We start from the raw sequence: 225897 nt of genomic DNA, 5'->3' as shown, positions 1-225897 counted from the left end.
GGCGGTAAGCACCAGCACAGTGATGGGAAAACGCACCGCCTGCTTGACTATCGCCATGTACAAGCCGTCGCGATTCTCCGCGTGATGCTCGGGCGGCTTGGCGAAGATCGCACCCAACGTCGGCGCGAACACCAGCGCATAGAGCATCGACGCCGACAGCGTGACGATCAGCGTGATCGGCATGTATTTCATGAAGTCGCCGATGATGCCGGGCCAGAACAAAAGCGGCGAAAACGCTGCGATGCGCGTCATCGTCGCGGCGATGACCGGACCGGCCATGCGCTTGGCGGCAAGCGTGAAGGCTTCGGCCTTGGGCATACCTTCGCCCATGCGCCGTTCGGCGAATTCGGTGACGATGATGGCATCGTCGACCAGCATGCCGACCGCCAGGATGAGGCTGAACAGCACGATCATGTTGATCGTGTAGCCCATCATCGCGAGCAGCAGGATGCCGATCAGGAAGGACGACGGAATGGCAAGCCCGATCAGCAGAGAGGCGCGGCCGGACAGCGCATAGAGGATGACGATGAACACCAGGATGACCGCAATCATCACGTGGTTCTGCAAGTCGCCCAGCAACTGGTTGACGAAGACCGACTTGTCCTGCGTGTAGGTGATGTTCATGCCTTCCGGCATTGACTTGACGTAGGCGTCGGAGACTTCCCTGACCTTCGCCAGCGTGTCGATCAGATTGGCGCCGATGCGCTTCTTGACCTCGATGGCGATGGCCGGCTTGCCGTTGAGGCGGGTGATCGTCTCGGCGTCCTTGAAGGTCGAACGGACCGTGGCGATGTCCTTGGCCTGCACGACGGCATTGGGGCCGGCGACGACAGGCAAGGCGGCCACATCCTCGGGCGTCTCGATCAGCGACGGCACCTTGACCGCGTATTTGCCTTCCGAGCCCTCAAGATTGCCGGCGGCGACCAGGCTGTTCGAGGCGCCGACAGCGCCGATCAGCTGGTCGAGCTGCAGGCCGTAGGAAGACAGCTTCATCGGATCGATGACGACCTCGACGAGATCGTCGCGCGAACCCTGCAACGAGCCTTCGAGAACGCCAGGCACCTCTTCGATGCGGTCGCGCAACTCGCGCGCGGCAGCCGTCAGCACGCGCTCGGGCAATTCGCCCGACAGCGTCACCACCAGCACCGGGAATTCGGAAATGTTGACCTCGGTGACGACAGGCTCTTCAGCTGCCTGCGGCAGGTCGGCCTTGCCGTCCTGCACCTTGGAGCGCGTGTCCTGCAGCGCGGTCGCCAGATTGGTCTGCGGCTGGAACTCGACCAGCACATAGCCGCCACCCTGGAAGGCGGCCGAGCGCATTTCCTTGAGGCCTTTCAGGCTCTTCAGCTTGCTTTCCATCGGCCGCAGCAGAAGGCGTTCGGAATCCTCCGGCGAAATGCCCTGATAGATCAGGCTGACATACATCATCGGGATAGGAACGTCGGGTTCCGCTTCCTTCGGTGTCGACGAATAGGCGACCCAGCCCGCCAGCAGCAGGAATCCCAGCACCGAGATGGTCAGCCGGGCATTGTTGATCGCGAGTTTGACGATATCCATGGCTAACGCCTGTTCTCAAAGATTATGAGGAGCCGCATTGCAGCCGGTTGTCCCGCCCGGGGGCATCCCGGCGCTACTGCGTTGTCGCTTCGCCCAACAGTTTCTGGATGGTCGCCTGGTCGGCCTCGACCGGTTTGACGACGTCGCCTTCCTTGACCAGTTCCTGGCCGGCGACGATGACACGGGCATCGGCGGGAATGCCGCCGAGCACGAGGCCCTTGGGCGAGTCGTCGACCAGGTCGATCGGGAAGAACACCACCTTGTTGTCCTTGTCGACGGCGCGAATGCCAAGGTCGCCCTTGTCGCCGAGCGTCACCACCGAGCGCGGCAGCATGACGGCGTCGGTCGGCTGGGCGCTCAGCGAAATCTCGGCCGTCATGCCGGCCGGCACCGAACCATCAGCATTCGGGACGGCAATTTCGACGCGGAAGGTGCGGGTTGCCGACGAGGCGTCGCGGCTGATGTAGCGCACGGTGCCTTCGACGGTCTGGCCGCTGACCAGCCGCACGGCGGCCTTGTCGCCGAGCTTGAGATAACCAAGGTCGCGCTCGCTGACTTCACCGCGCGCAATCACCGGATCGAGCTTGAGGATGGTGGCCACCTCGCCGCCCTGCATGACGGAACTGCCGAGTTCCACCGGCACCCGGTCGATAACGCCGTCGAAGGGCGCCTTGACCAGATTGCGGTCGAGTTCGGCCTGTGCCGTTTCCAGCTGCGACTGCGCCGCAGTCAGGTTCGAGCGCGCCGTGTCGAGCTGAAGCGTGGGCAGGTTGCCGGTCTTCATCAGCCGCAGCGATGCGTCGAGTTCGGCCTGGCGCTGCACGACAAGCTGCTTGGCACTGTCGACCATCGAGATCTTTTCTTCCGCCGCCAGCATCAGCACCAGATCGCCTGTCTTGACGTGATCGCCCTGCTTGACCGGCAGCTTTTCGATGACGCCGGCGACGCGCGTGGCGAGCACGGCGCGCTTGTCGGCCTCGGTCAGCCCGGAAATGCGGATGGCGCGGGCATAGGTCTTGCGCGGCGGCGTCACCACCGCGACGGTGCGCAGCGGCGCCTTGGGCTCCGCCTCGGCGGCCTTCGGCCCGGTTGTCGGGGGCTTGGTCGCATCCGGCGCCTTGGCCCGATCGCCGGGCTTGGCCTGATCGCCTGCCTTGGCTGCGCCTTCGACGGCAGCGCTGCCGACCGACGAAAACGCGCCTGTTCCCATCCAGGCGGCGAAGCCAATGAGCACAACTATAGCGGCAAGCTTGTGAAACCTGATTTTCGGCATCGTTGTTTTTCCACTGCGGGGTTCGGCCAGATCGTTTTCCAACAAGGCCCGTCTTCTAACAGCTACCGTGTCTTCAACTCGGGCGCGTCGCCGATATGGGTGCGCGTCAGGCCGTGTTCAATTTGCCGTGAACTGCGAAGCCGCGCTTCTACATCAAAGTTGCAGCGCAATATAGTCACAAAAGTTGCGCGATCATTGCGTCACGGGACACGGCGCGCCTGCCCCCATCCAGTTTTCGATTGCTTGATAGGTCGCCTCGGCCGAGCCGGGCGCCGGCTCACGATCGGCACCCGGGGCCCAGCCCCAGGCGACCAGTTTGTCGTCGCGCACATGCAGCGCAACATCCTCCAGGCTGCGGTCTCCATTGCGACTGCGATCCTTGATCTGGGCGCAGATTTCCGCCGAGGATTTGCCAAACCAGACCATCTCGGCCGGCGCCAGATGCCAGTTCTCGGCCCCGGGCGGCCCGTGCAATGCACTGGAATTGCTCGCGAAATGACAGGTCGTGCAGCGCAGGCCCGGATTGCCGAAACCGGAGCCGTCGGCGCCGCGCTGGACGTTGAAGGCATGGACGCGCGTCTCGCCATAGTGAGCGCCGGACCAGCGCGGCCGGTCGTCGGCGACATGGCAGTCGGCGCAGCGCGGGTGCGAGAACACGGCGTAGATCTTGTCCCATTCGGGCAAGCCTTTCGCAGCGTCGACTGCAACCAGCGCCGGCGCTTGGCTTTGTTGTGCGGTTGCGAAGGGCGCTGCCGAAAACATGATGGCAGCAGGCGTCAGCATGATGAGAAGCTTTTTCATGCGAAGGCCACCGATTTCGACAGCGGCAGCGTCCGGATGCGCTTGCCGGTGAGCGCGAAGATGGCATTGGCCAGCGCCGGAGCCGCCGGCGGCGTACCGACCTCGCCGACGCCGCCCATCTTGTGAAAATTCTCCAAAATGGCGACTTCGAAAACAGGACACTGGAAGATGCGCATGGCATCGTAGTCGTGGAAATTCGACTGTTCGACCATGCCATCGGCGAAAGTAATTTCCTGACCCATAGCCGCCGACAGGCCGTAAATGGCGGCCGAGATGAGCTGCGCCTCGATGATGCCTGGATCGAGTGCTGTGCCGACATCGGCGGCGATCCACACCTTCTCGATGCGGATGCCGGCGGGCGTGTCGGCAACCTGGACGATCTCTCCGACCCAACTGCCGAAGGACAGCGAGAAGGCCATGCCCCTGGCCTTGCCGGCCGGCAGCGCCTCTCCCCATTTCGCCATCGCGGCGACCTTCTCGACCACCTTGACCGCCGCTGGATAGGCGGCCATCAACGTCTTGCGCAACTCGACCGGATCGGTTTTTCCGGCCACCGCGATCTCGTCCATGAAGCCTTCATGGAAGAAGCCGTTGATCGAACTGCCGACCGAGCGCCAGAAGCCGACCGGGACAGTGACCGGAGCGGCGACGCCGCTCACCCGGTAGTTCGGGATGGTGTAGGGCTGGTCGTAGGCGCCGTCGACGATGGTCTTGTCGGGGCCAAGCGGCGAAATCGAAGGGAACAGCCGGCGCAAGGTGCCGGCGATCACCGACGGCGAGGCGATCGTCATGTCGACGGCGACCGGCAGGCCGTCATCGCCGAGCCGCGCGCGGAATTTGCCGACGGCCGCCGGCCGGTAGGCGTCGTGGCGCATGTCCTCTTCACGCGTCCACGTCACCTTGACGGGACGCCCGCCCGTTTCCTTCGCCATCAGCGCCGCGCACAGCGCGTAGTCCATCTCGACACGGCGCCCGAAGCCGCCGCCCATGAAGGTGGTGTGGACCGTCACTCTGTCCTGTTCGATGCCGAGGACGTTGGCGCAGAGCTGGCGCACCAGCGTCGGCGCCTGGTTGCCGCACCAGATGTCGAGTACGCCGTCCTTCAGCCGCGCCGTGGCATTCATCGGCTCCATCGTCGCATGCGCCAGATAGGGCACGGCATAGTCGGCTTCGATGATTTTTTCACGCGGCGCGTCGGCAAAGGCCTTGGCGACATCACCGTTGTCGCGCATCGCCGACCCCTCGGCGCCAAGCGCCTGCTTCAGTACCCCGGCAATGGCTGCGCTGTCCGGCGGATATTCGGGATCGGCCCATTTGACGTCGATTGCTTCGGCGGCCTTGAACGCTGCCCAGGTGTTTTCGGCGATGATGCCGAAGCCGTGGCCATAGTTGGTTTCGAGCGGCACGATCCTGATCACGCCGGGCATCTTTTCCGCTTTGGCAAGGTCCGCGCCGACCGGCCTGGACCAGAAGCGTGGGCTCATCTTCACCGTGCCGTAGAGCATGTCCGGCAAGCTGACATCGATGCCGAAGATCGGCGCGCCGGTGACCTTGGCAAGCATGTCGATCCGCTTTTGCGGCTTGCCCAGCAGTTTCCAATCGGCTTTGTCCTTGAGCCGGACTTCCGCCGGCGGCGCCATCGCGGCAGCGTTTGCCGCCACTTCGCCATAGGTCAGCGACTTGCCTGACGCCTTGTGCAGGATCGAACCGTTGGCCGTTTCAAGATCGGCAGCTTCTACGCCAAGCTTCTGCGCCGCCGCAGCAATCAGCATCTGCCGCGCGGCTGCGCCCGCCTGCCGCATCTTGTTGAAACCATCGCGCGTCGAGGCCGAGCCGCCGGTGCCTTGCAAAGCGAGGAATTTGCCGACCACACCCAGGCCTGAACGTACAGCTTGCGCGGTCATGCTCTCGTCAAAGAAGGCAAACGGGCCGCCCTCTTCCAGGATCGCTGCATTGTAATAGGCGTAGGAGGCCGCGCCGTGTTCGACCTTGACCTGGTCGAGGCTGACGTCGAGCTCCTCGGCGACCATGACGGCAAGCGTCGTCGAGATGCCTTGCCCCATCTCGGCGCGCGGCGCGACGATGGTGACGGTGTTGTCGGCGCCGATTTTCACATAGGGATTGAACGTCGCCTCACCGGCGGCGAGGTCGCCTTCCAGCGGGTTCGGGTAGGGCTTGCGGTAATAGTAATAGCCGACGGCGACGCCACCGGCGATGGCAGCCGCGCCGATGAGAAAGCTGCGCCGTGCGATCTTTGCGACACTGGCCATGATCAAAGCCCCGCCGTCTTGAGTGCCGCAGCTTTTTTGATAGCCGCGCGTATCTTCGGATAAGTGCCGCAACGGCAGAGATTGCCGCCCATGGCGTTGTCGATGTCGGCATCGGTCGGATCGGCGACCTCGTCGAGCAGCGCCACGGCGCTCATGATCTGGCCGGCCTGGCAGTAGCCGCATTGCGCGACCTGCTCTTCCAGCCAGGCCTGCTGCACCGGATGCAGTTTGCCGGGCTCACCGATGCCTTCGATCGTGGTGATGGCGCCCGTGGCCTGGCCGACCGGCAGCGAGCAGGAGCGAACCGCCTGGCCATCGACATGCACCGTGCACGCGCCGCAGGCGGCGATGCCGCAACCGAATTTCGGCCCGGTCTTGCCGATGAGATCGCGCAGCGCCCACAGCAGCGGCATTTCGGGATCGGCATCGATGTCGAACGACTGACCGTCTACGGTGAGGCGCATGGGGATACCCTTCGTTGTCGTCCACAGTCCGAAGCGGAATGGCACGCCATCTCGCTTCATACAAGTTGACAAAATTCGTAATTTTGTCAATAGAGGTTACGCAGATAGTGTCGCAGCCGTGAATCAGATCGAAGACATCACCACCACAGACCCCAAGCGCGTCCGCATTCTGGACGGCGCCATGAAGGTGTTTCTGGCCTATGGTTTTTCGCGCACCACCATGGACGATATTGCGCGCGCCGCCGACATGTCGCGGCCGGCGCTCTATCTGCTCTTCAAGAACAAGACCGACATTTTTCGCGCCATAGCCATGATGCTCCTGTCACGCTCGGTCGAGGCGGCAAAGGTGGCGCTGGCCGGCGATGGCACCTTCACGGAGCGCATGACGCGGGCCATCGACGAGGGGCTGATCTCGATGATGCGAGGTGTCATCTCATCGCCGCACGGCGCCGAGCTGCTCGACATGAAGTCGAGCCTTGCTGATCTCGTCGTCTGCTGGCGCGACGGCCTTGGCGAACATATCGCTGCGGCGATCGAGAAAGAGGCCGGGCGCAACGGCGCCGACCTCGCGGCCAAGGGCCTGTCGGCGCGCCTGCTCGCCGACATGCTGCTTGACGGGCTGGAAGGCATGAAGGCGCGCATCAGCGATGCGGACGAACAGCGCAAGGCCGCGGGCGCGCTGGTCAAGGTGATCGACCTCGCCCTTCAGGCGTGACCTAATGCCCAAACGATGAAAAGATGTTCATGACGAGCTGAGCGATCTGCTCAGCCAATCGGCAAACCCCCTTGCCCGCTTGCTTGGCTGGCGCCCGGCCGGAAACAGGACGTGGATGGGGATGGTCGGCAGCGGAAACTCCGGCAGCAGCCGGCAGAGGCGGCCATCCGCAAGTTCTGCATTGAACATCCAGCCGGACCCAAAGGCCACGCCAAGCCCGGCCAGCACGCAGGCGGTGACGCCGGCCGAGCTCGAGACCCGGATGCGCGGGCTTTCCGGCAGGGCAAAGCTGGCCTCCGGGCCGATCAGCTGCTGAAAGGTCGCGCCGGTGCTGTCGGAAGGCCCGAAGATGACCTCGTGTTGAACCAGATCGCCAGGACTGCGCGGCAAGCCATGCCGAGCAATATAGTCCGGTGACGCCACTAGCAGCCTCGGCGTCTCCCCAACCTTGCGCGCCATCAGGCTGGAACTGTCGAGCAGACCGAGCCTGACCGCGACATCGGCGCCTTCCTCGACAAGGCTGCGCCTGCGATCGTCCATCATCAGTTCGACGGAGAGGTGGGGATGCTCGGCAAGAAGGCCGGGCAGCTGCGGAATAAGCGCACGCACGGCGAAAGTGACCGACAGCTCGATGCGCAGCAGCCCGCGCAACTCCTCATTGCCGGCAGCAGTGTCGGCCGCCGCCCCAAGTTCGGCGAGCAACGGCCGGATCTGTTCGAGATAACCATGCCCTGCCTCGGTCAGCCCGACCTTCCGGCTGGTGCGGACGAGGAGACGGGCGCCGATGCGCGCCTCCAGATCGTTCAGGATCCGCGACACCGAAGGCTGCGACAGCCCGATTTCGCGAGCGACCTGCGAAAGGTTGCCGCGCTCCGCCACCCGCACGAACACTTCCAGTTCTTGGAGCCGGTCAGCCATCCACTTTCCGAATGATTGCTATCCTTTCCCGCAGGCTACCCCTGTTTTTGGAAATAGGCGAGGACGTTCCCGCCGCTGCGTGAGCGGTGAGAAATCTTCGGAGTAATCCCATGTCGCTTCAAGACAATCTTGATGCCTTCAAGGCCGACTTTGAGAGCAAGGCGCCCAGACAGGCGGTCGAGATCATGCACCGCGCCTCCGCCGAGCTAATCGCGTCCGGTCAGGCCGACCGCATCCTGGGGGTCGGTGCGGTCGCCCCGACCTTCACACTGATGGAGGCTGACGGCGGCCTCGTTGCCTCGGCCGATCTGCTGGCGCGGGGCCCGCTGGTGCTCAGCTTCTACCGCGGTGTCTGGTGCCCCTATTGTAACATCGAACTTGGCGCTTTGCAGGAGACCTGGCCGGCAATCGGCGCCACCGGTGCGCAACTGGTCTCCATCTCCCCGCAATCGCCGGCGAACGGTCGCAAGGCCAAGCGCGACAAGCAGGTCACCTTCCCGATGCTGAGCGATCCGAACGGCGAGCTCGCCAGCGCCTTTGGCCTGCGCTTTCGCCTGCCCGACGATCTGATCGCGCTCTACAAGAGCTTCGGCGTTGACCTGCCTGCCATCAACGAAGACCCATCATGGACATTGCCGATGCCGGCGCGGTTCGTGATCAGACGCGACGGTATCATCGTCTATGCGGAGGTGAGCCCGGACTACACGCAACGGCCCGACCCAGCCGATCTGCTTCCGCTACTGAAGCGGCTGCAAAACGCCGTCGCCGCCTGAGCCTGCTTGATGGAACCCATGGCAGCCACGCACCCGGCCGGCGTTGGCGCCGGCCGGCACTGGTCGATGCTGGCGGTGATTTGCGCCGGCGCCTTCCTGTCCATGACTGCCTGGTTTTCGGCAACCGCAATCGCGCCGCAGCTGACGCAAGTCTGGAGCTTGTCGCCGGCGCAAGGCGCCTGGATCACAGGCGCCGTGCAGGTCGGCTTTGCGGTTGGCGCACTCGCCTCCAGCATTGCCGGCCTGCTGGACATCGTCTCGCTTCGCAAGGTGATCGGCATCAGCGCCCTGGTCACTGCCGTTGCAAATCTCTGCCTGCTGTTCGCGCCGTCGGTCGGCATGCTGCTGCTTGCCCGCTTCGCCACCGGCATTGCACTGGCAGGCGTCTATCCCCCAGCGCTCAAACTGGTGTCGACCTGGTTTCGCCGCGGGCGCGGCACAGCGCTGGGCGCCTTGCTTGCGGCTCTGACGCTCGGCTCGGCGTTCCCGCACCTTCTGTCCGCGCTTGCCACCGATGTCGCCTGGCAGGATGTCATCATCGCGACCTCGCTGGCTGCGTTGGCCGGCGCAATCCTGATCCTGTATCTTGGCAGCGAAGGCCCTTATCCCTTCGCCAGATCGACATTCGACCCCCGCCACATCCGAGCCGTCCTGCAGAATGGCCCCCTGGCGCTCGCCAATCTCGGCTACCTCGGCCACATGTGGGAGCTCTATGCCATGTGGGGCTGGATGCTGGCCTATATCAGGGCGGGAAGCCCCGGCCTTGGCATTGATGGCCCGAAGACGGCATCCCTGCTGGCTTTCCTTGTCGTGGCATCAGGTGGGATCGGCTCGATCCTGGGCGGGATTGTCGCCGACCGCATCGGCCGCACGGCAACCGCAGCAATGATGATGACGCTTTCGGGGCTTTGCGCGCTGACGATCGGCCTCGCCTTCGGCGGGCCGCTTTGGCTGTTCATCGCCATCGCGGTTCTCTGGGGCATGACCGTCATCGGCGATTCCGCGCAGTTTTCCGCTATGATCACCGAATTGAGCGACCCACGCTATGTCGGCACTGCGCTTTCGCTGCAGTTGAGCGTCGGCATCGCCCTCACCTTCGTCTCGATCCACCTGACGTCGTCGGTAGCGGAGGCTTTCGGATGGCGCTGGAGCTTTCTGGTCCTCGCGCCCGGCCCGCTGTTTGGCGTCAGCGCCATGCTGGCGCTGCGGCGGCTGCCGGCCGCGAGGAAGATCGCCCAAGGTCTGCGATAAGGCTCAGGCCCGCCGCCGCTCCGCCTCCGGCTTCTTGCGCGCCGCGAGGAACTCCTTGACCCGCCGGCCCGGCGCGGGGCCGCGCACCGGCTTGAAGCCGTCGTCGAGCTCGCCGGAGAGATCAAGCGTTGGCCGCTTGCCGACGGCGTCGTAGTTTTCCTCCAGCCAGTCGCTCGCCGCCGTGCGGCCAAGGTCGCGCAGATAGGTCAGGAACGCCCATTCCGCATTGACCTTGGACGACGCCGAGAGGTCCTTGAACGCCTCGTCGGCGTCGATGCGGTGCATGCGGATGTCGCGGTACTCGCCACGCGGCAGGCGGCCGGCGGCGATCAGTTCCTTGACGAAGGCGATCGAGCGGAATTCGTTCAGCAGCCCGGCATTGAAGGTGATCTCGTCAATGCGGTTCTGGATTTCGTTGGCGCTTTTCGGCGTGCCTTCGCGCACCACCGGGTTGATCTGCACCAGAAGCACGTCCTCGGTCGCCGCCGTCTTGAAGAACGGGAACAGCGCCGGATTGCCGCCATAGCCACCATCCCAGTAGGGCACGCCCTTGATCTCGACGGCGCGGAACAATTGCGGCAGGCAGGCCGAGGCCATCACCGTGTCGAGGTCGATTTCGCCATCGGAAAAGACGCGCAGCTGGCCGGTCTCGACATTGGTTGCCGAGATGAACAGCTCCATCGACTTGCAGGCGCGCACATTGGCGAAATCGATCTCCTGCTCAACCACGTCGCGCAGCGGGTTGAGCCCGAGCGGATTGGCGACATAGGGCGAAAACACCCGCGACATGGTGTCGAAGAAGAAATAGCCGGGCGTATTCTCGATCGACCAATTGCCCCAGGCGACGTCCCACGGCATGCGCTGCACTGGGCTGAACCGGCCTTTCGCCGCCACCGCGCGCCAGAAATCGTCGAGCTTCTTGCGTGCGCCATCAACGCCGCCGCGCACAAAACCGTCGGCCAGCGCCACCGCGTTCATGGCCCCGGCGCTGGTGCCGGACACAGCCGCGATCTCGAGCCGGCCGTCCTCCAGCAGCCGATCGAGCACGCCCCAGGAGAAGGCCCCGTGCGAGCCGCCGCCCTGCAGGGCAATGTTGATCTTCTTGGTTTCCTCCGCCTTGCCGTTTTTCGTCATGGCGTTCCTGTATCGGTTTGGGCGCTGCAGCCTTGTCCCATCGGGAATCGGGCAGGGTTCGACTGCAGCGGGCTTATGTTGCAGTGCAGCATATAAGTGATGGCCGAGGCAAGAACACGAACACGGTCGCGTGATCACATGAAATTTCGGTCATGAAAAAACGGCCTCTCCACCTGAAATGGAGAGGCCGTTTTGCTTCGAAACCGGTGTTGCGATCTCAGGCGACGAGCTTCGGCACCGGCCCGACATAGCGCGATTGCGGCCTGATCAGCCGCCCTGTCGTCTGCTGTTCACGCGCATGCGCGATCCAGCCGGCGACGCGCCCTGCGGCAAAGACATTGCTGAAGGCCTGTGGCGGAAAGCCCGCCGCTTCCAGCACCAGCGCGGTGTAGAATTCGACATTGGTCTGCAACGAGCGCTGCGGTTTGGCGATTCGCAGCACCTCGAGCGCGGTCTGCTCCACCTTCTCGGCGAAAACCAGCCGGCGGCCGGTCTCGCCTTTGCTGCCGAGCTGCCGCACCACCGCTTTCAGCACGTCGGCGCGGGGATCGCGGACACGGTAGATGCGATGGCCGAAGCCCATGATGCGTTCGCCATGCGCGACCTCGTCGCGCAGCCAGCCGGCGGCATCGCCATGCGCCTGGATTGCGTCCAGCATCTCGATCACCAGACCGGGCGCGCCGCCATGCAACGGCCCCTTGAGCGCGCCGAGCCCAGCCAGCACGGACGATGTCAGGCCGGCCAGCGTCGAAGCGACGACGCGGGTGGCGAAGGTCGAGGCGTTGAGGCCATGATCGCAGACGGTGACAAGATAGGTGTCGAGCGCCTTTGCCAATGCCGGCGACGGGACTGCTCCGTCAAGCATTCGCAACATGTCGGCGGCATGATCGGCCTTGGCGTCGGGCGCGATCGGCTGATCGCCGCGCTTGAAGCGCAGCAGGGCAGGCGTCAGCACCGCAGGCGCCGCGATCAGACGCAAGGCGTCCGCCTGGTTTTCGTCGTCAGGCAAAAGTGCAATGCCGGCGCGCATCGCGTCGTAGACATCAAGCGGCGCCAGCATCGACAGCGAAGGCTGGAGGCGCTCAAACACTTCGACGCGCGCCTCGCCCAGTCTCGCCGCCAATTCGGCATCGCCTGGAAGTTCGTCGAAGAAGCCGTCCAGCAGCAGGCGGACCACTTGCGCGTAGCGCCAGCGGCCGGCCAGTTCCGGCAGCGAATAACCGCGGATCGTCAGACGGCCGCCAAGACCATCGACATCGGAGAGCATGGTCTCCGCCGCCACCACATCATCGAGCCCGTTTGCCATGTTTCGTCTCCTTGCAGTTTTTCTCCACTAGACATAAGGGTCAAGCAGCGCGTAAATCAATCTTGATCAATATAATCAATATCAGAGCTGATCATGTCCGAATGGTTGTCGCGGGAAGAGGCGCTGGGAAGGCTCAAGGTCCGGCCGCAAACGCTTTATGCCTATGTCAGCCGTGGGCGCATCGGCATGCGGCCGGATGAGACCGACCCGCGCCGCAGCCAGTACCGCGCCGACGACATCGCAGCCATGGCAACCCGCCGGGCGCGCGGCCGCAGTCCCTCGGCCATCGCCGAAAGCGCCATCGCCTGGGGTGAACCATCAATCGTAACGGCTATCTCGACCGTCCTGCACGGCCGACTGATCTATCGGGGACAGGATGCGGTAACGCTTTCCAGATCGGCCACGCTGGAAGAAACTGCCGCTTTGCTTTGGGCCTTGCCTGAACCGATGGCTTTCAAGGCACGCTCATCGGATGTCCCTTCTCAAATCGGCCGCGCCTCGGCCTTTGCGCAGCTTGCCATGCTTGCCAGCCAAGGGCGGCCTTCGCTTGGACGCAGCGCTGCCTCGCTGTGCACCGAGGCTGCGCACACAGTTGGAGCGCTGGCGCAGTCGCTGGGCGCTGTAGCCGGCACAGACCCTGTCCATTGGCGTCTGGCGCGGGGCTGGTCGGTGGGTGATGACGGCGCGGAAGCGATCCGCTGCGCACTCGTCCTGCTTGCCGATCACGAACTCAACGCATCGACCTTCACTGCCCGCGTCGCCGCCTCGACCGGGGCCTCGCCTGCCGCTTGCCTGCTGGCGGGCCTGGCAACCTTGTCCGGCCCACGCCACGGTGGCGCCGGCGAAGCGGTGATGCAATTGGCGGAAGATGCGGCCCTGCACGGCGCCGAGGCGGCGATACGGCGCTGGCTCGGCCACGACCGGCCATTGCCGGCGTTCGGCCATCCACTCTACCCTGAAGGCGATCCCCGTGCCACCGCACTTCTGGCCGTCATCCCGGTCGACGAGATACTGCAACAGTTGCAAAAGGCCGCCATTGCCGCGACCGGCGCGCATCCGAACATCGACTTTGCCCTGGCTGCGTTGACACGTGGCCTCGGCCTGCCGCGCGACGCGCCGTTCCATTTGTTTGCGTTGGGACGCAGCGTCGGCTGGGCCGCTCATATGGTCGAACAGATCATCAGCGGCAGCATCATCAGACCTCGCGGCCGCTATGTCGGATCCTTGACCTGACCAGGCAAGCCGTCAGGCTGACTTGGCCCCGAACCGCGCGCGGTATGCGACCGGCGTCGTGGAAAAGTGCTGACGGAAGTGATGACGCAACGTGCCCGCTGCGCCAAAGCCGGCGGTCTCGGCAATTCGCTCGATCGGCATTGCGGTATCTTCCAGCAGCGTGCGCGCCCGCGAAAGTCGTTCCGAGAGCAGCCAGCGGGCCGGCGTGACCCCGGTCGCGGCCGCGAACCGGCGCAGAAATGTCCTCTCGCTCATCCCGGCAAGTTCGGCCAAAGTGGCGACGGGATAGTCGGCCGAAATATTGGCGCGCATTCTGTCGATCAACGGCCCAAGCCGGCTGCGCTCATGCGGTTCGGGAACGGAACTCTCGACATACTGCGCCTGGCCGCCGTCGCGATGCGGCGGCACGACCAGCCGCCGCGCCACCATATTGGCCGCTTTGGTGCCGAAATCGCGCCGGACCAGATGCAGGCAAAGGTCGATACCTGCAGCACTCCCGGCCGATGTCAGGACGTTTCCCTCATCGATGTACAAGACGTCAGGAACCACGGTGATGTCAGGGTACAGCTCCGTCAGCTTCTCGCTATAGCGCCAATGTGTCGTCGCCCTTTTGCCTGCCAGCAGGCCTGCGGCGGCAAGCACGAACACGCCCGAACAGATTGAAAGAATTCGGGCGCCGCGCTCGTGTGCCTTTTGAAGCGCCTCGATCAGCGACGGCGGCACCGGCGACTCCGATCCGCGCCAGCCAGGCACGATCACTGTGTCGGCCCGGTCGATCAGATCGGCTCCGCCATCGGCAACGATGCGCACGCCGCCCAAAGCGCGCATTTCACCGGCATCGATCCCGGCCACGGCAAAGCGGTACCAATCCTCACCCATTTCCGGCCTCGGTAAGGCAAAGACTTCAACCACCACGCCGAACTCGAATGTGCACAGCCCGTCATAGGCAATGGCAACGACAAGCGGATTGACAGGATGGGAAGATGCATTTGGCATGATCTTGACGATATATGGCAAAGCTGCCAGCTGCAATCGCCCTGCCCGGTGCTTTATCTCTCCGTCGCATCAGCAACGGAGATTAGAGATGAGCTACGTGACAGAGATTCCCGCAGCATCGCCGGAAATTGCCCGCGACCACTTCCTGCGCCGGCTTTCCGTCGAGACCGACTGTTCCGACGTCGCCGCAGCACTGCGCGCCGGAGAGCAGGACTTTGTCCTTCTGCATGTGGTCGGTTCGCCGGAAGCCTATGAGCGCCGCCATGTACCGGGCGCTCTGCATTTGCCGCACCGCGAGATAGCGGCCGAGCGGATGGCGGAGTGGCCCGGACAGACGCTGTTCGTCGTCTATTGCGCGGGACCCCATTGCAATGGCGCGGATCGGGCGGCCTTCAAGCTGGCCAGCCTCGGCCGTCCGGTGAAGATCATGATCGGCGGCATCACCGGCTGGGAGGACGAGGATCTTCCATTCGCCTCAGGCAAGGAGCCGGGTACCCTGCGGGCATGATCCCGAGGCCAAGCTCGGCGCGTAAAGCAGCACTTGCCGCCCGCCTCTTCGAGCAACGGGATGGCGACTGGCGCTCTACGACATCGTGTCGAGTTTGCGCTGCATGGCGGCGATCTGGTCCTTCAATTCCTGAAGGTCGTCGCCACTCTTTTCCGGCGCTTCCTTGCGGGCCGGTTCGGGCGCAGCCGCCGCAGCGCCATTTGAGGTGGCTGACGGGAACGGCGTGAACAGGCGCATGGCGTTCTGGAACATTTCCATGTTGCGCCGCGTCTGCTCTTCCAGCGCCTTGATCGGCGTGGCGATCTTCATCACGTCGAGCGGCGACTTGCCGATCGCGCCTTTCATCTGCTCGCGGAAACGCTCCTGTTCCTTGGAGAAGGCGATCATCGACTGCTCGAGGAAGCTCGGCACGATCATCTGCATCTGGTCACCGTAGAAGGCGATCAGCTGGCGCAGGAACGGAATCGGCAGCATGTTCTGCCCATCCTTGTTCTCCAGTTCGAAGATGATCTGGGTCAGCACCGGATGGGTGATGTCGTCACCGGTCTTGGCGTCCTGGACCGTGAACTCCTCGCCCTTCTTGACCATCTCGGCCAGATCCTCGAGCGTCACATAGGTGCTGGTGCCGGTGTTGTAGAGACGGCGGTTGGCATATTTCTTGATAATGATCGGGTCGTCTTTCGCGGCCATCAGCATCCTCCCAGGGACACCGGCGCGCCTGAGTAAGCCGCCGGTAACGATTGCGCCATTTTTAAGGATATGCGCAAAAGCTCCATAATTCCAAGCGCTTTGTGCAGTGCGGCATCATTTATTGCTGCATGGCGGGCTAAATATGCTGCGCAGCAATGGCCAGGCGATCCCGCCGGCCGCTCGCGCCCTGCTTGCGGCGCATGGCCGGCATGCCCATTTCCGGTTTGACTTGGGGTGTGGAACGGGCAAGAAAAGTCCCAACAACACCCAAGAACACGACACCTCGAAGTCTGGAGAGAAAAATGTCCGCTTCCAATTCCATCGTCGTCGCCAGCGCTGCGCGCACCGCTGTCGGCTCCTTCAACGGCGCCTTCGCCGCCACACCGGCGCATGAGCTTGGCGCCGTCGTCATCAAGGAGCTTTTGTCGCGCGCCGGTGTCGAGCCGGGCGAAGTCGATGAGGTCATTCTCGGCCAGGTGCTGACGGCGGCACAGGGTCAGAACCCTGCCCGCCAGGCGTCGATCAATGCCGGCCTGCCCAAGGAGACCACCGCCTGGGGCCTCAACCAGGTTTGCGGCTCGGGCTTGCGCGCCATCGCGCTCGGCATGCAGCAGATCGCCACCGGCGACGCCAAGGTGATAATCGCCGGCGGCCAGGAGTCGATGTCGCTGTCGCCGCACGCAGAGCACCTGCGCGCCGGCGTGAAGATGGGCGACTACAAGATGATCGACACCATGATCAAGGACGGCCTGTGGGACGCTTTCAACGGTTATCACATGGGCAACACCGCCGAGAACGTCGCCCGCCAGTTCCAGATCACCCGCGACGACCAGGACCAGTTTGCGCTCGCTTCGCAGAACAAGGCCGAGGCCGCGCAGAAGGCCGGCAAGTTCAACGACGAGATCGTCGCCGTCACCATCAAGGGCAGGAAAGGTGACACCATTGTCGATCAGGACGAATACATCCGTCACGGCGCCACAATCGACGCCATGACCAAGCTGAAGCCGGCCTTCGACAAGGACGGCACGGTGACCGCCGCCAACGCTTCCGGCATCAATGACGGCGCTGCCGGCGCCTTGCTGATGACCGAGGCCGAGGCATCGCGGCGCGGCATCACCCCGCTGGTGCGCATCGCGTCCTGGGCGACCGCCGGTGTCGATCCCGCGATCATGGGCACCGGACCTATTCCCGCTTCGAAGCGGGCACTGGAGAAGGCCGGCTGGTCGGTCAAGGATCTCGACCTCGTCGAGGCCAATGAGGCCTTCGCCGCACAGGCCTGCGCGGTCAACAAGGGCATGGGCTGGGATACGTCCATCGTCAATGTCAATGGCGGCGCGATCGCCATCGGCCATCCGATCGGCGCCTCGGGCGCGCGCGTCTTCAACACGCTGGTCTTCGAGATGCGCCGCCGCGGCGCCAAGAAAGGCCTCGCCACGCTCTGCATCGGCGGCGGCATGGGCGTGGCGCTGTGCGTGGAAGCAATCTGAATAGCGAATAGGGAGTAGCGAATAGGGGAGAACTGCGTCGGCGCGACGGGAGATCAAATCCCTACTCGCTATTCGCTATTCCCTATTCGCTCCTCCGACCAACGGGAGGAGAACACATGTCCAAAACAGCAATCGTCACCGGCGGCTCGCGCGGCATAGGTGCTGCGATCTCGATCGCTTTGAAGAACGCCGGCTATTCCGTTGCCGCCAACTATGCCGGCAATGACGAGGCGGCGAAGAAATTCAGCGCCGAAACCGGCATCAAGACCTACAAATGGTCGGTCGCCGACTACGATTCCTGCGCCGCCGGGATCAAGCAGGTCGAGGCCGATCTCGGCCCGGTCTCGGTGCTGGTCAACAATGCCGGCATCACCCGCGACGCCATGTTCCACAAGCTGACGCGCGAGCAGTGGAAGGAAGTCATCGACACCAACCTCTCCGGCGTCTTCAACATGACTCACCCGCTGTGGGGCGGCATGCGCGACCGCAAGTTCGGCCGCGTCATCAGCATTTCCTCGATTAATGGCCAGAAGGGCCAGGCCGGCCAGGTCAACTATTCCGCCGCCAAGGCCGGCGACATCGGCTTCTCCAAGGCGCTGGCGCAGGAAGGTGCCCGCGCGGGCATCACCGTCAACGTCATCTGCCCAGGCTACATCGCCACCGAGATGGTCAAGGCGATCGACGAGAAGGTGCTCAACGAACGCATCATCCCGCAGATCCCTGTCGGCCGCCTCGGCGAACCGGAAGAGATCGCGCGTTGCGTCGTCTTCCTCGCCTCCGAAGACGCCGGTTTCATCACCGGCTCAACCATCACCGCCAATGGCGGCCAGTACTTCGTCTGACCGAATCGCACGGCCCGAGCGCAAAGTGCCGGCGTCTTCGCCGGTACTTTTGTTTAGAGCGTGATGCGTGTCGGTTCAGGCGACCAGCTTGAACTCGCGCTTCGCCGACGGCTTGCGCATGCCGGGCTGCTTCGGCGCCGGCAGCCTCGCCATATCGGCCCTGCTGAGACCTGACAGCTTCAGCGAAATCCTGCGCTTGGCGATCGGGTTGATGTTGACGAAACCAAGCACGAGGTTACGCAGGAAGCGCCTCAACGGGGTGCGCGTCAGCGCCATGCCGGTAAGCCGGCCGGCCAGTTCGATCACCTCCTTCGCCGCCGGGCGGCGAAGCGTCTCGTAGAGGTCGAGCTCGCTTTCAGGGCGGATGCCGTTGATCACATCGCCAAGCAGTTCTCCCAGCACCACGGCATCGATCAGTCCGGTGTTCATCCCCTGACCACCGGCCGGGCTGTGCACATGGGCGGCATCGCCCATCACGAACAGGTTCCCCTTGCGATAGGATTTGGCGATGCGGTGATGGACGCGGAAGCGCGTGCTCCAGCTTAGATCGAGAACCCGCGCCTTGCTGGCGGAAGGGCCACGGCTGTCCAGCAGCGCCTGGACGTCCGCGATGCCAGGCCGCTCCGGCGCCTCATCCATGGTCGCGACGATGCGGTAGGACCCGTCCGGCAGCGGCGCGACGACGACCAGCCCGCCCGGCGAGAACAGCAGCGAGACTTCCGTCGGGCCGAGCGGCCAGTCGAGGCGGACGTCGGCGAGAACAAAGGACCCGTCATAGGCCTCACCGTCGAAGCCGATGCCCGCAGCGTCGCGGACCACGCTATGCATGCCGTCTCCACCGACGACGTAGCGTGCCGCGATCGTGCTTTCACGTCCGTTCTGGACAAGAGTAACACGTGCTCCGTCCTTATCCTGCGTTACCCCTTTCGCCTCGACGCCGCGATGGATCCTGCCACCCAGTGCAGCAATGCGTTCGGCCAGCACCTTCTCGGTCAGGTTCTGCGGGATCATCAGCACATAGGGATATGCTGTGGGCAGACCGGCGAAGTTGAGATTGACCAGCGTCCGGTCGCGGTCGCGGATGGCAAAATTGTCGAGCTTCAATCCGAGTTCGACCAGGCGCCCGGTGACGCCGAGTGGCTTCAGTGTTTCCAGCGTCTGCGCATGGATCACGCCGGCGCGTGAGGTGTTGAGGCCTTCGGCGAGACGGTCGACCAGCACATGGTCGACGCCTGCCTGATGCAAAGCAATTGACAGCCCAAGGCCAGTTGGGCCGGCGCCAATGATCAGGACTTCGGTGGTATCGGGCAGCATTTTCTGGCTCCATTTGTCAACGCTTGGTGACTTTTAGTTTGAGCGCTTGAATTTGTCAACAGTCGTTGGCATATGAATTCTCATGATTACGAATCAGCCTAAGAAACCCAGCAAATCCGACCGTACCCGCGCACAAATCCTGGACGCCGCCAGACAGCTTTTCGCCGAGCATGGCTATGATGGCGCCTCGATCCGTGACATCGCCGCACGCGCGTCGATCGATCCGGCAATGGTGATCCGCTACTTCCACAGCAAGGATGAACTGTTCGCCAGGGCAGCGCTGTTCGACCTGCAACTGCCGGCAACCCAAGTGACCGACGAAAGCTCGATCGGTGATGCAATTATCCGACGCTTCCTTCGAACATGGGAAGGCTCAGTCAACGCCACCGGCATGGTCATCCTGCTGCGTTCAGCAGCATCGAACGAATTTGCCGCCGACAAAGTTAGGGAGATCTTCGCTACGCAGGTGAGACCGGTCGTTGCGGCGTTCGGCGACCCTGCCGACGCCGGCCGACGCGCCGGACTTGTCGCCAGCCAATTGCTTGGCCTGGCGACCTGCCGCTATCTGCTGCAGCTTCCACCGGTCGTTGCCCTGTCGCATGATGAAATCATCACCAGCATCGGCCCGACCTTGCAGCGCTACGTCACCGGAGCGGCGGCGGCCTGAAAGTCGGCCAGGCCGACGACTGTAAGCTGATCACTTGTGCTGTTCCGGCACGCAAAGATTAACAGCTCTGGCTCCGCCTGTGCGAAACCCGCGTCACAAGCTGTGAATTCTCGGTGGACAAGCTGTGCATAACACAACATGTTGGGGTGAACAAAACGGGAAAATCCCCACATCGCCAATTCGTCGCCGATTCGTTCCGGCTTTGACCGGAACGTTAACGACGAAGACCCAAGCCCACCAGCCAAATGGTTAAGGCCGGTTAGGAAAAGTCAATAATTTCATAACCTTGACGGCGACCGATTGGAGCGCGACGAGGCTTCGCCGACGAAGGTTAACGCGAACGCTCGCCTTGCATGAATCGGGCCAGTTTCAGGGATTCAGCATGTGGTGAGACTCCCGGTTACAAAATCCACATGTAGCCGTGAACAAAAGCTGAATCTGCTGGAGTCACTGATTCGTCGCCGTTTCGTTCCAGACTCGTTCCAACTGTTAATCGGAAGAGAATCCGGGGCTAGAAAGAAACTCCAGAACTGCCGGCCGGAACATTCCGCTTTCGCTTCGCGCCCGAAGTCCCTATGTGTCGCCTGTCATACGCGCCATGCGAGGCGCGCTCCCGACAACACGATGCAGAAAGCCTCATTTCCGGGCCGATGAACATCCAGCCGAAACACACCGAGCCGCTGATCCTGTCGGGCCGCGACGTGACCGCCGTGCTGGGGCCGACCAACACCGGCAAGACCCATCTCGCCATCGAGCGAATGGTCGCGCATGAGAGCGGCATCATCGGCCTGCCGCTCCGCCTTCTGGCGCGAGAAGTCTACGCCCGCGTCTGCGAAAAGGTCGGCGCCCACAAAGTGGCGCTGATCACCGGCGAGGAAAAGATCCAGCCGCCCGGCGCGAAATATTCGGTCTGTACCGTCGAGGCCATGCCGCGCGAAACCGACGCTGCCTTCGTCGCCATCGACGAGGTGCAGCTTGCCGGTGACCTCGAACGCGGCCACATCTTCACCGACCGCATCCTGCACCTGCGTGGCCGCCAGGAGACGCTGTTGCTTGGCGCGGCCACCATGCACGGCATCCTGCAACGGCTGTTGAAGGGCGTCTCTGTGGTGACGCGGCCTCGGCTGTCACACCTGGCCTATGCCGGCTCGAAGAAGCTGACCCGGCTGCCCCGGCGCACGGCGATCGTCGCCTTCTCCGCCGACGAGGTCTATGCCATCGGCGAACTGATCCGCCGACAGCAAGGCGGCGCCGCCGTCGTGCTGGGCGCCCTCAGCCCACGCACCCGCAACGCCCAGGTGGCAATGTTCCAGGCGGGCGATGTCGACTATCTCGTTGCCACCGACGCCATCGGCATGGGTCTCAATCTCGATCTCGACCATGTCGCCTTTGCCCAGAACCGCAAATTCGACGGCTACCAGTACCGCAATCTGACGGCGGCCGAGCTCGGCCAGATTGCCGGCCGCGCCGGCCGGCATCTGCGCGATGGCACCTTCGGCGTCACCGGCCAGGTCGATCCGCTGGACGAGGACCTGGTCAAGCGCATCGAAGGCCATGAATTCGATCCGGTGAAGGTGCTGCAATGGCGCACCGCGCATTTCGATTTCGCCAACCTCGATGCGCTGAAGCGCTCGATCGAGACCAACGCACCGGTCGAAGGCCTGACACGGGCGCTGCCGGCGGTCGATGCGCAGGCGCTCGAACATCTCTCCCGCGATGAGGACATCCGCGCGCTCGCCACCAATGCCAAGCGCGTGGCGCTGCTGTGGGAAGCCTGTGCGCTGCCCGATTACCGAAAGATCGCACCTGCCCAGCACTCCGACCTGATCGCCTCGATCTATACGGACCTCGCCAAACACGGCCATGTCGACGAGAACTACATGGCCGAGCAAGTGCGCAGGGCCGACACGACCGAAGGCGATATCGATACGCTGTCGCACCGGATTGCCCAGATCCGCACCTGGACATTCGTGTCCAACCGGCCGGGCTGGCTGGCCGATCAGGCACACTGGCAGGAAAAGACGCGCGAAATCGAAGACAGATTGTCGGATGCGCTGCATGAGCGGTTGACGAAACGGTTTGTAGACCGCAGGACTTCCGTCCTCATGCGGCGCCTTAGAGAAAATACAATGCCTGAAGCCGAAATCAGTCCTACCGGAACCGTCCTTGTCGAAGGCCATCATGTCGGCGAGTTGCAAGGGTTCCGCTTCACCGCCGACCAGAGCGCTGGCGGCGAAGACGCCAAGGCCGTGCGCACGGCGGCGCAAAAAGCACTGGCCGCCGAGTTCGAGGCGCGCGCCGACCGTTTCGGCGCCTGCGCCAATGGCGACCTCGCGCTCGGCTCCGACGGCACGCTGCGCTGGATCGGCGCACCGATCGGCACGCTGGTTGCGGGCGAAGACGCGCTGAAGCCGCGCCTGGTGCTTCTGGCCGATGAGCAGCTGACCGGCCCGGCCCGCGACAAGGTCGCCGCGCGCGCCGAGCGTTTCGTCAATTTCCAGATCGAATCCCTGCTGAAGCCGTTGGTCGACTTGAAGAATGCCGAGCAGATCACCGGCATCGGCCGCGGCATCGCCTTCCAGCTCGTCGAACATTTCGGCCTCATCAACCGCCGCGACATCGCCGAGGAGATGAAGTCGCTCGATCAGGAGGGACGCGCCGCCTTGCGTCGGCTCGGCGTGCGCTTCGGCGCCTACCATGTCTTCGTGCCGGCGCTGATCAAGCCTGCTCCGGCCGGGCTGATCACACTTTTGTGGGCGCTGAAGAACGACGGCAAGGACAAGCCTGGCTTCGGCGACGTGGTGCACGCGCTGGCCTCGGGCCGCACCTCAGTGGTCATCGACCCGGCTTTCGACAAGACTTTCTACAAGCTCGCCGGCTACCGCAATCTCGGCCGCCGCGCCGTGCGCATCGACATTCTGGAACGGCTGGCCGACCTGATCCGCCCGGCGACCAACTGGAAGCCCGGCCTCGGACAGCGCCCGGACGGCGCCTATGACGGACAGTCTTTCATGGTGACGCCGCCGATGATGTCGATCCTGGGCGCAACCGCCGACGACATGGAAGAGATCCTAAAGGGTCTCGGCTACCGCGCCGAGCCGAAACCGCCCGCAGAGGTGAAGGCGCGGCTGGAAGCGCAGGACAATGCAGCGCGGGAAGCCGCAGCGGCCAAGCTGGCAGCGGACGAGGCTGCAAAGGCCGAACAGGCCAAGGCGGCGGAAGCCACCGCAACTGACGCTGTCGCCCAAGCGCCGGTCGACGGTTCTGAACCGACTGCCGTCACTAAGGTTACAGCTGAGGAGCCCGTTGCCGAAGTGGCAGCGGAGGCTGTTGAAGACGCTCAGCCGCCTGCCGAAGTTACGGACGAGACATCTCTGGCGGCGGAAGCCGCGGCTGAAACACCTGCGGAACCCGCAGTTGAGCCAGAAGCGGAAGTTGCCGAAGTTCCGCCTGCAGCGGTCGAGGCGGAAGCGGAAGCCGTCGAGGCCGCATCGCCAGAACCCGCCGCCGAAACCTCAGTTACAGCCGAAGTGACCCCAGCCGAAGCGGCCGTGGCGGAAGCTGCTGCCGGCGAAGCCGCGCCAGAGGCTGAAGAACCAAAGCCGATATTGCTGTGGCGGCAGGGCCGTTTTGAGCAGCGCCCACGCCATCGGCACGAAAACCGCCAGGACAATCGTCCGCGCAACGGCCAGGCTGCCCGCACCGATGCGCCTGCCGACGCTGCCGGCGGACAGCCCGCAACCGGCGAACGGCCGGCCTATCAGGGCCGGCGCGACCAGCGCGACGGTGCTGCCAAGCCGCGCTTCGACCGTTCGAAGTTCAAGCCCAAGCCGCAGGCCGAAGGCGAACAGCGCCGCGACGGCAAGCTGCAAGGCGAGCGTCGCGAAGGCCGCCCAGACTGGAAAGGCGGCAGGTCGGAAGGCAAGGGCGGCTCGCAAGGCGGCAAGCCGGCCTTCCAGCCCAAGCCGCGCGAGGAGCGTCCCGTGCGCTTCGATCCGGATTCGCCCTTCGCCAAGCTCGCCGCCTTGCGCGATCAGCTGAAGAAGTAGGCTCAGGCGCGCTGCGATGGTTGCTGAAGGTCGTCAGCGCATCGACAAATGGCTGTTCTTTTCGCGCGCGGTAAAATCGCGCTCGCTGGCGGCCAAGCTGGTGATCGCCGGACGCGTGCGCGTTAACAGCGACAAAGCAGCGCAGGCATCGGATCTGGTCAAACCAGGCGACGTTTTGACCATCACGCTCGAGCGCCGCATCTCCGTCTGGAAGGTGCTCGGCACCGGTGTGCGACGCGGCCCCGCCGAGGAAGCGCGCACGCTCTATGAGGATCTGTCACCGCCGCCTGCGCCCAAAGGCGAGGCTGTCGCCGATGCCATTCCCGCGTTGCGCGAGGCCGGCAGCGGCCGGCCGACCAAGAAAGAGCGCAGGCAAACCGACCGGCTGTTTGGGGATAACTGAGAGGATCTGCGGTCTCCGCCGTGCCGGTGATCTGGAATTCCATTCCGGAAGCGCCGGTCCCACCGGCAATGGCCGCCCTTGCAAGCGGCAGGCAAAGGCGTTACCTCACCAAAAAGCCTGATAAAATCGGGACGTCCCGGAGCCGACCAATGACCTATGTCGTGACCGACAACTGCATCAAATGCAAGTACATGGACTGCATCGAGGTCTGTCCGGTCGACTGTTTCTATGAAGGCGAAAACATGCTCGTCATACATCCCGACGAGTGCATCGACTGCGGCGTCTGCGAACCGGAATGTCCGGCCGATGCGATCAAGCCCGACACCGAGCCGGGTCTCGACAAATGGTTGCAGGTCAACACCGAATACGCCGAGAAATGGCCCAACATCACCGCCAAGAAGGAGCCTCCGGCAGACGCCAAGACCTTCGACGGCGAGGCCGGCAAGTTCGAGAAATATTTCTCCGCTGAGCCAGGCGAAGGCGACTGATGCTACGGCCGACTTGGCCGTCATAACGCTGCGTAACGCGCATCACAGATTACCTGCCTTGACAGGCGGCGATGTCGCTCGGCCTTCGCGTTTGCAGCAAAACCTTGATTCTTCCTACTTTTTGTGCTACATCAGCTGAAACATGCCGGTGACACAACGTCGATTTATGGCGCAAGCGCCCCAAATCACTGAAAGGTGAAATCCCCAATCGGACCAGAGCGATCTGGGCCAGGCAGTCGCTATGTGTGCGGTTTGCCGGTCCCGGCTTTTTCCGATGGGTTCATCTGTTGTGCGGCTAACGATCGGTTTCCCCGGTCGCACGCGTTCGGACCGGCAGGCCGCCGGTGCCACAACAAGGAGTTCAGGGCGTAATGGCAACGATCCCCCCGCAGAAGAAGTCCACCGCGGCACGTCACGGTTTCAAGACCGGCGAGTACATCGTCTATCCGGCGCACGGCGTCGGCCAGATCGTCTCGATCGACGAGCAGGAAGTTGCGGGCCACAAGCTGGAACTGTTCGTCATCGACTTCCAGAAGGACAAGATGCGCCTGAAGGTGCCGGTCGCCAAGGCGACCTCCATCGGCATGCGCAAGCTGTCCGAAGAGGATTATGTCGAGCGCGCGCTGAAGGTCGTGCAGGGCCGTGCCCGCGTCAAGCGCACCATGTGGTCGCGTCGCGCCCAGGAATATGATGCCAAGATCAATTCGGGCGACCTGATCTCGATCTCGGAAGTCGTGCGCGACCTCTACCGCGCCGACAACCAGCCGGAGCAGTCCTATTCCGAGCGTCAGCTCTATGAGGCCGCGCTCGACCGCATGGCCCGCGAGATCGCCGCGGTCAACCGCATGTCGGAAACCGAAGCTGTGCGCCTGATCGAGGTCAACCTCAACAAGGGCCCTAAGCGCGGCGCCAAGGCCGACAATGAGGAAGCCGAGCAGGAAGAAGCTGCCTGATCGCTTTTGCAGTCGAATTCATGAAAAACCCGGCCTCGGCCGGGTTTTTTGTTTTGAAACCCTACCCTCCCGCTTGTGGGGAGGGTCGCTGCGAAGCAGCGGGGTGGGGGTGCGTAGCACCTGTCCCCACCCGGACCTTCGGTCCGACCTCCCTAAGCTTCCTTCTCGGCTTCCTGCTTCAGCGTGGCGATAAATCGCTTCGTCCGCTCCCGCTCGGGGGTGGAGAACACCTTTGCCGCAGCGCCTTTCTCCACAACCACGCCGGCGTCGAGGAACACCACCTCCTGCGCGATCTTGGACGCAAGCCTGAGATCGTGCGTTGCCATCACCATGGTCGTGCCTTCGCTGGCGAGTTTTCCCAGCACGTCGACCACTTCCTGCGCCAGTTCGGGATCGAGCGCCGAGGTCGGCTCGTCGCACAGCAGCACCTTTGGCGACGGAGCCAGCGCGCGGGCAATCGCCACACGCTGCTGCTGGCCGCCCGACAGCGTCGCCGGCCAGGCATCGGCCTTGTGCACCATCCCCACCTTTTCCAGCAGCGCCAGCGCTCGCTCGCGCGCCTTGGCCGTTGGCCATTTCAGCACCGTCACCAGCCCCTCCATGACGTTCTCGATGGCGGTGCGATGCGGGAACAGCTGGAAATTCTGGAACACCATGCCGGTCTGCAGCCGCAGCCGCTGGATGTCCCGGCTGGGGACCTTGATGCCGGGACGGAATTCCAGCGTCTCGTCGCCGATGCGCACCGTGCCGGAGGTCGGGATCTCCAGGAGGTTGATACAGCGCAGCAACGTGCTTTTTCCCCCGCCGGACGGGCCGACCAGGGCGGTGACGCTGCCTTCGGCAATGGTGACCGTCACGCCTTTCAGCACCAGATTGTCGCCGAAGCGCTTTTCGATGTCGGTGAGGCCGATCATGAGCGCGCCTCCAGAAAGCCGCCATAGCGGTTCAGCCGCTCCTCCAGCCGCGTCTGCAAGGCCGATAGCACCGAGCTCATTGCCAGATAAAGGATCGCCGCTTCGACATAGAGGATCAGCGGTTCATAGGTGGTGGCGACGATGCGCTGCGCCGCCTGGAACATCTCCGGCACGGTGATGGCGGCGGCCAGCGAGGTATCCTTGACCAGCGAGATGAAGGTGTTGGACAGCGGCGGCACCGCGACCCGGCCGGCTTGCGGCAGGATGGTGCGCCGCATCGCCTGGCTCCAGGTCATGCCGATCGAATAGGCCGCCTCCCACTGCCCTTTCGGCACCGAGCCGATCACGGCGCGGATGATTTCGGAACTGTAAGCGCCGATATTGAGGGTGAAGCCGATCAGCGCCGCCGGAAACGCATCGAGCAATATGCCGACCGAGGGCAGGCCGTAAAAGATCAGGAACAGCTGCACCAGAAGCGGCGTGCCGCGAAAGATCCAGACATAGAAGCGAACCACGGCGACCAGAGGCTTCGGACCGAACAGTCGCACCAGGGCGACAACCAGCCCGACGAACAGGCCGAGCGCAAACGACAGCAGCGTTAGCGGTACGGTGAAGATCAACGCCGCCCACAGCAGCGTCGGCAACGAGTCCAGCATCAGGTACAGCCAGTGCGGCACGAACGGCTCCTTCCCTCACAGACTGCCGGCCATGACCGGGAGTGCGATTGTGCTTCTCATATCATGCGAAAAGCGGCGAGCCGTCAAAGACGGCCCGCCGCTGTTGTGTCATTGCCGCCGGCGACCGCCGGGAGACCTTCGTTACTGCGAAACGTCCTGGCCGAAATAGGTGTCGGCGATCTTCTTGTAGGTGCCGTCGGCCTTGATGTCGGCCAGCGCCTTGTTGATCGCGGCCACCAGTTCCGGATCGCCCTTGCGCACGATGACGCCGGAATAGTCGGCGTTTTCTTCCTGCGCGGCGATCTTCACATTGGCGTCAGGCTTGTGCTTCTTGAAGTCGAGGAACGACAGGCTGTCGTTGATGGTTGCGTCGGCGCGGCCGGTGAGCAGCAGCTGGATCGACTGGTCGAAGCCGTCGGTACCGACGAGCTCGGCGCCGTTGGTCTCGGCAAGCTTGCCGAAATTCGAGGTCAGCGACTGTGCTGACTTCTTGCCCTTGAGGTCGGCAAAGGCCTTGATGTCGGTGTCGTCGCCGCGCACGATCAGCACCGCCTTGGAGGCGATGTAGGGATCGGAGAAGTCGTACTTCGCCTTGCGCGCGTCGGTAATGCCGACCTCATTGATGACAGCGTCGTAGCGGTTGGCGTCGAGGCCGGCAATCAACCCGTCCCATTTGCCTTCGAGGAACTCGACCTTCACGCCAAGCTTGTCGCCGATCGCCTTGGCGATCTCGACGTCGAACCCGACCAATGCTCCGGATTCGTCGTGATAGGTGAAGGGCGCGTAGGTGCCTTCGGTGCCGACCTTGATGGTGCCGGCCTGCTTGATCTGGTCGAGATTGGCGCCGGCATGGCCTGATGTGACGGCCAGAACCTGCAGCGTTCCGGCGACGATGAGCGAATTGAGCCATTTCATTTTTCTGTGATCCCGTCCTTGGCCGGTGTCCGGCGTCTTGTGAGAGCCGGAAACTGACAGATAGAGCACCGCAAAATAAGGAACCAGATTTCAAAAAAATGCCGATCCAGGAATCAGATTCTCAAAGCAATCTGATCCATGCCAATCGGCCCGCTTTGCAGTGTTGGCTCACTCTCCCGAACAGCACAAAACAACCGCCATCGGCGGCGGAACCAATCCCCGGTGTGGCACGTTCATGCCGTGTTGTAGGGCGCTGCGTTTCCATTTCAAGAACCCCAGCTGCGCCAGACCCAAAGCAATTCCAGGAAAAGTGGGAAACCGGTTTTCCGTCCGGAATTACGTCAGACCAGGATAGCGGCCTCCAGGCCGTCCGAAAATGTCCGGGAGCAGGAGCGCGGCATGATCGAAGACACGGCAGGACGGACCATGGTCCGCGCGGCGATGAAAGCCCCCTACCTCGAGCGCGACGAGGAGCATGTTCTCGCCTTGCGCTGGAAGGAAGACCAGGACCAGCAGGCGCTGCACCAGATCACCGTTGCCCATATGCGGCTGGTCATCTCGATGGCTTCGAAATTCCGTCATTACGGCCTGCCGCTCGGCGATCTGGTGCAGGAAGGGCATGTCGGGCTGCTGGAAGCGGCGGCGCGTTTCGAGCCGGAGCGCGAGGTGCGCTTCTCGACCTATGCGACCTGGTGGATCCGCGCCTCGATGCAGGACTACATCCTGCGCAACTGGTCCATCGTGCGCGGCGGCACCTCGTCGGCACAAAAGGCGCTGTTCTTCAACCTGCGGCGTCTGCGCGCCCGGCTGGCCAATGGCGCCGAGCCGATCTCCAACGCGACGCTCTATCGCGAAGTCTCGGTAGCGCTCGGCGTCTCCGAAGCTGACGTGGCGATGATGGATTCCAGGCTTTCCGCGCCTGACTCCTCGCTCAACGCGCCGTTAGCCGACGATACCGGAACCACCGAGCGCATGGATTTCCTGGTCTCGGACGATCCGCTGCCGGACGAAGTCGCCAGCGACACCATCGATTTTGAACGCCGCCTGCTCTGGTTGAAGGCAGCGCTCGGCGCGCTCAATGCCCGTGAACTCAGGATCATCGAGGAACGACGGCTGAGCGACGAAGGTGCGACGCTCGAGGCGCTTGGCGAAACGCTCGGCATTTCCAAGGAGCGCGTCCGCCAGATCGAGGCCCGCGCTATGGAAAAACTGAAGGTGGCGCTGGTGAAGCAGAACCCTGAGTTCGAGACGCAGGCAGCCTGAAATATCTTGTTGTCTGCAGTATTAATTTAATTGCCAACCAAAAATAAGATCAGCACGTCTGATTTTCTTCTCCTCATTCCTACATTGTGAATTCTTTAACAGATATCCTGAGCTGCAGGGTGTATGTTGGGGTTCACCAGATCATAGCGGATGAGGATTTTGCCATGTCGCGACTCTGCGTGTTTCTTGCAGCTTTGATCCTTGTGACCCTGACGACTTTCGACGCCAGCGCCGATCGACGGGTTGCTCTCGTGATCGGCAATTCCGAATACCGGGAACTTCCGGCGCTCAAAAACCCGGACAAGGACGCCGGAGACGTTGCAAACACGTTCCGGACGGCCGGCTTCGACGTTTTCGTCGCCAAGGATTTGACCAGACTTCAGCTCGAGCAGCGTTTCCGCACCTATCTCGCGGCGGCTGACGGTGCTGATCTCGCGGTGGTCTATTATTCGGGCCACGGCTTCCAGATCGGCGGCGAGAACTTTCTCATCCCGGTCGACGCCACGCTTAAGGATGCGGCCGACGTGGAAGTTCAGGCAATCAAGCTCGATGACATGTTGCAGCAGTTGCGCTCGAAATCGAAAATCCAGGTGATCATCCTCGACGCCTGCCGCAACAATCCTTTTCCACGTAAGAACTATTGGCTTCGCGACCAGCTGATCGTCGCCAGCGGTAGCGGATTGGCGCAGGTGAAGGGTTCTGAGAACGCACTGATCGCCTTTGCCACCGAGCCGGGAGCCTTTGCCTATGACGGGCGCGGCAATCTCAGCCCATTTTCTTCCGCCTTCTCCCGTCGTGCGTTGGCGCCGAACCAGGAGATCAGGGCCGTCATGGCCGCCGTGCGCCGCGACGTGGTCAAGGCAACCGATGGCAAGCAGGTTCCATGGGAGAATTCCTCGCTTCTCGACGATGTCTTTCTGATGCCCCGCGCCAACCACCCGGCGCTGCCACCGGTGCTGGAGAAGATCGTCCCGTCCGGTATCGGGCCAGTCGCGCTGGATCTGCCGGCGCCAGTTGACGTCGACGGCGGCGCAGTCAGCGTCAGCATCGACAGCCTGCCGGCACTTGGACGACTGACGCTTGATGGTAAGCCCTTGGCCATGGGCGAAAAGATCGAGGGCAAGGACCTGCAACGTCTGCACATGGACGGCCCCGAATTGACGGGTGCGCAGGAACAGGTGGAAACGCTGGCCTACACCACGCACAACGAGTGGGGCGGCGAATCCCAAGGTGTATTGCTGTTGCGGATCAGAAACGGCGCGGGCGCAGAGGGCAAGCAACTCATGGCCTCAATCGCCGCCGAGCAAAAGCAGGCGGTGATTGAGCGCGGCATTCGTATCGCTGACGCCGCCGAGGCGATCGAAAACCGCGACATCGAAATCCCCGTCGGCGTCGGCCCTATTCCGCTCAAGCTGGATTTCCCGGCCAAGGACCCGTCGATCAGCCTGAAGCTTGCAAGCTATCCGGCAACGGGGACGCTGTCCCTGCCGGATCGCATCCTGTCGCCTCAATCGAGTCTGATGGCCGACGATGTCGACAAATTGCGCTACGAGGCGCAGATCGGCTCCGCGACGCCGGTCGAGATCGGCTTTCAGATCCGTGCCGACAACGCGTCGAAGGCGGCGACGCTAAAACTGTCGCCAAGCGTCGATCCCTGCGATCGAGCGGCGGGCGAACCTCTCGACCTGCAAGGCATTGTCCCGGGCCGGCTGGCGAACGAGATCGGCGACGACGCGGTTGAGCTCTGCCAGGCCTCGGTGAAGGTCTATCCAGAGATTGCCCGCTTCCGCTACCAACTCGGACGGGCGTTGCTGGCCTCGGGCAAGGTCAATGAGGCCAGGCAGGAAATCCAGCAGGCCGCGGACAAGGGATACGTCCGCGCGGCTTTCGCGCTCGGCTCCATCGTCTCGTCGGGAATAGGGACGGCCCCGAATCCCGAACAGGCCAACCGCCTCTACTCGGACGCATCCGAAAAGGGTGACCCCTACGCCATGACCGCGTGGGGACGTACCCTGTTCAATGGCCGCGGCGTCCAGCGTGATGCCGCCAAGGGATTGGACTTGCTGCTCAAATCTGCGGCGATGGGGCATATCGATGCCATGAACGATCTTGCGTCGATCTTCATGGAAGGTCGCAATGGTGTTCCGGCTGATCCGGACCGCGCGCTCGCCTTCTTCAGAGCCGGGATGGAGCGGCAACAGATGTATTCCTTGGGTGTTCTCAGCACACCGAAGCGGGTCGCCTTGGCTATTCCGGCGTGCAAGGTCCGGCCCCCGAAAATCATCACGAAAATAAAGGTAGTTCCCATACCCGCGCCAAGACCGAAGGCCCCGAAACCCGAGCCGCAAACCGGCCGGGTATCGTGGGCCGGCAACAACGGTGATGGTTCCGAGCACCGTTCTGCAAATCCCGGTGGTGGCGAGAACACCAGTAGCGAAGGTACAGATGGCGACGGCGGTACCGACACCAACACTGACACCGACAGCAACTTCTGAGAGTGGCAGTGACCGCAGCCGTGCATCGCACGGGCAGGCCCTATCGAACCGGACTGCGCTGCTACCTGTCCGTGACGATCTTGACCTTGTCGCCGGCCGAAACCGAGGCGCCCGGCGACATCGCGTTGAGCACCCTGAACAGATCGAGCTTGCGGTCGACGCCGACCATCTGCGCCGAGAGCGAGCCCATGGTCTGGCCGGCCTGAACGGTGACGACGCGGATGTGCAGTGGCTTCAGCGCCGCCTTTTCGGCCGCACTCAGGATGCGGAACGAGCCGCTGACCGAGCGCGCCACAGGATCGAGCGTCGAGCTGGCCGAGGGGGCCGCCGTCAAAAGCCGGTAGACCTGGCCGCCGGCGCGGATCACCGCAATGTCGAACTGCCAGCCGTCGGCGCCGGCATGCGCGGTCGCCGCCTCATTGCCGTTGATCGTCTCCTGGCGCACGCTGGTCTCGTCAAGACCGGCCACCCAGCCGCTCCTGATATAGTCGGTCAGCGCGCGGTTCTTGTCGATCGATACGCCGTCGAAGCGGATCGCCATGTCGCCGGGGCCCGTTGCCGTCACTGCCGCCGCCGTATTGTCGATGATGAAACCGTCCGGCACGGTGAACGACACGCCGAGGCCCGGATGCAGGAAGGTCTGGCCGCGCACATAGCCTTCTTCCGGCGTGTCGCCGTAGAGCAGGCCGTCGATGCCGGCCAGGAAGGAATCGCGGTCGCGCGTGCCGACGCCCGGCGCACCGAACTGGCGGGCGTGGCGCTGCGCCAGATCGATGCGCTGCGGCGTGTTGGGGTGCGTGGCCAGGAAGTCGAGGCTGGCATCGGTGGCGCCCGATATCGAACGGAAATCGGTATAGGCCGACATCGACTGCAGGAAGCGGCCGGCAGCGTAGGGATCGTAGCCGGCCTCGCCGATCGACTTGATGCCGATGGCGTCGGCCTCCAGCTCCTGGTTGCGCGAGAACTGCGCCAGCCTCAACTTGCCGCGGATCAATGCCGCCTTGGCGGTCGGGCTGTCGCCGAGCACATCGGAAACCACCTTGGTCGCCAGCCCTTCCTCGGCCTCGAGCTGCTGGCGCTGCAGGCCATGGTTGGCGGTGACGTGGCCCATCTCATGCGCGATGACGGCGGCGAGTTCGGCCGAATCATTGGCCAGCGCCAGCAGGCCGCGGGTGACGTAGAGATAGCCGCCCGGCAACGCGAAGGCGTTGACGTTGGGCGAATTGAGGATGGTGATGCGATAGGTCTGGGTCGGATTGGCCGACACCACGGTCAGGCTGCCGACGACCTTGGCCACCATGCGCTCGAGCTTGGGATCGGAATATTCGCCGCCATAGGTGGCGAGGATGCGCGGGTGCTGCGCCTTCGCAAGCTCCGCGAGCTTGCTGTTGGCAGCGACATTGTCGACCGTGATCGGCTTGTCGGAAGGCTGAAAGCCTGATTCCTGCACCTCGGGCGGCGTGAACATCTGGCAACTGGCCAGCGCCACGGCAAGGCCGGCCAGCACGAGGAAGCGCACCAGCGGTCTGCGTCTCAAAGTGTCAGTGCCGGTCGACAGCGCGGCGTCCCTTCAGCTCTCGGCGCATGACCTGGACCCAGGGGTCCACGCCAGCGAAAAATCGAATTTTCGGTGGCACATCCTGCACAAATCAAAAAACCTACAGCGTTTTACACATCCGGATGGATGCGGCGCTGTAGGGGGCAAATCACGGCTCGTGCCGGACCGGTACTGGGCGGACCTAGCCACATCAACCGGACCATGGCAAGCAAGCGCCACATCACCTGTAGCCGGTTTGGTCGTAAATTATGTCCGCTTCCGGGCAACATGGCGTGAACCGCCCGAACTTGCGCCGATATAGCGTCGAAACGCTTCAGGGCCAGTGCCATCGAAAAAATCGGCGGCAAGTCCCGTTGCGGCAACCCTGCCATTGTCCAGAAAAACCATCTCCTCGCCGATGCGGCGCGCGTCTTCCGGCTGATGCGTGACGAACAGCATGGTCATCGCGCGCTCGGCATGGAGGCCGGCCACCAGGTCGAGCATGTCGTCGCGCAGTGCGGGTCCGAGCGAAGCGAACGGCTCGTCGAGCAGCAGCACCGGCCGGTCGCGCACCAGCACGCGGGCGAGCGCCACGCGCTGCCGTTCGCCGCCGGAGAGCTCGCGCGGCAGGCGCTTTTCCTTGCCGGCAAGGCCGACACGCTCAAGCGCTTCGGCGATTGCGGCGCGGTCGGCTTGCGTCAGATTAAGCGACGGCGAGCGGCCGAGCCCGACATTCTTCTCGACAGAGAGATGGGCAAAAAGGTTGTTTTCCTGGAACACCATCGAGACCGGCCGTGCCGACGGCGCGGAAGCGCCGACATTGGCGCCGCCGATCAGCACGCGGCCGGATTGCGGCGTCTCGAAGCCGGCGACCAGATTGAGCAAGGTCGACTTGCCCGAACCGCTGGCCCCCATGATGGCGGTGATCTTCGACGCTGCGAATTCGACATCGAACAGGAACGGCGTCTCGCCATAGCTGAACGCGACCTGGTCAAGCCGCACGGCCGTGCCTTTTGCCATGGCGGAAGTCACGATCTTTCTCCTCGTCCCAACCAGTCCGCGCCGACCACCAGAGCCAGGCAGACCGACCCGAGCAGCAAAGCCAGTCCGGCGGCGTCGGCGGTGCGGTAGCTGCCCATGCGCGCCAGCAGGAGATAGGGCAAGGTCTGCACCGAATCGCTGCCGAACAGCGCGATGACGCCAAGGTCGCCGAGCGACAGCGCCATGGCGAAGGCAAAGCCGGTGGCCAGCGGCCGCCGTAGCGACGGCCAATCGACCAAGCGTAGCCGGTTCCAGCCGGAAATGCCGAGCTGTGCGCACAGCTTTTCGTGGCGTTCGCTCGCTGCATCATAGGCCGGACGCATCGCACGCATGGCAAAAGGCATCGCCATCACCGCATTGACGGTGATGACCATGACGGGCGCGATGGCAAAGACGTCGCTGAACGTGCGCAGCAGGAGAAACCAGCCGGCCCCGATGACGATGGGCGGCACGACGAGGACAAAACCGGCGCCGGTGTCCGCCGCGTGTTCGAGCAACGAACGCGCGCTGGAGCGACGGCTTAGCGACAGCGCCCGGCGCGCCATGATCAGCGACAGCGACAGCGCCACCGAAAGCAACGCCGCCAGCAGGCCGAGACCGGCGCTGGTCAGCGTCGCCTGGCGCACCGCGCTCTCGCCGGCCAGCCGGCTGAGATCGGCGCCAAGGCCTGATGCGACGGTTGCCGCCATCGGCCCGGCGACGAACAGCAAGGCAAGCACGATCAACGCCGTGTTGAGCGCCGTTTCGATCGGGCCGGCCGAGAGATAGCGGCGTGGCGCCACCGGCAGGTTGGCGTCGCCGGTCACATTGGCCCCAAGCCGCGTCAGCGCCAGCACGACGGCAAAGGTCAGCGCAATCTGCAGCACCGTCAGCGTCACAGCCCGCGCCGGATCGAAGTCGAAACGCAGCGCCTGGTAGATGGCGACCTCCAGCGTCGTCGCCGCCGGCCCGCCGCCAAGGATGAGGACGATGGTGAAGGAGGTGATGCAAAGCATGAAGACAAGCCCGGCGACAGCAGGCAGAGCCGACCGCAGCACCGGCCATTCGATCAGCCGAAAGGCTGGCCTCGCCCCCATGCCGAGTTGGCTTGCCAGCCGCCATTGATCGGCAGGCACCGTTCCCAGAGCTTCGAGGAACAGCCGCGTTGCCAGCGGCAGATTGAAGAAGACATGCGCGATGAGGATGCCCGACAGGCCATAGATATCGGGCCAGCTTCGGCCGGCGATCGCGGCGAAATAGCCGGCTCGGCCATAGAGCGCCAGTGTGCCCAGCGCCGCGACGATGGCCGGCAGTGCCAGCGGCACGGTGAACAGCTGCAACATGAAGCCGCGGCCAAGGAAGCGCGGGTGCCGCGATAGAGCGCGCGCGACGAACAGCGCCGGCACGACGGAAAGCAGCGTCGAGAGGACTGCCTGCCAGAGCGTGAAGCGGACGACCCGCAAGAGATAGAGATCGAAGGCGGACGCAGCGCCTGTGAGGTCATGTGCGCCTTCGCGGATGAGCCCGGCGAAGGCGCCGCCGATCAGCAACGCGATTGCCGCAAGCGCGACGATGCCGGCGGTGATGCGGGGGTCAGAGGGTGCGCGTTGCACGCAGCACCTGCATCGAGGCGTTAGCTGGGCTTGGCGAATGCCGCGTTCCTTCGCGCCCCCCTCTGTCCTGCCGGACATCTCCCCCACGAGGGGGGAGATTGGCTTTCACGACGGCTCTCGCCAATCGCCGGCGTTGCAGGAATGAGCGGAGCGCTGAAACAGCCAATCTCCCCCCTCGTGGGGGAGATGTCCGGCAGGACAGAGGGGGGCGCCGTAGAGCACTCATCTTTCGATAATAGCGTATTTACTTACTCATCACCGAAAGCCACTCATCCACCCAGGCCTTCCTGTTGGCCGCGACCTCTTCCGGGCTGAACAGCAAGGTCTTGGTCGGCATGACCAGCCTGTCGAACGCCGGGTTGAGCGGCTTGTCGGTCTTCCCCGCCGGGAACATCCAGTTGGTCTCCGGAATGACATCCTGGAATTTCGGCCCGGCCATGAAGGCCATGAACTTTTGTGCCAGCGGGTTCTTCTCACCCGTGGTGGTGATGCCGGCGACCTCGATCTGCAGATACTCGCCTTCCTCGAAAGACGCCGCCTGATAGCGCTCGGTGTTCTCGGCCACCATGTGGTAGGCCGGCGACGTCGTGTAGGACAGCACCATCGGCGCCTCGCCCTTGGTGAACAGGCCGTAGGCTTCGCTCCAGCCCGGCGTCACCGTCAGCACCTTCGGCTTGAGCTTCGCCCAGGCTTCCGGAGCCTTGTCGCCATAGACCGATTTGACCCACAGCAGCAGGCCGAGGCCCGGCGTCGAAGTCCGCGGATCCTGGATGACGATCTTGTCTGCAGCGGCGCCCTCGACCAATTCCTTCAGGCTCTTCGGCGGGTTCTTCAGCTTTTCGGTGTCGTAGACGACGGCGAAATAGCCATAGTCGTAGGGGACGAAAGTATCGTCGCTCCAGCCGCCCGGCACGTTGTTTTCGGCCACCGCGCCATGCGGGACGAACAGCCCGGAGGCCTTGGCTTCCGCGGTCAGGTTGGTGTCGAGGCCAAGCACGATATCGGCCTTGGTCGATGCGCCTTCGAGCTTGACGCGGTTGAGCAGCGCGACGCCGTCGGCGACCGAGACGAAGTCGAGGGTGCAGCCGCATTCGGCCTCGAATTCCTTCTTGACCGCAGGGCCCGGCCCCCAGTCGGCAGTAAAACTCTCATAGGTGTAGACGGTGAGTTTTTCCTGCGCGGATGCAGGCACAGCCAGAAGCGAAACAGCAAGGCCCAGGGCTGGGACAAGATGGGACAAGAACATGCGCATCGGCGCCTCCTTCGTTCGTGTTGAAAGGAATTGAGGCGTCGGGCTGTCCGAAGCGTCTAATCCCTCCGCCGGGACAAACCGGATCAGGTTCAGCGGGTTGGCGAGACTGCCTCTCAGCCGGTCCGCGAAGATCGCGTCCGGCACCCCGTTAGAGCGTTTCGACACATAGGCCCGGCCAAGGTGCCACGCAAGCGGAAGTTTGCTCGCGCATGATCCCGAACCGAAGGTCAGCGAACGCAAAGAGTGGAAACCGGTTTTCTCGGACAAACGGGAACCGTTTTGTCCGGAGATCATGCCCCAACAAAAAGCTAGCCAGGGCTCGGCCTTCCGTTTCGCCGGCGGGGCTGGTAAGGGCCACCGGATATGAGCACATTCACCATCCTGCTTGGCGGCGACCTCATCGGCACGCCGCGGCTCGACCGCCAGGTCGAAGGCACGCGCGTCATCGCCGCGGACGCCGGCATCGGCCATGCCCGCCTGCTCGGCCTGATGCCGGAGCTTTGGGTCGGCGACTTCGATTCCGTGCCGGCGGGCCTGCCCGCCGATCTCGCCGCAGTGCCGCGCCAGGTATTTCCGCCCGAAAAGGACAAGACCGACGGCGAACTGGCCATCGCCGCCGCACTGGAGCGCGGCGCCACCAGCCTGGTGCTGGCCGGCGCTTTCGGCGGCAAGCGCGCCGACCATGCCTACCTGCACCTGGCGCTCAGCCTGCGGCTGGCCGAGGCAGGTACAAAAGTGCTGTTGACCAGCGGCGCGCAAGAAGGCGTCCCCCTTTTGCCGGGCAAGGCCGGCTTCGACTATGACGACGGCACGCTGTTTTCCGTGCTTGGCCTTTCCGATCTCTCGGGCCTCACCGTTTCCGGTGCCAAATGGCCGCTCGACCATGTCGAGGTCGCCTTCGGCTCGTCGCTGACCATCTCCAATGAGGTCAAAGGCAAGCTCGAAATCGCACTTGGCCATGGCCGCGCGCTGCTGCTCGCCCATCCCCATCCCTTGCCTGAAAGCTGACATGGCCCCGCCCCTTCTCAACCTCGACGGGATAAAACTGACTTTCGGCGGCACGCCGTTGCTCGACGGCGCCGAACTCACCGCGTCCGCCGGCGACAAGATCGCGCTCGTCGGCCGCAACGGCTCCGGCAAATCTACGCTCTTGAAGATCGCCGCCGGGCTGATCGAGCCGCAGGACGGCGAGGTGTTCCGCCAGCCTTCGGCGACCGTGCGTTATCTCCCGCAGATGCCCGACATGGATGGCTTTGCCAATGTCCGGGCCTATGTCGAGGCAGGGCTCGGTCCCGCCGACGATCCCTACCGCGCCACCTATCTGATGGAGCATCTCGGCCTCACCGGCACCGAAAACCCCAACGATCTTTCCGGCGGCGAGGCCCGCCGTGCCGCGCTTGCCCGCGTCATGGCGCCGGAGCCCGACATTCTGCTGCTTGATGAGCCGACCAACCATCTCGATCTGTCTGTTATCGAGTGGCTGGAAGAGGAGCTTGTCCGCACCTCGTCGGCGCTGATCGTCATTTCGCACGACCGTCGCTTCCTCGAACGCGTCTCGCGCGCCACCGTCTGGCTCGACCGCGGCCAGACCCGCCGCCTGGACAAGGGCTTTGGCCATTTCGAGGAATGGCGTGACCAGGTGCTGGAAGAGGAAGAGCGCGAGCAGCACAAGCTCGGCCGGCAGATCGTGCGCGAGGAACATTGGCTGCGCTACGGCGTGACGGCGCGGCGCAAGCGCAACATGCGCCGCCTCGGCGAACTCCAGACCATGCGCCAGCGTTTTCGCGGCCATCGCGGCGCCGAAGGCTCGGCCACCATGGTGGCGAGCGACGCCGCCGAATCCGGCAAGCTGGTGATCGAGGCCAAGAACATCGAGAAGAGCTTTGGCGACCTCACCGTGGTCAAAGGCTTTTCGACCCGCATCCAGCGCGGCGACCGGGTCGGCCTGGTCGGACCGAACGGTGCCGGCAAGACGACGCTGTTGAAGATGCTGACCGGTGAGTTGAAGCCGGATGCCGGCTCGGTGCGGCTTGGCACCAATCTGGAAATCGCCACGCTCGATCAAAAGCGCGAGTCGGTCGACCCGGCCGAGACGCTGGCACAATATCTCACCGACGGGCGCGGCGAAAACCTCGTCATCAATGGCGAACAACGCCATGTCGTCTCCTACATGAAGGATTTCCTGTTCAAGCCGGAGCAGGCGCGCACGCCGGTGCGCGAGCTTTCCGGCGGCGAACGGGCGCGGCTGCTTTTGGCCCGCGTCCTGGCCCGGCCGGCCAACCTTCTGGTGCTTGATGAGCCGACCAACGATCTCGACATGGAGACGCTGGAGCTGCTGCAGGAACTGGTCGCCGGCTTTGCCGGCACAGTCATCCTGGTCAGCCATGACCGCGACTTCCTCGACCGCACCGTAACCAGCATCATCGCACCGGACGGTGGCGGCCGCTGGATCGAATATGCCGGCGGCTATTCCGACATGCTGGCGCAGCGCGGCGGCACCCGGCTCGACGACCGCAAGGTGCGGACCAAGACTGAGGCCGGCGACACGCACGCAGCAGGCAGAAGCGAGGCGGCGGCGCCGAAAGGACCCGCCAAGAAACTGTCGTTCAAGCAGAAATTCGCGCTGGAATCGCTGCCCAAGAATATCGAGGCGGTGACGGCCTCGATTTCACGGCTGGAGAACAACATCGCCGATCCCGCCTATTACGAGCGCGACCCCGCCTCGTTCCAGAAAACCATCGCCGCCCTAGACAAGGAACGCGCCACGCTGGCAGCGCTCGAGGAAGAGTGGCTGGAACTGGAGATGCTGCGCGAGGAGATGGAGGGCTAAGCTTGCAGCTTTGCAGGCGTGCTGCCATGCTCTTGTCCATAGGTATCGTAGGGCCGTTGAAATGGCTGATGCTCAGTCTTCACTCAAGCTCTCCATTGAGCTTCCATTGATCGAAGAGGCTGAAGCCTTGGGGATCAACATCGCTCACGCCGCAGAGGCGGACACCGTCAAAGCGATCGCTGCGGAAAAGACACGTCGATGGCAAGAAGAAAACAAGGATGCCATCGACAGCTCGAACGACTACGTCAGGCGTAACGGCCTGCCGCTGGCCAAATATCGCCCGTTTTGACCTGGCCTCGATTTCTCTCTGCAACCGAAAGAGCAGCGAACGGATTGAACGTCGCTTCTCAGCCCGCTGTCTTCGCCTGCCAGGCCTTCAGCGCCTCGTCGAAGACCTTCTCGCCGGGGATGCCTTTTTCCATGGTCAGCAAGGCCCGGCGTCCGGTCTTGTAGACCACTGGCACGTCGATCCAGTCCTGTCCCCTGAGCAAGGTCAGATTGGCGTCCTCGTCGGCCTTGGTGTCGTTGAGCGCCACCAGGAAGAAGCCGTCGGCGATTTTGGCAGGAATGCCGATCAGCGGGCTGCCGGCATCCTGCTCCGAGCTCTTCATGGCCACGCGCAGGATGTTGTCGACGCCACCGCCGTCGAAGCCCTGCGGCGTCAGGAAGATCATCTCGATGATGTGGCTGGCCGGCAGCGTCTGGTCGGTGTTGCGGCGGATGGTCATGCGCAGCTGGATGTCCTTGCCGGGAATGGTCGCCTCGGCGCGGATCGCTGGCTCGGGCGGCGCGTCGCCACCGGGCGATTCCTGCACCAGCGACCAGACGATGCTGCCGGGTTCGGCCGAGCCTTGCGAAGTCGAGGTGCGTTCCTCATAGAAGATCGCCTTCTGTCCAACCGCAACGGTCGGCTCGGGAGCGGCGGCCGTCGGCGCCGCGGGCTGCGTGCCGGCTGCGGGCGCCGGCGGAGTGGCCGCGGCATCAGCCGGTGCTGCACCATTGGCCGGCGGAGCGGCGCCATCGGCTGGCGGCGTTGCCCGCGGCGTGGCGGAAGCGTCAGGCGCCGGTGTGGCGGGCGCGGGCGTGGCGGGCACAGCCGTGGCTGCGGCATCGCTGGGGGGTGGGGTCGCAGGCGCTGGCGTCGCCGCCGGGGCCGGAGCCGGAGGCGGCGGCGTGGTCAGTGCGGCGACGGATTCGCCCTCGCCAATACCGCTTTGACCGGCCGCGGGACCAGGGTCGGTCTCGCCGCCTTCCGGCGTCAGGCGCTGCGTGAATTTGGTTCCCTCGCCGGCAGCAGCCGGTGCGGGCGCCTCGGCCGCGGGCTTCGCCGGCGCCGGCTTGACCAGCGGTTCGGTCGAGACCGTCTTGGTGTCGCCAAGACCGAACATCGAGCTGAACGCATCCTTGTTCAGCCAGATGCCGTAGCCGCCGCCGGCGACCACAAGCAGCGCGGCGACAGCGGCGATCAGCCCGCCATAGCTGCGCTTGCGTTCGGCCGGGCGCAGGCGTTGGAATGTATCCCCGGCCGGCTGCTCGTCATTGGCAAACACATCGGCGCTGTCGTCGTCGGCGTCCAGCTCCGCGGCCTGCTCGTTGACGGTTTCGGCGCGCGCAGCAGGCGGCGGTGGTGTCGGTGCGGGCCTTTGCCAGCTCGGCTCCGTCCGGGCGACCGGCGCCGGCTGCACGGGTTTCGCCGGCTGCCAGGCCGGTGCAGGTGCCGATGCAGGCGTGGTGGACGGCTTTACATGACTGGGCTGGTTCTTGTTGCGGTCGATGGAGGAGAAGATGTGTTCGAGCTCGGCCAGCGGATCGGATGCCGGTGCCGGTTTGGCATAGTCCCGCTCGACGCTCGAAATGGCGTCTTCCAGCGAGCGTTTCTGCTTGTCTATGGCCTCGGGAGCCATCGGCGGCGAATATTCCGCAAGCTTCTTCGCCAGCATGGCACGAACGCTATTATAGATGCGCGCACGCTTCTCAGGCGTCTCGTCGCCGTGCTTCTCGAACGCGTTTTTCAGAACAGCAACGAAATCAGCCATGCTTCAATGGACCTGCATTTTGTTCCCCGGGCCAGCCCCCGCAAATCGGCCGCGATGCCCGGAAAGGCTTCAGAAAACTAGTCTTGAAACGGATCGGTCACAAGTATTGTGTCGTCCCGCTCCGGGCTGGTGGAAAGGAGCGCGACGGGTGCGCCGATGAGCTCCTCGATGTAACGGACATATTTGACGGCCTGCGCCGGAAGGTCGTTCCAGCTGCGTGCGCCGGCAGTGGTGCCTTTCCAGCCTTCCAGCGTCTCGTAGACCGGTTCGACACGCGCCTGCGCGCCCTGGCTCGCCGGCAGATAGTCGATCATTTCGCCGTCGAGCCGGTAACCCGTGCAGACCTTGATCTCGTCCAGCCCGTCGAGCACGTCGAGCTTGGTCAGCGCGATGCCCTTGATGCCGTTGACGGCAACGGCCTGGCGCACCAGCACGGCGTCGAACCAGCCGCAGCGGCGCTTGCGCCCGGTGACGACGCCGAATTCGTGGCCGCGCGTGCCGAGGAATTCGCCGATCTCGTTCTTCTGCTCGGTCGGGAACGGGCCTTCGCCGACACGCGTCGTATAGGCCTTGGTGATGCCCAGCACATAGCCGATGGCGCCGGGGCCGACGCCCGAGCCGGCAGCGGCCTGGCCGGCGACGGTGTTGGACGAGGTGACGAACGGATAGGTGCCGTGGTCGATGTCGAGCAGCGTGCCTTGCGCGCCCTCGAACAGGATGCGCTCGCCGGCGCGGCGCTTGTCGTCGAGGATTTTCCAGACGCGGTCCATATAGGGCAGGATCTCATCGGCGACCGAGGTCAGTTCGGTCATGATCGCCTCATGGGTGACCTCGCCATGGCCAAGCCCGCGACGCAGCGCATTGTGATGCGTCAGCAGCCTGTCGACCTTGAGGGGAAGCGTTTCCAAATCCGCCAGATCCATCACCCTGACCGCGCGCCGGCCCACCTTGTCCTCATAGGCGGGGCCGATGCCGCGACGGGTCGTGCCAATTTTCGTCCCGGAATTGGAGGCAGCATCCTCGCGGAATCCGTCCAACTCCCGGTGCAGCGACAGGATAAGCGCGGTGTTTTCGGCTATTTTCAGGCGGTCCGGCGTCACCTCGACGCCTTGCGCCTTGAGTTTTGCCACTTCGGCGACAAAGGCGTGCGGGTCGAAGACGACGCCATTGCCGATGATCGACAGCTTGCCTTGCCGCACCACACCCGACGGCAGCAGCGACAGTTTGTAGACCTTGCCGTCGACGACCAGCGTATGGCCGGCATTGTGGCCGCCCTGGAAGCGCACGACCACGTCGGCGCGCTCCGACAACCAGTCGACGATCTTGCCCTTGCCTTCGTCGCCCCATTGCGAGCCGACGACCACCACATTGGCCATATTTCTTTTCCCTTGAGATGCCGCCCTGGCGGCCTGGATATGGTTCGAAACGACAGGCCTCTATAGCGTCAAGACCTCGCAAGTGCGACCTTTCTTTGCCGCCGAAAATGCCCTGAGGCACAACAATTTTCGGCTTTGACATCATTTACTTGGGCCGGCGGGGGCAATAGGCCGGCAAACACCGCACCTCCGGCGGCCGGAATCCTGCAATGCATCGACACGCCTACCTGTTCTTGGCTGTCACCACCTTGCTGTGGGGCGGCAATTCCGTCGCCGGCAAGCTGGCGGTCGATCATGTCTCGCCGATGATGCTGGTCTTCCTGCGCTGGCTGCTGGCGGTCGCGATCCTGCTGCCGATCGGCTGGCGCACGACCAGGGAGGACTGGCCCGTGGTACGCAAACACTGGCTCGTCCTGGCTGCACTGGGGGCCAGCGGCTTCACTTTGTTCAACACTATTTTCTATACGGCGCTCAACTATACTACCGCGATCAACGTCTCGATCGAACAGGCGGCGATGCCGGTCCTGATCATCGTTGCCAACTTTATCTTCTTCCGCTTACGCGTGAACTGGGCGCAGATTGCCGGCGTCGTGCTGACCATAGCCGGCGTGGTGCTGACCGCCTGCCATGGCGACCCGCGCCGGTTGCTGACGCTGGAGCTCAATTTCGGCGATGCCATCATGCTGATCGCCGTTATCCTCTACAGCGGCTATTCGGTCGGGCTGCGGCTGAAGCCGGAGATGCGCTGGCAAAGCCTGATGCTGTCGCTGTCGATCGCAGCGCTGATTACGTCGCTGCCTTTCGTCCTGTGGGAAGCCGCCGCCGGTAAGGTCATCGTCCCCGACATCAGCGGCTGGGTGATCATCGCCTACACTGCGGTCGGCGCCTCGGTCATCTCGCAGATATTCTACATCAGGGGCAACGAACTGATCGGCGCCAACCGTGCCGGGCTGTTCATCAACCTGGTGCCGATCTTCGGCACGCTGCTGTCGGTGCTGATCGTCGGCGAGACATTCCAGCTCTACCAAGCGCTGGCGCTCGTCCTGGTGCTGGGCGGCATCGGTCTGGCCGAACACAGCGGACGCAAGATGGCGAGCGCTCCGTCGACGCGAACACCCTGAACAAAAAAAGGCGCGGGCAAGGCCGCGCCTTTCGAACCTCATTGGACGGTCCAGATCACATCGTGTTGACGTCGAAATGCAAGCGCTTGGCCGAGTCGATCGACTTGTGAGCCTTGACCTGCTCCAGCACATCTTCCGGGAATGGCTTGTCGAGATAGAGTAGCGCAATCGCGTCGCCGCCCGGCCGGTTGCGGCCGAGCTGGAAGTTGGCGATGTTGACACCGTTTTCGCCGCACACCGTGCCAAGCAGGCCGATGATGCCGGGCGCGTCGGCATTGGTGGTGTAGAGCATGTGCTGGCCGACCTCGGCGTCGAGATTGATGCCCTTGATCTGGATGAAGCGTGGCTTGCCGTCGGAAAAGCAGGTGCCGGCGATCGAGCGCGTCTTGTGCTCGGTCTTGACCGTCAGCTTGATGTAGCCGTCGAAAACGCCCGACTTGTCGCGCTTGACCTCCGCGACGATGATGCCGCGCTCCTTCACCATGATCGGCGCCGACACCATGTTGACGTCGGAGACCTGCGGCCGGATCAAGCCGGCAAGCGTAGCGCTGATCAGCGCCCGCGTATTCATCGTCGCGGTCGAGCCGTCGAACAGGATCTCGACCTCAGTGATCGGGTCCTCGGTGACCTGGCCGACAAAGGCGCCGAGCACTTCGGCGAGCTTGACGAAGGGTTTTAGCCGCGGCGCTTCTTCCGCCGTGATCGAGGGCATGTTGATGGCGTTGGAAACCGCGCCTTTGATCAGGTAATCGGCCATCTGCTCGGCCACCTGCAGCGCGACATTCTCCTGCGCTTCCGCCGTCGAGGCGCCGAGATGCGGCGTCGCCACCACATTCTCCATGCCGAACAGTTCATTGTTCTCGGCCGGTTCGACCTCGAACACGTCGATGCCGGCACCGGCCACCTTGCCGCTCTTCAGCGCCGCGACCAGATCGGCCTCGACGACCAGCCCGCCACGGGCGCAGTTGATGATGCGCACGCCGTTCTTCATCTTGGCGATCGCCGCCGCATCGATGATGTTGCGCGTCTTGTCGGTCAGCGGCGTGTGCAGCGTGATGAAGTCGGCGCGGGCGAAAAGCTCGTCCAGTTCGACCTTGTCGACGCCAAGCTCCTCGGCACGCTTGTCCGACAGGAACGGGTCGAAGGCAACGACATGCATCTTCAAGCCGACGCCGCGCGTGGCGACGATCGAGCCGATATTTCCGCAGCCGATGACACCCAGCGTCTTGCCGGTGATCTCGACGCCCATGAAGCGGTTCTTTTCCCATTTGCCGGCATGGGTCGAGGCGTTGGCTTCGGGAATCTGGCGGGCAAGCGCGAAGATCATCGCGACAGCATGCTCGGCAGTGGTGATCGAATTGCCGAAGGGCGTGTTCATCACGATGATGCCCTTGCGGCTCGCCGCCGGGATGTCGACATTGTCCACGCCGATGCCGGCGCGGCCGACAACCTTTAGCTTTGTCGCGGCGTTGATCAGCTTTTCCGTGACCTTGGTCGCCGAACGGATGGCAAGGCCATCATACTGGTCGATCACTTCGAGCAGCTTTTCCTTGTCTTTGCCGAGATCGGGCAAATAGTCGACCTCGATGCCGCGATCCTTGAATATCTGTACGGCAGTGGTGGAGAGTTTATCCGAGACGAGAACGCGGGGCGCCATTGCGACCTCCTTGAAATGGATTGTCGGGGAACTGGCGGCCCGCAGGCCGCCATGCAATCTCAGGCCGCTGCCTTCAGCGACGCCTTCTGCGTGGCGAAGGCCCAGTCGAGCCAGGGCAGCAGCGCTTCGAGATCGGATGTCTCGACAGTCGCGCCGCACCAGATGCGCAGGCCGGGCGGTGCGTCGCGATAAGAGCCGATATCGTAGGCGACGCCTTCCTTGTCGAGCACAGAGACGATCGCTTTCGCAAAAGCCGCCTGTCCGTCGGCATCGAGCGCCGCAACATCCGGGTCGGTGAAGGACAGACACACGGACGTGTTGGACTGTGTCGCCGCGTCGATTGCGAGATGGCCGAGCCATGAGGACTTGTCGACAAAACCGTCGAGCACAGCGGCATTGGCGTCCGCTCTGGCGATCAGTGCACCGAGCCCGCCGATCGACTTCGCCCAGTTGAGCGCATCGAGATAGTCCTCGACGCACAACATCGACGGCGTGTTGATCGTCTCGCCCTTGAAGATGCCTTCGATCAGCTTGCCACCTGAGGTCAGACGAAAGATCTTGGGCAGCGGCCAGGCCGGCTTGTAGGTTTCAAGCCGCTCGACGGCACGCGGGCTGAGGATCAGCATGCCGTGTGCGCCCTCGCCGCCCAGCACTTTCTGCCAGGAGAAGGTGACGACGTCCAGCTTCTGGAAATCGAGCCTTTGAGCGAAGGCGGCCGATGTCGCGTCGCAAATGGTCAACCCCTTGCGATCGGCTGGAATGAAATCGCCATTCGGCACGCGCACGCCTGAGGTCGTGCCGTTCCAGGTGAAGACCACGTCGCGGTCAAAATCGATCTTGGTGAGATCCGGCAGCTCGCCATAGCCAGCTTCGATCTTTCTGCTATCGGCGAGCTTCAGCTGCTTGACGACATCGGTAACCCAGCCGGAGCCAAAGCTTTCCCAGGCGACCATGTCGACGCCGCGCTCGCCGAGCAGCGACCACAGCGCCATCTCGACAGCGCCGGTGTCCGACGCCGGAACGATGCCGATGCGGTAATCCGCTGGAACCTGGAGAATTTCCCGCGTCAGCTCGATCGCCTGTTCGAGCTTGGTCTTGCCGATCTTGGCGCGGTGGGAACGGCCGAGCGCAGCATTCTTCAGCGCCTCGACCGACCAGCCGGGACGTTTTGCGCAGGGACCTGAGGAGAAATTGGGATTTGCCGGACGGAGTCCGGGCTTCGTATGCGTCGTCATCGTGGTCTATCCTTCCAGATAGTGGCCCCTCGTTGGGGAGGGGTGGCCCACGGACGGCGATATGCGTTCAGCCCTCAGGCGTCAAGAGGAAAGTTTTTGTCGCTGACAAGATACAAGCAATCCGCGATCAGGATGTCGTGACTTCAAACGCAAACGGCGGATCGAAGAGATCCGCCGTCAAGCTTGGTGTCGACAGCCAGCCTACCAGAGGTCGTAACGCAGCCCGAGCTTGACCTGATGATTGCTGATGCCCTTGCGGATCGGATAGGACGTCAGGCTCTCGGCCGTGACATATTCAGCATCCGGCGCCGAAAAATACTGATAGCCGAGATCGACGGAGACATTCTTGGTGATCTGATAGGCCAAGCCCGCATCCAGCGTATAGGCGAAGGCATACTGGGTCTTGTTGTCGCTCCGGACGAAATCATCGGTAGCGTCGAGATTGTCGGTGAAGTAACTCGCCGACAGCTTGTATTTGCTCCGGACCAACCCGATGCCGGCGCCCAGATAGGGCGTGATCCCGACATAAGTGCCAAGATCGACATAGCCATTGACCATCCCCGACAGGGAATAATTCTCCAGGGATGCCGACGCCACCGTTGCCGTGGCCGGCGGTATCACGATCGCGGTATCGTCGTAGTGGATGCCAACCTTGTTGCCCGGCAGATAGCCGAGATTTATATCGGCGCGCAGATAGTCGTTGAAATGATAGCCGAAGCCGATACTGGCAAAGGCTGGATCCTGTTTTTCGCTGAAGCTTGCCGGCGCGAAGGTGAAATCCTGATCCTGGTAGCTCTTCTGCGCCAGATAGGAGACGTCGCCGCGCAGATACCAGCCCGAGCCGACCTCGACCGGTTGATAGTCCGGCGCCTGATCGACATAGATCGGCGGATCGTAGTCTGCGGCTTGCGCCGGCGTCAGCGGAGCAAACACGAATGCGGCAAGCGCCAGCGCTGTCAGCGGTTTGAAATTCATGGTCCCCGGCTCCTGAAATTGTCGCCCGTCGTTAATCGCGCACCGTTTCAGGAAGCATTGTTAACCATAGTGGTTAAGTGCGGGTTAAGGATAACGCGGCGTTACCGAATTGATTTCGGCAGGCTTTTTTCAGCCAGGCGGCGGATGGAAATGCACCGCAATCGCCAAACGAAAACCGCCCGGCATAACCGGGCGGTTCGCGAATTCCAGGATTTCGAGGCGACTACTTGGTGTAGATCGGCTCCGGCTCGGGAACGTAGGGTTCCGGCGGCGGGGCGCAGTCCGACCGGCCGAACTGGTAGCGCAGGCCGCCGCGCACTTCGTGCACGTTGATGCCGCGATCGTAGCCCGGACCGACATTGCTGTCGGAGGCGTAGTTGAACATCTTGCCACCATTGATATGGCTGTAGCGGTAGCCGAGATCGAGCTTGACCCGGTCGGTCAGGCAATAGGAGGCGCCGGCCATGAGGGCGTAGGCAAAGCGCCAGCCCTTGCCGCCGCTGTGCTCGAAGGAGCCGTCGAGATCGGTGTTGTGCAGCGTATCCCACTTGACCCAGGCGCCGCCGATGCCGGCGCCGACATAGGGCGTCACACCGTGCCAGGTGCCGATATCGACATAGGCGTTGGCCAGGAGCAGCATCGCCGAATAGGACGATGTGTCGACCGAAGTACAAGCTATGCCGCCGGCGCAGAAGCCGTTGGTCGAGCCGCGGAAATTGGACTTGCTCATCCAGTCGAAGGTCAGATCGGTGCGGAAGTACCGGTTGACCTGGTAACCGACACCCGCCCCGGCCGAAAAGGCGCTCTTCAACTTGCCGGAGGCGAAAGACCCCGGAATCTGGGGCGGCGCAGCGCTGTAGGTGGTGTAGTCGCCGCCGCGGAATTTCGACCAGTGATAGTCGATGTCGCCGCGGATGTACCAGCCGCCGAAATCGGCGGGCGGGTCATAAGCTACCGGCGGCGGTGCTTCCTCGACCACCGGCGGCTCCACCAGATCGGCGGCGAATACCGGCCCGGCCACGCCTGCGAACAGCGCGGCAAGGAGAGCCATTTTTGCTGTATTGAACATGCTTCACCCCTGAGAACCGTCGGGAAGTCCAAACCCGCCCGAGTATGATTGACCTCAGTTGTGGATAATGAATTGGAAAAGTTAAAAGGCGTTTAACCCTGTCGATTAACCACGAATTATCGACATTTTAGCAAACAGCTGCCGCCCGGCATGATGCTGGAACCGCCCTGGCGAAAACAAAAGGCCCGCCTGGAGGCGGGCCTTGAGGTCTTCGAGCCGGCAGTTCGCGCCCGCCGGTGGAGGCAGCGCGATCAGGCGGCGCTGCGCGTTTCCGAAATGATGTCAACGATGTCGTTGACCACGGCTTCGACCAGTTGCGGGTCGTCGCCCTCGGCCATGACGCGGATCAGCGGCTCGGTGCCGGAGGGCCGGATGACCAGTCGCCCGGCCTTGCCGAGACGGTTGCGCGCATCTTCGATCGCGGCCTTGACCGGGGCTTCCTCGAGCGGCTTGCCGCCGGCGATGCGGACATTCTTCAACAGCTGCGGCACCGGCTCGAACTTCTTCGACAATTCGCTGACCGGCCGGTTCTGTCGCTTGATGCAGGCCAGCACCTGCAGAGCCGAGACCAAGCCATCGCCAGTGGTCGAGAAATCGGACAGCACGATGTGGCCCGATTGCTCGCCGCCGACATTCAACCCATGCGCACGCATGTGCTCGACGACATAACGATCGCCGACCTTGGTGCGGTGCAGCTGCAGCTTCATGTCGCCGAGGAAGCGTTCGAGGCCGAGATTGGACATCACCGTCGAGACGACGCCGCCGCCTGCGAGCCGCCCGCTCTGGTGCCAGGACTCGGCAATCAGCGCCATGATCTGGTCGCCATCGACGATCGTGCCGTTTTCGTCGACGATGACGACACGGTCGGCATCGCCGTCGAGCGCGATGCCGATATCGGCGCGCACTTCATGCACCTTCTTCTGCAGGCCGGCCGGATGGGTCGAGCCGCATTCCTTGTTGATGTTGAAGCCGTTCGGCTCGACATTGATGGCAATGACCTCGGCGCCCAATTCCCAAAGGGCGGCGGGCGCCACCTTGTAGGCGGCGCCATTGGCGCAATCGACGACGATCCTGAGACCCGACAGCGACATCGAGCGCGGAAGCGTGCGCTTGGCGAATTCGATGTAGCGGTCATGCACGCCGTCGACACGCTTGGCGCGGCCGAGCCCGTCGGAGTCGGCGAGCGCCAGTTCGATATCCTTGTCGAGCATGCTTTCGATGCGCTCCTCGATCTCGTCGGAGAGCTTGTAGCCGTCAGGCCCAAAAAGCTTGATGCCGTTATCGAAGTAGGGATTGTGCGAGGCCGAGATCATGACGCCGATATCGGCGCGCAACGAGCGCACCAGCATGGCGACCGCCGGCGTCGGAATCGGGCCGAGCAGGAACACATCCATGCCGGCGGCACAAAGGCCGGCCACCATTGCATTCTCGATCATGTAGCCGGACAGCCGCGTGTCCTTGCCGAGCACGACGCGGTGGCGGTGGCTGCCGCGCTGGAACGACAGGCCGGCGGCCATGCCGACCCGCATCGCGATCTCAGCCGTCATCGGAAATTTGTTGGCACGCCCGCGAATGCCGTCGGTGCCGAAATAACGTCCTGCCATGTTAGCCAGAATCCCCGTCGGTTTTTCAGCCGGCTTCTAATGCCACAATTGGCCGAGCCTTACGATCACATTGTGTGATTGTATATTACGAATTCTTAGAAAATCATTGTAGCAGGCTGTCAAGCAGCGTTCGGCAACGCATCACGATGACACGGTCTTGCCGCAATATACCGCTCACACTGGCTGTGCAACGCAGGTTCAGCCGGTATACCTTTTGCTGTTGGAGGCGGCAAATCGCAAGGATTCCATCACCTTGTCGGGAGGACGCGCTTTCCGACGGTACCGGCGCCAGTTAGCATCTGGCGCACCCTAGCGTTGAGAGCTACTGATTCGCTCAGGGACACCTCATGGGCGGCAGCCACGGGAGAAACGCCATGCTCATCCACCGACTTGCAACTTTGACGGGTCTTGCCGTCGCAACCTTGTTCATGGCGGCGCCCGCCAACGCACTGACCATGGCCGAGTGCAGTACCAAGTATAATGCCGCCAAGGACGGCGGCACGCTGAACGGACAGACCTGGAACCAGTTCCGTAAAGCCGAATGCGGCACCGATGCAGCCGCCACGACCGAGACCGCCAAGCCGGCCAAGAAGGCGGCCGCTACCAAGGCGGCCACTGCCGATCAGGCCAAGGGTCTGACGGCCAAGGAATGCAGCGCCAAGTATCAGGCCGCCAAGACTGCCGGCACGCTGAACGGCATGAAGTGGAACGACTTCCGCAAGACCGAATGCGCCGCCGGTGCCTCGGCTGCGGCAGAGCCCGCCAAGGCAACGACCAAGGCCGCCGCCGCGGCCGACGACGGAGCCAAGGGCCTTACGGCAAAAGAGTGCAGCACCAAGTACCAGGCGGCCAAGGCCGCCGGGACACTGAACGGCATGAAGTGGAACGACTTCCGCAAGACCGAATGCGCCGCCGGCGCTTCGGCCATGGTTGAACCCGCCAAGGCAACGACGACCAAGGCGGTTGCCGACAGCGGCAAGGGCCTGAGCATGGCCGATTGCAGCGCCAAATATCAGGCGGCCAAGTCTGCCAACACGCTGGGCGGCAAGAAATGGAACGACTTCCGTAAGGCCGAATGCGGCGCCGGCGCCGATGACGACGACACCGTGCCGGCTCCCAGCGAGGCGACCTATACCAGCGAACCTGAAAAGCCCTCGGTCACCGCTCCCAAAGGTGTGAAGTTCCCGAGCGTGATCTCGAAGAAATACGCCAGCGAGACGCCGGCCAAGGGCCGCATGCACACCTGCCTCGAGCTCTATTACGCCAACAAGGATGCCAACACGCTGAATGGCCTGCGCTGGATCCAGAAGGGCGGCGGCTTCTACAGCCTCTGCAACGCCAAGCTGAAGAGCTGATCGCGTAGCCATATTCTCCAGACAAAGGCCCGCGCATCGCAACACGCGCGGGCCTTTTTGCTGCGCTCGAAGACGCCCGAGCTCTGCTCGCATCCATATATCACGGAAGCTATCGGCATCATGAGTTCGCCCACACGGCCCACCGCCAGACCTTGGTGATTCGTAAAGATTCCGATTGAACATATGAAGAACAAACAGTATACAAAAGGACATCGGAGTTTTGTCAACCAGGAGGGTCCTATGTCCAGATTGAAATTGGCAGCATTGATTGTGACGGCATTGCTCGCTTGGAGCGTCGCCCCTGCAAGCGCACTGACGATGAAGGAATGCGGCGAGGCCTATCGCACAGCCAAGGAAGGCAGCACTCTGAACGGCATGGATTGGACCGCTTTCCGCACGGAGAAATGCGCGACGTCCGCCGCGGAGAGTGCCAGCGCGGATACGGTCAAAACCGAGCCGCCGAAAGAGGAAACCAGCGCGGCCGTCGCCCCCACTGTTGCCCCGGCGGGCGTGACATTCCCGACTATGCTGGCCGCCGAGTTCAAGACCGAAAAACCGGCGAAGGCGCGGATGAAGACCTGCCTGCAGGGTTACCACGGCAATAAGGACGCAGGTACGTTGAACGGCCTTCGCTGGATCCAGAAAGGCGGCGGCTATTACAGCCTGTGTAATGCCAAGCTGAAGAGCTGATCGCATCAGCTGAACATCGAAGGCCCGCGAACCGCAAGGTTCGCGGGCCTTCTGTTGGAAGCGTGGTGTTGCCAGCTTCAGACGACCTTCTTTGACAGTTGAAGAAGCTCGATCAGGCTGGAAAGATCGGCGTTGGCTTTGCCCGCCGCCACGCCACGCCTCATCAGACCTTGCATCGGCAAGATCAACTCGGTGCTGACATCAGCAGACCTGCTTGTGTCGATCAGATTGACAAAGGCATCAGCCTGCATGCCGAGACCGGACACGACATTGCTGGTGTGGTCGCCCGCATCGATTTGCTCTGCCCATTTCGGCAAGCCACCTTGCATCGCGTGCAGCCATGACATCAGCAGCGGCATGAATTCCACGGCGGGGATTCCGGCGGCTCCCGTCATCGCCAGTGCCTGCAGCACGCCGGCGAACAGCCCGTACATGCCGGCCAGAAGCGAGATATCGTAGAGTGGTGCGAGGCCAGCATCCTCTCCGAGATATCTGCTGGTGCCGAGCGAATCGAGTCGTCCCGCGTGAGCGTCGTAGGCTTGCCTGGAGCCGCTATACAGTATCAAGGCATGCTGCCCGCCGATCATCGGCGGCACCGCCATGATGCCGCCATCGATATAGTCGGCGCCGTGCCCGACCGCCCAGTCGGACATCGCCCGCGCCTGCTCGGGCGTGCCGTTGGTGAGGTTGACCACCGTGCGACCCGACAGCGCCAGCTGCGCTGGAGCCAGCATTTCATGGACCGTGTCGTAGACGAGCAGGCACACCACGATCAGCTTGCTCGACCTGACGGCGTCCTCAACGCTCATGGCAACGACCGCGCCTCTGGCCGCCAAAGCCTCCGCCTTTGCCGAAGAGCGGTTCCACACCGTCACCCCATGACCCTTGTCGAGGAAGGCTCCGGCAAGAGCCGTGCCCATGGCGCCAAGGCCGATTACAGCAATATCGCTCATCTTGTAACTCCGTCGTTTCAGATTGGGCCGGATCACACCGGCAAGGGGCTCAGGGCCTGCCCAAGGCCGCCATCGACAGTCAGCCGGGCGCCTGTGGTGAAGGTTGCATCGAAAGCCAGGAACAGGACTGCACGCGCCACTTCCTCCATCGTGCCGTGGCGCTTCATCGGGGTGACAGCGTCGCCGATCGCCATGAAGGCCGCCCGCTCCTGGGCCGAGGCATCGGCCACGCCCATCGTCGGTGTGTCGATGAAGCCGGGGCTGACCACATTCACGCGGATCCGGCGCGGCAGAAGTTCGGCGGCCAGGACCTTGGCGAAAGCGCGAAGTGCCGCCTTCGATCCGGAATAGACGCTCATGCCGCCGGTGCCGGATTCGTCGGCGATCGACGAGGTGAAGACGATGGCGCCACCATCCCTGATGAGGGGCAGCAGGCGCTGCACGATGAAGAAAGCGCCCTTGGCATTGATGTTGAAGGTGCGGTCGTAACTGCCCTCGGTGACCCGCTCCATGGGTTCGAGATTGGCTACCCCGGCATTGACGTGAAGGAAGTCGACCTGACCGAGCTTCTGCCCGACTTCAGCACCGAGCGTGAGGATATCGGCCATGTCGCTGATATCGGACCGCACGATATGAGCTCGCGAAAACAGCTTTCTGCGGGCGGCCTCGATGTTGCGTTGGTCGCGGCCGGTGACCAGAACTTCGGCACCGTCCTCGATCAGGGCTTCGGCAACGGCGAGGCCCATGCCGTGCGTCCCGCCGATGACCACGGCCTTCTTGTTTGCGTATCGTGTCATGATCCATTCCTTTTTGACAAAATCAGGCCGCCGACGGCCTTTGCAGGCCGAAGCGAGATACCGATATGATGTTGTGGTGTTCGCCGATGCCGGCGAGCTGGTTTGAAGCTATGGACCGGCTTGGTTGTTCTCAAGTACCGACAAAAATGTAAGCTACCCACCGATTGCTCAGAATTGGATGAAACATGGGAAAGAAACAGCCAGATAGTTGCGGATTGGGGCCGGCGCTGGAAGTTATCAGCGGAAAATGGAAGGCATTACTGCTCTGGCAGATTCACAAGGCGCCGGCACGATTCGGTGAACTGAAACGGCTGGTGCCTGACATCAGCGAAAAGATGCTGATCCAGCAGCTGCGCGAAATGGAGGCTGACGGCATCGTTCACCGCGAGATATTCCCTGAGGTGCCGCCGAGGGTCGAATACTCGATTACCGAATTCGGCATCGAGCTGGACAATGCCCTGATCCCTCTGGCCAGATGGGGCAAGCAACATGCTGGCCGGACTGATGGCGCGCGCCCCGGCAAAGCAGGTGTAACCGCACGGCTTGCTCTTTGATAAACCCTGGACAGCAAAACGCCGCGGATTGAAGCCGCGGCGTTTTCCTGGATCGAATGATTTCAGTTCAGCTCGAAGGCTGAGGCTCCATGCCGCCTTCGGGCTCCGGGCCCTTCTTGCGGCGCCCGGACTTCGGCACGGCTGAACCGCGGCTCGGAGGAGTATCATCCCCCAGATCTCGTGCCGGCTTCTGCCCGGCGATCAGTTGCTTGATCTCCTCGCCCGAAAGCGTCTCGTATTCGAGCAGGCCTTGCGCCAGAGCGATCCATTCCTTCTTCTTCTTGGTCAGGATCGCCTTGGCGGTTGAATAGGCGTCGTCGATCAGGCGCCGCACTTCGGCGTCGATGATCTGCGCGGTCTCTTCCGAGATATTCTGCGTGCGCGCCACCGAATGGCCGAGGAAGACCTCTTCCTGGTTGTCGCCATAGGCGACATGGCCGAGCTTGTCGGAAAAGCCCCAGCGCGTGACCATGGCGCGTGCCAGCTTGGTCGCCTGCTCGATGTCGGAGGACGCGCCCGAAGTGATGTTCTCCTTGCCGAACTTGAACTCCTCGGCGACGCGGCCGCCCATCATGATGGCAAGCCGCGAGACCATGTACTTGTAGCTCATCGAATAACGGTCGCCTTCCGGCAGCTGCATGACCATGCCGAGCGCACGGCCGCGCGGGATGATGGTCGCCTTGTGCAGCGGATCGGCGGACGGCACGTTGAGCGCGAGGATGGCGTGGCCGGCTTCGTGGTAAGCGGTGAGCTCCTTCTCTGCCTGGGTCATTGCCGACGAGCGGCGCTCGGCGCCCATCATGATCTTGTCCTTGGCGTCCTCGAATTCGGCCATGGTGACGAGGCGCTTGTTGCGGCGCGCCGCCATCAGGGCGGATTCGTTGACCAGGTTCATCAGATCGGCGCCGGAGAACCCCGGCGTTCCACGCGCGACCACCTTGAGGTCGACATTGGGCGCCAGCGGCACGTTGCGCACATGCACCTTGAGGATCTTCTCGCGGCCGACGATGTCTGGGTTCGGCACCACCACCTGGCGGTCGAAGCGGCCCGGACGCAACAGCGCCGGATCGAGCACGTCGGGCCGGTTGGTGGCAGCTATCAGGATGATGCTCTCGTTGGATTCGAAGCCGTCCATCTCGACCAGCAGCTGGTTCAGCGTCTGCTCGCGCTCGTCATTGCCGCCGCCGAGGCCAGCGCCACGATGGCGGCCGACGGCGTCGATTTCGTCGATGAAGATGATGCAAGGGGCATTCTTCTTGGCCTGGTCGAACATGTCGCGGACACGGGACGCGCCGACGCCGACGAACATCTCGACGAAGTCCGAACCCGAAATGGTGAAGAAGGGCACATTGGCTTCGCCGGCGACCGAGCGGGCGAGCAGCGTCTTGCCGGTGCCGGGGGGGCCGACGAGCAGCACACCGCGCGGGATCTTGCCGCCCAGGCGCTGGAACTTCTGCGGATCGCGCAGGAACTCGACGATCTCTTCCAAATCTTCCTTTGCCTCGTCGACGCCGGCGACATCCTGGAAGGTGACACGGCCATGCGCCTCGGTCAGAAGCTTGGCCTTCGACTTGCCGAAGCCCATGGCGCGTCCGGAACCGGACTGCATCTGGCGCATGAAGAATATCCACACGCCGAGGATCAGGATCATCGGCAAGTAGGAGATGAGATAGCTGAACAACGAGGTGGATCCGTCCGATTCAGGACGCGCATTGATGACGACGTTCTTGTCCTGAAGCCGCGAGACCAGCTGCGGATCGCCGGGCGAATAGGTCTGAAAGCCATTGGCGTTGTCGGTGTAGGTGCCCATGATGCGGTCGCCGGCGATGGTCACCGTCTTCACCCGGCCGGCCGCGACCTCCTGCAGGAACTGCGAGTAGGGAACATCGGTCGATGCTCCGCGCGTCTGCGGCGTCTGGAACAGATTGAAGAGAGCGATGAGCAGGACCGCTATGATCGCCCAGAGCGCGAGGTTGCGATAATTCGGATTCATCAATTGTCCCGTTGGTACCCGATGGGGCACGCGTATGAGAGGAAACTTGAGCCTAACATAGGGAGAGCGCCTCCCCTTGCCAAGCATAACAGCACGTCTGGGTTAAGCTTTCGCGCCACCATCAACCGGCACTGTGGCGGCTGGAAGGCAAGGCCGGGACGGGCGGCGCGCCGGTCAGTTCGGCGACGGCCCCGGCCAGCACCAGATCGAAGCAAGGCAGGAAGCGTGCAAAAGGTGCGACGGCGGGGCTGACCGCGATTGCCGGCGCCGCCGTTGCATCCCCTGCAAAGCCAAGGCATTCGCCGCCACGCCAGAGCGCCGGTTCCGCAGCCAAGGCGGCGCGAACAAGGCTTGCTGGCGCGCCACTCCCGGCAATCCGTTTGGCGGCGGCAGCCGCGCCGAGCGGCGCGATCAACAATGCACCAGAACTGTCGCCCAATGTGAACGCCTCTGCTTCGGTGACCTGCCTGCGACCGTCCCAGAGTCCCGCCGCCAACGGAGCGGCAGGCGGCAGGTCGCGCGATTCACGGTACAGGAAGATGCCGGTGCGCCTGATATCGGCGACCGTCCGCGACAATGTGGCGCAAAGCGGTCCGGCCCGCATTTGCTCAAACAAAGCTTCGCTACGCGTCTGGTCCGGCAACAAGGCGACGCCGCCGGTCGCCGCCAGCAGAACACGCAGCCCATAGACCGCTGCTCGCGTGTCGTCGGCTTTGACAAAACCGGGATCGAGACGGATGAGACCCTTCGCCGGCCGGCTGGCAAATTCACCGATCTGCGCGGCGGCGCGGCGGCCGAGTTGCTCGCGCTCGGCGGCGGCCCGCCTGGCCAGGCCGATCGCCTCGGCAAAACGCTGCCCGCTCCGGTCTTCTCCGAGCACGGTGCGAATGCGCGGCCGTTCGAAATGCGCATCGATGTTGGTCGGGTCCTCGGCCCAGCCGACATTTTCGCGCCGCAGGAAGGCGCGCAATGCCGCGCGCCGTACGCCGAGCAGCGGCCGAGCGATCCAGATCCGCCAGTCATAGAGCGTGGCCGGCGCCATACCGGCGAGACCTCGGCCTGCAGGCTCCCGCCCATCGCCTCGCGCCTGGCGCATCAGCACGGTCTCAGCCTGGTCGTCGGCGGTGTGGCCGGTCACGATCACACCGATGCCTTGCGCCTGCGCGACCTCGGCCAGCAACCGGTAGCGTGCCTCGCGCGCGGCTGCGGGCAGGCCGGTCGACGGTTTGGCGCCGGACCAGTTGAGCGTACGATGCACGATACCGCGCTTGGCGCAGAGCTTTGCAACGGCGCGTGCTTCCGCCGCCGCTTCCGGACGCAGGCCGTGGTCGATCGTCACCGCCAGCAGCCTGGCTGTCGAGGCGCTGCGGTCGAGGTGAGCTTTGAGGAGAAGAAGGAGGGCGGTCGAGTCGCTGCCGCCGGACACGGCCGCAACAGCGCCGTTGGAAAAGTCGATCGTCGAAAAATCCGGAACGTCAGGCTCGGTATCGAGCATCAATGCATGTCGCCCAAAACTGGTCCCGGACGCCGACATGCGAGGGGATGACTAGCACGCCGCCAGCGCCCTTTCCTGTTTGACGCGTTCCTTGAGCGCGGCCGAGATATCGGGATAACGCTTGCCGATCTCACCGAAGGTGGCGCAGGCGACATCCTTCTGCTTGAGGCCGACCAGCGACACGCCGAGCTTCAGGAGCATGTCAGGCGCCTTCTTGGCCTTCGGATAGTCCTTGCTGGCGGAGAGGAAAACCTCGGCTGCGTCATGATACTTCTGCTGGCCAAGCAGCGACTCTCCTAGCCAGTAATGCGCGTCCGCCGCCTTGGCGTCCTTGGGGAAGCGGGCAATGTGGTCGCGAAAACCCTGCTCGGCGGTGCTGTAGTCGCCCGACAGGATGAACTGGTAGGAGTTGCGGTAGATCTCTTCCGGGTTGTTGGTGGCAGGCAACGCCGCCACCACCGTGCCGTCGGATTTGCCGGCCTTGGGTCCGGTCGCCGGCGCCTCGGCGGCGGGAGCCGCACCTTCCGTCGGCGCGGTCGCCTGGGTGTTGCCGCCGGCATCGACCACATTGCCGTTCTTGTCGACGGTGATGGTACCGAACGTCTTTGGCGGGGTGCCGGTGATCACCTTGCCGGGATCGCCAGTCTGCGATTCGACGATGACTTCGCCGACGCTCTGGCCGCCATCCGATTGTGCACCCGAATCGGCCGGCGCCTGCGTTGCCGGGGCCTCGGCAACGCTGTTGTCGGTATTGCCATCCTGCGGCGCCGCCTCTGATTTCTTCTGCGCCGGCGGCTGCCCGCTGGAGCCGCCTTCCAGCTGCTGGAAGCGGAACTCGTTGTCTTCCTGCTGCTTGCGCATCTGCTCCTGCATCTGCAGGACCTGGAAATTGAGTTCCTCGATCTTGCCGTTCATCTGCCGCAGCTGTTCTTCGAGGCTGGCGGCAGTGGTGCCGTCCTGCTGCTGCGCGATCTGCTGCTGCTCCGGCTTCTCTTTCTTGCCGAAAATGCCGAGCGTCGGCAGATGGAAGGAAAAGCCGCTATCCGCGGGTTGTCCGGTGCCGCTCGCAGTAGCCGCGAAGCCTGATACGAGCAGCAGCGCAAGCGTGCCGCTCAAGACCGATCTGAAATGCATGTGCCTCTCGCCGTGTAATTCGTGAGCCTGTTCGCGCCTTCCAATCACTGTGGAACCAGCCAGGCGCCCTCGGCTCATAGCAGGAGGCGAGACTTCGGCCAAATTTTGTTTCCCGATTTTGTTTCCGGGACCAGAACTGAAAAAGGCGGCCATTGGCCGCCTTTCGCATGGAGGTGTTGCAATTTTGCGACTAAGGCGCCGCAGTCTTGCGTATCAAGAGCCGGCGCCGGAGAGCGTGGTGACCGCGCGACGATTCTGCGACCAGCAGGAGATGTCGTCACAAACCGCGACCGGGCGCTCCTTGCCGTAGGAAATCGTCTTCAGGCGGCTTGCCGAAACGCCCCTGGCGACCAGGAAGTCGCGGGTGGCGGCGGCGCGGCGGGCGCCGAGCGCCAGATTGTATTCACGCGTGCCGCGTTCGTCGGCATGGCCTTCGACGACGATGGCGTACTGCTTGTACTGGTTGAGCCACTGCGCCTGGCGCGACAGCGTCGTCTGCGCATCGGCACGGATCGCGGTCGAGTCGGTGTCGAAGAAGATGCGGTCGCCGATGTTGACGGTAAAGTCCTGTGCCGAGCCCGGCGTTGCGGCACCCGCGCCATTGAGGCCGAGATCGGCAGCGTTGTTGGGGGTTTTCTTCGAGGCGCAACCGGTGATGGCGAGCATCGCGATCAGGGCGATCATCGCCGGGTTTCTGGTAAGTGCTGCAATACGGCCCATGCCGCCTCTCCTTCGTATTTCGAGTGATTTCGTTGATCGCCCAGTAACCACGTTTGGGTTAACCGGCATTCAAGAAACACGGTTAAAATTTGGTTTCGGCACCCGTCCGCAGCCGAAATAACTGATGCCACAGTGGTCGCGGACCGTAGGCGGAAATGCGGCCAAAAGGCGACTTTGGCGTGAAAAAAGCCCCAAAACGGGGCTTTTGACATGGTGTTGCCGAGTTGCAACGAGCGAGCGATGGCTCGGTCGAAACTTGGTTACTCCAGCAACGGCGACCACGCCGGGTCGGACGCAAAGTTTGCGGTCGGGATCGGCTGCTCGTTGCGGCCGGTGAGATCGACGGAAACCAGTTTTGGGCCACCGGCTGAGTCGCGGAAGAACATCAGCACGCGGCCGTTAGGCGCCCAGGTCGGCCCCTCCTGCTGGAAGCCGGAAGAGAGAATGCGCTCGCCAGAGCCGTCGGTCTTCATGACGCCGATCTGAAATTCGCCACCGGTCTGCTTGGTGAAGGCGACGAGGTCGCCGCGTGGCGACCACACCGGCGTCGAATAGACGCCGTCGCCGAAGGAAATGCGGGTCTGACCCGAACCGTCGGCGCCCATCACATAAATCTGAGCGCGACCGCCGCGGTCGGAGGTGAACACCACCTTGCTGCCGTCGGGCGAATAAGACGGCGAGGTATCGATGGCCGTCGAGTTGGTCAACCTGGTCGTGGAGCGACTGCGCAAGTCCATGGCGAAAATGTTGGAATTGCCGTCATCGCGCAGCAGGCTCATGATCACCTTCTGGCCATCCGGCGAAAAGCGCGGAGCAAAGGTCATGCCGGGGAAATTGCCGACAAGTTCGCGCTGCCCGGTTTCGATCTGCAGCAAATAGACCCGCGGCTGACCGCTTTCGTACGACATGTAAGTGATTTCCTGCCGGTTCGGCGAGAAACGCGGCGTCAGCACGATCGAGCGGCCGTCCGAGAGATAACGGACGTTGGCGCCGTCCTGGTCCATGATGGCGAGCCGCTTCTTGCGCGCATTCTTGGCGCCGGATTCGTCGATGAAGACGACGCGGGTGTCGAAATAGCCTTTCTCGCCGGTCAGCCGCTCATAGATCGCGTCAGCGATGATGTGGGCGACGCGCCTGGTGTTGGCGTCGTTGGCGAAGAACTGCTCGCCGGACATCTGCTGGCCGGCAAAAGTGTCCCACAGCCGGTACTGGGCGCGGATGCGGCCGTCCGCCTCCTTGCCGACGCTGCCGGTCACCAGCGCCTGCGCGTTGATCACCTTCCAGTCGTCGAAGCGGGGCTGCGCATCGGGATTGGCGATCTTCTCGATGAAGGCGCTCTTGTCTATCGGTGCGAACAGGCCGGAACGTTTCAGATCGGCACTTACGATATCGGAAATCTGAGCGCCAATCTCACCTTGAAAATCGGTGATCGCGATCGGCAGCGGCTCGACATTGCCCTTGTTTACGTTGATCTCGACGAGTGCTCGCGCCGGCAAGGTGGCAACGGCAGTCATGCTCAGCGCCATGGCTGCAATCGTCAGGAGCGGCTTGAGGATGGATTTCATGTCTTCTCGCTTCTCTTAACTTTTGTGGACGCTGGGCCTATAGCCCAAGCATCTCTCTGGGATCGAAAGTGACCCGAACCTGGGCCCAGATATCCTGCTTGCCGGCAGGAAGTTGCAGGCCAGCCATGTTTGCTTTCTGGACGGCACGCACCGCACTCTCGTCGAACTGTTGGTTTCCGCTCGATTTTTCAACGGTCGGACGGCCGTCGAGCTTGCCGGAGGCATCGAGATTGAACACGATCACGGCGACGAAGTTTTCCGAGCCCTCGAGCCCTGCCGGAAGGGTCCAAGCATTGCCGAGCTGATCCGACAAGGCGCCCATTTCGCTTTGCGACAGCTTCTGGCCCTGGGTCTTGTCGGCGCCGAGCGACGCCTGCTGCGTCGAGCGCTTGGCGCCGCCACCGGACGGCTTCTGCTTGTCGAGCAAAGCCGAAATCTCGTCGGCGTTGAACTGCTTGTCATCCGATTTCGGCTTGGAGGAGGCTTCCTTGACCGGCTTGTCTGCGTCCTTGCGGTCCGGCGCCTTGGCGCTTTCGGCCTGTACCGGCTGCGGCTTCGGCCGCGCCTCGGGCGCGGGCGCAGAGTCCGGAAGCTGCGCCTCCTCCGGAGGCTGCTGTTCCGATATGGCCTCGGCGACCGCGTCGGGCTTGACCTCAGGCTTCGGCTCGATGGCGGCGGTCGTATCCGGCTGTGGCGCTGGCGCCGGCTCCTTCGCCGGGATAGGCTTCGGTTCCGTCTGCTTGACCGGCTCGGGCTTGACCTCTTCCTTCGGCTGCGGCAACGGCGCCACTTCCGTCGCCGGGATCGGCTTCGGCTCCTCCTTCGGCTTCGGCGCGTCCTCTGTCTTCGGCTTCTCGGTCGGTGTCGGCGCCGGCGCCGGAGCCGACGCCAGCTCCACCGGCCTCGGCTTGGCCTCGTCCGTCACCGGCTTGTCGGTATCGACGCTGTTCTCACCGATCTTCTGTGCATCTGGCACGATATCGGGACGCTTGGTCGGCTTCGGCGCCGGCTTTTCGTGCATCACCGCTTTCTTGTCGCCCTGTAGCGTCTGTGCTGTAGCCTCTATCGGTACGATAGCGACAGACACCGATTCAGCATCGGACGCGGGCATGGCAGGCGGGGACGACAGCGTGAACAGCCCGAAGGCTAACGCTACCGTGTGCAAGATCACCGATGTGGTGAGGCCGGTCCGCATCTTGGTGCTACTGTTCCTGTTCCTGCAGTGAAACCAGGCCGATGTTCTTGTAACCAGCGGCCGAAATGCGGGCCATCACCTTCATGGCGGTGCCATAGTCGGTCGACTTGTCGCCACGGATGAAAATCCGCTCATCATAGCCGGTCTTGGAGATCGCCTGCAGCTTGGCGACCAGCTCGTCGATCGGGATTTCAGTCTCCTGCAGGAAGATCTTGCCGGCCGGGTCGATCGAGACGGTGATTGGCTGGGTATCGACGTTCATCGCCTTGGCCTGTGTGTCCGGCAGGTCGATGGGCACGCCGACCGTCAGCAAGGGTGCCGCGACCATGAAGATGATCAGCAGCACCAGCATCACGTCGACCATCGGCGTGACGTTGATCTCCGATATCAGCGCGTGATGGCGGCCGCGCCGCCTGTGGCCGCGCCCGCCTCGCCCCGAAATGCCTACGGACATACCCATCGTGCTGCTCCTCAGGCCTTCGGTGCGACTTTTTCATCGATTTGGCGCGAGAGTATGGCGGAGAACTCGTCCGAGAACCCTTCCATCCGCACCGCGATCTTGTTCGCGTCCGATGACAGCTTGTTGTACGCGATAACAGCCGGGATGGCGGCGAGCAGGCCGATGGCCGTTGCCAGCAGCGCCTCGGCGATGCCCGGCGCCACCACCGAAAGACTGGTGTTCTTGGAAGCGGCAATGGCCTGGAAAGAAGTCATGATGCCGATGACGGTGCCGAACAGGCCGATGAAGGGTGCCGCCGAACCGGTGGTGGCGAGGAAGCCGAGCCGTCCCTCCAGCCGTTCCATCTCGCGCGTCAGCGCCAGGTCCATGGCCTTGTCAATACGGGTCTGCAGGCCGAGCGGCGATTTGGCGCCCTTCTCAAAACTCTTCTTCCATTCGCGCATGGCGGCAACAAAAATCGCGCCCATGCCAGTGGTCTTGCGATCGGCGAGGGTGCGATAAAGCTCCTCCAGCGACTGTCCCGACCAGAACACCTGCTCGAAGCGATTGAGCGCCAACCGCATGCGCGCATAGCTGACCAGCTTGTCGACGATGATCGCCCAGGTCCAGATCGAAGCGCAGAGCAGACCGATCATGACCAGCTTGACCACCCAGCCGGCCTGCATGAACAGCGCCCAAATCGACAAATGCGCTGCCGGGTCGGCGAGTGCGATATTTTCCATCGTTCAAGTCCTTAAGATTTTCCGGGCATCGCTGGCGGCTGGCCCATGGGCATCCCTTGTGGTCCGTTTGCGCTAGGCTTGCGGATTACCCCAAAATGCACCGTTAGCGGCCTTTTCAGGGCAAATATTGGTGAAAGGAAGGCGCGCGGATTCTTCCAATCTTCACCAGTCTCTTCATGAACCGTTATGGTTAAGGATGGGTTAGGAAATATGTCGCGGCGCATTGCCGCGCCCGACTCGCCGGCAGGCATGTTGTCCCCATCAAAATCGAATGCACCGCCGATCAGCCGCTCGTTGCGGACCGGCAGGCTGGATATCAGCCTGCTCTTGGTAGAAAAGCAGCGATCCATTCCTTCGGAAAGCGTTTCGGCCTGCCGTTCTCGCCAACGATCGCCGCCTGGACCTTTGCCTCGACCAAAACCTCTGTCCCGCGTTTCAATCGCTGCGCCATGACGATGCGGGCGCCGGAAATGTCTTCGGTGCGCGTGTCGATGGTCAGGATATCGTCCATGCGGGCGGGGGCGCGGAAGTCGATCTCCATGCGCCGCACCACCCAGACGATGCGTTCGCCATGTTTGCCTTCATGAAGTTCAGTGTGGTGGACGCCGGCGAGCCTGAGATAGTCGGAGCGGCCACGCTCGAAGAATTCAAGATAGCGCGCGTGGTAGACGACGCCGGAGAAGTCGGTGTCGGCATAATAGACCCGCGCCATCAGCCGGTGGCCGAATTCCGTCAGCGCGCCAGAAAGCCCGGCAGTGAGTGCCGCCGATTCACCATGATCGTCCATCGCGCTTTCCTTTTTGCCCCCGGGGGGGCACCTGTCTTGCCAAAATCACCAGCGCAGCAAACCGGATGGCACTGTTGACGGCGATGATCAAGACCTTGATGGCGGCGCTGCTGGTGCTGGCGGCGTCTGCGCTGCCCGGGCATGCCGCAAGCTTTTCGATGAAGCGCGGCCTCAACCTCGACCAATGGACGACCTGGGTTGGGGAAGACAAATGGAACGATCCCAAGGCCATCCTGCCCTATCCGGAATGGCGCAAGTTCCTCAACGAGGATGACCTCAAGACGCTGAAGGCCAACGGCTTCGACTTCCTGCGCATGCCGGTCGATCCCTCGCCGTTTATGTCGGACCAGACGCTGGCGCTGCGCGACGACCTTTATACCAGCGTGCGGGACTCGGCGCGCATGATCAATCGGGCCGGCCTGAAAGTGATCGTCGACATGCACCTCATCCCGGCTGGTGGTGGCCGCCAGATCGGCATGGGCCAGGTGATGGACGATCCAGCCACCTTCGACGCCTATGTCGAGGTCATCCGCAAAATGGCGGGCACGCTTGGTACCGAGGACCCGGCGCAGGTCGCTTTCGAGCCGATGAACGAACCGATCGTCGACTGCGACAGCGATGGCACCAGCCTCTGGCCGGAGCGTCAGCAGAAGCTGTTCGCGGCCGCGCGCGCCTCGGCCACCAGGCTGACGCTTATCCTCACCGGCGCCTGCTATTCCAACGCGGCCTCGCTGGTCAGGATCGACCCGAAGACGATCCCCGACGACAACATCATCTGGACCTTCCACTCCTACGACCCGTTCCTGCTGACACATCAGGGCGCGACTTGGGCCGGCGATTTCATTCCCTATATCACCGGCCTGCCCTATCCGCTGACTGCGGTGCCGCGTGCCGAACTCGATGCAACGCTGGACGCGATCCGCGCCAAGATGAAGGCCGAGGCGCCGTGGACCAGGCGGAACGGCCTGCTCGCCTATCTCGACGAGCAGGTGGCAAGCATGGACACGAACGAAAAATTGCTCGGCGTCATGGATGCGCCGTTCGAAAAAGTCGAGGCGTGGGCGAAGGCCAACGCCATCAAGCCGGAAAATATCACGCTCGGCGAATTCGGCATGATCCGCCAGGAATATGGCAACCCCTATGTGATGCCGCCGCAATACCGCGCGGCTTACGTCAAGGACATGATCGCGCGTGCCGAGGCACACGGCTTCTCATGGTCGGTGTGGAGCTATGGCGGCGCCTTCGGCATCGTCGACGCCTTCAACGGCGACAAGGCAGAACCTGCCGTGATGGATACGATCCGGTCGCTTCCCTAGTCAGGGGCGAGGCCTAAGCGGAACCAAGATCGATCTGCAGGATCTCCGGCCGCATGCCGAAGCGCACGGGTGCGATGCTGAAGCCGAGCCCGCCTGACACAATCAGGTTGCGGTCGTTCTCGACGACATGGCCATAAGCGAAACGGTTGCCGAAGCGGGACGGCACCACCGGCGAATAGCCGAACAGCCGGACCTGTCCGCCATGGGTGTGGCCCGACAGCGTCAGCGAAACCCGCCAAGGCACTTTCGGAAAAATGTCAGGCTCGTGTGCGAGGAGGATGACGGGCGCTTGGTCGGTGATCTTGGCCAGCGTGCCGTCGAGATCGTCCAGGCCCTTGCCACGGCTCCGGCCCCAGGCCTGGCTGGGGAGCAATGCCAGCTGATCCGCAAGACCGGCAAGCCAGAAGCCGTGCCCGTCCTTTTCCAGGCGCACGACATCGTTTTCCAGCACCGGAATGCCGACGGCCTCCAGCGCCTTGCGTGAAATCGTCGGTCCGGCGCCGGCCCTTTGGGCGGCACGGTCTTCCCACCAGTCATGGTTGCCGAGGATCGACCAGACGCCGAGCGGCGCCTCGAGACCGGAAAGTGCCGGCGCCCACTCCGACGCATCCACCCAGCCCGTCACCAGGCGTGTACCGGCCGGATAGTCGCCAAGCATGAGGATCACATCCGGCTTGAGGGCATTCGCCTCGACGGCAAGCGAAGCGATCCGCTCCGGCGTCATCCAGGGGCGGCAGGCATGGATGTCGGAAAGCACCGCGACCCGCAGCTTCAGACCCGTCGGCCAATGCGGCGGCGTCAGCTGATAGCGCTTCACATGGGTCAACAGCATCGGCTCGATGCCAACCGCATAGGCGCTCAGCGAAGCAAATGAGAGGAACGAACCCCCGACGAATTTCAGGAACCCGCGTCTGGTGATCACTTTCCTGACTCCGATGCTTGATCGGAGCGGTCCGCGCCGACATTGCGACGCTCGATAAAATCCAGGAATGCGCCTTCACGCTGGCGGAGCTTAGGAGATTCTGCGCAGACAAACCGTTGCGAAGAACAAATCTCCGTTACTCTTCCTGGAACAGGTTGATCTGCTGCTGGGCCAGGTCCTTCGGCGCATCGAGGCCGAGATGGCGCCAGGCGTTGGCGGTCAGCACCCGGCCGCGCGGCGTCCGCTGGATGAAGCCCTGCTGGATCAAATAGGGCTCGATGATGTCCTCGATGGCGTCGCGCGGCTCGGACAGGCCAGCGGCGATGGTCTCGATACCGACCGGGCCGCCGCCGAAATTGCGGGCGATCATCGAGAGGTAGCGGCGGTCGAGCGCATCGAGCCCGAGCCCGTCGACCTCAAGCCGCGTCAGGGCTTCGTCGGCAATCTGCTTGTCGACATGACCGTCGCCGGCAACGGACGCGAAATCGCGCACGCGGCGCAGCAGCCGGCCGGCGATGCGCGGCGTGCCACGGGCGCGGCGCGCAATCTCCAGCGCGCCGTCGTCGCCGAGCGGCATTTGCAGGATGCGTGCGCCCCGGCGCACGATCTGCTCCAGTTCCTCGACCGAATAGAAATTGAGCCGCACCGGAATGCCGAAGCGGTCACGCAGCGGGTTGGTCAACAGACCGAGCCGCGTGGTCGCGGCGACCAGCGTGAAGCGGGCAAGGTCGATCTTGACCGAGCGCGCCGCCGGCCCCTCGCCAATGATCAGGTCGAGCTGGAAATCCTCCATCGCCGGATAGAGGATTTCCTCCACAGCCGGATTGAGCCGGTGGATCTCGTCGATGAACAGCACGTCGCGGTCTTCGAGATTGGTCAAGAGTGCCGCGAGATCGCCGGCCTTGGCGATGACCGGGCCCGAGGTCGAACGGAAATTGACGCCGAGCTCACGCGCCATGATCTGCGCCAGCGTCGTCTTGCCAAGCCCCGGTGGCCCGACGAACAGCACATGGTCCAGCGCCTCGCTGCGGCCCTTGGCGGCCTCGATGAAGACTTTGAGATTGGCCCGCACCGCCGCCTGCCCGACGAAATCGGCGAGCGTCTGCGGCCGAAACGTCTGCTCGGCGTCCTCGCCGTGCTTTTCCGGCGTAATGAGGCGGGGTGAAAGACTCATGCCGCCTTCCTCGCACAGGGCAAAGGACGGGACAAGCAACCGCTCACCGCGCCAGTTCCTTCAGCCCAAACCGGATTAGCTTGGATGCATCCGCATCCTCGCCCGCCGTCTTCAGCGCCGCCGCCACCGCATTGGCTGCCGTGTCGCGCGAATAGCCGAGATTGACCAGCGCCGAGACGGCGTCGGTGATCGGCGCCGGCGCCACGCCCTCGCCGAGCTCCTGCTTGAGGCCGATCGTGCCGGAGGCGGTTCCGGCATAGGCCGGCGCCTTGTTCTTCAATTCGGTGACGATCCGCTCGGCCACCTTCTTGCCGACGCCCGGCGCACGGCTGACCATGGCGATGTCGCGCAGCGCGATGGCATTGGCGAGGTCGGCCGGCGCCAGCGTCGACAGGATGGCCAGCGCCACCTTGGCGCCGACGCCTTGCACATTGTTCATCAACAGCCGGAACCATTCGCGCTCCAGCACCGACTGAAAGCCATAAAGCCGGATCATGTCCTCGCGCACATAGGTCTCGATGAACAGCACCACAGCCTCGCCCGGCGGAGGCAGCGAAGCCAGCGTACGCGCCGAGCAATAGGCGACATAGCCGACGCCATGCACGTCGACGAGACAGAAATCCTCGTCGATCTCGTCCAGCGAGCCCTTGAGCTTGCCGATCATGCCAGATCTTTCATCGAGGACTTCATGAATGGGTTTCCGGAGAGATGATGTCGAGGTCGGGAAAATAGCTGCGGTAGCGCGCGGCGTCGCGGGTCAGAAGCCGATGACCGGCAACGGTCGCATGAGCACCGATGAAGAAGTCAGGCAAGGTGCGCTCCCGCACGCCGCCGGCCCGGCGATAACGGGAATGGGTGACGCCGGCGAGAAATGCCGCCTCCCAAGGCAGAGACTCCCGAACCATCTCGAGCATATCGACTGCTTTTCGAAGCGCGGTCTCCGTCGCTATCAGCGGCGCAAGCTCGGACCAGACAATCGTGTTGACCACCAATGCCCCATCGCGACGGCAGGAAACGATCGCCGACGCCGACCATTTTGTATTGGGTCCAGCCGGTCCCCAGACGTCGATGAGGACATTGGTATCAATCAACGTCGAGTTCTTCACGCGGCCCCCTTAACCACTCCATATATTCGTCGGTGCTCATACCGCCCAGATCCAGGGATCCCTCCATCCGGTCAAGCAACTCGCTGAACCTGCGGGAAACCTCCTCTTCCGACAGGTTTTCGTTGACCGCTACAAGACGAGCACCTTCGTCCGTCGCCACGAATTCCACCTCGGAACCCGGCCCGATGCCTAGATGGTCCCGTATCTGCTTTGGGATTGTGACTTGCCCCTTGGTGGTGACGCGCATGGTAATACCTCTGGGGTATTACTTATCGTTACGCCGTGAACAAGTCAAGAACATACCTAGCCGGCAATCGCCATCCTGTAAGCGACGCTCTGCCGGTGATGCGCGTGGCAGATGGCGATGGCCAGCGCGTCGGCGGCATGTTCGGTGTCGAAAGTGGCTTTCGGCAACAGCACCTTGACCATCATGTGGATCTGCTTCTTGTCACCGTGGCCAACGCCGATCACAGCCTTTTTGACGGCATTGGGGGCATATTCAGCGACGACAAGGCCGGCGCGCGCCGGCACCAGCATGGCTATGCCGCGCGCCTGGCCGAGCTTCAGTGTCGCCACCGCATCCTTGTTGACGAAGGTTTGCTCGACGGCCGCTTCGTGCGGCATGGCCGCATGCAGGATCTCGGCCAGCCCGTCATGCAACTGACAAAGCCGTGTCGCCAGCGCCGCCTTGTCGTCTGAGCGCACAGTGCCCGAGCCGACGAAGCGCAGCGAATTGCCGAGGCTTTCGACGATGCCCCAGCCGGTGCGCCTAAGCCCCGGGTCGATACCGATGATGCGAATCGCTTCCCCCATCCGGCAAGTCTACCTCCGGCGGACACCGATGCCAGCGAAATGTGAACAAACCGGAAACGGGAAGCGTTTAACCCCGGGCGAAAGCCGTGTTCAGCAGCGTGATCTGGTCGGAAACCGGATTGACGCGGCGGACGGCGGGCGGCGTTTCGGCGAACGCGCCGCCATAGATCTCCTCGTCCATGCGGCGCACCAGCGCCTGCAGGCGCAGCGAACGGGTGACAAGGTCGAGGAAATCCTTCGGCAGTTCGTTCCAACCGACCGCTTCGTCATGCGCCGACGCGGTGTCGAGACGCACCTTGGATTTTTCCGAAGCGACCTGGTCGCGGGTCATCTCGCCGGAATTCGCCGCCCGCTGCAAAAGCAGCCAGGAGGCAACCTGCATCAGCCTGGTGGTCAGCCGCATCGATTCGGCCGCATAGAGCGTCGCCGCCAGCCTGGACAGCTTTTTCGCCTCGGCCCGGCCCTTGCCGTCGAGATATTCGGCTGCCTGCTCAACCAGGCCCATGCCTTCCTGGTAAAGCGGTTTGAAGGATTGGGAGAAAACCCGGCGTTCCGCCAGTTTGATGGTTTTCGCGCTGCCTTTCGAAGGCTCGTTCATCGTACGCCCCTGCACTGCCCCGTCGGCTGATTCGGCTTCTTCGCCGTCACGCCGGCACCCTAGATGACTGAGGCTTGAAAATGCGCTTCACCGCTGGTGAAGGCAAGCACATGTTTAACAAACGGTTAACGCCAGCGGATGGGCGCGAGGCAGCCCAAAATGCGAACAAAAAAAGAGCCGCGGATAAGGCGGCTCTCAGGAGTTTAACAGGGAGGCGTCAAACGAAGTGGCTCCAACCACTCGGTAAGAATCCAGATAACTGGATGCACATAGTAAACACCTGTAAAGCTTAATGAACCCTTAACGGCGCGAATATTTCTTGATCGACCGCTGCCCTTCTGTGCCGTATCAGCACAACGGCCTTCGGGACGTAATCGTCAGCTTGCTCAAGCCTGCTTCCAGATCGCCGGCACGGAAATAAAGGCGAAGAGCAGCATTCCCGCATAGAAACCAACCGAGAGAGCCTGTCCGGTTTTTTAATGATCGCGCCTGGCATTCGGGCATCACAGGCTTGCGGCCACATGACTGATCAAACTGCGGTAACAGGCTGGAGCGCCGACGCGACATCGTTCCGAAACACGCGTTGCGCTAAACGCCCGCTCCTCACACCGTCGCGCGCAAATGCGTGCCGCCGCAACCCACCATAACTGCCCAGGAGCAACCTATGGACTGGTATTCGGTCGTCAAATTCCTCCACGTCGTCACCGCCATTTTGTGGGTCGGCGGCGGGTTCGTACTGTTTCTGCTAGGAGTGCTTGCCGAGCGTGCCGGCAGCGTCGAGGAAAAGTTGCAGGCGATACGCGCCAGCGGACAGTTGGGCGGCCGGTTTTTCGCGCCGATGTCGATGTTGACCCTGATCTTCGGCCTTATCATGTGCAGCTTCTGGGTCGGCTTCGCCGATCTATGGATCGTCATCGGTCTCATCGGCTACGCCACAACCTTCTCAATCGGCATGTTCATCTTCAAACCGATCGGCGAGCGTCTGGGGGTTATGATTGCCAAGGAGGGCGTCTCGCCTGCTGTCCTAGCCATGGCACAGCGCATGACGATCGCGGCGCGCTTCGACTACGCGGTGATGTTGGCGGTCATCGCCGACATGGTACTTAAGCCAACCGCGAATGACTTCGGAATCATCGCCGCTATGGCAGTGGTCATCCTTGCAGGTGCCATGCTGGCCTTTGGCGGCAACCGGCGCCTCACGCCGAGCGCCGCCTGATTGCGGCAGATGGTGAAGGCGGCCGCATGGTTGCCTCTCCTCTACAAAAGGCCGGCGATTCCGTCCCACAGCAGCTTGACCGCGACCACGGCCACGGTCGCATAGGTGAAGGGATAAAAGATTTCCGGCCGCATGCGCCGCACCAGCCAGGCGCCGGCAATGGTGGCCAGCGGCGCCAGCGGCATCAGCACCGCAGACGCCGTCAGGTTGGCGGTGTCGAACTGGCCAAGCGCGAAATAGGGGATCAGCTTCAGCGCGTTGGTGGCGGCGAAAAAGATTGCCGATGTTCCCGACAACACCTTCGGGTCGAGCCGGATCGGCAGCGCATAGACCTGGAATGGCGGTCCGCCGACATGGGCGACGAAGCTGGTGAAGCCGGCAACGCTGCCCCAGAAGGCGGCGGCGATGCGGTTGGGCGCCGCCGCATGGTCGGAACCGTGGCGGAACTGCAGATAGAGCCAGCGCAGCACGAAGATCAGCGCGACAGCGCCGACGATGAGCCGCACCATTTCTTCGGTAACCAGGGCTGCCGTCAGCCAGCCCAGCCCAATGCCGATCAGCGCGCCCGGCATCATGTCGACCAGCATCTTGCGGTCATAGACGCCCCACCACGTCCACACCGAAACGATGTCCATCAGGCACAGGATGGGCAGCAGGATGGCGGCCGCCTGCACCGGCGGCATGGCCAGCGCCATCAGCGGCACGCCGACGAAGCCGACGGCGCCGCCGAAGCCGCCTTTCGACAGGCCGACAAGAATGACCGCCGGAATGGCGGCGGCATAAAACCACGGATCGGCGAGCAGACCTGACATGGGGTGAGGGATGGCTGGAGGGAAGACGGTTATCCCTGCAATAGCCCACAAACCCGCGCATCGCGACAGCGAAAATTCCGGCAACGGCGATCAACTGTGCGTAATTCGCCGTTTCCCGATTTGCGGCGGGGCTGCCGCCGATGCATAAGGTCGCCATCCCTACGCACCAGGGTTTTGACAATGAGCGAAATCCACATCCGTCGCGCCGAGATAACCGATCTTCCGGCCATCGTTGCCATGCTTGCGGACGATCCCCTCGGACGCAGCCGCGAAGACGCCAGCGAACCGCTGGCCAAGGCCTATCTCGATGCCTTTGCGGCTGTGAACGCCGATCCCAACCAGTTTCTGGCCGTCATGACGGCCAACGGCGAGGTGATCGGCACGCTGCAGATCAGCTATCTTGCCGGCTTGTCGCAGCAGGGCGCCTGGCGCGGCCAGATCGAGGCAGTCCGCGTCACCGCCGACCGGCGCGGCGAAAGGCTGGGGCAGCGCATGCTGGAATGGGCGATCGAACAGTGCCGCGCACGAGGCTGCAAGATTGTCCAGCTGACCACCAACAAGAGCCGCCAGGACGCGCATCGCTTCTACGACCGGCTCGGCTTCAAGGCCAGCCACATCGGCTACAAGCTGGAGCTTTAGAGAGCAATTCCAGGAAAGCCGCTTAGCCCAGCGGCGGCGGGCGGCGGCGGATCGGCTGCGCCTTGATGATGGCGGTGCTGGTCTCGGCCTTGTCGGCGATGCGGTCGAGCAGCTTGTCGAGCTCGCCCATCGACCGCACGTAGAGCCGGGCGACGAAACAGTCGTCGCCGGTGACCTTGTCGCACTCGCCGAATTCGGGAATCTCCTCGATCAGCTGCTGCACGATGTGCAGCTTGCCGGGCAGCGGCCGCACGCGCACGATCGCCTGCAGCGGATAGCCCAAGGCCTCAGGATCGATCTCGACGGTGAAGGCGCGGATGACGCCGCGTTCCTCAAGCCGCCGCAGCCGTTCCGAGACGCTTGGCGACGAGAGCCCGACCTGGCTCGCCAGCTCCTTCAGCGAGGTCCGGGAATCCTTGACCAGTATGTCGAGAAGTTTCCTGTCCAGCTCGTCCAGCATTTCAATTCTCCGGCAAACGGCACAAAAACCTTACTAAATAAGGTAATCATCGCATATCACCTTTAGCAACGCATATAAACCCCCTGCGGCGCATGAGATTATCAAGCGTCAACAGCTTGCAGAGGTATCCCCATGGACAGCACGGTGCGCGGCACGATCGAGATGACGGCGGCGATGACAATCATCGGCACGATCGGCTGGTTCGTCGTCATGTCGGGTCAGCCCGTCATGGACGTGGTGTTCTGGCGTTGCGCTTTCGGCGCGGTGGCGCTGCTGGTCACCTGCGCAGCACTGGGGCTGCTGCGCGGCAGGCTGACGCTTCGCATTGTCGCTATCGCCGCGCTCGGCGGCGCGGCCATCGTCATCAACTGGCTGTTGCTGTTCAGCGCCTTCTCCCGCGCCTCGATCTCGATCGCCACGGCGGTCTACAACACCCAGCCCTTCATGCTGGTAGGCTTCGGTGCGCTGTTCTTCGGCGAGCGGCTGACCCTGACCAAGCTGACCTGGCTCGGTATCGCCTTCGCCGGTATGCTGCTGATCGTGCACACAGGGCCTGATGCGGGTCTCGGCTCCGGCATCACCGGCACCGATTATGTCATCGGCATCGTCATGGCGCTTGGCGCCGCCTTCTTCTGGGCTGTCGCCGCAATCGTCGCCAAGAAGCTCAAGGGCACCCCGCCACATCTGATCGCGCTGATCCAGGTCTGCGTCGGCGTCGTCATGCTGGCGCCCTTTGCCAACCTCTCCCATTTGCCCGCCGACACCTGGAGCTGGGCCATGCTGGTTACCCTTGGCGTCGTCCACACCGGCCTGGTCTACATATTGATGTATGGCGCCATCCAGAAACTGCCGACGCACCTGCAGGGGTCGCTGTCCTTCATCTATCCTGTCGTGGCGATTCTGGTCGATGTCATGGCCTTCGGCCACCGATTGCACCCGGCCCAGCTCGTCGGCGCCGCCACCATCCTGATCGCGGCCGCAGGCATGAATCTCGGCTGGACATTGTGGAAAGCCAAACAGCCGGCCGAAAGCCCGCAAGCCGTCAAATGAGCGGCGGGGCGACCGCCCTCCTGCGGTCGTAAACCAAAGCCATAGCATCGATCCCGCCCGCCTGTTCAAGGCGGGCGCTTTGCTCTATGCCGCAATGCAACCATCTTCGCCCGGCATAGGCGAAACCCGGGATCGAAAGCCAATGAACGACGCAACACCCCCCAACCGCTGCCGCATCGTGCTGATCGCGCCCAAGGACGCGCCGGCCGAGCGCATTGCCGCGGCCTTCGAGGGCGGCGATGTCGCTTCGCTGATCCTGCCCGAGAACGGCATGGACGAGGCTGCCTTCCAGGCTTTTGCGGAACAGATCGTGCCGGCGGCGCAGGCGGCCGGCATCGCCGTCATCATCGCCGGCGACACCCGCATCGCCGGCCGCGTTCAGGCCGACGGCATCCATGTCGAGGTCTCCAAGGACGCACTCGCCGAGACCATCGAACACTTCCAGGGAAAGATGATGGTCGGCGCCGGTGGCGCCAAGACCCGCGACGACGCGCTGGAGCTCGGCGAAACCAGGCCCGACTACATCTTCTTCGGCCGCTTCGGCTACGACAACAAACCGGAGCCGCATCCGCGCAACCTGTCGCTCGGCCGCTGGTGGGCCGACATGATCCAGATCCCTTGCATCGTCATGGCCGGATCGGAGCTGGCCTCGGTCGAGGCGGTGGCGGACACCGGTGCTGAATTCGTGGCGCTGTCCAGCGCTGTCTTCGCCGACGGCGTCGATCCGAAGGCGGCGATTGCTGCCGCCAATACGCTGCTCGACCAAACCGCGCCGCGCTTCGAGGACTGACGTGCGCCGTCCCGGACTTCCTCTCGCGATTCTCGTTGCGGCCTTGATGAGCGGGGCAGCGATTGCGGCGGAAACCGTTCCTCTGCCGCAGCCGAGGCCCGATACCGGCGCACCGGCGATCAGTGCACCGGATGCGGGCACCCCCGATGCGGGTGCCTCAAAGGCCGGTGCCCCTAAGGCCGATGCCACCGATTCCGGGGTTCATGTCGACAAGCCGATCGAAACCCCGCTGCCGCAACCCGCGACGACCGCTCCGCTGCCCTCGGCCGACGCAATCAACCCCGAGCGCTTCGGCGCCAAACCGGCGGACCCTGCCTACGGCGCTTTCCAGCGCGGCCTCTACAAGACCGCCTACAATCTGGCGCTCGTACGAGCCCAGAATGGCGACCCGGCGGCGCAGACGCTGGTGGCCGAGATCCTGTCGCGCGGGCTGGGCGTGCCGCTCAATCCTGCCGAGGCCGCCAAATGGTATGCGCAGGCCGCTGAGCAAGGCATCCCGGATTCACAATTCCAATATGCGCTGATGCTGCTCGACGGCCGCTACGTCAAGAAGGACGAAAAGGGCGCTTACGCGTTGATGCAGGCCGCCGCCGAGGCCGGCAACCGCCTGGCGCAGTTCAACTTCGCGCAGCTGCTGGTTCAGCAGGATCCGGGCGATGCCGGCATCGCCAGGGCCGTGCCCTATTATGAGCGCGCCGCGGCGACCGGCCTTGCCGATGCCCAATATGCGATGGCGCAGGTCTATGCCAATGGCGTCGGCGGCAAGCCGCGCGACGACGCAAAGGCGCGCCGCCTGCTGGCGCAGGCTGCCAGGCAGAACTACGACACCGCGCAGATCGATCTTGCCGCCTGGATGATCGAGGGCCGCGGCGGCGTCCGCGACCTGAAATCCGGCTTTAACTGGATGAAGCAGGCGGCCGAAGGCGGCAACGTCGCCGCCCAGAACCGGCTGGCAAAGCTTTATATGGGCGGCATCGGCACCGATCCCGACCTGATCCTGGCCGGGGCCTGGTACGTGGTCGCCCGCCGCGCCGGCCTAATCGACCCGGAGATGGACGATTTCCTGCAAGGGCTGGCCGACGACCAGACCAAGCAGGTGCTGCAGAAGGCAAACCGCCTGCCCTGACGCCTTTTTCGGCAAACAGCTGCCGAAGGGCGTGACGCTTGTCGAAACGGAGGCACTCGACCTGTCCCTGCAGGGCGTCGCCCTGCGATCGCCGCATATCCATCGGCTGGCGAAAGTCGCCGAGGCCATCGCCGAAGCGGTCGGTTCGGTCGTCAATCAGCACGGCTGATAGTGTGCGTCGGCGCCGCATCCAGTACCCGACTTGCTGATATCGATGCCTTCCGGTCGGCGCCGACCTGCCCGCTCCCTTGCCTCTTTGGGGGATTTGTGGTCTTGGGGGCCCGAAATCGCTTGTCCAGCGACCATCTCATTCCCGGATCAACATCATCATGGCCAAGATCAATGGCAACGAAATCCGTCCCGGCTATGTCATCGAGCACGATGGCGGGCTCTGGGTGGCGGTCAAGACCAACACCGTCAAGCCCGGCAAGGGCGGCGCCTACAACCAGGTCGAGCTGAAGAACCTGATCAACGGCACCAAGCTCAATGAGCGCTTCCGGTCGGCCGAGACCGTCGAGCAGATCCGGCTCGATCTGAAGGATTTTTCCTTCCTCTACGCACAGGACGACGCCCTGGTGTTCATGGACACCCAGAGCTACGAGCAGCTCGAATTGGCGAAGGATTTTGTCGGCGACCGTGCCGCCTTCCTGCAGGACGGCATGATGGTGACCGTCCAGCTCTATGAGGACAGGCCGATCGGCATTTCGCTGCCGGATCAGGTGACGCTGACCATCACCGAGGCCGACCCGGTGGTGAAGGGCCAGACGGCGGCGTCCTCCTACAAGCCGGCGGTTCTGGAAAACGGCATCCGCGTCCTGGTGCCGCCATTCATCGGCGCCGGCGAACGCATCGTCGTCGACACCAACGAACTCACCTACATGCGTCGCGCTGACTGATCCGTGTCGCCCAAAAGTGGCCCCGGTTCAGGGTCACCGACATGCATCAAGACTAAGGTACGAAGCAGGAAGAAATACGATGGCACGCTCAGCACTTCTCAATGTCATGGTCCAGGCCGCCATGAAGGCCGGCCGCTCGCTGTCGCGCGACTTCGGCGAGGTGCAGAACCTGCAGGTGTCGATGAAGGGGCCGGGCGACTATGTCAGCCAGGCCGACCGCAAGGCCGAGGACATCCTGTTTGCCGAACTGTCAAAGGCGCGGCCGGGCTATGCCTTCCTGATGGAAGAGCGCGGCGCGGTCGAAGGCGACGACGACCAGCACCGCTGGATCGTCGACCCGCTCGACGGCACCACCAATTTCCTGCACGGCATCCCGATCTTTTCCATCTCGATCGCGCTGGAACGCCAGGGCCAGCTCGTCGCTGCCGTCATCTACAATCCGGCAATGGACGAACTCTACACGGCCGAGCGCGGCGGCGGCGCCTTCATGAACGATCGCCGGCTTCGCGTTGCCGGCCGCAGCAAGCTCACCGACTGCGTTATCGGCTGCGGCGTGCCGCATCTCGGCCGCGGCCAGCACGGCAATTTTCTGGTCGAGCTGCGCAATGTCATGGCCGAGGTCTCGGGCGTGCGCCGCCTGGGTTCCGCCGCACTCGATCTCGCCTTTGTGGCCGCCGGCCGCATGGACGGTTTCTGGGAAACCGGCCTGTCGGCCTGGGACATTGCCGCCGGCCTGCTGCTGGTCCGCGAAGCCGGCGGCTTCGTCTCCGATATGGATGGCGGCCAGGACATGCTGGATAACGGCTCGGTCGTTGCCGGCAATGAAGTCATTCAGCGCGCGCTGCTCAAGGCGGTGAAGAAGCCGCTTTCCGCACGCTGACAGGAGTGCCGCGCTGAAGCGCCGCAGTCGTAAAACCGCAACCAAAGCTTGAAATACTGCCCGGCGACCGCCCAGATAAGGAGCGACGCAGGACTTCGCGCATGCCTCCACTATCCCCGCCAGAATCGCCAATTGAGATCCCCCCATTGGAGATCCCGTTTGTCGGGCGCTGGCACTATTCGCGTGCGGAAATGATCGCCGACGGCATCGTCCATGCGGTCGGCATCGTGCTGGCGATAGCTGCGGGCTCGGCCTTGCTGGCGCTGGCCGCCTTCCATGCCGGCCCCGGCGAATACATCGCCGCCGTCTTCTTTGTGGTGTCGCTGCTGACCGTGCTGTCGGTTTCGCTGACCTACAATCTGTGGCCGGTGACATCGCCGGCGAAGTGGATCTTGCGGCGGTTCGACCATGCGGCGATCTATCTCCTGATCGCCGCGACCTACACGCCCTTTCTGGCCCAGCTTGACGGCTCGCCGCTGGCGCTGCCGATGATTGTCCTTGTCTGGACCGCGGCAGTGACCGGCATCGCCATAAAAGTGTTCCTTCCAGGCCGCTTCGACCGCCTGGCCATCGTCTTCTATCTCGCCATCGGCTGGAGCGGCATCGTTCTGGTCAAGCCGCTGGTCGCGACGTTGCCGACGACGTCGATCGCGCTGATCGTCGCCGGCGGCATCGTCTATTCGTCCGGCGTCATCTTCTTCGCCTGGAAGGGGCTGCGCTTCCACAATGCCGTCTGGCACGGCTTTGTCATCACCGGCGCCGGACTGCATCTTGCCGCCATGGTCGATTGCCTGGTCATCAACCGCCTCTAAACGGCGCAGCGCCGCCCGATCTGTCGGGCAATATTGCCAAGCACCATTCAATTTGGTCACAATTCCGTTTAGAGTCGCGAATTACGTGATCGGCGGCACTGGAACAATTCCAGGGAAATTGTGAGCGGTTTCCCGTTCGGAATTGCGTCAAGGCAAATAAGAGCATCGGAAACGGGGCACGGATGGCTTTTCTCAGATCCTTCGGCGTGGGCAGGCGTTCTGATGTCCTGATGTACGATCCGCACAAACTGTCGAGCCCACAGGTTTTCCTCCTGACCATGGTCATCTTCCTGGTCATCGTCGCCTTCATCGCCGCCATCCTCACCCGCCAGATCTCGACCGCCTTCGGCAGCAATCCCGGCCTCAACGGCCTGATCATCGGCGTGCTTGTGGTCGGCATCCTGCTTGCCTTCGCACAGGTCGGACGGCTGTTTCGCGAAGTGCGCTGGGTCAACTCCTTCCGCGCCGGTTCCGAAACCACCGAGCCGGTGCTGCTGGCGCCGATGAAGGCGATGATCGGCCGTTCGTCGACGGTGGCCTTCTCGACCTCCTCGATGCGCACCATGCTGGATTCGATCGCCACCCGCCTCGACGAAAGCCGCGACACCTCGCGCTACCTCGTTGGACTGCTGGTGTTCCTCGGCCTGCTCGGCACCTTCTGGGGCCTGCTCAACACCATCGGCTCGATCCGCGAGACCATCGAAGCGCTCGACCCCGGCACCGGCGACGCCGCCGCCGTGCTCGATTCGCTCAAACAGGGGCTGTCGGCGCCGCTGGCCGGCATGGGCACCGCCTTCTCGTCCTCGCTGTTCGGCCTGTCCGGTTCGCTGGTGCTAGGCTTCCTCGACCTGCAGGCCGGCCGCGCCCAGACCCGCTTCTACACCGAGCTGGAAAACTGGCTGTCTTCGGTCACCGATCTGTCCTCCGACATCGTCGTTGCCGACCCGGCCAAGAGCGAACCTTCCGACGAGATCCGCCTTCTGTCGGAACGGCTGCGCAGCATGCAGGAAAACGGCGGCGGGTCCAATCCGCGCGTCGCCACCGCGATGGCCAATCTCGCCGACGGCATTTCCGGCCTGGTCAAGAACATGCGCTCCGAGCAGCAGATCATGCGCGACTGGGTCGAAGCCCAGTCGGACGAGCAGAAGGCGATGCGCAACACGCTGGAAAAGATCGCTGACGCGCTGAAGAAACCCGGGGTGCATTAGCATGGCGCTCGCCAGGGGCCGGCGCACCGACCGCCGCATCGACTATTGGCCGGGCTTTGTCGACGCGCTGTCGACCCTGCTGCTCGCCATCATGTTCCTGCTCACCGTCTTCGTACTGGCGCAGTTCCTGCTCGGCCGCGAGCTCTCCGGCAAGGATACCGCGCTCACACGCCTCAATTCGCAGATCAACGAGCTGACTCAGCTTCTGGCGCTGGAGCGTTCGACGACGCAGGACAAGGACGATTCGCTGGCCAATCTGCAGGCGTCGCTGTCGGCGGCGGAAGCGGAAAAGAGCCGGCTGGAGCAATTGCTGGCGCAAGGTGCGGGCGCCGGCGACGCCGCCAACCAGCGTGCCGCCCAACTGGGCGGCGAACTCGACAACCAGCGCCAGATCAGCCAGCAGGCGCTGAGCCAGGTCGAGATCCTCAACCAGCAGATCGCGGCACTGCGCAAGCAGATCGGCGCGCTCGAGGACGCCCTCAACGTCTCTGAAACGCGCGACCGCGATTCCAACACCAAGATCGCCGATCTCGGCCGTCGGCTGAACGTTGCGCTGGCGCAGCGCGTGCAGGAGCTGAACCGCTACCGCTCCGACTTCTTCGGCCGCCTGCGCGAGATCCTCGCCGATCGCGAGAACATCCGTATCGTTGGCGACCGCTTCGTCTTCCAGTCGGAAGTGCTGTTCCCGACCGGCTCCGAAGTGATCAACGATGCCGGCAAGGTCGAGATGAAGAAGCTCGCCGACGCCATCATCGAACTGCAAAAGGAAATTCCCCCGGAGATCAACTGGGTGCTGCGCGTCGACGGCCACACCGACAACAAGCCGCTGTCTGGCACCGGCCGCTACCGCGACAATTGGGAGCTGTCGACGGCGCGTTCGACCTCGGTGGTCAAATACCTGATCGAGAATGGCGTGCCCGCCAACCGACTGGTCGCAGCCGGCTTCGGCGAATTCCAGCCGCTCGACCCCGCCGACACCGAAGACGCCCGCAACAAGAACCGCCGCATTGAACTGAAGCTCACCGAACGGTGATTTTTAGTCACGCGAATTTGTTCGTCGACTCAACCCTAGGGCGCAGGGCAGCCTCGGCAAGGCCTGCAAACATTATCTTTTTTTAATTACACTTCGCGTTTGCGGGCTCCTAATTTGCCGCGCAGGGCCGAGAACCGCCGGCGATGCCTCCCATCGCGACGCGACGGAACCCGACGGCCCGCATCCGGAAGGCGGAGCGAAACGCTTACCCCTTCCAAGCAGGAGGAGACGCAAGATCATGCGTTCTTTGAAGACTCTCAGGACTGCAGCCCTCACTACACTACTGATCGCCGTTCCGCTCGCCGGCGCCTATGCCGCCGGACATCACAAGGGCGCCCTCGACGCCAGCGCCCCGACCGACATGACCGGCCCACGCATTGCCGGCCTGATCGAACAGATACGGGGCGTCGACCAGGGCATCACCGACGCGCGCGCGGCCAACAGCATCTCCACCTCCGAGGCGCAACGGCTGCATCAGCGCGCCGCGCACATCACCCAGGCCGCCGAACGGGTCGCCGGTTCGGATCATGGCAGGATCCCGGCCGCGCAGTACCACGACCTGCTGCGCCGCCTCGACAACGTCAACCAGAAGCTGATGGTCGATACGGGCAGCGGCTTCCTGATGGGCGATGGCTCCGACGGCGGCCACTATCCGAACGGCTGAGGTCCGCTCTCTTGATATCCCGAGAATGAGGAAGAGACTGTCTGACGCCCGAGGGACCTGGCCCCAAGGGCGTCCTTTTGTTACCAGCCGAGCCACAGCGCAGCGAGCGCCAGCACCGCCGGCACGGTCTGAATATACAGTATCTTCCTGCTGGCGGTCGCCGCGCCATAGAGCCCGGCGATGGCAACGCAAAGCAGGAAGAACACCTCGATCTGGAATCCGGCTGCGCCGAGATAGAGGCCCCAGATCAGCCCGGCGGCAAGGAAGCCGTTGTAAAGCCCCTGATTGGCGGCCAGCACCTTCGAGGCGCTGGCGAAGTCCGGCTTGAGGTTGAACGCCTTGTGGCCGCGCGGCGTATCCCATGCCACCATCTCCAGATAGACGATGTAGCAGTGGATCAGCGCCACCAGCCCAACCAGTATGTTGGCGATCATGTCTTCTCCCCCAAGCGGCATCACACCGCCGGGCCATATTGAGCACGCTGGCCGCGGCGTGCAAGCTCGCACCGCCCTGCGCCCATCAACCGAGACCCATTAACCGGCACTCGCGCAGGGTTGCCAATGCCGTCGCATTGGTATCTTTTCCCGCCGTCCAAAACGCGGAACCTGCCATGTCCTTTCAGAAACTCGATGATCTCGGCCACAAGCTCGAAGCGCTGGAACATGCGCTTGCCATCCTCGGCGCCGACGAGGCGACCCACATGGCCGTCGGTGGCGGCGAGAAGCGCGCCGAAGCGATGTCCTCGCTTGCCGGCATGCTGCATATCAGGGCGACGGCGCCGGAAATCGCCGATTGGCTCGCCGCCGCCGAGCAGGAGGCGCTGAACGAGGAGCAGCAGGCGGCGGTCCGGGAATTGCGCCGGCAATACACCAACCTGACCTGCCTGCCGGTCGAATTCGTCGAGCGCCAGACGGTGGCGCGCATGCGCTCCGAGCAACTCTGGCGTGACCTGCGCGCCAAGAATGACTGGGCCGGCTTCCTTCCGGCGCTCGAAGGTGTCATCGCGCAGGTGCGCGAGGAGGCAGCGCTGCGCGCCGAAGCGCTCGGCCTCGATCCTTACGACGCACTGATGGAGCAATATGATCCCGGCAACCGCGCCGCCGACATCACGCCGGTCTTCACCGAGCTGAAGACCTTTCTGAAAGGCTTCGTGCCGGAAGCGTTGGCCGTGCAGGAAGCACGGCTGGCCAAGCGCCCGCTAAAGCCGCTTTCGGGCAGCTATGCGATCGACCGGCAGCGCGAACTTGGCCTCGCCATGATGGCGGCGGTCGGCTTCGACCTCACCCATGGCTCGCTGTCGGTGTCGCATCATCCTTTCTGCGGTGGCGTGCCAAGCGACGTGCGCATCACCACCCGCTACAAGACTTCCGATTTCCTGTCGGCGCTGATGGGCGTGCTGCACGAGACCGGCCACGCGCTCTACGAACAGAACCTGCCGAAGGCCTGGGCGCACTGGCCGCTGGGCAAGGCGCGCGGCATGGCCGTGCATGAAAGCCAGAGCCTGTTCGTCGAGAAGCAGATCGGCCGCAACCCCCAATTCTGGCGCTGGGCGCTGCCCGTGGTCGAAAAGCATCTCGGCGAGGCCTGGTCGCTCGACGACATCCTGCCGCATGTGCATCGGGTCGAGCGCGGCCTGATCCGCGTCGACGCCGACGAGGTCACCTACCCGCTGCATGTCATCCTGCGCTACGAGCTGGAGCAGGAGCTTGTCTCGGGGCGGCTGCGGGCCGCCGACCTGCCAGAGGCGTGGGACGCCAAGATGCGGGAATATCTTGGCCTGTCGACCATCGACAACCCGGCCGACGGGCCGATGCAGGACGTGCATTGGCCAGGTGCCGCCTTCGGCTATTTCCCGTCCTATACGCTGGGTGCGATGATGGCGGCGCAGCAATGGGCGGCGCTGACCAGCGAGCATCCTTCCGCCGACGACGATCTGGCAAAAGGAAACTTCGAGGCAATCAACGGCTGGCGCCGCGACAAGATCTGGTCGCAGGGCTCGCACTGGTCAACGCCCGAACTGCTCGAGCGCGCCACGGGCGAGAAACTGAATGCCGCGCATTTCACCAATCATCTGAAGCAGCGCTACGGGGCCGACTAGTTCCGGCTCCTGCAGGGCCCCAAAAACATCGGCCGATGGGCTTTACTTCTGCTGGAAAGCCTCTGAAAAAGAGTTGTTTTTGGAATTGCGTCAAACAAAGGGGTAGAGCGGGTCAGCGTTTCCGTGAAACGATGAACCGGTCTAGAGTTGGCGAAGCTGGATGTCGGCCTGTATTGGTTTTCGTGTGATCAAGTCTTGCTGGCGGCTCATCGGCCTCGCCCTCTTTCTGATCAGCCTGAGTTCTCCGGCCCTGTCCGACGACGTGGTCCTTGTCGGACCAGCGCCGGCCTGGACCAAGCTGGTCGATGTTCCCTCGGCTGACGCCACCCGATCCGACCAGATCAGGAACGGCATCTCGTGGCTGCTCTCGGACGACCAGATCGTGCACCGCGACGGCGGCTACGACCAATACTCGCGCACGGTCTACAAGATCGTCGACCGGCCGGGCCTCGAGCAGGGCGCCGGAATCAACCTGCAGTTCGATCCGTCGCGGCACAAAGTCACCTTGAACCATCTGCGCATCATCCGCGATGGCGCCGCGATCGACAGGCTGGCAAGCACGAAATTCGATATTTTCAGGCAGGAAAAGGACGCCGAGAAAGGCCTGTACGACGGCTGGCTGACGGCCCATGTCAACGTCGAAGATGTGCGTGTCGGTGACATTGTCGACTATGCGACGACCTACGAAGTTACGCCGCTTGTCGGCAAGGATCTTTTCTTCTTCACCTTTGCGACCGAATGGGAAGAGCCGGTGGCGCTGATCCGCGCAAACATCACCTGGCCCGCCGGTCAGGCGCTTCAGATCAAGGCAAGGGGAACGGAACTCAAGCCGGTAGTCTCATCGTCGGGATCGGACACGATCTATTTGTGGGAGATCCGCAATCCCAAACCGGTCAAGGTCGAGGACAACCTGCCGGTGCAGTATCCGGCCTGGGGCTCCGTCGACGTGGCCTCGACCGCAAACTGGCAAAGTGTCGTCGACGCCGTTGCGCCGCACTACAGGCCGGTGACCGATTTTCCCGCCGATTTCGCGGCCAAGCTCGACGACATCGCCGTCAAGCATCCCGTCGCCGAAGACCGGATGATCCAGGCGACGCGGCTGGTGCAGGACCAGATCCGTTACGTCAGCCTGTCGATCGGTGCGGGATCCTATGTTCCGCGCGATCCAGCGACTGTCCTGCAAAGCGGCTTTGGCGATTGCAAGGACAAGGCATTGCTGCTTGCCTCGTCGCTTGTGCGACTTGGCATTTCTGCCGAGGTCGCCCTGGCCGATCTCGACCATGGGCGGGCCCTGGACCAGCACCTGCCGGCGCTGCGCGATTTCGACCATGCCATCGTCAAGGCGAAGATCGGAACCCAGACGTACTGGCTGGATGCCACCAATGACCTCCAGGGCGGCAAGGCATACAATCTTGCGCAGGCCGATTATGGGTTCGCGCTGCCGCTTTCCAGCACCGGCGGATTGGAAAAGATGCCGACCCCGGAGCTGACCAGCCCATCGATCCAGGTCGCCGAGGAATTCGACTTTCCCGAGAAACCGGGCGATCCGTTGTCGCTGACTGTCTTTTCCATGTACGAAGGCGCCGACGCCGACTCGATGCGCAACAGGCTGGCTGGCCAGTCGCTGACCGAGATGTCGGACAACTACCTGAAATATTACAGCAAGCAGTATCCGGGCATTCAAAGCACCGCAAAGCTGGAAATTCTGGACCGACGCGACGGCAACATCGTCAGCGTGAAAGAGAGCTATTCATTGCCGGCGCAGGCGCTGGCCGCCAACGACCTTGCCAAGAATTTTCCTGTCCAGGCGGCGGATCTCGGCAACTATCTCCCGACCCCGACCATCGTCGGCCGCCGCGGCCCCATATCCCTTGGCGTTCCGTATTACCGTCGACACAGCGTGACGGTGCGAAACCTCAAGGCGCGGTTTTCCGGCGAGGAGATAAAAAACATCGTGACACCCTATGTGTCGCTGAAGACGTCGTGGAGCAACACAGCAACCGAATTCCGCGCGGAATGGAATTTGCAGACGCTGGCGAGGGAAGTCCCCGCCAACGCGATTGCGGATTATCTGAAATCCGTCGAGGACATCTCTAAGGACGTTCAATGGGAGTATGACTTTACCTACGTCGACCCCCCGCCAGTCGAGGTGAAGGTCAGTGATCCGGACACGGAACAGCGACAGATCATCGCCAGCATGTTCCTCTTGACCTTGTTCGTCGGTGTCCCGGTATTATTCATCGCTGTCAGGCGCGGGCGGCGCCAGCCTGCCCGCGGCTAAATCTATTACTCCGCGGCGCCCCTGAACGCGCTTGCGCCAGTTTCGAACTGCAGCTTGGCCAGCCGCGCATAGATGCCGCCCTTGGCGACCAGGCTCTGATGCGTGCCTTCCTCGACGATGCGGCCGCCATCCATGACCAGGATACGGTGGGCCTTCAGCACAGTTGCCAGCCGGTGGGCGATGACGATTGTGGTGCGGTCCCGCATCAGTCGTTCCAGCGCCGTCTGCACCAGCGTTTCGCTTTCGGCGTCGAGCGCCGAGGTCGCCTCGTCGAGCAACAGGATCGGCGCATCGCGCAGGATGGCGCGGGCGATCGCCACGCGCTGGCGCTGGCCGCCGGACAAGGTTACGCCGCGCTCGCCGACCTGGCTGTCATAGCCTTTGTCGAGTTTGAGGATGAATTCGTCGGCCAGCGCGTCCCTGGCGGCCGTCTCGATCTCGGCATTGGTGGCGCCAGGCCGGCCAAAGCCGATATTGTCGCGCGCACTCGCCGCAAAAATGGTGACATCCTGCGGCACGATGGCGATCCGCTCGCGGACATCGGCCGGATGGGCCTCGCGCACGTCAACGCCGTCGATGGCGATGCGGCCGGTCTCGGGATCGTAGAAGCGCAGGATCAGCGAAAAGACGGTGCTTTTTCCGGCGCCCGAGGGACCGACGATCGCCACCGTCTCGCCGGGCTCGACCTGGAAGCTGAGGCCATGAACGGCAGCCCGGTCGGGCCTTGCCGGATAGGAGAAGGAGACGTCGTCGAAGCTGATTGTGCCTTTTGCCTTGGCCGGCAGCGGCAGCGGCACTGCGGGCGACTGGATGGCCGGAGTCTCATCCAGGATCTCGGTCAGCCGTTCGGCCGCACCCGCCGCCTGGGCAAGCTCGCCCCAGACTTCCGACAGCGCGCCAAGCGCGCCGGCGGCGAACACCGAATAGAGCAGGAACTGGCCGAGCGTGCCGGGTGACATCGTGCCGACGAGCACGTCGCGCGAGCCGAACCACAACACCGCCACGACCGAGGAAAAAATCATGAAGATGGCAAAGAAGGTGAGCAGCGAGCGGGCGAAGATCGACGAACGCGCCGCCTGGAAGGCAGCTTCCACCGCAGCCGAAAACCGCCCGGTGACCAGCGTTTCGTTGGTGAAGGCCTGCAGCGTACGCACTGCGCCGATCTGCTCGCTGGCATAGGCGGTTGCTTGCGCCAGCGTATCCTGCGCCTGCCGCGACCGGCGCCGGACCGAGCGGCCGAAGGCGACCAGCGGCAGCACGATCACCGGAATGGCCGCGATGACCAGGCCGGACAGTTTCGGGCTGGTGACGATCATCATCGCCACCGCGCCGAGACCGAGGATGACGTTGCGCAGCGCCACCGAGGCCGTCGCGCCGACAGCGGATTTCACCTGCGTCGTGTCGGCTGCGAGCCGTGAGACGATCTCGCCCGATTGCGCGGTGTCGAAAAAGGCTGGCGACAGCGTCGTGACATGCGAAAACACATCGCTGCGGATGTCGGCCACAACCCGCTCGCCGAGCGTGATGACGAAATAGTAGCGGCCGGCCGATGCCGCAGCCAGAAGCGCGGCCATCGCCACCAAAGCGGCGAAATACTCGGCGATGAAGGTGGTGCCGGACGGGGTAAATCCGTGGTCGATCATGCGCCGCACCGCAAACGGCAGCGTCAGCGTCGTCGCAGCCGCGATGGCCAGCGAGATGACGGCGCCGATGACCAGCTTGCGGTACCGGGCGATGTAGGGAGAAAGGCGCCTGAGCGGCCCGAGCGAGCGTCTGCGCCCGTCTTGCTCGCCGCTGATATCCGCCATGACCGTTTCCTCTGGCCGTTCCGATCGAGCGCCTTCAATATGCGCCTGCCGCGGCCTTGTGATTCAATTCCGGCTGATGTATAGGCTCGCCGACCGTTTTAGAAGCCGTGGCTTTTCAATAGCTGCGGCTTCGAGTTTTAAAAAGGGGCGCATCGACGCAGGCCACAGGCCCGTCGGCAGCGCCACAAGCCAGGAAGCACGACAATGAAGGCCGATATCCATCCCGATTACCACACCATCAAGGTCGTCATGACCGATGGTACCGAATACGCGACCCGTTCGACCTGGGGCAAGGAAGGCGATACGATGAACCTCGACATCGACCCGACCACGCACCCGGCCTGGACCGGCGGCCAGCAGACCCTGCTCGACCGCGGCGGCCGCCTGTCGAAGTTCAAGAAGCGCTTCGAAGGCTTCGGCCTCTAAGCCCAGTTGGCTTTCGCAGATCAAAACCCGCCCCTGTGGCGGGTTTTTGTTGGAAAGAGTTCCCTTCTCCCCGTCACTATACGGGGGAGAGGGAGCTGGCGCCGATGGTTTCGCCAATCGCGAACGTCTCCTACCCCTCCAACAATTCCCTTAGTGCCATGCGCTTGTAAGCCTCGACCAGCCTGTCGCCCTCCTGCCGGTCGACCGATATCGCCAGCCGCACGGCAGCCTCGCCCATCTGCCATACCAGAAACGCCGTCGTCTCCAGCGCTACCGGATCGGCGCCGGGTTGCAACCGCTTGAGGACTGCGGTCAGGAATTCGGCATTGGCACGGCTGTCGGCGAGTTCGAGCTGGCGCAGCGCCTTGTCGGCCTGCGTGCCAGACCAGATGTCGCGCATCACCGGCTCGGCCAGGAACAGCCGGTAGTAGATATCGACCAGTTCCGAAAACGCCTGCCGCAGGCCTTCGGCGTCGCCGACATCCTTTAGCGCCGAGGAGATGCAGGCCTGGCTTTCGGCGGTGTAGCGCTCGGCCAGCGCCCACACGATCGCCCGCTTGTCGGGAAAGAATTGGTAGAGCGAACCGATCGACACCTCTGCCCGTTCAGCCACCTCGCCCATGCGCATGGCGTCGCTGCCTTGTTCGGCGATCAGCGCCGAGGCTGCGGCCAGCATGCGCTCGACGCGCTCGCGGCTGCGCTGCTGGGTGGGCGCCCGGCGCGGCGATGCGACCTGCCCATCCTGCGTTTCGGCTCTGCCTTCCATGGCTCTCCCCAGAAAATTCTTCGACAAACTGGCTTGACTCGCAAAATACGAGGGTTTATCACGTTTTGCAAATGTGAGGATTACTCATGTTTTGAAAGAGAGGAAATCGAAATGACTGACACGACTTCAAAACCAATCCTGATCCTCGGCGGTACCGGCAAGACCGGCAGTCGCCTCGCCGAGCGGCTGACCGCACAGGGGGTTGCAGTGCGCATCGGCTCGCGTTCCGGCAGCCCACGCTTCGACTGGGAGGTTCCAGCGACCTGGGGGCCGGCCATGCAAGGCGTGAGTGCCGTCTACATCAGCTACTATCCCGACATCGCCGTGCCGGGTGCCGCCGAGACCGTCGGCGCCTTCGCCAGGCTTGCAGTGGCCAATGGCGTCACCCGCCTGGTGCTGCTTTCCGGACGCGGCGAGACCGAGGTCCAGCGCGCCGAAGAGATGGTCAAAGCCTCGGGCGCCGAGTGGACGATTATGCGCTGCGCCTGGTTTTCGCAGAACTTCAGCGAAGGCTTTCTCGTCGACTCCCTACTCGATGGCGAAGTCGCGCTGCCGGTCGGCAATGTCGGCGAGCCCTTTATCGATGCTGACGACATCGCCGACGCCGCCTTTGTCGCGCTGACCGAGCCAGGCCATGTCGGCCAGCTCTATGAGCTGACCGGACCGCGGCTGCTGAGCTTCGCCGACGCAGTCGCCGAGATCGCCAAGGCGACCGGCCGCGATATAAGCTATGTCAGGATTTCGCATGACGAATTCACCGCCGCGACGGCGGCACACGAACTGCCGCCCGAAATCGCCTGGCTGCTCAACGAGCTGTTCACCGAAGTGCTCGATGGCCGCAACGAGGTCCTGACCGATGGCGTCCAGCGTGTACTCGGCCGTGCACCGAAAGACTTTTCCGCCTACGCAACCGAAACAGCCGCAACCAGCATCTGGAGCAACTGAGATGGTCAAGCTTCTTCCCACCCTCACCATCATTGCCGCAATCGGCTCGGGCGTCGTCGGCGGCGTGTTCTTCGCTTTTTCCAACTTCGTCATGGCAGCGCTTGCCCGGCTGCCCGTCCCTCAAGGCATTGCGGCGATGAACTCGATCAACATCACGGTAATCACCCCGACCTTCATGACGGCGCTGTTCGGCACCGGCTTCATCTGTCTGGTGCTTATCGCCGCCGCCATCATGGGCTGGAGCCAGTCCGGCTCGTACTGGTTGCTTGCCGGTGCCGTAATCTATGTGGTTGGCAACCCGATCGTGACCATGGTCTTCAATGTGCCGCTCAACGACGCACTCGCCACCGCCGACCCGGCCAGCGCCAACGGCGCCGCCGTATGGGCAAACCATCTCAGCGAATGGGTGATGTGGAACCACGTCCGCACCGTCACCGCCATCGTGTCGATGGCCTGCTTCATCTTCGCACTGCTCTGAAGGTGGCATGGCGCAACCGCGCAGGACCCTGCCTCAGGTGGGGTCCTTTTGCTCATGGCCCCTGGGCGTATGAGTTTTTCGGTCCGCATGGCCGAGATCCCGGTCCGGATCGACGACGTCGCGCACCAGCTGCTTGAGCTTGGCGGCATCGGGAAAGCCGCCGTCGCGCTTGCGGTCCCAGACCAGCACATCATTGCAGGAAATGGTGAAGATGCCGCCGCTGCCCGGCACCAGCGTCACTTCGCCGAGATCCGTGCCGAAAGTGGAGAGCAGCTCCTGCGCCATCCAGCCGGCACGCAAAAGCCATTGGCATTGCGTGCAGTAGGTGATGCGGATTGTGGGTAGCTCACTCATGTCCGAGCTTCAATCACGCCGCGCTGAGCTTGGCCATGGTCTCGTCGTCGACTTCGAAATTGGCGTAGACGCTCTGAACGTCGTCATCGTCCTCGAGCGTCGCCACCAGCTTCATCAGCGATTGCGCGCGCTCTTCGTCGACAGGAACATTGTTCTGCGGCTGCCAGATCGGCTTCACCGATTCGGCCTCGCCGAGCGACGCTTCCAGCGCCTTCGACACTTCACCCATGCTCTCGAAGCCACAATAGATGGTGTGGCCTTCCTCGTCGGACTCGACATCATCGGCGCCAGCTTCGATCGCTGCGTCCATGACCTTATCGGCGCTACCGACGGAGGCCGGATAGTAGATTTCGCCGGCGCGGTTCCACATGAACGATACCGATCCGGTTTCGCCGAGCGCTCCGCCGGCCTTGGTGAAGGCGGCGCGCACGTTCGAGGCCGAACGGTTGCGATTGTCGGTCAGCGCCTCGACGATCAGCGCCACGCCGCCCGGGCCGTAGCCTTCATAGCGCACTGCCTCATAGTTTTCGGCATCGCCCATCGACGCCTTGTTGATGGCGCGCTGGATGTTGTCCTTGGGCATCGACACCGCCTTGGCGTTCTGGATCGCCAGACGCAGGCGCGGGTTCATCGACGGATCGGGCGTCCCGCTCTTGGCGGCGACGGTGATCTCGCGCGCCAGCTTGGAAAACATTTTCGACCGCACCGCATCCTGGCGGCCCTTGCGGTGCATGATGTTCTTGAACTGTGAATGGCCAGCCATGGCACCCCTGTCGTCTTCGGCTAGAGCATTTCGAGGCGAGGCATTCCTGCCTCGTCCTCCTTATGCTCGAATTTAAACTTCAGAACGTCTCTCGCATGCCTGCGAAGGCATACGTCGCTCTTTGTCGGAATGGCCGGCTTATAGATAAATCGGCTCAATTCGTCCAGCCGCAGCGTTCGCGCCGAGTTCAATGCCCGCCGCCGGATTTCTTCCTTCGCCGTGCCAGCATGTTGAGGCCTTCGACCAGCGCCGAAAAGCCCATCGCCGCGTAGATGTAGCCCTTGGGCACATGGTAGCCCATGCCGTCGGCGATCAGCGTCATGCCGATCATCAACAGGAAGCCCAGCGCCAACATGACGATGCTCGGGTTCTTGGCAATGAAATTGGCGAGCGGCCCGGCCGCCAGCATCATCACGCTGACCGCGACGATGACGGCGATATACATGATGGCGATCTCGTCGGTCATGCCGACAGCGGTGATGATGGAATCGATCGAAAAGACGAGGTCGAGCAGCAGGATCTGGAAGATGGCGCCGGCAAGCGAGATCTGCAGCGTCTCGCCCAGCATCGTGTCCTTGTGGTCTTCCGGATCGACCGTGTGATGGATTTCCTTGGTCGCCTTCCAGACCAGGAACAGGCCGCCGGCGATCAGGATCAGGTCGCGCCAGGAAAAACCGTGGCCGAAGGCGGTGAACACCGGCGTCGTCAGCTGGACGATGATGGAAATGGTGGCAAGCAGCACCAGCCGCATGACCAGCGCCGCCGATATGCCGAGACGGCGGGCGCGCGCCCGCTGCGCTTCGGGTAATTTGTTGGTCAGGATCGAGATGAAGATCAGATTGTCGATGCCGAGCACGACCTCGAGCACGATCAGCGTCAGCAACGCGACCCAGGCGGTGGGGTCGGAAAGGAATTGAAAATGCGGCGCCAAGAACTCGATCAGCTGCATGGAGGTCGTCCCCTCTTTAACGATCTAGAGCAGTCTCGTCGCCAGTTAGGTACTGTACTCGACTATATCAACGTCATGACCAGAAGGATGGTGCGGTTTCTTCAAGCCGAGGCCCGCGACGAAACGGCGCGATCTTCTCGGCCAGGCCGGTGCGATCGGAAATATCGACGCCGATGCCGCACAATGTCGCCGGTCCGGTTGCTGCCTCGAAGCGACCTTTCGGCACTTTCGACAGGAACCGGTTGAGCGGTTCCTCCTTGTCCATGCCGAGCGAGGAATCATAGTCGCCGCACATGCCTGCGTCGGACATGTAGCCGGTGCCGCCATTGAGGATCTGATGATCAGCGGTCGGCTGGTGCGTGTGGGTGCCGATGACGAGGCTGGCGCGGCCGTCGACGAAATGCGCGAAGCACATCTTTTCCGAAGTGGCCTCTGCGTGGAAATCGATGACCACGGCATCGGCCTGCTCGCCCAGCGGACACGCGGCCAGCTCGCGCTCGCCGGCCTGGAACGGATCGTCGAGCTCGGGATGCATGAACACCCGGCCCATAATGTTGGCCACCAGCACGCGCGCGCCGTTCCTGGCGATATAGACGCCAGAGCCGCGCCCCGGCGTGCCTTTGGGAAAATTGGACGGACGCAGGAAGCGCTCCTCGCGCGGCGCAAAGATCAGCGCGTCACGCTGGTCCCAGACATGGTTGCCGGTGGTGACGACATCGGCGCCGGCGGCGATCGTGTCGCGAAAAATCTCTTCGGTGATGCCGAAGCCGCCGGCGGCGTTCTCACCATTGACGATGACGAAGTCGAGTTTGAAATCGGAGATCAGGCCGGGCAGTTGTTCCCACACTGCCGTGCGTCCCGTCTTGCCCACCATGTCGCCGAGGAAAAGAAGTCTCATATGAACATCCGAAAAGTTGCATGACTTTTCGGCAAAGATCATGCGTTTCAAAAAACTATCTACAATTGTGGCATGAACCGGCGCAACCCGCTCTCGGTGAGTATTTCCGGGATGATCACATCGTGGTCCTCATCCGGCACCCGCGCCACCTCCTGGCAGTCGAAGGCGATGCCGATCAGCTTGGGCGGCTGGCCCTTGTCGACGAGTTTGGCGATGGCGCGGTCATAATAGCCGGCGCCGTAGCCGATGCGGTGCCCGCGCGCGTCGAAAGCGGCGAGCGGCACCAGCATCACCGAGGGGTCGAGCACCGCCGCCTCTTCATGCGGCCCGACCGTGCCGAAACCCATCTCGACCATCGGCGCGCCGCGCACCAGTTCGCGAAAGACGATGGTGGTTTTGTCGAGGATCGCCGGCAGGCAGAGCCGCGCGCCCTTTTCGCGTAAGGCGAACATCAGCGGCCGCACATCGACCTCTGAGCGCATCGGCCAGAAACCCGAAATGACCTGGCCCGGCTCGACGGCGATCTGGTCGCGCGCGGTCTCGGCCATTTCGAGCGCGATTTCCACCCGCCAGAAATCATCAAGCGCGTCCCGGCGTGCGAGCGCCTCCTTGCGCAGATGTTTTTTCAGTTCCTTGGGAGATGTCATGCGCAGACGCTAGAAAAGGTCAGATTTGGATGGAGTTTTAGGAGCGACGTTTTGAAGGAGCGGAGCGAACTTTTCGTTTGTGAGCACCGCACAAAGCGGTGCGACGACAAAATCCGCCAATATGGCCTTTTCGATAGGTGACGATCCACACAACCGGTGGAGAGAGCGATCCCGGGAACCTACAAAGTAGGTGGGCGCCGTGTGAGAAAACCCACGGGTCTTCCCAGGGACAGCTCCCTAAGGATCGTTAAGGCCCCGGGGAAAATGTTCTCCTGCCGGGAAGCGCAGACCGTCTTGACCAATATAGGCTGATGGCCCCCTGAGCGCCAGAGAGCTGGCGTTCTTTCCCTTTGATCCTCACACGCTCGCCGCGGACACCGACCCTTGCGCGGACCGGGCCGCCTCCTTACGGTCGCCCGGAGTGAACCAAGGAGCGGAAATGCGTTTTGAAGGCACGGCCGCCTACGTCGCCGACAAGGACCTGATGGTGGCGGTCAACGCCGCGATCGCGCTGGAGCGGCCCTTGCTGGTCAAGGGCGAGCCCGGCACCGGCAAGACCGAACTTGCTCGCCAGGTGGCATCAGCGCTCGACCTCGACCTGATCGAATGGCACGTCAAGTCGACGACGCGGGCGCAGCAAGGCCTCTACGAATATGACGCCGTCTCGCGGCTGCGCGACAGCCAGCTCGGCGACGAGCGCTTCAACGACATCAGGAACTACATCAAGCGCGGCAAGCTCTGGGAAGCGTTCGCGGCCGGCAAGAAGGTCGTGCTGTTGATCGACGAGATCGACAAGGCCGATATCGAGTTTCCCAACGATCTGCTGCAGGAACTCGATCGGATGGAGTTCTTCGTCTACGAGACCGGCGAGACGATCCGCGCCGCGGTCCGACCGATCGTCATCATCACCTCCAACAATGAGAAGGAACTGCCCGACGCCTTCCTGCGTCGCTGCTTCTTCCACTACATCCGCTTCCCCGACGTCGACACGCTGCACAAAATCGTCGACGTGCATTACCCCGGCATCAAGCAGAATCTGGTGCGGGCAGCGCTTACCCAGTTCTACGAAATCCGCGACGTGCCCGGCTTGAAGAAGAAGCCGTCGACTTCGGAGGCGTTGGACTGGATCCGGCTGCTGGTTGCAGACGACATAGCCCCGGAGGATTTGCGTGCCGACCCGAAGAACGCGCTGCCCAAGCTGCATGGCGCGCTCTTGAAGAACGAGCAGGACGTGCATTTGTTCGAGCGCCTGGCCTTCATGGCGAGACGACAAGGCTAGGCGAGCAGCAACAGCACTTCCCGGGCTGTGGACCGTTGCCCGGCAGGCGGCGCCGGGCGCAACTTCGTCAAAGCAATGGAGGAAAACAAGATGTCCGAGATCAGCGTTCGTCCCTTGGCACAGTCCGATCACGCCGAATGGCGCCGGCTGTGGACGGCCTATCTCACCTTCTACGAAACAAAGCTGCCGGGTGAGGTCTACGACATCACCTGGAAGCGACTGTTCACGGAAGGCGAATTCGAGCCGAAGGGATTTATCGCCACCCTCGGCGGCAAGGCGGTCGGCTTGACGCATTATCTCTATCACCGCTCCGGTTGGTCCGAGAAAAACAACTGTTACCTGCAGGACCTGTTCGCCGACCCGGACGTGCGCGGCAAGGGCATCGGTGCAGCCCTCATCGAAGCGGTCAAGCAGGAGGCCGGCAAGATCGGCGTCAAGAACGTCTACTGGATGACCCACGAGACCAACGCCACCGCGCGCAAGCTCTACGACCATGTCGCGCGGCGCACGGGCTTCATCGAGTACGATCTGCTATAGACTAAACCATGTTCCTCCCCTTCTTCCTCGAACTGAAAGCCGCGCGGGTACCTGTTTCGCTCAGGGAATATCTGTCGCTGCTGGAAGGGTTGGAGGCAGGATTGGTCGACTATGATGTCGAGGGTTTTTACTATCTCGCCCGTGCCGCCTTGGTGAAGGACGAGCGCCATATCGACCGCTTCGACCAGGTGTTTGCGCATGTCTTCAAGGGCATTGAAGCGCTGGCCGGACCGGATGCCGTCGATGTCGCCAACATCCCCGAGGAGTGGCTGCGCCGGCTCGCCGAAAAACACCTGACCGAGGAAGAGAAGAAACTGGTCGAGGCGCTCGGCGGCTTCGACAAGCTGATGGAGACGCTGAAGCAGCGGCTGGAGGAGCAGAAGGGCAGGCACCAAGGCGGCTCGAAGTGGATCGGCACTGGTGGCACCTCGCCTTTCGGCGCCTGTGGCTATAACCCCGAAGGCGTGCGCATCGGCCAGCATGAAAGCCGCAACCGCCGCGCCGTAAAAGTCTGGGACAAGCGCGAATTCAGGAATTTCGACGACGCGGTCGAGCTCGGCACCCGCAACATCAAGGTGGCGCTGAAGCGCCTGCGCCGCTGGGTGCGCGAGGGCGCGGAGGAAGAGTTCGACCTACCCGGCACCATCCATGCCACCGCCGAACACGGCTATCTCGATGTGCAGACGCGCCCCGAACGGCGCAACGCCGTGAAGCTCTTGATGTTCTTCGATGTCGGCGGCTCGATGGACGACCACATCAAAAGCGTCGAGGAGTTGTTTTCGGCCGCCCGCGCCGAGTTCCGCCAGCTCGAATATTTCTACTTCCACAACTGCCTCTATGAAGGCGTGTGGAAGGACAATCGCCGCCGGCATGCCGAGACGATCCCGACCTTCGACCTGCTCCACAAATACGGCCCCGACTACAAGGTGATCGTCGTCGGCGACGCCTCGATGAGCCCCTACGAGATTGCGCATCCCGGCGGTTCGGTCGAACACTGGAACCCGGAAGCCGGCGCCGTCTGGCTCGGCCGCCTGCTGCAGCAATGGCCGAATGCGGTCTGGCTGAACCCGGAAAACCAGAAAAACTGGGGCTTTACCCATTCGATCGCGATGATCCGCGACCTCTTCGGCGGCCGCATGTTCCCGCTGACATTGGCCGGGCTGGAAGGTGCGACGAAGCAGCTTTCACGCAAGCATTGAGGATCAGGGACATCGCAGTGCTGGTCGAACCTGTAACAAACCCCTATCTTCGTGCGAACACAGCTTGCAACCAACAACAAGCCGCCAAGGCTGAGGAGATCAAATGGACACCCACGCTTACCCTGTTACCCGCACCGACGCCGAATGGCGTGCCCGGCTGACGCCGGAGCAATATGCGGTCATGCGCGGCCACGGCACCGAGCGCCCCGGAAGCTGCGCGCTGCTCTATGAAAAGCGCGCCGGCACGTTTTCCTGCGTCGGCTGCGACCAGCCGCTGTTCGAATCCAAGCTGAAGTTCGAGAGCGGCACCGGCTGGCCGAGCTTTAACGACCCGGTGCCGGGTTCGGTCGAAAACACCGTCGACCGCAGCTACGGCATGGTCCGCACCGAATGCCATTGCGCGCGCTGCGGCAGCCACCTCGGCCATGTCTTCGAGGACGGCCCGCCGCCGACCGGCCTGCGCTATTGCATCAATGGTGTGGCGCTGAAATTCGAGTCGGCGGTGTAGTCAGCTGTCCGGGCATGGAAAAGGCGGCTTTGGCCGCCTTTTTTGTGCCTGTCAGGCTACGACCACCAAAACCAGCCACAGCGTGGCACCGAGCGTCATCATCCACGCCTTGGTGCCCGTCAATTTTTCGGTGGTTCGCCAGACGGCAAAGGTCAGGAAGAGATTGTAGGGCACCGGCGCGAAATGCACGGCCAGAACCAGCCCAAGCGGCAGCTTCAACCCGAGCAGAATGAGCGCCAGCGCCGACGATGCGAGGTTGATGGCCGTACCGACAACGACCAGATCGCGCCAGAACAGGCGGTCGAGCGGCACCTCGCCTTGCCAGCGCGAGCGGAAGAAGGCGGCAGCCGGGTGGCCTGCTTCCCTGGCCATCCTCTCGGTCGGGTCTGAATCGCTCATCGGATTGAGCCTCGCTTCCGCAGCGCCGAAAGTGCCGAACTTTGCCCGCAAGGCAAGGCCCGCATGAAATGTGACACATGCATGACACAGAAATCTGTCATCAACGTTTTCGCTACGATGGCACCGGAACTTATCATCTGGATTGCCATTCTCTCTCTGGAGCGCCTGCCTGGAGGGAATTCGAAACCTGGAGGGAGTTCGAAATGAGCGATCACGTCTACAATGTTCTCTTTCTCTGCAACGCCAACTCGGCCCGCTCGATCATGGGCGAAGCCATTCTCAACCGCATCGGCGCCGGCCGCTTCAAGGCCTATTCTGCCGGCTCGCAGCCAAAGGGTACCGTCAATCCCTCCGCGTTGCAGTTGCTGGAAAGCTTGAAATACGACACATCCTTCGCCAGGTCGAAGAGCTGGAGCGAGTTTTCCCAACCCGGCGCGCCGGAGATGAACTTTGTCTTCACGGTCTGCGACAACACCGCCAATGAAAGCTGTCCGATCTGGCCCGGCCATCCGATGACCGCGTTGTGGGCGGTGCCGGACCCTGCCAGGGCCGAGGGCACGGAGGCTGAGCAGCACCTTGCTTTCGCCGAAGCCTACCGCATGCTCAACAACCGCATTGCGGTGTTCACCAACCTGCCGATGGAGTCGCTCGACCATCTGGCGCTGCAGCAACATCTCGACGAGATCGGCCGCGAAGCGCCAAACTGAAGCGGCGTGGCCGAACACGGCAACCGTCAGCCCGCGAATTCACGGTCCGGCTTCGCCCCGCCCAGAACCTCGGTGACGGCGCGCTCGAAGCGTGAGCATTCCGTCACCAGCCAATCGGCCATGGCCGGCCAGTTGTCTTCGGCATAGCAGTTCACCTGCCACATAGAATTGATGCCCAGGCCCTCGCAACTCTGTTCCGGCCTTAGCTTCAGCCTGTCTTCGATCGCCGGCTGGAACGGCTTCAGCCGCGACCATGCTTCAGTGGCGCCGAACTTCTCGTTGCGGCCGAAGAAGACGCCGACCTGGCTCTGCGCCGGCGCGACATACATGGACAGGACCAGGGCGAAGTCTGGCAGCCCGCGCTGCCAGAACCAGGGTCCGCGCCGCGCCATTGATGCGCGTTCCTCCGGATGCCGTTCGGCAAACAGCGCCCAGAAGTTGCGTTGGCGGAATTCAGAGGCGCGGCGGGCGCCGAAGTCGAATTCGCTCATGGTTCGACCCGTCGAAGGGCGCCGCTACCGGCGCCGGAGGCCAGCCTTACACCATGCCGAGCGCGGCCTTGTACAGGTCGAGGATCGTTTCCTCTTCCTGCCGCTCGGCCTGGTCCTTCTTGCGCAGCCGGATGATCGACCGCATCGCCTTGGTGTCGAAGCCGGTGCCCTTGGCCTCGGCGAACACTTCCTTGATGTCGTCGGCGATGGTCTTCTTTTCCTCCTCGAGCCGCTCGATGCGTTCGATGAAGGCGCGCAACTGGCCGGCGGCAACAGTCTGGCTGGTCTCGGTGATGTCGTCGGCCATGTTTTCTCCGCTTCTTTTTAAGCGCCGCGATTCTGGCGCGGCGAAATTGGAGCGGGTTCGATGCCCGAGCGGGCGCGGCGGGTCAAGCCATTATCGATGCTTCTCGGACGGCTGCTGCCAGCCGTCCCCAGTGTGATCGATCAGCGCGTCAGTTGAACGCGATCAGCAGATCCTTCGCATCGATCTGGTCGCCGGCCTTGACCAGCACTTCGGCGATCGTGCCGTCGCGCTCGGCATGCAGCGCCGTCTCCATCTTCATGGCTTCGATCGACAACAGCACGTCGCCAGCCTTGACCGCCTGGCCGGCGGCCACACTGAGCGCCGAGACCACGCCCGGCATCGGCGCGCCGACATGCGCCTCGTTGCCAGGCTCCGCCTTGCGCCGTGCCTTAGCCGCCGAGGCGCCGTGCGCTCTGTCCGGCACCCGGACGCGGCGCGGCTGGCCGTTGAGCTCGAAGAACACGGTGACCATGCCCTTCTCATCGACATCGCCGATGGCGAGACAGCGCACCACAAGCGTCTTGCCTTTCTCGATGTCCAGGAAGATCTCGTCTTCGGACTTCATGCCGTAGAAATAGGTCGGCGTCGGCAACACGCTGACCGGCCCGTAAGTCTCCTGCGCGGCGGCGAAGTCGGTGAACACTTTCGGATACATCAGCCAGGACGCGAATTCGTACTCCGAGAGCTTGCGTTCCAGCTTCTCCTCGATCTCCTTGCGGCTGGCCTTGAGGTCGGCCGGCTTGAGCAGCGAGCCTGGCCGCACGGTGATCGGTTTGCTTTCCTTCAGTGCTTTCTTCTGCAGCTTCGCAGGCCAGCCGCCTGGCGACTGGCCGAGATCGCCGCGCAGCATCGAGACGACCGAGTCCGGAAAGGCAATGTCCTTGGCCGGGTTTTCGACGTCGGCCACGGTCAGGTCCTGGCTCACCATCATCAGCGCCATGTCGCCGACCACCTTGGATGACGGCGTCACCTTGACGATGTCGCCGAACATCAGGTTGACGTCGTGATAGGCTTGGGCCACCTCGTGCCAGCGCGTTTCCAGCCCGAGCGAACGCGCCTGTTCCTTGAGGTTGGTGAACTGGCCGCCCGGCATTTCGTGCAGGTAGACTTCCGAGGCCGGCCCCTTGAGGTCGCTTTCGAAGGCGGCGTACTGGTTGCGCACCGCTTCCCAGTAGAAGGAGATGTTGCGGATCCACTGCGGATCGAGGCCGGGGTCGCGCTCGGTTCCCTTCAGCGCCTCGATGATCGAGCCGAGACAAGGCTGCGAGGTGTTGCCGGAGAAGGAATCCATTGCCGCGTCGATGGCGTCGACGCCGGTTTCCACCGCCGCCAGCACCGTCGCCGCCGACAGTCCCGACGTGTCGTGGGTGTGGAAGTGGATCGGCAAATCGGTCGCCTCGCGCAGCGCCTTGAACAGCACGCGGGCAGCCGCCGGCTTCAGCAGCCCCGCCATGTCCTTGACGGCGATGATGTGGGCGCCCGCGGCCTGCAATTCCTTCGCAAGCCCGACATAGTATTTGAGGTCGTATTTGGCGCGCGCCGGATCGAGGATATCGCCGGTGTAGCAGATCGCCGCTTCGACCAGCTTGCCCTCGGCGCCGACGGCGTCCATGGCGACGCGCATGTTCTCGACCCAGTTCAGGCAGTCGAAGACACGGAACAGGTCGACGCCACCGCTTGCCGCCTGCCTGACGAAATGCTGCACGACATTGTCGGGATAGTTGGTGTAGCCGACGCCGTTGGCGCCGCGCAGAAGCATCTGCAGCAAAAGGTTGGGGGCCGCCTCGCGCACTTTGCTCAGCCGCTCCCACGGGTCCTCGGTGAGAAAGCGCATGGCAACGTCGAAAGTTGCGCCGCCCCAGCATTCCAGCGACAGCAGCCGCGGCAGTGCCCGCGCATAGGTGCCGGCAATGCCGGCAATGTCATGCGTGCGCATACGGGTGGCGAGCAGCGACTGGTGGCCGTCGCGCATCGTCGTGTCGGTAACCAGCACCTCTTTTTGCTCACGCATCCAGGCGGCGAATTTCTCCGGCCCCAGCGCGTCCAGTTTCTGCTTGCTGCCACCCGGCACATTGCCGTTGAGATAGGGCACGACCGGCGCTGCCGCATCGGCCTTCGGCATCGGACGGCCGCGGGTTTCGGGATGGCCGTTGACGCTGACGTCGGCCAGATAGTTGAGCAGCTTGGTGGCGCGGTCCTGCCGCTTCACCTGCGCGAACAGTTCCGGCGTCGTGTCGATGAACCTGGTCGTGTAGGAATTGTCGGCGAAACGCGGGTGGTTGATGATCGCCTCGAGGAAGGTGAGGTTGGTCGCCACGCCGCGGATGCGGAACTCGCGCAAGGCCCGGTTCATGCGGGCGATCGCCTCGGCCGGTGTCGGCGCCCAGGCCGTCACCTTCTCCAGCAGCGGATCGTAGAAGCGGGTGATGACCGCGCCGGAATAGGCGGTGCCGCCGTCGAGGCGAATGCCGAAACCGGCGGCTTCGCGATATGCGGTGATGCGGCCGTAATCCGGAATGAAACTATGCTCCGGATCCTCGGTGGTGATGCGGCACTGCAGCGCGTGGCCGTTCAGCCTGATTTCGGCCTGCGCCGGCACGCCCGACTCTTTGGTGCCGATGGCAAAGCCGTCCAGTATGTGTATCTGCGCCTTGACGATGTCGATGCCGGTCACCTGCTCGGTGACGGTATGCTCGACCTGGATGCGCGGATTGACCTCGATGAAGTAGAATTTTCCGGTGTCTGCGTCCTGCAGGAACTCCACCGTACCGGCGCCGATATAGCTGGTCTCGCGCGCGATCTTGAGCGCAAACCCGCAAAGCTCCTCGCGCTGCGACATTTCGAGATACGGCGCCGGCGCCCGCTCGACGACCTTCTGGTTGCGGCGCTGGATCGAACAGTCGCGTTCGAACAGATGCACGGCATTGCCATGCGTGTCTCCAAGAACCTGGACCTCGACATGGCGGGCGCGCTCGATCAGCTTTTCGAGATAGACCTCGTCCTTGCCGAAGGCGGCCTTGGCCTCGCGCTTGCCTTCGGTGACTTCGCGGACCAGATCGGCCTCGGCGCGGATGGCGCGCATGCCGCGCCCACCACCGCCCCACGATGCCTTGAGCATCACCGGATAGCCGATTTCCTTGGCCAACTTCTTGACCACGTCCATATCGTCGGGCAGCGGATCGGTGGCGGGGATCACAGGCACGCCGACCTCAATGGCGAGATTGCGTGCGGCGACCTTGTTGCCGAGCCGGCGCATCGTGTCCGGCTTCGGGCCGATAAAGGTGATGCCGGCCCCGGCGCAGGCATCTGCGAATTCAGGGCTTTCCGACAAAAGGCCATAGCCCGGGTGGATGGCGTCGGCGCCGGACAGCCTGGCGACGCGGATCACTTCCTCGATCGACAGATAGCTTTCGATCGGCCCCATGTCCTTGGCCAGATGCGGCCCGCGCCCGACCTGATAGCTTTCATCGGCCTTGAACCGATGCAGCGAATATTTGTCCTCCTCGGCCCAGATCGCCACGGTTTTGAGGCCGAGCTCGTTGGCCGCGCGAAAGACGCGGATGGCAATTTCGGACCGGTTGGCGACGAGGATCTTCGTGATGGCCAAGGAAGAAGGCTCCGGGACAGGGAGGGACGGGCTCAGCAAATGATTAACGCGAAAATGCTGCAGTGCAACCAAAATCGGGAGGCGATTAAACCGATTTAAATGGATTATAGCACCGCGAAGCGAAAGACTGCGTGCGAATGGCGTCGCGAAGTGACGCTAATTGCCATCCTGCGCACAATCCGCTTCCGGCTAACGGTTGTTTTTTAGCCAACGCAATCGCGCCCTGCTCCGGTCAAAAGAAAAATGCCCGGCGCAAGCGCCGGGCATTTCGTAAGCATTGAGTTATCCGATCAGGACTTCGGGAGCCAGGTGACCTTGCCGTCCGGACCCTTCTTCCATTCGTACATGATGTAGCCCGGGAGCTTCGGATCGCCCTTTTCGTCATAGGCGAGGTCGCCCAGAACGGTCTTGAACGGACCCTTCTCATGCATAGCCTTGGCCACTTCCACCGGGTCGTTCGACTTGGCCACGGCAGCGGCCTCCGCGATCACCTGCATGGCGGCGTAGGCGTAGAGCGTGTAGGCTTCCGGTTCAAAGCCCTGCGCGCGGAACTTCTCGACCAGTGCCTTGTTCTCGGGGATCAGGCGCGGATCCGGACCGAACGTGTTGAGCGTACCGATAACCGCATCGCCGGCGATCGCAGCCAGCTCGTCGGTGACGATGCCGTCGCCCGACATCAGGGTAGCCTTGAGGCCCTGGTCAGCCGACTGGCGGATGATCAAGCCGGCTTCCGTGTGCAGGCCGCCCCAATAGATCAGGGTGACGCCGGCGTCCTTCATCTTGGCGATCAGCGCCGAGAAGTCCTTGTCGCCGACATTGACGCCTTCGTACATGACTTCCGTCAGGCCGGCCGCGTTCATCGCCTTCTTGGTTTCGTCGGCAAGGCCCTGACCGTAGGGGGTCTTGTCGTGGATGACGGCAACCTTGGCGTCCTTGAAGTTGGCCGCGATGTAGGCGCCCGCAATGCCGCCCTGCTGGTCATCGCGTCCGCAGGTGCGGAACACGTTCCACAGGCCGCGCTCGGTGAATTTCGGGTTGGTCGCCGCCGGGGTGATCTCGACAATGTTGTTGTCGACATAGACTTCCTGCGACACCGGGATCGAGACGCCCGAGTTGAAGTGGCCGACCACGAACTTGACGCCGTCGCCAACGAACTTGTTGCCGACCGAGATGCCCTGCTTCGGATCGGAGACGTCGTCGCCGACTTCAAGCTTGATCTGCTCGCCATTCATGCCGCCTGCTGCGTTGATGTCGGCGACAGCCGCTTCCGCACCCTTCTGCAGCTGCGCACCGAAAGCCGCATTCGGGCCGGTGATCGGACCGGCGACGCCGACGAGGACATCAGCCCATGCGTTACCGCCGAACGCGACAAGCGCGGTCAGGGCAACGGCGGACAAAAGTGATTTTTTCATTTAAACGCTCCCATTTACGAGGTGGGCGTGGATGATACTTTCATGCGATGCCCACCCTTATCGCAGAAAGTGTACTTTGCCGATTTTCAGGCCCTTGTCACGCCGATTCATCCCCGAAACGGCGTTAATGGTGAACGTCAGCCTTTCGGTTTCCAGCTTAAGATCGAAGCCCGTTCGTAAAGCCAATTATACTGCGTCACCATCTGGTTGGTGCGCGTGTATTGATAGCCGACGAACCCCAATATCATGAGCACGATTGTGTCCACGACATAGTATTGCAGGGAAAACATCGTACCGCCGAACAGGGCATGATGGATGAACCTGATGCCGATGCCTAGCCCCAGCAAGTAAGCGAACAGCGCCGGCAGGCTGCGCCATGTCTGGGCGCTGGCCTTGCCGGTCATCCATGCCGCCCAACCCCCGAGCAGACAGGTGACGAAGAAGAACTGCCAGATGGAAGGTTCTTCGTAGAGAATGCCTTGCATGATGAAGACTCCTGAACTCAGTGATGGCCGCCTTCGAGATAGGCCGCGCGCACTTCCGGATTGGCGAGCAATTCCTTGCCGGTGCCGCTCATGGTCACGTTGCCGTTGACCATGACATAGCCGCGCGTGGCGAGCTTGAGCGCGCCGAAGGCGTTCTGCTCGACCAGGAACACGGTCAGTCCTTGCGTGCGGTTCAGCTCGCGGATGGCGTCGAAGATCTGCTTGACGATCAGCGGTGCCAGGCCCAGCGACGGCTCGTCGAGCAGAAGCAGCTTCGGCCGCGCCATCAGCGCGCGTCCGATCGACAGCATCTGTTGCTCGCCGCCCGACAGCGTGCCCCCGCGCTGGGCGATGCGCTCCTTGAGGCGCGGGAACAGCGTGAACACCTTCTCGGCATCCTCGTCATAGTGCTTGAGGTTGTCTAGACCGGCGCCCATCTGCAAGTTTTCCATCACCGTCATGCGCGGGAAAATGCGTCTGCCTTCGGGCGACTGCGCGATGCGCATGCGCGCGATCTCGTGCGTCGGCATCTGGGTGATGTCGGTGCCGGCGAAAGTGATGGTGCCGGCACGCGCCCGCGGGGCACCGAAGATGGTCATCATCAGCGTCGACTTGCCGGCGCCGTTGGCGCCGATCAGCGCGACGATCTCGCCCTGGTTGACGTGCACATCGACGCCGTTCAGTGCCTTGATGTTGCCGTAGTAGGTCTCGACGCCCTTGATGTCGAGCAGCGTTGTCTCGGCCATCACTTACGCCCTCCGCGCGGCTTGGATGTCGGGGATTTCCCGGCGGGCTTGGCCGTGGCCCGCTCGGTCGGTTTTCTCGGCGCGACGTGGGCCTTTGCATCGAATTGCGCTGCCTTCGAGGCGCCCTTCGACACGGTGACCCGCTCACCCTCGCTGTGGCCGATCGTGTCGCTCACCGGGCCGGCGAGATAAGACGACGACGTGCCTGGTCCGTGTGCCGTATCAGGCCCTATGTCCAACTGCTCGATGACGTCTTCATCGCCAACCTCGGTCAGCACAGTCTCGACCTCCTCGTCGTCGACGCCGAGATAGGCGGCGATGACGCGCGGGTCGGTGCGCACCGATTGCGGGCTGCCGTCGGAGATCTTGCGGCCATATTCGAGCACCACGACATGGTCGGAAATCTGCATGACCACCGACATGTCATGCTCGATCAGCAGGATCGATGTGCTGGTCTTGATGTCCATCAGCAGGGTATTGAGCGCGGCCGATTCCTTCGGATTGAGACCGGCTGCCGGCTCGTCGAGGCACAGAAGCTCGGGCCCCGTGCACATGGCGCGCGCGATCTCGAGGCGCCGCTGTGCGCCATAGGGCAGGTCGCCGGCCGGATCGTCGGCGCGATCGACAAGATCCGCCTTCTCCAGCCAGTGCTTGGCGAGCTCCACCGATTCGGCCGAGGCCCGGCGGTAGCCGCCGATCCCGAACAGGCCCAGGATCGTATAGCCCGATGCCTTCATCAGCTTGTTGTGCTGGGCAACCAGGAGGTTCTCCAGCAGCGTCATGCCCGAGAACAGCCGGATGTTCTGGAAGGTGCGCGCCACCTTGGCGCGCGCCGGGATCTCATGATTGGGCAGCCGTTCGAGCAGGAAGCTCGAGCCGTCGGCGCCGTTGAGCGTGATCATGCCTTCCGACGGCTTGTAGAAGCCGGTGATGCAGTTGAAGACGGTGGTCTTGCCGGCGCCGTTGGGCCCGATCAGCGCGGTGATCTCGCCGCGCTTGGCCTGGAACGACAGGTCGCCAATGGCGACCAGGCCGCCGAACTTCATCGACAGATGCTCGACCTGGAGAATGGCGTCTTTCATGCCCGGATTGGTCTTCTGAATCGAACTCGCATTCATCAGCCGTGTCCTTCCTTGGTGAAGGAACTGGAGACCGCTCTTCGCTCCTTGAGGAAGGCTGTCGGTTCACGACTACCGACGAAGCCGCGCGGCTTCCACAGCATGACGATGACCATGGCCATGCCGAACAGAAGCATGCGGTAAAGCTCCGGCGTGAAATCCTTGCCGAAGACCTGCTTGAGAAAGTCGAGCTCCCGCAATGCCTCGGTGCCGCCGATCATCACCATTGCGGCGACCGCGATACCGACCAGCGAGCCCATGCCACCGAGCACGACGATGGCCAGGATGATCGCCGATTCCAGGAAGACGAAGGATTCAGGGCTGACGAAGCCCTGCCGTGCGGAGAAGAAGGCGCCGGCAAAACCGCCGAACATGGCGCCGGTGGCAAAGGCGGTGAGCTTGGTGGTGGTGGTGTTGATGCCGAGCGAGCGGCAGGCGATCTCGTCCTCGCGCAGTGCCTCCCAGGCGCGGCCGACAGGCATGCGCCTGAGCCGTATCGTGACGAAGGCGGTCAGCAGCGCCAGCGCCAGGATCAGATAGTAGAGGAAGATCTTGTAGTAAGCGCTCGACTGGGCGATGTGCAGCACCTTGCCGATATAGTTCGGGTCCGTCGAATTGAACGTCATCAGGCCGAAGAAGGTGACCTTAGGGATGCCGGAGATGCCGGCCGAGCCGTTGGTGACCTCACGCCAGTTGATCAGCACCAGGCGGATGATCTCGCCAAAGGCCAGTGTGACGATTGCCAGATAATCGCCGCGCAGCCTGAGCACCGGAAAGCCGAGCATCACGCCCCAGAAAGCGGCCATGGCGCCGGCAGCCGGCAGCAGGATCCAGAAGGACAGGCCGAAATGCGAGCCGAGCAGCGCATAGGCATAGGCGCCGACCGCGTAGAAGGCGACGTAGCCGAGATCCAGCAGACCTGCGAGGCCAACGACGATGTTCAGCCCCCAGGCCAGCATCACATAGATCAGGATCTGGATGCCGAAATTGTCGATCCATTTCAGCGAGCCCTGCAGCCCGCCGACGAACGACCAAGACATCAGCGACAGCACGCCGACGACCAGGATCGGATAGAGCACCAATGCGGTGATCCCGAGCTTGGTGAAATTCGCGTGGATGAACGCGCGGAAGTAGAAGATCACGCAGGCCAGCGCATAGATGATCGCCAGTGCGCGGATGAACTGCAGAGAGCCGGCCGCTGCATCGCCCACCAGTCCCGGCAGGGAGCCGCTGAGCACAAACAGGACCGCCGCCAGCACGATGGCGGCGATGAAGGCCGGAAGCAGGAAGAAGCGCGAGGCCACGCTCGCCGGCAACAGGCCGGTGGCGACATCGGCGATCTTCTGATTGGCCATGAACGGCTGGCCATAGGCGATATAGAAGAAGCGGCCAAGCATGGTTAGCACGACCACGGTTATGAGCAGCGCCCAGCGCTGCACAAGGATCAGCTGGTTGCTGATGTTCTGGTCGGTCTTCAGGCCGATGAAGAGAATGAACAGGCCCAGCGCGATGGCGCCGGCATAGAGCGCTTCACGAAATGCACGCTGCACGGGGGAGGCGACGGTGTCGCGCTCCGAGGATACGGAAACCGCCATTGTCTCAGACCTTTTCGACTTCTGGCCGGCCCAAAATGCCGGAAGGCAGGAAGATCAGCACGATCGCCAGGATGGAGAACGCCGCAACGTCCTTGTAGTCGATCGAGAAATACGCCGACCACATGCTCTCGATGAAACCGATCAAAAGCCCGCCAAGCACGGCGCCCGGCAGAGACCCGATGCCGCCGAGAACGGCCGCGGTGAAGGCCTTAACCCCCGGCACGAAGCCGTCGGAGAAGGCGATGACGCCGTAATACATCAGGAACAGCGTGCCGGCGACGGCCGCAAGCGCGGCGCCCATGATGAAGGTGATCGAGATCGTGCGGTCGACATCGACGCCGAGCAGTGCGGCCATCTTGCGGTCCTGCTCGCATGCCCGTTGCGCCCGGCCCAGTGAGGTCCTGTTGACCAGGTACCAGAACAGCGCCAGCAGCAGCGCGGTGACGATGACGATGATGATCTGCTTCAGCGACACGCTGATGCCGTTGATGTTGTAGACCTGGCTGACCATCGGCGGGATCGGCTTGTTGCGCGGACCCTGCGTCACCTGGATGAAGTTCGACAGCGCGATCGACATGCCGATGGCAGTGATCAGCGGCGCCAGCCGGAACGAACCGCGCAGCGGCCGGTAGGCCACCTTCTCGATCGTCCAGTTGTACAGGCTGGTAAGCAGCATCGCCACGATCATCATGATCAGCAGCGCCAGGACGACCGGCACCGAATAGAACAAGGAGCCGAGGATGAGGAAGACGACGAGGGCGGCGAAGGCCCCGACCATGAAAATGTCGCCGTGGGCGAAGTTGATCATGCCGATGATGCCGTAGACCATCGTGTAGCCGATTGCGATCAGCCCATAGATCGATCCCAGCGTCAGCCCATTGATAAGCTGCTGGACAAAATATTGCATGTGTACATGGCTCCCCTGGAATGTCGCCCATGCAGACGCATTCCTTTTCGTATTTCCCCTAGTCGTAAAGTTTCGAGCCCGGATTGCAACGTGATTTTTCAAACGTCGTGCGTGTTTTGCCGGCACGCCTTCCGATTGCCCGTTTTTTTGCTCCCGACCCCTGGACTATCGCGGACCCTATCATTGGCATAACGCAATGTCTTTGACGATTCAGCCGGCCAATGCACCCCATTTCGATGAAATCGCCGTCAAAATTGGGTGATGAGACGAATCCTTGCGTTGCCGACAGGCTTCGTTTTTAGCCACATTCCTTTCCTTGGGGGCAGGATTTTTGCTGGTTGGCCACAAAGCTTTGATCGGGTGGGGCTGCGATGGCCCACAAAAGACCTTGTTGAACCCGAGCGTCCAGGTTCGACCGCCGGGCAAGGGGGCGGCCGCCTGTCATTGATCAGTAGGCGGATCCACCGTCATCGCACAGCGCATGCCGCTCCGTGCCCTTCAAGGGCGGATTGAAGACGCTGACCAGGATCATGTCGCCCGCGGCGTCGGCCCGCAGATAGTGCTCGTCATGCTCATCGAGCACATAGATCGTACCCGGTTCGATGCGGTGCACCGCACCCGACATGTCCTCGACCTCGCCGGCGCCGGCGATGCAATAGCAGGCCTCGAAATGCCGCCGATACTGCAGGCGCGATTCGCTGCCTGCGCGCACGACGGTGTGGCAGACGGTGAATCCCATGCCGTCCTGCTGGGTCAGCAGCCGGTGGCTGGTGCCATTGCCCCAATTCACGAAGAAGTCAGATTTTTCTACATCAGCCAATTGTCTGGTGAACATGATGATTTCCCTGCGGCTACCGGCCATGGGCCATAAAGTTATCAATGTATGGATGATCCACGACAGAGATGCCGCATGCCAGGCAAGCTTTCAAATGATTGCTTCTCACCAATCATGTTAGTAAATCTTACAGATGGATTATATCCCGCTAAATGCCATCCGTGCCTTCGAGGTTGCCTCGCGCCGCCTGAGCTTTTCCGCTGCCGCCGAGGAGCTGCATGTCACCCATCCCGCGATCAGCCACCAGATCAGGCGCCTGGAGGAGTGGCTGGGCGTGTCTCTCTTCCATCGCGATGCCCGCAAGGTAAGGCTGACCGATGCCGGCGTGATCCTGCAGGCGTCGGCGAGTGCTGCCCTTGCCGAACTTGGCGCCACCTGCCGGCGTATCCGGCGCAATGCCGCGATGGCGACCATTTCCGTCGGCTGCATCCCGTCCATCGCCAGCCGCTGGCTGGTGCCCCGCCTGCCTGCCTTCACCGCCGGCCATCCCGACATCGGAATGCGCGTCGCCTACGCCAAGGCCGAGGACAGGCTTGGCGATGGCGACAATGACGTGCTGATCACACTCGGCGCCGATCCGACGCCTGGCGTCGCCAGCCTGAAACTGTTTTCGCGCCTCAATCGGCCGGTATGCAGCCCCTATTACCTGGCCGGCAGGGAGCATCTGCGCACGCCTGCCGGGATCGCTGGCGCCGACCTGCTGCATGACGAGAACCGTCGGGGCTGGAGCGAGTGGTTTGCCGAGGCCGGACTGGCCGAGATCGATGTCGGCAACGGGCCGGTCTTTGCCGACTTCAACATTCTGGCGACAGCGGTCATCGCCGGCCACGGCGTGGCGCTTTGTCCGGTCGATGTTTTTCGCGACGAACTGAAGCGCGGCGACCTGGTGGTCCTGTCCGACATCGCGACCAACCGCGACAAGGCCTACTTCCTGACTATGGCGGCGGATGCCTCGCCTGCCGCACTCACCTTCGCCGACTGGTTCCGTCGGGAAGTCTCGGTCGATGACGAGGGTAGCCAGGCCATCATTTGACGACAAAACCATGCGCGAACGGGTCGCGGTCGTCGATGAAAATGGTGTTCAAGCCGGTCATCCGCGCCCAGCCGCCGATCGAAGGAACGATGGCCGGCTTGCCGGCGACAGTGACGTCCTTCTCGACCTTGCCCTTGAACAGCGAGCCGATGATCGATTCATGGACGAAGCTGTCGCCCGCCTTGAGCTTGCCCTTGGCATGAAGCTGCGCCATGCGCGCCGAGGTTCCGGTGCCGCACGGTGAGCGGTCGATCGCCTTGTCGCCATAGAAGACGGCATTGCGCGCATCCGCCCCTTCGACCGTCGGCTTGCCCGTCCACAGCATGTGCGACAGCCGGTTGATGCCTGGGTTTTCCGGATGCACGAACGAATACTTCTCGTTGAGCCGTTGCCGCACCACCGGGCTCCAGGCGATGAAGTCGCCAGCGGAATAATCGGCCATGTCACGGTAATTCGCCTGTTGCTCGACGATGGCGTAGAAATTGCCGCCATAAGCGACATCGACAGTGATTTCGCCAAGCTGCGGACACTCCACTGTCAGCCCTTCGGCATAGAGGAAGGACGGCACATTGGTGATGCGCACCTCTTCGACATAGTCGCCGACCTGTTTGTACTCGGCGATGACCAGCCCGGCTGGCGTGTCGAGCCTGAGCACACCCGGGGTCTTCGGCTTGATCAGCCCATGTTCGATGGCCATGGTCACCGTGCCGATCGTGCCATGACCGCACATCGGCAGGCAGCCCGACGTCTCGATGAACAGGATGGCGATGTCGCAATCCTCGCGTGTCGGCGGATAAAGCATCGAGCCCGACATCACGTCATGGCCGCGCGGCTCGAACATCAACCCGGTGCGGATCCAGTCATACTCGGCCAGGAAATGCGCCCGCCTTTCCATCATCGTCGAGCCCTCGAGCAAGGGACCGCCGCCGGCGACCAGCCGCACCGGATTGCCGCAGGTGTGGCCGTCGATGCAGAAGAAGGATTTTTTGGCCATGATTTCCTCGAACTCAAAATCGTTGCGGGCTGAAGGGAGCAAGATCGATCGGCGAAGTCTGCCCGAGAACGAGATCGCGGATCAAGCGGCCGGTCGCCGCCGCCTGTGTCAGACCGAGATGGCCATGGCCGAAGGCATAAAGGATGTTCGGCGCCTTTGCCTGGCCGATCACCGGCAGCGAATCCGGCAGCGACGGGCGAAAACCCATCCATTCGCGGCCGCCTGAAGAATCCAATCCTGGCAGGAATTGCTTGGCCTTTTCCAGCATTGCCTTCGAGCGCGCAAAATTCGGCGGCCGATCGAGTCCGCCTAACTCGACGGCGCCACCGACGCGCAACCCCGTTTCCAGCGGCGTGATAACGAAGCCGTGGCCGGAGAAGATCAACTGACGCTTCAGGTCGAAGGCCGAGACCGGCAGCGTTGTGTTGTAGCCGCGCTCGGTCTCGAGCGGGATGGCATCGCCAAGCGCCTTCGCCAGCAGATGCGACCATGCACCGGCGGCAATGACAGCTTGCCTCGCCTTCCATGCCGTGCCGTCCGAAAGTACGATTGTCGTGCCCTCGGGTCCGGCCTCGATGCGTTCGACGTGTGCTTTCTCGAAACGCGCGCCCAACCGTTCGGCATAGGCCCACACCGCCTTGCCAAGCAGCTTCGGGTCGGCGACTGTCTTCCATCCCGGTACGAACGTGCCTTTGATGAAGCGCGGCGACAGGCCCGGCTGCAGCCGCGCCAGTTCCTCGCCTTCGACATGGTGAAAGCCGATGCCGAAGCGCTCGCGAGCCGCCCAGCCGGACAGCCCTGCCTGAAACTCGGCCTCGTTTTCGTAGAGCTCCAGCGAGCCGTCCTCGCGCAGCATCGGCCGCGTGCCGGAGCGGTCGAGCAGCGCCATCCATTCGGCCTCGGCGAGCTTCATCATGCCGGCCTGGGCGGCAAGGCTAGCCTCATAGTGCCTGGGCGCGCCCGCGCGCCAAAAGCGGATCAGCCACGGCAGGAGTTTGGGCAGATAAGCGGGTGGAATGCTGAGCGGCCCGAGCGGGTCGGCAAGCCATTTCGGCAATTGCCGTATCATGCCCTTGTGCGCCATCGGCAGCACGTCGGAGAAGGCAAAGGCGGCGGCATTGCCGGAGCTGGTTTCCTCGCAAATGCCCGTGCGGTCGAAGATCGTGACGCTGCGCCCCGCCTCGGCCAGCATGGCTGCCGCGCAAATGCCGACAATGCCGCCACCGACAATGGCGACGTCTTCACCTTCTCCCCGTTCACGGGGGTGAGGAGTGGTCCGCGGAGCGGACGAAAAGCCAATAGCTTGGCTTTCCGAACGACGAACGCCCGGAGCGCTAGCGAAGGGCCGCAGTGCCCGAAGGGCGGATGAGGGGCGGCGCCCCTCTTCTGTCGACTTGGAATGACCTTGCACGCTGGCGCTGCCCCTCATCTGGCTGCCGCCATCTTCTCCCCGTGGGGAGAAGAAAGCTCTCAGACCGTCGGCAGCTTCGGCCGCGCAGCCAGTGCGTCCTTGACGATCTTCTCGACTGCCTTGCGGCGCTCACCCGTTAACGGCTGGCGCGGCATGCGCACGCGGTCGTTGGTGTTGATGGCGAACACTTCGGCGAGCTTGATGTTCTGCACCAGATAGGTCGATACGTCGAGATCGAGCAGCGGCCGGAACCAGCGGTAGATCGCAAGCGCTTCTTCGCGGCGGCCCTGCTTCATCAACTGGTAGATGGCGACGGTCTCGCGCGGGAAGGCGACAACCAGACCTGCCACCCAGCCGATGGCGCCGACCGACAGCGCCTCGAAGGCGAGATTGTCGACACCGGTGAAGAGGTCATAGCGGTCGCCGAAGCGGTTGATGATCTCGGTCGAGCGGCGGATGTCGTCGGAGGATTCCTTGATGGCGACGAAGCGCTTGTCCGCGGCCAGTTCTTCCATCTGGTCGACTGTGACGTCGACGCGGTAGGCGAGCCGGTTGGAGTAGATCATCACCGGCAGGTCGCCGGCCTGAGCGACGGCGCGCAAGGCGGCGACCGTCTCTTCCGGATTGGTGTGGTAGATCGGGCTCGGCACCACCATCAGCCCGTTGGCACCTTCCTTGGCGGCGCGCTTGGCGATGCTCGCCGCCTCGCGGGTGCCGGCCTCGTTGATGGTCAGCAGCACCGGCTTCTTGCCGGCGACTTTCTGGGCGGACTTCAGCACCTCGATCTTTTCGTCATGCGACAGCATCGGACCCTCGCCGAGCGAGCCGCAGACGATGATGCCATCACAGCCGGCCTCCATCTGCAAGGCAAAGCAGCGCTCCATCTCGGCATGGTCGAGGCGGTCGTCTTCGGTGAATTTGGTCGTGACGGCGGGGAAAACTCCGGTCCACATAGTTGTTTCTCCATCTGATATATCAGTCGTATATCTGTAAGAAAACCAGCTGTCAATACGGATTCCGCTATGATATATCTAAAATATATCAGGAGCGCGCCTTTGATATCCATCGACACCCAGTCTGCTGAACCGGTCGCCGCCAGGGCCTACCGCGTGCTCGAGCACATGATCGTGACGCTGGAACTGGCACCGGCGAGCTTCGTCACCGAAGGCACCCTGATCGAAAAGCTGGGCCTAGGGCGCACACCGGTGCGCGAGGCGATCCAGCGCCTGGCATGGGAAGGCCTGCTCGACATCAGGCCACGTGCCGGCATTGCCATTGCCCCGCTGCATCCCGGCGACTGGCTGCGGGTGCTCGATGCCAGGCGCGGCGTCGAGGTGGTGCTGGCCCGCTCGGCCGCCCGCTTCGTCACCCGCGAGGCCGCGGACCTGTTTCACGACGCGGCACTCTCCATGCAGAAGGCAGTCATCTCGGGCAATGTGCTGGCCTTCATCCAGGCCGACAAGGCGCTAGACGAGGCGCTGGCGCTAGCCGCCGACAACCCGTTCGCCGCGCGGCTGGCCGCGCCCTTGCAAACCCACAGCCGCCGCTTCTGGTTCCGCTACAAGGCCGACACCGGCCTCGCCGAATCCGCCGAGCACCATGTCGCCCTGATCCGCTCGATCCTGTCCGGCGACGAGGAAGCCGCAGCCAAGGACGCCAAGCGCCTGATGGCCCTGCTGCGCGGCCATGCCGAAGTCGCCGCGACCCGCTGAACGGGCGATCAGATCCCTTGCGCGGTGGCGATGGCGGTATTCTCCCATCCGTCACCGGTCGCGAAGATGCAGCTTCGGCCCTGCACGTCGGTCACCAGCATCGACCAGGTCCCATTTGCTGAAACATAGATCTCGACAATGGCGGCCTCGCCGACCACACCGTAGCCGATCTGCTTTTGTTGAAAGGCCTGCGCCAGCCCCGCGACCAGGTCGCTGTGGCCACCGCAGATAAATTGCGCCTGCGCCGATAGCGTCGACAGCGCCAGCGCAGTGCCGATCGCGGCCACCCTGATACATCGAAACAAGAATGTGCGTGCCATAGGGCACCTCCTTTGCCTTCGCGTTCCGGCAAGGGAGGCATATCGGCCGCCTCAATGTACCGAAGCGCTCCAGGCCGGATTCGACGTCTTCATCACGTCACTCCTTCTGGTTTCCGGTCTGTCATCCGGAGCAGCTATAACGCTCCCTGGATTCGATATGGTGGCCCTGCCTCTCGAAAACAAGCGTCGTTTCAAGCGCCGCCAGGAGTGGCATCACCGGGCGGGCTCTGACGCAAAACGGGCGCCCCGCAAAGACGAGGCGCCCGCGAAAACCCAGCATGGGCGATATTTCAGTTCATCGTTGGAATAACGAATTCCGCGCCGTCCTTGATGCCGGACGGCCAGCGCGACGTCACCGTCTTGGTCTTGGTGTAGAAGCGGAACGCGTCCGGGCCGTGCTGGTTGAGGTCGCCGAAGGACGACGCCTTCCAGCCGCCGAACGTGTAGTAGGCGATCGGAACCGGGATCGGCACGTTGACGCCGACCATGCCGACCTGGACACGGCTGGCGAAGTCACGCGCGGCGTCGCCGTCGCGGGTGAAGATGGCGACACCGTTGCCCATCTCATGGTCATTGGCGAGCTTGATGGCGCTCTCATAGGTCGGCGCGCGGACCACCGACAGCACCGGCCCGAAGATCTCTTCCTTGTAGATGCGCATGTCCGCAGTGACATTGTCGAACAGGCAGCCGCCCATATAGTAGCCGTCCTCATAGCCCTGCATGGAGAAGCCGCGGCCGTCGACGACCAGCTTGGCGCCTTCCTTGACGCCGGTGTCGACATAGCCCTTAACGCGCTCCAGTGCCTGCGCGGTCACCAGCGGGCCGAAATCGGCGGAGGAATCGGTCGATGGGCCAACCTTGAGGCTTTCGACACGCGGCACCAGCTTTTCCATCAGCCGGTTGGCGGTGTCGTTGCCGACCGGAACCGCCACCGAGATCGCCATGCAGCGCTCGCCGGCCGAGCCGTAGCCGGCGCCGATCAGCGCATCGACCGTCTGGTCCATGTCGGCGTCGGGCATGATGATCATGTGGTTCTTGGCGCCGCCGAAGCATTGCACGCGTTTTCCCGCAGCCGTGCCGCGCGAATAGATGTAATGGGCGATCGGCGTCGAGCCGACGAAGCCGATGGCCTTGATGTCCGGGTCGTCGAGGATGGCATCGACGACATCCTTGTCGCCATTGACAACGTTGAGGATACCGGCCGGCAGGCCGGCTTCGATGAACAGTTCGGCGATGCGCATCGGCACGCCCGGGTCACGTTCGGAAGGCTTCAGGATGAACGCGTTGCCGCAAGCGATTGCCGGCGCGATCTTCCACAGCGGAATCATCGCCGGGAAATTGAATGGGGTGATACCGGCAACGACGCCGAGCGGCTGGCGCATCGAATAGACATCGATGCCGGGGCCGGCGCCGTCGGTGAATTCGCCCTTCATCATGTGCGGCGCGCCGATGCAGACCTCGACCACTTCGAGGCCGCGCTGGATGTCGCCCTTGGCGTCGGCGATGGTCTTGCCATGCTCGCGCGCCAGTATGTCGGCCAGTTCATCATAGTCGCGGGCGACCAGTTCGAGGAATTTCATCAAGACGCGCACGCGGCGCTGCGGGTTGGTGGCGGCCCATTTCGGCTGCGCTTCCCTGGCGTTCTCGACAGCCGCGCGCAGTTCCGCAGGCGAAGCCAGCGCCACCGTGCCGCGCACCGTGCCGTCCATCGGCTGCATCACGTCCTGCTTGCGCCCGCTGGTCCCGGCGACATGCTTGCCGCCGATGAAATGACCGTATTCGATCATGGTTTCTCTCCCTGAGTTTGTGATGATGCATTCAACGCCTTTGCAGGCGCGAAGGCAACGCGAGGAAGAACGCAACCGTTGTGCAGAAAATAGACAACGGCGGCCGGGTGTGCATTAATTGCCGCAAATGATGCGGTTCTAAAAGGATCGAAGGTTGCATTCCTTCACACCCTCCTCCGGCCTGCCGGCCATCTCCCCCGCAAGGGGGGAGATCAGCAGTTCCCTCGATGACGCCCATTCTCAATCGTTGGTGATTGGCGAAAGCAGAGACGATATCCAATCTCCCCCCTTGCGGGGGAGATGTCCGGCAGGACAGAGGGGGGTGGGCGGGAACGCGACGCCGGCAACTAACCCGGACCATCCCCATGAACTGGGATGACGTCCGCATCTTCCTCGCAGTCGCGCGCGCCGGCCAGATCCTCGGTGCCGCCAAGCGCCTCGAACTCAACCACGCCACCGTCTCGCGCCGCATCGCGGCGCTTGAAGACGCGCTGCGGACAAAACTGTTTCGCCGGCTTACCACCGGCAGCGAACTGACACCGGCCGGCGAGCGCTTTCTCGACATCGCCGAGCGCATGGAGAGCGACATGATTGCCGCGCGCTCGACTGTGTCGGGCGAAGGTGACGACATCTCCGGCACGGTGCGCATCGGCGCGCCTGACGGGTTCGGCGTCGCTTTCCTCGCCACGCGTCTGGGCGCGCTGACGGCGTTGCACCGCGAACTGACTATCCAGCTGGTGCCGGTGCCGCGTTCCTTCTCGCTGTCCAGGCGCGAGGCCGACATCGCCATCACCGTCGAGCGGCCGAGCGAAGGCAGGCTGGTGGCGGGAAAGCTGGTCGACTACACGCTCGGTCTGTTTGCCTCGCGTGGCTATGTCGAGGCGCATGGCCTGCCGCGGACATCAGCGGAACTTGGCAAGCATACATTGATCGGTTATGTGCCGGACCTCATCGTCAGCCCGTCGCTCGACTATGCCGCCGAATTCAGCTCGGACTGGCGCACCAGTTTTGCCATTTCCTCGGCCCTCGGTCAGGCTGAAGCGGTGCGCTCGGGCGCCGGCATCGGCATCCTCCACACCTTCGTCGCCCGCTCGATGCCGGAGCTGATCCCGGTCGACATCGTGGCGCCGATCCGCCGCGCCTATTGGCTGGTCTATCATGAATCGGTTCGTCCGCTGCGCCGCGTCCAGATCGTCGCCAACTTCATCACCAAGGCGGTTGAGAAAGAGCGAAGCCTGTTCGTGTAGGCCGCCATTCCCTTGCCATAAAAACGGCGCGTGTGGCAGTAAGCGCGATGTCGCCGGTCATTTGAGGACTGGCTGCGCCGGGTGGGACATTTCTTTGCAACGCTGGCGCGGATCAAGATGCGAGCCATTCTAGCCATCTTGACGCTTGCTGTGCTTTCGGCCTGCGCCAACCCATGGGCCGAAGTTCCGGAAGCCGAGTTACCAAAGCCGGTCCGCACTGCCATGGCCCGCCCCTCGCCCTTCGTCTTTGGCAATTATTGTGGTCCCGGCACCCGCACCGGCGACCTTTCTGCCGGGCCGGTCGACCGGCTCGACAGCGCCTGCCAGGTCCATGACGCCTGCTACATCGCGCGGCACAACCATTGCGCCTGCGATGGCACGCTCGTCGCCTCGGCGAAGGCAATCCGCGACGACAGGACGGCACCGAAAAAGATGCGCGGCGAGGCCGAGCTTTTGATCGCCACCTTCGCGCTTCCCGTCTGCAAGGTCTTTCCGCAAGGTTTTCTGCCGCCGCGCGACCCGGCTCAGTTGAAGACCATGAACGGGGCGAGCGGATGAGTCGCGCCGTTTGCCTGGTCATGGCCGGGCTGGCGCTCGCAACCCTTGCCGCCTGCGCCAGTCCGCTCAGACACAGCTGCGATTTCTTCCCCGGCGCGACGGATTGCGAGCGGCCGTCGCTGTCGGCCGACGCGCCGGGACGGCAGGTCGCTGCCACTGAGTTTTTCGGCGATGCCGGCACCGGCGACTACGCAAGGCAGTTTCTGGCGCTGCTTGCCCACAACCAGATCGGCGCCATCGACAGGGCGAACGGCACCGGCCGGTTCGGCCATGACCGCCACGCCATTGCCGACAGTGATTTCCAGGCCACCTACCGGACATTGGAACAGCTGGCAAAGCCCGTTACCGCCGAACAGATGCCGGCAGCAAGCGGCACAGCCGGCGAAGGCCGCTTCGTCGGCCGCTGGCGGGTGTCGCGGCAGACGCTCTATATCGATGCCGCCGCCCGGCCTTCAGCGCCAAAGACGTTCAGCTTTTCCGGCCTGCAGGCGCGCTCGGTCGAGATCGTGTTGCGCCAGTCGGGCCGGCAGCCCGTTGACCTGTCGGGTGCCTGCGACGGCACGCTGACGATCCGCGCCGGCGGTGACTCGCGCAGTGTGGCGAGCGGCACTGCCTTCCGGCTCCGCCTGTCGGCCGATCAAACCGTCTCGCTGTTCCCCAGCGAGGATCTGAACCGCTGCAGTCTCAAGGTCGGCTCAAGTCTCGCGCCGGCGGGCGCGCCACTCACCATCCTGCGCGAAGAGGTTGCGTATCCGGCGCTGGCCGCGCTCGACAGCCGCTACGAGCGCTGTCCGGTGCCCGATCCGTCCGGTCTGGATCAGCTTGCCCGCGTCTTCTACGCCGGCCGCTGGCTGTCGCAGACCTGCTCGCTACCCCTCGGGCGGCCGAACCTGTTGCGCAAATCGCGTGACGGCTTCAACGCCAAGGTCGAGGCGCTGCTCGGTGCGACGCTGCCCGACAGCGCTTTCGACAAGGCCGATCCCGAACTGCCGCTCGATTTCTCGCAGGCGCCTAAACTCAAGCTGATCTATCTGTCGTCGCTGGAGTTCAAGGCCGACTTTTCCGGCCGCGTCCTCGAACGGCTGATCCGCCATCACGCAGCCCTCGGCACCAAGGTGCGCATCATGGTGACCGACGTGCTGGAACGCGACAAGGACGACGCGCTGCTGCACCGGCTGGCGGCCGAATACCCCAATGTCGAGCTGCAGGAATATCGCTGGCGGGCCGATCAGGGCGCGCCGATCGACGAGCAACTGTCGCCGTTGCACAAGACCCATCACGTCAAGATGCTGGCGACGCTGGCGCAGGATCCCGCTCGCTCGCGCGTCATCATCGGCGGCCGCAACATTCATGACGGCTTCCTGTTCCACAAGCCGATCGACCTGTCGCGCTATCCCGATCTGGAGCAATACGGCAAGACCGACGGCTTCTCGCTGAACTACTATTCGAACTGGAGCGATTTCGACATAGAGTTCGCCGACCCGGCGACCGTCGAGACGCTCGCCGCGCATCTCTCGACCTTGTGGCTGCGCGACGCCGACACCAACATCGCCCGGCCGTTCTCGATTCCGGTGCGGACCGACGGCCGGCGCCCGCCAGGCACGGTGCGCCATTTCATCTCCGTGCCCTACGAGGACAATCACGCGCTGGAGACCTATTTCGTCGAGCTGATCGACACCGCGCAGCATCATATCGAGATCGTCAACCCTTACCTCAATTTGACGCCGAAGCTCAGCCTTGCCATCGAGCGGGCGCTGGCGCGCGGCGTCAGGATCGACATTGTCGGCCGCATCGACCTCAAGGGCGACATTGGCGGCAAATTGCTGACCGCGCTCAACAAGCTGTTCGTCGAGAAATATGGCGACCGCATCAACATCCGCGAATTCAAGGCGCCCGACGTCGTGCTGCATTCCAAGATCGTGATGATCGACGAAAGGCTGGTGACGATCTCGTCGGTCAACCTCAACAACCGCAGCTTCTTCCATGACCTGGAAAACGGCATGATGGTCCTCGACCCCGCCTTCTACGCCAGGATGCAGCCGGTCTACGACGACTATGTCGCCCATTCGAACCCGGTCTCGACCAAGGTGACGATCCCGTGGGCCTATCGGTGGCTATTCTCGAAGGGCTGGGTGAAGGAGGCGTTTTGACGGGCATCCTTCGGTGGCAAAAAAGGGTCTGAAGCTCAAACCCCGTCCAGCCCCGTTACTCCTGCGTCGAAACTTTCAGGGAAAGCGCGAGCGTCATCGGATTGTTGGGAGAGGCGGCAAACCCGTAACGCTCATAGAAGGCCTTCGCTTCATCGGATATGGCGTGAACCAGAAGCCCACGAACTCCCAAAATGGCCGCCGCCTGGGCCGCACGCAAAGCTGCATCTTGCAGGAGCGCGGCGCCAAGGCCTTTGCCTTGCCAGCCCTGATCGACGGCGAGGCGGCCAAGCACCACAACCGGTATTGGATCGGGCATATTGCGGCGGATCGATCCCGGCGCATCCGCGAGGTCGAGACCGCCGGAGGAAATGCAGTAGTACCCGACGACGCGCCCGTCCATCGCCACAACATAGGTTCGAGACGCCCCGCTGACTTGATTGCCGCGCGCCCGTCGGCGCAGCCATTGATCAAGGCTGTCCGTCCCACTTTGAAAAAGTTCGAGATCGTGCGTTTCGGTTAGCAGCGTCGGCGCCGACAGCGTCATTTCTGCCAGGGCTTCGGAGCGTTCATGAGCCGGGCAAACCCTTCGCCGCTTGGCGGCCGGTCTAGAATGTCCAGATAGTGCCTATAGCTGTCCGCATCGACTTTAACGAGCGCCTGATCAAGCAGAGTGTCTTCAGCGGCACGGTATGCCGCGTCGATCATGAAGTCTGAACGGGTTTTGCCGCGCAGCTTGGCGGCTCGGTCAATCAGATTGCGGACGTCTTCACGGATGCGCAGATTGACAGGCTTGGCGTGAGTCTCAGGGGTCTTTGCGGTCATGACGATTTCCTTGTCCCGCCATCATAACACGACCGCATACACAATGTGTATCTTTTTCGCTTGTCCGATCCCTACCTCTGATACCGCTCCGGCCCCAGCTCCCGCACATCGATATCCGGCACCTTGCTGGAGATGATGTCGGACAGCACCTTGGCCGAGCCGCAGGCCATGGTCCAGCCAAGCGTACCGTGGCCGGTGTTGAGATAGAGGTTGGAGAACTCCGTGCGGCCGATCAGTGGCGGCCCGTCCGGCGTCATCGGCCGCAGCCCGCACCAGAACGACGCCGCCTTGAGGTCGCCGCCATTCGGGAAGAGGTCGCCGACCGAATGTTCGAGCGTGCGCCGGCGCGATTCCTGCAGCCTGAGATCGAAGCCGGAAATCTCCGCCGTGCCGCCGACGCGGATGCGGTCGCCGAGCCTGGTGATCGCCACCTTGTAGGTTTCGTCCATCACCGTTGAAACCGGTGCGGCCGTTGCATCCTTGATCGGCACCGTGATCGAATAGCCCTTGACCGGGTATACCGGGATCGGGCGCCGCAGCAGGCGCATGAAGCGCGCCGAATAGCTGCCCAGCGCCAGCACATAGGCGTCGGCCGCGCGCGAGCGCTGATCCACGCCGAGGCTGACGATACGATTGCGGTTCTTGGTGAAGCGCCTGAGCTGCGCGCCATATTCGAACGTGACGCCGCGCGCCACGCAGAGCTCGGCCAATCTGTCGGTGAACATCTTGCAGTCGCCGGTCTCGTCGCCGGGCAGCCTGAGCCCACCGACAAACTTCTCCCGCACGCTGGCCAGCGCCGGCTCGGCCCCAATGCAGCCATCGGGATCGAGCAACTCGTAGGGCACGCCGTATTTCTTCAGCACCTCGACGTCGCCGCCGGTGCCGTCGAGCTGCTTTTGCGTGCGAAACAGCTGCAGCGTGCCTTTGCTCCGCTCGTCATAGGCGATGCCGGTCGCCTCCCGTAGCGCCTTCAACGTGTCCCGGCTGTATTCGGCGAGCGGCACCATGCGCGCCTTGTTGATGGCGTAGCGATCGGCCGTGCAGTTGCGCAGCATCCTGATGAGCCACGTCCACATATGTGGATCGAAGGCCGGCCGCACGACCAGCGGGCCGTGCTTCATCAGCAGCCATTTGATCGCCTTCAGCGGAATACCGGGACCGGCCCAGGGCGAGGCATAGCCCGGCGAGACCTCGCCGGCATTGGCGAAGCTGGTTTCCAGCGCCGGCCCTTTCTGGCGATCGAACACCGTGACCTCGTGGCCGGCCTCGGCGAGATAGTAGGCGGTGGTGACCCCGATCACGCCGCCGCCCAACACGAAGATCTTCATCGCATCACTCTCCACGACGACATCTGTCAGAAGGCCGCCGTATCCTGTCTGCCGGATTTTGCAGCGTCCGCCAAGGGGGCGCGGCTCGTCCTATGCGTCCACATAGCGGCGGTGGAAGCGGGGGCCGAGGCTGGTCAGGATTTCATAACCGATGGTGCCGGCATGGCCGGCGGCGTCATCGACGCTCTGCGACGGACCCAGCAGCTCGACAAGGTCGCCTTCGCGCAGCCGCCCGGCCGGCAACGCCGAAATGTCGAGGATGATCGAATCCATCGACACCCGTCCGACAAAGGGCAGCCTGACACCTTCGAACCAGGCGGCCGACGCGGCGCGCCGGTGCCAGCCATCGGCATAGCCGAGCGAGATCGTCGCCGCGCGCAAGGGGCCGCTGGCCAAAAACGCATGGCCGTAGCCGACGCCCGCACCCTTTTCGATGCTGCGCGTCTGGATGATCTTTGCCTCCAGCCGCACCACCGACAGCATCGGGTTTGCCTCGCCCGGTGTCGGGTTGATGCCGTAGAGCGCGGCGCCCGGGCGCCCGAGGTCGAAATGAAACGTCGGCCCCAGAAAGATGCCGGAGGAATTGGCGAGCGAAGCAGGAGCCTCGGGCAGCATCTTGCGCAAGCGTTCAAAGACCAGCCACTGCCGCTCGTTAGCCGTATGCGCCGGCTCGTCGGCGCAGGCGAGATGGCTCATCACCAATGCCACGTCGATGCCGTCGAAGGCTGTCGCGTCTCGGGCAAGCGTCTCAACCTCGGCCGGCGACATGCCGAGCCGCGACATGCCGCTGTCGACCTGGATGGCGGCCTTGAGCTTGCGTCCGGTCTCTTTGCCTGCCTTGCTCCAAGCCTTCAGCTGCGCCACACTGTTGATGACGGGCACAAGATCCGCCGCGAGCGCCTCCGGTTCCGAGCCCGGCGGCAAGCCGTTCAGCACATGGATCGATGGAAACGGCCCGAGCGCGTCGCGCAGCGCGACACCCTCAGTGAGATGCGCGACAAAGAAGATATCGCAGCCTTCGGCAACCAGTGCCGTCGCCACTTGCCGCGCGCCGAGCCCGTAACCGTCGGCCTTGACGACGCCGGCGCAACGCACGCCACCGAGCTTTGCCTTGAGCCGCCGGTAATTCTCCCGGACCGCGCCGAGATCGATGGTCAGGATCGCGCCTGCGGCGGCCTCGGTGATCGTATCGGATTGTGGCAGAGACGCCTTCGCTTCAGTCATGGCAGACACATGGAGGTCGGCGCCGCCCCTCATTGTCCTGCCGGACATTTCTCCCCGTATAGGGACGGGGAGAAAGGGCTGGCCTCAACGCCCGCTCTCTTCTTGCAACGCTGGAGATTGGCGAAATCGTCGACGACATCGCCCCTCTCCCCGTCCCTATACGGGGAGAGGATGGCGGCAGCCAGGTGAGGGGCAGCGCTAACGCAGCGCTAGGGGGCGATTGCCGGGCGTCGTCCATGCTTCAGCCAATAAAGCATGGATTTCTTACAATGCGAACCTGGCTGCTCAAATCCGCCTACGCCAAGTGACGGAACGCCGCCACCACGTCCTCATAGACCTTGCGTTTGAACGGCACGATCAAGTCGGGCAGGTCCCGCATCTGCCGCCAGGCCCATTTATCGAATTCGGCCGTATGGCCGCCGGGCGGCGGATTGATCTGGATCTCGCTGGCCTCGCCGTGAAAGCGGTAGGCGAACCATTTCTGCGTCTGGCCGCGATAACGCCCCTTGAAGGCGATGCCGACCAGATCGGCCGGCAGATCGTAGTTGATCCAGTGCGGCGCTTCGGCCAGCAGCGTGACCGAGCGCATGCCGGTCTCTTCGTATAGCTCGCGCCCGGCCGCCTGCAGCGGCTCCTCGCCCTTGTCGATGCCGCCTTGCGGCATCTGCCAGAGCTGCGTGGTGCCCGCGAATTCGCTGTCCGGTTCGGCGATGCGATGCCCGACCCAGACCAGCCCGTCGCCATTGAGGATCATCAGCCCGACGCAGGGCCGGTACGGCAGCGTCTCTGGATCGACAGTTTTCTTCTTCTCCATACAGGTCAACCTTTTTCCGGATCTATAGCCACCGCCGAGATCGGCACAATTTCGATGCCGCGCTTTTTCGCTTCGAGCACCCACGCCGCAACCGTGTCGACGGTAAGATCGAAAGCCGAGCCAATGCCGACGGCGGAGCCTTTGGCGCGTGCGGTGGCTTCCAGCGCGTCGAGCTTCTTCAGGATGGCACCGCGGTCCTGCACGGCATCGATCGCCATATCGCCGGCGACAAACGGCACGCCGTCCTTCAGGGCGAGATCGGGAGCGAGGCTCCGCGCGGACGAGCCGTCGTCGATATAGGCAAGGCCGCGCTTGCCGAGTTCGGCCATGAACGGTCCCATCGCCGTCGCGTCGGCGGAAAAGCGCGCGCCCATATAGTTCATGACGCCGGTATAGTTTGTCGTTCGCGACAGCGCCCAGCGCAGGTTCTTCAGGTTGTCGTCCGGGCTTGCCGCCACCGTCAGTGTGTTGCGGCCGGGATTGACGTTGGGGTAGTCGAACGGTTCGAGCGGCACCTGCATGACGACCTCATGCCCGCTCTGCCGTGCCGCCTGCATCCAGCGGCCGATGCTGTTGCCTTGCGGCGCAAAGCCCAAAGTCACTTCCGCCGGCAGCTTGGCGATTGCCGCCTGCGTGCCGGTCTGCGACACCGCAAGCCCACCGATGACAATCGCCACCCGCGCGCCGCGCGAACCCGACCACGGCCGCGCATAGACGTCGAACGGCCGCCTGCCGTCGGCGGCGCGTACCGGCAGCGGGCCGGTGTCGCTGGCCTCGATCAGCGCCTTGTCAGGGATATGCGCAATCTTCAGATTCTGGCCGATCGTCGACGGGTCATGGATGACGATGGCTGCATTGGGCGGACCATCGCCCCCTTCGGTTTGCATATGGATGATCTGCGGCCCGCTGGCCTTGGGTGGCTTTTCCTGCTTCGGCGCCGCGGGCGCTGCGGTTGGTGCCGCCGCGGCAGGCTCCGCTGCCGCCGTCACCTTCGGCGTCGAGACCACCGCCTGTTCGGACTTGCGGAACGGCTTTTCGCGCAGGGCGATCGCGCCGGAGATGCCGACCGCGGCCAGCACGACCAGTGTCGTCGCGACAGCACGGGCGCTCAACCCGCGCGACGCGGCGCGCGGCCGGACGGTCTGTCCGAGCGGGCGTTCTATGTCTTTGCCGATGTCAGCCAAGCCGCATCCCCGGGCGCATAATTCCGAAAGGCTTCAGAAAGCGCAAATTCAACCACTGGCACGTCCCCGCGCATTCCTTGGGAACGCCGCTCCAGCCGCCCCCCGAATCAAACTGCCGGAACCTTGCGGTCCCGGCAGCATTGCATCGCATCGATCAGGCGGCCAGAGCCGTTGGTCGAGTTACTGGTTGAGCACGGCCTTCTCCGGATTCGGCGGGAAAGCCGGATCGGTTTTCTGGCCGCGCAGCAGCTGTTCTGCATAGATGAGCTGCAGATCGTCCTTCGGATCCGGCGGCACATAGGCAGCCGAGCCCGAACCGGTATCGCTCTCGTCGGCGCCCTTGATATGGCCCTTGAGGTCCGATTCGCCGCGCGTCAGGTCCCTGCCCTGCAGTTCGGGCGGCAGCGGCTGGTCGACCTTGATGTCGGGCGTAATGCCTTTGCCCTGGATCGACTTGCCGGACGGCGTGTAATAGAGCGCCGTCGTCAGGCGCAGCGCGCCGTTCTCGCCAAGCGGGATGATGGTCTGCACCGAACCCTTGCCGAAGGACTGCGTGCCGACCACAGTGGCGCGGCGCAAATCCTGCAGCGCGCCGGCGACAATCTCCGAAGCACTGGCCGAACCGCCATTGACGAGCACGATCAGCGGCTTGGCGCCGATGTCGTCGCCTGCCTTGGCGTCGAAGCGGGTGACATCCTTCGGATCGCGGCCGCGGGTCGAGACAATCTCGCCACGGTCGAGGAAGGCGTCGGACACACTCACCGCCTGGTCGAGCAGGCCGCCCGGATTGAGGCGCAGATCCAGCACATAGCCCTTGAGTTTGTCGTTCGGCACCTGCTTCTTGATGGTGTCGATGGCGTTCTCGAGGTCGTCATAGGTCTTTTCGGTGAAGGAGGTGATCTTCATGTAGCCGATGTCGTTTTCGACCCGGAACTTGACCGCCTTGACCTTGATGATGTCGCGCACGACGGTGAGCTCGATCGGCTTGTCGGCGCCCTGGCGCAGGATGGTGAGCTTGATCGGCGTATTGACCAGGCCGCGCATCTTCTCGACCGCGTCGTTCAGCGTCAGGCCGCGAACCTCTTGGCCGTCGATCTTGGCGATATAGTCGCCGGCCAGCACGCCTGCCTTGGCAGCCGGGGTGTCGTCGATCGGCGTGATTACCTTGACCAGGTCGTTCTCCATGGTGACCTCGATGCCGAGGCCGCCGAACTCGCCCTTGGTCTGCACGCGCATGTCCTGCGCCTGCTCGGCATTCATGTAGGAGGAGTGCGGGTCGAGCGAGGCGAGCATGCCGTTGATGGCGTTTTCGACCAGCGACTTGTCGTCCGGCGGCGTCACATACTGCGCCCGCACGCGCTCGAAAATGTCGCCGAAGATCGCCAGCTGCTTGTAGGTTTCGGAGCCTGCAGCGTTCGCCGTCGAGCCGGGCGCGCCATAGACCAGGCTCATCGCTGACGCGCCCATCAGCGCGCCGGCAATAAGAAGCGACAGTTTCCGCATCATTTCACGTCCTTCCAGAGAAGCGGTCCGCCCACCATGGGGTCGGATCGACGGGTTTTCCATCCTTGCGGAACTCGACGTAGAGTTCCGGCGTGGCATTTCCATTCTTCGAGGCCGAGGTGCTTGCCACCCGGGCCTCTCCCATCGCGCCGACCGGCTCTCCTGCGAGTACCGACTGGCCAGACGCGACGCTGATTCTGCTCATCCCCGCCAGGACGACATGATAGCCGTCTCCCGCATTGAGGATCAAGAGTTGACCATAGGAGCGAAAAGGCCCCGCATAAAGCACATTTCCGTCCGCCGGTGCCGTGACGATGGCTCCCGATTGTGTCGCAACCATGTCGCCAAGCATCACCGCGCCGTTACCGTCATCGGCCCCGAAACGGCGCTTGATCTTGCCGGTGACCGGCAGCGCGACCTGGCCCTGAAGCGCCGAAAACGGCGCCGCCGCTGTGAGACGATTGCCTTCCGGCACCGGCAGCGAGGCGAGCTCGGTCGACGCGGTGGTATCCGCGTCCGTCTTGTCGCCGTCGGCGGCCTTCTGCTCGCCGGCCTTGGCGGCATCCGCCGCCTTGCGACTCTTGTCGGCCTCGAGCGAGGCAATCAGTTCCTTCAAGCTGCCGGCCTTGGCCGCAAGTGCCTGGGATCGCTGCTTTTCCGCCACCATCGCGGTCCAGGTGTCCGCCTCGAGCTTCTGCTTGGCTTCGAGCAGCATGGAGAGCCGCTTCTTCTCAGCTGTCTGCTCGCCGACCGCCGCCGTCAGCCGGGTCCGCTCGGCCTCGATCGAGGCCGTCACCCGCGTCTGCTCCTTGAGGTCGGCCAGCAGTTTGTCGGTCTGCTGGCGCAGTTCCGGCACCACCGCGCCGAGCAGGATGGCGCTGCGCACCGACGACAGCGCGTCTTCCGGCTTGACCAGGATCGCCGGCGGCGGATTGAGTCCCATGCGCTGCAACGCGCCCAGCACCTCGGCCAGCACGTCGCGCCGCGCCGCCAGCGAGACGCGGATCTTCTGCTCCTCGCCCTTCAGGCCTTCGAGCTTGGCGCCGATATCCTCGATGTCCTGGCCGAGCTTCTGCTCGGTCATCGCCGACTGGATCAGCGCCGCGGTGATCGAGGCATGGTCCTTCTTGACCGCCGCAATGTCGGCAGCAAGCTTGGCCAGCCGTTCGGACGACAGCGTGATCTCGGCCGAAACCTTCTCATATTCGGCGCGGCTCTGATCGGGGTCGGGCGCCACGTCGAGCGTGTTTTCGGCCCGCGCAAGCCCGAGCGACAGCAAAACCACTGCTGCAGCGATGCCGCAGCGCGCGTGCCGGAAGCCCGTTCCTGATTTCCCGTTTTCAGACATTGAAGCCCGACTCTATGCGTGGCTTCGTTAACGAACCATCAACCATGATCGAAACCGAGGCCGAATGCATGTCGCCCAAAAGTGACCTCGGTTTTGGGAAAACGACATGCATAAAACCAAAGACCTAAAGTGTGCCACCTGGCGCGCTTTAGCATAAAACAGCGGTGCATTGGGGCGGAAATCGGTACGGTTGACCTCAACCCACCGGTTTACGAACGATGATAGGGATGGCCTGAAAGAATCGTCGCCGCGCGGTAAAGCTGCTCACCCAGCATGACACGCACCAGCTGGTGCGGCCAGGTCGCGGCGCCGAACGACAGCACCAGATCGGCCTGGTCGCGCAGCGGCTGGTCGTGACCATCGGCGCCGCCAATCGCGATGACCAGCGCCTTGCGGCCGCGGTCGCGCAGTTGGCCGATGCGGGTGGCAAAATCGTCCGAGGACAGGTTTTTGCCGCGTTCATCCAGCAGGAACAGCGCCGTGCCCGGCTGTAGCTGCGCCTGCAGCTTCTGGCCTTCCTCGCGGCGGCGCTCATTGGCGTTCTGGGCGCGGCCTTCGGGAATCTCGGCGACACCAGAGAATTCGAGGCCGATCGCCGGGCCGCTCTTGGCGAAACGCTCGAAATAGCGGTCGGCCAACTCTCTCTCGGGGCCGGTTTTCATCCGGCCCACGGCATGAACTGATATTTTCATCCCTGCCTCGCCGAGCTTTCAGCCCATGTCGCACCCACGACGGTTACGACATGAGACGGAGCTCAGTGCAAGGTCTCTTCCTCGAGATCCGGCGCCTGCCACATCTTTTCAAGATTGTAGAATTCGCGGACTTCGGGGCGGAAGACATGGACGATGATGTCGCCTGAATCGATCAGGACCCAGTCGGCGCCGGACAGCCCCTCGACGCGCGCCATGCCGAGTCCGGCATCCTTGAGCGCCTTGAGGAGATGGTCGGCGACAGCCGAGACATGACGGTGCGATCGGCCCGATGCGACGACCATGTAGTCGCCGAGGCTCGATTTCCCCTGAATGTCGATTGAGACAATATTTTCGGCCTTGGAGTCTTCCAGACTGGCAAGGACTGTCTTGATGGCGCGGGACACGGCGTCGTCTACGCTGATCCCGGCCGGCGAAGGCACGATGTCGGCCTTCTTCCGCAGTGCTGTTCTCAGTGTATTTCCTTTCGCAGCAAGAACAACCAAATCACCCATGAAATCAGGTGACACCCCATAGATAGGCAGAGTTCCGTTGCAGTTTCAAGACGCGCGTCCTGCCAGCGCGAACGTGGCGCCTACCTTGCGGTTCCGCCGGGCTTCAAAAAAATCGGAACCCATGGCGTCCGCAGGGGTTATCGACACTCCCCCAACCGGATTTTCCTGATGCCTATCGACCCCCAAAACACGCTTCTCACCGTGCAGGCAGGGCTTGCGCAACTCAGCACGCTGATTGTCTCCTATTCCTTTTCCGCCATCGGCGCCATCATCCTGCTGGTGGTCGGCTACGTCGTGGCCGGCCTTGCCGAACGTTCGATCTTTGCCGGGCTCGGCCACATCCATGGCTTCGACGCGACGCTGCGCCATTTCTTTTCGAAGATCGTGCGCTACGCCATCCTGATCCTGGTCGTCATCATGGTGCTCGGCCAGTTCGGCGTGCAGACGGCCTCGATCATCGCCGCCATCGGCGCGATTGGTCTCGCCATCGGACTGGCGCTGCAAGGCACGCTGCAGAACATCGCCGCCGGCATCATGCTTCTTGCGCTCAGGCCATTTCGCATCGGCGAATATGTCGAGGTCGGCGCCATCGCCGGCACCATCGAGGAGATCGGCCTGTTCGCCACCAGTCTGAGGACCGTCGAAGGCGTCTATGTGCTGGCGCCCAATTCCACCCTGTGGAACCAGCCCGTCCGTAACTTCACCCGCAATGGCGTGCGCCGCGCCGACATCACGCTGACCATCGGCTCGTGGAACGACATAGATCTCGCCCAGAAAACCATGCTCGGCGTCGCCAGTGGCGAGCGTCGCGTGAGGCGCGAGCCGGCGCCGATCGCCTTCGTCGCCACGGTCGGCGATGCCAGCGTCGCCATCACCTTGCGCTATTGGACGTCAGCGGCGGATTTCTTCGCCACCCAGATCGATGTTACCAAACGCGTCAAGCAGGCCTTCGACGCCGAGGCCATCTCGGTTCCGGCACCGCCGCCGGAGGCCCGACAGGAGGCATCCGCCACCCGACAGTAGGTCTGTGGAACTGTTCCTTTCCTTCAGCAATTCCCAAGGGAAAGCGCTACGCTTTTTCCGGGAAAACCGCTTCACACTTTTCCTGGAATTGTTTTAGCGCTGCTCTCCCGGGGCGTAAGCGAGCTCTACCGGCAACGGCGCCTGTGCCGACATCGGCGCGAAACTGCCGGTCTCCGTGGCGGGGACGGCGCGCGTCGTCGCCACCCGCCACAGCACGAACAGGCAAAAGACGGTGGCGATGACGATGGCCACATAGATGAAGGCCTGCGTTCCATAGACGGCCGACAGGGCCGTCACGATGCCCGGCACGATGAAACCCGACAGCGACCAGGCAAACAGCAGCGAACTCGACAGCGCCACCATGTCGTCCTTGCCGGCGCGGTCGGCGGCATGTGCGCTGGCCAGCGAATAGATCGATTCCGACGCGCCGTCCCAGATCACATAGATCACCACCAGCACTGCCAGCGCGCCGCCATCGAAGCCGATGGCCAGCAAGCCGGCGACGATGGCGAGTGCTGCAGCACCTGCGAGCACGTAGCGGCGGTCGGTACGGTCAGAGATCCAGCCGAGCGGTATTTGGAGGATCAGCGTGCCGACCGGCATGGCCGAGAGCAGCAGCGCCACATCGGCCTGGCTGTAGCCCTTGGCCGTGGCGTGGATCGGCGCGAATCCCGAGATCGCCATCGATAGGCCACCAACCGCAAGCATGCCGGCCACCCCCACTGGCGAAATCCGCCAGGCGCGGCCGAGCGCCACGGACGCGGCCTGCGGCGGTGGCGGCTGGGCGAGCCGCGTCATGCCGACCGGCAGGATCGACAGCGCGGTGAAGGCAATGCCGATCAGCGGCGCTTCGGCCGTCGCGATATCGACCGCCGCCAGCAGGGCATAGCCGACGCCGAGGCCGGCGACATAAGCGACGTAGAACACCGCCATCACCCGGCCTCTGATAGCGTTGGCGACGGCATCGTTGAGCCAGCTCTGGGCAACGATGAACAGGCCGCAAATGGCAAAGCCGTAAAGCGCACGCGCCGCAATCCACAACAGCGGATAGGTGCCGGCGCCGATGGCGGCGTTGGACAGCGCAATCAGCGCCGACAGCACCATGAAGGCGCGAGCATGCCCGACCCTTCTGACGAGAGGTCCGGTCAGGATGCAGCCGGCAAGGCCGCCGGCCGACAGACCGGTGATGATCAGCCCGGCCCAGGTCGGATCGAAACGCTCGACGCCGAGCCGAACCGGGATATAGGCAAACATCAGCCCGTTGCCGACCGCAATCAGCGCCATCGACACGACAACGCTGGCAATGGCGATCACCGGCGCCGGCGGGGCGCCGTGCTGCGGGTCGATGCCGGTTTGGTTTGCTGGGGTGGCCATGTCGGGGCAGGATCGCCTACGCGACAATGAAAGGCCGCCGCAAAAGCGACATCGGCCGGTCTTCCCTTCTCCCCCTGTGGGAGAAGGTGGATCGGCGCGAAGCGCCGAGACGGATGAGGGGTGTTCCAGCGGAGTGAAGCGTTAAAAGACTGAGAAATTCCAAGCGCTAAATTTTTGAGCGCGGCGACCCTTCCACCACCCCTCATCCGACCTCGCTTCGCGAGGCCACCTTCTCCCACAAGGGGAGAAGGGGAGCCAACGCCCTACCCCTTCGCCTGCCTGCGAATAGCGCTGGACGACAGCGACGACCGCGGGCCGTGAATAAAAGTCCAGGCCGGCGCTTTCATGCGGGCAAGCCTGGGCGCGTCGCCCTCGTCGACGCGGGCATAATCGAAGGTCTTGGCAACGACTGAGGACAGGAAAGACAGGGTCGCGCCCGGACGGTCGATGACGGCGATCGGGAAGGTCATGACGATCTGGCGCCAGCGCTGCCAGCGGTGGAAATCGCGAAGTGAGTCGGCGCCCATGATCCACACGAAATCGACACCCGGATTGCGCGCCTTGACCAGCGCCAGCGTGTCGGCGGTGAAGCGGATATGGTGCGCCGCCTCGAAGGCAGTGACCTTGATCTTGGGGTTCTTGGCGATCTGCTCCGACTGAAGCAGCCGGTCGGCGAGCGGCGCCAATTCCCTGGTGCTCTTCAGCGGATTGCCCGGCGTCACCATCCACCATAGCTGGTCAAGCGCCAGACGCCTGAGCGCGATTTCGGCCACCAGCGCATGGCCCGCATGCGGCGGGTTGAACGAGCCGCCGAACAGGCCGACGGCGAGGCCCTTTTCGGCGTGCGGCATGCGGAGATAGGGCGAGGGGATGGCAGGCGCCGACGTGGATAGCATCGCGCTAGGCACTCCCCTCTGTCCTGTCGGACATCTCCCCCGCGGGGGGGGAGATTGGCAGTTCCATCGATAACGCGCTTCTTCCCACGCCGGAGATTGGCGAAAGCCGTAAAGACATCTGATCTCCCCCCTTGCGGGGGAGATGTCCGGCAGGACAGAGGGGTGTGCCTGGATGCAAGCTTCAGGCCTTGTGAACAACCGGCTTCAAGGCCTCACCTGTCCCGATCCGCGCACGCGGTATTTGAACGAGGTCAGCTGCTCAACGCCGACCGGGCCGCGCGCGTGCATCCTGCCGGTGGCGATGCCGATCTCGGCGCCCATGCCGAACTCGCCGCCATCGGCGAACTGGGTCGAGGCATTGTGCAGGAGAATCGCCGAATCGATCTCGTTGAAGAAGCGCTCGACCGCTTGTGGATCCTCGGCGATGATCGCCTCGGTGTGGTGCGAGGAGAACGTTTCGATATGGTCGATAGCGCCGGCAATCCCGTCGACCAGCTTCACCGCGATGATGGCGTCGAGATATTCGGTCACCCAGTCGGCGTCCGTCGCCGGCTTGGCGTCGACGAACAGCTTCATTACTTCGAGATCGGCATGGATCTCGCAGCCGGCCGCACGCAGCGCGTCGAGGATTGGGACGAGATGCGTTGATGCCACCGCACGATCGACCAGCAACGTCTCGGCGGCGCCGCAGACACCCGTGCGGCGCATCTTGGCGTTGACGGCGATCTTCACCGCCATGTCGAGATCGGCCGAGCGGTCGATATAGAGATGGCAGATCCCCTCTAGATGGGCAAAGACCGGCACCCGCGCCTCGCTCTGCACCCGACCGACCAGGCTTTTGCCGCCGCGCGGAATGATGACGTCGAGATTGCCGGAGAGCCCCTTCAGCATTTCGCCGACAGCGGCACGATCGGTGGTCGGCACCAACTGGATGGCGTCTTCCGGCAGGTCGGCGGCCTTCAGCCCTTCGACCAGGCAGGCATGGATGGCAGCGGATGAATTGAGCGAATCCGAACCGCCGCGCAAAATCACCGGATTGCCGGCCTTGAGGCAGAGCGCGCCGGCATCCGCCGTCACGTTCGGCCGGCTCTCATAGATGACGCCGGCAACGCCGAGCGGCGTGCGCACGCGCTCGATATGCAGGCCGTTGGGGCGATCCCAGGCGGCGATGACATCGCCGACCGGATCCTTGAGTGCGGCGATTTCACGGATGCCATCCGCCATGGCGCGAATGCGCGCTGGGTCGAGCTTCAGCCGGTCCATGAAGGAACCGGAGAGCCCTGATTCGTGGCCATTCGATACGTCGATGGCGTTGGCTTGGAGGATTTCAGCTTCGCGACGAACAATCGCATCCGCCATGGCCAGCAGCGCGGCGTTCTTCGCAGCCGTGGTAGCGATGGCCAGCGGTCGAGCGGCAGTGCGGGCGCGATGGCCGATATCGGTCATCAAACTGGCTACATCTTCGCCTTGGTGTTTTTTCAGCATCTGACCGCTCCGGTGAAGCTTGGTGGATTTACACGCGGCTGGCCTTCGCGGCAATGGCCGCAAGGCTGAGGGGGCAGAATGAACAGAGCCATAATCCTGGTTGCGCTCGGAGCGATGCTCTTGCCGACAGGCGTTCGCGCCGCCGATTATTGCGACGACAAGATCGAACCCGGCGAGAGCCCCGACGGCAAGGCCCTGATGATGTACAGCTTGATGGTGCAGCTCGCGCTTGCCGAACGCTATTGCGGCGCGCCGCCAACATCGCTTTCCCAAATCAGCATCGTTGTCGAGGAATTCCACGGATGTGGGCCGCGAGCGCGGCTTGAGGCCGAACTCGAGAAAAGAGCGAAGGAGGAAAAGGCAGCGAAGATAGTGACGACCGACACGCTCATCCGCGATGCCGTCGTTGGAGACGATAAGGATGTTCCCCAAGCCGAAGTAGATCGGCGAGCCAAGGCTGGCATCGAAGCCGAGATGGGAGGCTGCAGCGAGCTGCTGAAAACTCAGCGCGACGTTCAGGAGAGGTACCGCAATCCACCCAAATGGCCTCCTGAACACAAGAACTAGTGCCTGTAGTCACGAGGTTGCACCTCAGTCCGCAGCGCTGCTCACCACCAGATCGTCTCTGTGGATCATTGCCGAACGCGCCTCGTAGCCGAGCACGGTTTCGATCTCGGCGGTCTTCAGGCCTGCGATCCTGACAGCATCGGCGGCATCGTAGGCAACCAGCCCGCGCGCGATCTCGCGGCCTTCGGGCGAGAGGATGGCCACCGTGTCGCCGCGCGAGAAATTGCCGCTGACCAGCCTGACGCCGGCCGGCAGCAGCGATTTGCCCGACAGCAACGCACCGATGGCGCCGGCATCGACGGTGAGCCGCCCGGCCGGTTCGAGCTGGCCGGCGATCCAGGTCTTGTAGCCCTTCACCGGATTGGCGCTCGGCTTGAAGAAGGTGGCGCGTTCGCCGCGTTCGATCGCCATCAGCGGCGACAGCCTGGTGCCCGAGGTGATGATCATGGCGGTGCCGGCGGCCGTGGCAATCTTGCCGGCATCGAGCTTGGTGCGCATGCCGCCGCGCGACAGTTCGGAAGCAGCGGCCCCCGCCATCGCCTCGATATCGGGCGTGATGCGGTCGACCACCGGAATGAATTTTGCTTGCGGATCGCGAGCCGGCGGGGCGGTGTAGAGCCCGTCAATGTCGGAGAGCAGGACCAGCAGATCGGCGCCCATCATCGTCGCCACCCGTGCCGCCAGCCGGTCATTGTCGCCATAGCGGATTTCGGAGGTCGCCACCGTGTCGTTCTCGTTGATGACCGGCACCGCCTTCATCTTGAGCAGCGTCGAGATCGTGGCGCGGGCATTGAGGTAGCGGCGGCGCTCTTCGGTATCGCCGAGCGTCAGCAGGATCTGGCCCGACTTCAACGCGCCCTTGCCCAGCGCATCCGACCACGCGCCGGCCAGCGCGATCTGCCCGACAGCCGCTGCCGCCTGGCTTTCCTCAAGCTTCAGCGCCCGCTTGCCGAGCCCCAGAATGGTGCGGCCGAGCGCAATGGCGCCGGACGACACGACGAGAATCTCGGCGCCGCCATTGGCCAGCACCGCAATGTCGTCGGCAAGCGACGCCAGCCAGTCGCGCTTCAGCCCGCTGGTGCGGTCGACAAGCAAGGCCGAGCCGATCTTGACCGTGATGCGCCGGTATTTTGTCAGCGACTGCGCCGTCATCGTTATGAATTCCAGCGGGTCTCGACGGGGGCCGTAGCCCTGTCGCGCGCTTCGCCAACCACCGCCATCAGCGCGCGCAGCACCGCTTCGACGCCTTCGCCGGTGACGGCCGACAACAGCATCGGCGCGCGGCCGGCGGCGCGTTTCAGCGAAGCAACCTTCTTCTTGCGCTCATCGGCGTCAAGGATGTCGACCTGGCTGAGCGCCACGATCTCGACCTTATCGGTCAGGCCGTTGCCGTACGCTTCGAGCTCGGCGCGCACGGTCTTGTAGGCCTTGCCCGGGTTCTCTTCCTGCGCCGAGACCAGGTGCAAAAGCACCCGCGTGCGCTCGACATGGCCGAGGAAACGGTCGCCGATGCCGACGCCCTCATGCGCGCCTTCGATCAGGCCCGGAATGTCGGCGATTACGAATTCGCGCGCGTCGATGCGGGCAACGCCGAGGCCGGGATGCAGCGTGGTGAAGGGATAGTCGGCGATCTTCGGCTTGGCCGCGGTCACCGCCGCCAGGAAGGTCGACTTGCCGGCATTGGGCAGGCCGACGAGGCCGGCATCCGCAATCAGCTTCAGCCGCAGCCAGACGTTCATCTCTTCGCCGGGCAGGCCGGGATTGGCGCGCCGCGGCGCCTGGTTGGTCGAGGTCTTGAAATGCTGGTTGCCGAAACCGCCATTGCCGCCCTTGGCGAGCAAATAGCGCTGGCCGACCACGGTCAGGTCGCAGATCAGCGTCTCATTATCCTCGGCAAACACCTGGGTTCCCGCCGGCACTTTCAGCGTCACGTCGGCGCCCTTGGCCCCGGTCATGTTGCGGCCCATGCCGTGAACGCCGGTCTTGGCCTTGAAATGCTGCTGGTAGCGATAGTCGATCAGCGTGTTCAGCCCGTTGACGGCTTCCAGCCATACATCGCCGCCGCGGCCGCCGTCGCCGCCATCCGGGCCGCCGAACTCGATGAACTTTTCGCGCCGGAACGACACCGACCCGGCGCCGCCGTCACCGGAGCGGATATAGACCTTGGCTTGATCGAGAAATTTCATTGGACTACGCAGTTTCTGCCGTTGGCCTTGCGGCTTTGCTCTACCCTTGCGCCTTGCTCTAAACCAAGGCGGACCGAAGGGCGAGGCCGATTTGCGACTAAAGCGCCTGATGCCCTTTTGCCGGGGACGCAGTAGCTGTGTTCGCGGGACGGAGCGTGAGGGGGGCGGGAATGAAGGTTGTCACCTATAACATCCAGTACGGCATCGGGCTCGATGGCCGATACGATCTTGGCCGCGTCACCGACGCGGTGCGCGGCGCCGACGTGATTGCGCTGCAGGAAGTGACCCGCAACAACCCGAGGAACGGCAACCGCGACATGGTGACCGAGATCGGCGAAGCGCTGCCTGAGTATTTTGCCGCCTATGGCAGCAATTTCGAAGTCAATGTCGGTTCGCGCCTGGAGGAAGGCCGCGCCATCACCACAACCTTCCAGCTCGGCAACATGGTGCTGTCGAAGACGCCCATCCAACTGTCGCGCAATCTGCTTTTGCCGCGCAGCCGCAGCCTGGAGGCGATGAACTTCCAGCGCGGTGCGCTCGAGGCGCTGATCGAGACCCCGCTCGGCTTCGTGCGCTTCTATTCCACCCACCTCGACCATCGCAGTCCGGTTGAGCGCGCCAGCCAGATCCGTTTTCTGCGCCAGCGCCTGTTGAACTATGCCCTCGAGGGCGGCGGTCTCTCCGGCATTCCCGAGATCGGCCTGCCTGACCTGCCCTATCCCGAAGCCTTCATCGTCATGGGCGACTTCAACATGCTGCCCGGCTCCTCGGAGTATGTCGAACTCGTCGGCCGTCCGGACCACGAGTTCGGCATGCCGCTGACCGCCGATCTCGCCGTAGATGTCGCCCAGCGCCTCGATGCATCGGATCTCGTCACCTGGGTCGACCCCAACCGGCCCGAGGACACAGGCCGCCACAAACGCATCGACTACATCTTCACCTCAGCCTCGCTCGCCGGCTCGCTGAAGCGCCTGTGGGTCGACCAGAAAGCGGTGGGTTCCGACCATTTGCCCGTCTGGGTCGAGATGGGCTGAGCCACGACTTCGCGGACCTTCTGGCCTCGCGGCACGCGCCTAGGTGGGTCGAGATTCAGGTCAGGCCGCGTCGAGAATGGTGGCTTCTGAGAACCGGAGCGGAGCGTACTCAAGTACGTGAGCACCGGAAGCGCAAGAAGCCGTCATTCGCAGACCGGCCTCACCTGAATATCGACCCACCTAAAAGTGGACCCAGTTGCGGAGGCTAATCCACGTCTTGCGATCCAGCCTGTACCGCTCGACAGGCACCTGGCCGGCGACGATCGAGTTGAGCATGCCCTGGCCGGCATACTGGAAGCCACACTTGTGGATGACCCGGCGCGAGGCCGGATTGATGACCCTGGTCGAGGCCTGCAGCACCTGCGTCGAGGTCCGCTGGAACGCGAGGTCGACCAGCGCATGCGCGGCCTCCGTCGCATAGCCGCGCTTCCAGTAGGGCTCGCCGATCCAGTAGCCGAGTTCCAGCCCACGATCGGTCATGTTGAGCCCGGCGCAGCCGACGAACGTGTCGGTGCCGGCCAGCGTCAGCGCATAGGCAATGCCTGCCCGGCGCGACCGCGTCATGGCCAGGAAGGCGCGCGCCTCGGCCTCGCCATAGGGATGCGGCATGCGGGCCAGCATTTCGGCGACATGACGGTTGTCGGCAAGCTCGACCAGTTGCGCGATATCGGCTTCGCAGGGCGCCCGCATCACCAGCCGCTCCGTGGCCAGCGTCGGGCAGTCTATCGCGTAACTTTCGTCTTCGGTGTCTTCCGCTTCGGCAACCATTTTAAGTCCTCCAGGCAAGAAAAAAGGGGAGATGGAAAACCCATCTCCCCTGATCCTTTTCCTGGCTTTGCCAAACCTTTTGGCTTCCAGACACCGGTTCCCGAGATGGGCGCCGGTTTTATAGTGCGGAACCGGCTACTCCGCGGCTTTGGTAATCGGATTGACCGATACATAGGTTCGGCCGTTGGCTTTTTTGTTGAAGGTGACTGCGCCGGTCTCAAGCGCAAAAAGGGTGTGGTCCGTGCCCATGCCGACATTGACGCCGGGATGCCAGGTGGTGCCGCGTTGACGGATGATGATGTTGCCCGGGATGACGGCTTCGCCGCCGAACTTCTTCACGCCCAGACGCTTGGAATGCGAGTCGCGACCGTTGCGCGACGAGCCGCCAGCTTTCTTGTGTGCCATCTAACTAACTCCGATGCGCCCTGGGGCGCTTGAATGGTCTTATGAACGCGTTCGCGTTCCGTTTCAAGTCTCTACCGGCGACCTTGTCGCCGGCTCGCTTTACTTCTTCGCCAGTTCCTTGGCCTGCTCGCGCCAGTCCTTGATCTGGTCGGCGCTGAAGGGCATGTGCTCGTCGATCTTGGCGACATCCTTGTCGGTCAGCTTGGCCAGCTGCGCGAAGGTGATGATGCCCTGTTCGGCCAGATCCTTGGCGGCGACCGGGCCGATGCCCTTGATCACGGTCAGATCGTCCGGCTCGCCCTTCGGCGCCTTGAACAACGGCGCAGCGACAGCGGTCTCAGCCTTGGCTTCCGCCTTCGGGGCAGCCTCAGCCTTGGCTTCCTTCTTGGCCTTGGCTTCCTTCGGCGCGGCCTCGGTCTTCGCCTCGGCAGCGACTTCAGCCTTTGCCTCAGCCTTTGCTTCCGGCTTGGCGGCGGCCTTCTTGGAAGGCTTGGCGCCACCCAGCAGGATCTCGGCGATCCGCACGGTGGTCAGAAGCTGGCGGTGGCCGATCTTGCGGCGCGAATTCTGCCGGCGGCGCTTCTTGAAAGCGATGACGGTGCGGTTCTTGCCCTGCTCGACGACTTCCGCCGTGACCAGAGCGCCATCGACGAACGGGGCGCCGAAGGTGACATTCTCGCCCTCGCCATGCGCGAGAACACTGCCGATTTCGACGATATCGCCGACATTGGCTTCGAGTTTTTCGATCTTCAGGAGATCGTTGGCGGCAACGCGATACTGCTTACCGCCCGTTTTAATGACTGCGAACATTTTTTGCCTTTCGCTGTTCGGTCGGCCTTGATGAACCGCCTTACGCGGTTCGGCCGTCTTTTTGTCAGTCTGCGGGTTCAAAAAACAAGCGGCGCGGAAGAACCCTCCACGCCGATTGCGCGCTTCCCCTAACCGAAGGTTCGGGTGAAGTCAAGGCAAACGGCCGGATTCCTTAGTCATGCTGGCTGCTTGTCGCGCCCGATCCCTGCGGTCGAAGGCTGGTCGGCCTCGCCTGTCGACGCGGCCGCAAACACAGCTCTCCCGGCAGAGCCCCCACAGGAAGCTGAATTTCCCCGCGGATTTGGCCTTGTAACCTGCCCGCCCAGCCGTTATCTAGTGCGCCGCGCCGGCAACGGCCGACCATGACCGCGGAGAGGTGGCAGAGTGGTCGAATGCACCGCACTCGAAATGCGGCATGGGTGCAAGCCCATCGGGGGTTCGAATCCCTCCCTCTCCGCCATTGATCTCCCATAAGATATTGTTTTAACTATATTTCTTTTACCGCTGCAGGGTTTACTTGCACCATCCCTTGCACCTCTGGCGAGCGGTTGAGCCTATATCCACGTGAGCTTAGCGCTTTTGGAACCCGCCTTCAGAAAGGAACGCATGGCTGCTGTCGGCAGGAATTGCGTCGTGCTCTCATGGAACAACAAAGTGCTTGCCGATTGACCTGCCTAAGCTGCTAAACCAGCCGGGAGGGTGATTTGAACCTGGGGGCGTTGTGGCGGTCAAGAAGTCAGAAATCTACAGTCGCATTTGGCAGGGATGCGACGTGTTGCGGGGCAGTATGGATGCCCCCTCCTACAAGGACTATGTGCTGTCGCTGCTGTTTGTCCGATATGTCTCTGATAAGTACGCCGGAAAACCCTTCGGCGACATCACAGTCCCGTCGGGTTCCAGTTTCGCTGATTTGGTGGCGCTTAAGGGTAAGTCGGACATCGGCGACCAGATCAACAAAAACATCATCGGGCCGCTGGCGAAGGCCAACAAGCTTGGCGGCTTCCCGGACTTCAATGAGGATAGCAAGCTCGGCAAGGGCAAGGAGAAAGCGGAACGCCTGACCAATCTCATTGCTGTCTTTGAAGACCCGGCACTGAATTTTTCGCGCAACCGCGCCGATGGCGACGATATCTTAGGTGACGCGTATGAGTACCTGATGCGCCACTTCGCGACCGAGAGTGGCAAGTCGAAAGGCCAGTTCTACACACCAGCCGAGGTAAGCCGCGTCATAGCGCAAATTCTCGGCATACGAAATTCGAATACAACAGCGCAGACGACGATCTACGATCCCACCTGCGGCTCGGGCTCACTACTGATCAGAGTAGCCGATGAGGCTGGCGTGAAGGTCTCCCTCTATGGGCAGGAAAAGGATGGCAGCACCGCCGGCCTCGCTCAGATGAACCTGATCCTGCATGGTTATGCGGGTGCAGTGATCCACCCCGGCCAAAGCACGCTCGCCGCCCCATTCTTCAAAGAGGACGAAGCGCTCAAAACCTTCGACTACGTCGTCGCCAATCCGCCGTTCAGTGACAAGCGCTGGAGCACGGGCATGGACCCGAACGAGCTGCGGCCAACAACGGTCGTGGGTATCGAAAGTCCTGACACAATCAACTTTCACCGCTTCGACGGCTTTGGAGTTCCCCCGCCGAAGCAGGGCGATTTCGCCTATTTACTCCACATCATCAAATCGCTGAAGTCGACAGGCAAAGCTGCTTGCATCCTACCGCATGGTGTACTGTTTCGAGGCAACGCGGAAGCCCAGATCAGGAAGAACCTAGTCCAGCGTGGGCTGATCAGGGCGATTGTCGCTTTGCCAGCAAACCTGTTTTACGGCACTAGCATTCCCGCTTGCATCATCCTTATCGATAAAGGGAATGCTGGCGCGCGGCGTGGCACCTTTATGGTCGATGCGAGCAGAGGCTTTATGAAGGACGGGCCGAAGAACAGGCTTCGCGAGATGGACATCCATCGGATCGTCGATGTGGTTAGGCGTGGCGAAAACGTGCCGAAGTACGCCCGAATGGTCGGCTACGACATCATCGAGAAGAACGAGTTCAACCTCAATCTGCCGCGATATATTGATAGCCAACCGCCAGAGGACCGCCATGACATAGCGGCGCATCTGAAGGGCGGCGTTCCGGAGCGGGATGTTGAGGCGCTTCAAGCGTATTGGGCTGTCTGCCAGAGCCTCAAAGACACACTCTTCAAGCCTAATCGGCCCGGATATGTCGATCTTGCAGTGAAGCCGGAGGCCATCCGTACAGCGATCCATGAGCACCCGGAATTTGGTGCCTTCACAGAGGGCCTGAGCACGCATTTCTCGGCATGGCGCGCGCAACAAACTGGCACACTTAAAGGCCTCACGCGCGGGTTCCATCCGAAGGGTCTGATCGTCGATCTTGCTGAAGGACTGCTCAAGCACTATGAGCGCCGCCCACTCCTCGACGCCTATGACATCTATCAGCACCTCATGGATTATTGGGACGAGGTGATGCAGGACGATGCCTATCTCATCGCCGCCGATGGCTGGAAGGCGGAAACAACGCGCGTGATCGACCCGAAGACCAAGAAGGACAAAGGCTGGATCTGCGACCTAGTTCCTAAGGCGTTGGTCATTGGGAGATATTTCGCCAAGGAACGGAATGAGATCGAGGCACTGCAGGCGAAGGCGGAGGAAATCGCCATGCATCTCGCTGCTCTGGAGGAGGAGCACGGAGGTGAGGATGGCCTCTATTCGGAGCTGCTTGACGAGGATGGCGTCTTCTCCGCCACCCCCGCAATTGTGAAGGCGCGGCTGAAGGAGATCAAGAGTGACAAGGGAGCTACGCAGGAGGCCAAAGTGCTCAATGACTGGCTCGCGCTGTCGGAGGCAGAGAGGGAGAGTAAGCGTTGGGCCAAGGGACTGGAGGATGAACTGGACGACAAGGTTTATGCCGTCTATCCGAAGCTCTCGGAGGCCGACGTCACTACGCTGGTGGTAGAGGACAAATGGCTGGCAACCCTCCAAGCAAGCATAGATGGGGAGACGGCCCGTGTGGCGCAGGCCCTGACAAAGCGGGTCAAGCAGCTATCAGATCGCTATGGTACGACGCTGCCAGCGTTGGCGGGTCGCGTGGCGGAGCTAGAAGGTGCCTTGGCGGGGCATCTTGAGAAGATGGGGCACACGTGAGTTCCGTCCGGGCTGGCTATAAGCTGACGGAAGTCGGCGTGATACCGCAGGATTGGGAGGTCCGATGTCTCGAACAAGTGTGTCAAGTGAAGGGAGGGAAACGCCTTCCACAAGGACGGTCCTTAGTGCAGGACATCACACCTTATCCTTACGTTCGCGTGTCGGACATGAAAGACGGCACCGTAAACACCGAAGCAATTCAATATGTTCCGGTTGATGTTTTTCCGGTGATTAAACGATATACGATTTCGAGCAGCGATCTCTATATTAGCGTCGCAGGCACGCTTGGCCTAGTCGGGCGCATTCCGAGTTCGTTGGATGGCGCCAACCTAACTGAAAATGCAGACAAACTGACCGATATAACTTGTAATCGGGACCTTCTTTTTTACTGCATTCAGACGGATCGAATACAGTCAGAGATTGAGAGTAAGCGCACAGTAGGTGCGCAACCTAAGCTTGCTATTCAAGAGATCCAAGGTTTTCAGGTTGCGCTTCCAACTGACCCAATTGAACAACAGGCTATTGCCGAGGCGCTGGGAACTGCAGATGCGCTGATCAATGCGCTGGAAGCGCTGATCGACAAGAAGCGCGATATCAAGCAGGGTGCGATGCAGAAATTGCTGACGGGATCGCAGCGGCTGCCGGGTTTTCAGAAGAAATGGACCAGAGAGCCTTTGTCAGCCGTTTGCACTAAAATCCAAGACGGAACTCATTTCTCGCCCAAAGTCGGCGGTGGCGACTTCCTCTATATCACTTCGAGGAACATCGGGGCCGGAAAGCTCAATCTTTCCGAAGTAGAGACGGTTAGTGCGGCCGAGCATCTAAAAATTTATGCGAGATGTGACACTCGTTCTGGTGATTTGCTAATTACCAAAGATGGTGCTAGCACTGGCAATGCTGCAATGAATACTATTGATGAGCCGATAAGCCTGCTTTCAAGTGTAGCCTTTTTGAGATTTTCTCCAAAGCACTGCGCGGAGTATTTCTTATATCAACTCCTGTCGGAGCACGGGCAAAACCAAATCAAGGGGCAGATGAGTGGCAATGCCATCACTCGTATTACGCTTAAAAAGATTAAAGCGTTGCTCTTCGATGTCCCAACCATTGAGGAACAAATAGCCATTGCGGCTGCACTTTCAGACATGGACGCTGGGATCGCAGCCTTGGAGTGCAAACTCGCCAAGGCGCGTGATGTGAAGCAAGGAATGATGCAGTCCCTGCTGACCGGGGAGATTAGGCTAATATGAAAAGCTATTACCGCATCATGCTGGGCAGGAAGAGCGCCTTCGCAGCTGAATGCTTCGCGGGCGGTTTCATCGGTGCTGATTTCGGGATCAATGAAGACCTCTCCAAAAAGCTCCCCGACGAATGGCGCGCCTTCAACAAGACATTTATTCCCGTCTATCTTGCAGGTCATCCCGGCAAGTCCAAGGTGACAGCGGGGCTTGCCTGCGGGGCGCTCTGGACCATCGGCAAGGGTATCGACGCTGGCGATATCGTTCTCTGCCCGGATGGAGCGGGTTCCTATCGCGCCGGCGAGGTGACGGGAGGATATTACTACGCGCCCGGTGGAAATCTGCCTCATCGCCGCAAGGTGAATTGGCTCGACATCGCAATCGAACGCGCCGCGATGAGCGAAGCTTTGCAAAGCTCCACTGGTTCCATCGGCACCGTGTCCAACGTTTCAGTCCATGGCCCAGAGATCGAGACCTTTCTGAAGATCGCCCCGCCACCCCTCGCGATCATCTCAGCAGACCCGACCATCGAGGACCCCGTCGCGTTCGCGATGGAGAAGCATCTGGAAGCGTTCCTCGTCGTCAACTGGGACCAGACCGAACTCGCCAAAACCTTTGCCATCTTCGAGGAGGATGGCGAAAAGGTCGGCCAGCAGTATGAAACCGACGCCGGACCAATCGACATCCTGGCCATCAGCAAAGACAGGAAGCGCCTGCTCGTCGTGGAATTGAAGCGCGGGCGCGCGAGTGACGTCGTGGTCGGCCAAGTGCTGCGCTACATGGGCTACGTGAAGGAACAGATCGCAGAGCTCAACCAGACCGTCGAAGGCGCAATCATCGCCTTGGAGGATGACAAAAAACTGCGTTGGGCACTGGCCGTTGTGCCGAACGTCTCGTTCTACCGCTACGAGATCCGCTTCAAGCTGGTGAAAGCGTGATCGGCGAACCGGAACGGACCACGCAAGACCGCGTGATTGCGCTATTTCGAGAGCGCCTCGGCTGGCGTTATCTCGGCGACTGGTCGGAGCGCGCCAACTCTAACATTGAGGAGGAGTTGCTTGGCCGCAACCTAAAGGCGCGAGGCTATTCCGACGCGCAGGTTTCCGCTGCAGGCGAGCGGCTTCGTCGGGAGGCCGGGAACCCGACGCGGAGCCTCTACCAAAACAACAAGGAGGTTCACGGGCTGCTGCGCTACGGTGTTTCCGCCAGAACCGAGGCGGGCAAATTCTCGGAGACCATCCACCTCATCGACTGGGAGATGCCGGAACGCAATGACTTCGCCATCGCGGAAGAGGTAACGCTTCTAGGCGGATATACGCGCCGTCCGGATATCGTGATGTACATCAATGGCATCGCCATCGGCATGCTGGAGCTGAAAAACAGTCGCACTGATATCGCCAAGGGCATCCGCCAAAGCATCTCAAACCAATCGCCTGAATTCAACGCGTGGTTCTTTGCGACAATTCAATTCGTCTTCGCCGGAAATGACAGCCAAGGCCTTCGGTATGGCACCATCGGTACGCCCGAAAAGCTGTTCCTGACGTGGAAAGAAGATGAGGCAGACGACACCGACCTGAAGCTCGACAAGTACCTGCTTAAGATATGCGAAAAGCGCCGCTCCCTAGAGCTGATCCGCGACTTCGTGCTGTTCGACGGGGGGATCAAGAAGTTGCCCCGTGTCCACCAGTACTTTGGGATCAAGGCAGCTCAGGAACGCGTCGCGCGCCGCGAGGGCGGGATCATCTGGCACACGCAAGGCTCGGGCAAAAGCATCGTCATGGTGTTGCTCGCCCGCTGGGTGTTGCAGACCAACCCCAACGCCCGCGTGATCATCGTTACCGACCGCGACGAACTGGACGGCCAAATAGAGACAGGATTTGCTGCGACCGGCGAGAACATCAGGCGTACTAAGAGCGGGGCCGATCTGATGGCACTTCTGAGCGGCGCGCCAACGCCCCGGCTCATATGTTCGCTGGTACAGAAATTCGGCCAGCGCGACGTCGGCAACTTCGATCGCTTTGTCCGCGAACTGGAAGCCAAGCCCGCCCAGACCATCGGCGAGCTTTTCGTCTTTGTAGACGAAGCGCACCGGACGCAGAGTGGCAGGCTCAACCGCATCATGAAAGCCATGATGCCGGGCGCGGTCTTCATAGGTTTCACAGGCACGCCGCTGCTAAAGCAGGACAAAGCAACCAGTCTTGAGGTCTTCGGCAGCTACATCCATACGTACAAGTATAGTGAGGCGGTAGAGGACGGCGTTGTCCTTGACCTCGTTTATGAGGCCCGAGACGTCGATCAACTGCTCGGCAGCCAGGACAAGATCGACGCGTGGTTCGATGCGAAAACGAAGGGCCTGAACGACTGGCAGAAAGACGAGTTGCGCAAGCAATGGGGCACAATGCAGCGCGTTCTCAGCTCGCGCTCGCGCATGGAGCGCATCGTCAGCGACATTGTTTTTGATTTTGGGGTGAAGCCCCGGCTTAGCAATGATCGTGGCACCGCCATGCTGGTCGCCCGAAGCATCTTCGAAGCGTGCAAGTTCTACGCGCTCTTCAGCAAGACCCAGTTCAGGGGACACTGCGCCGTCATAACTTCATACAACCCTCAAGCTGCCGATATCACTCTTGAAGACACCGGCGCGGCCAGTGAGACCGACAAGCAATTCATTTACAACCTCTATCAGGACGTTCTGAAAAACGTTCCCGTTCAGCCCGGGATGACTAGGACCGAAGTTTACGAGGAACAGGCTAAGCAGCTCTTCAAGAAAGAGCCGGCGACGATGAAACTCGTAATCGTTGTCGACAAGCTGCTCACCGGGTTTGATGCGCCAAGCTGTACCTACCTCTACATCGACAAGTCAATGCAAGATCATGGTCTGTTTCAGGCGATCTGCCGCACCAACCGGCTCGACGGGGAGGACAAGCAATTCGGCTACATCGTCGACTACATGGACTTGTTCAAGAAGGTGGAGGGCGCGATCAAGGTTTATTCTTCCGAGCTCGACCACGCCACAGGAAGTGTAGATCCGGAGGTCATACTTCAGGACCGCCTCACAAAGGGTCGTCAGCGGTTGGACGAGGCACTAGAGGCCATCTACCTGATCTGTGAGCCGGTTCCTCCGCCACGTAATGACGACGCCTTTCGCCGCTATTTCTGCGGCAATACCGAGATTGCCACCGACCTGCAGGAGCGTGAGGCCCTGCGTGCGACTTTCTACAAAGCCTGCGCCGGACTGGTGCGCGCCTTTGCCAACATGGCCGATAATCTCGATATGGCGGGTTACTCGGCTACCGAAGTCGATGCGATCAAACGTCAGATAGCCGACTATCTGAAGCTGCGCGACATGATCCGAAATGCCAGTGGCGAGACATTGGACCTGAGGGCCTACGAGGCCGACATGCGGCATCTGATCGACACCTATATCGAGGCGAAGGAGCCACGGAAGATCTCGCCCTTCGATGATATGCCGCTGCTTGAGATCATTGCAACGCTTGGGATCGAAGGGACAATCGACACGCTGCCGGGTAGCCTCAAGGGCAACAAGGACGCCGTCGCGGAAACCATCGAGAACAACGTGCGAGCAAAGATCATCAAGGAGCGGCTAACCGACCCGGCGTTCTACGACAAGATGTCGACGCTGCTCGACGAGATCATTGCGGCACGCAAGGCGCATGCGCTTTCCTATGAGGAGTACTTGAAACAGATCGCCCGGTTGGTGGGCACCCTCAACGCTGGTCAGGAAGGCGGCCGTCCCGCAGCAATCCAGACCGAGGGACAGAAAGCCCTTTACAACAACCTTGCCAAAGACGCTGGGCTCGCTGTGAGGATCGACGCCAAAATCAAGCAGGTCCGTCAGGCAGACTGGAGGGGCGTACGTGCCCGTGAGCAGGAGATCAAGGCCGCGATATATGAGATCGTGCAGGATGAGGCCGAAACCGAGCGCTTGTTCGCCATCATTTATCATCAAAGGGAATATTGATGGAGACGGTGCTCGACCTAGGCGAGCTAACCGTGGATGTTGTCCGCAAGGACATCAAGAATATGCATTTGAGCGTACATCCACCGACAGGCCGGGTGCGGATCGCCGCGCCGGATCGGGCCAGCCTTGACACCATTCGCGCCTTCGCCGTCGCGCATCTCGTCTGGATCAGGCGTAACCAGCGCAAAATCAACATGCAGGAGCGAGAGCCACCACGCGAATATGTTGACCGTGAAAGCCATTTTGTGTGGGGGGAACGTTTTCTGCTGAACGTGGTCGAGCGCGAAGGGGCGGCTGCTGTCTCGCCCCGACATCGCACGCTGGTCCTGCAAGTACGCGCTGGCGCAACTGTCGCCGAAAAGCAGCGCGTCGTGGATGGTTGGTATAGAGATGAGCTACGTCGTGCGGCTGGGCCTCTCATTGCCAAGTGGGAAAACCACCTCAAAGTCGCGGCTCGACAACTGTTTATACAGCGCATGAAAACCAGATGGGGGAGTTGCAACCCTCTTACGGGCAATATCCGCCTGAATACCGAATTGGCGAAAAAGCCTCCTGAGTGCCTCGAATATATTATCCTTCATGAGCTGGCCCATCTTCTTCAGTCGACCCATACGCCGGCATTTTACGGCATCTTGGACGAGGCGATGCCTCATTGGCGGGAAGTCCGCCGGCGCTTGAACATGCTGCCGCTGGCCAATATCTAAGCCTCTCGAAAGTAGGCAGGCCATAGTATGACCAACGTCACGACCCCTATTGACCCTCCGGCCGAGCCCTTCGATCCGTTCTTCTCGCAGATCTACGGCAGCGAGTGGAACGCCTGCGTCGGCAGCCAGGGAAGCGCCGAGAACTACGTTGATGGTTACATGGAGGCCGCGCTTGAACTGGCCAGCGCGGTGATAGATCAGCGCCAATACGGGAAGCGTGATACGCTGGCGATGCCGATCCTTTACAACGCGCGACACGCCGTCGAGCTTTCCCTGAAGTTCGTGATCGACCGATTGGTCGCGGCGGGCGTTGTTTCCCACCCCCATCCGAAAAACCACGATATCAAGTCCCATTGGACGATGATCACCAATGCCCCCCTCGGCGATATGGAATTGCGGAAGCACGTTGCGGATCTCAGTCCTTTCGTAGACAGCCTCCATGACATCGATGAGGATGGTCAGCAGCTTCGGTACGCAGAAACGCAGGACGGCGATAAAAGCCTCGGCGACAAATCGATCTGCAATCTGGAACTCGTTCGCGCGAGCCTCCTGTCCCTGAACAAGACACTACTGGCCATGAAATATCGCGCTATCGATCTTGTTTACGAACGGGCGACCGGGTCCTTTACTGCCGGCTGCTCTAGGCGCGACCTCATTCGAATGGCCAGGATGCTGCCGCCCCCAGATGAATGGTCGGAGGCTGTGTTTACGACCGCGAAAACCCAAGTCATGGAACAGTTTGGCATCGGTAGCAGAAAATTTTCCGAAGCCGTCAGCATTATCAAGGGCCATCGCGAAGCAGGCGGCCTCGTCGGCTTCGAATTTAAGCTGGCACACCTCACAGACGAGCATGCCAAGTTCGTGATCGAAGAATGGATCAAGGCTCACCCAGCGACCGACCGGGGCGAGTTCGACTATTTCAATCGCGACTGGGACAGGTTCCGCAAGTACATGGGAGACATGGCAGCTGCGGTCAAGAGCGTGACTGACACGTTGTCGCCTGAAGAGATAGCCGACTTAGAGACGATCTTTTATATTGGCCGCGACCGCATCTACTGCGAGGGATATGATGAACAGGTCAAGGCGACCCTGAGCGAGCATCGTGTTGCGGGAAATTTGATGGAGGAGGTCCGTCACCTGCTTACCAAGACGAACCTTCTCGACGCCCTAGTGCGCGGAACCGAAATTCTTGGCCGGCGTCGCCTTGCATCGGAACTCCGTGCCCTTCGTCCGGCCGTGACGGCGGATTGATAAATAGGGGGCCGCCTTGCATCGAGCCGCCCGACCGCAATGATCGTTGCCGCCCTTCGGAGGGCTGACCTATTTCCACATGCTTTCCTGCATGTTCTTGACGACTTTGAAATCGTCAAAGTCGGCCCGCGCTCGGAAGGTTTCAACCGAACCGGCCATGCCTCCCAGCGCCTCGGCCACCTGAGCGCGCGTTACCGCACTTCGTGGGCCTACGATCACCGACTTCAACTGAAGGTGTGGAGAGAACGGTAGGAAGTAATGCACTTTGCGCTTTATCTCCTCGCCATTCTCCAGCGGAAGGAAGAACCGATATTCCTCTTCATACTGCCAAGCGTCGAACTTCAACCTAAACAGCCGGTTTAGATGCAACTCACTGACGTCTTCCAAGCTCTTGCACCCAAAGGTCTGCAGCGTTGGGCGCTTCGTAACGTACTCCACCTCGCGGACCCGGGTGGGAAACGTAAAGAACTCAAGGGCGATCCCTGTGTAGCTCGCCCCGTAATGGCTCCACATGAGGGGGTGTGACCACTTTTTGCTCATGCAGATGATCCCAGTGTGGCCGTTCACATGTTGACGCACTCTGCGGAGTTCGATCCGGTCGGCCTTCCGCTTTAGAGCCAGCCCGATAAATTCGAACTCGTCGTTCAGCTCATTAATGCGGGAAATTCGGAGACGACGTTCCCTGATGGCAAGGAGGCCGTATTCTGCGTTGAGGAAGCGATAGAGAAGCATCCGCCTTTCTAATCTTTTTTTACTTGACGACAAAGCCCTCCAGAGAGGTTGGAGATTACCGACTTAGTGGGTATCGAAGTCGTTGTAGGGTGTTTCGAGGACGATACAGACATACGCTTCGAGCAACGCTTGGCGTGTGGGGTTTGGCTCCGATATGTACCGAAAACTCATGCTGCGAATGCGTGCCTTAGCCGCCTTGAAAGCCGCTACAAAGTCAGGATTGAGCATTAGCCCGGCGCGGCTCTTATCGCCCTTCTGATAGCTGGGCTTGGGGTTGCCGGTTGCCTCACGCGCCAGCTTGAATGCGAAGCTTGCCCGGTTGTGGTCGGACGCTGGAACGCAGTGCCAGTCGTAGCGGTTAGTGATGTTCTTGGCCCGCCCGACGTAAAGGTGCTTGTCGCCTTCTGAGAATAGGTAAATGCCGTTAACTCTATCTTTCGGGGCCGCCCCTGAAATTGGCTCCATCGCCATCAGCCGTTCATATGACGGGTGAAGGCTTTCGATGATTTGCTGAAACCTCAAATCCACAAGTGACCTCCCCAAAATTAGTACCTAGTGCTGCCATTCGCGCACTAGTCAAAAACAAAGCGTAGGACAGGGTGCCAGTCGCGAGTGTCGCCTAGGGGCCCCGTAAAACCACCCCGCCCCCCCGCCGACGAACCCCGGCGGGGGTTCAACTTCCGATCTCACACGCGGCCGGCAACGCCGCCCTCAGCCACCGTCTTTTCCACGCTTACCTGACGGAGGCCCAAAGACGTTCTTCGTTAAGTAGTCGATCACTTCGGCGGCCTGTGTTCCTTGCCGGAAGCGACGTTGCTCTTCGAAGTCGATTGACGGCAGCAGATGTATGAACTGGTCATAGCGATAGAGCGAGGCCAGGGCTTCTGGGTCGATCCCGCCTGTTCGGAAGCCCGCGAGGTTGTTGGCGGCGTCAATTGCCGCCCCGATCATTATGTCGGCGAGTTGCACTGCCGGGCTCGACTGGGAATTGACTTGTGTTACCTCACTCAGCTGCAGAGGAAACTTTAGGCTGGCGATTGCAGTCTGCCGGAATTCGATTGCCTCATCGTGGTCGATCAAGCTCTGGAGTAGCTGATGATAAGAGAGCAGATTTTTCGATTGGTCATGCTCGACGCGGTAAGGGCCTCCGGCCATAACTTCCATGCGGGTTATCAGCGATTGCAACACTACGATTGCCGCATCGGTATTCACACCCGGCGTCGCAATGGCATCGAGGCATTCAGGGGCTGCGTATTGGGCCAATGGCCCTAAAACCTCGGGCAACTCGCGCCACCTTGTCTGGCGCGCTGCAGAAACCAGATCCCTTAACGATCCCAGCGTTTTCTGTTTAGCGGCTCGCTGGAAAGCTGCAAGCAGCGCGTCGAAAGCCTCCTTGCCGAGGAGCGTCGGGCCTGCGTAGGACAACATCGACGCCATGGCGTAGTTCTGCCCGTTCTCGTAAAAATTAAAGCCTCGCTCGTAGTAGTAGGGCTCGACGGCGTAGTCGAGGAACATCAGCACCAGCAGGAAACGCTTGTCGCAGACGTAGGTCACGCATTTGTATTCGCTCAGCAAGTCACGTTGCAGCGCGAGAAGCTGTGGACGGTTGACTGGACGCCGTGACAGAGTTCGATACTTGAGTTCCGTGGCCTGAAGCTTGGGGAAATGCTCCTTGATCAGCCGTGCAGCATCTTCATCGCTTATCGCGATTGCAGTTGCGCCCTGAAAGCGCTGATCCGGGTTAAGCAGGTCGTAACCTGTGTACCCGCTCTCGTCGATCCGGAAGCACTCCATGCTAGTTCTATCCAAGCGCTGCAGTTCCCTAAATTGCCTTTTATTCTGCGAACGATGACGGGTCACAACAATCGCCCATCTTCCTTAATGTAGGCGCGTCTGATAGGGGCCCCACAAGAGCATCCTACCCCCACCACCGGCAAACCCGGCTGGGGGGCGGGGCTACCAGCGTGAGCCGAGCGGTGTCCGAGATCCAGACATAGCACCTTCTGGGACTTCGTCTCGTATCCCAGAACAAGCTGGCGCTGGTGGGCTGAGCTTCTCACGAGCATCGCGATTGATGATGTCTGTTACCTGAACAGCTGTCCACGTTCCGCCGCGCGCCGAAGCGACGCCGCGCGCATTGAGCGCCACCGCAATCTGCCTCAGGGATTTGACCCCGCTCGCTTGAATGTCGCGGATGATCGGCAGGATATTTGCTGCAAAGGCGTCGGCCTGTGCCGTGCGAACTTCCCTCGATCTCTGCTGCGCTTCGGCAAGCTTTGGGCCTCCAAGTTGGACGCCGCGCGCCTTTGCCGCCGTTAGGGCCTCCTTGGTGCGCTGGGAGATCATCGTTCGTTCCCTCTCGGCAAAAGCCGCGTAGATGTGCAGCATGAACGGATCGACGCCCGCGCCCAATTCGGCGACGACGAAAGGTATCTGCCGGGACATGAGGTTGGAGATGAAGCTGACGTCTCTCGCCAACCTGTCGAGCTTGGCAACGACCACCGGGCAGCCGCCGTTTCGCTTGGCCGCCGCCAGCGCTGCGGCAAGTTGTGGGCGCTTGGCGAGAGCATCAGAGCCCTTGCCGGTTTCGGCTTCGAGAAACTCGGCGGTGATGTCAAACCCTTCGGCCTCGGCAAAACGGGCGATGGCCTGACGCTGTGCTTCAAGGCCAAGGCCACTTTTGCCCTGACGGTCGGTTGAGACGCGAAGGTAGGAAATGACGGTTTTCATTGAGCGATCCAGCATTGTGTAAGGACTGTATACGCTCGTATACACACCTTACAAGCCCTAAGCGCATTGCATCGCACTACTGCCGGCGCGCAGTCGATTGAAAACACCGGCTTCCACCCCTATTTCGAGGCCACATAAAGCAAAAAGGACCGCCTCAATGGCGTGGGTAAGGCTTGCTAACGACCCGGCTGAGGTTGCCGAAGTCGCTGAGGACTGGGCGCGTTCGGCACACTCCAAATTCTTAGTCGATGAAAACTTGGGGCCAGAGGTGGCTCGTGTGCTCCGCGAACAAGGCTTCAACGTTCGAGACGTTTGGCAAGAGGGCCTCGACGGCAAGAGTGACGAGGCTGTTTTTCAACATGCGTGGCGGACAAGGCGAATATTGCTCACTCATGATACCGATTTCATGGACGACCGCAGCTTTCCAGAGCACTCCAACCCAGGTGTAGTGGTTCTTCCAGGCGGCCACGGCAACGACGAGGCACTGGGCAGGGCTTTGGCAATGTTAGTTTCCTTTATAGGGCGCATGCCAGAGATCTGGCGCAAATCGAAGATCGTCATTGCAGCCAATGGTGAAATGGCGATTAGGTGCCGTCAGGAAGACGGTCGCATGGGCATACAGCGCTATCGAATTGGGCACGGTGCGCCGGAGATCTGGGAAGATGGATAGCCTCGATCAACGGCGCGCCGGGACGCGGTAGCCGGGCTACGAAGAAAGCGTCTTCGGCCTGAACCGATTTTCCCACTCTTCCATAGACATACGTCTCTCGTTGGTCGGCTCGCGGGACGGTTTGCGAACCGTCGCCTCTATCTCGGCTTTGTCAACGATCAGCCCCAGCAGTTTAGCTTTGCCCATGATGGCCGACACGCCTGCGGCCGGGTTCTTGCAGGCGATTGCGAGCTTTCGCATGCCTTCGAGTTCGGCAACCAAATCGTCGACCGTGATCTCCGAACGCTTTGCAGCCGCAGCCTGCAGCTCGGCAACACGGGCGGCGATCTTAGGCAATCTGACCATCTTCGAGGCCTCCACCTCGGCCGCATTGCCGCGCGCAGTGTAGCCAGCCTCAATGTAGGCGCGAGACTGGGGGAGCCCCTCGGCGAGGCCAAGGCAGAAGCGCTCCTGCCGCAGGTTCAATTTGTCGTTTGGCATTGTGGTGTCATATTACCGCGATCTTAGGGATCATGCCATAGGGGTGGCCTGTCTGCGGCAGGAGAACATGAGGAATGACTGATGACAGATAATGACCAGATTTCCGTATCGTCCTTTGGTGCGTGCGCGCGGGCGCGGCGAATATATCGAAATGACGGTCATTTTCTGTCATCAGTCATTCCGGTCGCACGCTCGGCCTCAGCCTTACGCCTTCAATTCCGCGCGCGCCTGACGTTCTCCGCTCCTTCAATCCGTGACGAAGCATGGTCGGCTTGAAGGTTCGGATCGATCCGGGAAGTTCGCCGGCCGCCTTGGCATAGGCAGCCCAACTATCAAATAGCGTCTTCGTAGCTTCCCATTTGTATTGGTTGCCGGGCTCGCAATCGCATTCGTCGGCCAGCCATTGTGCGAAAAGATCCTGATCGGCGAAATAGCCGGCCGTGGCGTCGACGACGCTGGGGGGCCGTACAAGGCCATTCGCGTGCCAGTCGAGGTAGCCGTCGATCATCCAGCGCAGGATCGCTGCCCATTCGCCTTTGAGCTTGGTTTCAAGCTCCTGATCCGGCGCAACGGGCTTGCGTGTGAACGGAACGATGTTGAAGCGTCGGCGCGCCGCGTCGTCAACGGTCCGGAGCTGCGGCTGATGATTGCCGACGATCATGAGTTTGAACGCCGGCTTGTAGGTGAAGAAGTTGCCACGCATGAAGCGGGCGGTAATGGCGTCACCGCCCGTAAGGCTCTTGATGCGGCCTTCAGCCCATGCCTTGCCCTCATCCGTCTCTGAAGCAGTCACAAGACGTGCGCCCCTGAGCATGGCAAGGTCAGTCGGGTGCCGGTCGCCAAACGAAGCGGTGAACGTGTCCATCGGCGCGGTCGTTGCGTAGTCCGCCATGATGCCGGCGATGGTGTTCATAAACACGCTTTTGCCGTTGCCGCCGCCGCCATGCACGAACACAAGCGCATGTTCCCTGATATCGCCGGTGAGGCAGTAGCCGCACCACTGCTGCAGGAAACGAACCATTCCAGCATCCGCACCTGTAGCCTCTTCTAGGAAGCGCAGCCACAGCGGGCAGTCGGCCGTCGACGAAGGCGCAACCGCCGTGAGCTTCGAGATGTGGTCGGCGGGACGGGCCTGGACCAGCGAGCCGTCGCGAAGGTCGATGGTGCCGCCCGGCGTTCCAAGCAGCAATGGGTCCACGTTCCAGATTTCGGATGTGACGGCGAAATTTGGATCGGCTTGCGCAAAGCGTTCCACGCCCGCGACGAAGCCGGTCTTCCGCACAGCGGCCGCCGCCTTGCCGGTGGTGCTTGCGGCCAATTCCCTCGCCAATTCACGCACCAGATGGAAGGTGATTTTCGTGTTGTCCGGCTGCCAACGAGAACCGGTCCACTCATACCACATTCCGGCGTCATGGTCGTAGCGGAGTTCTTCTGAAAAGCGGGCCGCAAAGCTAAGCGCCGCGCCATCTTCCGTGACAGTTACAGTGTCGTCGGTCGGCTTGCGGCGGCGCTTGTTGGGGAAGGCGTCCATCAATAGCTCCTGCCTTGCTGGTGGCGATATTCGACAGCCGCGCGGACGATGTGATCGGGAACAGATTTTGGTTTACGGCCAGCCCAATCGGCGACAAGGCCAGCGCAGCCGGCGTAGAGGTCACTGAGCGCCCCGCAGGTGTATCCGGCATCATCGAGCTTCAGCGTCGCCGCCTGCAGAGCATTGCGCGCCAACTGCACCAGCCGGACGGATACCATCACGTTGATATCGTCCGACGTGAGGTCGGGGCGAAGCGTCGGTGGGGGCATTGGTGCAGACATCGGGCGCGCCTCCGTAGTAGGAGCCGGGCAGTTGACCTGTGCTGCAAACGGGGGGTAATTTCGGGCCGTCTCACCAGCCTGAAAACGACTTTGGTCCGCCGCGCAGGGGTAACTGCCGGCGGGTCTAGGTTGCCTGGTGGGTGCGTTGCTTCGGGATCAGTGTTCTGCCCTGGCTGCGGACCGCCGGCAGGCTGCCGTCCGCGATGCGCCGCAGAACCGTTCGCTGGCTCAGGCCAGTCATGTCGGCGATTTCCTTGATCGAATAGGCAAGCCGGTTGTCAGGCAGCTTCGAAAGGAGGTTCACGATGGGATCAGTGGTGTTCATTGGCTGGCGCTCCTCGAACGGGATGGTCAGCCCATGGCAGCACGTGGCTGTCGCTCGGTCAGTGACCTCAATTATTCAAATCGAGTTACTTGATTTTTTGCCAGACTTCGGCGGCCCGTTCATCGACGCCGACAGCATGCGATAGGCATGCTCCCGTGAAATACCATAGCGCTCCTGAGCGTCTCGAACGCCCGCTTCCGTTCCCCTCTTATCTCGCTGGGCCGCTTCGACAATGGCGACGACCTCGGCCTTGAAGTAGATGTCTTCTGTCGCGCCACCGGGGCGTCGCTGTGAAAACCCAGCCTTGTATCGAGAGTGAGCCAGCCCATGATCGTCATCAGGGACCAGCGTTGCCGCGACTTGCTGCAAAACGTCGGTTGGCGGCTGGCCCGAGCGCAGAACGCTGATCAGGCACCAAAGGCATTCGCGTTCGAGATAGCTGCCTCGCTCCGGAAACCAGTGGCGCGTCCTTCGATCATTGCCACCCTCAAGGAAACCGTTCAGAAGCAATCGGGCCTTCTGTTCGGGCGAAGCGCGAAAGTGCATAGGATAATTGCGCATTTCCGCATCGATGACCTTCGCTATTTGTCGATCAACGTCATCGATGAGCGCCAGCATCGATCCGATATCGCCTTCGGCCTTTCTGCAGGCTCGCTCATATGAATTGAGCGCATTTTTTCTTTTTTTTTCCAAGTCAGCGTATTTCCACGGTGGCCTGATCTTCGGGGATGATCGCTGTTTCATGCGTCTGCACCACGGGCACCATGGTATGCGCAGGGAACCCGGCGGTGCAGGCCGGCATTCGGGCCGTCGCCCTATCCCTGCGCGCTCATTCTGCCGCCACCTTGCGCCGCTCGGCAAGCGAGATCAGCTTGCCCTTGTCATCGCCTTTGGCGAGGAAGTCGGCCCACGCCGTCATCAGCTTGCGGCGACGTTCTAATGCCGTTCCGCGCCGGTAGGCCTGCTCCGACTTGTCGCCGACGACATGCGCCAGCGCAGCCTCCGCGACCTCACGTGGAAAATTGGTGCAGTCGCCGGCCCAATCACGGAAGCAGGACCTAAAGCCGTGAATGGTTGTTTGGTCCTTTAGCTTCCACCGGCGCAACAACATCTCCATCGCGGCTGCCGAGATCGGCCGACCCTTGCGCAGGCCGGGGAAGACATACGGGTTGTCGTTGCGCTTCGGCAGCGAGCGCAGGAGCGCAACAGCCCGTGGCGAGAGCGGCACCTCGTGCCTCCGCCCGGCCTTCATGCGACTTGCCGGGACCGTCCAGACCTGCCGCTCGAAATCGATCTCATCCCATGCCGCGTTGACCGTCTCCCCCGACCGCGCGGCAGTTAGCACAGTGAATTCGAGAACCTTCGCGTCCATGCCACTGGCCTCGCGCAGGCGCTGCATGAACGCAGGCACGCTGCCATAAGCCATCGCACGATGATGGCCGCGCCGTTTCAGCTCTTCCGGCTTCGGCAGGATCGCATCGAGATGGCCACGCCACATGGCCGGGTTCTCGCCCGACCGCCAGCCACGCATCTTGGCGAAGCTGAGCACGCGCTCGATACGACCGCGAAGGCGCGACGCTGTTTCGGGCTTCGCTGACCAGACGGGCTTCAGAACCTTCAGTACGTCTTCGGTCCCGATTGCCGACACCTTCATCGGTCTGAGATGCTTGCAATAGGCTTCGCCGAGCGTCATCTCCCATTGAGCCCGGTGCTTGGCGTTCCTCCACGAGGCCTTCCTGTCATCATCGAGGAAGGCGTTGGTAGCCTCGGCGAAGGTCGGCTCGGCTCCCTCGCGCTCCATCTCCTTGCGCGCCTGCTGCAGGGGATCACGGCCGGCGGCTAGGTTCTTGCGGGCCGCTTCCGCCTTTTCGCGCGCAATGGCGAGGCCAACTGTGGGAAAGGCCCCCAGCCCCATCGCCGTGCGTTTGCCGTCACGCTTCCACATGAAGACCCATGATTTCGACCCGCTCGGCTCGACCTGAAGGTACAGGCCGCCGCCGTCGCTGTGCCGACCCGGTTTCGTTTCGAACTTTACCTCCTGAGCGGAGAGCTTGTTGGTGGGGCGCGCCATTTGACTTGCACCTTTCCTTGCACCTCAATGGTGTCATTGGCGGGCAGTATACGTCAGCGCATGGCGTGTTGGAATGGGAAAATGCGTTGTATTCAAAAGGATTTCTGTGCAACTTGGCACCGGATGTCACTCTAGGGCAACAAGACTACGGCGGTCTCCCTCTCCGCCAGATTTCTCTCCTAACAGATTGATTTTGTGGAATAGTTGTCGACGCCACATGCCTCCTTCCCAATGCAGTTCCCAATTGACTGCAACCCGAAGGAGGACTGGAAATGACCAGCTTTCTGACTCGCCGGCCGCTTGGTTCAAGGGCCGTTTCTCTCGCCGATCCGTACTTATCCGCGCCGTAGTTGCGGCGCCTGTCGTTGGCGCCGCTGCCGTCGCTATACCCGCGGAGACTGCAATCGAGGGCGAACTGCCCGTCCGACATGATCGTTCTGCCGTTCCACCACGCTTACCGCAACAACTTCGGAATGATCCCTGTGCGCACTCAAGACGATTTCATGCTCGTCTCGCCGTCGCACTACGACCCTGAGCGCTACCCGCCGGGCTCTTGCATTCAATAGGTCCGACGCCCACCATTTTAGCCCGCTGCCTCAACGGTGGCGGGGCTTTTCATTTGGCGGTGGGGACTAGCGGGCAAAACGCCGTCGCTTTCGAGTGTCAGCAGATGTGGTAAGGTTGATTGTCGGCGAGTAGCAGAGGTCCAGCAACAATGACTTTGAGACGAACCAGAGCATACGGCGCATCCGGCTTGGTTCTAGCGGTTTGCATTGTATTTGCTTGGCAGAACGCCGCTGCCGCTCAAAATTGCGACGCAGCCGCGACGCCTGGCGTCAATTGGCAGGACTGTGACAAAAAGCTGCTCATCCTAAAAGGACAGGACTTGAGCGGGGCGAACCTGATCGGTGTTGATTTCACTTCGACCGACCTCAGGAACAGCAATCTCCTTGCGGCAAATTTTGAGAAGGCAACGCTTGTGCGTGCTTCCCTGGCCGACTCGACCGCCAAAGGCGCCCGGTTCGACAAAATCGAGGCCTACAGGACCGACTTCAGCCATATGGACGCGCAGGGCGCTGTGTTTACGGGCGCGGAAGTGCAGCGCTCGAATTTCCAGGACGCCAATCTGACCAATGTTGATTTCACAAAGGCGGAATTGGGGCGAGCGCAGTTCCATGACGCCGATATCAGCGGCAGCCGCTTTTCGTTTGCCAATCTCGCGCGGGCGGACTTCCGAGGAGCGACGTTCACCGCGCCGATAGACTTTGGCGGCGCTTTTTTCTTTCTGACCCGTATCGAGGGCCTCGATCTTTCCAATTCGGCGGGTCTGTCCCAGTGGCAGCTCAACATGGCTTGCGGAGACGCCCGGACCGTGTTGCCTTCTGGCTTGACGAGGCCTGAAGATTGGCCCTGTAGCGAACCATAGGCTCGGCGCCGTGTCGCTGCCGGGGCTGAAATCGTCAAGCGCGCCCTTGCGGGGGCGAAGCTTGCCCATCATGCTTTAGCGCATCAATTTGGGAGGCGGCGGCGATGACTGAACGTGAGTACGAGATACTCGCAAATGCTTGGGCGCAGGCAACAGGAGCGCAACAGATCCTTCAGGCGCTTCTCATCATGCTGAAAAAGTCTGGCACGTCGCGCGAGTTTTTGGAGCAGGTGTTTGATCTCGCGGTCCAGCCGCCTGAGGCCATGGCGTTGAGCGACGATCAGACGACTCGGGCGATCACCGTGAGGACGGTTCAGATCGTGGATCACTTTCGCGCTAACGTCCTTGGTTGACGATTAAACCTCGTCCCGGAGCAGCCGCTTGCCTCCTGATGGCCGGCATGGGCGCCTATATGCTGTTTCGCTAGCGCCTTTTCGTGAGGAGACTATGGGCAAGCATTTCCGCGACGAGCAGATCGAGGAATTCCTAAAAGCCTACGTCGCGAGATTCCCGGACGCCGTGGAGCGAATGGAGCATGTCATGTTGAATCCGTTCGACGATAATGACGAGCTGATGTCTCAGAACTTCCGCGAGATTTATCAGGTCGCACAGTCGATGGAATTCTTCACGGCATACGCGACGCATGAGCCGAGTGCGATCCATCATTTGGTCAGGGACGTCTCGAGACGTGTGTCGGATGGGCTTGGCCCTATGGGACCGAGAAAAATCAAATATTGACGCGCCGCCTGGCTGAGGCCTTTATAGCAAGGTGCCCCACCGGAATCAGCCGGTGGGGCTCTTAGAACAGCCCACTTAGGGGACTAGCTGACGGGGCTGTTCGGCGGTGTGACCCGGGGAGGATCACATGTGCAATTTGGCGCCTTCCTTTGCCCGGCACATCGGCCGAACAGATGAGGGCGGTCCCCGGCCTTGGACTCTTGTGTATCGCTGGCAAGAGCTATTCAGGCGGGCCTGGGTAGTAATGCACAATCGCGTCGAGGATCGTTCGATAGAGGCTGTCGACCTCTTCGTCGATGACATCGGCCCACTATTCGGACGGCCATGCGGGATTATAGCACGATTATCCCGGCGCGTTTGTTTAGGCTTCCCTAACGTAATATGATCTCTTGCCAGCCGGCACCCATTGCCGGTTAGGCCCGGCGGTCAAACCCCAAGCCCCCCGCCCTTGACCGCTGGGCCGCCAGTTGCCTCTCCAGCGCGCATTTATGCCGACCGCTGTCTGCCAACGTTGGCGCGACCGGAAAGTGCATCGTTTTACTCAATTTCCAATTGCTGGACTCGCGCGATGCGTCGGTAGTTTAATTTTTGCATCAGGCCAAGGAGGGGAAGGGTCGCGAACTGGGAGGAACTAGACACATGGATTTCGAATTCGACATCCGCCATCCGTCTGACGATCAGCCGTACGAAATCACCTCTTTCGCCCAAAAGTACGGCCTTACGATCCCAATTGCGGACGCCATGCTCTTCGCCAAAGGACCGTCGCGGACGGCGTGCGACGCTGCCGCACTGGCTTTCCTCTGCGCTATTGCCGCACAAGCCAAGAGACAGAGGGCGCAATAGGCCCGCCAGGCGGCCAGCGGGGCTCCTACGTCCGCGAAGCCCTCCGCGCGTCCCGGTGCCCGCCTGTGGCCAGCGCATGCACTGCAACGCCAAACCGCGGGAAAGCCCTTTTTGCTTATCGAGCCATGGCCGGAAATGACCGTGGGGCAGTGACGCCTTGTTGCGTAGCAGCCAGCGCCCGATCGGCGGCTACTAGGCAACGAGGCCGTGCCTGATTTGGTTTACGTCTTCGATCGGGACCGGATGCCCGGTGAGGAAGCCCTGCATCAGATGCACCCCCAGGCGCTGCAGCAACATGTACTGCTCTTCGGTTTCAACGCCCTCGGCGAGCACGACATGACCGAGATTGCGAAGCAGTCCGACCATGTCCCGCAAAAGGCTCAAGCCACGAGACGTCTGGCAATCGTGGAGGAAGCTGCGATCAATTTTGACCACGTCGAATTTGAAACGGCGGAGCCATGTAAGGCCAGCAAATCCCGTTCCGAAGTCGTCCAGCCAGATCTGAACGCCCAATTTTCGCAGCCGCTCCACGTTTCTTACCGCTTGCGCCTCCAGAAAGATGTCACTGCCTTCGGTGATTTCGATGGCCAGTTTCTGTGGCGCAAGGCCATGCCGACTGAGGATTTCGGTGATCCGCAGTGAAAAGTTGGGAACCTTGAGCTGAAGAACAGATACGTTCACGGTCACGACCGAGCCCAATCCGTATTCCGCCATGTCACCGCAGGCTCGATCGATCAGCCACGTACCCAGTTCCACTATCGCTCCGGTTTGTTCGGCAACGGGTATGAATACGGCCGGACTGATCATGGTGCCGTCGAAGTCACATACCCGCATCAGGGTCTCGTGGCCCAGCACTCGTCCAGACGCCAGGTCGCAAATTGGCTGGTAAGCGACAGAAACGAGCTGGCTGGAAACTGCCAGCTTCAGCAGTTCTGAAAGATTTTCGCCGGAGCGATCCCGGCCGGTGGCGTGCGGGTCGTAAATTGTGAACGTAGCCCGACCAGCAAACTTGGACGCATAGAGTGCGCGGTCAGCTTCCTGCAGCAGGATTCTAAGTTCTATGCTCTGATCGGCGCGCGTCAACGAGGCTCCGGCACTGATCGTGACAATGTTGAGCTTGTCGCCCCGATCGGGGTGGTAGATCTCCAAATCCTCCACAGCGCGACAAAATTGCTGCGTTATTTCATGAAGGTGAGCCCGTCCGGTGACCTTGCAGAGAATGACGAATTCTTCTCCGCCATAGCGAGCCGCGACGGCGTCGTTCGAAGCCGCCATCTCGGAAAGGACGTGAGCGAGTTTGATCAGACAATCGTCGCCGGCCTGATGACCAAGTCCGTCATTGAACCTTTTGAAGTAATCCACGTCGATCAGAATAAGGCCTATCTCGTCGTCGTCCGCGACCCAGTCTTCGCGCAGCTCCGAGAATTCTCGAATGATCGCTCTTCGGTTTTTCATTCCCGTGAGCGGATCGGTATCCGCGATTTCGGTTAGCTTCTGCCCCTTCTGGATAGCAGCCTGCTCCTGAATCTGTGCCCGGAGTGCGTGCAGGAACGTCTGGTACCGCTCAAGGCTCAGTCGCCAGGAAAGATAAAGCGACAACACCAGGCAGTTCACGAAATAGGCCGACAGCACAACCCGGCCCGCGATGTCGGCCTGAAGGGAGAACATCGCGGCGTACACAAAGCTTGCGGCGACCGTCGCGGAGGCTATGGCCGAAAGCCAGAACCGGAAGTTGAAGAACAAGTTCGCACCCAGGATGAATACGGTGCCAAAAACCATGAAATGGGAGAGGGCATCCTGATGCTCTGTTCCACGAGCGGATACGAGCCATCCAAGGGCACCCGAGACAATCGCCAGTGCTGCTACAAGGTGCAAGGTGGCAAGGGCGAAGCCTCGCCGGGCGACAAATTCGACGAGCGCCAGGGACGTGACCCCTAGCATAACGCGGGTCAAAAGAAGCCGATCCGCGATATCCGGAAAAAGAAACCAATCGAAGAGGCCATAGGCCACATAGCTGAATACGGCAGCCGCAATTCCCCATCGCACGAGACTGCGATTTTTATCGGCATCTTTCTGCAGGAACAGTGCCAGCAGTTCCGGATCGGCCGAATGCCACCGCGGGCGTGCAATTGCAGCCGCCACCTTCTGGGCAACGTCCTCACTCAGTTGCATTGCAACGCTCCTCCGCGATCTGCAGTAGCGAATGCAATAGCCGAGGTCGCCCGCCATCGGACAATGAAGGCACCACTGTCCGCAAGAAAAGTCGGATGTCGCTAACCGACGGTAAACAGGCGGTTCGGATTTAGCCGGTTCAGGAGGTGGATGACCGCTCAATTGGCTAAAGTTTTACTAAAGTTTTACTAAAGTTTTATTAAAATAGTTCGCGTCGTGCAGCGCCACACCTATGCTGTTTGACGTGGGCCGGGGGGCAAACCAGAGGGTAAACGGCATGCCTATCGACCCAAAATTGCAGCTCGACGAATACAGCCTCGTCACCACAAGGCTGATGAAAAAACATGCCGATACGTCTGAAGGGACGGCCGACTCCGACGAGTTGAGGAACAGCGCGGTCCAGCTCGCATTGATACTGGATCTTGCTTATCAGGCCTTCGTGCGCCGCAAGCCGGCCGCCCTCACCGTCGACCGCCTGGCAGGCAGACTCCATAAGCTTCGCCGGCAGGTTGCTCCCGCGGTCTGGCAGAAACTCGTCCCTTTGGCTCAGCAGCACCGGGTCGCGGAATATTTGATCCAGGACCCGTTCACACGTTGGTCGGTCGAAAAACCTCGTGGGTATTCTGGCGATGCAGGCCTGCTGGACATTTACTACAAGCATCCCACTGCCGACGATATCGTGGCTTCATCGACCTCGCTTGGTCGGCAAATTTACGCGTACACCAGTGAAGCTGCCAGTTCGGTGGCGGGGCGCGAGCGGCGGGATATTCTGGCCAGGACAGTGGACGAGACGGCCAGCAATGTGGAAAAGGCGGAGGTGCTGGCGATTGCCTGCGGCCACCTGCGGGAAGCCGAACGCTCCGACGCGTTGGCCAAGCGTAAATTGCAACGTTGGATCGGCCTGGATCAGGACCCCGTCAGTGTAGCGACTGTGAACCACGACTTTGCCGGCACGGCAGTCGAAGCAATCCAGGGCTCTGTACGCGGCATTCTGCGCCGCGCCTACGCTCTTGGCACATTCGATCTCGTCTACGCATCGGGGCTTTACGATTACCTGCCGCGTGCCACTGGCGTGCGCCTGCTGCAAAGAGCCATGGAACTCGTCAAGCCTGGTGGCGAATTCCTGTTTGCCAATTTCAGCGACGAGATCACGACGGATGGGTACATGGAGACCTTCATGGATTGGCCACTCATCTTGCGTTCGGCTGACGATATGCGGGACATCATCAATGCCGCCCTCGGCGGGAGTTCTTTCGAAGCGCAGGTATATTATGGCTCGAACCGGAACATCGTTTACGGCAAGGTCAGGAAAGGCGACCTCTAGCGGGGCACGGGGGCGGTAGATCGCGCGCGCATCCGCGTAACAAGGTGCGGCCTGCCACGCGCGATGGATACGCTCGAATGGTCACTCAGGGAGCTGATGCTCTACGATGTTCCGGCAAGGAACGATGCAGCGATGAGGTCGTCGCCATCAATGCGACCCTGGCCGTAATCCATGATGGCCGCGACCTTCTGAAAAGTCTGCATTTCGCCTTTTGTAATCTGCGCTTCCAGCATCCTTGCCTTGAGGTCGGCGATGCGGGTCCCCAAGGTGTCGGATTTTCCAGTCTCGGCTTTCAACATGATGTCTATCCATTTGACGTGAGAGCCCGTCGCCACGTAGGCGACGGGCTCGGACCAGGAAACCGCAGGTGGTCAGTCGTAGACCTTGATGATTTTGTGAGTGCCGGGATCGACGATGACCGTGCGGTTGTCGACCACGGTGTACCGATACTTGACGTCGGGAATTTCGTGAAGCTCGACCGTATCGGGCAGCGCTGTACCGATGTTGAGTTCCACGCCGGGAATCTTCACTGAAGCAAGCGGCTGCTTCTTCACATAGGTGCGGATCACCGTTTCCTGTTCAGGCTGGATGATGATGTCTTCCGCCGCGGCTGCGCCGATGCCTGCCAACAACAGAAGAGTCGCGGCAGCGCCGGTGAGATACATTCTCATAGTTTCCTCCTTCATGAGATTGGCGCAGGACGCCATGCCCTGTGCTCGAAGGCCAAACCTGCAGTAAGTTCAAACGTTCCCCGGGCTGGACTTCAGTCTGATGTCATTGGACTTAGGTCCGATCCAAAAACGCAACGGTCTTGCCTGCAGTTTTGCCTGGAACTTCCCGCCTCGAGACCTGTTGCATCCTCAATACTTCGGAGAAATCAAACGGATAGGGGTGTTGGCCAAGCGCGATTGCTTAAGCTTCCTAGGACTGCGGTAGATGCCGCAAAGTGGAACACGCCCAGCGAGCCTATCTCCCTCCCGGCCATCCCCAGGGCACGAATCCGGACGGTTTGATCCGCAGGTGCCGCATTATTGAGCGCCGATACGGTCACAACGCCCATTTTAGGCATCATGGCTGCCAGCGCTTCAGATGATCGATCAGCGCGCGCAGCTTCGGCGCGACATTCCTGCGGCTGGGGTAATAGAGGTAGAAGCCGGCAAAGTGCGGGCAATAATTCTCGAGCACCGGTATCAGTTCGCCGCGTTCCATTGCCGGGCGAAAGCTCTCTTCCATGCCGAAGCTGATCCCGGCTCCGGCGACAGCCAGCTTGACCATCAACGCCATGTCGTTGGTGGTGATCTCGGGCGCGACATCGACGCGGAATTCCTTGCCGTTGTCGGCGAATTCCCATCGATAGGGCGCGGCAGTCGGCGCCGGACGCCAGCCGATGCAGCGATGGCGGGCAAGGTCCGCTGGATGCGAAGGCACGCCGAAGCTGTGGCGATAGGCGGGCGAGCAGACGACAATTTGCCGCTCGTCGCCGGCAACCGGCACGGCGATCATGTCCTGTGCGATGACCTCGCCCAGCCGAACCCCGGCATCGTAGCCTTCGACCACGATGTCGAATTCTTCATCGGTCACCGTAACATCGAGCTGGATCTCGGGATTGGCTTCGACAAAGGCCGCGAGAAACGGTCCCGACAGGAAGCGTTCGGCAATCGAGGATACGGCCAGCCGCAACTGCCCGCGCGGCCGGTCGCGCAGCGCCTGCGTCGCGTCGAGGGCGGCGCGCATGTCGGCAATGGCCGGTCCAACTTCCGCATGCAGCCGCTCGCCCGCCTCGGTGAGGCTGACGCTACGCGTGGTGCGTTGCATCAGGGCGATGCCGAGGCTCTCCTCCAACTTCCGGATCGTCTGGCTGACGGCCGAGCGGCTGACGCCCAGCCTGTCGGCCGCGGCGCGAAAATTCCGCTCCTCGGCGACAAGCGCAAAGACCACCAGGGCATTGATATCGGGCGACATTGGTTAGCTTAGCTTTCCACGGTGCATCGAACTGGGCGTCTTATCGCAACAATGCCTCTGCGCTATCTCCTTTGGCAACCACCTCGCAGTCCGAACATCAAAGGAAGTCGCCATGTCCCTCGACAAAGTTGTTCTCATCGCCGGTGCCTCCAGCGGCACCAGCCAGACGCATCCTTACGTTGGCATGTGGGTCACTGCCGACCGCAATATCCGCCACGAACTCCTGGCCGACGGCCGCTATATCGAGGCAAGGGGGAAACGCGAGCGCGCCTATCTTGGGCGCTATGTCGTGACCAGCAACCATATCGACTATTGGGACGACACCGGCTTTACCGCCGACGGAGACTTCGTCGACGGGGTGCTGCACCACGCCGGCATGATCCTGTACCGGGACGAATGACGAGCCGCGCACCAGACGGAGTGGCGCGAACGGATTTCTAAGCCTTTGCTGTTATTCCGTCGTCAATGGGTGGAGTTTCCCGACAGTTGTCGCAGCGCGCATTCTTCATCCTGCTCATCCTGCTGGCGGTGGTTGTCGCGTTGTCGGCAACACCCTTCCCCGGGGGGATGATCGGCTTCCTGATCGCTATCGCGGGGACCTTCTTCGTCGCGATACCGGGAGCCCGGGAGCCGCCATCGGCGAGGCACTGAACCGGACAGGCGTTCCGGTGACGGGAGAGCAACTCGTCTGGGCTGCGGGCGGCCTCTACGCCGTGTTTGTTCTTGCCGCGGCCGTGCACTCCTGGCTGCGGCTCCGGCGAGGCGACATGAACGGAGCACGATCAGCGGGATTGCGGGTGGTCCTTCTCCTCGCCCTGCCGCTGATCGCCTGGCTGTCCGTCCATGCCATGATGCGCGCGTGGCCCTGATCCCGTTCAGCTCTCGAAATAGCGGGCACGGTCGAGATCGGCGATGAGCCCGGGCCCGGTCGGCAGCCATCCCAACTGAGCCTGGGTCTGCTCGCTTGAAGCCAATAGATCCCTGCCTATGAAATGGCCGAGGAAACCGAAATGCCCGGCCGCCTCCTCGTGGCTCCTGGAAACGACCGGCAGGTTGAGGCGGCGACCGATTGTCTCGGCGATGTCCCTGGTCGCCACGCCCTGTTCGGCAACCGCATGATAGCTCGCGCCGCCGGCTCCCTTCTCCAGTGCCAGCCTGTACAGCGTGGCGGCGTCGACCCGGTGCACCGCCGCCCAACGATTCACGCCGTCGTCGATATAGGCCGAGACGCCCTTTTCACGCGCAATGGCAATCAGCATCGGCACGAAGCCATGGTCGCCGTCGCCATGGACGGTCGGCGCCAGCCGCACCGTCGATGCGCGCACCCCGCGCGCGGCGAGCGCCATGGCCGTCACTTCCGAAGCGCGCGGCATGGAGGCCGATGGAGGCGCGGGCTTGTCGTCTTCGGTCGCTGGCCTTCCCTGCGCAAATCCGGCGAGCCCGGAGGTGACAAGCAGCGGCCGCTCGGAACCTTCCAGCGCCGCGCCGAGCGTCTCGATGGCGCGCTGGTCCGCCGCGCAACTGGCAGCGAATCTCGAAAAATCGTGATTGAAGCCGGCATGGATGACGCCGTCCGCTTGCGCAGCGGCACTGCGCAGGCTGTCCAGATCCTCGATGTCGCCGCGATGCGCCTCGGCCCCCGCGGCGACGATCGACTTCGCACCCGCTTCCGAGCGCGCGAGACCGAGCACTTTGTGACCCGCATCAAGCAGCTCACGGACAATCGCCGAACCGACAAAACCGGTGGCGCCGGTTACGAACACACGCATGATGGTTTCTCCTTGGCTTTTATCGAAGGCCGCGCACGCAGCCCGTTGCTCAAGGAGATAATTGGTTGAGATCATACGATCTATGCTGTAAAATCCGAGATATCTTCGCAATCGTCCGAGAACGCGCATGGATCCGCTGTCAGACGTGCTGTCGCTGCTGAAGCCGCGCAATTACCTCTCGGCCGGGCTGGAAGCCGGTGGCGACTGGGCGATCCAGTTCCCCGACCAGCAGGCCGCCATCAAATGCGGTGCCGTGGTGTTAGGTCGATGCTGGCTGTCGGTCGAGGGCGTCGCCAACGCGGTGCGGCTGGACGTCGGGGACTGTTTCCTCTTGCCGCGCGGCCGGCCTTTCCGTCTTGCCAGCGATCTCGCACTGCCGACGGTCGATGCAAGCACGATCTTCTCACCGGCGCGCACCGGAGGCATCACCACCCACAATGGCGGCGGCGATTTCCTGCTGGTCAGCAGCCGGTTCGCGCTGTCCGGCGACCATGCCGGCATACTGTTGCGGATGCTGCCGCCCATCGTTCACATCCGCGCCGAGAGCGACCATTCGGCACTGCGCTGGCCGGTGGAGCGGATGATGCAGGAATTGCGCCAGCGGCGACCTGGCGGCTTTCTCATCGTCGAGCATCTCGCCCACATGATCCTGATCGAGGCCTTGCGCCTGCATATGGAAGCGCGGCACAGCGTCGGCTGGCTGTTCGCGCTGACCGACAGGCAGATCGGCGCGGCGATCGGCGCCATGCACGAAGACCCGGCCCATGCCTGGACGCTGCAGAGACTGGCGGAGCGCGCCGGCATGTCGCGGTCGACCTTCGCCCTGCGTTTCAAGCAGACGGTCGGGGCGTCACCGCTGGATTATCTGACGCGCTGGCGCATGATGCTTGCCGGCGACAGGCTGATGCATTCCGGCGATCCGGTGTCGGTCATTGCGCTGTCGCTCGGCTATGAATCCGAAAGCGCCTTCAGCACGGCGTTCAAGCGCGTCATGGGCTGTTCGCCGCGGCAATACGGCCGGCGCCTGGAGATGGACTCGCCGGCGCAAGGCGAACGCGAAGCCGCTTGAGGGTATCGCGGGGGAGCGGCTACGGCCAAAGTCCCTTCGTGGCCTTCAGGTTGCTATCGATATGCTCGCCATAGAAGACGTCCTGATCGTCCTTGTAGCCCTGCTTGAATTTCCTGGTGGCCATGTTGTTCTTGGTTTTCTTCGCGCCTTGATTATAGGCGATGGCGACATAGACGCTTTCATCATGCGTCAGGCTTTTCTTGCCCGCGCCATAGAGCGCCTTGGTCTGCACCGTCAGTTCCGACATGCCGCGGCTGAGCGTGCCTTTCCAGGTCGCCCACTTCTCATTGATAAAGTAGTCCTTGTCCCCGTCGAAGAACTGGATGTCGTACTGGAACATGCCGAAGCCATGGCAGAATTTGTCGGGGTTCTTGACGACGGTCTTGTAGCCCGAATTGATCGCGGCGATGCGCACCAGAGCGGCGCGGGCTACCTTGAACATTTCCTTGCCCCTGGCATGGCTTTCAAGGTCCGCCCGGTTTTTTGGCCAGGCGGACGCACGCTTGGGAAAATCGATCGTATCGCCGACGCAGACGGCAAGCACCTCTTCGGGTTTTGCCGTCTTGTACATCTTTGCCCAGATGTAGAAGGTTTCCTGGATGCCTATCGAGATCAGCAAATTCTTGGTGATCGGCGTGCCGGCGACCGCAGCGTCGATATCCGCACCGAAATTCTTGTTCATCCAGATCATCGCATCCTGCATGGCGGTGGTCATGGCTGTCTCCCCAAAATGAGTGGCGTTAAACGGTGACGCTGAAGTCGACGATGGCCTGCGAGGCAAAGCTGCCTGTGTAGACGGGGACGGAGAAATCCTCTTTCTGGCTGACACCGTTGACCGGCACCAGCCGCATCCCCACGGCGAGGATCTCATAGGTTTTCCCCGATGTGACCGTGCGACCGCCATAGCTCGGGAACCGCATCGCGTCGGCCATGAACGCCTCCCGCACCGTTTCCCAGAAAGTCCGTTCAACGAGGGTGCCGGCCAAGGCGGGCGTCGCCGGCGCCTTGGCGTCATCGGCCAGCTCGCGCACGGCGATCTGCACCGGTCCGACCGCCGTGTTCCGCGTTACCCGGATGGAGATCCATGCCTGATCCTTGTTCAGCACCGGCCGCTCGGGTTCGGCCTGCACGGGGCTGCGTATGCCGAGCCGCTGCAGCAAGGTGTTCACGCCCGCGCTGCCGCCGGCGATGATGAGCGCCGACAGGCCGGTCGAGACCTTGCCACTCCAGGTGGCCGGCGTAGTGCCGGACGTGACCAGTGCGACAAGCCGGGCGAAGATGTCGTAGTGGAAGCCGAGCACGACGGTCAGTCCCACCGCGACCATCACCAGGGTCTTCACGGCGCGATTGTTGAACAGCATCCGGTACAGCCGCCACTGGAAGATGGTGGTGAGCGCGCTTTCCACCACCAGCACGATCACGGCGAGCGCGGCAAGCTCGGTGCCCAATTGACCGACATTGGGAACGGCGGCGTCTTCGGCAAAAGCCGGTCCGACGGTTGCAGCGAAAGCGAGCGCAAAACCAAAGATACGAAACATAGCCAGGGCTCCCGACAGTTACGTCCCCAGTGATCCCGCCGGATCGCCGTCCCTTACAGGCTGTAGCGCGAGCGAAACTCGGCGAAGGACATCGCCAAGTGGTTCTCGTCCACCTTTCCGGTGATCCCGTCGACGCTGCCCGAGTCGCTGAATTGCCAGATCGCATAGTTGGTGAAGCCCGACGGTATCGGCGGCGGGCTCGAGCTGTAGCGGGCAAGCCAGAGCGGACAATTGCCAAAGCCGCTCGGGTTGCCGAGCGCCTGCCAGATGTTGGCGCGGGTGTAGATGAACGGCCAGCGGCCACCATGGGCGGGCCGCACCGCGGCGACCCAGTCCTTCGCCTTCTGGACATAGGCGGCCCGCGCCGCCGGCGTCGAGGGAATGAGTTCGATGTCGAGCGAGGGAATGAGGTCGCCACTGCCGAACGACACCGTGCTGAGAAAGGCATGCGCCTGGTCGGCGCCGGGCGCGGTGTTGCGCAGGAAGTGATAGCCCCCCACCAGCAGTCCTGCCGCCTTGGCATCGGCGACATTGCGGACTGCGAATGCATCCTTGCCGGTCTTGTCGGATATTTTTATGAACGCGAACTTGGCCCCTGCGCTGCGGACCCGCGTCCATTTTATGGCGCCGGCGCCGCCGCCACCGGCCTCGTTCTGATAGTGCGAAACGTCGATCCCTTCACGCGTCGGCATGCCCCTGCTCCCATAGCCAAGCGGGCGCCGAAAATGCGGGCGCGCCCCGTTCGTTTTGATGCAAGCTGTAAGAAACTTCCCCGAAGCTCAGCGAACACTGGTGCGGAATAGAGAACCTGACTCTCTTGCTTCGCTGAATTCAGGCATATTAGCCCTATCTAAGGCCGCCTCTGTGAAACCCTTCACACAGCTTTGCAGGAAGCTGGCGATCCGGTCGTTGACGGCTTCGGGCTTTGCGTCCTTTGTACAAACGGGCGGCCAATGGCCACCCGCTTCATTTTCCAGGATCAATATCCGTCGACGTCGATGACCGCCTGGGCGAAAGCCTGCGGCGCTTCCTGCGGCAGATTGTGGCCGATGCCACCCTCGATCGTCCGGTGCGCATATTTGCCTGAAAACTTGTTGCGATAGGCCGTCGGGTCGAGATGCGGCGCGCCATTGGCGTCGCCCTCGAGCGTGACGGTCGGCACATCTATGATCGGACCAGCGGCAAGCCGGTTTTCCAGATCGTCATACTGCGGATCGCCCGCCGCCAATCCGCCGCGCCAGCGGTAGTTGTGAATGACGATGGCCACATGGTCCAGATTGTCGAAGGCCGCTGCGCTGCGATCGAAAGTGACGTCGTCAAAGTTCCATTTCGGCGACGCCGTCTGCCAGATCAGCTTCGCGAAATCATGCCGGTATTTGTCGTAACCGGCCGCGCCACGCTCGGTGGCGAAATAGAACTGGTACCACCAGTCATGTTCAGCGCTTGGCGGCAGCGGCACTTTGCCGGTCTTGATGTTGCCGACGAGATAGCCGCTCACCGAGACCAGCGCCTTTGCGCGTTCCGGCCACAGCGCCGAGACGATGCAGGCGCAGCGCGCGCCCCAGTCGAAACCGGCAAGGATCGCCTTGGGGATACCGAGTGCATCCATCAGCGCGATCACGTCCTGGGCGACCACCGATTGCTGGCCATTGCGCATCGTCTCGGCGGACAGGAAGCGCGTCGTGCCGTAGCCGCGAAGATAGGGCACGATCACCCGGTAGCCCGCCGATGCCAGGAGCGGCGCGACATCGACAAAGGCGTAGATATCGTAAGGCCAGCCATGCAGCAGAATGACCGGCGGCCCATCGGCCGGACCGGCCTCGGCATAGCCGATGTCGAGAACGCCGGCCTTGACCTGCTTCAGTGCCGCGAAGGACGTGTTGGTCCCTGGCTTGACCGTGGGCAGGGTCGCCGCCTTTGCCGTGCTGGCCAGCGCGCCAGCCGAGCCGACCAGGCCGGCGGCAGCGAGGTTCAGGGCGGCCGTACCGAAGAAGCGGCGGCGGTCGTGGTTGATTTCGTCGGCCATTGGTTTCTCCTACTGATTGGTACCAACCGGAAAGGATGGCCCGGGTGTATCTCCCATGTGTCCCCATCCGTCCAAATTGAAAGCGGATGTAGCTAGGCGGCATCCGGACACACTGAGATACATTTCCAGCCGATCAGCACACATTCGGGATACGACAAACCTTGACTTCGGCGAAAGCGTCTAACCTTGCGCTTCCGACTGGTGCCCAGAAATCGCGGCGAGGAAGACCCGGCCGAACTCCTTCAGCTTGGCCGCACCGACGCCGTTCACTTCGGCGAAATCGTCGAGGTCTTGCGGGCGGCGCTCGGCCATATCGATCAGCGTGCGGTCGGAAAACACCACATAGGCAGGCACCTGGCGCTCCTTGGCCAGGCGCAGCCGCAGCGTCTTGAGCGCGGCCAGCAGCGAGGCATCCACATTTTCGCCCTGGGGTATCTGGCCGGCACGAGCCGCGCGGCGTGCGGCCCGCGTGCGCGTCTCGACGCGATACTGGAACGCAACCTCGCCACGGCCGAGCGCATGGCCTTTGTCGGCGATGGCCAGGCCGCCATGACCGCCCGGATCCGGCACCAGGAAACCGTTTGCGACAAGCTGGCGGATGAGCGACAGCCAAAAATCCTTCTTGTGCGCGGCGCCGCTGCCGAAACAGGCCAGCCTGTGATGACCTCTGGTCGCCACCTTTTCGGTCTCGTGGCCAAGCAGGATGTCGATGACATGGCCGGCGCCAAAACGCTCGCCGCTCTGCGCGACCGCAGCCAGGATGATGCGTGCCTCGACGGTGCCGTCGGCGCGCGGCGCCTGCTCCAGGCAATTGTCGCAATTGCCGCAAGGCGCCGCCTCTTCGCCGAAATAGCCGAGCAGCACCTGGCGCCGGCACTCGGCCGTCTCGCAATAGCCGATCAGCGTGTCGAGCCGGCCATGCGAGCGGCGCTTGTGCTCGACCGCGGCGTCCTCGTCATCGATGAACATGCGGCGCATGCGGATATCGCCAAGACCGTACAGCATATGCGCCTCTGCCGCCCGGCCATCGCGGCCGGCGCGGCCGATCTCCTGGTAGTAGGCCTCCAGGCTGCCCGGCAAATCGGTGTGGAAGACATAGGCAACGTCAGGCTTGTCGATGCCCATGCCGAAGGCGATGGTCGCCACCATGACGACGCCCGACAGCGTCATGAACGCGTTCTGGTTGGCGTCACGCGCTTCCTTGCTCATCCCGGCATGATAGGCGAGCGCGGTGACGCCGTTCTTCTCGAGGAAGGCCGCCATCTCTTCGGTCTTCTTGCGCGACAGGCAATAGACGATGCCGCTGCGCCCCTGATGGCGCTCGATGAAATTGAGCAACTGCCGCTTGCTGTCCTGCTTGGGCTCGATGGCAAGCTTGATGTTCGGGCGGTCGAAGCCGAGCACCTGCGTGTCTACACGCCCGCCAAACAGTCGTGTCTCGATGTCCGCCCGTGTCGTCTCGTCGGCCGTAGCCGTCACCGCAATGATCGGCACATCGGGAAAGATGCCGCGCAGCTGCGACAGGTCTTCATATTCGCGCCGGAACGCCGGCCCCCATTGCGAAATGCAATGTGCCTCGTCGATGGCGATCAGGCTGACATCGAGCCTGGCCAACGCATCCAGCATGCGCTCGGTCATCAGCCGCTCCGGCGCCAGATAGAGCAGGCGCGTCTGGCCCGACGCAACACGGCGCCACGCCGCGACATTGGCATCGCGCTCGATCGAGGAGTTGATCGTATCGGCGGCGACGCCGGCAAGGCGCAGCGCCGCGACCTGGTCCTGCATCAGCGCCACCAGTGGCGACACGACGATGGTGAGCCCACCCTTGACCAGCGCCGGAACCTGGTAGCAGAGCGACTTGCCCGCCCCCGTCGGCATGACGGCCAGCACATGACGGCCGGCGAGCAGCGCCTCCATCACGGAGGCCTGTCCCGGGCGAAAATCGTCGAAGCCGAATACGTCCTTCAGGACGCGCCGTTTGGGATCGTGCACGCTCGTTGTCGATATCTGCATCATGCAATTTCTGTGAATCACCGCCCCACAGGGCGCGGGCGTGACGATAAGCGTCGAGCTATGCCACGGCAATCGCCGCGATGGAAATTCTCATCCCAGGAATACGGACGGGCAATTTTGCGCCCTGCCCCGCGCGAGCGGATACCAGGCAGCGCATTCCGCCTTGGCGACGTTGCCTCCGCCCGCCATCGGGACGATGCGTTAAACCTATCTTCACCAAGTTACGGCACCATCCAAACCCTGCGGCGATGTTTCGAGTACCGCTGCGCCGCGAGCGCACAGGCAACAACCCGCGCCTCCCAGGAGGCGCGGGTTTCTGTTTGCGGAACAGACCGGAAAAGGCTCAGGCCAGAAAATCGGCGCGGTACGGCGTAAAACTGTCGACCAGGCGTCCGGCCTCCAGCGCTTTGACGCCATGCACCAGATTGGACGGCACGATGAAGCTGCCGCCGGTCTCGATGATGTCGGTCCGGCCGTCGATGGTCACCTCGAAGCGGCCTTCGGCGACATAGCTGGCCTGGACATGCGGGTGCGAGTGCAGCGCGCCGACGCCGCCCTTGTCGAAACCGAATTCGACTATCATCAGTTCATCGGTGTGCAAGAGAACGCGCCGCCTGTTGCCGTCCGGCGTCGGCGTCCAGGCGCTCTCGCCGGGATGGGCGAAAATCTTCGGCTCGGTCATTGTCCTCTCCTCATCGCGCCAGCCAGCCGCCGTCGACCGGAACCACCGCGCCATGCATGTAGTCGGACGCCGGCGCCAGCAGGAAGACGGCGGCGTCGCCTATGTCTTCCGGCCCGCCCCAGCGGCCGGCCGGGATGCGCGCCAGGATCGCGGCACTGCGGTCGGGATCGGCGCGCAGCGCCTCGGTGTTGTTGGTTTCGATATAGCCGGGCGCAATCGCATTGACGTTGATGCCCTTTGCCGCCCATTCGCAGGCGAGCAGCCTTGTGACGCCGAGAGCGCCATGTTTCGACGCTGTGTAGGAGGCGACGCGGATGCCGCCCTGGAAACTCAGCACGGAGGCGATGTTGACGATCTTGCCGCGCCGTCCGGTGTCTGCCAGCACGCGTTTGGCAAAAGCCTGGCTCAAAAAGAACAGCGTCTTCAGATTGACGTCGATGACGTCGTCCCAGTCGGCCTCGGAGAAATCGACCGCATCGGCGCGCCGGATGATGCCGGCATTGTTGACCAGGCCGTCGATCGGTCCGGTCACTTCCCAGACCTTGTCGAGGATGGTCTTCGCGGCAGCATGGTCGGCGAGATCGCAGCGCACGGCCTCGAACTGCCCGCCCACCTCGACGACTTGTCTTTGCGTGTCATCCATCGCCGAGCGGCCGACGCCGATGACAGTGCCACCCGCGCGCGCGATGGAGAGCGCGATGCCCTGGCCGATGCCGGTGTTGGCGCCGGTGACCAGGATGCGTTTGCCGGCCAGGCTGAAAGCGGACGGGCCGCTCATCGTAGTTCACCCAGCGGCACCGGGTCGACATCGGTGTAGTCGACATTGTCTCCGGCCATGGCCCAGATGAAAGCGTAGTTGGAGGTGCCGGCGCCCGAATGGATCGACCAGCCCGGCGACAGCACCGCCTCTTCATTGGCCATCACGAGATGGCGGGTTTCATCCGGCTCGCCCATGAAATGGAAGACGCGCGCAGTCTCCGGCAGAGCGAAATAGAGATAGGCTTCCATGCGACGGTCATGCACGTGGCAGGGAATGGTGTTCCACACCGAGCCCGGCGCCAGCTGTGTCATGCCGACCACCAGCTGGCAGGTCTTGACGCCGTCGGCATGAATGAACTGGAAGATCGAGCGCTCGTTGCAGGTCTCCTTGCTGCCGAGGTCGAGACGCTTGGCGTCGCCGATGCGGATCAGCCGATTCGGATAGGTGTGATGCGCTGGCGCGCTCAGCAGATAGAACTTGGCCGGTGCGGCCTTGTCGACCGACGCGAAGGACACATCGCTGCTGCCCATGCCGAGATAGAGCATGTCACGCGCCTGCAATGGGTGGCTCTCGCCGTTTGCCGTCACCGAGCCGGCGCCGCCGATGTTGACGATGATAAGCTCGCGGCGGTCGAGGAAATCCCTGGTACCCGTCGGCTTGATCGCTTCCAGCGGCAGCGGTGCAGCCGTCGGCACGGCGCCGCCGACGATCATGCGGTCATAGTGCGTATAGGTCAGGCTGACGCGCCCCGGCTGGAACAGGTCGTCAATGTGGAAGTGATGACGCAGTTCGTCGGTCCCCATGGCAGCCGCGGCGACCGGGTCGATGGCGAAACGCGAGGTGAAATCGGTATGCGGATGAATTTCGTTCATTACTGCTCCAGCTGCTTTGTCTATTCGGTGTCAGCCGCCTTGACCGAGTCGGCATAAAAGACCTGGCGGGCGTGCAGTCGCTCGCGGTAGCGCTGCTGGCTGGCGGTAAGATGGGCGCGCATCGCCTCGCGCGCGGCTTCGGCGTCGCCTGACGTGATCGCTTTCAGGATCACCAGATGCTCGCGCTGCAGGCCGCGCTGATAGCTGTCGGACTGCACCAGTTCGGTCGACCAGGGCGAGGTCACGTCGCAGGGAATGGCGCGGCGGCCCAGCACATCCAGCATCTCGACATAGAACGGGTTGTTGGTGGCGCTGGCGATTGCCCGGTGGAAGGCGAGATCGGCCGGACCGGTCGGCTCGCTGTTGAGCAGCAGCCGTTCGAACTCGAAGAAGGCTTCCTGGATCGCCGCCTCCTGCGCGGCGTTGCGGCGGATGGCGGCGAGCCCTGCCGATTCGATCTCGACCGCCAGGCGCACTTCGAGCACGTTGAGCGCGACGGAATCCTTGGCTCCCATGTCGGCGGCGAGCGCCCCGAACATGGTCGAGATGTGTTCGGTGACGAAGACGCCGGCGCCCTGGCGCGCCTCGACCAGGCCGTCGGCGGCAAGCTTGGCCAGCGCCTCGCGGATGACGGTTCGGCTAACGCCGAAGGTCTCGGTCAACTGTCCCTCGGTCGGCAATTTGTGGCCGGGCAGGATCTCGCCCGCGCTGAGCTGCTTGCGGATCGCCGCGACGACGGTCTCCGACAGTTTGGGCTTTCTCTCGACCTTCAGATCAGCAATTGTTTCGGCCACGTGGGTAACCTTCTAGTGGAACAGGCTCGGCAGCCACAATGAGATTTCCGGTATGTAGGTGACAAGCATCAGCACCGTGAAGGCCGCGCCGTAGAATGGCCAGATCGAGCGCATCGCCGTCCAGATCGGGATCCGACCAATGGCGCAGCTGACGAACAGCACCGCCCCGACCGGTGGCGTGCACAGGCCGATGCCGAGATTGAGGATCAGGATGACACCGAAATGCACGGGGTCGACGCCATAGGCTGTCACCACCGGCAGGAAGATCGGGGTGGTGATGATGATCAGCGGCGACATGTCCATGAATGTGCCGAGGATAAGCAGGATGATGTTGAGCAGCAGCAGGATGACCAGCTTGTTGTCGGATACCGACTGCAGGAAGGCAACCAGCGCGGCGGGCACCCTGAGATAGGCCAGCAGCCAGCCGAAGGCGGCTGCGCAGCCGATAATCATCAGCACCATGGCCGTCGTACGCACCGCCGCCGTGGTTGCGGCGACGAAGTCGCCCCAACTCATCGAGCGGTAGATGATGAGCGTCACCAGGAAGGCGTAGACGATGGCGATGCATGAGCTTTCCGTGGCGGTGAAGATGCCCGACCTGACACCGCCAAAAATGATGCCGATGAGCAGGAGGCCGGGAATGGCGGCGACAAGCAGTTGCAGGACCCGTCTGAAGCCAGCGAAAGGCTCGGTGGGATAGCCGCGCCGGGTGGCGACCCAATAGGCCGTGACCATCAGCGAAAGCGCCAGCAGCAGCCCCGGGATGACGCCCGCAGTGAACAGGTCGGCGATCGAGATACGGCCGCCGGCCGAGATCGAATAGATGATCATGTTGTGCGACGGCGGGATCAGAAGAGCGATGATAGCGCCCACCGATGTGATGTTGACGGCATAGTCGACGCCGTAGCCGCGCGCCTTCATCTGCGGGATCATCAGCCCGCCGACCGCCGAAGCATCCGCCACGGCTGAACCGGAAATGCCGCCGAACATGGTTGACGCCGCAATGTTGACCTGACCGAGACCGCCGCGCAGATGGCCGACCAGCGATCCGGCCAGCGCCACTAGCCTGGCGGCTATGCCGCCGCGCACCATGAGGTCACCGGCGAAGATGAAGAACGGAATGGCCATCAGCGAGAAGACGGAAACGCCTGAGTTGAGGCGCTGGAACACCACCAGCGGCGGCAGGCCGAGCACCAGCACGGTGGCGAAGCTGGCCACGCCAAGACAGAATGCGATTGGCGTGCCGATGATGAGCAGGAAGACGAACGTGCCGAACAGAACCATCAGGGCCATTACAGATCCTCTTCGCCCGTAGCATATTGATCGGCATCGACAGGCAGCCCGGCAAATCGCCCGGCCAGCCGCTCCAGGGAAAACAGACAGACCAGCGCGCCGCCCAGGATGACCGGCAGGAAGGTGACACCGCCCGGCATATCGAGGGACGGCATGATTGTGTTCCAGGTCAGCCTGGCGAGTTGAACGCCGTAGACGATCATGCCAAAGCCAAAGGCGAGCACGACCAAGTCCGAAATGCTGCGCAGCACCGCCTTGCCCGAGTGCGGCAGAAAATAGAGCAGCACATCAAAACCCAGATGCGTGCGCTCACGAACGCCGACCGCTGCGCCTAGGAAGATGAACCATCCCATCAGCAGCACCGAGAGGGACTCGGTCCAGCTCGGCGAGTTGTTCAGGACATAGCGTGAGAATACCTGCCAGAAGATGATGATCGTCATCAGCGTCAGGCCCGCCCCGCTGACCCACAGCGCAAGCTTCGCCAGTTGCGACAGCAGCCGCTCCGTTGCCAGCCAGAATGATTTCATGTGGACCCCTCCGCTGAGTGGTGGCGCGGATGATCGCGCCACCACCTTCGCGACGAATTACTTGGTTGCCTGGATACGAGCCGCGAGATCCTTCAGCGCCGGCGTCGACAGGTACTTGTCGTAGACCGGCTTCATCGCATCGATCAGCGGCTGCTTGTCGATCTCGCTGACCTTGACGCCGGCCTTCTCGACGATATCGCGCGACTTCTTCTCCTGCGCGTCCCAAAGCTCGCGCATCTTGACGACGCTGTCCTTGGCCGCCTGGCGGACGATCGCCTGGTCTTCAGGCGACAGCTTGTCCCAGCTCGCCTTCGCCATCACCAGCACTTCCGGAACGATCTGGTGCTGGTCCATCGTGTAATGCTTGGCGACTTCATAGTGCTTGGCGGATTCGAAGCTCGGCCAGTTGTTCTCGGCGCCATCGATGACGCCTGTCTGCAGTGCCGAATAGACCTCGCCATAGGCCATCGGCGTGGCGTTAGCGCCGAGCGCATTGACCATGTCGACGAACACGTCGGACTGGATGACGCGGAACTTCATGCCCTTCATATCGGCCATCGAGGTGATGTCCTTCTTGGTGTTGTAGAAGGATCGCGCGCCGGAATCGTAGAAGGCGAGACCGACAAGGTCATGCGCCTCAAACGCCTTCAGGATCTCGTCGCCGATCGGCCCGTCCATGACATGGCGCATATGCTCGACCGAGCGGAACATGTAGGGCAGCGACGGCACCGCAGTCTCCGGCACGATGCCGTTGAACGGGCCCATCGAGACGCGGTTGAGATCGATGACGCCGGTCTGCGTCTGCTCGATCGTATCCTTCTCCTCGCCGAGCTGCGCCGAGTGATAGACCTCGACCGAATAGCGGCCGGCGGTGCGCTCCTTGATCAGCTCACCCATGTACTTTACCGCCTCGACGGTCGGATACCCGTCGGGATGGGTGTCGGCCGAACGCAGCACGGTCTGGGCATTGGCGACGCCGATCATCAGCGAGCCGAAGGCGAATGTGGCTGCCGTCAGTTTTGAAAAATAGAACATGACTGTCTTCCTCCCTTTGTAAAAATCAAGGTGCCCGGCTCAGAGCCGGTACGCCTTCTTGGCAAGCGTGTAGGCAAGCTCCCGCGCCAGCTCATGCGCTTCGTCCTCAGTGAGCCGATGCTCGGCAACGAGGCGGGCGAGAAAGGCGCAGTCGACCCGGCGCGCCACGTCGTGGCGAGCCGGTATCGAGGGAAAAGCGCGGGTGTCGTCGTTGAAGCCGACGGTGTTGTAAAAGCCGGCAGTTTCGGTCGTCATCTCGCGGAAGCGGCGCATGCCTTCCGGACTGTCATGGAACCACCAGGCCGGCCCGAGCTTCAGCGCCGGATAGACGCCCGCCAGCGGCGCCAGTTCGCGCGCGTAACTGGTCTCGTCGAGCGTGAACAGGATGATGGTGAGGTCACGCTCCAGCCCGACGCAGTCGAGCAAGGGTTTGAGCGCCGCCGCATAGTCGGTGCGGGTCGGAATATCGAAGCCCTTGTCGCGGCCGAATTTCTGGAAAACACCGGGCGAATGGTTGCGCCAGGAGCCGGGATGGATCTGCATCACCAGCCCGTCGTCGCGGCTCATCTTGGCCATTTCGGTCAGCATCTGGGCGCGAAACAGTTTGCGCTCGCGCTCATCGTTGGAGCCGCGGCGGATGCGGTTGAACAGCTCTTGCGCCGCCGCGTCGGAAAGATTGGCGGTCTCCGCCGTCGGATGGCCATGGTCGGACGAGGTCGCGCCGAAAGTCTTGAAGAAGGCGCGGCGCTTACGGTGGGCGCCGAGATAGCCGGCCCATGTGCCGGTGTCGCAGCCGCTGATCTCGCCGAGACGGTCGAGATTGTCCGAAAATCCTTCGAAGTCGGGATCGACCACAGCATCCGGCCGGTAGGCGGTGACGACGCGGCCCTGCCAGCCGCTGGCGCGGATTGTCTTGTGCCATTTGAGATCGTCGAGCGCGCCTTCCGTCGTCGCGATCACTTCGATGTTGAAGCGCTCGAACAGCGCCCGCGGACGATAGTCGTCACCCCGCAACAGCTCCGCGATGGTGTCGTAGTGGCGGTCGGCGGTTTTGGCGTTGAGCGGTTCTTCGATGCCGAACAGGTGCTCGAGCACATGGTCGAGCCACAGCCGCGTCGGCGTGCCGCGAAAGAGATAATAATGCTCGGCAAAGCGCCGCCAGATCGCCCTCGGGTCGGCTTCGACCGGCGAACCGTCGAGGGTCGATACGCCGAGATCCTCCAGTGGCACGCCCTGGCTGAACAGCATGCGGAAAATGTAGTGGTCGGGCACGACCAGCAATTGTGCCGGATCGGGGAACGGCTCGTTGAGAGCATACCAGCGCGGATCGGTGTGACCGTGCGGGCTGACGATGGGCAGATCCTTGACCCCAGCATAGAGATCGCGCGCGACCGAAAGCGCTCGCCCTTCGGCGGCAAAAAGCAGATCCGGATCGGTCAATCCTGCCACGTCCATCCTCCCAAGGGCGCTTATCGGTAGGATTGCAAAGAAGTAATGTCAACATACAAAAACTGGATTGTTGTATGATGACTTTCAGGCGATATCGGGTCATTGTGCGACGGGAGAACGGATGATACGCCGCTAGCCGATCCGCCCCACACGCCATCCAGCGACAAGCCGCGCCATGACCAGCAGACGCCTTTCCAATACCACGGTGCAATCCCTGCCGACCTCGGCAGCGGTCCCCGCCTATGATCGCGCCAGTGTCGCCCCAGGGATCGTTCATCTCGGCGTCGGCGCCTTCCATCGCGCTCATCAGGCCGCCTATGTCGATGACTGCCTGGCGGCCGGCGAGACCGGCTGGGGTATCATCGGCGTGTCGCTGCGCAGCCCCGACACGCGCGATGCGCTGGCGCCGCAGGACGGGCTCTACACGCTGGCGGTGCGCGGCAGCGATGGTGAAGCGCTTCAAATCATCGGCTCCATCCAGTCGATGCTGGTGGCGCCGGAAAACCCGGGCGCTGTGCTGGCCGCGCTGATCGATCCGCGCACCCGCATCGTCACGCTGACCATCACCGAAAAGGCCTATCTCCGGGCTGCCGACGGCAGGCTCGATGCGACCCATCCCGACATCGTCCACGATCTGGGCAACCCAGGATTGCCGAAGACCGCGCATGGCTTCCTGGCCGAGTCGCTGGTACAGCGCCGCGCCGCCGGCACGCCGCCCTTCACCGTTCTGTGCTGTGATAATTTGCCGGCCAACGGCGCCACGCTGCATAGGCTGCTAACCGCGTTTGCGAGATTGCGGGATGCCCAGACCACTGCATCAGGCGAAGCCCCTCTCGCCGGCCATATCGCCGACGAGGTGGCGTTTCCGTCAAGCATGGTGGATCGCATCGTGCCGGCAACCACCGATGCCGACCGGGCGCGCATAGCCGGCGAGCTCGGCATCACGGATTCCTGGCCGGTGATGACCGAGCCGTTCCGGCAATGGGTGATCGAAGACAGGTTCCCAACCGGAAGACCGGCCTGGGAGAAATTCGGCGTCACCATGGTCGAGGATGTCGGGCCGTTCGAGGACATGAAGCTCAGGCTGCTCAATGGCGCCCATTCCGGCATTGCCTATCTCGGCCTGCTTTCCGGCCACGCGACCGTCGACCGCGCCTTCGCCGACCCGGCGATCCGTCAATTTGTCGACCGGCTCTGGGCCGAGGCGATCCCGACCTTGCCTGGGGATGCCGGGCTCGACACGTCGGCCTATATAGCGGAACTCGCCGACCGCTTTTCCAACACAGCGCTTGCCCACCGCACGGCGCAGATCGCCAATGACGGCAGCCAGAAACTGCCGCAACGCATTGTCGCTTCCGCCATCGAACGCATCCATGCCGGTATGCTCCCGGAGCATCTGACGCTGGTGATCGCCGCCTGGATCGCAGCGTGCGAGGCACGCGGCAAGGACCTGCCGGAAGCCCACTTTACCGATCCGCTCGACTCAGCTCTGGCCGCGCTCGGCGAGCGGCCGACGCTGGAAAATGTCGCGACGGTGTTCGACCTCGCCGGCTTCGCCAGCGGCAAGCCCGAGCGGCAGACGCTGATCGACCTGGTCGCCGCCCATCGAGCCCACATCCAGCAAGGCGGGGTGGCACTTGCGCTTTCGGCGCTCGGCATACCGGGACCGACGAAACAGGCCTAACGGCGCTCTAGGATTCTGATCCGAAAGAGCCCGCGTTGCCGAGCCGGCAAGTCGGCACTCCGTCCGACCGATATCGTTCTCCCGCATTTCTGTGGGCACAAAAAAGGCCGGTTTGAACCCGGCCTATCTCGTCTTTTGTTTTCGCTGAGACTTAAGCTGCCAGCAGAGCGCTTTCGAGCGTGGTGAGCTGGGCGAGGAACTGCTCGGCCTTGCTGCGGGACTGATCGTCCTTGGCGTCGGCAGCGTCTTCCTTGGCGTCCTGGATGCGGCGGGCGAGGTCGGCGCGGTCGATATCGCCGACGGCGACAGCCGATTCGGCGAGCAACGTGCAGCCTGCAGGGACGATGTCGGCAAAGCCGCCGAACACCACATAGCGCTCTTCCTTGCCGCCTGCGGTCTTCACCGTGACGACGCCCGGCTTGATCGTGGTCATGACCGGCGCGTGATGCGCCATCACGGTCATCTCGCCCTCGGCGCCCGGAATGACGACGGCTTCGACCTGCTCGGAAACGAGCAGGCGCTCCGGCGAGACCAGTTCGAATTGGAAAGCTTCAGCCATGATCAATTTAGTGAGTAGGGAATAGTGAGCAGCGGGTAGGAAAAGAAGACCCGCTCAACCCAACATCCCCTATTCGCTACTCCCTATTCGCTATTCGCTTCTTATGCCGCTTCAGCTGCCAGGCGCTGTGCCTTCTCGACCGCTTCCTCGATGCCGCCGACCATGTAGAAGGCGGCTTCCGGCAGGTGATCGTAGTCGCCGTTGCAGAGGCCCTTGAAGCCCTTGATGGTGTCGGCGAGGTCGACCAGTTTGCCCGGCGAACCGGTGAACACTTCGGCGACGAAGAAGGGCTGCGACAGGAAGCGCTCGATCTTGCGGGCGCGGGCCACGGTCTGCTTGTCCTCTTCCGACAGCTCGTCCATGCCCAGGATCGCGATGATGTCCTGCAGCGACTTGTAGCGCTGCAGGATCGACTGCACCTGGCGGGCGACCTGGTAGTGCTCTTCACCGACAACCATCGGGTCGAGCATGCGCGAGGTCGAGTCGAGCGGATCGACGGCCGGGTAGATGCCCTTTTCCGAGATCGCGCGGTTGAGCACGGTCGTCGCGTCCAGGTGGGCGAACGATGTTGCCGGCGCCGGGTCGGTCAAATCGTCGGCCGGCACGTAGATCGCCTGCACCGAAGTGATCGAGCCCTTGGTCGTCGTCGTGATGCGCTCCTGCAGCGCGCCCATGTCGGTGGCGAGCGTCGGCTGGTAACCCACGGCCGAAGGAATGCGGCCGAGCAGCGCCGACACTTCCGAGCCCGCCTGCGTGAAGCGGAAGATGTTGTCGACGAAGAACAGCACGTCCTGACCCTGGTCGCGGAAATATTCGGCGACCGTCAGGCCGGTCAGGCCGACGCGAGCACGCGCGCCCGGCGGTTCGTTCATCTGGCCATAGACCAGCGCCGCCTTGGAGCCTTCGCCGCCGCCCTTCTTGTTGACGCCGGATTCGATGAACTCGTGATAGAGATCGTTGCCTTCACGGGTGCGCTCGCCGACACCGGCGAACACCGAGAAGCCGCCGTGCGCCTTGGCGACGTTGTTGATCAGCTCCTGGATCAGCACGGTCTTGCCGACGCCGGCGCCGCCGAACAGGCCGATCTTGCCGCCGCGGGCGTAAGGCGCCAGAAGGTCGAGAACCTTGATGCCGGTGATCAGGATCTGCGCTTCCGTCGACTGTTCGACATAGGACGGAGCCGGCTGGTGGATGGCGCGCATTTCGATGCCGTCGACCGGGCCTTCCTCGTCGACCGGCTCGCCGATGACGTTGATGATGCGGCCGAGCATGCCCGGGCCGACCGGCACGGTGATCGGCGCGCCGGTGTCATAGACGTCCTGACCGCGCACCAGACCTTCGGTGGAGTCCATGGCGATGCAGCGCACGGTGTTTTCACCGAGGTGCTGGGCAACCTCGAGCACCAGGCGGTTGCCGACATTGGTCGTCTCGATGGCGTTCAAAATGGCCGGCAAGTGATCGCCGAACTGGACGTCGACGACGGCGCCGATGACCTGGCGGACCTTGCCGACAACGCCGGTCTTCTTGACGACGGCGGCTGTCGTCTTCGATGCCGCAGCCTTGGCCGGGGCCGCTGCCTTGGCGGGCTCGGCCGCCTTCTTGGCCGAAGCGGCCTTCGCCGCTGCTGCCGGAGCCTTTGCCGCCGCTTTGGGAGCTGCCGCCTTCGGGGTCGCTGCTTTCGCCATCGTCTTTACCCTTTTCGTCCTTTGTTTCTCACGCTCCACCGGAAGGTCGATAACCTCCTGGCGGCCGCGCCTAGAGCGCCTCGGCGCCCGAAATGATTTCGATCAGTTCCTTGGTGATCTGCGCCTGCCGCTGGCGGTTGTAGGTAATCGACAGCTTGTTGATCATGTCGCCGGCATTGCGCGTCGCATTGTCCATGGCGCTCATCTTGGCGCCCATCTCGCCGGCTGCGTTTTCGAGCAGCGCACGGAAGACCTGAACCGAGATGTTGCGCGGAATGAGATCGGTCAGGATTTCGCCCGGCTCCGGCTCGTATTCGTAGACGGCGTTGCCGCCTGCGGTCGCCTCGGCCGGGGCGGAAGCGATGCCGGCCGGAATGATCTGCTGCGCGGTCGGGATCTGACTGATCACCGACTTGAACTGCGAATAGAACAGCGTGCAGATGTCGAAACCGCCCTCGTTGAAGAGGTGGATGACCTTGCGGGCAATGGCATCGGCATTGACGAAACCGAGCGTCTTGACCTCGCGCAGATCGACGCGTTCGAGGATCATCGAGGCATAGTCGCGGCGCAGGATGTCGAAACCCTTCTTGCCGACGCAGATGATCTTGACCTGCTTGCCGTCGGCCAGCAGCCGGCGGATATGGTCGCGGGCGAGACGGGCGATCTGCGAATTGAAGCCGCCGCACAGGCCTCGCTCGGCCGTACAGACGACGAGCAGATGCACATCGTCCTTCCCGGTGCCGGTCATCAGCGCCGGGGCATCGCCGCCGCTGCCGATTGCCTGGGTGATGTTGGCCAGCACCGCGCCCATCCGTTCGGAATAGGGGCGCGCGGCTTCCGCAGCTTCCTGCGCGCGGCGCAGCTTCGCCGCGGCGACCATCTGCATCGCCTTGGTGATCTTCTGCGTCGCCTTGACCGAGGCGATACGGTTACGAAGGTCTTTTAACGAAGGCATGCTTCAACCTGATCCCGTGCGTCCGGCTTTCTCAAGCGAAGGTCTTGGCGAAGGTGTCGATCTCGGCCTTCAGCTTGGCCCGAAGATCGTCCGACAGCGCCTTTTCCTTGCGGATGCCGTCGAGCACGTCCTTGCCGGCCGAGCGCATGTGGCTGAGCAGGCCATGCTCGAACTTGCCGACCTGGTTGACTGCCAACTTGTCGAGGTAGCCGTTGACGCCGGCGAAGATCACCGCGACCTGCTCCTCGACCTTGAGCGGCGAGAACTGCGGCTGCTTCAGGAGTTCGGTCAGGCGCGAGCCGCGATTGAGCAGGCGCTGCGTGGCGGCATCGAGGTCGGAGCCGAACTGCGCAAAGGCCGCCATTTCGCGGTACTGCGCGAGCTCGCCCTTGATCGAGCCGGCAACCTGCTTCATCGCCTTGATCTGCGCCGACGAACCGACGCGCGACACCGACAGGCCGACGTTGACGGCCGGGCGGACGCCCTGGAAGAACAGGTTGGTTTCGAGGAAGATCTGGCCGTCGGTGATCGAGATCACGTTGGTCGGGATATAGGCCGACACGTCGTTGGCCTGCGTCTCGATGATCGGCAGAGCGGTCAGCGAACCGCCGCCATTGTCGTCATTGAGCTTGGCGGCGCGCTCGAGCAGGCGCGAGTGCAGGTAGAACACGTCGCCCGGATAGGCTTCGCGACCCGGCGGACGGCGCAGCAGCAGCGACATCTGGCGATAGGCGACGGCCTGCTTCGACAGATCGTCATAGCTGATCAGCGCATGCATGCCGTTGTCGCGGAAATATTCGCCCATGGTGCAGGCGGTGAAGGGCGCCAGGAACTGCATCGGCGCCGGATCGGAAGCGGTGGCGGCGACGATGATCGAATAGTCGAGCGCGCCGCGCTCCTCGAGAACCTTCACGAACTGCGCGACGGTCGAGCGCTTCTGGCCGATGGCGACGTAGACGCAGTAGAGCTTTTCCTTCTCGGGGCCGTTATCGTGGACCGCCTTCTGGTTCAGCATCGTGTCGAGAATGATGGCGGTCTTGCCGGTCTGACGGTCACCGATGACCAGCTCGCGCTGGCCGCGGCCGACCGGGATCAGTGCGTCGATGGCCTTGAGGCCGGTCGACATCGGTTCGTTGACCGACTTGCGCGGAATGATGCCGGGCGCCTTGACGTCGACGCGCTTGCGTTCGGTCGCCTTGATCGGGCCCTTGCCGTCGATCGGGTTGCCGAGCGCGTCGACGACGCGGCCGAGCAGGCCCATGCCGACAGGCGCATCGACGATGGCGCCGGTCCGCTTGACGGTGTCGCCTTCCTTGATGTCGCGGTCGGCGCCGAAGATGACGACGCCGACATTGTCGGCTTCGAGGTTGAGCGCCATGCCGCGGATGCCGCCGGGGAATTCGACCATCTCGCCGGCCTGGACATTGTCGAGGCCGTAGACGCGGGCGATACCGTCACCGACGGACAGCACCTGTCCAACTTCGGAGACCTCGGCCTCCTTGCCGAAATTCTTGATCTGGTCTTTCAGAATTGCGGAAATTTCCGCGGCGCGGATGTCCATCAGCCGACCTCTTTCAGTGCAAGCTTGAGCGAATTGAGTTTGGTTTTGAGCGACGTATCGATCTGGCGCGAGCCCATCTTGACCACCAGACCGCCGAGCAGCGACGGATCGACGGTGACGGAGATGGCCACGTCCTTGCCGGCGACGCTTTTCAGCGCGGCCTTCAGTTCGGTCTGCTGGGCAGCCGTCAGTTCATGCGCCGAGGTGACCTCGGCAGCGGTCTCGCCGCGATGCTCGGCGGAAATCTGGCGGAATGCCTTGATCATGCCGGGAACGGCAAAGAGGCGACGGTTGCGCGCGACGACACGCAGGAAATTGCCGGTGAGACCGGTGATGCCTGCCTTGTCGGTGATTGCCGCGATGGCCATGGCCTGGTCCTCACTGGAGAACACCGGGCTGTTGATGAGGCGCGTCAGGTCGGCGCTGCCATCCAGCATCGCTGCGAAACTGTTGAGGTCAGCCTCGACGTTGGCAACTGAATTGGATTGCAGTGCGAGTTCGAACAGCGAACCCGCATAGCGTTCTGCGACACCTGAGATTGGCGATGACGATTGAGCCACGGACCGTCTTTTCTCTTGTCTGACAGGCCGCAGATTGTTGGCGCGAGCAAAAAACTCTGGCTAAATCTTTGACCTTACTAAGTTTTTTCAAGCACGGAGGCGCGGCTTCCGCTATCCCCGGCCGAAAGTCGATTGCCGTCTAGCACAGGCATTTTAAGACCGCAATGCGTCGTTCCGCATGCTTTTCGGGCACTATTGTCGCATCCGGCGGCAGAGTTCAACCAAAGCCTTCGGATTGGCCGCCGATTCAGGGCAGAAAGCCGAAGACGAAGGCGAGCGGAAGTGCGGCCAGCACCAGCTCGACAATGATCGACGCCCAGTTGAAAGGCGTGTTGGCGCCATCCGACATCATCGACAGCAAACGGCCGAAAGCGGTGAACAGCCAGGAGAAGCCGAGCGCCATGTAGAGCCATGGCTGCGCAAGCAGGATGCAGCATAGGCTGACGCCGAGATAGAAGCCCGACATGCGGCCGCGCCCTTCGGCGATGGCCGCTGCCTTTTCAGGCCGCACCTGCAGCCGCAGAATCCGGAAGGCGAGCCCCGGAGCGAGGAAAAACAGCAAGCCCAGCGCCAAGGTGACCACGGCGCTCGACCACGCCAACCACTCGCCCTGACTGGTTGGCCACGGAAACGCAAATTCCATCTGCCTCGATCCCCTCACAGCAATGCAGGGTGCATTGAATGTTGCCGGGAAGGGAAGTCAAGCGCGCAACGGGGCGTCAAGGGTTCCGGCACCAAAGGCGCGGACCTGTTGCGGCCGCGCGCCTGGATCGGTTTTGCTGCCCTTTCAGCCTATATATAAGAAGATACTTAAGAAAAGACAGCCGTGGAGTGAGACGTTGGAAAGTATAGCACGCGTGACTTGCCCTTGCGTCAAGTCGGCGTTATGCTTTCAATCTACTGTTAGCTGATTTATTGTTTGCACAAGCAATTTCACATATTTTGCAACCACTTGTGAAATCTGCGCAGATGAATTGCGGCGAGCAGGGTCTCAGAATTCGGAGAAGATCATGCCGGATCTTTGTCGAACGTCGCATCTGGCCGGGATCTGGGTTGTTGCCGCGACCCTCGTTGGCATCGCGCAAGGCGCACGCGCGGACTGTATCGCCGAACGGCCGACGGCCATGATTCCCGCCGATCCTTCGGTCTGCCAGCAACTTGAGGCCACGATCCGGAAGCCGTCGGCACTGTCCCTGGGGGACTACGAAAACAAGCTCAATCAGTATCTGGGCAGCTACTGCTACCGCGACGAGGCCGCCGGATGGGTGCACGACAAATTCGTGCGCCAGGCCGGACCGCGCATCGCGACCCTGGTCAACGGCGCCTGGCAGGGCAAGGATTTCGGGACCCATGCGCCTGTCATGATCTGGTATTCGCCCGAGATGGCGGACTGGCTTCGCAAGAACCGTCCCGCCGACGGTGAGGTAGACAACCCGCCGCCGGTTCCCGACGGCGCCATCATGGTCAAAGAGATGTTTTCGGAGCCCGCGTCGGATTGCCGGGTGGTCGATCCGCGCAAATTGTTCCCGACCAGCGGCGCCGCGATCATGATCCGCGATGCCGGCGCCTCTCACGACGGCTGGTTCTGGGGCTGGTATGGCTTTGGCAGCCAGAGCGGCTGGACGCCGGATTGGCCGGCTCTGCCCACCGACAACAACAGTTTGCCGAATATGGGCTTCGCCCAATACTGCATGAATTGCCATGCCTCGGCGGCCGACAATCTGACCTTCGCCTCGCCCAAGAACATCGTGGGCGAGCCCGGCAAGCCGCTGAACTATCTGGCGCAGGATTTCTTCACCGGGGCGCCGACGCCGACATTGCACCAAACTGTCGTGCTGCCCACCAACGCCAAGCCGCGGCTTGGCGAGCCGCTGTATAGTGCCAATGCCGACGTGGTGGCCGCGCTAAAAGCCTATGTCCGCGACATGCCGACCTATGGCAACGTCCCGAAAATGCCTTCAGAGACCTATGACAACACCTGGGTGGGCGCCAAGGGACCCGATGCGTCCGACACCTTCCTGACCTCGAGCCAGTGCCTTGGCTGTCATGACGCCGGCAGCACCGGGCTCCAGTTCGACATGACCAAGCCGAACCCGCATGGCGATGGTTTGATCAATCTGTCGCCCTTTGCGACCTGGCGAACCTCGCCGATGGGTCTCGGCGGCCGCGACCCGATATTTTTCGCACAGCTGGCGAGTGAGACGCAGAGCTTCCATCCCAAAATGTCTGGCGTCGTGCAGGATGTTTGCCTCGGTTGTCATGGCATAGGCGGCGAGCGGCAGTTCCATATCGACGAGAAGGCGAGTTCCGGGAAATGCGAGAAGTTCACGCGCGAGATGGTCGACGCGGTGCCGTGGCCGCCGGCAAATCCCAGCGCCGCCCATGCCAATTACGGCATGCTCGCACGCGATGGCATCACGTGCACGTCCTGTCACCGCATGGTGCTCAACACCAAGGCCAGCGAGCCGCTCGCCGACGCGCTGCAGAACGCCTGCGTCGAAGAACGGCAGGCGCTTCTCAATCCGCATGCGAGTGGTTTCGCCAAGACTTTTACCGGCAGCTTCATGGTTGGTTCGCCCGATACGCTCATCGGCCCGTTTCAAAAACCGGAAGTCGGTCCGATGCAAACTGCCCTCGGTATCAAGCCGGTCCACAACGCTACGATCACGAGCTCCGAGGTTTGCGGGACGTGCCACACGGTTCACCTGCCGGTACTTCAGGGCACCGACACCTTGGCGCATATCTACGAGCAGACGACCTACCCGGAATGGGCGTTCAGCGCGTACCGGACCGGCAGCACGCCGGACGGCCCGCTGCCGCTGGGCGCCGGCGCCACGCCGCAGAGCTGTCAGGGTTGCCACATGTCGTCGAAGGAACCCGACGGGACTTCCACGGTAAGCAAGATCGCCAGCATCCAGGAGAATCTGAATTTCCCGCAGACCGAGTCCAGCAACGCACCTGACCTTGTGGCGCGAGAAGGGTTCGCCCGCCACACGCTCGTCGGCCTCAACGTCTTCCTGGTCAAGATGGCGCAGCAGTTTCCCGATGTCTTCGGCATCAGGACGCGCGATCCGATGATGGGCAAGAAGGCTCTCGATCCTCTCGTGCTGACCGAGCAGGCGATGCTGGACCAGGCCTCGCAGGCGACCGCGACTGTTGCCGTCAGCGATCTTGCCGTCGGTGCCGAGACGCTTGATGCCAAGGTGACGGTGAAGAACATGGCCGGCCACAAGTTTCCGTCAGGCGTCGGCTTCCGGCGCGCCTTTCTGACTTTCAGCGTGCTCGATCAAAATGGCGAGGAGCTCTGGGTCTCCGGCCGGACCAACGCAGCCGGTGTGATCACCGATCCGGACGGCAAACCACTCGATGGCGAACTCTGGTGGAAGGACGATTGTTCCGGCCGCATCCACCCAGGCGAGCGGCCGCATCAGCCGCACTATCAAAAAATCACGCGACAGGATCAGGTGCAGATTTATCAGGAACTGGTTTCAACGCCGCCCGCCAATACGCCCAATCCGATCTGTGACGCCAAGGCGAAACCGGAAGGCGAACTGACGACCAGCTTTCTGTCGATCTGCACCGAGGTGAAGGACAACCGGGTATTGCCGGCGGGCTTCCTGCCACTCGACAGCCGCCTCGAAATTGCCAAGGCGCTGGGCGCGGATGAAGAGCTCGCCGTCGATGTCGGCACGACAGCAGTCGAAAACGACCCCGACTATATAGCGGGCGGCAGCGACACACTGAGCTATTCAATACCGCTTGCCGATTTGCCGAAGGGCACACACGCTGCCAGCGTCGAGGCAGACCTTTACTACCAGGCGACGCCTCCTTCCTATTTGCAGGATCGGTTCTGCACCGCCAAAGGTCCCGACACCGATCGCCTGTACTTCCTGACTGGCCATCTCAATCTGGCGGGAACGGAAGCAGAGGGATGGAAGTTGAAAGTGGTCGGCAGCGGAAATGTCGCCGTGACCGCCCAGCCTTGATTACTGCAGCATGAATGCGACCGCCGCCTCGGCATGAATGCGCGTGGTGTCGAACACCGGTATGTCAAAATCGCTTTGACCGATCAGCATGGTGATCTCGGTGCAGCCCATGATGACGCCGTCGATCTTTTCATTGCGCCGCAGGCGGGCGATTTCATCGATATAGGCCGCCTTCGATGGCGCGCTGACGGTGCCCTGGCAGAGCTCGTCATAGATCACCCGATGCACCATGTCGCGCCCCGCCTGATCCGGCACCACCGGCTGCAGCCCATATTTCTCCGTCAGCCGGCCCTTGTAAAAATCCTGCTCCATGGTGAAGCGGGTCGCCAGCAGCGCCGGCCGCTTGACGCCGGCGCCCTTCACCGCAACCGCCGTGGCATCGGCGATGTGGATCAGCGGGATCGACACCGCCGCCTGCACCTGGTCAGCGAGCTTGTGCATGGTGTTGGTGCAGATCATCAGCCCCTCGGCGCCGCCCGCCTCCAGCTTGCGCGCGGCATCCACCAGAAGCACGCCCGCGCCGTCCCAGTCACCGTGATGCTGCCGCTCGGCAATCTCGGCGAAGTCGAAGGAATGGAGCAACAGCTTTGCCGAATGCAACCCGCCCAACCAATCGCGCACAATCTCGTTGAGCAAGCGGTAGTAGATGGCTGTCGATTCCCAGCTCATGCCACCGAGCAGGCCAATGGTTTTCATAGCGTTCGCGGCTCCTTACAAAAAACTCTGCGGATCGATGTCGACCTGCACGCGGACCGAGCCGCGCGGCTTCGGCCCTTCGGCCAGCATGGTGCGGATGAAACCTTGCATGTCGGCCCGCCGCTCGCCCTGGATCAGCAGGCGGAAACGGTGGCGTCCGCCAAGCAACGACAACGGCGCCTCGGCGGGGCCAAGCACGAACAGGTCGCTGGCCTGGGGTGCGGCGCGGCGCAGGCCGCGTGCATGGCCCTCGGCCTCCGCCCGGGTCACTGCGCTGACGATGACTCCGGCGAGCCGGCCGAAAGGTGGGAGTGCGGCCCGTTCGCGCTCAGTGATCTCGCGCTCGTAAAACGCCTCGGCGTCGCCCGACACGATCGCCCGCATCACCGGATGGTCCGGCTGGAAAGTCTGCAGCAGGCCTAGGCTCTTCTTGCCGGTGCGCCCGGCGCGCCCGGTCACCTGGCTGAGCAATTGGAAGGTGCGCTCGGCGGCGCGCGGATCGCCATTGGCAAGACCGAGATCGGCATCGACGACGCCGACCAGCGTCATGTTGGGGAAGTTGTGGCCCTTGGCCACCAGTTGCGTGCCGATGACGATGTCGGCCTCGCCATTGGCGATGGCTTCCAGCTCCAGCCGCAACCTCCGCACGCCGCCCATCAGGTCGGACGACAAGACGATGGTGCGCGCGTCGGGGAAATGCGCCACGACCTCCTCGGCGATGCGCTCGACGCCCGGGCCGCAGGCGACGAGATGGTCGAGCGTGCCGCATTCCGGACAGGCCTCCGGCCGTTTCTCATTGTGCCCGCAATGATGACAGACGAGCTGGCCGCGAAAGCGGTGCTCGACCAGCCAGGCCGAACAGACCGGGCAGCCGAAGCGATGGCCGCAGACCCGGCATAGCGTCAGCGGCGCGTAGCCGCGCCGGTTGAGGAACAGCAGCGACTGCTCTTGTCTCTCCAGCGTGTGTTGCATCTGCTCGATCAGCAGCGGCGACAGGAAGCCGCCACGCGCCGGCGGCGCGCGCCGCATGTCGATTGTCTTCAAGTCGGGAAGAGCGGCCTCGGCAAAGCGCGCTGACAGCACTGCTCTCGCATAACGGCCCTGTTGTGCGTTGACCCGGCTTTCGACCGAAGGCGTCGCCGATGCCAGCACCACCGGAAAGCTGCTGATATGGCCGCGCACCACCGCCATGTCGCGCGCATTGTAGAAGACGCGGTCCTCCTGCTTGTAAGCAGGGTCGTGTTCCTCGTCGACGACGATCAGGCCGAGCTCCTTGAACGGCAGGAACAGCGCCGAGCGCGCGCCGGCGACGACGCGCACGCCGCCTTCCGCCACCTGTCGCCAGACCTTTTCACGCATCCTTGGCGGCAGGTCGGAATGCCATTCGGCAGGCTTGGCGCCGAAGCGCTGCTGGAAGCGTTCGAGGAAGGCATGCGTCAGCGCGATTTCCGGCAGCAGGATCAGCACCTGCTTGCCCTGATCGAGTGCCGCCGCCACCGCTTCGAAATAAACTTCCGTCTTGCCCGAGCCGGTAACGCCGTCGAGCAGCGTGACGCTGAAGGCGCCGGCCCCGACATTGGTGCGCAGCATGGCGGCCGCCTCGGCCTGGTCGGGCATCAGCTCCGGCAGGGCGTAGGAGGGATCTGGCGCTGCGACCACCGGTCGCGGCGGGATCATCACCGTCGCGAACACGCCTTGCGCCTTGAGCCCCTCGACCACCGTCGACGACACGCCGGCGGCATGCGCCAACCCCGAGCGCGTCCAGGCAAGCCCGCCTTCCGCCGTCTCCAGCACGCGCGTTCTGGCATCCGTCATCCGGTCGGGCATGACGAGCGTCCGCTGCAGGCCCTCGATCCACGGTTCGGGATCGAACGCCTCCGGCGCCCTGAGCAGCATGCGCGCCACCATGCCGGGCGGCGACAGCGTGTATTGCGCGATCCAGTCGACGAAGCGGCGCATGCCGCGATCGATCGGCGGACAGTCGAAAACCTGCTCGATCGGCCGCAATTTCTTGGCGTCGACCTTTTCGACCACGCCGTCCCAGACGATGCCGGCAACCTGGCGTGGACCGAGCGGCACGCGCACGATCGAGCCCGGCACCACGCGCATGCCGGCCGGCACGGCATAGGTGTAGGGGCGCTCGGCGGGCATCGGCACCAGCACCGGCGCGGCTGCGACAAAGGGCGAATCTTCGATCATCGGGCGTGACCTTGCCCCGACTTTGGTCTAGATCAAAGCGCAACCCCGAATGTGCATGAGCTGCACATGGAAATCTTTCAGGAGACCCCCATGAAATTTTTTGTCGACACCGCTGACATCAAGGACATCAAGGAACTGAACGACCTGGGGCTGCTCGACGGCGTCACCACCAATCCCTCGCTGATCCTGAAATCCGGCGGCAAGATCGCCGATGTCACTAAGCAGATCTGCGACATCGTCAAAGGCCCGGTTTCGGCCGAGGTCGTCGCCACCGAATACAAGGACATGATGGCCGAGGCCAAGATCCTGGCCAAGATCGCCGACAATATCTGCATCAAGGTGCCGCTGACGCTGGACGGCCTGCGCGCCTGCAGGACGATCCGCACCGAGATGAACCGCATGGTCAATGTGACTCTGTGCTTCTCGGCCAACCAGGCGCTGCTCGCCGCCAAGGCCGGCGCCTCGTTCATCTCACCCTTCGTCGGCCGCATCGACGACACCGGCGCGAACGGCATGGAGCTGATCGAGGAAATCCGTCATATCTACGACAATTATGATTTCGACACCGAAATCCTCGTCGCTTCGGTTCGCACCGTGAACCACGTCAAGCAGGCAGCTCTGATCGGCGCCGATGTGGTTACCGCGCCGGCAGCAACGTTGAAGGCGCTGGTCAAGCACCCGCTGACCGACAAGGGCCTCGAACAGTTCCTCGCCGACTGGGCCAAGACCGGCCAGAAGATCGGCTGAGATCAGGCTTCGACACCAATAAAAAAGGCCGGGAAACCGGCCTTTTTTATTGCAATCAGAAATATGCTGAAGCGCTCAGGCCTTCTTGCCGTGCTTGACCAAGTCCTGGGCGACCGACAGGCTCACGATTTCAGCCAGTTCGCGCGCGGCGCGGTTCTCGGCGTCGAGCTGCGCCCGGTAGGAGGCGAACTCCTGTGTCGGTTTGTCGAAGGATGACGGGATCGAGCGTTTGCCGGTGGCGATGACCGCGCCGGTCTGGGCATCGGTCAGCACATAGTTTGCGGTCAGCGTCACCGTGCCTGCGGTGGGCTCGTCCTCGTCTCTCTGAATTTGCACTTGCGCCGCCGATTCGACCAGTTCGGTAACGCCGATATCGAGCATGTAGACCGGCGCCGGCGGCTCGCCGGCGCCCTGTCCAAAGGCAAAGATCAGATTGTTGCGGACCTGCTGGGCGTAGCGGGTCTTGACCGGCTTGACCGCGATCGATGCCAGTTCGGCTGAAGCGCTGACGGTCGAACCTGCCGTTAGCGGCGCGCTCGAATAGAGCGGCCTGACCGTGCAGGCCGAAACCAGCGCCATCGAGGCGACCAGCCCGCACAGCGCGGCGCGGCGCAGCAAATGCGTCGTCTTTTCAAGATCAGGCAACGACATTGACGATCCTCTGCGGCACGATGATCACCTTGCGGGGCGCCTTACCTTCCAGCGCTTTTTGCACGAAGTCGAGGGCCAGCACCGCTTTTTCGACCGCACCTTGGTCCGCGTCGCGGGCAATTGTCAAATCCCCGCGCTTCTTGCCGTTGACCTGGACCGGCAGCACGATCTCGTTGTCGACCACCAGTGCCGGATCGTAGACCGGCCACGGCCGTTCGGCGACCAGATCGGCGCCGCCCAGCGTGTGCCAGCACTCCTCAGCGAGATGCGGCATGACTGGCGCCACCACATGCACCAGGATCTCCACGGCCTCGCGGCAGGCGCCCTTGAGCGCCGCATCGGCCTTGCCCTCGGCGACGTCGTTGAGCGGCGTGGTCAAGGCGTTGGCCAGCTCATAGATGCGGGCGATGGCGCGGTTGAAGCCGAGCCGCTCGATGTCCTCGCCGATCGCCTTCAGGATCTTGTGCGCGGCCCTTGAAACGGCACCGGCCTCGCCCTCCTTCGCCGCCTGCGGCTTGACGCCGCCGAGCATCTCGGCGGCGATCGACACCAGGCGCCAGACACGCTGGATGAAGCGATGCGCGCCGGCGGCGCCGTCGTCGGTCCATTCGACGTCGCCCTCTGGCGGCGAATCCGACAGCATCAACCAGCGCGCGGTGTCGGCGCCGTAGCCGTCGGTAATGTCTTCCGGGCTCACCGTGTTCTTCTTCGACTTCGACATCTTTTCGAGCGAGCCGATCGCCGCCTCTTCGCCGGTGGCGATCTCGATGGCGCGGCGCTTGCCGCCGGCATCCTCGATCCTGACCTCAGCTGGCGACAGCCAGCGTCCGTTGGTCGACGCGCCGCCGACACGGTAGGTCTCGTGCACCACCATGCCTTGCGTGAACAGGCCCTTGAACGGCTCGGCGAGGTCGAGATGCCCCGTCTCGCGCATGGCGCGGGTGAAGAAACGCGAATAGAGCAGGTGCAGGATCGCATGCTCGATGCCGCCAATATACTGATCGACCGCCAGCCAGTCATCGGCAGCCTTGGGCTCGGTCGGCTCATTGGCCCAGGGCGCGGTGAAGCGGGCGAAATACCAGGACGAATCGACGAACGTGTCCATCGTGTCGGTCTCGCGCCGCGCATCCTTGCCGCATTGCGGGCATTTGACATGCCGCCAGGTCGGGTGGCGGTCGAGCGGATTGCCCGGACGGTCGAACTCGATGTCATCGGGCAGCTTGACCGGCAGGTCGGCCTTCGGCACCGGCACCACGCCGCAATCCTCGCAATGGATCATCGGGATCGGGCAACCCCAATAACGTTGCCGCGAAATGCCCCAGTCGCGCAGGCGGAAGTTCACCTTGCGCTCGGCCATCGGCCGACCGCCGATGCTTTTCTGTTCCAGCAGCTTCGCGACCTCGTCGAACGCCTGGTCCGGCTTCATGCCGTCGAGGAAGCGCGAATTGATCATCACGCCGTCGTCGACATAGGCTTCTTCCGTGATCTGGAAGGTCTTTGCGTCGGCATCTTCCGGCATCACCACCGGAATGACCGGCAGGCCGTATTTGTTGGCGAAGTCGAGGTCACGCTGGTCGCCCGACGGGCAGCCGAAAATGGCGCCGGTGCCGTATTCCATCAGCACGAAATTGGCGACATAGACCGGCAGCGTCCAGGTCTCATCGAACGGATGGACGACGCGGATGCCGGTGTCGAAGCCCTTCTTCTCGGCCGTCTCAAGTGCGGCCACCGACGTGCCCATATGGCGCACCTCGTCGATGAACTTGGCCAGCTCGACGTTATTTTCGGCGGCCTTTTTGGCCAGCGGATGGTCGGCGGCGACCGCCATGAACGAGGCGCCGAAAATGGTATCGGGCCGGGTCGTGTAGACTTCCAGCTCGTGCGCATCGCCGACCGGCGCTGCCAGCGGCCAACGGATCAGCAACCCTTCCGAGCGGCCGATCCAGTTCTGCTGCATCAGCTTGACCTTTTCCGGCCATTCGCCGAGGCCATTCAACGAGTCCAGCAGGTCCTGCGCATAGTCGGTGATCTTGAAGAACCACTGCGTCAGTTCGCGCTGCTCGACCAGCGCGCCCGAGCGCCAGCCGCGGCCGTCGATGACCTGCTCGTTGGCGAGCACCGTCATGTCCTCCGGGTCCCAGTTGACCTTGGAGGATTTGCGCGTCACCAGCCCCTTCTCGACAAAATCGAGGAACAGCATCTGCTGGCGGTGGTAATAGTCGACGTCGCAGGTGGCGAATTCGCGCGCCCAGTCCAGCGACAGGCCCATCATCTTGAGCTGCTCGCGCATGGCGGCGATGTTGGCGTAGGTCCATTCCTTGGGATGGACCTTGTTCTGCATGGCCGCATTTTCGGCCGGCATGCCGAAGGCATCCCAGCCCATCGGATGCAGCACGTTGAAGCCCTTGGCCCGCTTGTAGCGTGCCACCACGTCGCCCATCGTGTAGTTGCGGGTGTGGCCGATATGGATCTTCCCCGACGGATAGGGGAACATCTCCAGCACGTAGTATTTCGGCTTCGGGTCGTTGTTGTGCGCTTCGAACAGCTTCTTCTCGGCCCAGGCTTTCTGCCATTTGGGCTCGGACGCGCGCGGATTGTATCGTTCGGTTGCCATCGGATGATTTTCACTTAAAAGCAGGCGCAGACCGCCGGACAAGGCCCGGTGGCCGAGGTAAATGTCGTCGCGGTGTTCACCATGGATTGCCGGACCCGTCAACTGCGGTGAGCCGGCCAGCGCTAGAAAGACAGGCAGGATATAGGCATGGCCAGCGCCGTCGAACAGTTTTTCGCCGTCAGGACGAGGATCGCCGCTGCCGAGCGCGAGGCCGGCCGCGACGCCGGCTCGGTGACGCTGGTTGCGGTGTCGAAGACCTTCGAAACCGAAGCTATCCGCCCGGTCATCGAAGCCGGCCAGCGCGTTTTCGGGGAGAACCGCGTCCAGGAAGCGCAAGGCAAGTGGCCGGCGTTGAAAGCCGAATTCCCCGACATCGAGCTACACCTCATCGGCCCGCTGCAGTCGAACAAGGCGAAGGAAGCGGTTGCGCTGGCCGACGTCATCGAGACGGTCGACCGCGAGAAGATCGCCGCCGAACTCGCCAAAGAGATTGCCAGGCAGGGCCGCGCGCCAAAGCTGTATGTCCAGGTCAACACCGGCTCGGAGCCGCAAAAGGCCGGCATCGAGCCGCGCGACGCTGTCGCTTTCGTCGCCCGTTGCCGGGATGTCCATGGCCTCGCCATCGAAGGCCTGATGTGCATCCCGCCGGCGGACGAGAACCCCGGCCCGCATTTCGCCCTGCTGGAAAAGCTCGCTCGCGAGGCCGGCGTGGCCAAACTGTCGATGGGCATGTCCGGCGACTACGAAACCGCCATCGCCTTCGGCGCCACCAGCGTCCGAGTCGGCTCGGCAATTTTCGGCAGCAGATAAGCCACCCAACGTTTGGACCAGCGCCACCAGTTCGTTGCACCACGACTGGAAACGAAACGTGCCGTTCCTATTTGACCAGTGTCACCACCAATCTGCTGGAGCTGCTACCCATGCGCTACAATCAACTCGGAAATACGGGGATGTTTGTCTCCGAACTGTGCCTCGGTACCATGACCTTCGGCGCCGCCGGCGAGAATGCCCAATGGGGCCTGATCGCCAGCCTCGACCAGAAGGGCGTCAACGACATCGTTGCCCGTTCCATCGCCGCCGGCGTCAATTTCTTCGACACCGCCGACGTCTATTCGTTCGGCCAGTCCGAACGCCTGCTCGGCCAGTCGCTGAGGGATCTCGGCGTCAAGCGCTCGGACGTCGTCATCGCCACCAAGGTGCATGGCATCATGGGCCAGGGGCCGAATGAGCGCGGTTCCTCGCGCGGCCATATCATGGATGCGGTCGACGGCAGCCTGGAGCGGCTGCAGCTCGACCACATCGACCTCTACCAGTTGCACGGCACCGACACGGTGACGCCGATCGACGAGACGTTGCGCGCGCTCGACGATCTCGTCGCCAGCGGCAAGGTGCGTTATGTCGGCGTTTCCAACTGGCAGGCCTGGCGCATCGCCAAGGCGCTGGCATTGCCGAGCGCAAGGGCTTTTCCCGGTTCGAGACGATCCAGTCCTATTATTCAATCGCCGGCCGCGACCTCGAACGCGAGATCGTGCCGCTGATCAACGAGGAGAAGCTCGGTCTGATGGTATGGTCGCCGATGGCCGGCGGCCTGCTGTCCGGCAAATACGGCCCCGGCGCGCCCGGCAATGGCGAAGGCCGCCGCGCCGCCTTCAACTTCCCGCCGGTCAATGAGGACCGCGCCTGGGCGGCTGTCGCCGTGATGCGCGACATCGCCAGGAAGCACGATGTCAGCGTCGCCACGGTGGCGCTCGGCTATGTGCTGGCAAAACCGTTCGTCATGAGCGTCATCATCGGCGCCAGCCGCATGGAGCAGCTGGAGCAGAACCTTGCCGCCGCCGATGTAAAGCTCGACGCCGACGATCTCGCCAGGCTGGATGAAGTCAGCGCCCTGCCAGCCGAATATCCCGGCTGGATGCTGGAGCGCCAGGGCGCCGGCCGCCGCCCGGCGCCGTTCACGCCGAAGAAGTAGTAGTCCGTCAGTTGGATGCTTGGGGAGCCAGATGGGCTCCCCAAAATCGTTCAGGCCATCCGAACGCTCTCAACCAGAAAGTCGAGAAAGGCCCGCACCCGGGCCGGAAGGTGCCTCACCTGGCCGACATAGACGGCATGGGTAAGTTCTTCGTCGCCCGGATTGAAATCCTCCAGCAGCGCCGCCAGCCGGCCTGCCGCAATGTCATCGGCCACATGCCAGCGCGCCAGCCTGGCGATGCCGGCGCCGCCTACCGCCATCAGCCGCATCGACTCGCCATCGCCGACCATCGTGTTCCCCGTGATGGGAACCATGATGTCATTGCCGGCTGCGTCGACAAACTGCCAGCCATCGACATGCCGGACAAAGCCGAAAGCCATGCGATTGTGCTTGTCGAGATCGGCCGGTATCTGCGGCGCCCCATGAACGGTGAGGTAGGACGGCGCGGCAACGACCGCCATCCGGCTTTGCCCGAGCTTGCGCGCCACCAGCCGTGATTCGCCGAGCGGCCCGGCGCGGATGGCGACGTCGGCACGCTCCTGCATCAGGTCGATGACGCTGTCGGTCAGCACCAGATCGACTGAAATCTCGGGGTAGCGTTCGAGAAAGCGCGGCAGCAGCGGGATCAGCCGGTGCACCCCAAACGGCACATAGCTGTTGACCCGCAGCCGTCCGCGCGGCGCGGCGCCAACTGCGGCCTCGCGCTCTGCTGCCGCCATGTCGGCCAGGATGCGCACCCCGTTGTCGTAGAAAGCCGTTCCTTCCGGCGTCAGCAGCAGCTTGCGCGTCGAGCGGGTGACCAGCCGTGCGCCGAGCCTTGCCTCGAGCCGCGCGATCAGCTTGCTCACCGCCGACGGCGTCATGCGCAGCGCCCGCGCCGCGGCCGAGAAGCTGCCCGCCTCGACGACGCGGACAAACACTTCGATCTCGCCGGAGCGGTTGATGTCGGGCCTGGCCATCTGTGAATCTATTTCACAGGAAATATGCCTAAGGCAAGTCTGGTTCACAAGGCATGGCAACACGATCTCTCGGGTCGGGGCGCGGGTTTGGACAGGGCGCCTATCGCCTTCGAAGTGGAACCGCCATGCCTCTCGCTCTTTACGCCCTCGCCGCCGGTGCCTTCGGCATCGGTGTCACCGAATTCGTTATCATGGGCCTGCTGATCGATGTCAGCAAGGATCTCGGCGTCTCGATCTCCGCCGCCGGCCAGCTCATTTCCGGCTATGCGCTCGGCGTCGTCATCGGCGCGCCGCTTTTGACCATCGCCACCGGCAACTGGCCGCGCAAGACCGTGCTCTTGGCGCTGATGGCCATCTTCACGCTCGGCAATCTCGCCTGCGCGCTGGCCCCGGACTACTGGACGCTGATGGGCGCCCGCATCATCACCGCCTTTGCCCACGGCACCTTCTTCGGCGTCGGCTCGGTGGTCGCCACCGGTCTGGTCGCGCCCAACAAGAAGGCCTCGGCGATTGCGCTGATGTTCACCGGGCTGACCATCGCCAACATTCTCGGCGTGCCCTTCGGCACCTGGCTCGGCCAGGCCTTCGGCTGGCGCGCCACCTTCTGGGCCGTGACCCTGGTCGGCCTCGCGGCCTTTGCCGTCATCCTCCTTCTGGTGCCGCGCAGCCAGGAGGCGCCCGAAAAGACCAATTTGCGCGCCGATCTCGCTGTTCTGCGCCGCACGCCGGTGCTGCTCGGCCTCGCCACCACCGTGCTCGGCTATGCCGGCGTCTTCGCCGTCTTCACCTACATCGCCCCGCTCCTGACCGAGATCAGCGGCTTCAAGGAGGCCGCCGTATCGCCGATCCTGCTCGTCTTCGGTGGCGGTCTCATCGCCGGCAATCTGCTCGGCGGCAAGGTTGCCGACCGCTGGCTGGTGCCGGCCGTGCTGGGCAGCCTCGTTGTGCTGGCGCTGGTGCTCGCCACCATGACCTTCGCCGTCCACAGCCAGGTCCTGGCCGTGATCTATGTCGGCCTGCTCGGCGCTGCTGCCTTTGCCACGGTGGCGCCACTGCAGATGTGGGTGCTGGACAAGGCGCAAGGTGCCGGCCAGAGCCTCGCCTCGTCCTTCAACATCGCCGCCTTCAACCTCGGCAATGCCGCCGGTGCCTGGCTCGGCGGCGCGGTGATCGCCCATGGCCTCGGCCTCGGCTCGCTGACCTGGATCGCCGCCTTGCTACCGGTCGCCGCCCTCGGCGTCGCCGCCCTGGCGCTGCGTCTCGACCGCACCCCGGCGCTCGGCGCGCCGGCCTCTATCCCCTCGTAACCTCGCACTTCGACAGGAGAAAAAGAATGAATTACAGACCTCTTGGCGCATCGGGGCTGAAAGTGCCCGCACTCTCCTTTGGCGCCGGCACTTTCGGCGGCTCCGGCCCGCTGTTCGGCGCCTGGGGCAACAGCGACGCCAAGGAGGCGCGGCGGCTGATCGATATATGCCTCGAAGCCGGCGTCAATCTGTTCGACACGGCCGATGTCTATTCGAACGGCGCTTCGGAAGAGGTGCTGGGCGAAGCCATCAAGGGCCGCCGCGATGCCGTTCTGATCTCGACCAAAACGTCGCTGCCGATGGGCGATGGGCCGGCCGACTGGGGTTCGTCGCGCTCGCGGCTGATCAAGTCGGTGGACGCTGCATTGAAGCGCCTAGGCACCGATTACATCGACCTTCTGCAACTCCACGCCTTCGACGCCGGCACACCGATCGAGGAAGTGCTGTCGACGCTGGACGACCTCGTGCGCGCCGGCAAGCTGCGCTATGTCGGCATCTCCAACTTCTCCGGCTGGCAAGTGATGAAGTCGCTGGCCGAGGCCGACAAGCGTGGCTACCCGCGCTATGCCGCGCATCAGGTCTACTACTCGCTGGTCGGCCGCGACTATGAGTGGGAACTGATGCCGCTCGGCCTCGACCAGGGCGTCGGTGCGCTGGTGTGGAGCCCGCTCGGCTGGGGCCGCCTGACCGGCAAGATCCGCCGCGGCGAGCCTCTGCCGGAAAAGAGCCGCCTGCACGACACCGCCGATTTCGGCCCGCCGGTCGCGGACGAACATCTCTACCGGGTCATGGATGCGCTCGACGCAGTGGCGCAAGAGACCGGCAAGACCGTGCCGCAGATCGCCATCAACTGGCTGCTGCAACGCCCGACCGTTTCCTCCGTCATCATCGGCGCCCGCAACGAGGAACAGCTGCGCCAGAACCTTGGCGCTATCGGTTGGACGCTGACGCCGGAGCAGGTGAAGAAGCTCGACACCGCAAGTGAAGTTACGGCGCCCTACCCCTACTTCCCCTATCGCCGCCAGGAAGGCTTCGCCCGGCTCAACCCGCCCGCGGTGTGATCGCATCGGCCTACTGAGGCCAAAGGTTCGCGGGACAGCGCCCCCCTCTGTCCTGCCGGACATCTCCCCCACGAGGAGGGAGATTGGACGTCACTTTGGCTTTCGCCAATCACCAGCGTAGAAGGATAGCGCCATCAGCGGAACTGCCGATCTCCCCCCGTGTGGGGGAGATGTCCGGCAGGACAGAGGGGGGCGCCGTAGAGCGCCTACCCAACGATTCCGAAGCCGCAGCCCTCAGTGCAGCACGAACTCGCCATCCACCTTGCGCCACTCGTTCGGCGCGATCAGCTTCTGGTGGGTGTAGCTGATCGAATGCAGCGGCCCGTCCAGCTTCGCCTTCCAGAACTCGATGAATTTGATCAGCACCGGAAACTTCGGCGCCAGATCGTAATCCTGCCAGATGAAGCTCTGCAGGAGATGCGGGTGGTCGGGAAAGTGATACAGTATCTTGGCGGTGGTCAGGCCATATCCCCTAAGCATCAGGTCCATTTCGGAATGATCGCGCATGGCAGCCCCCTTAGGCGTTCCCCAGGTTGATTCTCCATTCCTCCCAACTCCGAATTGTGCGCGCCGTTCCTTAACTGTCTATTGATTTTTCCTGATCGCAAACGGGTTTTCCGCGCGAAAACATGCAGTTAGCAGCGACCGCCCGCGAGTGCTGACACAAGCGAAAAGACGAACTGCGGCATCCCGCCGCGCGAATCCAACGTCTAATATTGCTGTCACGGCGGAACTGTTAATAATGCCCGCGAATTCGTGGCCGCTTCGCCGCGATACCGCCGGTCGTCAAGCCGTCGGAACGGTTCGGGAGGAAAGCTTTACATGTCCGAGGTTCACGTCCACCGCGTCCAGCCGGCGTGGAAGAAGAACGCGCTGGTCGACAACGACACCTATCTCAAATGGTATGCTGACAGCGTGAAGAACCCGGACAAGTTCTGGGGCAAGCACGGCAAGCGCATCGACTGGTTCAAGCCGTTCAGCAAGGTCAAGAACACCTCCTTTGACGGCAAGGTGTCGATCAAATGGTTCGAGGATGGCGAGACCAACGTCTCGTACAATTGCATCGACCGCCATCTGAAGAAACGCGGCAACCAGACCGCCATCATCTGGGAAGGCGACAATCCCTACGACGACAAGAAGGTCACCTACAACGAGCTTTACGGGCACGTCTGCCGGCTGGCCAATGTGATGAAGAAACACGGCGTCAAGAAGGGCGACCGCGTCACCATCTACATGCCGATGATCCCGGAAGCCGCCTATGCGATGCTGGCCTGCACTAGGCTAGGCGCCATCCATTCTATCGTCTTCGGCGGCTTTTCGCCGGACGCTTTGGCCGGCCGCATCGACGACTGCAAGTCGACTTTCGTCATCACCGCCGACGAAGGCCTGCGCGGCGGCAAGCCGATCCCGCTGAAGGAAAACACCGACAAGGCGATCGAGATCGCGGCCAAGGCCGGCACCAAGGTCGAAAAAGTGGTGGTCGTGCGCCGCACTGGCGGCAAGACCGGTTGGGTCCAGGGCCGCGACGTCTGGTACCATGACGAGATCGCCACGGTGAAGGGCGACTGCAAGCCGGAGAAGATGAAGGCCGAGGATCCGCTGTTCATCCTCTACACCTCGGGCTCGACCGGCAAACCGAAGGGCGTGCTGCACACCACCGCCGGCTATCTCGTCTATGCCTCGATGACACACCAATATGTCTTCGACTACCATGACGGCGATATCTACTGGTGCACCGCCGATGTCGGCTGGGTCACCGGCCACAGCTACATCGTCTACGGCCCGCTCGCCAACGGCGCGACGACGCTGATGTTCGAAGGCGTGCCCAACTACCCCTCGCAGTCGCGCTTCTGGGAAGTCATCGACAAGCACAAGGTCAACATCTTCTACACCGCGCCCACCGCGCTGCGGGCGCTGATGGGCGCAGGCGACGACCCGGTGAAGAAGACATCGCGCAAATCGCTGCGCGTGCTGGGGTCGGTCGGCGAGCCGATCAACCCGGAAGCCTGGGAATGGTATTTCAACGTCGTCGGCAACGGCAAGGTGCCGATCGTCGACACCTGGTGGCAGACCGAGACCGGCGGCATACTGATCACGCCGCTGCCGGGCGCCACCGACCTCAAGGCCGGTTCGGCGACGCGGCCCTTCTTCGGCGTCAGGCCACAGCTGGTCGACGGCGAAGGCAAGGTGCTGGAAGGGGCGGCCGACGGCAATCTCTGCATCACCGATTCCTGGCCCGGCCAGATGCGCACCGTCTATGGCGACCACGACCGTTTCGTGCAGACCTATTTTTCCACCTACAAGGGCAAGTACTTCACCGGTGACGGCTGCCGCCGCGACGCCGACGGCTATTACTGGATCACCGGTCGCGTCGACGACGTCATCAACGTTTCCGGCCACCGCATGGGCACGGCCGAAGTCGAATCGGCACTGGTGAGCCATGACAAGGTTTCCGAGGCGGCCGTGGTCGGTTATCCCCACGACATCAAGGGCCAGGGCATCTACAGCTATGTCACCTTGATGAAAGGCGTCGAGCCGACCGAGGAGCTGCGCAAGGAGCTCGTCGCCCATGTCCGCAAGGAGATTGGCGCCATCGCCTCGCCTGACAAGCTGCAGTTCGCCCCCAGCCTGCCGAAGACTCGCTCCGGCAAGATCATGCGCCGCATCCTGCGCAAGATCGCCGAGGACGATTTTTCCGCGCTCGGCGATACTTCGACACTGGCCGATCCGGCGGTGGTCGACGACCTGGTCGCCAACCGCCAGAACAAGAAGGGCTGACGGGATTTGATGGCTGCACTGGGCGCAGTCACGGAGCTCTGGCGTTACCCCGCTAGTTCGCTTGCCGGCGAGCGCCGGAACGCCATTTCGGTTGGCCTTGAGACCATCGACGGCGACCGTCTGTTCGGCCTCGTCGATACCTCCGACAACGAGATTGCGCGGCCTGACCGCGACGCGAAGTGGCACAAGGTGCCGCGCATCCGCACAAGGCTGAGCAGCGACCGGAAGCTGGAGATCGCCGTTCCCGGTGGTGACTGGCTGGCCGCACCGGGTGCAGAATGCGACAGCGCGATCTCAGCCTATCTCGGCTTCCCCGCCTCGATCCGGCCGTTCAGCCTGGACAACGCGCCCGGCTACACTGGCCCGCTGACCGCCGAGCGCTACCGCAAGGCGCCGATCCATCTCTTGACCACCGCATCGCTGGCGCGACTGAAGGCGCTACACGCTGAAGGCGTTCCCGACCCGCGCCGCTTTCGTCCCAACATCGTCGTCGACATGGCGGCGGTCGAAGGCTCGTTTCCGGAGACCGAATGGATCGGCCGCAAGCTCGCCATCGGCGATCTGCTCTTGACCATCTCCGAGCCCTGCCGCCGCTGCGGCTTCACCATCATTTCCCAGGACGGCTTCGACAACGACCCCGGTATCCTGCGCAATCTTGTGCGTCACAACGCCCACAATTTCGGCGTCTACTGTACGGTGGACAGGCCGGCCAGCGTCGAGATCGGCGCGCCGATGCGGTTTCTCTAACCCTACCGATACAAATCCGCCCGCGTCGGCGGCAGGCCACTCGGCCCTCGGGCGCGCTTGGTGACGACGGTCTGGAAAATCTGCGCCGAGGCGCGCTCGAAGGTGATCGAGCAGCCGGTGAGATAGAGCAGCCACAGCCGCGCCTTGGCCTCGCCGACCTCAGCGACCGCCTCGTCGAAGCGGGCCTGCAGCCGCTCGGCCCACAGCCGGCAGGTGCGCGCATAATGCTCGCGCAAATTCTCTACGTCGTAGACCAGGAAGCCATGCGCCTCGAAATTGCCGAGCGTCATGCCGATCGTATCGAGTTCGCCGCCGGGGAAAATGTATTTGAGCAGCGCCTTGAACTCCGGCCCCTTGCGCAGGGTTTTCTTCAAGTCGCCCTTGCTGCGCCTGGTGATGGCGTGGTGCAGATAGATGCCGCCTGGCTTGAGCAGGCGATGGATGGTCTTGAAATAGGTAGCGTGGTTGGCGAGGCCGAGATGCTCGAACATGCCGATCGACGATATCTTGTCGAAGGAACCGGTGAGCTCCGCATAGGATTTGATCTCGATGGTGATGCGGTCTTCCAGCCCCTCGGCGCGGATGCGCTCGCGGGCGAGATCGGTCTGCGCCTGCGACAGCGACACGCCATGGCCGACGACGCCGTAATTCTTTGCCGCATGGATCAGCATGGCGCCCCAGCCGCAGCCGATATCGAGCAGCTTTTCGCCAGGCTTCAGCCGCAGCTTGCGGCAGATGTGATCAAGCTTGTCGGCCTGAGCCTGGTCGATGCCATTGGCGAAATCTGTGAAATAGCCGCAGCTGTAGACCATGCGCTCATCAAGGAAGAGCCGGTAGAAGGCATTCGAAATGTCGTAGTGATGCTGGATCGCTTCCTGGCTCGACCCGCTGACATAGGGATTGCGCCCCGACAGATCGGTGCGCGCACTCATCTGCTTGCGTGACAAGAGCACCGCCGGCAGGTCGCGCAGGATCGCCAGCTTCGGCAGGGACTTGATCTTGGTCCTGAGCTTGCCTTGCGACGGCAAGGCGTAGAAATCGAAAATCGTCCCGTCTTCGATGTCTATCGTCTTGGAAATCCACATCTCGATCAGCGTTGACAAGGACGGCCGCTTCACCACCTGCCAGACAATGTCCTGGTCGTTGATGGTGAGCACTGGCCCACTGGCGGGGCCGATTCGCTCGCCGGTCCACAGCCGGACCGCAAAACCCGGCTTCAGCGTTTCGATCACCGTTCGCACGATGCGCGCCGCCTTCTCCGCTGCTTCCATGCCATTCCTCCGAAGGCTGGTCCCCAGCCGGAGTTTGCCCGCCCCGGCGGCCGTTCGCAACCCAGCGCGCAGACGGCGGCTCGCCAGCTATTTCAAACCGGCATCTTGTCTTTTGCTCCGACGCACCCCATCATCACTGTGTGTTCAACAAATCGAAAGGAGGTGATCCGATGTCGAGTGATTTCGTTTTCCAGAACGTGGCCTCAGCGGATTGCACTTTCGGGAAGCAGTCTTCCCGTTAAGGCGCGAGAAGCGCGGCGGGTGACTTCGGTCGCCGCCATCGGCCGCGCCATGGACGGAAACACGGAAGGCCGCCGGCTTCGTCAAGAAGCGGCGGCCTTTTCCTTTGGAGCCTGAAAGTCGGCTAGTTGGTCAGCGCAAGGTTCTCGATGTTGCGGGCAATGGTCTGGAAGGCATCGTTGAGTTCGGTTCCGCTGGCAACCTGGTAGAAATGCCTGATGCTACCGGTGTCCGGGCTGGCGCAATCCTGCAAGGTCGCCTTGGCGTTCTTCTCGGTGAGATTGAAGCCGATGGTGAATATCTCGATGCCCTTGTTGCGCATCGCACCGCACAAGGTCTTGGCTGCCGTACGGGTCGGTTCCTTGCCGGCGTCGTTGTAGACCTGATCGACGCTGCTGGCGTCGAAATAGGACAGGTTGAATTCGCCGTCGGTCATCAGGATCGCAAATTTGGCGACCTTCTTCGGGTCCATTTTGGCAGGCCGCTGCGACGCCTTCATCACGCTGCCCCAGTTTTCCGACAGCATGTACCAGGCCCACTGCACGCCGATATGGCCGGCGGTGCCGCCCGAAGCGGAAAAATTCTTGATGACGTTCTTGAGCGCGTTGGCGTCGGCCGTCAGCGGCATCAGCGCTGCGGCCGGACAGGCCGCCGTGTTGGTGTTTTGCGCGAAGCCCGACAAGAGATAATCGCGATTGACCATGCCGACATCGGGGCCGGCATCCGTATACTGGTTGGCGCCCTTGCGCTCGGTGGCGCAATTGTCCGGACGCGTCGATGACGAGACGGCTTGCGGGTCGTCATTGGCCGGAGCCTGTTTGCGCTGGCTGGACCTGGTTTCGACAAACACGCTGCTGGCGGCAAGCGCACCGGCATTGACCGAGTTGGCGTAGGGCACGATGGCGACGCGCACCCGCGGCTTCGAAATGTCCTGGCCGGCAAGGAACGCATCGACGGCATTGCTTGCCGCCACCCTCAAGTCCTTGATCTTCTGACCAGCCATCGAGCCGGTGACGTCGAGCATCATCGAGACCTCGATGGTCTTGTCGGAATAGAGCGCCGTGGTCGAAGCGCCGACGCGCTGCATGTCGCCGACGCTGAACAGCGGAAAGTAAAGCCCGATATCGACGTGGGCGTCGGCCTTGACCGTGTTGGCGGTCCTGTCGACGGTCAGCTTGTCAAGCACGATCTGATCGGCCTGCAGTATGCCGGCCATGCTGTTGGCGTCGAGAAACGCCTGCACGGACCTGTTGGCGTCGGCTTCCTTGATCACGCCGGTGGTCAGGTCGCGGGCAGTCGAGGTGACAGCGGCATCGACCACGCCCTGCAGGCTCGATTTGGCGTTGTAGATCTGGGAGATATTGACGGCAAAGCCGACGCCGAGCGCCAGGACCGAAGCGGCAACGCCGAACAGCACCGCGAAACTTCCGCTGCGATCCCTGGCGAAAACGCCAGCCGCGTGAACAAGACCTTGGTAATTCCGCATCTGTTAGCTCCTCTCGGCCTTGTCGCCGTGTGGGGGCCGATGCAGGTTTCCGGCCGGATCGCGCAGCTACGTTGACGAAGGCCGCCGCAAGGCAATCAAGCTGTTGTTTTTGCTTGGTTTGCTCAGGGTACAAGGTAAACAGCCGGTAAACAGAAAATCGCCGGAGAAACTTCGTTTACGAAGCGCTTACCATGATCCACCGCATGCGGAATCCCGGTCCCGATCCGGCACAGATATCTGGCAGATGCAGTGTGTCGAAGCGGATCAGAATCCCGGCAGCGAACCGCTCTACGCGAGCATGCGCGCGCTGACAGTCTTGTCGACCCCGTGATAGGGCGGATTGAACAGTTTGCCTTCCTGCTCATAGGTCCAGACCTTGAACAGGCTCAGCCGGTGCGGACCGAAACTGTGCAGCAGCGGCACATCCGTCGCGTCGCGGCCGCGCGCGATGACGACGCGGCCGATCCTGGGTTTGTTGTGCCGGGGGTCGAACGTATACCATTTGCCGTCGAGGAACACTTCCATCCAGGCCGAGAAATCCATCGGCGCCGGATCGACCGGCACGCCGATGTCGCCGAGATAGCCGTTCACGTAGCGGGCCGGGATGTTCATGCAACGGCAGAGCGTGATCGCCAGATGGGCAAAGTCGCGGCAGACACCGACGCGCTCCTCATGCGCCTGGGCGGCCGTTCGCGTCGGGCGGGCATAGCCGTAGCCGAAGGACAGCCGGTTGTGGACATAGTCGACGATCGCCTGCACCCGCGCCCAGCCGGACGGCAGATGGCCGAAAAGCTGCCAGGCCAACCCGCCGAGATGATCGGTCTCGCAATAGCGGCTGCCGAGGAGATAGCCGAGCACATCGTCCGGCAGTTCCGCCACCGGCACTTCCCTGGCCAGCGTGTTGACTTCATCGGGCTCGCCGCTGTCCTCGACGGCGGCGTCGTAGAGGATGCGGAAATTGCCGGCGGGCGCGACAAAGCGGCGACAGGCATTGCTGAACAGGTCGTGATAGACCTTGCTCGGCACCGAAGGCGACGTAAGCACGCGCGTCTGCCGCTTGATGTCGGCTTGCCGGTCCGCATGGATCTCGAGCAACGAGATGACCGGCGTGGCATTGGTGCACTCAATGGCGATTTCGTAGCCGAGCCGGATCAGCATGGCGACTCCCCCCGTCATTTCGTCGTGGAAGACAGTTTGGTTCAAACGCCAAAGGCAGGATCATGGTTCCCTGGAACGATTGAAATGACCCGCCCGCATCTTCCCAGCAAGGCGCCATGGCGTTACGGTCGAACGACATGTTTTGACCCTTCGAAAACCCCAAAAACGATCTGGAAAATTTGATGTTTGCAGGCAGACAATTCGCCGCCTTCCTGTTCGATATGGACGGCACGGTGCTCAATTCGATTGCTTCGGCCGAACGCGTCTGGGCGGCGTGGGCGCGTAAGCATGGCCTCGACGTTGACGCCTTCCTGCCGACGATCCATGGCGTACGCGCCGTCGAGACCATCACCAAACTGGCGCTTCCCGGCGTCGACCCGGTGCACGAGGCATTTGTGCTTCTTCAGGCCGAGTCCGACGATGTCGAAGGCGTGCTGCCGATCGCCGGCGCCGTACCGTTTCTCACCGCGCTGCCGGCCGATCGCTGGGCGATCGTCACCTCGGCGCCGCGACCGCTGGCGCTGCTGCGGATGCAGGCGGCCGGCATCCCGGTTCCGGCGTTGATGGTCGCGGGCGAAGACGTCTCGCAGGGCAAGCCGGCGCCCGATTGTTTCCTGCTGGCGGCAAAACGGCTCGGCGTCGATATCAGCGACTGCCTGGTCTTCGAAGATGCCCCGGCAGGCATCGCCGCGGCTGAGACGTCAGGAGCGTCGGTGATGGTGATCAGCGCCACCCACCAGCACCCGATGGCGACACCGCACACGGCGATTGCCGGCTATGACGCTGTTTCCATCGCCATTGATGACAGCGGCTGGATGACGCTGGAGGCACAGCGCAGCGCGGCCTAGGACGTTATCTAAAAGTCGCTGGTCAGGCCTTTGACTTCCCAGTCACCATAGCGGCCGGGTTCCTTGCCGCCGCGGCCGCCGACTTCCTTCGGCAGCGCGGCTTCCTTCTGGCGATACTCTTCACGGCGCGCCCTGGCTTCGGCCAGCGCGCGGCGGGCGGCGGATGTCAACTCCTTTGGCGGCGCGCCGTCATCCGTGCCGGCGGGCGTTTTACTGGGTTCGTCGGTCATGCGATAATTCCGCGGATTGAAACGAGAGGCGGCGTTTCCCATCATATAGCGATGATGACACCCGGATCGACCCTTTTCTGTCACAGCCGCAAACGGAGCAGACGATGAGCACGCTACGCACCGCCATGCTTCTGGCCGCGATGACGGCGCTGTTCATGGGCGTCGGCTTTCTGATCGGCGGCACCGGCGGCATGATGATCGCTTTCCTGTTCGCCGCCGGCACCAATCTGTTCAGCTACTGGAATGCCGACAAGATGGTGCTGTCGATGAACAACGCCGTCGAGGTCGACGCCAGGAATGCACCCGAATTTTACGCCATCGTCGAGGCGCTGGCCAAGCAGGCCGGCCTGCCGATGCCGAAAACCTATCTGATCGACAACCCGCAACCCAACGCCTTCGCTACCGGCCGCAATCCCGACAATGCCGCGGTCGCGGCCTCGACCGGCCTGCTGGAGCGCCTCTCGCACGAGGAGGTGGCCGCCGTCATGGCGCACGAGTTGGCTCACATCCAGCACCGCGACACGCTGACCATGACCATCGTCGCCACGCTCGCCGGCGCGATCTCGATGCTCGGCAATTTCGCCTTCTTCTTCGGCGGCAGCCGCGACAACAACAACCCGTTCGGCTTTGTCGGCGTGCTGGTGGCGATGCTGGTTGCGCCGTTTGCCGCCATGATCGTGCAGATGGCGGTCAGCCGCACGCGCGAATACGAGGCCGACCGACGCGGCGCCGAAATCGTTGGAAATCCGCTTTGGCTGGCGTCCGCCCTTGACAAGATCGCCCGCGGCGCCGAACGCATCCGCAACCCGGATGCCGAGCGCAATCCCGCGACCGCGCATCTCTTCATCATCAATCCCCTTCATGGCGAGCGCATGGACAGCCTGTTTTCGACCCACCCGAACACCGACAACCGCATCGCCGCGCTGCAGGCGATGGCGCGCGAGATGGCAGGCCGCACCAGCCAGCCGGCGCCGCGTCAGGCGTCAGCGCCCGAGCCGTCCGAAGAACTGCAGACTGATGGCCAGCAAGGCCCGTGGGGCAAGGCGGCCCAGCCCGACCCACTGGCCGAACCGGAACAGCCAAGATCCAATCCGTGGGGCCGCAACCCGACCGGACCCAAAGGTCCGTGGTCGTGAGCGGAGCCAGGGGCCGGCCCGCGCATTCAGGCAATCGTGAAGACAATGCAGGCGAGCCCGTCGCCGGCCTTGCCGCGCGCAAGGCGGCGGCGCGGCTGCTGGCGGCCGTCATCGATGCGAGGACACCACTCGACGGGCTGACCGACCACGAGAACGGCCATCCGCAATACAAGGCGCTCGACCTGCGCGACCGCGGCCTGGTGCGTGCCATACTGGTGACCGCGCTGCGCTACCGCATGACCATTGCCGGGCTCTTGGCCAAGCGCCTGGAAAAGCCGCTGCCACCCAATGCCACGGCGCTTTCGCACATCCTCCATGTAGCTGCCGCCCAGATCCTGTTCCTCGACATTCCCGACAGCGCCGCCGTCGATCTGGCCGTGACCCATGCAAAATCCGATCCGCGCACGCAACGCTTTTCCGGCCTCGTCAACGGCGTGCTGCGTACACTGGCACGCGCCAAGGACACGCAATTGCCCGCCGCCCTTGCCGCCACGGACGAGGCGCCAAAGTGGTTCTCCGACCGGCTGAAGGCCGCCTATGGCGCCGAGAAGACGAAGCAGATTCTCGCCGCGCACCGCGTCGAGGCGCCAGTCGACTTCACGGTCAAGGCCGATCCCGAACTCTGGGCCGAAAAGCTCGGCGGCACCGTGCTGCCGACCGGCACAATCCGCGTGGAAAAGCTCAGCGCCCCCGTCACCGAATTGCCCGGCTTCGGCGAAGGCGCCTGGTGGGTCCAGGACGCCGCCGCCAGTTTTCCGGCGCGACTGTTCGGCGATGTCCAAGGGTTGCGCGTCGCCGACCTCTGCGCCGCGCCTGGCGGCAAGACCGCCCAGCTGATCCTTGCCGGTGCCAAGGTCACGGCGGTCGACACCTCGAAAAACCGGCTGGCGCGGCTGACCCAGAACCTCGAACGGCTCGGCCTGTCGGCGGAAATCGTCCAGGCCGATCTGCTGAAATACCAGCTGGGGGAACTGTTCGACGCGGTCCTGCTCGACGCGCCCTGCTCGTCGACCGGCACGGTGCGGCGGCATCCCGATGTGCCATGGACGAAGACGGTGGCCGACGTCGAAAAGCTCGCCGAGCTGCAGGCAAGGCTGCTCGCCCGCGCCGTCATGTTGGTCAAACCGGGCGGTCGGATTGTTTTTTCCAACTGTTCGCTAGACCCGATCGAAGGCGAGGATCTGTACCGCGCCTTTCTGGCCGGGAACAAGAACATCGCCGACGATCCGTTGCAGCCGGGCGAAATCGCCGGGCTCGACGCGTTCCTGACCCCGCAAGGCACGCTGCGCACAACGCCCGCCGATCTCGATCGCGGCTCGCCGGGAATTTCCGGGCTGGACGGCTTCTTCGCCGCTCGCATGCGGCGTGTGGCTTAGGATTTTTGGCACAGAGGTTTTGAACCGCTGACCTTGGTGATTGGCTGAAGCATTCGTGACTTCGTCATTCTGGGGCGGAGCAAGGAGCGAAGCGACGCGGCGCAGACCCCGGAATCCATGCCGTGACACCAAGGCTTTGACACGGTGCAGAATTCTGCTCCGCTGCGTCCTCCGATCGATGTCGCGGCATGATCCCACGGTCTCCGCGACAGGCTTCAGCTTCGCCCTGGGGTGACGAAGTCGTGGAGGTCCAGCCAATACCCGAGCGCTTGCGATTCCTTAAAGCATGTCGTCGAGAGACCAATGCTTCCCCCACCTGGCATCGATTTCATCATCGACATTCTGGTAGCGAATATCGGTGGACAATCCATCGCCGCCGCCGTCGGCATCCACGAGGCCTTCTATTTCTCGCGCCTGTTTCGCGATCGCGAAAACTGTTCGCCGAGCGAGTTCCGATCGCGTCACAACCGCAAGTGAGCGCTGGATTGTCGGGCTTAGCCTCGGAAATCGCTTGACTTTTTTCGGGATGGATAGGCCGACGGCAACGTGAAGCCCTTCACGTCGGCGGAATTCGACTTCGCATAAGTTCTTGAATCATATAAGCTTGTGCTGGGGTACAGGAGCATAGTGCCGAAAAGTGTGACGCGGTTTTCGGACAACATCATGCTCTATCACCAGGTAACGAGGAGGGGTTTTGGCACTGGCGGCCGGCAGCACGACACGTCTGTGGACGCTTGTCGCTAAGGAGCTTTGGCGCAAGACGCGCCGGCGCCTGCGCGCAGGGCCAGTCTATCGCTGGCGCTATTCCGGACGCACGCCGGAGCGCGTCCTGATTGCGCCGCCGGACCTGCGCCTCGCCGACCCTCAGATCGCGCTCGAAATCTATTATGGCCGCTATCCGCTATCGGGCCACCTGGTCGAGACCGGCGGCAAATCGCCATTCCAGATCGAAGTCGCCAATCGCGGCTGGGTGAAAACGCTGCACGGCTTCCGCTGGCTGCGCCACATGCGCGCCGCCGGCACCGAGCTTGCCGCCGCCAATGCCCGCGCGCTGGTTTCCGACTGGATCGCCATCCATGGCAATCAGATTTCCGGCATCGCCTGGGAGCCGGGCACCACGGCCAAGCGGGTCATCGCCTGGCTGCAACATTCCTCGGTTGTCCTACAAGGGGCCGAATTTCCCTTTTACCGCGCCTTCCTGAAATCGCTTGCCGTGCAGATCCGCTATCTCCGTTCGATGGCGCGCGAAATGCCGGATGGCAAGGACAGGCTGCGCGCCCGCATCGCGCTTGCTTTCGCCGCGCTATCGCTCCCGGCGCCGGCCTCGGCACTGCGCGGCGCCACCCGCAATCTGGCGGAAGAACTCGATCGGCAGATCCTTCCCGACGGCGGCCATATTTCGCGCAATCCGATGTCGGTTCTCGAACTGCTCGCCGATCTCCTGCCATTGCGCCAGACCTATGCCAACCAGGCCGAAACGCCGCCGGCAGCACTTATGGGCGCCATCGACCGCATGCTGCCGGCGCTGCGTTTCTTCCGCCATCAGGACGGCAGCCTCGCCCGCTTCAATGGCATGGGCGCGACCATCCACGACCGCATCGCCACCATACTGCGTCATGACGACACCGCCGGCGCGCCGCTGCTTCACGCGCCGCATTCCGGCTATGAGCGGCTGTCGATGGGCGGCGTGACGGTCATTGCCGATACCGGCGCGTCGCCACCTGTCGACGTGTCCAACGCCGCGCATGCCGGGTGCCTGGCCTTCGAGCTATCCTCGGGCCGCCAGCATTATGTCGTCAACGCTGGCATCGACACCTACGGCGCCGCCGAATTCCGGCCGCTGGCCCGCGCCACCGCGGCACACTCGACCGCCACCATCAACGACACCTCGTCGGCGCGGTTTTCCCATTCGCTGCGCGTCAACGACCTGCTCGGCACGCCACTGCTGGGCGGCCCGCAGCATGTGCCGTGCAAGCGCATCGACCAGAAAGGCACGCAAGGCTTCATCGCCCGTCACGACGGCTATATCCAGCGCTTCGGCTTTCAGCACGAGCGCGAGATGAAATTGTCGAGCGAGGGCAATGTGCTCGCCGGCAGGGACCGCATCCTGCGTCCCGGCGGTGCGGCGATCCGCAACAACGGCCGCGATTTCGTCGTCGTGCGCTTCCACATCCATCCCGACATCAATCTGCTGCAGGACGAGCATGACCGCCTGGTGCTGACCGCCGACCAGGCCGACACCTGGGTCTTCACCTGCTCGGAGGTGGTGCCGGAGGTCGAGGAATCGATCTATTTCGCCGGCCTTGGCGGCCCGCGCCGCAGCCGCCAGATCGTGCTCGCCTTCAAGGCCTCGGAAATTGCCGAGGTCCATTGGCAGCTGACGCGCACCGGCATCGCCGGCTACCCCGAGAACAACTGAGCGTCGTTGCCGGTGCCGGCTTGATCGAGCTTCCGCTTGATTTCCTGACCTCATGTGCTACGGCCCGGCAACGCTCTCCAATCAGCCCTGAAAGGCCGCCAGCCCATGGCCGTCGCCGCCAAGAACATTCCGGCACCCGACCTCGTTCCGGTTCGCCGCGCACTGCTTTCCGTTTTCGACAAGACCGGCCTGATCGACTTCGCCAGGGGCCTGGCAGCGGCCGGCGTCGAGCTGGTCTCGACCGGCGGCACGGCAAAGGCGATTGCCGAAGCCGGCCTTGCCGTGCGCGATGTCTCCGAACTGACCGGCTTTCCCGAGATCATGGACGGCCGCGTCAAGACGCTGCATCCGTCGGTGCACGGCGCGCTGCTCGGCGTGCGCGATGATCCCGAGCACGCCAAGGCGATGCATGATCACCGTATCGAGCCGATCGATCTTCTCGTTTCCAATCTCTACCCGTTCGAGGAAGTCCGCCGGTCCGGCGCCGACTATGCCGCTGTTGTCGAGAATATCGACATTGGCGGCCCTGCGATGATCCGCGCTTCGGCCAAGAACCACGCCTATGTCGCCATCGTCACCGATCCCGGCGACTACGCCTCGGTGCTCAATGCGCTGGAGATGAACATCGGCTCGCTGTCGCTGGACTTTCGCAAGAAGCTGGCGGCCAAGGCTTTTGCCCGCACCGCGACTTATGATGCCGCAATCTCCGGCTGGTTCGCCGAGACGCTGGAGATCGAGCATCCGACATGGCGTGCCTTCGGCGGCAAGCTGGAAAGCGTCATGCGCTATGGCGAGAACCCGCACCAGAGCGCCGGCTTCTACGTCAACGGTGACAAGCGGCCGGGCGTCGCCACGGCGCGGCAGTTGCAGGGCAAGCAACTGTCCTACAACAACATCAACGACACCGACGCCGCCTTCGAGCTCGTCGGCGAGTACGACCCCAACCGCTGCGCGGCCGTCGCCATCATCAAGCACGCCAACCCGTGCGGTGTCGCCGAGGGCGCCTCGCTGGCAGAGGCTTATGCCAGGGCGCTGGCCTGCGATCCGGTCTCGGCCTTTGGCGGCATCGTCGCCATGAACCGCATCCTCGACGCCGAGGCGGCGGAGGAGATCGTCAAGACCTTCACCGAAGTGATCATCGCGCCGAATGCCTCGGAAGACGCCATCCGCATCGTTGCCGCCAAGAAGAATTTGCGCCTGCTGGTCACCGGCGGCCTGTCCGATCCGCGTTCTGCCGGCATCACGGTGAAGTCCGTCGCCGGCGGCATGCTCGTCCAGGGCCGCGACAATGCGGTTGTCGACGATCTCGAACTCAAGGTGGTGACCAGGCGCGCGCCGACGGCAACCGAAATGGCCGACCTCAAATTCGCCTTCCGCATCGCCAAGCACGTCAAGTCGAACGCCATCGTCTACGCCAGGGACGGCGCCACCGTCGGCATCGGTGCCGGCCAGATGAGCCGCGTCGATTCCTCGCGCATCGCCGCCCGCAAGGCGCTCGACGCCGCCGAGGCTGCAGGCGTGGCCGAGCCGCTGACCAAAGGCTCGGTGGTCGCCTCCGACGCCTTTTTCCCCTTCGCCGACGGGCTTCTATCGGCGATCGAAGCCGGCGTCACCGCCGTCATCCAGCCCGGCGGCTCGATGCGCGACGACGACGTGATTGCCGCCGCCGACGAGCATGGCATCGCCATGGTGTTTACCGGCGTGAGGCATTTCCGGCATTAGCGCCTTTCTATCCTTCTCCCCTTGTGGGAGAAGGTGGATCGGCGCGCAGCGCCGAGACGGATGAGGGGTGTTCCAGCGGAGTGAGGCGTTGGTGTCCTTCTGGAACACCCCTCATCCGTCGCCTTCGGCGACACCTTCTCCCACAGGGGGCCTGTTGCGTAATTGGCTGGTTGTGATTCTCTGAGACGGAAGTTCGGAGGGAATCGCAATGGCGGTGAAGCAGACGGGTCAGTTGAGCCTGGCAGAGGCTTTTCTTGGCCATAAGCTGGTGGGAGGCTCTTCGCCGCTCGACCGATTGTCAGGTCTGGTGAAGTGGTACCGTTTCGAGAAGCTGCTGGCGGCGTTGCGCGATGGCGGGCCAGGACGTGCTGCCTGGCCGCCTCTGGTGCTGTTCAAGGCACTGTTGCTGCAATCACTTTATGGGCTGTCGGATCGCGAGCTGGAGGAGGCGCTCGGCGACCGGCTGTCGTTCCGGCGCTTTGTCGGGCTTGGTCT

At 62.7% G+C, this 225897-nt stretch carries 213 protein-coding genes, 1 tRNA gene, 1 other RNA gene, 2 pseudogenes and 1 riboswitch (1 of these 218 only partly in view); of the genes and pseudogenes, 84 read left to right on the top strand and 133 right to left on the bottom strand.

Annotation, left to right across the window (positions count from 1 at the left end; genetic code table 11):
* From ACWGTO_RS01085 to ACWGTO_RS01065, 5 genes are all read right to left on the bottom strand, one after another.
* Positions 1-1557 carry the beginning of an efflux RND transporter permease subunit gene (locus tag ACWGTO_RS01085; RefSeq protein ID WP_454573039.1) on the bottom strand. It extends 1611 nt beyond the left edge of the window, so 1557 of the gene's 3168 nt are visible here — the first part of the coding sequence; it begins with the start codon at positions 1555-1557; the stop codon falls past the left edge of the window.
* Between the two features lie 73 nt (positions 1558-1630).
* Positions 1631-2830 carry an efflux RND transporter periplasmic adaptor subunit gene (locus tag ACWGTO_RS01080; RefSeq protein WP_454573038.1) on the bottom strand — a complete coding sequence of 400 codons (1200 nt, stop codon included), beginning with the start codon at positions 2828-2830 and terminating at the stop codon, positions 1631-1633.
* 192 nt (positions 2831-3022) lie between these two features.
* Positions 3023-3631, bottom strand: coding sequence for a hypothetical protein (locus tag ACWGTO_RS01075; RefSeq protein ID WP_454573037.1), 609 nt, complete (start codon positions 3629-3631; stop codon positions 3023-3025).
* Positions 3628-5901: a molybdopterin cofactor-binding domain-containing protein gene (locus ACWGTO_RS01070; protein ID WP_454573036.1), complete on the bottom strand. Its 2274-nt coding sequence runs from the start codon at positions 5899-5901 to the stop codon at positions 3628-3630. Before ACWGTO_RS01070 ends, ACWGTO_RS01075 begins: the two co-directional genes overlap by 4 nt.
* A gap of 2 nt (positions 5902-5903) precedes the next feature.
* Entirely contained in the window at positions 5904-6365 is a 462-nt protein-coding gene (locus ACWGTO_RS01065) for a (2Fe-2S)-binding protein (RefSeq protein WP_454573035.1), read from the bottom strand.
* A gap of 118 nt (positions 6366-6483) precedes the next feature.
* Here ACWGTO_RS01065 and ACWGTO_RS01060 point away from each other — a divergent pair, with 118 nt between their 5' ends.
* A complete protein-coding gene (locus ACWGTO_RS01060; protein ID WP_454573034.1) occupies positions 6484-7080 on the top strand; it encodes a TetR/AcrR family transcriptional regulator in 597 nt (198 codons plus the stop codon).
* 27 nt (positions 7081-7107) lie between these two features.
* On the opposite strand, the gene ACWGTO_RS01055 is transcribed toward ACWGTO_RS01060, so the two are convergent.
* Positions 7108-7998 (bottom strand): LysR substrate-binding domain-containing protein, encoded by an 891-nt coding sequence (locus tag ACWGTO_RS01055; RefSeq protein WP_454573033.1) that lies wholly within the window; start codon positions 7996-7998, stop codon positions 7108-7110.
* A 110-nt stretch (positions 7999-8108) separates the two neighbouring features.
* Here ACWGTO_RS01055 and ACWGTO_RS01050 point away from each other — a divergent pair, with 110 nt between their 5' ends.
* Together ACWGTO_RS01050 and ACWGTO_RS01045 are read left to right on the top strand one after the other, a co-directional pair.
* Positions 8109-8771, top strand: a complete 663-nt coding sequence (locus tag ACWGTO_RS01050) for a peroxiredoxin-like family protein (RefSeq protein ID WP_454573032.1) — start codon at positions 8109-8111, stop codon at positions 8769-8771.
* An 18-nt stretch (positions 8772-8789) separates the two neighbouring features.
* On the top strand, positions 8790-10022 hold the full coding sequence (locus ACWGTO_RS01045; RefSeq protein WP_454573031.1) for an MFS transporter: 1233 nt from the start codon (positions 8790-8792) through the stop codon (positions 10020-10022).
* Positions 10023-10025: 3 nt separating this feature from the next.
* Here ACWGTO_RS01045 and ACWGTO_RS01040 read toward each other — a convergent pair whose 3' ends face one another.
* Both ACWGTO_RS01040 and ACWGTO_RS01035 read right to left on the bottom strand, forming a co-directional pair.
* Positions 10026-11156 carry a patatin-like phospholipase family protein gene (locus ACWGTO_RS01040; RefSeq protein WP_454573030.1) on the bottom strand — a complete coding sequence of 377 codons (1131 nt, stop codon included), beginning with the start codon at positions 11154-11156 and terminating at the stop codon, positions 10026-10028.
* 217 nt (positions 11157-11373) lie between these two features.
* A complete protein-coding gene (locus ACWGTO_RS01035) occupies positions 11374-12462 on the bottom strand; it encodes a citrate synthase/methylcitrate synthase (RefSeq protein WP_454573029.1) in 1089 nt (362 codons plus the stop codon).
* A gap of 93 nt (positions 12463-12555) precedes the next feature.
* Between ACWGTO_RS01035 and ACWGTO_RS01030 the strand changes: the two genes are divergently transcribed.
* On the top strand, positions 12556-13695 hold the full coding sequence (locus tag ACWGTO_RS01030) for a citrate synthase (protein ID WP_454573028.1): 1140 nt from the start codon (positions 12556-12558) through the stop codon (positions 13693-13695).
* A gap of 12 nt (positions 13696-13707) precedes the next feature.
* Here ACWGTO_RS01030 and ftrA read toward each other — a convergent pair whose 3' ends face one another.
* Entirely contained in the window at positions 13708-14691 is a 984-nt protein-coding gene (gene ftrA, locus ACWGTO_RS01025; RefSeq protein WP_454573027.1) for a transcriptional regulator FtrA, read from the bottom strand.
* Between the two features lie 88 nt (positions 14692-14779).
* Here ftrA and ACWGTO_RS01020 point away from each other — a divergent pair, with 88 nt between their 5' ends.
* A complete protein-coding gene (locus tag ACWGTO_RS01020) occupies positions 14780-15199 on the top strand; it encodes a rhodanese-like domain-containing protein (RefSeq protein ID WP_454573026.1) in 420 nt (139 codons plus the stop codon).
* A gap of 75 nt (positions 15200-15274) precedes the next feature.
* On the opposite strand, the gene phaR is transcribed toward ACWGTO_RS01020, so the two are convergent.
* Both phaR and ACWGTO_RS01010 read right to left on the bottom strand, forming a co-directional pair.
* Positions 15275-15889 (bottom strand): polyhydroxyalkanoate synthesis repressor PhaR, encoded by a 615-nt coding sequence (gene phaR / locus ACWGTO_RS01015; protein ID WP_454573025.1) that lies wholly within the window; start codon positions 15887-15889, stop codon positions 15275-15277.
* Between the two features lie 136 nt (positions 15890-16025).
* Complete coding sequence (locus ACWGTO_RS01010) at positions 16026-16211, bottom strand: hypothetical protein (protein WP_454573024.1); 186 nt, start codon at positions 16209-16211, stop codon at positions 16026-16028.
* On the opposite strand from ACWGTO_RS01010, the gene ACWGTO_RS01005 reads away from it, so the two are divergent.
* Together ACWGTO_RS01005 and phbB are read left to right on the top strand one after the other, a co-directional pair.
* Positions 16192-17376: an acetyl-CoA C-acetyltransferase gene (locus ACWGTO_RS01005; RefSeq protein ID WP_454573023.1), complete on the top strand. Its 1185-nt coding sequence runs from the start codon at positions 16192-16194 to the stop codon at positions 17374-17376. The two genes, ACWGTO_RS01010 and ACWGTO_RS01005, sit on opposite strands and share 20 nt — an antisense overlap.
* A 116-nt stretch (positions 17377-17492) precedes the next feature.
* Entirely contained in the window at positions 17493-18218 is a 726-nt protein-coding gene (gene phbB / locus ACWGTO_RS01000; RefSeq protein WP_454573022.1) for an acetoacetyl-CoA reductase, read from the top strand.
* 75 nt (positions 18219-18293) lie between these two features.
* On the opposite strand, the gene ACWGTO_RS00995 is transcribed toward phbB, so the two are convergent.
* Positions 18294-19532 (bottom strand): FAD-dependent oxidoreductase, encoded by a 1239-nt coding sequence (locus tag ACWGTO_RS00995; RefSeq protein WP_454573021.1) that lies wholly within the window; start codon positions 19530-19532, stop codon positions 18294-18296.
* 82 nt (positions 19533-19614) lie between these two features.
* Here ACWGTO_RS00995 and ACWGTO_RS00990 point away from each other — a divergent pair, with 82 nt between their 5' ends.
* The 5 genes from ACWGTO_RS00990 to ACWGTO_RS00970 all read left to right on the top strand — a co-directional run bounded on the left by ACWGTO_RS00990 (position 19615) and on the right by ACWGTO_RS00970 (position 26092).
* Positions 19615-20199: a TetR/AcrR family transcriptional regulator gene (locus ACWGTO_RS00990; protein WP_454573020.1), complete on the top strand. Its 585-nt coding sequence runs from the start codon at positions 19615-19617 to the stop codon at positions 20197-20199.
* Positions 20200-20849: 650 nt separating this feature from the next.
* On the top strand, positions 20850-24248 hold the full coding sequence (locus ACWGTO_RS00985) for a helicase-related protein (protein ID WP_454573019.1): 3399 nt from the start codon (positions 20850-20852) through the stop codon (positions 24246-24248).
* A 16-nt stretch (positions 24249-24264) separates the two neighbouring features.
* Entirely contained in the window at positions 24265-24651 is a 387-nt protein-coding gene (locus ACWGTO_RS00980; RefSeq protein ID WP_454573018.1) for an RNA-binding S4 domain-containing protein, read from the top strand.
* A gap of 149 nt (positions 24652-24800) precedes the next feature.
* Entirely contained in the window at positions 24801-25139 is a 339-nt protein-coding gene (gene fdxA / locus ACWGTO_RS00975) for a ferredoxin FdxA (RefSeq protein WP_027031582.1), read from the top strand.
* A 371-nt stretch (positions 25140-25510) separates the two neighbouring features.
* Positions 25511-26092, top strand: a complete 582-nt coding sequence (locus ACWGTO_RS00970; protein WP_454573017.1) for a CarD family transcriptional regulator — start codon at positions 25511-25513, stop codon at positions 26090-26092.
* A gap of 152 nt (positions 26093-26244) precedes the next feature.
* Here ACWGTO_RS00970 and ACWGTO_RS00965 read toward each other — a convergent pair whose 3' ends face one another.
* The 3 genes from ACWGTO_RS00965 to ACWGTO_RS00955 all read right to left on the bottom strand — a co-directional run bounded on the left by ACWGTO_RS00965 (position 26245) and on the right by ACWGTO_RS00955 (position 28598).
* A complete protein-coding gene (locus tag ACWGTO_RS00965) occupies positions 26245-27006 on the bottom strand; it encodes an amino acid ABC transporter ATP-binding protein (RefSeq protein ID WP_454573016.1) in 762 nt (253 codons plus the stop codon).
* The gene (locus tag ACWGTO_RS00960; protein ID WP_112559636.1) at positions 27003-27683 is read right to left on the bottom strand and encodes an amino acid ABC transporter permease; all 681 of its coding nucleotides are present in this window, start codon (positions 27681-27683) and stop codon (positions 27003-27005) included. Before ACWGTO_RS00960 ends, ACWGTO_RS00965 begins: the two co-directional genes overlap by 4 nt.
* 141 nt (positions 27684-27824) lie before the next feature.
* On the bottom strand, positions 27825-28598 hold the full coding sequence (locus ACWGTO_RS00955) for an amino acid ABC transporter substrate-binding protein (protein ID WP_454573015.1): 774 nt from the start codon (positions 28596-28598) through the stop codon (positions 27825-27827).
* 399 nt (positions 28599-28997) lie between these two features.
* Between ACWGTO_RS00955 and ACWGTO_RS00950 the strand changes: the two genes are divergently transcribed.
* Complete coding sequence (locus tag ACWGTO_RS00950; RefSeq protein WP_454573014.1) at positions 28998-29861, top strand: RNA polymerase factor sigma-32; 864 nt, start codon at positions 28998-29000, stop codon at positions 29859-29861.
* 164 nt (positions 29862-30025) lie between these two features.
* Positions 30026-32356 (top strand): caspase family protein, encoded by a 2331-nt coding sequence (locus ACWGTO_RS00945; RefSeq protein WP_454573013.1) that lies wholly within the window; start codon positions 30026-30028, stop codon positions 32354-32356.
* A 61-nt stretch (positions 32357-32417) separates the two neighbouring features.
* Here ACWGTO_RS00945 and ACWGTO_RS00940 read toward each other — a convergent pair whose 3' ends face one another.
* The 4 genes from ACWGTO_RS00940 to thiB form a co-directional block, all read right to left on the bottom strand.
* Positions 32418-33824, bottom strand: coding sequence for a M48 family metalloprotease (locus ACWGTO_RS00940; RefSeq protein ID WP_454573493.1), 1407 nt, complete (start codon positions 33822-33824; stop codon positions 32418-32420).
* 336 nt (positions 33825-34160) lie between these two features.
* Positions 34161-34913, bottom strand: a complete 753-nt coding sequence (thiQ, locus tag ACWGTO_RS00935) for a thiamine ABC transporter ATP-binding protein (protein ID WP_454573492.1) — start codon at positions 34911-34913, stop codon at positions 34161-34163.
* An 8-nt stretch (positions 34914-34921) separates the two neighbouring features.
* The gene (gene thiP, locus ACWGTO_RS00930) at positions 34922-36526 is read right to left on the bottom strand and encodes a thiamine/thiamine pyrophosphate ABC transporter permease (protein WP_454573012.1); all 1605 of its coding nucleotides are present in this window, start codon (positions 36524-36526) and stop codon (positions 34922-34924) included.
* A gap of 244 nt (positions 36527-36770) precedes the next feature.
* Positions 36771-37778 (bottom strand): thiamine ABC transporter substrate binding subunit, encoded by a 1008-nt coding sequence (gene thiB, locus ACWGTO_RS00925; protein ID WP_454573011.1) that lies wholly within the window; start codon positions 37776-37778, stop codon positions 36771-36773.
* A gap of 43 nt (positions 37779-37821) precedes the next feature.
* Positions 37822-37936, bottom strand: a riboswitch (TPP riboswitch).
* Between the two features lie 205 nt (positions 37937-38141).
* Between thiB and ACWGTO_RS00920 the strand changes: the two genes are divergently transcribed.
* The 3 genes from ACWGTO_RS00920 (at position 38142) to ACWGTO_RS00910 (ending at position 40897) form a co-directional block, all read left to right on the top strand.
* Positions 38142-38786, top strand: a complete 645-nt coding sequence (locus ACWGTO_RS00920) for a thiamine diphosphokinase (protein ID WP_454573010.1) — start codon at positions 38142-38144, stop codon at positions 38784-38786.
* A gap of 1 nt (position 38787) precedes the next feature.
* Positions 38788-40608: an ABC-F family ATP-binding cassette domain-containing protein gene (locus ACWGTO_RS00915; RefSeq protein WP_454573009.1), complete on the top strand. Its 1821-nt coding sequence runs from the start codon at positions 38788-38790 to the stop codon at positions 40606-40608.
* Positions 40609-40669: 61 nt separating this feature from the next.
* Positions 40670-40897, top strand: coding sequence for a type II toxin-antitoxin system CcdA family antitoxin (locus ACWGTO_RS00910; RefSeq protein WP_454573008.1), 228 nt, complete (start codon positions 40670-40672; stop codon positions 40895-40897).
* 58 nt (positions 40898-40955) lie between these two features.
* Here ACWGTO_RS00910 and ACWGTO_RS00905 read toward each other — a convergent pair whose 3' ends face one another.
* Positions 40956-42644, bottom strand: coding sequence for a hypothetical protein (locus tag ACWGTO_RS00905; protein ID WP_454573007.1), 1689 nt, complete (start codon positions 42642-42644; stop codon positions 40956-40958).
* A 77-nt stretch (positions 42645-42721) separates the two neighbouring features.
* On the bottom strand, positions 42722-44020 hold the full coding sequence (locus ACWGTO_RS00900) for an adenylosuccinate synthase (protein ID WP_142869266.1): 1299 nt from the start codon (positions 44018-44020) through the stop codon (positions 42722-42724).
* 209 nt (positions 44021-44229) lie between these two features.
* Here ACWGTO_RS00900 and ACWGTO_RS00895 point away from each other — a divergent pair, with 209 nt between their 5' ends.
* Entirely contained in the window at positions 44230-45141 is a 912-nt protein-coding gene (locus tag ACWGTO_RS00895) for a DMT family transporter (RefSeq protein ID WP_454573006.1), read from the top strand.
* 55 nt (positions 45142-45196) lie between these two features.
* Here the strand turns inward: ACWGTO_RS00895 and serA are convergent, their stop codons facing one another.
* The 5 genes from serA to glmM all read right to left on the bottom strand — a co-directional run bounded on the left by serA (position 45197) and on the right by glmM (position 51681).
* The gene (gene serA / locus ACWGTO_RS00890; RefSeq protein ID WP_454573005.1) at positions 45197-46798 is read right to left on the bottom strand and encodes a phosphoglycerate dehydrogenase; all 1602 of its coding nucleotides are present in this window, start codon (positions 46796-46798) and stop codon (positions 45197-45199) included.
* Positions 46799-46857: 59 nt separating this feature from the next.
* The gene (locus ACWGTO_RS00885) at positions 46858-48033 is read right to left on the bottom strand and encodes a phosphoserine transaminase (RefSeq protein ID WP_454573004.1); all 1176 of its coding nucleotides are present in this window, start codon (positions 48031-48033) and stop codon (positions 46858-46860) included.
* Positions 48034-48234: 201 nt separating this feature from the next.
* Entirely contained in the window at positions 48235-49008 is a 774-nt protein-coding gene (locus ACWGTO_RS00880; RefSeq protein ID WP_454573003.1) for an outer membrane protein, read from the bottom strand.
* Positions 49009-49231: 223 nt separating this feature from the next.
* A complete protein-coding gene (locus ACWGTO_RS00875; protein WP_454573002.1) occupies positions 49232-50077 on the bottom strand; it encodes an outer membrane protein in 846 nt (281 codons plus the stop codon).
* A 251-nt stretch (positions 50078-50328) separates the two neighbouring features.
* Positions 50329-51681 (bottom strand): phosphoglucosamine mutase, encoded by a 1353-nt coding sequence (glmM, locus tag ACWGTO_RS00870; protein ID WP_454573001.1) that lies wholly within the window; start codon positions 51679-51681, stop codon positions 50329-50331.
* A gap of 698 nt (positions 51682-52379) precedes the next feature.
* On the opposite strand from glmM, the gene ACWGTO_RS00865 reads away from it, so the two are divergent.
* Entirely contained in the window at positions 52380-53036 is a 657-nt protein-coding gene (locus tag ACWGTO_RS00865) for a hypothetical protein (protein WP_454573491.1), read from the top strand.
* Between the two features lie 240 nt (positions 53037-53276).
* On the top strand, positions 53277-53726 hold the full coding sequence (locus tag ACWGTO_RS00860; protein WP_454573000.1) for a hypothetical protein: 450 nt from the start codon (positions 53277-53279) through the stop codon (positions 53724-53726).
* A 77-nt stretch (positions 53727-53803) separates the two neighbouring features.
* Here ACWGTO_RS00860 and ACWGTO_RS00855 read toward each other — a convergent pair whose 3' ends face one another.
* Together ACWGTO_RS00855 and ACWGTO_RS00850 are read right to left on the bottom strand one after the other, a co-directional pair.
* Positions 53804-54715: an NAD(P)-dependent oxidoreductase gene (locus ACWGTO_RS00855; RefSeq protein WP_454572999.1), complete on the bottom strand. Its 912-nt coding sequence runs from the start codon at positions 54713-54715 to the stop codon at positions 53804-53806.
* Positions 54712-55476 carry an SDR family oxidoreductase gene (locus ACWGTO_RS00850; RefSeq protein WP_454572998.1) on the bottom strand — a complete coding sequence of 255 codons (765 nt, stop codon included), beginning with the start codon at positions 55474-55476 and terminating at the stop codon, positions 54712-54714. Before ACWGTO_RS00850 ends, ACWGTO_RS00855 begins: the two co-directional genes overlap by 4 nt.
* 185 nt (positions 55477-55661) lie before the next feature.
* Here ACWGTO_RS00850 and ACWGTO_RS00845 point away from each other — a divergent pair, with 185 nt between their 5' ends.
* Positions 55662-56030: a winged helix-turn-helix transcriptional regulator gene (locus tag ACWGTO_RS00845; protein ID WP_454572997.1), complete on the top strand. Its 369-nt coding sequence runs from the start codon at positions 55662-55664 to the stop codon at positions 56028-56030.
* A 67-nt stretch (positions 56031-56097) separates the two neighbouring features.
* Here ACWGTO_RS00845 and ftsH read toward each other — a convergent pair whose 3' ends face one another.
* From ftsH to ybgC, 9 genes are all read right to left on the bottom strand, one after another.
* Positions 56098-58023 (bottom strand): ATP-dependent zinc metalloprotease FtsH, encoded by a 1926-nt coding sequence (ftsH, locus tag ACWGTO_RS00840; RefSeq protein ID WP_454572996.1) that lies wholly within the window; start codon positions 58021-58023, stop codon positions 56098-56100.
* Positions 58024-58144: 121 nt separating this feature from the next.
* Complete coding sequence (tilS, locus tag ACWGTO_RS00835; RefSeq protein WP_454572995.1) at positions 58145-59518, bottom strand: tRNA lysidine(34) synthetase TilS; 1374 nt, start codon at positions 59516-59518, stop codon at positions 58145-58147.
* Positions 59519-59569: 51 nt separating this feature from the next.
* The gene (ybgF, locus tag ACWGTO_RS00830; protein ID WP_454572994.1) at positions 59570-60652 is read right to left on the bottom strand and encodes a tol-pal system protein YbgF; all 1083 of its coding nucleotides are present in this window, start codon (positions 60650-60652) and stop codon (positions 59570-59572) included.
* Between the two features lie 213 nt (positions 60653-60865).
* On the bottom strand, positions 60866-61372 hold the full coding sequence (gene pal, locus ACWGTO_RS00825; protein ID WP_023684182.1) for a peptidoglycan-associated lipoprotein Pal: 507 nt from the start codon (positions 61370-61372) through the stop codon (positions 60866-60868).
* A 260-nt stretch (positions 61373-61632) separates the two neighbouring features.
* A complete protein-coding gene (gene tolB, locus ACWGTO_RS00820; RefSeq protein ID WP_454572993.1) occupies positions 61633-62937 on the bottom strand; it encodes a Tol-Pal system beta propeller repeat protein TolB in 1305 nt (434 codons plus the stop codon).
* Positions 62938-62974: 37 nt separating this feature from the next.
* Positions 62975-64132, bottom strand: a complete 1158-nt coding sequence (locus ACWGTO_RS00815; protein WP_454572992.1) for a TonB family protein — start codon at positions 64130-64132, stop codon at positions 62975-62977.
* A 7-nt stretch (positions 64133-64139) separates the two neighbouring features.
* The gene (gene tolR, locus ACWGTO_RS00810) at positions 64140-64592 is read right to left on the bottom strand and encodes a protein TolR (RefSeq protein ID WP_192258710.1); all 453 of its coding nucleotides are present in this window, start codon (positions 64590-64592) and stop codon (positions 64140-64142) included.
* An 11-nt stretch (positions 64593-64603) separates the two neighbouring features.
* A complete protein-coding gene (tolQ, locus tag ACWGTO_RS00805) occupies positions 64604-65314 on the bottom strand; it encodes a protein TolQ (RefSeq protein WP_454572991.1) in 711 nt (236 codons plus the stop codon).
* A gap of 316 nt (positions 65315-65630) precedes the next feature.
* Entirely contained in the window at positions 65631-66101 is a 471-nt protein-coding gene (gene ybgC / locus ACWGTO_RS00800; RefSeq protein ID WP_454572990.1) for a tol-pal system-associated acyl-CoA thioesterase, read from the bottom strand.
* 65 nt (positions 66102-66166) lie between these two features.
* Between ybgC and ACWGTO_RS00795 the strand changes: the two genes are divergently transcribed.
* The gene (locus ACWGTO_RS00795; protein ID WP_454572989.1) at positions 66167-67417 is read left to right on the top strand and encodes a glycoside hydrolase family 5 protein; all 1251 of its coding nucleotides are present in this window, start codon (positions 66167-66169) and stop codon (positions 67415-67417) included.
* Between the two features lie 13 nt (positions 67418-67430).
* Here the strand turns inward: ACWGTO_RS00795 and ACWGTO_RS00790 are convergent, their stop codons facing one another.
* From ACWGTO_RS00790 to rcdA, 7 genes are all read right to left on the bottom strand, one after another.
* Positions 67431-68339, bottom strand: a complete 909-nt coding sequence (locus ACWGTO_RS00790; protein ID WP_454572988.1) for a metallophosphoesterase — start codon at positions 68337-68339, stop codon at positions 67431-67433.
* Positions 68340-68475: 136 nt separating this feature from the next.
* Positions 68476-69513 (bottom strand): Holliday junction branch migration DNA helicase RuvB, encoded by a 1038-nt coding sequence (ruvB, locus tag ACWGTO_RS00785; protein WP_454572987.1) that lies wholly within the window; start codon positions 69511-69513, stop codon positions 68476-68478.
* A 43-nt stretch (positions 69514-69556) separates the two neighbouring features.
* Positions 69557-70177, bottom strand: a complete 621-nt coding sequence (gene ruvA / locus ACWGTO_RS00780; RefSeq protein WP_454572986.1) for a Holliday junction branch migration protein RuvA — start codon at positions 70175-70177, stop codon at positions 69557-69559.
* A 22-nt stretch (positions 70178-70199) separates the two neighbouring features.
* Positions 70200-70619, bottom strand: a complete 420-nt coding sequence (locus ACWGTO_RS00775) for a type II toxin-antitoxin system VapC family toxin (RefSeq protein WP_454572985.1) — start codon at positions 70617-70619, stop codon at positions 70200-70202.
* A complete protein-coding gene (locus tag ACWGTO_RS00770; protein WP_454572984.1) occupies positions 70597-70866 on the bottom strand; it encodes an AbrB/MazE/SpoVT family DNA-binding domain-containing protein in 270 nt (89 codons plus the stop codon). Before ACWGTO_RS00770 ends, ACWGTO_RS00775 begins: the two co-directional genes overlap by 23 nt.
* A gap of 56 nt (positions 70867-70922) precedes the next feature.
* Entirely contained in the window at positions 70923-71432 is a 510-nt protein-coding gene (gene ruvC, locus ACWGTO_RS00765; RefSeq protein ID WP_454572983.1) for a crossover junction endodeoxyribonuclease RuvC, read from the bottom strand.
* Positions 71433-71499: 67 nt separating this feature from the next.
* Entirely contained in the window at positions 71500-72030 is a 531-nt protein-coding gene (gene rcdA, locus ACWGTO_RS00760; protein WP_454572982.1) for a protease adaptor protein RcdA, read from the bottom strand.
* A 664-nt stretch (positions 72031-72694) separates the two neighbouring features.
* On the opposite strand from rcdA, the gene ACWGTO_RS00755 reads away from it, so the two are divergent.
* Complete coding sequence (locus ACWGTO_RS00755; RefSeq protein ID WP_454572981.1) at positions 72695-73246, top strand: DUF2269 family protein; 552 nt, start codon at positions 72695-72697, stop codon at positions 73244-73246.
* Between the two features lie 41 nt (positions 73247-73287).
* On the opposite strand, the gene ACWGTO_RS00750 is transcribed toward ACWGTO_RS00755, so the two are convergent.
* Positions 73288-74058 (bottom strand): sulfite exporter TauE/SafE family protein, encoded by a 771-nt coding sequence (locus ACWGTO_RS00750; RefSeq protein ID WP_454572980.1) that lies wholly within the window; start codon positions 74056-74058, stop codon positions 73288-73290.
* A gap of 180 nt (positions 74059-74238) precedes the next feature.
* On the opposite strand from ACWGTO_RS00750, the gene ACWGTO_RS00745 reads away from it, so the two are divergent.
* Positions 74239-74697 carry an N-acetyltransferase family protein gene (locus tag ACWGTO_RS00745; protein ID WP_454572979.1) on the top strand — a complete coding sequence of 153 codons (459 nt, stop codon included), beginning with the start codon at positions 74239-74241 and terminating at the stop codon, positions 74695-74697.
* 22 nt (positions 74698-74719) lie between these two features.
* On the opposite strand, the gene ACWGTO_RS00740 is transcribed toward ACWGTO_RS00745, so the two are convergent.
* Positions 74720-75157 (bottom strand): Lrp/AsnC family transcriptional regulator, encoded by a 438-nt coding sequence (locus ACWGTO_RS00740; protein ID WP_454572978.1) that lies wholly within the window; start codon positions 75155-75157, stop codon positions 74720-74722.
* Positions 75158-75289: 132 nt separating this feature from the next.
* On the opposite strand from ACWGTO_RS00740, the gene ACWGTO_RS00735 reads away from it, so the two are divergent.
* From ACWGTO_RS00735 to ACWGTO_RS00690, 10 genes are all read left to right on the top strand, one after another.
* Complete coding sequence (locus ACWGTO_RS00735) at positions 75290-76207, top strand: DMT family transporter (RefSeq protein ID WP_454572977.1); 918 nt, start codon at positions 75290-75292, stop codon at positions 76205-76207.
* A gap of 142 nt (positions 76208-76349) precedes the next feature.
* Positions 76350-76997 (top strand): thiamine phosphate synthase, encoded by a 648-nt coding sequence (locus tag ACWGTO_RS00730; protein ID WP_454572976.1) that lies wholly within the window; start codon positions 76350-76352, stop codon positions 76995-76997.
* Between the two features lie 46 nt (positions 76998-77043).
* Positions 77044-78123 carry a tetratricopeptide repeat protein gene (locus tag ACWGTO_RS00725; RefSeq protein ID WP_454572975.1) on the top strand — a complete coding sequence of 360 codons (1080 nt, stop codon included), beginning with the start codon at positions 77044-77046 and terminating at the stop codon, positions 78121-78123.
* A gap of 31 nt (positions 78124-78154) precedes the next feature.
* Positions 78155-78292: a hypothetical protein gene (locus tag ACWGTO_RS00720; protein ID WP_454572974.1), complete on the top strand. Its 138-nt coding sequence runs from the start codon at positions 78155-78157 to the stop codon at positions 78290-78292.
* 160 nt (positions 78293-78452) lie between these two features.
* A complete protein-coding gene (efp, locus tag ACWGTO_RS00715; protein ID WP_112559678.1) occupies positions 78453-79019 on the top strand; it encodes an elongation factor P in 567 nt (188 codons plus the stop codon).
* Between the two features lie 79 nt (positions 79020-79098).
* Positions 79099-79899: an inositol monophosphatase family protein gene (locus ACWGTO_RS00710; RefSeq protein ID WP_454572973.1), complete on the top strand. Its 801-nt coding sequence runs from the start codon at positions 79099-79101 to the stop codon at positions 79897-79899.
* Between the two features lie 101 nt (positions 79900-80000).
* The gene (gene trhA, locus ACWGTO_RS00705; RefSeq protein WP_454572972.1) at positions 80001-80711 is read left to right on the top strand and encodes a PAQR family membrane homeostasis protein TrhA; all 711 of its coding nucleotides are present in this window, start codon (positions 80001-80003) and stop codon (positions 80709-80711) included.
* Positions 80712-80893: 182 nt separating this feature from the next.
* Positions 80894-81919 (top strand): MotA/TolQ/ExbB proton channel family protein, encoded by a 1026-nt coding sequence (locus tag ACWGTO_RS00700; protein WP_454572971.1) that lies wholly within the window; start codon positions 80894-80896, stop codon positions 81917-81919.
* Position 81920: 1 nt separating this feature from the next.
* Entirely contained in the window at positions 81921-82952 is a 1032-nt protein-coding gene (locus ACWGTO_RS00695; RefSeq protein ID WP_454572970.1) for a peptidoglycan -binding protein, read from the top strand.
* A 238-nt stretch (positions 82953-83190) separates the two neighbouring features.
* Positions 83191-83616, top strand: coding sequence for a hypothetical protein (locus ACWGTO_RS00690; RefSeq protein WP_454572969.1), 426 nt, complete (start codon positions 83191-83193; stop codon positions 83614-83616).
* Positions 83617-83696: 80 nt separating this feature from the next.
* Here the strand turns inward: ACWGTO_RS00690 and ACWGTO_RS00685 are convergent, their stop codons facing one another.
* Entirely contained in the window at positions 83697-84050 is a 354-nt protein-coding gene (locus tag ACWGTO_RS00685) for a DUF1304 domain-containing protein (RefSeq protein WP_454572968.1), read from the bottom strand.
* A 176-nt stretch (positions 84051-84226) separates the two neighbouring features.
* Between ACWGTO_RS00685 and ACWGTO_RS00680 the strand changes: the two genes are divergently transcribed.
* Complete coding sequence (locus tag ACWGTO_RS00680) at positions 84227-85714, top strand: carboxypeptidase M32 (protein WP_454572967.1); 1488 nt, start codon at positions 84227-84229, stop codon at positions 85712-85714.
* A 160-nt stretch (positions 85715-85874) separates the two neighbouring features.
* On the top strand, positions 85875-87995 hold the full coding sequence (locus tag ACWGTO_RS00675; protein ID WP_454572966.1) for a DUF3857 domain-containing protein: 2121 nt from the start codon (positions 85875-85877) through the stop codon (positions 87993-87995).
* Between the two features lie 5 nt (positions 87996-88000).
* Here ACWGTO_RS00675 and ACWGTO_RS00670 read toward each other — a convergent pair whose 3' ends face one another.
* Positions 88001-89803, bottom strand: coding sequence for an ABC transporter transmembrane domain-containing protein (locus ACWGTO_RS00670; RefSeq protein ID WP_454572965.1), 1803 nt, complete (start codon positions 89801-89803; stop codon positions 88001-88003).
* A 204-nt stretch (positions 89804-90007) separates the two neighbouring features.
* On the opposite strand from ACWGTO_RS00670, the gene rpmE reads away from it, so the two are divergent.
* Positions 90008-90229, top strand: a complete 222-nt coding sequence (gene rpmE / locus ACWGTO_RS00665; protein WP_454572964.1) for a 50S ribosomal protein L31 — start codon at positions 90008-90010, stop codon at positions 90227-90229.
* A 130-nt stretch (positions 90230-90359) separates the two neighbouring features.
* Here rpmE and ACWGTO_RS00660 read toward each other — a convergent pair whose 3' ends face one another.
* Positions 90360-90995: a TetR/AcrR family transcriptional regulator gene (locus ACWGTO_RS00660; RefSeq protein ID WP_454572963.1), complete on the bottom strand. Its 636-nt coding sequence runs from the start codon at positions 90993-90995 to the stop codon at positions 90360-90362.
* Positions 90996-91106: 111 nt separating this feature from the next.
* Here ACWGTO_RS00660 and ACWGTO_RS00655 point away from each other — a divergent pair, with 111 nt between their 5' ends.
* Together ACWGTO_RS00655 and ACWGTO_RS00650 are read left to right on the top strand one after the other, a co-directional pair.
* Entirely contained in the window at positions 91107-91940 is an 834-nt protein-coding gene (locus ACWGTO_RS00655) for an NAD(P)H-binding protein (protein ID WP_454572962.1), read from the top strand.
* A gap of 1 nt (position 91941) precedes the next feature.
* A complete protein-coding gene (locus tag ACWGTO_RS00650) occupies positions 91942-92418 on the top strand; it encodes an anthrone oxygenase family protein (RefSeq protein WP_454572961.1) in 477 nt (158 codons plus the stop codon).
* Between the two features lie 33 nt (positions 92419-92451).
* Here ACWGTO_RS00650 and ACWGTO_RS00645 read toward each other — a convergent pair whose 3' ends face one another.
* The 6 genes from ACWGTO_RS00645 to ssrS all read right to left on the bottom strand — a co-directional run bounded on the left by ACWGTO_RS00645 (position 92452) and on the right by ssrS (position 96323).
* Positions 92452-92772: a SelT/SelW/SelH family protein gene (locus ACWGTO_RS00645; RefSeq protein WP_454572960.1), complete on the bottom strand. Its 321-nt coding sequence runs from the start codon at positions 92770-92772 to the stop codon at positions 92452-92454.
* A 13-nt stretch (positions 92773-92785) separates the two neighbouring features.
* A complete protein-coding gene (locus tag ACWGTO_RS00640; RefSeq protein WP_454572959.1) occupies positions 92786-93535 on the bottom strand; it encodes a YebC/PmpR family DNA-binding transcriptional regulator in 750 nt (249 codons plus the stop codon).
* A gap of 187 nt (positions 93536-93722) precedes the next feature.
* Complete coding sequence (locus ACWGTO_RS00635) at positions 93723-94484, bottom strand: TerC family protein (protein WP_454572958.1); 762 nt, start codon at positions 94482-94484, stop codon at positions 93723-93725.
* Positions 94485-94557: 73 nt separating this feature from the next.
* Positions 94558-95382, bottom strand: a complete 825-nt coding sequence (locus tag ACWGTO_RS00630; RefSeq protein ID WP_454572957.1) for a TIGR00282 family metallophosphoesterase — start codon at positions 95380-95382, stop codon at positions 94558-94560.
* Between the two features lie 59 nt (positions 95383-95441).
* Positions 95442-96029, bottom strand: coding sequence for a 5-formyltetrahydrofolate cyclo-ligase (locus tag ACWGTO_RS00625; protein ID WP_454572956.1), 588 nt, complete (start codon positions 96027-96029; stop codon positions 95442-95444).
* A 138-nt stretch (positions 96030-96167) separates the two neighbouring features.
* A non-coding RNA gene (gene ssrS, locus ACWGTO_RS00620) (6S RNA) lies at positions 96168-96323 on the bottom strand.
* A 145-nt stretch (positions 96324-96468) separates the two neighbouring features.
* Between ssrS and ACWGTO_RS00615 the strand changes: the two genes are divergently transcribed.
* The 4 genes from ACWGTO_RS00615 to msrB all read left to right on the top strand — a co-directional run bounded on the left by ACWGTO_RS00615 (position 96469) and on the right by msrB (position 99552).
* Positions 96469-97308 carry an AAA family ATPase gene (locus tag ACWGTO_RS00615; RefSeq protein WP_454572955.1) on the top strand — a complete coding sequence of 280 codons (840 nt, stop codon included), beginning with the start codon at positions 96469-96471 and terminating at the stop codon, positions 97306-97308.
* Between the two features lie 90 nt (positions 97309-97398).
* On the top strand, positions 97399-97845 hold the full coding sequence (locus ACWGTO_RS00610) for an N-acetyltransferase family protein (protein ID WP_454572954.1): 447 nt from the start codon (positions 97399-97401) through the stop codon (positions 97843-97845).
* 8 nt (positions 97846-97853) lie between these two features.
* Positions 97854-99044 carry a vWA domain-containing protein gene (locus tag ACWGTO_RS00605; protein ID WP_454572953.1) on the top strand — a complete coding sequence of 397 codons (1191 nt, stop codon included), beginning with the start codon at positions 97854-97856 and terminating at the stop codon, positions 99042-99044.
* Positions 99045-99147: 103 nt separating this feature from the next.
* A complete protein-coding gene (msrB, locus tag ACWGTO_RS00600; protein ID WP_454572952.1) occupies positions 99148-99552 on the top strand; it encodes a peptide-methionine (R)-S-oxide reductase MsrB in 405 nt (134 codons plus the stop codon).
* A gap of 51 nt (positions 99553-99603) precedes the next feature.
* Here the strand turns inward: msrB and ACWGTO_RS00595 are convergent, their stop codons facing one another.
* A complete protein-coding gene (locus ACWGTO_RS00595) occupies positions 99604-99951 on the bottom strand; it encodes a hypothetical protein (protein ID WP_454572951.1) in 348 nt (115 codons plus the stop codon).
* 203 nt (positions 99952-100154) lie between these two features.
* On the opposite strand from ACWGTO_RS00595, the gene ACWGTO_RS00590 reads away from it, so the two are divergent.
* The gene (locus ACWGTO_RS00590) at positions 100155-100658 is read left to right on the top strand and encodes an arsenate reductase ArsC (RefSeq protein ID WP_454572950.1); all 504 of its coding nucleotides are present in this window, start codon (positions 100155-100157) and stop codon (positions 100656-100658) included.
* Between the two features lie 26 nt (positions 100659-100684).
* On the opposite strand, the gene ACWGTO_RS00585 is transcribed toward ACWGTO_RS00590, so the two are convergent.
* The 10 genes and pseudogenes from ACWGTO_RS00585 to ACWGTO_RS00540 all read right to left on the bottom strand — a co-directional run bounded on the left by ACWGTO_RS00585 (position 100685) and on the right by ACWGTO_RS00540 (position 112161).
* A complete protein-coding gene (locus ACWGTO_RS00585; RefSeq protein WP_454572949.1) occupies positions 100685-101149 on the bottom strand; it encodes a hypothetical protein in 465 nt (154 codons plus the stop codon).
* A gap of 46 nt (positions 101150-101195) precedes the next feature.
* The gene (locus ACWGTO_RS00580) at positions 101196-101456 is read right to left on the bottom strand and encodes a DUF2312 domain-containing protein (protein WP_023800031.1); all 261 of its coding nucleotides are present in this window, start codon (positions 101454-101456) and stop codon (positions 101196-101198) included.
* Positions 101457-101604: 148 nt separating this feature from the next.
* Positions 101605-105063: a pyruvate carboxylase gene (gene pyc, locus ACWGTO_RS00575; protein ID WP_454572948.1), complete on the bottom strand. Its 3459-nt coding sequence runs from the start codon at positions 105061-105063 to the stop codon at positions 101605-101607.
* Between the two features lie 290 nt (positions 105064-105353).
* Positions 105354-106475 (bottom strand): branched-chain amino acid ABC transporter substrate-binding protein, encoded by a 1122-nt coding sequence (locus ACWGTO_RS00570; protein ID WP_454572947.1) that lies wholly within the window; start codon positions 106473-106475, stop codon positions 105354-105356.
* A 137-nt stretch (positions 106476-106612) separates the two neighbouring features.
* A complete protein-coding gene (locus ACWGTO_RS00565; RefSeq protein ID WP_181057727.1) occupies positions 106613-106960 on the bottom strand; it encodes a DUF6867 family protein in 348 nt (115 codons plus the stop codon).
* 17 nt (positions 106961-106977) lie between these two features.
* On the bottom strand, positions 106978-107706 hold the full coding sequence (locus ACWGTO_RS00560) for an ABC transporter ATP-binding protein (protein ID WP_454572946.1): 729 nt from the start codon (positions 107704-107706) through the stop codon (positions 106978-106980).
* Between the two features lie 14 nt (positions 107707-107720).
* Positions 107721-108824, bottom strand: a pseudogene (locus ACWGTO_RS00555) (ABC transporter ATP-binding protein); the annotation flags it as partial.
* On the bottom strand, positions 108824-110419 hold the full coding sequence (livM, locus tag ACWGTO_RS00550) for a high-affinity branched-chain amino acid ABC transporter permease LivM (RefSeq protein WP_454572945.1): 1596 nt from the start codon (positions 110417-110419) through the stop codon (positions 108824-108826). The pseudogene ACWGTO_RS00555 and the gene livM, both read right to left, overlap by 1 nt.
* A gap of 4 nt (positions 110420-110423) precedes the next feature.
* Positions 110424-111326 carry a branched-chain amino acid ABC transporter permease gene (locus ACWGTO_RS00545; RefSeq protein WP_454572944.1) on the bottom strand — a complete coding sequence of 301 codons (903 nt, stop codon included), beginning with the start codon at positions 111324-111326 and terminating at the stop codon, positions 110424-110426.
* A 448-nt stretch (positions 111327-111774) separates the two neighbouring features.
* Positions 111775-112161 (bottom strand): ectoine synthase, encoded by a 387-nt coding sequence (locus ACWGTO_RS00540; RefSeq protein WP_454572943.1) that lies wholly within the window; start codon positions 112159-112161, stop codon positions 111775-111777.
* 133 nt (positions 112162-112294) lie between these two features.
* Here ACWGTO_RS00540 and ACWGTO_RS00535 point away from each other — a divergent pair, with 133 nt between their 5' ends.
* A complete protein-coding gene (locus ACWGTO_RS00535; RefSeq protein WP_454572942.1) occupies positions 112295-113194 on the top strand; it encodes a LysR substrate-binding domain-containing protein in 900 nt (299 codons plus the stop codon).
* Here the strand turns inward: ACWGTO_RS00535 and ACWGTO_RS00530 are convergent.
* The 3 genes from ACWGTO_RS00530 to ACWGTO_RS00520 are packed head-to-tail and all read right to left on the bottom strand — an operon-like array spanning position 113187 to position 116552.
* Positions 113187-114188 (bottom strand): 4-hydroxyproline epimerase, encoded by a 1002-nt coding sequence (locus tag ACWGTO_RS00530; protein ID WP_454572941.1) that lies wholly within the window; start codon positions 114186-114188, stop codon positions 113187-113189. The genes ACWGTO_RS00535 and ACWGTO_RS00530 overlap by 8 nt on opposite strands.
* A 13-nt stretch (positions 114189-114201) precedes the next feature.
* Positions 114202-115617 (bottom strand): FAD-dependent oxidoreductase, encoded by a 1416-nt coding sequence (locus tag ACWGTO_RS00525; RefSeq protein WP_454572940.1) that lies wholly within the window; start codon positions 115615-115617, stop codon positions 114202-114204.
* A 41-nt stretch (positions 115618-115658) separates the two neighbouring features.
* Entirely contained in the window at positions 115659-116552 is an 894-nt protein-coding gene (locus tag ACWGTO_RS00520) for a dihydrodipicolinate synthase family protein (protein WP_454572939.1), read from the bottom strand.
* Positions 116553-116621: 69 nt separating this feature from the next.
* Between ACWGTO_RS00520 and ACWGTO_RS00515 the strand changes: the two genes are divergently transcribed.
* Positions 116622-117311 carry a GntR family transcriptional regulator gene (locus ACWGTO_RS00515; RefSeq protein ID WP_454572938.1) on the top strand — a complete coding sequence of 230 codons (690 nt, stop codon included), beginning with the start codon at positions 116622-116624 and terminating at the stop codon, positions 117309-117311.
* 8 nt (positions 117312-117319) lie between these two features.
* Here the strand turns inward: ACWGTO_RS00515 and ACWGTO_RS00510 are convergent, their stop codons facing one another.
* Both ACWGTO_RS00510 and ACWGTO_RS00505 read right to left on the bottom strand, forming a co-directional pair.
* Entirely contained in the window at positions 117320-117598 is a 279-nt protein-coding gene (locus ACWGTO_RS00510) for a hypothetical protein (RefSeq protein ID WP_454572937.1), read from the bottom strand.
* A gap of 323 nt (positions 117599-117921) precedes the next feature.
* The gene (locus ACWGTO_RS00505; RefSeq protein ID WP_454572936.1) at positions 117922-119418 is read right to left on the bottom strand and encodes a CoA-acylating methylmalonate-semialdehyde dehydrogenase; all 1497 of its coding nucleotides are present in this window, start codon (positions 119416-119418) and stop codon (positions 117922-117924) included.
* A gap of 365 nt (positions 119419-119783) precedes the next feature.
* Between ACWGTO_RS00505 and ACWGTO_RS00500 the strand changes: the two genes are divergently transcribed.
* The 3 genes from ACWGTO_RS00500 to ACWGTO_RS00490 all read left to right on the top strand — a co-directional run bounded on the left by ACWGTO_RS00500 (position 119784) and on the right by ACWGTO_RS00490 (position 123373).
* The gene (locus ACWGTO_RS00500; protein ID WP_454572935.1) at positions 119784-120665 is read left to right on the top strand and encodes a LysR family transcriptional regulator; all 882 of its coding nucleotides are present in this window, start codon (positions 119784-119786) and stop codon (positions 120663-120665) included.
* A gap of 117 nt (positions 120666-120782) precedes the next feature.
* Positions 120783-121223, top strand: a complete 441-nt coding sequence (locus ACWGTO_RS00495) for a hypothetical protein (RefSeq protein ID WP_454573490.1) — start codon at positions 120783-120785, stop codon at positions 121221-121223.
* Entirely contained in the window at positions 121220-123373 is a 2154-nt protein-coding gene (locus ACWGTO_RS00490) for a phospholipase D-like domain-containing protein (RefSeq protein WP_454572934.1), read from the top strand. Before ACWGTO_RS00495 ends, ACWGTO_RS00490 begins: the two co-directional genes overlap by 4 nt.
* Positions 123374-123428: 55 nt before the next feature.
* Here ACWGTO_RS00490 and ACWGTO_RS00485 read toward each other — a convergent pair whose 3' ends face one another.
* From ACWGTO_RS00485 to rsfS, 10 genes are all read right to left on the bottom strand, one after another.
* Positions 123429-123917 (bottom strand): GNAT family N-acetyltransferase, encoded by a 489-nt coding sequence (locus tag ACWGTO_RS00485; RefSeq protein WP_454572933.1) that lies wholly within the window; start codon positions 123915-123917, stop codon positions 123429-123431.
* On the bottom strand, positions 123914-124195 hold the full coding sequence (locus ACWGTO_RS00480) for a type II toxin-antitoxin system TacA family antitoxin (protein ID WP_454572932.1): 282 nt from the start codon (positions 124193-124195) through the stop codon (positions 123914-123916). The genes ACWGTO_RS00485 and ACWGTO_RS00480 overlap by 4 nt, the downstream gene beginning before the upstream one ends.
* Positions 124196-124266: 71 nt before the next feature.
* The gene (locus ACWGTO_RS00475) at positions 124267-125523 is read right to left on the bottom strand and encodes a D-amino acid dehydrogenase (protein ID WP_454572931.1); all 1257 of its coding nucleotides are present in this window, start codon (positions 125521-125523) and stop codon (positions 124267-124269) included.
* Positions 125524-125613: 90 nt separating this feature from the next.
* Positions 125614-126747 carry an alanine racemase gene (gene alr / locus ACWGTO_RS00470; RefSeq protein WP_454572930.1) on the bottom strand — a complete coding sequence of 378 codons (1134 nt, stop codon included), beginning with the start codon at positions 126745-126747 and terminating at the stop codon, positions 125614-125616.
* Between the two features lie 295 nt (positions 126748-127042).
* The gene (locus ACWGTO_RS00465) at positions 127043-127561 is read right to left on the bottom strand and encodes an RNA pyrophosphohydrolase (protein ID WP_454572929.1); all 519 of its coding nucleotides are present in this window, start codon (positions 127559-127561) and stop codon (positions 127043-127045) included.
* A 5-nt stretch (positions 127562-127566) separates the two neighbouring features.
* A complete protein-coding gene (locus tag ACWGTO_RS00460) occupies positions 127567-128745 on the bottom strand; it encodes a divergent polysaccharide deacetylase family protein (RefSeq protein WP_454572928.1) in 1179 nt (392 codons plus the stop codon).
* 180 nt (positions 128746-128925) lie between these two features.
* Positions 128926-130251: a S41 family peptidase gene (locus ACWGTO_RS00455; protein ID WP_454572927.1), complete on the bottom strand. Its 1326-nt coding sequence runs from the start codon at positions 130249-130251 to the stop codon at positions 128926-128928.
* A gap of 1 nt (position 130252) precedes the next feature.
* Entirely contained in the window at positions 130253-131596 is a 1344-nt protein-coding gene (locus ACWGTO_RS00450; RefSeq protein WP_454572926.1) for a murein hydrolase activator EnvC family protein, read from the bottom strand.
* A 209-nt stretch (positions 131597-131805) separates the two neighbouring features.
* Positions 131806-132288: a 23S rRNA (pseudouridine(1915)-N(3))-methyltransferase RlmH gene (gene rlmH / locus ACWGTO_RS00445; RefSeq protein ID WP_454572925.1), complete on the bottom strand. Its 483-nt coding sequence runs from the start codon at positions 132286-132288 to the stop codon at positions 131806-131808.
* A gap of 62 nt (positions 132289-132350) precedes the next feature.
* A complete protein-coding gene (rsfS, locus tag ACWGTO_RS00440) occupies positions 132351-132728 on the bottom strand; it encodes a ribosome silencing factor (RefSeq protein WP_454572924.1) in 378 nt (125 codons plus the stop codon).
* Between the two features lie 240 nt (positions 132729-132968).
* Here rsfS and ACWGTO_RS00435 point away from each other — a divergent pair, with 240 nt between their 5' ends.
* Positions 132969-133823, top strand: coding sequence for a mechanosensitive ion channel family protein (locus tag ACWGTO_RS00435; protein WP_454572923.1), 855 nt, complete (start codon positions 132969-132971; stop codon positions 133821-133823).
* Between the two features lie 93 nt (positions 133824-133916).
* Here ACWGTO_RS00435 and ACWGTO_RS00430 read toward each other — a convergent pair whose 3' ends face one another.
* From ACWGTO_RS00430 to ACWGTO_RS00420, 3 genes are all read right to left on the bottom strand, one after another.
* A complete protein-coding gene (locus ACWGTO_RS00430; RefSeq protein WP_454572922.1) occupies positions 133917-135197 on the bottom strand; it encodes an MFS transporter in 1281 nt (426 codons plus the stop codon).
* A gap of 263 nt (positions 135198-135460) precedes the next feature.
* Entirely contained in the window at positions 135461-136093 is a 633-nt protein-coding gene (locus ACWGTO_RS00425; RefSeq protein ID WP_454572921.1) for a nicotinate-nucleotide adenylyltransferase, read from the bottom strand.
* Between the two features lie 204 nt (positions 136094-136297).
* Complete coding sequence (locus tag ACWGTO_RS00420; RefSeq protein WP_454572920.1) at positions 136298-137578, bottom strand: glutamate-5-semialdehyde dehydrogenase; 1281 nt, start codon at positions 137576-137578, stop codon at positions 136298-136300.
* A 78-nt stretch (positions 137579-137656) separates the two neighbouring features.
* On the opposite strand from ACWGTO_RS00420, the gene ACWGTO_RS00415 reads away from it, so the two are divergent.
* Positions 137657-138145: a hypothetical protein gene (locus tag ACWGTO_RS00415; RefSeq protein WP_454572919.1), complete on the top strand. Its 489-nt coding sequence runs from the start codon at positions 137657-137659 to the stop codon at positions 138143-138145.
* A gap of 24 nt (positions 138146-138169) precedes the next feature.
* Here ACWGTO_RS00415 and proB read toward each other — a convergent pair whose 3' ends face one another.
* Both proB and obgE read right to left on the bottom strand, forming a co-directional pair.
* Positions 138170-139297, bottom strand: a complete 1128-nt coding sequence (gene proB, locus ACWGTO_RS00410; RefSeq protein WP_454572918.1) for a glutamate 5-kinase — start codon at positions 139295-139297, stop codon at positions 138170-138172.
* A 2-nt stretch (positions 139298-139299) separates the two neighbouring features.
* A complete protein-coding gene (obgE, locus tag ACWGTO_RS00405; RefSeq protein ID WP_454572917.1) occupies positions 139300-140331 on the bottom strand; it encodes a GTPase ObgE in 1032 nt (343 codons plus the stop codon).
* A gap of 170 nt (positions 140332-140501) precedes the next feature.
* On the opposite strand from obgE, the gene ACWGTO_RS00400 reads away from it, so the two are divergent.
* On the top strand, positions 140502-141365 hold the full coding sequence (locus tag ACWGTO_RS00400) for an endonuclease/exonuclease/phosphatase family protein (protein ID WP_454572916.1): 864 nt from the start codon (positions 140502-140504) through the stop codon (positions 141363-141365).
* A gap of 180 nt (positions 141366-141545) precedes the next feature.
* On the opposite strand, the gene ACWGTO_RS00395 is transcribed toward ACWGTO_RS00400, so the two are convergent.
* The 3 genes from ACWGTO_RS00395 to ACWGTO_RS00385 form a co-directional block, all read right to left on the bottom strand.
* A complete protein-coding gene (locus ACWGTO_RS00395; protein ID WP_454572915.1) occupies positions 141546-142133 on the bottom strand; it encodes a GNAT family N-acetyltransferase in 588 nt (195 codons plus the stop codon).
* Positions 142134-142268: 135 nt separating this feature from the next.
* Entirely contained in the window at positions 142269-142538 is a 270-nt protein-coding gene (rpmA, locus tag ACWGTO_RS00390) for a 50S ribosomal protein L27 (RefSeq protein ID WP_015315190.1), read from the bottom strand.
* Positions 142539-142637: 99 nt separating this feature from the next.
* Positions 142638-143348, bottom strand: a complete 711-nt coding sequence (locus ACWGTO_RS00385; RefSeq protein ID WP_454572914.1) for a 50S ribosomal protein L21 — start codon at positions 143346-143348, stop codon at positions 142638-142640.
* Between the two features lie 370 nt (positions 143349-143718).
* Here ACWGTO_RS00385 and ACWGTO_RS00380 point away from each other — a divergent pair.
* From ACWGTO_RS00380 to ACWGTO_RS00350, 7 genes are all read left to right on the top strand, one after another.
* Positions 143719-143808: transfer RNA gene (locus tag ACWGTO_RS00380), tRNA-Ser, on the top strand.
* Between the two features lie 261 nt (positions 143809-144069).
* Entirely contained in the window at positions 144070-146517 is a 2448-nt protein-coding gene (locus ACWGTO_RS00375) for an N-6 DNA methylase (RefSeq protein WP_454572913.1), read from the top strand.
* Entirely contained in the window at positions 146514-147764 is a 1251-nt protein-coding gene (locus ACWGTO_RS00370) for a restriction endonuclease subunit S (RefSeq protein ID WP_454572912.1), read from the top strand. The genes ACWGTO_RS00375 and ACWGTO_RS00370 overlap by 4 nt, the downstream gene beginning before the upstream one ends.
* Positions 147761-148690: an endonuclease NucS domain-containing protein gene (locus tag ACWGTO_RS00365; RefSeq protein WP_454572911.1), complete on the top strand. Its 930-nt coding sequence runs from the start codon at positions 147761-147763 to the stop codon at positions 148688-148690. Before ACWGTO_RS00370 ends, ACWGTO_RS00365 begins: the two co-directional genes overlap by 4 nt.
* Complete coding sequence (locus ACWGTO_RS00360) at positions 148687-151731, top strand: type I restriction endonuclease subunit R (protein ID WP_454572910.1); 3045 nt, start codon at positions 148687-148689, stop codon at positions 151729-151731. Before ACWGTO_RS00365 ends, ACWGTO_RS00360 begins: the two co-directional genes overlap by 4 nt.
* Entirely contained in the window at positions 151731-152435 is a 705-nt protein-coding gene (locus ACWGTO_RS00355; protein WP_454572909.1) for a M48 family metallopeptidase, read from the top strand. The genes ACWGTO_RS00360 and ACWGTO_RS00355 overlap by 1 nt, the downstream gene beginning before the upstream one ends.
* 27 nt (positions 152436-152462) lie before the next feature.
* Complete coding sequence (locus ACWGTO_RS00350) at positions 152463-153686, top strand: hypothetical protein (protein WP_454572908.1); 1224 nt, start codon at positions 152463-152465, stop codon at positions 153684-153686.
* Between the two features lie 69 nt (positions 153687-153755).
* Here the strand turns inward: ACWGTO_RS00350 and ACWGTO_RS00345 are convergent, their stop codons facing one another.
* The 4 genes from ACWGTO_RS00345 to ACWGTO_RS00330 all read right to left on the bottom strand — a co-directional run bounded on the left by ACWGTO_RS00345 (position 153756) and on the right by ACWGTO_RS00330 (position 157148).
* Complete coding sequence (locus ACWGTO_RS00345) at positions 153756-154418, bottom strand: DUF2971 domain-containing protein (protein ID WP_454572907.1); 663 nt, start codon at positions 154416-154418, stop codon at positions 153756-153758.
* Positions 154419-154481: 63 nt separating this feature from the next.
* A complete protein-coding gene (locus ACWGTO_RS00340) occupies positions 154482-154946 on the bottom strand; it encodes a hypothetical protein (protein WP_454572906.1) in 465 nt (154 codons plus the stop codon).
* Between the two features lie 183 nt (positions 154947-155129).
* Positions 155130-156212 carry a hypothetical protein gene (locus ACWGTO_RS00335; RefSeq protein ID WP_454572905.1) on the bottom strand — a complete coding sequence of 361 codons (1083 nt, stop codon included), beginning with the start codon at positions 156210-156212 and terminating at the stop codon, positions 155130-155132.
* Positions 156213-156374: 162 nt separating this feature from the next.
* Complete coding sequence (locus tag ACWGTO_RS00330) at positions 156375-157148, bottom strand: recombinase family protein (protein WP_141906813.1); 774 nt, start codon at positions 157146-157148, stop codon at positions 156375-156377.
* A gap of 157 nt (positions 157149-157305) precedes the next feature.
* Between ACWGTO_RS00330 and ACWGTO_RS00325 the strand changes: the two genes are divergently transcribed.
* A complete protein-coding gene (locus tag ACWGTO_RS00325) occupies positions 157306-157818 on the top strand; it encodes a DUF5615 family PIN-like protein (protein ID WP_454572904.1) in 513 nt (170 codons plus the stop codon).
* A 36-nt stretch (positions 157819-157854) separates the two neighbouring features.
* Here the strand turns inward: ACWGTO_RS00325 and ACWGTO_RS00320 are convergent, their stop codons facing one another.
* The 6 genes from ACWGTO_RS00320 to ACWGTO_RS00295 form a co-directional block, all read right to left on the bottom strand.
* Positions 157855-158283: a terminase small subunit gene (locus ACWGTO_RS00320; RefSeq protein WP_454572903.1), complete on the bottom strand. Its 429-nt coding sequence runs from the start codon at positions 158281-158283 to the stop codon at positions 157855-157857.
* Between the two features lie 190 nt (positions 158284-158473).
* The gene (locus tag ACWGTO_RS00315) at positions 158474-159829 is read right to left on the bottom strand and encodes a phage/plasmid primase, P4 family (RefSeq protein ID WP_454572902.1); all 1356 of its coding nucleotides are present in this window, start codon (positions 159827-159829) and stop codon (positions 158474-158476) included.
* Positions 159829-160110 carry a hypothetical protein gene (locus tag ACWGTO_RS00310; RefSeq protein WP_454572901.1) on the bottom strand — a complete coding sequence of 94 codons (282 nt, stop codon included), beginning with the start codon at positions 160108-160110 and terminating at the stop codon, positions 159829-159831. The genes ACWGTO_RS00315 and ACWGTO_RS00310 overlap by 1 nt, the downstream gene beginning before the upstream one ends.
* A gap of 124 nt (positions 160111-160234) precedes the next feature.
* Complete coding sequence (locus ACWGTO_RS00305) at positions 160235-160435, bottom strand: helix-turn-helix domain-containing protein (protein ID WP_454572900.1); 201 nt, start codon at positions 160433-160435, stop codon at positions 160235-160237.
* A gap of 75 nt (positions 160436-160510) precedes the next feature.
* Entirely contained in the window at positions 160511-161128 is a 618-nt protein-coding gene (locus ACWGTO_RS00300; protein WP_454572899.1) for a hypothetical protein, read from the bottom strand.
* A gap of 136 nt (positions 161129-161264) precedes the next feature.
* The gene (locus ACWGTO_RS00295; RefSeq protein WP_454572898.1) at positions 161265-162506 is read right to left on the bottom strand and encodes a tyrosine-type recombinase/integrase; all 1242 of its coding nucleotides are present in this window, start codon (positions 162504-162506) and stop codon (positions 161265-161267) included.
* Positions 162507-163221: 715 nt separating this feature from the next.
* Between ACWGTO_RS00295 and ACWGTO_RS00290 the strand changes: the two genes are divergently transcribed.
* From ACWGTO_RS00290 to ACWGTO_RS00275, 4 genes are all read left to right on the top strand, one after another.
* The gene (locus tag ACWGTO_RS00290; RefSeq protein WP_454572897.1) at positions 163222-163932 is read left to right on the top strand and encodes a pentapeptide repeat-containing protein; all 711 of its coding nucleotides are present in this window, start codon (positions 163222-163224) and stop codon (positions 163930-163932) included.
* A 104-nt stretch (positions 163933-164036) separates the two neighbouring features.
* Entirely contained in the window at positions 164037-164285 is a 249-nt protein-coding gene (locus ACWGTO_RS00285) for a hypothetical protein (RefSeq protein WP_454572896.1), read from the top strand.
* A 94-nt stretch (positions 164286-164379) separates the two neighbouring features.
* Complete coding sequence (locus ACWGTO_RS00280) at positions 164380-164670, top strand: hypothetical protein (protein WP_454572895.1); 291 nt, start codon at positions 164380-164382, stop codon at positions 164668-164670.
* Between the two features lie 639 nt (positions 164671-165309).
* Complete coding sequence (locus tag ACWGTO_RS00275) at positions 165310-165513, top strand: hypothetical protein (protein ID WP_454572894.1); 204 nt, start codon at positions 165310-165312, stop codon at positions 165511-165513.
* 192 nt (positions 165514-165705) lie between these two features.
* Here ACWGTO_RS00275 and ACWGTO_RS00270 read toward each other — a convergent pair whose 3' ends face one another.
* Positions 165706-167685 (bottom strand): putative bifunctional diguanylate cyclase/phosphodiesterase, encoded by a 1980-nt coding sequence (locus tag ACWGTO_RS00270; RefSeq protein WP_454572893.1) that lies wholly within the window; start codon positions 167683-167685, stop codon positions 165706-165708.
* A gap of 277 nt (positions 167686-167962) precedes the next feature.
* Between ACWGTO_RS00270 and ACWGTO_RS00265 the strand changes: the two genes are divergently transcribed.
* Positions 167963-169009, top strand: coding sequence for a class I SAM-dependent methyltransferase (locus ACWGTO_RS00265; RefSeq protein ID WP_454572892.1), 1047 nt, complete (start codon positions 167963-167965; stop codon positions 169007-169009).
* Between the two features lie 101 nt (positions 169010-169110).
* Here the strand turns inward: ACWGTO_RS00265 and ACWGTO_RS00260 are convergent, their stop codons facing one another.
* From ACWGTO_RS00260 to ACWGTO_RS00250, 3 genes are all read right to left on the bottom strand, one after another.
* Entirely contained in the window at positions 169111-169308 is a 198-nt protein-coding gene (locus tag ACWGTO_RS00260; protein ID WP_454572891.1) for a hypothetical protein, read from the bottom strand.
* 72 nt (positions 169309-169380) lie between these two features.
* Positions 169381-169680: a DUF1236 domain-containing protein gene (locus ACWGTO_RS00255; protein WP_454572890.1), complete on the bottom strand. Its 300-nt coding sequence runs from the start codon at positions 169678-169680 to the stop codon at positions 169381-169383.
* Between the two features lie 397 nt (positions 169681-170077).
* Entirely contained in the window at positions 170078-170971 is an 894-nt protein-coding gene (locus ACWGTO_RS00250) for a LysR family transcriptional regulator (RefSeq protein WP_454572889.1), read from the bottom strand.
* A gap of 112 nt (positions 170972-171083) precedes the next feature.
* Between ACWGTO_RS00250 and ACWGTO_RS00245 the strand changes: the two genes are divergently transcribed.
* Positions 171084-171371, top strand: a complete 288-nt coding sequence (locus ACWGTO_RS00245; protein ID WP_454572888.1) for an Atu4866 domain-containing protein — start codon at positions 171084-171086, stop codon at positions 171369-171371.
* An 86-nt stretch (positions 171372-171457) separates the two neighbouring features.
* Positions 171458-171622 (top strand): hypothetical protein, encoded by a 165-nt coding sequence (locus tag ACWGTO_RS00240; RefSeq protein ID WP_454572887.1) that lies wholly within the window; start codon positions 171458-171460, stop codon positions 171620-171622.
* 224 nt (positions 171623-171846) lie between these two features.
* On the opposite strand, the gene ACWGTO_RS00235 is transcribed toward ACWGTO_RS00240, so the two are convergent.
* Positions 171847-172740 (bottom strand): SDR family oxidoreductase, encoded by an 894-nt coding sequence (locus ACWGTO_RS00235; RefSeq protein WP_454572886.1) that lies wholly within the window; start codon positions 172738-172740, stop codon positions 171847-171849.
* Positions 172741-172867: 127 nt separating this feature from the next.
* Here ACWGTO_RS00235 and ACWGTO_RS00230 point away from each other — a divergent pair, with 127 nt between their 5' ends.
* Positions 172868-173809, top strand: a complete 942-nt coding sequence (locus tag ACWGTO_RS00230) for an AraC family transcriptional regulator (protein WP_454572885.1) — start codon at positions 172868-172870, stop codon at positions 173807-173809.
* 19 nt (positions 173810-173828) lie between these two features.
* Here the strand turns inward: ACWGTO_RS00230 and ACWGTO_RS00225 are convergent, their stop codons facing one another.
* The 13 genes from ACWGTO_RS00225 to uxaC form a co-directional block, all read right to left on the bottom strand.
* Positions 173829-174524 carry an SH3 domain-containing protein gene (locus ACWGTO_RS00225; protein ID WP_454572884.1) on the bottom strand — a complete coding sequence of 232 codons (696 nt, stop codon included), beginning with the start codon at positions 174522-174524 and terminating at the stop codon, positions 173829-173831.
* Positions 174525-174549: 25 nt separating this feature from the next.
* A complete protein-coding gene (locus ACWGTO_RS00220) occupies positions 174550-175347 on the bottom strand; it encodes a hypothetical protein (RefSeq protein WP_454572883.1) in 798 nt (265 codons plus the stop codon).
* 53 nt (positions 175348-175400) lie between these two features.
* The gene (locus ACWGTO_RS00215) at positions 175401-176039 is read right to left on the bottom strand and encodes a glycoside hydrolase family 25 protein (RefSeq protein WP_454572882.1); all 639 of its coding nucleotides are present in this window, start codon (positions 176037-176039) and stop codon (positions 175401-175403) included.
* 287 nt (positions 176040-176326) lie between these two features.
* Positions 176327-177373 (bottom strand): alpha/beta fold hydrolase, encoded by a 1047-nt coding sequence (locus ACWGTO_RS00210; RefSeq protein WP_454572881.1) that lies wholly within the window; start codon positions 177371-177373, stop codon positions 176327-176329.
* 180 nt (positions 177374-177553) lie between these two features.
* Positions 177554-179389 carry a DNA helicase RecQ gene (gene recQ, locus ACWGTO_RS00205; protein WP_454572880.1) on the bottom strand — a complete coding sequence of 612 codons (1836 nt, stop codon included), beginning with the start codon at positions 179387-179389 and terminating at the stop codon, positions 177554-177556.
* A gap of 340 nt (positions 179390-179729) precedes the next feature.
* Positions 179730-180068, bottom strand: coding sequence for a cupin domain-containing protein (locus ACWGTO_RS00200; protein ID WP_454572879.1), 339 nt, complete (start codon positions 180066-180068; stop codon positions 179730-179732).
* A gap of 10 nt (positions 180069-180078) precedes the next feature.
* Positions 180079-180846, bottom strand: a complete 768-nt coding sequence (kduD, locus tag ACWGTO_RS00195) for a 2-dehydro-3-deoxy-D-gluconate 5-dehydrogenase KduD (protein ID WP_454572878.1) — start codon at positions 180844-180846, stop codon at positions 180079-180081.
* Positions 180843-181700 carry a 5-dehydro-4-deoxy-D-glucuronate isomerase gene (kduI, locus tag ACWGTO_RS00190; protein WP_454572877.1) on the bottom strand — a complete coding sequence of 286 codons (858 nt, stop codon included), beginning with the start codon at positions 181698-181700 and terminating at the stop codon, positions 180843-180845. The genes kduD and kduI overlap by 4 nt, the downstream gene beginning before the upstream one ends.
* Before the next feature lie 20 nt (positions 181701-181720).
* The gene (locus ACWGTO_RS00185; protein WP_454572876.1) at positions 181721-182494 is read right to left on the bottom strand and encodes a FadR/GntR family transcriptional regulator; all 774 of its coding nucleotides are present in this window, start codon (positions 182492-182494) and stop codon (positions 181721-181723) included.
* Positions 182495-182506: 12 nt separating this feature from the next.
* On the bottom strand, positions 182507-183787 hold the full coding sequence (locus ACWGTO_RS00180) for a TRAP transporter large permease (RefSeq protein WP_454572875.1): 1281 nt from the start codon (positions 183785-183787) through the stop codon (positions 182507-182509).
* Complete coding sequence (locus ACWGTO_RS00175; protein ID WP_454572874.1) at positions 183787-184314, bottom strand: TRAP transporter small permease; 528 nt, start codon at positions 184312-184314, stop codon at positions 183787-183789. Before ACWGTO_RS00175 ends, ACWGTO_RS00180 begins: the two co-directional genes overlap by 1 nt.
* 57 nt (positions 184315-184371) lie before the next feature.
* Positions 184372-185349, bottom strand: coding sequence for a TRAP transporter substrate-binding protein (locus ACWGTO_RS00170; protein ID WP_454572873.1), 978 nt, complete (start codon positions 185347-185349; stop codon positions 184372-184374).
* Positions 185350-185388: 39 nt separating this feature from the next.
* Positions 185389-186798 carry a glucuronate isomerase gene (gene uxaC, locus ACWGTO_RS00165; protein ID WP_454572872.1) on the bottom strand — a complete coding sequence of 470 codons (1410 nt, stop codon included), beginning with the start codon at positions 186796-186798 and terminating at the stop codon, positions 185389-185391.
* Between the two features lie 175 nt (positions 186799-186973).
* Here uxaC and ACWGTO_RS00160 point away from each other — a divergent pair, with 175 nt between their 5' ends.
* On the top strand, positions 186974-188482 hold the full coding sequence (locus ACWGTO_RS00160) for a mannitol dehydrogenase family protein (protein WP_454572871.1): 1509 nt from the start codon (positions 186974-186976) through the stop codon (positions 188480-188482).
* A gap of 151 nt (positions 188483-188633) precedes the next feature.
* Here ACWGTO_RS00160 and ACWGTO_RS00155 read toward each other — a convergent pair whose 3' ends face one another.
* The 6 genes from ACWGTO_RS00155 to ACWGTO_RS00130 all read right to left on the bottom strand — a co-directional run bounded on the left by ACWGTO_RS00155 (position 188634) and on the right by ACWGTO_RS00130 (position 194445).
* Positions 188634-189041, bottom strand: a complete 408-nt coding sequence (locus ACWGTO_RS00155) for a F0F1 ATP synthase subunit epsilon (protein ID WP_454572870.1) — start codon at positions 189039-189041, stop codon at positions 188634-188636.
* Between the two features lie 101 nt (positions 189042-189142).
* On the bottom strand, positions 189143-190726 hold the full coding sequence (gene atpD, locus ACWGTO_RS00150; RefSeq protein ID WP_454572869.1) for a F0F1 ATP synthase subunit beta: 1584 nt from the start codon (positions 190724-190726) through the stop codon (positions 189143-189145).
* A gap of 70 nt (positions 190727-190796) precedes the next feature.
* Complete coding sequence (locus ACWGTO_RS00145; protein ID WP_454572868.1) at positions 190797-191681, bottom strand: F0F1 ATP synthase subunit gamma; 885 nt, start codon at positions 191679-191681, stop codon at positions 190797-190799.
* A gap of 31 nt (positions 191682-191712) precedes the next feature.
* On the bottom strand, positions 191713-193242 hold the full coding sequence (atpA, locus tag ACWGTO_RS00140) for a F0F1 ATP synthase subunit alpha (protein ID WP_454572867.1): 1530 nt from the start codon (positions 193240-193242) through the stop codon (positions 191713-191715).
* Entirely contained in the window at positions 193242-193802 is a 561-nt protein-coding gene (locus ACWGTO_RS00135; protein ID WP_454572866.1) for a F0F1 ATP synthase subunit delta, read from the bottom strand. The genes atpA and ACWGTO_RS00135 overlap by 1 nt, the downstream gene beginning before the upstream one ends.
* Positions 193803-194049: 247 nt before the next feature.
* Complete coding sequence (locus tag ACWGTO_RS00130; RefSeq protein ID WP_454572865.1) at positions 194050-194445, bottom strand: AGROH133_08824 family phage infection protein; 396 nt, start codon at positions 194443-194445, stop codon at positions 194050-194052.
* Positions 194446-194812: 367 nt separating this feature from the next.
* Here ACWGTO_RS00130 and ACWGTO_RS00125 point away from each other — a divergent pair, with 367 nt between their 5' ends.
* On the top strand, positions 194813-197788 hold the full coding sequence (locus ACWGTO_RS00125; RefSeq protein ID WP_454572864.1) for a hypothetical protein: 2976 nt from the start codon (positions 194813-194815) through the stop codon (positions 197786-197788).
* Here the strand turns inward: ACWGTO_RS00125 and ACWGTO_RS00120 are convergent, their stop codons facing one another.
* Both ACWGTO_RS00120 and ACWGTO_RS00115 read right to left on the bottom strand, forming a co-directional pair.
* Complete coding sequence (locus ACWGTO_RS00120) at positions 197789-198484, bottom strand: aspartate/glutamate racemase family protein (protein ID WP_454572863.1); 696 nt, start codon at positions 198482-198484, stop codon at positions 197789-197791.
* Between the two features lie 15 nt (positions 198485-198499).
* Positions 198500-200683, bottom strand: a complete 2184-nt coding sequence (locus tag ACWGTO_RS00115) for a primosomal protein N' (protein WP_454572862.1) — start codon at positions 200681-200683, stop codon at positions 198500-198502.
* Between the two features lie 90 nt (positions 200684-200773).
* Between ACWGTO_RS00115 and fsa the strand changes: the two genes are divergently transcribed.
* Positions 200774-201430, top strand: a complete 657-nt coding sequence (gene fsa, locus ACWGTO_RS00110; RefSeq protein ID WP_454572861.1) for a fructose-6-phosphate aldolase — start codon at positions 200774-200776, stop codon at positions 201428-201430.
* Positions 201431-201505: 75 nt separating this feature from the next.
* Here the strand turns inward: fsa and lptE are convergent, their stop codons facing one another.
* Both lptE and leuS read right to left on the bottom strand, forming a co-directional pair.
* Positions 201506-202081, bottom strand: coding sequence for an LPS assembly lipoprotein LptE (lptE, locus tag ACWGTO_RS00105; RefSeq protein WP_454572860.1), 576 nt, complete (start codon positions 202079-202081; stop codon positions 201506-201508).
* On the bottom strand, positions 202068-204695 hold the full coding sequence (leuS, locus tag ACWGTO_RS00100) for a leucine--tRNA ligase (RefSeq protein ID WP_454572859.1): 2628 nt from the start codon (positions 204693-204695) through the stop codon (positions 202068-202070). The genes lptE and leuS overlap by 14 nt, the downstream gene beginning before the upstream one ends.
* Before the next feature lie 147 nt (positions 204696-204842).
* Here leuS and ACWGTO_RS00095 point away from each other — a divergent pair, with 147 nt between their 5' ends.
* Together ACWGTO_RS00095 and ACWGTO_RS00090 are read left to right on the top strand one after the other, a co-directional pair.
* Positions 204843-205505, top strand: coding sequence for a YggS family pyridoxal phosphate-dependent enzyme (locus ACWGTO_RS00095; RefSeq protein ID WP_454572858.1), 663 nt, complete (start codon positions 204843-204845; stop codon positions 205503-205505).
* 110 nt (positions 205506-205615) lie between these two features.
* A pseudogene (locus tag ACWGTO_RS00090) lies at positions 205616-206664 on the top strand (aldo/keto reductase).
* A gap of 50 nt (positions 206665-206714) precedes the next feature.
* On the opposite strand, the gene ACWGTO_RS00085 reads toward ACWGTO_RS00090, so the two are convergent.
* Positions 206715-207623, bottom strand: coding sequence for a LysR family transcriptional regulator (locus ACWGTO_RS00085; protein ID WP_454572857.1), 909 nt, complete (start codon positions 207621-207623; stop codon positions 206715-206717).
* Positions 207624-207748: 125 nt separating this feature from the next.
* Between ACWGTO_RS00085 and ACWGTO_RS00080 the strand changes: the two genes are divergently transcribed.
* Positions 207749-208930 carry an MFS transporter gene (locus ACWGTO_RS00080; RefSeq protein WP_454572856.1) on the top strand — a complete coding sequence of 394 codons (1182 nt, stop codon included), beginning with the start codon at positions 207749-207751 and terminating at the stop codon, positions 208928-208930.
* Between the two features lie 26 nt (positions 208931-208956).
* Positions 208957-209991: an aldo/keto reductase gene (locus tag ACWGTO_RS00075; protein WP_454572855.1), complete on the top strand. Its 1035-nt coding sequence runs from the start codon at positions 208957-208959 to the stop codon at positions 209989-209991.
* A gap of 234 nt (positions 209992-210225) precedes the next feature.
* Here ACWGTO_RS00075 and ACWGTO_RS00070 read toward each other — a convergent pair whose 3' ends face one another.
* Positions 210226-210498: an usg protein gene (locus tag ACWGTO_RS00070; RefSeq protein WP_352660059.1), complete on the bottom strand. Its 273-nt coding sequence runs from the start codon at positions 210496-210498 to the stop codon at positions 210226-210228.
* A 315-nt stretch (positions 210499-210813) separates the two neighbouring features.
* Here ACWGTO_RS00070 and acs point away from each other — a divergent pair, with 315 nt between their 5' ends.
* Together acs and ACWGTO_RS00060 are read left to right on the top strand one after the other, a co-directional pair.
* Positions 210814-212769, top strand: coding sequence for an acetate--CoA ligase (acs, locus tag ACWGTO_RS00065; protein WP_454572854.1), 1956 nt, complete (start codon positions 210814-210816; stop codon positions 212767-212769).
* 9 nt (positions 212770-212778) lie between these two features.
* Positions 212779-213516 (top strand): MOSC domain-containing protein, encoded by a 738-nt coding sequence (locus ACWGTO_RS00060; protein WP_454572853.1) that lies wholly within the window; start codon positions 212779-212781, stop codon positions 213514-213516.
* A 2-nt stretch (positions 213517-213518) separates the two neighbouring features.
* Here the strand turns inward: ACWGTO_RS00060 and ACWGTO_RS00055 are convergent, their stop codons facing one another.
* From ACWGTO_RS00055 to ACWGTO_RS00045, 3 genes are all read right to left on the bottom strand, one after another.
* A complete protein-coding gene (locus tag ACWGTO_RS00055; RefSeq protein ID WP_454572852.1) occupies positions 213519-214787 on the bottom strand; it encodes a class I SAM-dependent methyltransferase in 1269 nt (422 codons plus the stop codon).
* A gap of 364 nt (positions 214788-215151) precedes the next feature.
* Positions 215152-216513, bottom strand: a complete 1362-nt coding sequence (locus tag ACWGTO_RS00050; RefSeq protein ID WP_454572851.1) for a pilus assembly protein TadG-related protein — start codon at positions 216511-216513, stop codon at positions 215152-215154.
* Positions 216514-216801: 288 nt separating this feature from the next.
* The gene (locus ACWGTO_RS00045) at positions 216802-217671 is read right to left on the bottom strand and encodes a transglutaminase-like domain-containing protein (protein WP_454572850.1); all 870 of its coding nucleotides are present in this window, start codon (positions 217669-217671) and stop codon (positions 216802-216804) included.
* Between the two features lie 182 nt (positions 217672-217853).
* Between ACWGTO_RS00045 and ACWGTO_RS00040 the strand changes: the two genes are divergently transcribed.
* The gene (locus tag ACWGTO_RS00040; RefSeq protein ID WP_454572849.1) at positions 217854-218519 is read left to right on the top strand and encodes an HAD-IA family hydrolase; all 666 of its coding nucleotides are present in this window, start codon (positions 217854-217856) and stop codon (positions 218517-218519) included.
* Positions 218520-218527: 8 nt separating this feature from the next.
* Here ACWGTO_RS00040 and ACWGTO_RS00035 read toward each other — a convergent pair whose 3' ends face one another.
* Positions 218528-218749 (bottom strand): DUF1674 domain-containing protein, encoded by a 222-nt coding sequence (locus tag ACWGTO_RS00035; RefSeq protein ID WP_454572848.1) that lies wholly within the window; start codon positions 218747-218749, stop codon positions 218528-218530.
* 104 nt (positions 218750-218853) lie between these two features.
* On the opposite strand from ACWGTO_RS00035, the gene htpX reads away from it, so the two are divergent.
* The 6 genes from htpX to ACWGTO_RS00005 all read left to right on the top strand — a co-directional run.
* A complete protein-coding gene (gene htpX, locus ACWGTO_RS00030) occupies positions 218854-219885 on the top strand; it encodes a zinc metalloprotease HtpX (RefSeq protein WP_454572847.1) in 1032 nt (343 codons plus the stop codon).
* The gene (locus ACWGTO_RS00025) at positions 219876-221261 is read left to right on the top strand and encodes an RsmB/NOP family class I SAM-dependent RNA methyltransferase (RefSeq protein ID WP_454572846.1); all 1386 of its coding nucleotides are present in this window, start codon (positions 219876-219878) and stop codon (positions 221259-221261) included. The genes htpX and ACWGTO_RS00025 overlap by 10 nt, the downstream gene beginning before the upstream one ends.
* 303 nt (positions 221262-221564) lie before the next feature.
* Positions 221565-221738: a hypothetical protein gene (locus tag ACWGTO_RS00020; protein ID WP_454573512.1), complete on the top strand. Its 174-nt coding sequence runs from the start codon at positions 221565-221567 to the stop codon at positions 221736-221738.
* Between the two features lie 217 nt (positions 221739-221955).
* Complete coding sequence (locus tag ACWGTO_RS00015) at positions 221956-223680, top strand: heparinase II/III family protein (protein WP_454572845.1); 1725 nt, start codon at positions 221956-221958, stop codon at positions 223678-223680.
* A gap of 105 nt (positions 223681-223785) precedes the next feature.
* Positions 223786-225402: a bifunctional phosphoribosylaminoimidazolecarboxamide formyltransferase/IMP cyclohydrolase gene (gene purH / locus ACWGTO_RS00010; protein WP_454572844.1), complete on the top strand. Its 1617-nt coding sequence runs from the start codon at positions 223786-223788 to the stop codon at positions 225400-225402.
* Positions 225403-225610: 208 nt separating this feature from the next.
* Positions 225611-225897: transposase (locus ACWGTO_RS00005; protein WP_454572843.1), on the top strand; the 287-nt coding region annotated here is incomplete at its 3' end.

Source organism: Mesorhizobium sp. PL10, assembly GCF_053714315.1.
Note: the sequence above shows the minus strand (reverse complement) of the source record. Positions and strands in the feature narration are given on the sequence as shown.

Excerpts from the sequence above, each read along its gene's own strand:
- ACWGTO_RS01080 (WP_454573038.1), bottom strand. The coding sequence starts at position 2,830 with ATGCCGAAAATCAGGTTTCACAAGCTTGCCGCTATAGTTGTGCTCATT.
- ACWGTO_RS01075 (WP_454573037.1), bottom strand. The coding sequence starts at position 3,631 with ATGAAAAAGCTTCTCATCATGCTGACGCCTGCTGCCATCATGTTTTCG.
- ACWGTO_RS01070 (WP_454573036.1), bottom strand. The coding sequence starts at position 5,901 with ATGGCCAGTGTCGCAAAGATCGCACGGCGCAGCTTTCTCATCGGCGCG.
- ACWGTO_RS01065 (WP_454573035.1), bottom strand. The coding sequence starts at position 6,365 with ATGCGCCTCACCGTAGACGGTCAGTCGTTCGACATCGATGCCGATCCC.
- ACWGTO_RS01055 (WP_454573033.1), bottom strand. The coding sequence starts at position 7,998 with ATGGCTGACCGGCTCCAAGAACTGGAAGTGTTCGTGCGGGTGGCGGAG.
- ACWGTO_RS01050 (WP_454573032.1), top strand. The coding sequence starts at position 8,109 with ATGTCGCTTCAAGACAATCTTGATGCCTTCAAGGCCGACTTTGAGAGC.
- ACWGTO_RS01045 (WP_454573031.1), top strand. The coding sequence starts at position 8,790 with ATGGCAGCCACGCACCCGGCCGGCGTTGGCGCCGGCCGGCACTGGTCG.
- ACWGTO_RS01040 (WP_454573030.1), bottom strand. The coding sequence starts at position 11,156 with ATGACGAAAAACGGCAAGGCGGAGGAAACCAAGAAGATCAACATTGCC.
- ACWGTO_RS01035 (WP_454573029.1), bottom strand. The coding sequence starts at position 12,462 with ATGGCAAACGGGCTCGATGATGTGGTGGCGGCGGAGACCATGCTCTCC.
- ACWGTO_RS01030 (WP_454573028.1), top strand. The coding sequence starts at position 12,556 with ATGTCCGAATGGTTGTCGCGGGAAGAGGCGCTGGGAAGGCTCAAGGTC.
- ftrA (WP_454573027.1), bottom strand. The coding sequence starts at position 14,691 with ATGCCAAATGCATCTTCCCATCCTGTCAATCCGCTTGTCGTTGCCATT.
- ACWGTO_RS01020 (WP_454573026.1), top strand. The coding sequence starts at position 14,780 with ATGAGCTACGTGACAGAGATTCCCGCAGCATCGCCGGAAATTGCCCGC.
- phaR (WP_454573025.1), bottom strand. The coding sequence starts at position 15,889 with ATGGCCGCGAAAGACGACCCGATCATTATCAAGAAATATGCCAACCGC.
- ACWGTO_RS01005 (WP_454573023.1), top strand. The coding sequence starts at position 16,192 with ATGTCCGCTTCCAATTCCATCGTCGTCGCCAGCGCTGCGCGCACCGCT.
- ACWGTO_RS01010 (WP_454573024.1), bottom strand. The coding sequence starts at position 16,211 with ATGGAATTGGAAGCGGACATTTTTCTCTCCAGACTTCGAGGTGTCGTG.
- phbB (WP_454573022.1), top strand. The coding sequence starts at position 17,493 with ATGTCCAAAACAGCAATCGTCACCGGCGGCTCGCGCGGCATAGGTGCT.
- ACWGTO_RS00995 (WP_454573021.1), bottom strand. The coding sequence starts at position 19,532 with ATGCTGCCCGATACCACCGAAGTCCTGATCATTGGCGCCGGCCCAACT.
- ACWGTO_RS00990 (WP_454573020.1), top strand. The coding sequence starts at position 19,615 with ATGATTACGAATCAGCCTAAGAAACCCAGCAAATCCGACCGTACCCGC.
- ACWGTO_RS00985 (WP_454573019.1), top strand. The coding sequence starts at position 20,850 with ATGAACATCCAGCCGAAACACACCGAGCCGCTGATCCTGTCGGGCCGC.
- ACWGTO_RS00980 (WP_454573018.1), top strand. The coding sequence starts at position 24,265 with ATGGTTGCTGAAGGTCGTCAGCGCATCGACAAATGGCTGTTCTTTTCG.
- fdxA (WP_027031582.1), top strand. The coding sequence starts at position 24,801 with ATGACCTATGTCGTGACCGACAACTGCATCAAATGCAAGTACATGGAC.
- ACWGTO_RS00970 (WP_454573017.1), top strand. The coding sequence starts at position 25,511 with ATGGCAACGATCCCCCCGCAGAAGAAGTCCACCGCGGCACGTCACGGT.
- ACWGTO_RS00965 (WP_454573016.1), bottom strand. The coding sequence starts at position 27,006 with ATGATCGGCCTCACCGACATCGAAAAGCGCTTCGGCGACAATCTGGTG.
- ACWGTO_RS00955 (WP_454573015.1), bottom strand. The coding sequence starts at position 28,598 with ATGAAATGGCTCAATTCGCTCATCGTCGCCGGAACGCTGCAGGTTCTG.
- ACWGTO_RS00950 (WP_454573014.1), top strand. The coding sequence starts at position 28,998 with ATGATCGAAGACACGGCAGGACGGACCATGGTCCGCGCGGCGATGAAA.
- ACWGTO_RS00945 (WP_454573013.1), top strand. The coding sequence starts at position 30,026 with ATGTCGCGACTCTGCGTGTTTCTTGCAGCTTTGATCCTTGTGACCCTG.
- ACWGTO_RS00940 (WP_454573493.1), bottom strand. The coding sequence starts at position 33,824 with ATGTTCACGCCGCCCGAGGTGCAGGAATCAGGCTTTCAGCCTTCCGAC.
- thiQ (WP_454573492.1), bottom strand. The coding sequence starts at position 34,913 with ATGGCAAAAGGCACGGCCGTGCGGCTTGACCAGGTCGCGTTCAGCTAT.
- thiB (WP_454573011.1), bottom strand. The coding sequence starts at position 37,778 with ATGCGCATGTTCTTGTCCCATCTTGTCCCAGCCCTGGGCCTTGCTGTT.
- ACWGTO_RS00920 (WP_454573010.1), top strand. The coding sequence starts at position 38,142 with ATGAGCACATTCACCATCCTGCTTGGCGGCGACCTCATCGGCACGCCG.
- ACWGTO_RS00915 (WP_454573009.1), top strand. The coding sequence starts at position 38,788 with ATGGCCCCGCCCCTTCTCAACCTCGACGGGATAAAACTGACTTTCGGC.
- ACWGTO_RS00910 (WP_454573008.1), top strand. The coding sequence starts at position 40,670 with ATGGCTGATGCTCAGTCTTCACTCAAGCTCTCCATTGAGCTTCCATTG.
- ACWGTO_RS00905 (WP_454573007.1), bottom strand. The coding sequence starts at position 42,644 with ATGGCTGATTTCGTTGCTGTTCTGAAAAACGCGTTCGAGAAGCACGGC.
- ACWGTO_RS00900 (WP_142869266.1), bottom strand. The coding sequence starts at position 44,020 with ATGGCCAATGTGGTGGTCGTCGGCTCGCAATGGGGCGACGAAGGCAAG.
- ACWGTO_RS00895 (WP_454573006.1), top strand. The coding sequence starts at position 44,230 with ATGCATCGACACGCCTACCTGTTCTTGGCTGTCACCACCTTGCTGTGG.
- serA (WP_454573005.1), bottom strand. The coding sequence starts at position 46,798 with ATGGCGCCCCGCGTTCTCGTCTCGGATAAACTCTCCACCACTGCCGTA.
- ACWGTO_RS00885 (WP_454573004.1), bottom strand. The coding sequence starts at position 48,033 with ATGACGACGCATACGAAGCCCGGACTCCGTCCGGCAAATCCCAATTTC.
- ACWGTO_RS00880 (WP_454573003.1), bottom strand. The coding sequence starts at position 49,008 with ATGAATTTCAAACCGCTGACAGCGCTGGCGCTTGCCGCATTCGTGTTT.
- ACWGTO_RS00875 (WP_454573002.1), bottom strand. The coding sequence starts at position 50,077 with ATGTTCAATACAGCAAAAATGGCTCTCCTTGCCGCGCTGTTCGCAGGC.
- glmM (WP_454573001.1), bottom strand. The coding sequence starts at position 51,681 with ATGGCAGGACGTTATTTCGGCACCGACGGCATTCGCGGGCGTGCCAAC.
- ACWGTO_RS00865 (WP_454573491.1), top strand. The coding sequence starts at position 52,380 with ATGAAGTGGAACGACTTCCGCAAGACCGAATGCGCCGCCGGTGCCTCG.
- ACWGTO_RS00860 (WP_454573000.1), top strand. The coding sequence starts at position 53,277 with ATGTCCAGATTGAAATTGGCAGCATTGATTGTGACGGCATTGCTCGCT.
- ACWGTO_RS00850 (WP_454572998.1), bottom strand. The coding sequence starts at position 55,476 with ATGACACGATACGCAAACAAGAAGGCCGTGGTCATCGGCGGGACGCAC.
- ACWGTO_RS00845 (WP_454572997.1), top strand. The coding sequence starts at position 55,662 with ATGGGAAAGAAACAGCCAGATAGTTGCGGATTGGGGCCGGCGCTGGAA.
- ftsH (WP_454572996.1), bottom strand. The coding sequence starts at position 58,023 with ATGAATCCGAATTATCGCAACCTCGCGCTCTGGGCGATCATAGCGGTC.
- tilS (WP_454572995.1), bottom strand. The coding sequence starts at position 59,518 with ATGCTCGATACCGAGCCTGACGTTCCGGATTTTTCGACGATCGACTTT.
- ybgF (WP_454572994.1), bottom strand. The coding sequence starts at position 60,652 with ATGCATTTCAGATCGGTCTTGAGCGGCACGCTTGCGCTGCTGCTCGTA.
- pal (WP_023684182.1), bottom strand. The coding sequence starts at position 61,372 with ATGGGCCGTATTGCAGCACTTACCAGAAACCCGGCGATGATCGCCCTG.
- tolB (WP_454572993.1), bottom strand. The coding sequence starts at position 62,937 with ATGAAATCCATCCTCAAGCCGCTCCTGACGATTGCAGCCATGGCGCTG.
- ACWGTO_RS00815 (WP_454572992.1), bottom strand. The coding sequence starts at position 64,132 with ATGCGGACCGGCCTCACCACATCGGTGATCTTGCACACGGTAGCGTTA.
- tolR (WP_192258710.1), bottom strand. The coding sequence starts at position 64,592 with ATGGGTATGTCCGTAGGCATTTCGGGGCGAGGCGGGCGCGGCCACAGG.
- tolQ (WP_454572991.1), bottom strand. The coding sequence starts at position 65,314 with ATGGAAAATATCGCACTCGCCGACCCGGCAGCGCATTTGTCGATTTGG.
- ybgC (WP_454572990.1), bottom strand. The coding sequence starts at position 66,101 with ATGGACGATCATGGTGAATCGGCGGCACTCACTGCCGGGCTTTCTGGC.
- ACWGTO_RS00795 (WP_454572989.1), top strand. The coding sequence starts at position 66,167 with ATGGCACTGTTGACGGCGATGATCAAGACCTTGATGGCGGCGCTGCTG.
- ruvB (WP_454572987.1), bottom strand. The coding sequence starts at position 69,513 with ATGAGTCTTTCACCCCGCCTCATTACGCCGGAAAAGCACGGCGAGGAC.
- ruvA (WP_454572986.1), bottom strand. The coding sequence starts at position 70,177 with ATGATCGGCAAGCTCAAGGGCTCGCTGGACGAGATCGACGAGGATTTC.
- ACWGTO_RS00770 (WP_454572984.1), bottom strand. The coding sequence starts at position 70,866 with ATGCGCGTCACCACCAAGGGGCAAGTCACAATCCCAAAGCAGATACGG.
- ruvC (WP_454572983.1), bottom strand. The coding sequence starts at position 71,432 with ATGGGGGAAGCGATTCGCATCATCGGTATCGACCCGGGGCTTAGGCGC.
- rcdA (WP_454572982.1), bottom strand. The coding sequence starts at position 72,030 with ATGAACGAGCCTTCGAAAGGCAGCGCGAAAACCATCAAACTGGCGGAA.
- ACWGTO_RS00755 (WP_454572981.1), top strand. The coding sequence starts at position 72,695 with ATGGACTGGTATTCGGTCGTCAAATTCCTCCACGTCGTCACCGCCATT.
- ACWGTO_RS00750 (WP_454572980.1), bottom strand. The coding sequence starts at position 74,058 with ATGTCAGGTCTGCTCGCCGATCCGTGGTTTTATGCCGCCGCCATTCCG.
- ACWGTO_RS00745 (WP_454572979.1), top strand. The coding sequence starts at position 74,239 with ATGAGCGAAATCCACATCCGTCGCGCCGAGATAACCGATCTTCCGGCC.
- ACWGTO_RS00740 (WP_454572978.1), bottom strand. The coding sequence starts at position 75,157 with ATGCTGGACGAGCTGGACAGGAAACTTCTCGACATACTGGTCAAGGAT.
- ACWGTO_RS00735 (WP_454572977.1), top strand. The coding sequence starts at position 75,290 with ATGGACAGCACGGTGCGCGGCACGATCGAGATGACGGCGGCGATGACA.
- ACWGTO_RS00730 (WP_454572976.1), top strand. The coding sequence starts at position 76,350 with ATGAACGACGCAACACCCCCCAACCGCTGCCGCATCGTGCTGATCGCG.
- ACWGTO_RS00725 (WP_454572975.1), top strand. The coding sequence starts at position 77,044 with ATGAGCGGGGCAGCGATTGCGGCGGAAACCGTTCCTCTGCCGCAGCCG.
- efp (WP_112559678.1), top strand. The coding sequence starts at position 78,453 with ATGGCCAAGATCAATGGCAACGAAATCCGTCCCGGCTATGTCATCGAG.
- ACWGTO_RS00710 (WP_454572973.1), top strand. The coding sequence starts at position 79,099 with ATGGCACGCTCAGCACTTCTCAATGTCATGGTCCAGGCCGCCATGAAG.
- trhA (WP_454572972.1), top strand. The coding sequence starts at position 80,001 with ATGCCTCCACTATCCCCGCCAGAATCGCCAATTGAGATCCCCCCATTG.
- ACWGTO_RS00700 (WP_454572971.1), top strand. The coding sequence starts at position 80,894 with ATGGCTTTTCTCAGATCCTTCGGCGTGGGCAGGCGTTCTGATGTCCTG.
- ACWGTO_RS00695 (WP_454572970.1), top strand. The coding sequence starts at position 81,921 with ATGGCGCTCGCCAGGGGCCGGCGCACCGACCGCCGCATCGACTATTGG.
- ACWGTO_RS00690 (WP_454572969.1), top strand. The coding sequence starts at position 83,191 with ATGCGTTCTTTGAAGACTCTCAGGACTGCAGCCCTCACTACACTACTG.
- ACWGTO_RS00685 (WP_454572968.1), bottom strand. The coding sequence starts at position 84,050 with ATGATCGCCAACATACTGGTTGGGCTGGTGGCGCTGATCCACTGCTAC.
- ACWGTO_RS00680 (WP_454572967.1), top strand. The coding sequence starts at position 84,227 with ATGTCCTTTCAGAAACTCGATGATCTCGGCCACAAGCTCGAAGCGCTG.
- ACWGTO_RS00675 (WP_454572966.1), top strand. The coding sequence starts at position 85,875 with ATGTCGGCCTGTATTGGTTTTCGTGTGATCAAGTCTTGCTGGCGGCTC.
- ACWGTO_RS00670 (WP_454572965.1), bottom strand. The coding sequence starts at position 89,803 with ATGGCGGATATCAGCGGCGAGCAAGACGGGCGCAGACGCTCGCTCGGG.
- rpmE (WP_454572964.1), top strand. The coding sequence starts at position 90,008 with ATGAAGGCCGATATCCATCCCGATTACCACACCATCAAGGTCGTCATG.
- ACWGTO_RS00660 (WP_454572963.1), bottom strand. The coding sequence starts at position 90,995 with ATGGAAGGCAGAGCCGAAACGCAGGATGGGCAGGTCGCATCGCCGCGC.
- ACWGTO_RS00655 (WP_454572962.1), top strand. The coding sequence starts at position 91,107 with ATGACTGACACGACTTCAAAACCAATCCTGATCCTCGGCGGTACCGGC.
- ACWGTO_RS00650 (WP_454572961.1), top strand. The coding sequence starts at position 91,942 with ATGGTCAAGCTTCTTCCCACCCTCACCATCATTGCCGCAATCGGCTCG.
- ACWGTO_RS00645 (WP_454572960.1), bottom strand. The coding sequence starts at position 92,772 with ATGAGTGAGCTACCCACAATCCGCATCACCTACTGCACGCAATGCCAA.
- ACWGTO_RS00640 (WP_454572959.1), bottom strand. The coding sequence starts at position 93,535 with ATGGCTGGCCATTCACAGTTCAAGAACATCATGCACCGCAAGGGCCGC.
- ACWGTO_RS00635 (WP_454572958.1), bottom strand. The coding sequence starts at position 94,484 with ATGCAGCTGATCGAGTTCTTGGCGCCGCATTTTCAATTCCTTTCCGAC.
- ACWGTO_RS00630 (WP_454572957.1), bottom strand. The coding sequence starts at position 95,382 with ATGAGACTTCTTTTCCTCGGCGACATGGTGGGCAAGACGGGACGCACG.
- ACWGTO_RS00625 (WP_454572956.1), bottom strand. The coding sequence starts at position 96,029 with ATGACATCTCCCAAGGAACTGAAAAAACATCTGCGCAAGGAGGCGCTC.
- ACWGTO_RS00615 (WP_454572955.1), top strand. The coding sequence starts at position 96,469 with ATGCGTTTTGAAGGCACGGCCGCCTACGTCGCCGACAAGGACCTGATG.
- ACWGTO_RS00610 (WP_454572954.1), top strand. The coding sequence starts at position 97,399 with ATGTCCGAGATCAGCGTTCGTCCCTTGGCACAGTCCGATCACGCCGAA.
- ACWGTO_RS00605 (WP_454572953.1), top strand. The coding sequence starts at position 97,854 with ATGTTCCTCCCCTTCTTCCTCGAACTGAAAGCCGCGCGGGTACCTGTT.
- msrB (WP_454572952.1), top strand. The coding sequence starts at position 99,148 with ATGGACACCCACGCTTACCCTGTTACCCGCACCGACGCCGAATGGCGT.
- ACWGTO_RS00595 (WP_454572951.1), bottom strand. The coding sequence starts at position 99,951 with ATGAGCGATTCAGACCCGACCGAGAGGATGGCCAGGGAAGCAGGCCAC.
- ACWGTO_RS00590 (WP_454572950.1), top strand. The coding sequence starts at position 100,155 with ATGAGCGATCACGTCTACAATGTTCTCTTTCTCTGCAACGCCAACTCG.
- ACWGTO_RS00585 (WP_454572949.1), bottom strand. The coding sequence starts at position 101,149 with ATGAGCGAATTCGACTTCGGCGCCCGCCGCGCCTCTGAATTCCGCCAA.
- ACWGTO_RS00580 (WP_023800031.1), bottom strand. The coding sequence starts at position 101,456 with ATGGCCGACGACATCACCGAGACCAGCCAGACTGTTGCCGCCGGCCAG.
- ACWGTO_RS00570 (WP_454572947.1), bottom strand. The coding sequence starts at position 106,475 with ATGAAAAAATCACTTTTGTCCGCCGTTGCCCTGACCGCGCTTGTCGCG.
- ACWGTO_RS00565 (WP_181057727.1), bottom strand. The coding sequence starts at position 106,960 with ATGCAAGGCATTCTCTACGAAGAACCTTCCATCTGGCAGTTCTTCTTC.
- ACWGTO_RS00560 (WP_454572946.1), bottom strand. The coding sequence starts at position 107,706 with ATGGCCGAGACAACGCTGCTCGACATCAAGGGCGTCGAGACCTACTAC.
- livM (WP_454572945.1), bottom strand. The coding sequence starts at position 110,419 with ATGGCGGTTTCCGTATCCTCGGAGCGCGACACCGTCGCCTCCCCCGTG.
- ACWGTO_RS00545 (WP_454572944.1), bottom strand. The coding sequence starts at position 111,326 with ATGCAATATTTTGTCCAGCAGCTTATCAATGGGCTGACGCTGGGATCG.
- ACWGTO_RS00540 (WP_454572943.1), bottom strand. The coding sequence starts at position 112,161 with ATGTTCACCAGACAATTGGCTGATGTAGAAAAATCTGACTTCTTCGTG.
- ACWGTO_RS00535 (WP_454572942.1), top strand. The coding sequence starts at position 112,295 with ATGGATTATATCCCGCTAAATGCCATCCGTGCCTTCGAGGTTGCCTCG.
- ACWGTO_RS00530 (WP_454572941.1), bottom strand. The coding sequence starts at position 114,188 with ATGGCCAAAAAATCCTTCTTCTGCATCGACGGCCACACCTGCGGCAAT.
- ACWGTO_RS00525 (WP_454572940.1), bottom strand. The coding sequence starts at position 115,617 with ATGAGGGGCAGCGCCAGCGTGCAAGGTCATTCCAAGTCGACAGAAGAG.
- ACWGTO_RS00520 (WP_454572939.1), bottom strand. The coding sequence starts at position 116,552 with ATGTGGACCGGAGTTTTCCCCGCCGTCACGACCAAATTCACCGAAGAC.
- ACWGTO_RS00515 (WP_454572938.1), top strand. The coding sequence starts at position 116,622 with ATGATATATCTAAAATATATCAGGAGCGCGCCTTTGATATCCATCGAC.
- ACWGTO_RS00505 (WP_454572936.1), bottom strand. The coding sequence starts at position 119,418 with ATGATCGAATACGGTCATTTCATCGGCGGCAAGCATGTCGCCGGGACC.
- ACWGTO_RS00500 (WP_454572935.1), top strand. The coding sequence starts at position 119,784 with ATGAACTGGGATGACGTCCGCATCTTCCTCGCAGTCGCGCGCGCCGGC.
- ACWGTO_RS00495 (WP_454573490.1), top strand. The coding sequence starts at position 120,783 with ATGCGAGCCATTCTAGCCATCTTGACGCTTGCTGTGCTTTCGGCCTGC.
- ACWGTO_RS00490 (WP_454572934.1), top strand. The coding sequence starts at position 121,220 with ATGAGTCGCGCCGTTTGCCTGGTCATGGCCGGGCTGGCGCTCGCAACC.
- ACWGTO_RS00485 (WP_454572933.1), bottom strand. The coding sequence starts at position 123,917 with ATGACGCTGTCGGCGCCGACGCTGCTAACCGAAACGCACGATCTCGAA.
- ACWGTO_RS00480 (WP_454572932.1), bottom strand. The coding sequence starts at position 124,195 with ATGACCGCAAAGACCCCTGAGACTCACGCCAAGCCTGTCAATCTGCGC.
- ACWGTO_RS00475 (WP_454572931.1), bottom strand. The coding sequence starts at position 125,523 with ATGAAGATCTTCGTGTTGGGCGGCGGCGTGATCGGGGTCACCACCGCC.
- alr (WP_454572930.1), bottom strand. The coding sequence starts at position 126,747 with ATGACTGAAGCGAAGGCGTCTCTGCCACAATCCGATACGATCACCGAG.
- ACWGTO_RS00465 (WP_454572929.1), bottom strand. The coding sequence starts at position 127,561 with ATGGAGAAGAAGAAAACTGTCGATCCAGAGACGCTGCCGTACCGGCCC.
- ACWGTO_RS00455 (WP_454572927.1), bottom strand. The coding sequence starts at position 130,251 with ATGATGCGGAAACTGTCGCTTCTTATTGCCGGCGCGCTGATGGGCGCG.
- ACWGTO_RS00450 (WP_454572926.1), bottom strand. The coding sequence starts at position 131,596 with ATGTCTGAAAACGGGAAATCAGGAACGGGCTTCCGGCACGCGCGCTGC.
- rlmH (WP_454572925.1), bottom strand. The coding sequence starts at position 132,288 with ATGAAAATATCAGTTCATGCCGTGGGCCGGATGAAAACCGGCCCCGAG.
- ACWGTO_RS00435 (WP_454572923.1), top strand. The coding sequence starts at position 132,969 with ATGCCTATCGACCCCCAAAACACGCTTCTCACCGTGCAGGCAGGGCTT.
- ACWGTO_RS00430 (WP_454572922.1), bottom strand. The coding sequence starts at position 135,197 with ATGGCCACCCCAGCAAACCAAACCGGCATCGACCCGCAGCACGGCGCC.
- ACWGTO_RS00425 (WP_454572921.1), bottom strand. The coding sequence starts at position 136,093 with ATGCTATCCACGTCGGCGCCTGCCATCCCCTCGCCCTATCTCCGCATG.
- ACWGTO_RS00420 (WP_454572920.1), bottom strand. The coding sequence starts at position 137,578 with ATGCTGAAAAAACACCAAGGCGAAGATGTAGCCAGTTTGATGACCGAT.
- ACWGTO_RS00415 (WP_454572919.1), top strand. The coding sequence starts at position 137,657 with ATGAACAGAGCCATAATCCTGGTTGCGCTCGGAGCGATGCTCTTGCCG.
- proB (WP_454572918.1), bottom strand. The coding sequence starts at position 139,297 with ATGACGGCGCAGTCGCTGACAAAATACCGGCGCATCACGGTCAAGATC.
- obgE (WP_454572917.1), bottom strand. The coding sequence starts at position 140,331 with ATGAAATTTCTCGATCAAGCCAAGGTCTATATCCGCTCCGGTGACGGC.
- ACWGTO_RS00400 (WP_454572916.1), top strand. The coding sequence starts at position 140,502 with ATGAAGGTTGTCACCTATAACATCCAGTACGGCATCGGGCTCGATGGC.
- ACWGTO_RS00395 (WP_454572915.1), bottom strand. The coding sequence starts at position 142,133 with ATGGTTGCCGAAGCGGAAGACACCGAAGACGAAAGTTACGCGATAGAC.
- rpmA (WP_015315190.1), bottom strand. The coding sequence starts at position 142,538 with ATGGCACACAAGAAAGCTGGCGGCTCGTCGCGCAACGGTCGCGACTCG.
- ACWGTO_RS00385 (WP_454572914.1), bottom strand. The coding sequence starts at position 143,348 with ATGTTCGCAGTCATTAAAACGGGCGGTAAGCAGTATCGCGTTGCCGCC.
- ACWGTO_RS00365 (WP_454572911.1), top strand. The coding sequence starts at position 147,761 with ATGAAAAGCTATTACCGCATCATGCTGGGCAGGAAGAGCGCCTTCGCA.
- ACWGTO_RS00355 (WP_454572909.1), top strand. The coding sequence starts at position 151,731 with ATGGAGACGGTGCTCGACCTAGGCGAGCTAACCGTGGATGTTGTCCGC.
- ACWGTO_RS00350 (WP_454572908.1), top strand. The coding sequence starts at position 152,463 with ATGACCAACGTCACGACCCCTATTGACCCTCCGGCCGAGCCCTTCGAT.
- ACWGTO_RS00345 (WP_454572907.1), bottom strand. The coding sequence starts at position 154,418 with ATGCTTCTCTATCGCTTCCTCAACGCAGAATACGGCCTCCTTGCCATC.
- ACWGTO_RS00335 (WP_454572905.1), bottom strand. The coding sequence starts at position 156,212 with ATGGAGTGCTTCCGGATCGACGAGAGCGGGTACACAGGTTACGACCTG.
- ACWGTO_RS00330 (WP_141906813.1), bottom strand. The coding sequence starts at position 157,148 with ATGAAAACCGTCATTTCCTACCTTCGCGTCTCAACCGACCGTCAGGGC.
- ACWGTO_RS00325 (WP_454572904.1), top strand. The coding sequence starts at position 157,306 with ATGGCGTGGGTAAGGCTTGCTAACGACCCGGCTGAGGTTGCCGAAGTC.
- ACWGTO_RS00315 (WP_454572902.1), bottom strand. The coding sequence starts at position 159,829 with ATGGACGCCTTCCCCAACAAGCGCCGCCGCAAGCCGACCGACGACACT.
- ACWGTO_RS00310 (WP_454572901.1), bottom strand. The coding sequence starts at position 160,110 with ATGTCTGCACCAATGCCCCCACCGACGCTTCGCCCCGACCTCACGTCG.
- ACWGTO_RS00305 (WP_454572900.1), bottom strand. The coding sequence starts at position 160,435 with ATGAACACCACTGATCCCATCGTGAACCTCCTTTCGAAGCTGCCTGAC.
- ACWGTO_RS00295 (WP_454572898.1), bottom strand. The coding sequence starts at position 162,506 with ATGGCGCGCCCCACCAACAAGCTCTCCGCTCAGGAGGTAAAGTTCGAA.
- ACWGTO_RS00290 (WP_454572897.1), top strand. The coding sequence starts at position 163,222 with ATGACTTTGAGACGAACCAGAGCATACGGCGCATCCGGCTTGGTTCTA.
- ACWGTO_RS00285 (WP_454572896.1), top strand. The coding sequence starts at position 164,037 with ATGACTGAACGTGAGTACGAGATACTCGCAAATGCTTGGGCGCAGGCA.
- ACWGTO_RS00280 (WP_454572895.1), top strand. The coding sequence starts at position 164,380 with ATGGGCAAGCATTTCCGCGACGAGCAGATCGAGGAATTCCTAAAAGCC.
- ACWGTO_RS00275 (WP_454572894.1), top strand. The coding sequence starts at position 165,310 with ATGGATTTCGAATTCGACATCCGCCATCCGTCTGACGATCAGCCGTAC.
- ACWGTO_RS00270 (WP_454572893.1), bottom strand. The coding sequence starts at position 167,685 with ATGCAACTGAGTGAGGACGTTGCCCAGAAGGTGGCGGCTGCAATTGCA.
- ACWGTO_RS00265 (WP_454572892.1), top strand. The coding sequence starts at position 167,963 with ATGCCTATCGACCCAAAATTGCAGCTCGACGAATACAGCCTCGTCACC.
- ACWGTO_RS00260 (WP_454572891.1), bottom strand. The coding sequence starts at position 169,308 with ATGTTGAAAGCCGAGACTGGAAAATCCGACACCTTGGGGACCCGCATC.
- ACWGTO_RS00255 (WP_454572890.1), bottom strand. The coding sequence starts at position 169,680 with ATGAGAATGTATCTCACCGGCGCTGCCGCGACTCTTCTGTTGTTGGCA.
- ACWGTO_RS00250 (WP_454572889.1), bottom strand. The coding sequence starts at position 170,971 with ATGTCGCCCGATATCAATGCCCTGGTGGTCTTTGCGCTTGTCGCCGAG.
- ACWGTO_RS00245 (WP_454572888.1), top strand. The coding sequence starts at position 171,084 with ATGTCCCTCGACAAAGTTGTTCTCATCGCCGGTGCCTCCAGCGGCACC.
- ACWGTO_RS00235 (WP_454572886.1), bottom strand. The coding sequence starts at position 172,740 with ATGCGTGTGTTCGTAACCGGCGCCACCGGTTTTGTCGGTTCGGCGATT.
- ACWGTO_RS00230 (WP_454572885.1), top strand. The coding sequence starts at position 172,868 with ATGGATCCGCTGTCAGACGTGCTGTCGCTGCTGAAGCCGCGCAATTAC.
- ACWGTO_RS00225 (WP_454572884.1), bottom strand. The coding sequence starts at position 174,524 with ATGACCACCGCCATGCAGGATGCGATGATCTGGATGAACAAGAATTTC.
- ACWGTO_RS00220 (WP_454572883.1), bottom strand. The coding sequence starts at position 175,347 with ATGTTTCGTATCTTTGGTTTTGCGCTCGCTTTCGCTGCAACCGTCGGA.
- ACWGTO_RS00215 (WP_454572882.1), bottom strand. The coding sequence starts at position 176,039 with ATGCCGACGCGTGAAGGGATCGACGTTTCGCACTATCAGAACGAGGCC.
- ACWGTO_RS00210 (WP_454572881.1), bottom strand. The coding sequence starts at position 177,373 with ATGGCCGACGAAATCAACCACGACCGCCGCCGCTTCTTCGGTACGGCC.
- recQ (WP_454572880.1), bottom strand. The coding sequence starts at position 179,389 with ATGATGCAGATATCGACAACGAGCGTGCACGATCCCAAACGGCGCGTC.
- ACWGTO_RS00200 (WP_454572879.1), bottom strand. The coding sequence starts at position 180,068 with ATGACCGAGCCGAAGATTTTCGCCCATCCCGGCGAGAGCGCCTGGACG.
- kduD (WP_454572878.1), bottom strand. The coding sequence starts at position 180,846 with ATGAGCGGCCCGTCCGCTTTCAGCCTGGCCGGCAAACGCATCCTGGTC.
- kduI (WP_454572877.1), bottom strand. The coding sequence starts at position 181,700 with ATGAACGAAATTCATCCGCATACCGATTTCACCTCGCGTTTCGCCATC.
- ACWGTO_RS00180 (WP_454572875.1), bottom strand. The coding sequence starts at position 183,787 with ATGGCCCTGATGGTTCTGTTCGGCACGTTCGTCTTCCTGCTCATCATC.
- ACWGTO_RS00175 (WP_454572874.1), bottom strand. The coding sequence starts at position 184,314 with ATGAAATCATTCTGGCTGGCAACGGAGCGGCTGCTGTCGCAACTGGCG.
- ACWGTO_RS00170 (WP_454572873.1), bottom strand. The coding sequence starts at position 185,349 with ATGTTCTATTTTTCAAAACTGACGGCAGCCACATTCGCCTTCGGCTCG.
- ACWGTO_RS00160 (WP_454572871.1), top strand. The coding sequence starts at position 186,974 with ATGACCAGCAGACGCCTTTCCAATACCACGGTGCAATCCCTGCCGACC.
- ACWGTO_RS00155 (WP_454572870.1), bottom strand. The coding sequence starts at position 189,041 with ATGGCTGAAGCTTTCCAATTCGAACTGGTCTCGCCGGAGCGCCTGCTC.
- atpD (WP_454572869.1), bottom strand. The coding sequence starts at position 190,726 with ATGGCGAAAGCAGCGACCCCGAAGGCGGCAGCTCCCAAAGCGGCGGCA.
- ACWGTO_RS00145 (WP_454572868.1), bottom strand. The coding sequence starts at position 191,681 with ATGCCTTCGTTAAAAGACCTTCGTAACCGTATCGCCTCGGTCAAGGCG.
- atpA (WP_454572867.1), bottom strand. The coding sequence starts at position 193,242 with ATGGACATCCGCGCCGCGGAAATTTCCGCAATTCTGAAAGACCAGATC.
- ACWGTO_RS00130 (WP_454572865.1), bottom strand. The coding sequence starts at position 194,445 with ATGGAATTTGCGTTTCCGTGGCCAACCAGTCAGGGCGAGTGGTTGGCG.
- ACWGTO_RS00125 (WP_454572864.1), top strand. The coding sequence starts at position 194,813 with ATGCCGGATCTTTGTCGAACGTCGCATCTGGCCGGGATCTGGGTTGTT.
- ACWGTO_RS00120 (WP_454572863.1), bottom strand. The coding sequence starts at position 198,484 with ATGAAAACCATTGGCCTGCTCGGTGGCATGAGCTGGGAATCGACAGCC.
- ACWGTO_RS00115 (WP_454572862.1), bottom strand. The coding sequence starts at position 200,683 with ATGATCGAAGATTCGCCCTTTGTCGCAGCCGCGCCGGTGCTGGTGCCG.
- fsa (WP_454572861.1), top strand. The coding sequence starts at position 200,774 with ATGAAATTTTTTGTCGACACCGCTGACATCAAGGACATCAAGGAACTG.
- lptE (WP_454572860.1), bottom strand. The coding sequence starts at position 202,081 with ATGTCGTTGCCTGATCTTGAAAAGACGACGCATTTGCTGCGCCGCGCC.
- leuS (WP_454572859.1), bottom strand. The coding sequence starts at position 204,695 with ATGGCAACCGAACGATACAATCCGCGCGCGTCCGAGCCCAAATGGCAG.
- ACWGTO_RS00095 (WP_454572858.1), top strand. The coding sequence starts at position 204,843 with ATGGCCAGCGCCGTCGAACAGTTTTTCGCCGTCAGGACGAGGATCGCC.
- ACWGTO_RS00085 (WP_454572857.1), bottom strand. The coding sequence starts at position 207,623 with ATGGCCAGGCCCGACATCAACCGCTCCGGCGAGATCGAAGTGTTTGTC.
- ACWGTO_RS00080 (WP_454572856.1), top strand. The coding sequence starts at position 207,749 with ATGCCTCTCGCTCTTTACGCCCTCGCCGCCGGTGCCTTCGGCATCGGT.
- ACWGTO_RS00075 (WP_454572855.1), top strand. The coding sequence starts at position 208,957 with ATGAATTACAGACCTCTTGGCGCATCGGGGCTGAAAGTGCCCGCACTC.
- ACWGTO_RS00070 (WP_352660059.1), bottom strand. The coding sequence starts at position 210,498 with ATGCGCGATCATTCCGAAATGGACCTGATGCTTAGGGGATATGGCCTG.
- acs (WP_454572854.1), top strand. The coding sequence starts at position 210,814 with ATGTCCGAGGTTCACGTCCACCGCGTCCAGCCGGCGTGGAAGAAGAAC.
- ACWGTO_RS00060 (WP_454572853.1), top strand. The coding sequence starts at position 212,779 with ATGGCTGCACTGGGCGCAGTCACGGAGCTCTGGCGTTACCCCGCTAGT.
- ACWGTO_RS00055 (WP_454572852.1), bottom strand. The coding sequence starts at position 214,787 with ATGGAAGCAGCGGAGAAGGCGGCGCGCATCGTGCGAACGGTGATCGAA.
- ACWGTO_RS00050 (WP_454572851.1), bottom strand. The coding sequence starts at position 216,513 with ATGCGGAATTACCAAGGTCTTGTTCACGCGGCTGGCGTTTTCGCCAGG.
- ACWGTO_RS00045 (WP_454572850.1), bottom strand. The coding sequence starts at position 217,671 with ATGCTGATCCGGCTCGGCTACGAAATCGCCATTGAGTGCACCAATGCC.
- ACWGTO_RS00040 (WP_454572849.1), top strand. The coding sequence starts at position 217,854 with ATGTTTGCAGGCAGACAATTCGCCGCCTTCCTGTTCGATATGGACGGC.
- ACWGTO_RS00035 (WP_454572848.1), bottom strand. The coding sequence starts at position 218,749 with ATGACCGACGAACCCAGTAAAACGCCCGCCGGCACGGATGACGGCGCG.
- htpX (WP_454572847.1), top strand. The coding sequence starts at position 218,854 with ATGAGCACGCTACGCACCGCCATGCTTCTGGCCGCGATGACGGCGCTG.
- ACWGTO_RS00020 (WP_454573512.1), top strand. The coding sequence starts at position 221,565 with ATGCTTCCCCCACCTGGCATCGATTTCATCATCGACATTCTGGTAGCG.
- purH (WP_454572844.1), top strand. The coding sequence starts at position 223,786 with ATGGCCGTCGCCGCCAAGAACATTCCGGCACCCGACCTCGTTCCGGTT.